Source organism: Streptomyces sp. 2114.4 (assembly GCF_900187385.1).
In the GTDB taxonomy this organism is placed as follows: domain Bacteria; phylum Actinomycetota; class Actinomycetes; order Streptomycetales; family Streptomycetaceae; genus Streptomyces; species Streptomyces mooreae.
Genome location: NZ_FYEY01000001.1, coordinates 7,106,308 through 7,336,993, shown reverse-complemented (window position 1 = coordinate 7,336,993; position 230,686 = coordinate 7,106,308). Strand labels below are relative to the sequence as shown.

The 230,686-nt window shown below is 71.1% G+C and carries 181 protein-coding genes and 17 pseudogenes (1 of these 198 cut by a window edge); 84 read left to right on the top strand and 114 right to left on the bottom strand.

The genetic code is table 11. The annotated features are described in order from the left end of the window. Position 1 precedes the first annotated feature (1 nt). A complete protein-coding gene (locus tag CFW40_RS32340; RefSeq protein ID WP_088801290.1) occupies positions 2-949 on the bottom strand; it encodes a hypothetical protein in 948 nt (315 codons plus the stop codon). A 421-nt stretch (positions 950-1,370) separates the two neighbouring features. Then, positions 1,371-2,447, bottom strand: coding sequence for a LacI family DNA-binding transcriptional regulator (locus CFW40_RS32335; RefSeq protein ID WP_256331158.1), 1,077 nt, complete (start codon positions 2,445-2,447; stop codon positions 1,371-1,373). A gap of 343 nt (positions 2,448-2,790) precedes the next feature. Between CFW40_RS32335 and CFW40_RS32330 the strand changes: the two genes are divergently transcribed. After that, a complete protein-coding gene (locus CFW40_RS32330; protein WP_088801289.1) occupies positions 2,791-3,738 on the top strand; it encodes a nucleoside hydrolase in 948 nt (315 codons plus the stop codon). Further along, a complete protein-coding gene (locus CFW40_RS32325) occupies positions 3,735-5,177 on the top strand; it encodes an MFS transporter (RefSeq protein ID WP_088801288.1) in 1,443 nt (480 codons plus the stop codon). The genes CFW40_RS32330 and CFW40_RS32325 overlap by 4 nt, the downstream gene beginning before the upstream one ends. A gap of 96 nt (positions 5,178-5,273) precedes the next feature. Here CFW40_RS32325 and CFW40_RS32320 read toward each other — a convergent pair whose 3' ends face one another. Beyond that, on the bottom strand, positions 5,274-6,413 hold the full coding sequence (locus CFW40_RS32320) for a Vms1/Ankzf1 family peptidyl-tRNA hydrolase (RefSeq protein WP_088801287.1): 1,140 nt from the start codon (positions 6,411-6,413) through the stop codon (positions 5,274-5,276). A 315-nt stretch (positions 6,414-6,728) separates the two neighbouring features. Here CFW40_RS32320 and CFW40_RS32315 point away from each other — a divergent pair, with 315 nt between their 5' ends. From CFW40_RS32315 to CFW40_RS32305, 3 genes are all read left to right on the top strand, one after another. Then, entirely contained in the window at positions 6,729-7,145 is a 417-nt protein-coding gene (locus CFW40_RS32315) for a DUF2795 domain-containing protein (protein ID WP_088801286.1), read from the top strand. Positions 7,146-7,265: 120 nt separating this feature from the next. After that, positions 7,266-7,748, top strand: a complete 483-nt coding sequence (locus tag CFW40_RS32310; RefSeq protein WP_088801285.1) for a DUF5709 domain-containing protein — start codon at positions 7,266-7,268, stop codon at positions 7,746-7,748. A gap of 260 nt (positions 7,749-8,008) precedes the next feature. Then, complete coding sequence (locus CFW40_RS32305; RefSeq protein WP_371127045.1) at positions 8,009-9,340, top strand: NAD(P)/FAD-dependent oxidoreductase; 1,332 nt, start codon at positions 8,009-8,011, stop codon at positions 9,338-9,340. Between the two features lie 39 nt (positions 9,341-9,379). On the opposite strand, the gene CFW40_RS32300 is transcribed toward CFW40_RS32305, so the two are convergent. From CFW40_RS32300 to CFW40_RS32235, 14 genes are all read right to left on the bottom strand, one after another. Further along, a complete protein-coding gene (locus CFW40_RS32300; protein WP_088801283.1) occupies positions 9,380-9,790 on the bottom strand; it encodes an Asp23/Gls24 family envelope stress response protein in 411 nt (136 codons plus the stop codon). Between the two features lie 225 nt (positions 9,791-10,015). Continuing rightward, positions 10,016-10,384 (bottom strand): hypothetical protein, encoded by a 369-nt coding sequence (locus CFW40_RS32295; RefSeq protein ID WP_088801282.1) that lies wholly within the window; start codon positions 10,382-10,384, stop codon positions 10,016-10,018. A 12-nt stretch (positions 10,385-10,396) separates the two neighbouring features. Continuing rightward, positions 10,397-12,130, bottom strand: a complete 1,734-nt coding sequence (gene ctaD / locus CFW40_RS32290) for a cytochrome c oxidase subunit I (protein ID WP_371127046.1) — start codon at positions 12,128-12,130, stop codon at positions 10,397-10,399. A gap of 98 nt (positions 12,131-12,228) precedes the next feature. Next, positions 12,229-12,516 (bottom strand): hypothetical protein, encoded by a 288-nt coding sequence (locus tag CFW40_RS32285; protein WP_143034516.1) that lies wholly within the window; start codon positions 12,514-12,516, stop codon positions 12,229-12,231. A gap of 95 nt (positions 12,517-12,611) precedes the next feature. After that, positions 12,612-12,986, bottom strand: coding sequence for a DUF2267 domain-containing protein (locus CFW40_RS32280; protein ID WP_088801279.1), 375 nt, complete (start codon positions 12,984-12,986; stop codon positions 12,612-12,614). Between the two features lie 198 nt (positions 12,987-13,184). Continuing rightward, positions 13,185-14,306, bottom strand: a complete 1,122-nt coding sequence (locus tag CFW40_RS32275) for an NADH:flavin oxidoreductase (protein ID WP_088801278.1) — start codon at positions 14,304-14,306, stop codon at positions 13,185-13,187. Between the two features lie 193 nt (positions 14,307-14,499). Beyond that, positions 14,500-15,186 carry a DUF5825 family protein gene (locus CFW40_RS32270; RefSeq protein ID WP_088801277.1) on the bottom strand — a complete coding sequence of 229 codons (687 nt, stop codon included), beginning with the start codon at positions 15,184-15,186 and terminating at the stop codon, positions 14,500-14,502. A 43-nt stretch (positions 15,187-15,229) separates the two neighbouring features. Beyond that, positions 15,230-17,158 carry a RiPP maturation radical SAM C-methyltransferase gene (locus tag CFW40_RS32265; RefSeq protein WP_088801276.1) on the bottom strand — a complete coding sequence of 643 codons (1,929 nt, stop codon included), beginning with the start codon at positions 17,156-17,158 and terminating at the stop codon, positions 15,230-15,232. A 269-nt stretch (positions 17,159-17,427) separates the two neighbouring features. Beyond that, complete coding sequence (locus tag CFW40_RS32260; protein ID WP_088801275.1) at positions 17,428-19,275, bottom strand: alpha/beta fold hydrolase; 1,848 nt, start codon at positions 19,273-19,275, stop codon at positions 17,428-17,430. After that, positions 19,272-20,543, bottom strand: coding sequence for an MFS transporter (locus CFW40_RS32255; protein ID WP_088801274.1), 1,272 nt, complete (start codon positions 20,541-20,543; stop codon positions 19,272-19,274). The genes CFW40_RS32260 and CFW40_RS32255 overlap by 4 nt, the downstream gene beginning before the upstream one ends. 648 nt (positions 20,544-21,191) lie before the next feature. Then, positions 21,192-22,388 carry an ABC transporter permease gene (locus CFW40_RS32250; RefSeq protein WP_088801273.1) on the bottom strand — a complete coding sequence of 399 codons (1,197 nt, stop codon included), beginning with the start codon at positions 22,386-22,388 and terminating at the stop codon, positions 21,192-21,194. Beyond that, the gene (locus CFW40_RS32245) at positions 22,385-23,158 is read right to left on the bottom strand and encodes an ABC transporter ATP-binding protein (RefSeq protein WP_088801272.1); all 774 of its coding nucleotides are present in this window, start codon (positions 23,156-23,158) and stop codon (positions 22,385-22,387) included. The genes CFW40_RS32250 and CFW40_RS32245 overlap by 4 nt, the downstream gene beginning before the upstream one ends. Beyond that, a complete protein-coding gene (locus CFW40_RS32240; protein ID WP_256331160.1) occupies positions 23,155-24,255 on the bottom strand; it encodes a peptidoglycan-binding protein in 1,101 nt (366 codons plus the stop codon). The genes CFW40_RS32245 and CFW40_RS32240 overlap by 4 nt, the downstream gene beginning before the upstream one ends. Then, positions 24,252-24,902 carry a hypothetical protein gene (locus CFW40_RS32235; protein ID WP_088801271.1) on the bottom strand — a complete coding sequence of 217 codons (651 nt, stop codon included), beginning with the start codon at positions 24,900-24,902 and terminating at the stop codon, positions 24,252-24,254. Before CFW40_RS32235 ends, CFW40_RS32240 begins: the two co-directional genes overlap by 4 nt. 134 nt (positions 24,903-25,036) lie before the next feature. Here CFW40_RS32235 and CFW40_RS32230 point away from each other — a divergent pair, with 134 nt between their 5' ends. Genes CFW40_RS32230 through CFW40_RS32220 form a run of 3 tightly spaced genes read left to right on the top strand, consistent with a single transcriptional unit; the run spans position 25,037 to position 27,740 of the window. Beyond that, positions 25,037-25,723, top strand: a complete 687-nt coding sequence (locus tag CFW40_RS32230) for a response regulator transcription factor (RefSeq protein ID WP_088801270.1) — start codon at positions 25,037-25,039, stop codon at positions 25,721-25,723. A 5-nt stretch (positions 25,724-25,728) separates the two neighbouring features. After that, positions 25,729-27,249, top strand: coding sequence for a HAMP domain-containing sensor histidine kinase (locus CFW40_RS32225; protein WP_088801269.1), 1,521 nt, complete (start codon positions 25,729-25,731; stop codon positions 27,247-27,249). After that, the gene (locus tag CFW40_RS32220) at positions 27,246-27,740 is read left to right on the top strand and encodes a hypothetical protein (RefSeq protein WP_088801268.1); all 495 of its coding nucleotides are present in this window, start codon (positions 27,246-27,248) and stop codon (positions 27,738-27,740) included. The genes CFW40_RS32225 and CFW40_RS32220 overlap by 4 nt, the downstream gene beginning before the upstream one ends. An 83-nt stretch (positions 27,741-27,823) precedes the next feature. Here CFW40_RS32220 and CFW40_RS32215 read toward each other — a convergent pair whose 3' ends face one another. From CFW40_RS32215 to CFW40_RS32200, 4 genes are all read right to left on the bottom strand, one after another. Further along, positions 27,824-30,052, bottom strand: coding sequence for a xanthine dehydrogenase family protein molybdopterin-binding subunit (locus CFW40_RS32215; RefSeq protein ID WP_088801267.1), 2,229 nt, complete (start codon positions 30,050-30,052; stop codon positions 27,824-27,826). A 9-nt stretch (positions 30,053-30,061) separates the two neighbouring features. Beyond that, positions 30,062-31,045, bottom strand: a complete 984-nt coding sequence (locus CFW40_RS32210) for a xanthine dehydrogenase family protein subunit M (RefSeq protein ID WP_088801266.1) — start codon at positions 31,043-31,045, stop codon at positions 30,062-30,064. Further along, complete coding sequence (locus CFW40_RS32205) at positions 31,042-31,611, bottom strand: 2Fe-2S iron-sulfur cluster-binding protein (RefSeq protein ID WP_088801265.1); 570 nt, start codon at positions 31,609-31,611, stop codon at positions 31,042-31,044. Before CFW40_RS32205 ends, CFW40_RS32210 begins: the two co-directional genes overlap by 4 nt. A 147-nt stretch (positions 31,612-31,758) precedes the next feature. Then, positions 31,759-32,244, bottom strand: coding sequence for a DUF1877 family protein (locus tag CFW40_RS32200; protein ID WP_088801264.1), 486 nt, complete (start codon positions 32,242-32,244; stop codon positions 31,759-31,761). Positions 32,245-32,793: 549 nt separating this feature from the next. On the opposite strand from CFW40_RS32200, the gene CFW40_RS32195 reads away from it, so the two are divergent. After that, positions 32,794-33,417: a TetR/AcrR family transcriptional regulator gene (locus CFW40_RS32195; protein WP_088801263.1), complete on the top strand. Its 624-nt coding sequence runs from the start codon at positions 32,794-32,796 to the stop codon at positions 33,415-33,417. A gap of 94 nt (positions 33,418-33,511) precedes the next feature. Here CFW40_RS32195 and CFW40_RS36430 read toward each other — a convergent pair whose 3' ends face one another. After that, complete coding sequence (locus CFW40_RS36430; protein ID WP_095889162.1) at positions 33,512-34,495, bottom strand: DUF6214 family protein; 984 nt, start codon at positions 34,493-34,495, stop codon at positions 33,512-33,514. Positions 34,496-34,700: 205 nt separating this feature from the next. Between CFW40_RS36430 and CFW40_RS32185 the strand changes: the two genes are divergently transcribed. Next, positions 34,701-36,098 (top strand): FAD-dependent oxidoreductase, encoded by a 1,398-nt coding sequence (locus CFW40_RS32185; RefSeq protein ID WP_256331161.1) that lies wholly within the window; start codon positions 34,701-34,703, stop codon positions 36,096-36,098. Positions 36,099-36,201: 103 nt separating this feature from the next. Here the strand turns inward: CFW40_RS32185 and CFW40_RS32180 are convergent, their stop codons facing one another. Then, positions 36,202-36,573, bottom strand: a complete 372-nt coding sequence (locus CFW40_RS32180; protein WP_088801261.1) for a helix-turn-helix transcriptional regulator — start codon at positions 36,571-36,573, stop codon at positions 36,202-36,204. Positions 36,574-36,737: 164 nt separating this feature from the next. Here CFW40_RS32180 and CFW40_RS32175 point away from each other — a divergent pair, with 164 nt between their 5' ends. From CFW40_RS32175 to CFW40_RS32145, 7 genes are all read left to right on the top strand, one after another. Then, positions 36,738-37,841 (top strand): NADH:flavin oxidoreductase/NADH oxidase, encoded by a 1,104-nt coding sequence (locus CFW40_RS32175; protein WP_088801260.1) that lies wholly within the window; start codon positions 36,738-36,740, stop codon positions 37,839-37,841. A gap of 145 nt (positions 37,842-37,986) precedes the next feature. Beyond that, complete coding sequence (locus CFW40_RS32170; protein WP_088801259.1) at positions 37,987-39,072, top strand: glycosyl hydrolase; 1,086 nt, start codon at positions 37,987-37,989, stop codon at positions 39,070-39,072. 88 nt (positions 39,073-39,160) lie between these two features. Then, positions 39,161-39,838: a uracil-DNA glycosylase gene (locus tag CFW40_RS32165; protein ID WP_088801258.1), complete on the top strand. Its 678-nt coding sequence runs from the start codon at positions 39,161-39,163 to the stop codon at positions 39,836-39,838. A 23-nt stretch (positions 39,839-39,861) separates the two neighbouring features. Next, positions 39,862-40,920 (top strand): phospholipid scramblase-related protein, encoded by a 1,059-nt coding sequence (locus CFW40_RS32160; protein ID WP_088801257.1) that lies wholly within the window; start codon positions 39,862-39,864, stop codon positions 40,918-40,920. Then, positions 40,913-41,950: an N-acetylglucosamine kinase gene (locus tag CFW40_RS32155; protein ID WP_176956313.1), complete on the top strand. Its 1,038-nt coding sequence runs from the start codon at positions 40,913-40,915 to the stop codon at positions 41,948-41,950. The genes CFW40_RS32160 and CFW40_RS32155 overlap by 8 nt, the downstream gene beginning before the upstream one ends. A gap of 95 nt (positions 41,951-42,045) precedes the next feature. Beyond that, positions 42,046-42,999, top strand: a complete 954-nt coding sequence (locus CFW40_RS32150; protein ID WP_371127047.1) for a sirohydrochlorin chelatase — start codon at positions 42,046-42,048, stop codon at positions 42,997-42,999. A 414-nt stretch (positions 43,000-43,413) separates the two neighbouring features. Continuing rightward, the gene (locus tag CFW40_RS32145) at positions 43,414-43,755 is read left to right on the top strand and encodes a nuclear transport factor 2 family protein (RefSeq protein ID WP_088801254.1); all 342 of its coding nucleotides are present in this window, start codon (positions 43,414-43,416) and stop codon (positions 43,753-43,755) included. A 61-nt stretch (positions 43,756-43,816) separates the two neighbouring features. Here the strand turns inward: CFW40_RS32145 and CFW40_RS32140 are convergent, their stop codons facing one another. Next, positions 43,817-44,878: a lactonase family protein gene (locus tag CFW40_RS32140; RefSeq protein ID WP_256331163.1), complete on the bottom strand. Its 1,062-nt coding sequence runs from the start codon at positions 44,876-44,878 to the stop codon at positions 43,817-43,819. Positions 44,879-45,126: 248 nt separating this feature from the next. Then, positions 45,127-46,635, bottom strand: coding sequence for an FUSC family protein (locus CFW40_RS32135; RefSeq protein WP_088801252.1), 1,509 nt, complete (start codon positions 46,633-46,635; stop codon positions 45,127-45,129). A 428-nt stretch (positions 46,636-47,063) separates the two neighbouring features. On the opposite strand from CFW40_RS32135, the gene CFW40_RS32130 reads away from it, so the two are divergent. Next, entirely contained in the window at positions 47,064-47,540 is a 477-nt protein-coding gene (locus CFW40_RS32130) for an Lrp/AsnC family transcriptional regulator (RefSeq protein ID WP_088801251.1), read from the top strand. Between the two features lie 136 nt (positions 47,541-47,676). Here CFW40_RS32130 and CFW40_RS32125 read toward each other — a convergent pair. Together CFW40_RS32125 and CFW40_RS32120 are read right to left on the bottom strand one after the other, a co-directional pair. Further along, a pseudogene (locus CFW40_RS32125) lies at positions 47,677-48,757 on the bottom strand (sugar ABC transporter substrate-binding protein). 666 nt (positions 48,758-49,423) lie between these two features. Further along, the gene (locus CFW40_RS32120) at positions 49,424-50,221 is read right to left on the bottom strand and encodes an SDR family NAD(P)-dependent oxidoreductase (protein WP_088801250.1); all 798 of its coding nucleotides are present in this window, start codon (positions 50,219-50,221) and stop codon (positions 49,424-49,426) included. Here CFW40_RS32120 and CFW40_RS32115 point away from each other — a divergent pair. Then, positions 50,220-50,651, top strand: coding sequence for a MarR family winged helix-turn-helix transcriptional regulator (locus tag CFW40_RS32115; RefSeq protein ID WP_088801249.1), 432 nt, complete (start codon positions 50,220-50,222; stop codon positions 50,649-50,651). The genes CFW40_RS32120 and CFW40_RS32115 overlap by 2 nt on opposite strands. A 72-nt stretch (positions 50,652-50,723) precedes the next feature. On the opposite strand, the gene CFW40_RS32110 is transcribed toward CFW40_RS32115, so the two are convergent. Continuing rightward, complete coding sequence (locus tag CFW40_RS32110; protein ID WP_088801248.1) at positions 50,724-51,887, bottom strand: CdaR family transcriptional regulator; 1,164 nt, start codon at positions 51,885-51,887, stop codon at positions 50,724-50,726. A 115-nt stretch (positions 51,888-52,002) separates the two neighbouring features. Here CFW40_RS32110 and CFW40_RS32105 point away from each other — a divergent pair, with 115 nt between their 5' ends. From CFW40_RS32105 to CFW40_RS32085, 6 genes are all read left to right on the top strand, one after another. After that, positions 52,003-53,172: a lactate 2-monooxygenase gene (locus tag CFW40_RS32105; protein ID WP_088801247.1), complete on the top strand. Its 1,170-nt coding sequence runs from the start codon at positions 52,003-52,005 to the stop codon at positions 53,170-53,172. Beyond that, positions 53,169-54,182 carry a 2-hydroxyacid dehydrogenase gene (locus CFW40_RS32100; protein WP_088801246.1) on the top strand — a complete coding sequence of 338 codons (1,014 nt, stop codon included), beginning with the start codon at positions 53,169-53,171 and terminating at the stop codon, positions 54,180-54,182. Before CFW40_RS32105 ends, CFW40_RS32100 begins: the two co-directional genes overlap by 4 nt. 181 nt (positions 54,183-54,363) lie before the next feature. Further along, entirely contained in the window at positions 54,364-55,539 is a 1,176-nt protein-coding gene (locus CFW40_RS32095; RefSeq protein WP_256331167.1) for a UDP-N-acetylmuramate dehydrogenase, read from the top strand. A 457-nt stretch (positions 55,540-55,996) separates the two neighbouring features. Continuing rightward, positions 55,997-56,137 (top strand): hypothetical protein, encoded by a 141-nt coding sequence (locus CFW40_RS37345; RefSeq protein WP_164993100.1) that lies wholly within the window; start codon positions 55,997-55,999, stop codon positions 56,135-56,137. 105 nt (positions 56,138-56,242) lie between these two features. After that, on the top strand, positions 56,243-59,407 hold the full coding sequence (locus tag CFW40_RS32090) for a lantibiotic dehydratase (RefSeq protein WP_088801245.1): 3,165 nt from the start codon (positions 56,243-56,245) through the stop codon (positions 59,405-59,407). Next, a complete protein-coding gene (locus CFW40_RS32085; RefSeq protein WP_088801244.1) occupies positions 59,404-60,873 on the top strand; it encodes a lanthionine synthetase C family protein in 1,470 nt (489 codons plus the stop codon). Before CFW40_RS32090 ends, CFW40_RS32085 begins: the two co-directional genes overlap by 4 nt. 19 nt (positions 60,874-60,892) lie before the next feature. On the opposite strand, the gene CFW40_RS32080 is transcribed toward CFW40_RS32085, so the two are convergent. The 9 genes and pseudogenes from CFW40_RS32080 to CFW40_RS32040 form a co-directional block, all read right to left on the bottom strand. After that, the gene (locus tag CFW40_RS32080; protein WP_176956314.1) at positions 60,893-61,186 is read right to left on the bottom strand and encodes an acylphosphatase; all 294 of its coding nucleotides are present in this window, start codon (positions 61,184-61,186) and stop codon (positions 60,893-60,895) included. Between the two features lie 62 nt (positions 61,187-61,248). After that, complete coding sequence (locus CFW40_RS32075; protein ID WP_088801243.1) at positions 61,249-62,022, bottom strand: DUF72 domain-containing protein; 774 nt, start codon at positions 62,020-62,022, stop codon at positions 61,249-61,251. 99 nt (positions 62,023-62,121) lie between these two features. Then, on the bottom strand, positions 62,122-63,516 hold the full coding sequence (locus tag CFW40_RS32070) for a mannosyltransferase family protein (RefSeq protein WP_107440540.1): 1,395 nt from the start codon (positions 63,514-63,516) through the stop codon (positions 62,122-62,124). 76 nt (positions 63,517-63,592) lie between these two features. After that, positions 63,593-64,033, bottom strand: coding sequence for a hypothetical protein (locus CFW40_RS32065; RefSeq protein WP_088801241.1), 441 nt, complete (start codon positions 64,031-64,033; stop codon positions 63,593-63,595). Beyond that, positions 64,026-64,523 (bottom strand): SigE family RNA polymerase sigma factor, encoded by a 498-nt coding sequence (locus CFW40_RS32060; protein WP_088801240.1) that lies wholly within the window; start codon positions 64,521-64,523, stop codon positions 64,026-64,028. Before CFW40_RS32060 ends, CFW40_RS32065 begins: the two co-directional genes overlap by 8 nt. 166 nt (positions 64,524-64,689) lie before the next feature. After that, positions 64,690-65,846 (bottom strand): annotated as a pseudogene (locus tag CFW40_RS32055) (XdhC family protein). Between the two features lie 246 nt (positions 65,847-66,092). Then, positions 66,093-68,240: a xanthine dehydrogenase family protein molybdopterin-binding subunit gene (locus CFW40_RS32050; protein WP_088801239.1), complete on the bottom strand. Its 2,148-nt coding sequence runs from the start codon at positions 68,238-68,240 to the stop codon at positions 66,093-66,095. Continuing rightward, complete coding sequence (locus CFW40_RS32045; protein ID WP_088801238.1) at positions 68,237-69,229, bottom strand: xanthine dehydrogenase family protein subunit M; 993 nt, start codon at positions 69,227-69,229, stop codon at positions 68,237-68,239. Before CFW40_RS32045 ends, CFW40_RS32050 begins: the two co-directional genes overlap by 4 nt. Continuing rightward, on the bottom strand, positions 69,226-69,864 hold the full coding sequence (locus CFW40_RS32040) for a 2Fe-2S iron-sulfur cluster-binding protein (protein ID WP_088801237.1): 639 nt from the start codon (positions 69,862-69,864) through the stop codon (positions 69,226-69,228). The genes CFW40_RS32045 and CFW40_RS32040 overlap by 4 nt, the downstream gene beginning before the upstream one ends. 371 nt (positions 69,865-70,235) lie before the next feature. Here CFW40_RS32040 and CFW40_RS32035 point away from each other — a divergent pair, with 371 nt between their 5' ends. Both CFW40_RS32035 and CFW40_RS32030 read left to right on the top strand, forming a co-directional pair. Beyond that, positions 70,236-70,814: a TetR/AcrR family transcriptional regulator gene (locus CFW40_RS32035; protein WP_088801236.1), complete on the top strand. Its 579-nt coding sequence runs from the start codon at positions 70,236-70,238 to the stop codon at positions 70,812-70,814. Between the two features lie 430 nt (positions 70,815-71,244). Beyond that, a complete protein-coding gene (locus tag CFW40_RS32030) occupies positions 71,245-72,984 on the top strand; it encodes a PKD domain-containing protein (RefSeq protein WP_256331168.1) in 1,740 nt (579 codons plus the stop codon). A 335-nt stretch (positions 72,985-73,319) separates the two neighbouring features. Here CFW40_RS32030 and CFW40_RS32025 read toward each other — a convergent pair whose 3' ends face one another. From CFW40_RS32025 to CFW40_RS32000, 6 genes are all read right to left on the bottom strand, one after another. Next, the gene (locus CFW40_RS32025; protein WP_088801235.1) at positions 73,320-73,742 is read right to left on the bottom strand and encodes a hypothetical protein; all 423 of its coding nucleotides are present in this window, start codon (positions 73,740-73,742) and stop codon (positions 73,320-73,322) included. Between the two features lie 267 nt (positions 73,743-74,009). Continuing rightward, entirely contained in the window at positions 74,010-75,200 is a 1,191-nt protein-coding gene (locus CFW40_RS32020; protein WP_088801234.1) for a 4-hydroxybenzoate 3-monooxygenase, read from the bottom strand. 217 nt (positions 75,201-75,417) lie between these two features. Then, positions 75,418-76,209 carry an AraC family transcriptional regulator gene (locus CFW40_RS32015; protein ID WP_088801233.1) on the bottom strand — a complete coding sequence of 264 codons (792 nt, stop codon included), beginning with the start codon at positions 76,207-76,209 and terminating at the stop codon, positions 75,418-75,420. A gap of 142 nt (positions 76,210-76,351) precedes the next feature. Further along, on the bottom strand, positions 76,352-76,645 hold the full coding sequence (locus CFW40_RS32010; protein WP_088801232.1) for a hypothetical protein: 294 nt from the start codon (positions 76,643-76,645) through the stop codon (positions 76,352-76,354). Continuing rightward, the gene (locus CFW40_RS32005) at positions 76,642-77,256 is read right to left on the bottom strand and encodes a ParA family protein (RefSeq protein ID WP_088801231.1); all 615 of its coding nucleotides are present in this window, start codon (positions 77,254-77,256) and stop codon (positions 76,642-76,644) included. Before CFW40_RS32005 ends, CFW40_RS32010 begins: the two co-directional genes overlap by 4 nt. Before the next feature lie 204 nt (positions 77,257-77,460). Continuing rightward, the gene (locus CFW40_RS32000) at positions 77,461-77,922 is read right to left on the bottom strand and encodes a MarR family winged helix-turn-helix transcriptional regulator (RefSeq protein ID WP_088801230.1); all 462 of its coding nucleotides are present in this window, start codon (positions 77,920-77,922) and stop codon (positions 77,461-77,463) included. An 80-nt stretch (positions 77,923-78,002) separates the two neighbouring features. Here CFW40_RS32000 and CFW40_RS31995 point away from each other — a divergent pair, with 80 nt between their 5' ends. From CFW40_RS31995 to CFW40_RS31985, 3 genes are all read left to right on the top strand, one after another. Further along, positions 78,003-78,374 carry a VOC family protein gene (locus CFW40_RS31995; RefSeq protein ID WP_088801229.1) on the top strand — a complete coding sequence of 124 codons (372 nt, stop codon included), beginning with the start codon at positions 78,003-78,005 and terminating at the stop codon, positions 78,372-78,374. Between the two features lie 3 nt (positions 78,375-78,377). After that, the gene (locus CFW40_RS31990) at positions 78,378-78,842 is read left to right on the top strand and encodes a hypothetical protein (RefSeq protein ID WP_176956315.1); all 465 of its coding nucleotides are present in this window, start codon (positions 78,378-78,380) and stop codon (positions 78,840-78,842) included. Between the two features lie 440 nt (positions 78,843-79,282). Continuing rightward, positions 79,283-80,062: an SDR family NAD(P)-dependent oxidoreductase gene (locus CFW40_RS31985; protein WP_088801228.1), complete on the top strand. Its 780-nt coding sequence runs from the start codon at positions 79,283-79,285 to the stop codon at positions 80,060-80,062. Between the two features lie 170 nt (positions 80,063-80,232). Here CFW40_RS31985 and CFW40_RS31980 read toward each other — a convergent pair whose 3' ends face one another. Next, on the bottom strand, positions 80,233-81,546 hold the full coding sequence (locus tag CFW40_RS31980; RefSeq protein ID WP_088801227.1) for a cytochrome P450: 1,314 nt from the start codon (positions 81,544-81,546) through the stop codon (positions 80,233-80,235). Between the two features lie 413 nt (positions 81,547-81,959). On the opposite strand from CFW40_RS31980, the gene CFW40_RS31975 reads away from it, so the two are divergent. From CFW40_RS31975 to CFW40_RS31960, 5 genes and pseudogenes are all read left to right on the top strand, one after another. After that, on the top strand, positions 81,960-82,694 hold the full coding sequence (locus CFW40_RS31975; RefSeq protein WP_088801226.1) for an alpha/beta hydrolase: 735 nt from the start codon (positions 81,960-81,962) through the stop codon (positions 82,692-82,694). A 68-nt stretch (positions 82,695-82,762) separates the two neighbouring features. Beyond that, positions 82,763-84,343 carry an IS1182 family transposase gene (locus CFW40_RS31970; protein ID WP_088798548.1) on the top strand — a complete coding sequence of 527 codons (1,581 nt, stop codon included), beginning with the start codon at positions 82,763-82,765 and terminating at the stop codon, positions 84,341-84,343. A gap of 481 nt (positions 84,344-84,824) precedes the next feature. Next, entirely contained in the window at positions 84,825-86,471 is a 1,647-nt protein-coding gene (locus CFW40_RS31965; RefSeq protein WP_088801225.1) for an actin cross-linking domain-containing toxin, read from the top strand. Positions 86,472-86,524: 53 nt separating this feature from the next. After that, positions 86,525-86,718, top strand: a pseudogene (locus CFW40_RS39050) (IS701 family transposase); the annotation flags it as partial. 269 nt (positions 86,719-86,987) lie between these two features. Continuing rightward, positions 86,988-87,983: a phospholipase gene (locus CFW40_RS31960; RefSeq protein WP_088801224.1), complete on the top strand. Its 996-nt coding sequence runs from the start codon at positions 86,988-86,990 to the stop codon at positions 87,981-87,983. A 327-nt stretch (positions 87,984-88,310) separates the two neighbouring features. Here the strand turns inward: CFW40_RS31960 and CFW40_RS31955 are convergent, their stop codons facing one another. The 3 genes and pseudogenes from CFW40_RS31955 to CFW40_RS38780 all read right to left on the bottom strand — a co-directional run bounded on the left by CFW40_RS31955 (position 88,311) and on the right by CFW40_RS38780 (position 91,229). Next, complete coding sequence (locus tag CFW40_RS31955) at positions 88,311-89,543, bottom strand: cytochrome P450 (RefSeq protein ID WP_088801223.1); 1,233 nt, start codon at positions 89,541-89,543, stop codon at positions 88,311-88,313. Positions 89,544-89,556: 13 nt separating this feature from the next. Next, positions 89,557-89,877 carry a hypothetical protein gene (locus CFW40_RS31950; protein ID WP_176956316.1) on the bottom strand — a complete coding sequence of 107 codons (321 nt, stop codon included), beginning with the start codon at positions 89,875-89,877 and terminating at the stop codon, positions 89,557-89,559. A 352-nt stretch (positions 89,878-90,229) separates the two neighbouring features. After that, positions 90,230-91,229, bottom strand: a pseudogene (locus tag CFW40_RS38780) (winged helix-turn-helix transcriptional regulator). Between the two features lie 14 nt (positions 91,230-91,243). Between CFW40_RS38780 and CFW40_RS31935 the strand changes: the two are divergent. Beyond that, on the top strand, positions 91,244-91,657 hold the full coding sequence (locus tag CFW40_RS31935) for an FAD-dependent oxidoreductase (RefSeq protein ID WP_119203828.1): 414 nt from the start codon (positions 91,244-91,246) through the stop codon (positions 91,655-91,657). Between the two features lie 166 nt (positions 91,658-91,823). Here CFW40_RS31935 and CFW40_RS31930 read toward each other — a convergent pair. The 10 genes and pseudogenes from CFW40_RS31930 to CFW40_RS31900 all read right to left on the bottom strand — a co-directional run. Further along, a pseudogene (locus tag CFW40_RS31930) lies at positions 91,824-92,445 on the bottom strand (VOC family protein); the annotation flags it as partial. Further along, a pseudogene (locus CFW40_RS39045) lies at positions 92,388-92,636 on the bottom strand (amidohydrolase); the annotation flags it as partial. The pseudogenes CFW40_RS39045 and CFW40_RS31930, both read right to left, overlap by 58 nt. After that, positions 92,633-92,882: pseudogene (locus CFW40_RS38485) on the bottom strand (2-polyprenyl-6-methoxyphenol hydroxylase); the annotation flags it as partial. The pseudogenes CFW40_RS39045 and CFW40_RS38485, both read right to left, overlap by 4 nt. An 852-nt stretch (positions 92,883-93,734) precedes the next feature. Continuing rightward, a complete protein-coding gene (locus CFW40_RS31920; protein WP_088801222.1) occupies positions 93,735-94,175 on the bottom strand; it encodes a hypothetical protein in 441 nt (146 codons plus the stop codon). A gap of 550 nt (positions 94,176-94,725) precedes the next feature. After that, complete coding sequence (locus CFW40_RS36805) at positions 94,726-95,163, bottom strand: hypothetical protein (RefSeq protein ID WP_143034520.1); 438 nt, start codon at positions 95,161-95,163, stop codon at positions 94,726-94,728. Positions 95,164-95,374: 211 nt separating this feature from the next. Next, a pseudogene (locus CFW40_RS31915) lies at positions 95,375-95,577 on the bottom strand (IS5/IS1182 family transposase); the annotation flags it as partial. Between the two features lie 837 nt (positions 95,578-96,414). Further along, a complete protein-coding gene (locus tag CFW40_RS31910; protein ID WP_088801221.1) occupies positions 96,415-96,837 on the bottom strand; it encodes a hypothetical protein in 423 nt (140 codons plus the stop codon). A gap of 183 nt (positions 96,838-97,020) precedes the next feature. Continuing rightward, positions 97,021-100,869 (bottom strand): SGNH/GDSL hydrolase family protein, encoded by a 3,849-nt coding sequence (locus tag CFW40_RS31905; RefSeq protein ID WP_176960243.1) that lies wholly within the window; start codon positions 100,867-100,869, stop codon positions 97,021-97,023. Between the two features lie 906 nt (positions 100,870-101,775). Then, positions 101,776-102,321, bottom strand: coding sequence for a hypothetical protein (locus CFW40_RS36800; RefSeq protein ID WP_143034521.1), 546 nt, complete (start codon positions 102,319-102,321; stop codon positions 101,776-101,778). A gap of 403 nt (positions 102,322-102,724) precedes the next feature. Further along, positions 102,725-103,774 (bottom strand): annotated as a pseudogene (locus CFW40_RS31900) (IS701 family transposase); the annotation flags it as partial. Between CFW40_RS31900 and CFW40_RS36420 the strand changes: the two are divergent. Further along, positions 103,736-104,096, top strand: a pseudogene (locus CFW40_RS36420) (IS5/IS1182 family transposase); the annotation flags it as partial. The pseudogenes CFW40_RS31900 and CFW40_RS36420 sit on opposite strands and share 39 nt — an antisense overlap. 143 nt (positions 104,097-104,239) lie before the next feature. Here CFW40_RS36420 and CFW40_RS31895 read toward each other — a convergent pair. Continuing rightward, positions 104,240-104,662 (bottom strand): YjbQ family protein, encoded by a 423-nt coding sequence (locus CFW40_RS31895; RefSeq protein ID WP_088801219.1) that lies wholly within the window; start codon positions 104,660-104,662, stop codon positions 104,240-104,242. Positions 104,663-104,807: 145 nt separating this feature from the next. Here CFW40_RS31895 and CFW40_RS39040 point away from each other — a divergent pair, with 145 nt between their 5' ends. From CFW40_RS39040 to CFW40_RS31865, 6 genes are all read left to right on the top strand, one after another. After that, the gene (locus CFW40_RS39040) at positions 104,808-104,897 is read left to right on the top strand and encodes a putative leader peptide (protein ID WP_361135822.1); all 90 of its coding nucleotides are present in this window, start codon (positions 104,808-104,810) and stop codon (positions 104,895-104,897) included. 542 nt (positions 104,898-105,439) lie between these two features. Beyond that, on the top strand, positions 105,440-106,366 hold the full coding sequence (locus CFW40_RS31885) for an ABC transporter permease (protein ID WP_256331174.1): 927 nt from the start codon (positions 105,440-105,442) through the stop codon (positions 106,364-106,366). Continuing rightward, positions 106,339-107,235, top strand: coding sequence for an ABC transporter ATP-binding protein (locus CFW40_RS31880; protein WP_256331175.1), 897 nt, complete (start codon positions 106,339-106,341; stop codon positions 107,233-107,235). The genes CFW40_RS31885 and CFW40_RS31880 overlap by 28 nt, the downstream gene beginning before the upstream one ends. Beyond that, positions 107,232-108,281, top strand: a complete 1,050-nt coding sequence (locus CFW40_RS31875) for an ABC transporter substrate-binding protein (RefSeq protein WP_088801217.1) — start codon at positions 107,232-107,234, stop codon at positions 108,279-108,281. The genes CFW40_RS31880 and CFW40_RS31875 overlap by 4 nt, the downstream gene beginning before the upstream one ends. Before the next feature lies 1 nt (position 108,282). Then, positions 108,283-109,488 carry an LLM class flavin-dependent oxidoreductase gene (locus tag CFW40_RS31870; protein ID WP_088801216.1) on the top strand — a complete coding sequence of 402 codons (1,206 nt, stop codon included), beginning with the start codon at positions 108,283-108,285 and terminating at the stop codon, positions 109,486-109,488. A 181-nt stretch (positions 109,489-109,669) separates the two neighbouring features. Continuing rightward, on the top strand, positions 109,670-110,926 hold the full coding sequence (locus tag CFW40_RS31865; protein WP_088801215.1) for an NAD(P)-binding domain-containing protein: 1,257 nt from the start codon (positions 109,670-109,672) through the stop codon (positions 110,924-110,926). Positions 110,927-111,485: 559 nt separating this feature from the next. Here CFW40_RS31865 and CFW40_RS31860 read toward each other — a convergent pair. The 4 genes and pseudogenes from CFW40_RS31860 to CFW40_RS31845 form a co-directional block, all read right to left on the bottom strand. Further along, a pseudogene (locus CFW40_RS31860) lies at positions 111,486-111,941 on the bottom strand (hypothetical protein); the annotation flags it as partial. A 153-nt stretch (positions 111,942-112,094) separates the two neighbouring features. Continuing rightward, a pseudogene (locus CFW40_RS38480) lies at positions 112,095-112,353 on the bottom strand (transposase); the annotation flags it as partial. A 72-nt stretch (positions 112,354-112,425) separates the two neighbouring features. Then, positions 112,426-112,758 (bottom strand): trypco2 family protein, encoded by a 333-nt coding sequence (locus CFW40_RS31850; RefSeq protein ID WP_088801214.1) that lies wholly within the window; start codon positions 112,756-112,758, stop codon positions 112,426-112,428. 81 nt (positions 112,759-112,839) lie between these two features. Next, a complete protein-coding gene (locus CFW40_RS31845; protein WP_176956317.1) occupies positions 112,840-116,259 on the bottom strand; it encodes a serine protease in 3,420 nt (1,139 codons plus the stop codon). A gap of 214 nt (positions 116,260-116,473) precedes the next feature. Here CFW40_RS31845 and CFW40_RS31840 point away from each other — a divergent pair, with 214 nt between their 5' ends. After that, positions 116,474-116,923 carry a hypothetical protein gene (locus CFW40_RS31840; RefSeq protein ID WP_088801212.1) on the top strand — a complete coding sequence of 150 codons (450 nt, stop codon included), beginning with the start codon at positions 116,474-116,476 and terminating at the stop codon, positions 116,921-116,923. A 386-nt stretch (positions 116,924-117,309) separates the two neighbouring features. Here CFW40_RS31840 and CFW40_RS31835 read toward each other — a convergent pair whose 3' ends face one another. The 4 genes and pseudogenes from CFW40_RS31835 to CFW40_RS31820 form a co-directional block, all read right to left on the bottom strand. Continuing rightward, positions 117,310-117,648: a hypothetical protein gene (locus CFW40_RS31835; protein WP_088801211.1), complete on the bottom strand. Its 339-nt coding sequence runs from the start codon at positions 117,646-117,648 to the stop codon at positions 117,310-117,312. A 414-nt stretch (positions 117,649-118,062) separates the two neighbouring features. After that, a pseudogene (locus CFW40_RS31830) lies at positions 118,063-119,690 on the bottom strand (ISAzo13 family transposase). 279 nt (positions 119,691-119,969) lie between these two features. Then, complete coding sequence (locus CFW40_RS31825) at positions 119,970-122,369, bottom strand: Orn/Lys/Arg decarboxylase N-terminal domain-containing protein (protein WP_107446823.1); 2,400 nt, start codon at positions 122,367-122,369, stop codon at positions 119,970-119,972. A gap of 599 nt (positions 122,370-122,968) precedes the next feature. Further along, complete coding sequence (locus CFW40_RS31820) at positions 122,969-123,364, bottom strand: hypothetical protein (RefSeq protein ID WP_088801210.1); 396 nt, start codon at positions 123,362-123,364, stop codon at positions 122,969-122,971. Positions 123,365-123,800: 436 nt separating this feature from the next. Between CFW40_RS31820 and CFW40_RS38475 the strand changes: the two genes are divergently transcribed. Beyond that, positions 123,801-124,364, top strand: coding sequence for a hypothetical protein (locus CFW40_RS38475; protein WP_256331176.1), 564 nt, complete (start codon positions 123,801-123,803; stop codon positions 124,362-124,364). 463 nt (positions 124,365-124,827) lie between these two features. Here CFW40_RS38475 and CFW40_RS31805 read toward each other — a convergent pair whose 3' ends face one another. The 3 genes and pseudogenes from CFW40_RS31805 to CFW40_RS31800 all read right to left on the bottom strand — a co-directional run bounded on the left by CFW40_RS31805 (position 124,828) and on the right by CFW40_RS31800 (position 126,422). Next, complete coding sequence (locus CFW40_RS31805; protein ID WP_371127992.1) at positions 124,828-125,448, bottom strand: MFS transporter; 621 nt, start codon at positions 125,446-125,448, stop codon at positions 124,828-124,830. Continuing rightward, positions 125,361-125,591: pseudogene (locus CFW40_RS39035) on the bottom strand (hypothetical protein); the annotation flags it as partial. The gene CFW40_RS31805 and the pseudogene CFW40_RS39035, both read right to left, overlap by 88 nt. Positions 125,592-125,612: 21 nt before the next feature. Continuing rightward, positions 125,613-126,422: an alpha/beta fold hydrolase gene (locus tag CFW40_RS31800; RefSeq protein ID WP_218136779.1), complete on the bottom strand. Its 810-nt coding sequence runs from the start codon at positions 126,420-126,422 to the stop codon at positions 125,613-125,615. A 78-nt stretch (positions 126,423-126,500) separates the two neighbouring features. On the opposite strand from CFW40_RS31800, the gene CFW40_RS31795 reads away from it, so the two are divergent. Next, the gene (locus CFW40_RS31795) at positions 126,501-126,905 is read left to right on the top strand and encodes a MerR family transcriptional regulator (RefSeq protein ID WP_088801208.1); all 405 of its coding nucleotides are present in this window, start codon (positions 126,501-126,503) and stop codon (positions 126,903-126,905) included. A gap of 16 nt (positions 126,906-126,921) precedes the next feature. On the opposite strand, the gene CFW40_RS37340 is transcribed toward CFW40_RS31795, so the two are convergent. Both CFW40_RS37340 and CFW40_RS31785 read right to left on the bottom strand, forming a co-directional pair. Continuing rightward, on the bottom strand, positions 126,922-127,092 hold the full coding sequence (locus CFW40_RS37340; RefSeq protein ID WP_176956318.1) for a hypothetical protein: 171 nt from the start codon (positions 127,090-127,092) through the stop codon (positions 126,922-126,924). A gap of 360 nt (positions 127,093-127,452) precedes the next feature. Continuing rightward, on the bottom strand, positions 127,453-128,433 hold the full coding sequence (locus tag CFW40_RS31785; RefSeq protein WP_088801206.1) for a GlxA family transcriptional regulator: 981 nt from the start codon (positions 128,431-128,433) through the stop codon (positions 127,453-127,455). 71 nt (positions 128,434-128,504) lie between these two features. Here CFW40_RS31785 and CFW40_RS31780 point away from each other — a divergent pair, with 71 nt between their 5' ends. Then, on the top strand, positions 128,505-129,179 hold the full coding sequence (locus CFW40_RS31780; protein WP_088801205.1) for an HD domain-containing protein: 675 nt from the start codon (positions 128,505-128,507) through the stop codon (positions 129,177-129,179). Positions 129,180-129,249: 70 nt separating this feature from the next. Continuing rightward, a complete protein-coding gene (locus CFW40_RS31775) occupies positions 129,250-129,672 on the top strand; it encodes a RidA family protein (protein ID WP_088801204.1) in 423 nt (140 codons plus the stop codon). Between the two features lie 909 nt (positions 129,673-130,581). Here CFW40_RS31775 and CFW40_RS31765 read toward each other — a convergent pair. After that, positions 130,582-130,980 (bottom strand): hypothetical protein, encoded by a 399-nt coding sequence (locus CFW40_RS31765; protein WP_088801203.1) that lies wholly within the window; start codon positions 130,978-130,980, stop codon positions 130,582-130,584. Positions 130,981-131,512: 532 nt separating this feature from the next. On the opposite strand from CFW40_RS31765, the gene CFW40_RS31755 reads away from it, so the two are divergent. Together CFW40_RS31755 and CFW40_RS31750 are read left to right on the top strand one after the other, a co-directional pair. After that, positions 131,513-132,001, top strand: coding sequence for an N-acetyltransferase (locus CFW40_RS31755; protein WP_088801201.1), 489 nt, complete (start codon positions 131,513-131,515; stop codon positions 131,999-132,001). 656 nt (positions 132,002-132,657) lie between these two features. Next, on the top strand, positions 132,658-133,515 hold the full coding sequence (locus CFW40_RS31750; protein ID WP_088801200.1) for a hypothetical protein: 858 nt from the start codon (positions 132,658-132,660) through the stop codon (positions 133,513-133,515). Positions 133,516-133,994: 479 nt separating this feature from the next. Here the strand turns inward: CFW40_RS31750 and CFW40_RS38465 are convergent. The 5 genes and pseudogenes from CFW40_RS38465 to CFW40_RS38460 all read right to left on the bottom strand — a co-directional run. Continuing rightward, positions 133,995-134,180: pseudogene (locus CFW40_RS38465) on the bottom strand (IS110 family transposase); the annotation flags it as partial. Between the two features lie 309 nt (positions 134,181-134,489). After that, positions 134,490-135,122: a hypothetical protein gene (locus tag CFW40_RS37335; protein WP_176960242.1), complete on the bottom strand. Its 633-nt coding sequence runs from the start codon at positions 135,120-135,122 to the stop codon at positions 134,490-134,492. Next, positions 135,119-136,183: a WXG100 family type VII secretion target gene (locus CFW40_RS31735; RefSeq protein ID WP_088801199.1), complete on the bottom strand. Its 1,065-nt coding sequence runs from the start codon at positions 136,181-136,183 to the stop codon at positions 135,119-135,121. The genes CFW40_RS37335 and CFW40_RS31735 overlap by 4 nt, the downstream gene beginning before the upstream one ends. After that, positions 136,180-136,497 carry a hypothetical protein gene (locus CFW40_RS31730; protein WP_088801198.1) on the bottom strand — a complete coding sequence of 106 codons (318 nt, stop codon included), beginning with the start codon at positions 136,495-136,497 and terminating at the stop codon, positions 136,180-136,182. The genes CFW40_RS31735 and CFW40_RS31730 overlap by 4 nt, the downstream gene beginning before the upstream one ends. A gap of 354 nt (positions 136,498-136,851) precedes the next feature. After that, positions 136,852-137,196 (bottom strand): hypothetical protein, encoded by a 345-nt coding sequence (locus CFW40_RS38460; protein WP_256331709.1) that lies wholly within the window; start codon positions 137,194-137,196, stop codon positions 136,852-136,854. A 985-nt stretch (positions 137,197-138,181) separates the two neighbouring features. Between CFW40_RS38460 and CFW40_RS31720 the strand changes: the two genes are divergently transcribed. Beyond that, positions 138,182-138,655: a hypothetical protein gene (locus tag CFW40_RS31720; protein ID WP_088801197.1), complete on the top strand. Its 474-nt coding sequence runs from the start codon at positions 138,182-138,184 to the stop codon at positions 138,653-138,655. 4 nt (positions 138,656-138,659) lie between these two features. Here CFW40_RS31720 and CFW40_RS38455 read toward each other — a convergent pair whose 3' ends face one another. From CFW40_RS38455 to CFW40_RS36405, 3 genes are all read right to left on the bottom strand, one after another. Then, positions 138,660-138,782: a hypothetical protein gene (locus CFW40_RS38455; protein WP_256331177.1), complete on the bottom strand. Its 123-nt coding sequence runs from the start codon at positions 138,780-138,782 to the stop codon at positions 138,660-138,662. A gap of 99 nt (positions 138,783-138,881) precedes the next feature. Then, positions 138,882-140,183 carry an MFS transporter gene (locus CFW40_RS31715; RefSeq protein WP_088801196.1) on the bottom strand — a complete coding sequence of 434 codons (1,302 nt, stop codon included), beginning with the start codon at positions 140,181-140,183 and terminating at the stop codon, positions 138,882-138,884. 287 nt (positions 140,184-140,470) lie between these two features. After that, entirely contained in the window at positions 140,471-140,638 is a 168-nt protein-coding gene (locus CFW40_RS36405; protein WP_176956321.1) for a hypothetical protein, read from the bottom strand. Between the two features lie 67 nt (positions 140,639-140,705). Between CFW40_RS36405 and CFW40_RS31710 the strand changes: the two genes are divergently transcribed. The 5 genes from CFW40_RS31710 (at position 140,706) to CFW40_RS36785 (ending at position 146,369) form a co-directional block, all read left to right on the top strand. Further along, a complete protein-coding gene (locus CFW40_RS31710) occupies positions 140,706-141,467 on the top strand; it encodes a (Fe-S)-binding protein (RefSeq protein WP_088801195.1) in 762 nt (253 codons plus the stop codon). Next, positions 141,464-143,128 carry a lactate utilization protein B gene (locus CFW40_RS31705; RefSeq protein ID WP_256331178.1) on the top strand — a complete coding sequence of 555 codons (1,665 nt, stop codon included), beginning with the start codon at positions 141,464-141,466 and terminating at the stop codon, positions 143,126-143,128. Before CFW40_RS31710 ends, CFW40_RS31705 begins: the two co-directional genes overlap by 4 nt. Continuing rightward, positions 143,125-143,799: an LUD domain-containing protein gene (locus CFW40_RS31700; RefSeq protein WP_088801194.1), complete on the top strand. Its 675-nt coding sequence runs from the start codon at positions 143,125-143,127 to the stop codon at positions 143,797-143,799. Before CFW40_RS31705 ends, CFW40_RS31700 begins: the two co-directional genes overlap by 4 nt. A gap of 328 nt (positions 143,800-144,127) precedes the next feature. Continuing rightward, on the top strand, positions 144,128-145,411 hold the full coding sequence (locus CFW40_RS31695; protein ID WP_256331179.1) for a hypothetical protein: 1,284 nt from the start codon (positions 144,128-144,130) through the stop codon (positions 145,409-145,411). A gap of 151 nt (positions 145,412-145,562) precedes the next feature. Continuing rightward, entirely contained in the window at positions 145,563-146,369 is an 807-nt protein-coding gene (locus CFW40_RS36785) for a hypothetical protein (protein WP_093642021.1), read from the top strand. Here CFW40_RS36785 and CFW40_RS31690 read toward each other — a convergent pair. From CFW40_RS31690 to CFW40_RS31680, 3 genes are all read right to left on the bottom strand, one after another. After that, entirely contained in the window at positions 146,263-146,847 is a 585-nt protein-coding gene (locus tag CFW40_RS31690; RefSeq protein WP_088801193.1) for an NUDIX hydrolase, read from the bottom strand. The genes CFW40_RS36785 and CFW40_RS31690 overlap by 107 nt on opposite strands. Before the next feature lie 164 nt (positions 146,848-147,011). Beyond that, positions 147,012-147,407, bottom strand: a complete 396-nt coding sequence (locus CFW40_RS31685; RefSeq protein ID WP_176956322.1) for a hypothetical protein — start codon at positions 147,405-147,407, stop codon at positions 147,012-147,014. Between the two features lie 147 nt (positions 147,408-147,554). Next, the gene (locus CFW40_RS31680; RefSeq protein WP_088801192.1) at positions 147,555-149,372 is read right to left on the bottom strand and encodes an ABC transporter ATP-binding protein; all 1,818 of its coding nucleotides are present in this window, start codon (positions 149,370-149,372) and stop codon (positions 147,555-147,557) included. 169 nt (positions 149,373-149,541) lie between these two features. On the opposite strand from CFW40_RS31680, the gene CFW40_RS31675 reads away from it, so the two are divergent. Both CFW40_RS31675 and CFW40_RS31670 read left to right on the top strand, forming a co-directional pair. Further along, entirely contained in the window at positions 149,542-150,027 is a 486-nt protein-coding gene (locus tag CFW40_RS31675) for a MarR family winged helix-turn-helix transcriptional regulator (protein WP_088801191.1), read from the top strand. A gap of 22 nt (positions 150,028-150,049) precedes the next feature. Then, positions 150,050-151,417: pseudogene (locus tag CFW40_RS31670) on the top strand (FAD-binding and (Fe-S)-binding domain-containing protein); the annotation flags it as partial. 28 nt (positions 151,418-151,445) lie between these two features. Here the strand turns inward: CFW40_RS31670 and CFW40_RS31665 are convergent. Continuing rightward, positions 151,446-152,816, bottom strand: coding sequence for an alpha-amylase family protein (locus CFW40_RS31665; protein ID WP_088801190.1), 1,371 nt, complete (start codon positions 152,814-152,816; stop codon positions 151,446-151,448). A 331-nt stretch (positions 152,817-153,147) separates the two neighbouring features. On the opposite strand from CFW40_RS31665, the gene CFW40_RS31660 reads away from it, so the two are divergent. Further along, entirely contained in the window at positions 153,148-154,587 is a 1,440-nt protein-coding gene (locus tag CFW40_RS31660) for a Gfo/Idh/MocA family protein (RefSeq protein ID WP_088801189.1), read from the top strand. A 285-nt stretch (positions 154,588-154,872) separates the two neighbouring features. On the opposite strand, the gene CFW40_RS31655 is transcribed toward CFW40_RS31660, so the two are convergent. Beyond that, positions 154,873-155,640 (bottom strand): hypothetical protein, encoded by a 768-nt coding sequence (locus CFW40_RS31655; RefSeq protein WP_371127052.1) that lies wholly within the window; start codon positions 155,638-155,640, stop codon positions 154,873-154,875. A 227-nt stretch (positions 155,641-155,867) separates the two neighbouring features. Here CFW40_RS31655 and CFW40_RS31650 point away from each other — a divergent pair, with 227 nt between their 5' ends. Together CFW40_RS31650 and CFW40_RS31645 are read left to right on the top strand one after the other, a co-directional pair. After that, positions 155,868-157,670, top strand: a complete 1,803-nt coding sequence (locus tag CFW40_RS31650; protein WP_088802497.1) for an ABC transporter ATP-binding protein — start codon at positions 155,868-155,870, stop codon at positions 157,668-157,670. Next, complete coding sequence (locus tag CFW40_RS31645) at positions 157,667-159,448, top strand: ABC transporter ATP-binding protein (RefSeq protein ID WP_088801187.1); 1,782 nt, start codon at positions 157,667-157,669, stop codon at positions 159,446-159,448. Before CFW40_RS31650 ends, CFW40_RS31645 begins: the two co-directional genes overlap by 4 nt. Before the next feature lie 58 nt (positions 159,449-159,506). Here CFW40_RS31645 and CFW40_RS31640 read toward each other — a convergent pair whose 3' ends face one another. Further along, positions 159,507-160,298 carry a metal-dependent hydrolase gene (locus tag CFW40_RS31640; RefSeq protein ID WP_088801186.1) on the bottom strand — a complete coding sequence of 264 codons (792 nt, stop codon included), beginning with the start codon at positions 160,296-160,298 and terminating at the stop codon, positions 159,507-159,509. Positions 160,299-161,179: 881 nt separating this feature from the next. On the opposite strand from CFW40_RS31640, the pseudogene CFW40_RS31635 reads away from it, so the two are divergent. Beyond that, positions 161,180-163,692: pseudogene (locus CFW40_RS31635) on the top strand (DEAD/DEAH box helicase). 52 nt (positions 163,693-163,744) lie between these two features. Further along, positions 163,745-164,614 (top strand): acyl-CoA thioesterase II, encoded by an 870-nt coding sequence (locus CFW40_RS31630; RefSeq protein WP_088801185.1) that lies wholly within the window; start codon positions 163,745-163,747, stop codon positions 164,612-164,614. Here the strand turns inward: CFW40_RS31630 and CFW40_RS31625 are convergent. Then, complete coding sequence (locus CFW40_RS31625) at positions 164,545-165,444, bottom strand: DUF6397 family protein (RefSeq protein ID WP_256331180.1); 900 nt, start codon at positions 165,442-165,444, stop codon at positions 164,545-164,547. The genes CFW40_RS31630 and CFW40_RS31625 overlap by 70 nt on opposite strands. 79 nt (positions 165,445-165,523) lie before the next feature. Beyond that, on the bottom strand, positions 165,524-165,931 hold the full coding sequence (locus CFW40_RS31620; protein ID WP_088801183.1) for a roadblock/LC7 domain-containing protein: 408 nt from the start codon (positions 165,929-165,931) through the stop codon (positions 165,524-165,526). Positions 165,932-166,096: 165 nt separating this feature from the next. Between CFW40_RS31620 and CFW40_RS31615 the strand changes: the two genes are divergently transcribed. After that, a complete protein-coding gene (locus CFW40_RS31615; protein WP_088801182.1) occupies positions 166,097-166,525 on the top strand; it encodes a PPOX class F420-dependent oxidoreductase in 429 nt (142 codons plus the stop codon). 66 nt (positions 166,526-166,591) lie between these two features. Here the strand turns inward: CFW40_RS31615 and CFW40_RS31610 are convergent, their stop codons facing one another. Further along, positions 166,592-167,206: an ATP/GTP-binding protein gene (locus tag CFW40_RS31610; protein WP_088801181.1), complete on the bottom strand. Its 615-nt coding sequence runs from the start codon at positions 167,204-167,206 to the stop codon at positions 166,592-166,594. 305 nt (positions 167,207-167,511) lie between these two features. On the opposite strand from CFW40_RS31610, the gene CFW40_RS31605 reads away from it, so the two are divergent. Further along, positions 167,512-168,135 (top strand): class I SAM-dependent methyltransferase, encoded by a 624-nt coding sequence (locus CFW40_RS31605; protein ID WP_088801180.1) that lies wholly within the window; start codon positions 167,512-167,514, stop codon positions 168,133-168,135. Positions 168,136-168,218: 83 nt separating this feature from the next. On the opposite strand, the gene CFW40_RS31600 is transcribed toward CFW40_RS31605, so the two are convergent. Next, on the bottom strand, positions 168,219-169,112 hold the full coding sequence (locus CFW40_RS31600; RefSeq protein WP_088801179.1) for an oxygenase MpaB family protein: 894 nt from the start codon (positions 169,110-169,112) through the stop codon (positions 168,219-168,221). Positions 169,113-169,148: 36 nt separating this feature from the next. Then, a complete protein-coding gene (locus tag CFW40_RS31595) occupies positions 169,149-169,448 on the bottom strand; it encodes a hypothetical protein (RefSeq protein ID WP_088801178.1) in 300 nt (99 codons plus the stop codon). 142 nt (positions 169,449-169,590) lie between these two features. Between CFW40_RS31595 and CFW40_RS31590 the strand changes: the two genes are divergently transcribed. Continuing rightward, positions 169,591-170,373, top strand: a complete 783-nt coding sequence (locus CFW40_RS31590) for a hypothetical protein (RefSeq protein WP_088801177.1) — start codon at positions 169,591-169,593, stop codon at positions 170,371-170,373. A 245-nt stretch (positions 170,374-170,618) separates the two neighbouring features. Here CFW40_RS31590 and CFW40_RS31585 read toward each other — a convergent pair whose 3' ends face one another. Next, on the bottom strand, positions 170,619-170,801 hold the full coding sequence (locus CFW40_RS31585) for a hypothetical protein (RefSeq protein WP_030077786.1): 183 nt from the start codon (positions 170,799-170,801) through the stop codon (positions 170,619-170,621). A gap of 147 nt (positions 170,802-170,948) precedes the next feature. On the opposite strand from CFW40_RS31585, the gene CFW40_RS31580 reads away from it, so the two are divergent. The 8 genes from CFW40_RS31580 (at position 170,949) to CFW40_RS31545 (ending at position 183,626) form a co-directional block, all read left to right on the top strand. Next, entirely contained in the window at positions 170,949-174,026 is a 3,078-nt protein-coding gene (locus CFW40_RS31580) for a DEAD/DEAH box helicase (protein WP_088801176.1), read from the top strand. Beyond that, positions 174,023-175,432, top strand: coding sequence for an SWF or SNF family helicase (locus tag CFW40_RS31575; protein ID WP_256331181.1), 1,410 nt, complete (start codon positions 174,023-174,025; stop codon positions 175,430-175,432). The genes CFW40_RS31580 and CFW40_RS31575 overlap by 4 nt, the downstream gene beginning before the upstream one ends. Before the next feature lie 247 nt (positions 175,433-175,679). Beyond that, the gene (locus tag CFW40_RS31570) at positions 175,680-178,847 is read left to right on the top strand and encodes a glycoside hydrolase family 2 TIM barrel-domain containing protein (protein WP_088801175.1); all 3,168 of its coding nucleotides are present in this window, start codon (positions 175,680-175,682) and stop codon (positions 178,845-178,847) included. Between the two features lie 149 nt (positions 178,848-178,996). Then, the gene (gene mmuM, locus CFW40_RS31565) at positions 178,997-179,917 is read left to right on the top strand and encodes a homocysteine S-methyltransferase (RefSeq protein ID WP_088801174.1); all 921 of its coding nucleotides are present in this window, start codon (positions 178,997-178,999) and stop codon (positions 179,915-179,917) included. 142 nt (positions 179,918-180,059) lie between these two features. Beyond that, positions 180,060-180,857, top strand: a complete 798-nt coding sequence (locus CFW40_RS31560; RefSeq protein WP_176956324.1) for a basic amino acid ABC transporter substrate-binding protein — start codon at positions 180,060-180,062, stop codon at positions 180,855-180,857. Positions 180,858-180,868: 11 nt separating this feature from the next. Further along, the gene (locus tag CFW40_RS31555; protein WP_088801172.1) at positions 180,869-181,654 is read left to right on the top strand and encodes an amino acid ABC transporter permease; all 786 of its coding nucleotides are present in this window, start codon (positions 180,869-180,871) and stop codon (positions 181,652-181,654) included. Then, complete coding sequence (locus CFW40_RS31550; protein ID WP_088801171.1) at positions 181,651-182,490, top strand: amino acid ABC transporter ATP-binding protein; 840 nt, start codon at positions 181,651-181,653, stop codon at positions 182,488-182,490. The genes CFW40_RS31555 and CFW40_RS31550 overlap by 4 nt, the downstream gene beginning before the upstream one ends. Before the next feature lie 167 nt (positions 182,491-182,657). Further along, on the top strand, positions 182,658-183,626 hold the full coding sequence (locus tag CFW40_RS31545) for an acetylxylan esterase (RefSeq protein ID WP_088801170.1): 969 nt from the start codon (positions 182,658-182,660) through the stop codon (positions 183,624-183,626). A 76-nt stretch (positions 183,627-183,702) separates the two neighbouring features. On the opposite strand, the gene xylA is transcribed toward CFW40_RS31545, so the two are convergent. After that, the gene (xylA, locus tag CFW40_RS31540) at positions 183,703-184,866 is read right to left on the bottom strand and encodes a xylose isomerase (protein ID WP_088801169.1); all 1,164 of its coding nucleotides are present in this window, start codon (positions 184,864-184,866) and stop codon (positions 183,703-183,705) included. 129 nt (positions 184,867-184,995) lie between these two features. Here xylA and xylB point away from each other — a divergent pair, with 129 nt between their 5' ends. The 6 genes from xylB (at position 184,996) to CFW40_RS31510 (ending at position 193,181) form a co-directional block, all read left to right on the top strand. Beyond that, positions 184,996-186,426 carry a xylulokinase gene (gene xylB / locus CFW40_RS31535; RefSeq protein WP_088801168.1) on the top strand — a complete coding sequence of 477 codons (1,431 nt, stop codon included), beginning with the start codon at positions 184,996-184,998 and terminating at the stop codon, positions 186,424-186,426. Positions 186,427-186,490: 64 nt separating this feature from the next. Then, on the top strand, positions 186,491-187,777 hold the full coding sequence (locus tag CFW40_RS31530) for an ROK family protein (protein WP_088801167.1): 1,287 nt from the start codon (positions 186,491-186,493) through the stop codon (positions 187,775-187,777). A 155-nt stretch (positions 187,778-187,932) separates the two neighbouring features. Continuing rightward, on the top strand, positions 187,933-189,345 hold the full coding sequence (locus CFW40_RS31525) for a family 2B encapsulin nanocompartment shell protein (RefSeq protein WP_088802495.1): 1,413 nt from the start codon (positions 187,933-187,935) through the stop codon (positions 189,343-189,345). Between the two features lie 129 nt (positions 189,346-189,474). Continuing rightward, the gene (locus CFW40_RS31520; RefSeq protein WP_088801166.1) at positions 189,475-190,890 is read left to right on the top strand and encodes a family 2B encapsulin nanocompartment shell protein; all 1,416 of its coding nucleotides are present in this window, start codon (positions 189,475-189,477) and stop codon (positions 190,888-190,890) included. Between the two features lie 244 nt (positions 190,891-191,134). Further along, positions 191,135-191,773 (top strand): N-acetylmuramoyl-L-alanine amidase, encoded by a 639-nt coding sequence (locus CFW40_RS31515; RefSeq protein WP_088801165.1) that lies wholly within the window; start codon positions 191,135-191,137, stop codon positions 191,771-191,773. 193 nt (positions 191,774-191,966) lie between these two features. Beyond that, positions 191,967-193,181: a phosphodiester glycosidase family protein gene (locus CFW40_RS31510; protein WP_088801164.1), complete on the top strand. Its 1,215-nt coding sequence runs from the start codon at positions 191,967-191,969 to the stop codon at positions 193,179-193,181. Between the two features lie 68 nt (positions 193,182-193,249). Here CFW40_RS31510 and CFW40_RS31505 read toward each other — a convergent pair whose 3' ends face one another. Beyond that, the gene (locus tag CFW40_RS31505) at positions 193,250-193,444 is read right to left on the bottom strand and encodes a hypothetical protein (protein WP_086718035.1); all 195 of its coding nucleotides are present in this window, start codon (positions 193,442-193,444) and stop codon (positions 193,250-193,252) included. Positions 193,445-193,864: 420 nt separating this feature from the next. Here CFW40_RS31505 and CFW40_RS31500 point away from each other — a divergent pair, with 420 nt between their 5' ends. Both CFW40_RS31500 and lysX read left to right on the top strand, forming a co-directional pair. Next, the gene (locus CFW40_RS31500; RefSeq protein WP_088801163.1) at positions 193,865-194,722 is read left to right on the top strand and encodes an Ig-like domain-containing protein; all 858 of its coding nucleotides are present in this window, start codon (positions 193,865-193,867) and stop codon (positions 194,720-194,722) included. Between the two features lie 67 nt (positions 194,723-194,789). After that, complete coding sequence (gene lysX, locus CFW40_RS31495) at positions 194,790-198,107, top strand: bifunctional lysylphosphatidylglycerol synthetase/lysine--tRNA ligase LysX (RefSeq protein WP_088801162.1); 3,318 nt, start codon at positions 194,790-194,792, stop codon at positions 198,105-198,107. A gap of 165 nt (positions 198,108-198,272) precedes the next feature. Here lysX and CFW40_RS31490 read toward each other — a convergent pair whose 3' ends face one another. From CFW40_RS31490 to CFW40_RS31415, 17 genes are all read right to left on the bottom strand, one after another. Then, the gene (locus CFW40_RS31490) at positions 198,273-199,892 is read right to left on the bottom strand and encodes a phospholipase D-like domain-containing protein (protein ID WP_256331182.1); all 1,620 of its coding nucleotides are present in this window, start codon (positions 199,890-199,892) and stop codon (positions 198,273-198,275) included. Positions 199,893-200,131: 239 nt separating this feature from the next. After that, complete coding sequence (locus tag CFW40_RS38450; protein ID WP_256332150.1) at positions 200,132-200,281, bottom strand: putative Ig domain-containing protein; 150 nt, start codon at positions 200,279-200,281, stop codon at positions 200,132-200,134. A gap of 104 nt (positions 200,282-200,385) precedes the next feature. Next, positions 200,386-201,321 carry an alkaline phosphatase family protein gene (locus tag CFW40_RS31485; RefSeq protein ID WP_088801160.1) on the bottom strand — a complete coding sequence of 312 codons (936 nt, stop codon included), beginning with the start codon at positions 201,319-201,321 and terminating at the stop codon, positions 200,386-200,388. A gap of 101 nt (positions 201,322-201,422) precedes the next feature. After that, positions 201,423-202,487: a galactokinase gene (locus tag CFW40_RS31480; RefSeq protein WP_176956325.1), complete on the bottom strand. Its 1,065-nt coding sequence runs from the start codon at positions 202,485-202,487 to the stop codon at positions 201,423-201,425. Then, positions 202,484-204,364: a class I SAM-dependent methyltransferase gene (locus CFW40_RS31475; protein WP_256331183.1), complete on the bottom strand. Its 1,881-nt coding sequence runs from the start codon at positions 204,362-204,364 to the stop codon at positions 202,484-202,486. The genes CFW40_RS31480 and CFW40_RS31475 overlap by 4 nt, the downstream gene beginning before the upstream one ends. Before the next feature lie 5 nt (positions 204,365-204,369). Next, positions 204,370-205,764, bottom strand: a complete 1,395-nt coding sequence (locus CFW40_RS31470) for a nucleotide disphospho-sugar-binding domain-containing protein (RefSeq protein ID WP_176956326.1) — start codon at positions 205,762-205,764, stop codon at positions 204,370-204,372. Then, positions 205,761-206,552, bottom strand: coding sequence for an alpha/beta fold hydrolase (locus CFW40_RS31465; RefSeq protein WP_088801157.1), 792 nt, complete (start codon positions 206,550-206,552; stop codon positions 205,761-205,763). Before CFW40_RS31465 ends, CFW40_RS31470 begins: the two co-directional genes overlap by 4 nt. Before the next feature lie 8 nt (positions 206,553-206,560). Further along, entirely contained in the window at positions 206,561-206,878 is a 318-nt protein-coding gene (locus CFW40_RS31460; protein WP_088801156.1) for a phosphopantetheine-binding protein, read from the bottom strand. Next, on the bottom strand, positions 206,868-208,580 hold the full coding sequence (locus CFW40_RS31455; protein WP_256992067.1) for a 4'-phosphopantetheinyl transferase superfamily protein: 1,713 nt from the start codon (positions 208,578-208,580) through the stop codon (positions 206,868-206,870). The genes CFW40_RS31460 and CFW40_RS31455 overlap by 11 nt, the downstream gene beginning before the upstream one ends. A 136-nt stretch (positions 208,581-208,716) precedes the next feature. Then, on the bottom strand, positions 208,717-211,929 hold the full coding sequence (locus CFW40_RS31450) for a type I polyketide synthase (protein WP_088801154.1): 3,213 nt from the start codon (positions 211,927-211,929) through the stop codon (positions 208,717-208,719). Beyond that, entirely contained in the window at positions 211,922-219,265 is a 7,344-nt protein-coding gene (locus CFW40_RS31445) for a type I polyketide synthase (protein WP_088801153.1), read from the bottom strand. The genes CFW40_RS31450 and CFW40_RS31445 overlap by 8 nt, the downstream gene beginning before the upstream one ends. 192 nt (positions 219,266-219,457) lie before the next feature. After that, complete coding sequence (locus CFW40_RS31440) at positions 219,458-219,676, bottom strand: hypothetical protein (protein WP_088801152.1); 219 nt, start codon at positions 219,674-219,676, stop codon at positions 219,458-219,460. A gap of 175 nt (positions 219,677-219,851) precedes the next feature. Beyond that, complete coding sequence (locus CFW40_RS31435) at positions 219,852-220,571, bottom strand: hypothetical protein (RefSeq protein WP_088801151.1); 720 nt, start codon at positions 220,569-220,571, stop codon at positions 219,852-219,854. Then, entirely contained in the window at positions 220,568-221,716 is a 1,149-nt protein-coding gene (locus CFW40_RS31430) for an NAD(P)/FAD-dependent oxidoreductase (protein WP_088801150.1), read from the bottom strand. The genes CFW40_RS31435 and CFW40_RS31430 overlap by 4 nt, the downstream gene beginning before the upstream one ends. Beyond that, positions 221,716-223,734, bottom strand: a complete 2,019-nt coding sequence (locus tag CFW40_RS31425) for a LodA/GoxA family CTQ-dependent oxidase (protein WP_088801149.1) — start codon at positions 223,732-223,734, stop codon at positions 221,716-221,718. Before CFW40_RS31425 ends, CFW40_RS31430 begins: the two co-directional genes overlap by 1 nt. Positions 223,735-224,035: 301 nt before the next feature. Beyond that, entirely contained in the window at positions 224,036-224,437 is a 402-nt protein-coding gene (locus CFW40_RS31420; RefSeq protein ID WP_088802493.1) for a thioesterase family protein, read from the bottom strand. A gap of 336 nt (positions 224,438-224,773) precedes the next feature. Continuing rightward, complete coding sequence (locus CFW40_RS31415) at positions 224,774-226,003, bottom strand: S1 family peptidase (RefSeq protein ID WP_088801148.1); 1,230 nt, start codon at positions 226,001-226,003, stop codon at positions 224,774-224,776. A 174-nt stretch (positions 226,004-226,177) separates the two neighbouring features. Here CFW40_RS31415 and CFW40_RS31410 point away from each other — a divergent pair, with 174 nt between their 5' ends. Then, positions 226,178-226,648, top strand: a complete 471-nt coding sequence (locus CFW40_RS31410; RefSeq protein WP_371127316.1) for a cell wall hydrolase — start codon at positions 226,178-226,180, stop codon at positions 226,646-226,648. Positions 226,649-226,757: 109 nt separating this feature from the next. Here the strand turns inward: CFW40_RS31410 and CFW40_RS31405 are convergent, their stop codons facing one another. Then, positions 226,758-228,125, bottom strand: a complete 1,368-nt coding sequence (locus tag CFW40_RS31405; protein WP_088801146.1) for a hypothetical protein — start codon at positions 228,123-228,125, stop codon at positions 226,758-226,760. 203 nt (positions 228,126-228,328) lie between these two features. Between CFW40_RS31405 and CFW40_RS31400 the strand changes: the two genes are divergently transcribed. Further along, complete coding sequence (locus tag CFW40_RS31400; protein ID WP_256331184.1) at positions 228,329-228,883, top strand: hypothetical protein; 555 nt, start codon at positions 228,329-228,331, stop codon at positions 228,881-228,883. Positions 228,884-228,949: 66 nt separating this feature from the next. Here the strand turns inward: CFW40_RS31400 and CFW40_RS31395 are convergent, their stop codons facing one another. Together CFW40_RS31395 and CFW40_RS31390 are read right to left on the bottom strand one after the other, a co-directional pair. Then, positions 228,950-230,143, bottom strand: a complete 1,194-nt coding sequence (locus CFW40_RS31395; RefSeq protein WP_088801144.1) for an acyl-CoA dehydrogenase family protein — start codon at positions 230,141-230,143, stop codon at positions 228,950-228,952. Then, on the bottom strand, positions 230,140-230,686 hold the end of the coding sequence (locus tag CFW40_RS31390; protein WP_088801143.1) for an acyl-CoA dehydrogenase family protein. The gene runs 692 nt beyond the window's last position; only the last 547 of its 1,239 coding nucleotides appear in the window; the start codon falls outside the window, past its right edge; its stop codon occupies positions 230,140-230,142. The genes CFW40_RS31395 and CFW40_RS31390 overlap by 4 nt, the downstream gene beginning before the upstream one ends.

Below are 230,686 nucleotides of genomic sequence, written 5' to 3'. Positions count from 1 at the left end.
TTCAGGCGTCGTCCTGCACCAACCGCTCCAGCATCGCCTGGAAGTCCGCGTCCGCCATCACCCGCAGCCCGCCGCCGGAGGGCTCGCTCAGCGGAGTCATCACGCCCCGGCGCCACCAAAAGACCCTGGGGCTGATGGCGCCCGCCGCGTCCTCGTGGCCGGCCGCCGCGAACTGCGCCATGGCCTGCAACGCCGGGACGACCTGGGCATCGTGAATGCGGTGGAAGGCCAGCTGGTGGCGGAAGGGCAGGGCGACCAGCGCACCGTCCGGGGTGAGCTCGATGCCCATCAGCCGCTGCACCAGTTCGTCCAGCACCAGCACCCGGCTCGCGGTGAAGAAGGAGTCGCCGAGCAGCACCTCGAACGCCGAGCCGTCACCGCGCCGCACGGTCTCGTGCCCCTCGACCGGCAGGGCGCGCAGGTTGTTCATCGCCCGGATCCGCAGCTCCGCCACGTCCCCGAGGTCGGTCAGGGAGTCCTCGCTCAGCATCTGCACCGCCTCGGGCAGATCGAGGGCGAGCACTTCCCGCAGCCCCGGCGCCGGTGCGCGGCCGTAGCGGAAGGAATCGGAGGCGGGCAGGGTCTCCTGGGCGACCACACGGGGGTAGAGGCAGGCTCGGATCTCGTCGGAGCTGAGGATTTCCAGCGGCTGCGGGCCGTCCATCGTACGGAGCACCTTGCCGACGTGATCCCGGATCAGCGCGGGCCAGCTGCGCTCACCGCGCCGGTCGCGGTGGCACACCGCGGCGAGGTTGCCGAGGCCGAACTGCCGGCCCGCGGAGTCGGTGACCACGCCCGCATACGCGGTGACTTCGAGCCCCTGTTCCGCGAAGGCCTGCCGGACCTGCGATCTGAAGACGCCGCCTTCGCGCTCGGAGAAGAAACCGAACTCCCCGTCGCGTGCCAGGTCGCGGGGATCCCGCTTCGGTCCTCGGCGGAACAGGCCCATCTCTTCCTCCCGGCAGCGGCCACGAACGACGGCCTCGAATGGGCCGATCGTAACGGGTGCGTCGCCGCCCACGTCGCCCTGCTGTCCGCCGCCCCGGCGATGACCGGGCGCAGGGTGGCCAGGTGGCGGGGCCGGCGGGACGAGGGGGAATGAGGGGGATGAGGGGAGGGAGCCGGGGGACGGACGGGACAGGGTGAGGGAACGGGCGGCCTTCTCCCCCTGCGGAGAAAAACGGCCGGGTGTCGACGGCATGAGGCGCCGTCAGGTCGCCGGCTGAAGGGCCATCAGCTACGGTCGGCACCGCCGATGGCTTCCCCGCCGTCGCATCGCGAGAGCAATTGCTGCCGCTGCCGCCGTCGTCGTCGCCGTCTCTCTGATCGTCGCCCTCGGCAAGGACGGCAGTTGCCGCCGTGACGACCGGTCAGCCCCCGGGAACCCTTGACGCTTCGACGCAAGGCCTGCCGGGCGCGCCGGGTGCGCCAGACGTGCCCGGCGCGCCGGTGGAGGCGCTGGAGGCCCGTACGACCAGCTGCGGTGCCAGCCGGACCGTGTGCCGCGGCCCCGGCTCCGCTCCGGCCGGACCGCGGCTCAGCAGACGGGCGGCTTCGGCGGCCAGTTCGCCGACCGGCTGGCGGACGGTGGTCAGCGCCGGATCGGCGAGGCCCGCGAGCGGGATGTCGTCGAAGCCGGTGACGGCGACCTCGCCCGGTACCTCCGCGCCCAGCTGCCGCAGCCGTTGCAGCGCACCGGCGGCGATGAGGTCGTTGGCGCAGATCAGGGCGTCCGGGCGGGACGGCCAGAGGCGGTCGACGGCAGCCCGCCCCCACTCCACCGAGAAGTCGCCGAGTGCGAGGCGTCCGGGGGCCTCGGGGTCCAGCGCCGCGGCGCCCGCCTCGTACGCCGCGCGCCGTTCGACCGCCGCCGACGCGGTCCCGGCCGCGCCGACGAAGCACGGGCGGCGGCGGCCGGTGGCAGCCAGGTGATCGAGCACCAGCGCCATACCGGCCGCGTTGTCGACGGCGACGGAGTCGGCGACACCGGGTCCGCAGCCGCGGTCGAGCAGCACCAGCGGCACCCGGGCGGCCGCAGCGGCCACCGCTTCCCGGCTGCGCCGCTCGTCGACGGGTATCAGCAGCAAGGCGTCGACCTGCCGCCCCAGGAGGGCGTTGATCCGGGCCGCCTCGGTCACCGGGTCGTCGTCGCAGTCGGCGAGGAGCACGGCCCGCCCCTCGGCGTGCAGGGCGTGCTCCAGCTCCCGGACGAGGGAGGGGAAGAACGGGTTGGTGATCTGCGGCAGCACGAGTCCGACGGTGCCGGTGGAACGGCTGCGCAGGGCGCGGGCCACCTGGTTGGGCCGGTAGCCCAGGCGCTCGGCCGCCGCGCGTACGGTGCGGGCGGTCTCGGCGCCGACCGGGCGGGTGCCGGCCAGGACGCGGGAGACCGTGGCGATGGAGCAGCCCGACGCCAGCGCGACATCCCTCAACGTGACTTCGGCCACCGTCTCCCGGCTCCCTCCGTTCGGCCCGCCCGAACCGGAGGGAGCATACGCCCCCTTGTCCGCCCGGCAAACGTTGTCCCGTCACAGGCGGACCCCCGGCCGTTGTCCCCGCTCTTCGTCCCGATAACGTCCGGATGGCCAGAGATTGAACCATTGACAACCCGCGGGCCCATGGGTCAAGTTTCCGGAGAACGTTTTCCATGCTGCTCGCTCGCCGGCTGACTCCACGCCCGGGCTCACCATGGGTGACCGCCGGGCGCGCTGTGCGCCACAGCCCATACCGGCCCGCACACCACACCTTCATCACCGTTTTTCCGAGCAGCAGAGCAAAGGGGCTCCTCCGTTGGCCAGAAAGATCATCCTCGACTGCGACCCGGGGCATGACGATGCGATCGCCATGCTCCTGGCACATGGCAATCCCGACGTCGAGCTGGTCGCCGTGACGACCGTGGTCGGGAACCAGACGCTGGAGAAGGTGACCCGCAACGCCCTGTCCGTGGCGCGCATCGCCGGGATCACAGGCGTGCCCTTTGCCGCCGGCTGCCCGCGTCCGCTGGTGCGGGCCATCGAGACGGCGCCGGACATCCACGGCGAGACCGGTCTCGACGGCCCGGACCTGCCCGAGCCGGCCTTCGAGCTGGACCGCCGGCATGCGGTGGACCTGATCATCGACACGGTGATGTCCCATGAGCCCGGTGAGATCACCATCGTCCCGACCGCGGGCCTGACGAACATCGCCCTGGCCGTGCGCAAGGAGCCGCGGATCGCCGAGCGGGTCCGCGAGGTCGTCCTGATGGGCGGCGGCTACCACGAGGGCAACTGGAGCGCGGTCGCCGAGTTCAACATCATCATCGACCCCGAGGCCGCGCACATCGTCTTCAACGAGCGCTGGCCGGTGACCATGGTCGGCCTCGATCTGACGCATCAGGCGCTGGCCACCCCGGCCGTCGAGGAGAAGATCGCCGCCGTCGGCACGGCGCCCGCCCGCTTCGTCCTGGAGCTGCTGGACTTCTTCCGCGAGGCCTACCGCGAGAACCAGGGCTTCGATCACCCGCCGGTGCACGACCCGTGCGCGGTGGCGTATGTGATCGACCCGGACGTCATGACCGTACGCAAGGCGCCGGTGGACATCGAGCTGCGCGGGGCGCTGACGGTCGGGATGACCGTGACGGACTTCCGTGCGCCCGCCCCGGAGGACTGCACCACCCAGGTCGCGGTCACGCTCGACCACGAGCGGTTCTGGAACCTCGTCGTGGACGCGCTCGAGCGGATCGGCGACGTCGAGGCATGAACGTTTCCACCACTGCGCGCCCCGTCGAGGCGACGGACGGCGACGGCTCCGGCGTCCGGATAGGTGTCCTGGTCACGGCGCTGCTCGCGGCGTGCTTCGCCTTCCAGCTCAACGCCAGCATGCTCAGCCCCGCGCTGAAGAACATCGAGGACTCCCTCGGCGCCACGTCCGCCGAGATCGGCCTCACCCAGACCGCCTTCTTCACCTCGGCGGCGCTGTTCTCCCTGTTCCTCCCGCGGCTGGGCGATGTCATCGGCCGCCGCCGGGTGCTGGCCGGCATGCTCGCCCTGATGGTCGTCGGATGTGCCGTCGCCGCGCTGGCGACCAGCGTGCCGATGCTGTTCGCCGGGCGTGTCATCCAGGGTGTCTGCGGTCCGGTCGTCCCGTTGTGCCTGATCATGCTGCGGGTCGAGGTGAAGGAGCCGAAGCGGTACGGCACCCTGCTCGGCGTGATCACCGCCGTCAACGGCGGTATCGCCGGTGTCGACTCCCTCGCGGGCGGCTACCTCGCCGACCGGCACGGTTTCGGGTCGGTCTTCTGGGCGATGGCGGCCGTTGCGGCCCTGGCCACCGTGCTGGTCGCGACCCTGACGCCCGAGTCGAAGGCGCCGGCGGCGACCCGGATGGACTGGCCCGGCGTGGCGCTGCTCGTCATCTCCGTGGGCTCGCTGCTGATCGCGCTCAACGAGGCGGGCAAGCTGGCCGCCGCCGACTGGCCGCTGATCGCCGTCCTCCTCGTTCTGTCCGCGGCCGCCTTCGCGCTGTTCTGGCGGACCGAGAACCGCAGCGGGCACCCGCTGGTCGCCACCCGGCACCTCAAGCAGCGCGCGACCTGGGCGACCCTGCTGACCACCGTGCTCACCATGACCGGTGTGTTCGCCGTCATGAACGGGCTGATCCCGGCCTTCGCCCAGGACGCCCGGGCCGGGCTCGGGATGAGCGCCGAGGCCTCCGCGTGGTGGACCCTGTCGCCGTACGCGCTCGCCGGGCTGGCCATGGGTCCGCTGGCCGGCCGCCTCGCCGCCACCTTCGGCTACGGCCGCATCCTGCGGTGCGGGCTGGTCGGATCGTTGGCGACGGTCGTGCTGATGCTGCTCACCATGCACAGCCATTCGCAGGTCCTGCTGCTGGTGACGTCCATCCTGGTGGGCATCGCCTACGCGGGCGTGGCGAACATCGTCCTCAACGGGCTGGGCATCGTCCTCTCCCCCGCCGAGAACCCGGGCTTCCTGCCGGGCCTCAACGCGGGCGCGTTCAACCTCGGCGCGGGGCTCAGCTTCGCGCTCCTCTACGCGGTCAAGACCGCCGCCACCCCGGCGGACCCGTCGTCCCCCGGCGGCTACACCGCGGGCATGATCGCGGGCGTGGTCATCCTCGCCGCGGCCATGGGGACGTCCTTCCTGATCCCGAAGCCGGTTGCCGCCGAAGCCCAGGACTGAGGCTCACGCCTGCCCCCGCTCCCTCACCGCCCGCCGACCGGACTCCGGTCGGCGGGCGGTGAGGGAGCGGGGGTCCCGGGTACGGCGTCCCGCGGCTCACTCCGGCCCCGCGTCCACCGTCCCCCGCAGGATGGCTCCGAGCCCGCCGGTCGGTGCCCGGTCGGCGTCCCGGACCACCACGACGTCGGCCCCGGTCGCGGCCGCCGACCGCACCAGGGCGTCGTCCGCCCGGGCGACCGCGGGATGTTCCTCTCCCAGGTACGACAACTCCGTTCCGCGTACGGCGAGTTGGTCGGCGTCGGAGCCCACCCAGACCTGCCGGGCGATGTCCGAACCGTGCGGGCTGACCAGCAGGGTGTCGATCCGGTGTTCCCGCGCCGCCTCGATCAGGGCGGGGATACCGGCCGCGGCATGCGGAGCGCTCTCGTTCCCGGGCCCGGCGCCGGTGCGGAAGCGGTCCGCCACCCGCGCGATGTGTTCGCGCTCCTGTACCGCTCTGACCTGGGCGATGTCCCGGTCCACCAGGGCGCTCTCGGCACCGGGCGCGCGACCGCCGTGGGAACTCTCGCAGGTGAGGGCACGCAGCGGCTCGGGCAGCTTCTCGTGCACCAGGTGGCGTTCGCGCGCCTCGCCGACCAGGACGACGGCCTCGGCGCCGCTCTTCTCGAAGGCCTGGCGCACCGCGTCGGCGATCTCCCCGGCGTTGTGTTCCCAAGTGTTCTCCGGCTTGGTCCGGAAGTGGCGTTCGGACGGGTCGCCCGCGGCGGTGCGGGGCAGGGGCGAGGCGGTGCGGCTGTGCCGGCCGGTGCTCCCGGTGCCCCGTTCGCCGACGAGGGCGAAGTCCGCCCCGGCCCGGTCGAGACGGACCACGAGACAGACCGGGTCGTCGCCGATGGCCGCCAGCAACGGAGTGACCCTGGGGACCGGGCCCCAGGCCGCGAAGGGGGTGGCCGGTGGCCCGGGGAGCGGGGTGTCGAGCACGATCTCACCGTGGGCGGCGAACAGCACCCGTCCGGCGTGCGGCCCACGACTGCCCTCCTGCGGCATGAGCAGGGCCTCGTGCACGGCACCGCAGGTGGCCTCGTCCGCGCCGAGCGCGAACAGCTGCGCCGTGGTGGCGCTCGCCGTCAACTCTTGCTGCTTTGCGGCGTCCTCGGTACTGAGCGGGACATTGGCATAGACGGATGCCCAGGGGCCGGGCCGGTTGATGACCGGTTTCAGGAGCGAGAGTCGCATGGCGCTGCCTCCTTGGCTTCCTCGGATTCCGCGGATTCTCCCGTGGTGGTGGGCTGTCCTCGGTGTGCGGCCGGTGTCATCGGTATGCCGTTATGGGCTGGGTGCCTTACGAATTCCCGTTCCCGAAAGCCATATGCATGGCGGGCATATGCATCTGCCGTCACGTTGCGCGCATGCCCGGATGATTTCCGTGTGCGCGGGCGAAAAGGCCACCGCCGGGTGGTGACGGGCGCCGTCGGGTTGTTACGGCCGGGGGACCAGGGAAACTGGGAGTAACGCGTCGGGTCTGTACGACTCGTAGAGCCGGAGGCACCCATGGTCATGGAACACGGCACGGACAAGACCGGCCCCGCCCGGGATGACGTGATGAAGAAGCAACTGCGGGGGCAATTGACGGCGGAGCGCTCCCTGCGGACCGATGAGGAGCACGAACTCCAGCCGGCGGGAGAGGACCAGCCGGTGGCGGCCTGGTCCCCCGAGAGCGACTTCAGGGGCGGCACGCCGAGCGGGATGAGCGAGCGGGATGTCGGGCTGCGTTCCGAACTCGCCCAGCACCTCGGGCGGAGCCTGTATCCGGCCGACAAGTACGCGATCATCGAGACCCTGCGGCGGAACAACGCTCCGGACCGGCTGGTCGCGATGGCCGAGCGGCTGCCCGCACACGAGCGGTTCGGCAATGTGCAGAGCATCGCCGAGGCCGTCGGCATCGCGACGGAACACCGACGCGCCTGAGGCGGGCGAAAGCGTGCCTCCTGGCGCTGCCGCCGGACGCCAGGAGGCGGACAATCGGTTGTACAGGCACCTGCCGCACCCCCGCGGCCGGCCCGGCGAAGGCGGAGAAGGAGGGCGGTTATGTCCGACGACGCAATGGGCGACGAGGTCTATCAGCCGCCCAGGTCCGACCCCCAGGACAACCCCAACGACCTCGACATGGAGGACGCCCTGGACGAGCCGGATCTCGACGAGACGCTGGACACGGGCTATTCGCCCCCGGAGCGGCCCTTCGTGGTGAACCACGAGGGGACCACCGCGCGGGAGCTGCACGACCGCGAGACGCTCGATCACCGGCTGGCCGTGGAGGTTCCGGACGTCCGCGCGCCCGACGGCGACGGCATCGGCGATCTGCCGGGCGGGGTGGGGGAACCCACGGACCTCGAATGCGGCGAGGAGCGGGCCGGCCGGCTCGTGGGCTCCGACGAGGGATTCTGGCGCGGGGGCAGCAATGACATCGCCGCCCGGGACGTCGGGATCGACGGCGGTGCCGCGTCGGCGGAGGAGGCGGCGGTGCATATCGCGCGGGACAATGCGGGGGACGGGGAGCGGGAGAGCGGCTGATTGCCCGCGGGGATTCCTTTCCGGTGCCCGCAGGCCTTCCCTTCCGGTGGCCCGCGGGGAGGTCTGTCCGGCGGGCCGCGGGGTTGCTTTCCGGCCGAACGGCGGAGCGCCACGACACCACCATGTGTATCCGGCCGCTCACCGGTTAGCCGACAGGGCACCACACCCCTCGGTGTGCCTGCGCGGGCCGTCCGTCACACCGGACCGCGACCGCCGCGCCCGGCCCGGCGCTGGAGCACCCCTCGACCGCAGGAGTCCACGTGAACCGACGTCGTCCTCGGATCGTGATCGTCGGAGCCGGCTTCGCCGGGTTCGCATGCGCCCGTACGCTCTCCCGGCTGGCCAGGGGAGCCGCCGAGATCGTGCTCCTCAACCCCCATGACTACTTTCTGTACGTTCCGCTGCTGCCGGAAGTGGCGGCCGGAATTCTCGAACCCCGCCGGATCGCGGTATCGCTCACCGGGAACCTGCCGGACACCCGGCTCGTCCTCGGGCAGGCCCACGACGTGGACCTCGATGCCCGCCAGGTGCGCTACACCGACCCCGAGGGCGGGAAGGGCGCGCTGTCCTACGACCGGCTGGTGCTGACGGTCGGCAGCGTCAACAAGCTGCTGCCCGTCCCCGGCGTCGCCGAGCATGCCCACGGCTTCCGCGGTATGCCCGAAGCGCTGTACCTGCGCGACCACGTCACCCGCCAGATCGAACTGGCCGGTGCGTCCGAGGACCCGGCCGAGCGGTCCGCCAGGACCACCTTCGTGGTGGTGGGTGCCGGATACACCGGCACCGAAGTCGCCGCCCACGGAGTGCTGTTCAGCGCCGACCTGGCCCGGCAGAACGCCGGACTCAAGGACGGTCCGCGCCCCCGCTGGCTGCTGCTGGACGTCGCCGACCGACTGCTGCCCGGACTCGACGAACGGCTGTCGCACACCGCCGACCAGGTTCTGCGCTCCCGTGGCGTCGATGTCCGCACCCGCACCTCCGTCAAGGAGGCCACCGCCGACGGGGTGCTGCTCGACGACGGCGAGTTCATCCACAGCCGGTCCCTGATCTGGTGTGTGGGCGTACGGCCCGATCCGCTGGTCGACTCGTTGGGGCTGCCCACCGACAAGGGGCGCCTGTGCGTGGACAAGTTCCTGGGCGTGCCCGGCCGGCCGGAGGTGTTCGCCTGCGGTGACGCGGCGGCCGTGCCGGACCTGACGCGCCCCGGCGAGGTGACGCCGATGACCGCCCAGCACGCCCAGCGGCAGGGAAAGGTCGCGGCGCACAATGTCGCGGCGTCCTGCGGCCGGGGTTCACCGCGTGCGTATCAGCACCATGACCTGGGGTTCATGGTCGACCTGGGCGGTTCGCAGGCCGCGGCGAACCCCCTGCACCTTCCGATCTCCGGCCCGCTCGCCGCGGCCGTCACCCGCGGCTATCACCTGATGGCGATGCCGGGGAACCGGGTCCGGGTGGCCGCCGACTGGTTCCTGGATGCCGTGCTGCCGCGCACCGGCGTTCAGCTGGGTCTGCTGAACTCCTGGTCGGTACCGTTGGACACGGAAGCCCCCGAACTGCCGCGCCTGCCGGGAGGCGAGTCCGCCAGGACGTAGGGAGTTGAGTCTTCTCAGAGGGGGCTTTCGAGGGGAGAGCTACTGCACCCTTTCCTCTTCCTCCTCTTCGGGGAGCCACACATCACTCACCGCGATGTTGACTTCCACGACCTGGAGACCGGTCATCCCCTCGACCGCGGAAATCACGTTCTGGCGCACGGCTCTGCCCACCTCGGGGATGACCTCGCCGTAATCGACGACGATGTCCAGGTCGACCGCGGCCTGTTTCTCGCCGACTTCGACCTTGACGCCGTGCACGGTGGTCGTGCCTCCGCCGGGTACGCGTTTGCGCAGGGCTCCCACCGATCTCGAAAATCCGCTGCCGAGGGCATGAACCCCGATCGATTCAGCGGCTGCCAGATAGGCGATTTTGGCGACCACACCGTCGGCGATGGTCGTCCGCCCCAGGTTCCCGGTGTTCCGCGCCCCGCGCTCTGCGGATTCGGTCATCGCGCCTCACCTCTTCGCTCCATCGAGGGGAAGTCTTCGGACCCTCTCTTCACGCTATGGCCGTACGGGTGACGCTGCCTCCCGAAGCGGAGCGGGACGGCCGCGGGGCAGGCACCGGCCCCCTGCACCACCCCGGCACCACCCCGCCCTTTGCCGGTCCGGCAAGGAATTTTGTCCGCTGCGGGCCTTCGGCGGGCCCCCGGTACCTCACACGGCCGGCGCCGCTCAGCAGGCCGCCAGCACCAGGACATTCAGCAGCACCAGAGCCGCCAGCACAGCCAGCGCGGCCGCCAGGACACGGCGTTTGAGGCAGTCATAGCGCTGCTGGTACTCCCGGCGGAGCTGGAGCGCCCGGCCGGCGATACGGGTGACGGCCCGCTGCGAGAGATCGAGCTGCCGGAGGGCCAAGAGGCGCACCAGCTCCTGCCGTTGGGCCGTGGTCGGCCAGTCGAGGGCGTCGACGAAGGCTTCGGCGTCGGCACGGGCGCGGTCGGTCTCCGCCTGCCACAGCAGGTATCCCTCGATGTCGGCGATACCGGCCCGGACGGTACGGCTGTCCGGCGTGCGGCTGTCCGGCGTGCTGCGGTCGGTCATGGCGTACTCCGCTCAGCGCGGCTCGTCTCCCGAAGGGCGGTCGGTGCGGCCCGGCACATCCGGTGCGGCCACGTCGCGCCGCGCGCCCTTCCTGGCGTCTTCCAGGGCGGCGACGTCGGGGTGGTGCAGGTCGAAGGCCGGGGACTCGGAGCGGACCCGGGGCAGCGTGGTGAAGTTGTGGCGCGGCGGCGGGCACGAGGTGGCCCACTCCAGGGAGCGGCCGAAGCCCCACGGGTCGTCGGCCGCTTGCTTCGGCGCGTACTTGGCCGTTTTCCAGACGTTGTAGAGGAACGGCAGTACCGAGAGGCCCAGCAGGAACGCGCCGATGCTGGAGAGCGTGTTCAGCGTGGTGAAGCCATCGGACGCCAGATAGTCCGCGTAACGGCGCGGCATGCCTTCGACACCCAGCCAGTGCTGGATGAGAAAGGTGAGATGGAAACCGATGAACAGGGTCCAGAAGTGGATTTTGCCGAGCCGTTCGTCGAGCATTCTGCCGGTGAACTTGGGCCACCAGAAGTAGAACCCGGCGAACATCGCGAAGACCACGGTGCCGAACACGGTGTAGTGGAAGTGGGCCACGACGAAGTACGAGTCGGAGACATGGAAGTCCATCGGCGGTGAGGCCAGCAGCACGCCGGTCAGGCCGCCGAAGAGAAAAGTCACCAGGAACCCGATCGACCAGAGCATGGGGGTCTCGAAGGACAGCGAGCCGTGCCACATCGTGCCGACCCAGTTGAAGAACTTCACCCCGGTCGGGACCGCGATGAGGAAGGACATGAAGGAGAAGAACGGCAGAAGTACCGCGCCGGTCACGAACATGTGGTGCGCCCAGACCGTGACCGACAGCCCCGCGATGCTGATCGTCGCCGCGATCAGTCCGATGTAGCCGAAGATGGGCTTACGGCTGAAGACGGGGAAGATCTCGGTGACGATGCCGAAGAACGGCAGCGCGATGATGTACACCTCGGGGTGGCCGAAGAACCAGAAAAGGTGCTGCCACAACAAGGAGCCCCCGTTCGCGGCGTCGAAGACGTGCGCACCGAATTTCCGGTCCGCCTCCAGCACCAGCAGCGCGGCGGCCAGCACGGGAAAGGCGAGCAGCACCAGCACGGCCGTCAGCAGGATGTTCCAGGTGAAGATCGGCATCCGGAACATCGTCATGCCCGGCGCGCGCATACAGATGATCGTCGTGATGAAGTTGACCGACCCCAGGATGGTGCCGAAACCGGAGAAGGCCAGGCCCATCACCCACAGGTCGCCGCCGATTCCCGGGGTGTGGAGCGGGCCGGACAGCGGGGTGTAGGCGGTCCAGCCGAAATCGGCGGCCCCGGCCGGTGTGATGAAGCCGCTCACGGCGATCAGGGAGCCGAACAGGTAGAGCCAGTAGGCGAACATATTGAGCCGCGGGAAGGCCACATCGGGCGCGCCGATCTGCAGCGGCATGATCCAGTTAGCGAACCCGGCGAAGAGCGGAGTCGCGAACATCAGCAGCATGACGGTGCCGTGCATCGTGAAGGCCTGGTTGAACTGCTCGTTCGAGAGGATCTGCAGCCCCGGGCGGGCGAGCTCCGCCCGGATGGCGAGCGCCAGAACTCCGCCGACCATGAAGAACCCGAACGACGTGCCCAGATAAAGCGTGCCGATCGTCTTGTGGTCGGTGGTCGTCAGCCAGTCCACCACCACGCGTCCGGCATTCCGCCGCCGCTTGACCGGTTGCAGGGATTCCGTCTGCTGAACGGCTGTCACGGTCCGCACTCCTCATCGCCCGCGGTCGCCCCCCTGCCGAGCTGACGGTACAGACACCTCGGAACACGCCAAAGAGGCTCGCCGCTGCAGCCCATCAGTCACATGAAGGGGTGGGCGGCGCGGGGCGGCCCGGATGCCCGAGGACGGCACGGAAGCGGCCGCGGCCCGCCCAGCCGAACGCGGTGCGCTCCGCCCGGCGGCGTGTCCTCGGGGCGTTCGGCCGGCTCCCCGCGCCGGCGTGGCGCCAGGTGGCCGCTGCCGTCCTCGCGGCGGGGAAAGCGGACGCTGCCCAGGAAGGGAGCCAGGCCGGCCGCCAGGGGGAAGCGCAGGGGTGCCGGGCCGATGCGGGCCTGCCCGTCGTAGAGCGTGTAGGGCAGGAGCGTCATCGAGCGGACGAAGGATCCGATGGCCGGCCGGTCCGTCAATCAGTCCGCCCGATGGAGCGTCAGCCCGTCCGGCGGCCGGTCCGCCTGCCTTTCCGTCAGCCGGACTCCACCAACTGCACGTACTTCTTGCCGAGTTGCGACATGGCGTGGTCGAACTCCTTCTCCGAAATGGCCTCGTGCAGCGTGCCGAGCACCGCGCGCAGGCCGCGGCTGGCTTCCGGCCGGGTCAGGCCGGTGCGCTCACGCACCCTGCGGATCGACTCGTCCGGCCCGAAGGTCTCCGTCTCACCGCTCCCCCGCTGGAGCGAGCCACGCAGGGACTCGGGAAGTTCGAGGGCCAGATCGCGGACTTCGCCGTTGCTGAGCCGAACGCCCAGCGTCTCCAGAGTCGCACGGGTGAGATCGGCCGCTTCCTGCCGCGAGAGTCCCGCCCGAACGGCCACCAGCTGGAAGAACTCCTTGTCGTCCATGCGAGCCTCCACATCGGAATCGAGGGGTGGGCGAGGGAGGCCACCTCACCCACCACCTTGCCACGCCCGCATCCCACGTGCGAGGCACCGCACGACCACCCCCCGCGGGCGGCGGATCACCCACCGTCGCGGGACACCTGCTGCGACCCAATGGTCACCGGTAGTGCCAGGCGGGTGCCGCCCCCGCACCGCCCCGCGTCAGCTCAGCGTCCGCAGCATCGAGGCCTGGAACGGCTGGAGTTCGCCGGTGCGGCCCTCGAAGATCTTGGCCGCCCACTCCGGGTCACCGAGCAGGGCCCGTCCAACGGCCACGAGGTCGAACTCGTCGCGCTCCATCCGGTCCAGCAGCCGGTCGATACCGGTGACGCCTGCCTGCTCGGCCCGGAAGGTCCCGATGAACTCGTTGTCGAGACCGACGGAGCCGACGCTGACCGTCGGCCTGCCGGAGAGCTTCTTGACCCATCCGGCGAGGTTGAGGTCCGAGTCCTCGTACTCCGGCAGCCAGTAGCGGCGCGTCGAGCAGTGGAAGGCGCTGACCCCCGCGTCACTGAGCGGCCCGACGACCGCCTGGAGCTCGTCCGGTGTCTCGGCGAGACGTGCCTGGTAGTTGCCCATCTTCCACTGCGACATCCGGAAGAGGACCGGGAAGTCCGGCGACACCGCCGCCCGGCAGGCCGCCACGATCTCGGCCGCGAAGCGCGTACGGGCACGTAGGCTGCCGCCGTACGCGTCGGTGCGGTGGTTGGTGGCCGACCACAGGAACTGGTCGATCAGGTAGCCGTGCGCACCGTGCAGCTCGACGCCGTCGAAGCCGAGGCGTTCGGCCGCTGCGGCCGCGTCGGCGAACGCCGCGATGACGTCGTCGAGGTCCTGCTGGTTCATGGCGTGACCGGACGGGGTGCCGTCGAGGGCGAGGCCGGACGGGCCGGAGGGCGGGGCGTCCGGGAACGGCGGCGCGCCCGCCGCGCGGGCCATGCCGACGTGCCACAGCTGCGGCATGATCGTCCCGCCCGCCGCATGCACCGCCCGGACCACCCGCTCCCAGCCGGCGAGGGCGTCCTCGCCGTGGAAGCGCGGCACGGCCCCGCTGGTCCCGGCGGCCGGGTGATCGACGTAGGTGCCCTCGGTGATGATCAGCCCGGTCCCGCCGGCGGCCCGGCGCGCGTAGTAGTCGGCGACATCGGCACCCGGCACACCCCCCGGCGAGAACTCGCGGGTCATCGGCGCCATGGCTATCCGGTTCGGCACGGTGAGGCCGCCCAGGGTGAAGGGGCGGGAGAGCACCTGGGCCGCGCGGGCGGCGGAATCGCTGGAATGCACGTGTGGGCTCCTGGAACGAGAAGGCGGTCGCGGAGCGCCGCGGGTGGACGCTCCGCTGTGCCACAACACGCGAGAACGGAGCCGTCATCCGTTTTCGGTTGTCGTCTGCGCCACAGTGCCCGCCCGCTTGCGCCGACAGTGGCCGACAGTGCTCGCCCGCTCCGGTCCGGGGGCGGCGGACCCGCCGGAGTCCTCAGATCGCCATCGCCTCCTGGAGCCACCGGTTCACCCGGTACGGCAGCCACCACAGCAGCGGTCCCGTGCGGGAGACCAGGCGCTCCTCCAGGAAGTCGGCGGCGATCGCCTCGGGTACGGCCGACAGCGGTGCGCCGTAGGACAGTTGGCCGATCGCCTCCCGGTACCCGGGCTCGTCCGTGGTGAAGCGGCGCAGGTGGCCCCATCGGCGGTCGCGGATCTGGACGAAGCCGGGACCCTGGCGCCACACGCACTTGCAGAGGTAGTGCTCGTCGCGCCACCGGGAGAGCGCGGCCGCCTCGTCGGCGGGGCCGCTGAGGGTCCGGGGCGGCTGGAGGTGGCAGAGCTCGCGCCAGCCGTCGGCGGGCTCGGCCGGCAGGCGCAGCTGCCACTGGACGAGTACGGCGCGTGCCGTCAGATCACGGACCAGGCACAGCTGCCGGACCGCGTGCGCGGCGGCGTCGGGGGCTGCACCGGGGTCGTCGAGCGCGGTCAGGTCGATCTCCTCGGCGAGCCGCACCCGCCGTACCCCCAGCTCCCACAGCCGGGCGGCGTGCTTCTCCGGCGGTCCGGCCAGGTCGAGTTCGCCCAGGCTCATGCCGGGCAGGGTGCAGGCGTCCTCGTCGTAGTCCCGCCAGGCGGCGAGCGTCAGTGCCCGGGGGGCGGGGGTGGTGGTGCAGGTCATGGATGTCTCCTCGTGGGCCGGACGGCGACGGGATGTTGACCCCCTAGGCGTGGACGACGTCCCGGGGTGTCTGCGGTGTCTCGTGGTGGGCGGGCGCGGCGTGGCGGTGGCGCATGAAGTCGAGCCGCAGCAGGTCCTCGTTGACGGCGGCCGGCGCCAGGTGGACGTACTGTCCGCCGTCGGTGAAGACCAGCCCGAGCGTCACCCAGCGCTGGAGGAGGGTGTGCACGGCGGCCGCGTCGAGCCGCTGTCCGGGCAGCCGCGCGGCGAGCTTGCGGGTCAGTGCGGCGGGGGCGTGCGGCTGGTCCAGCAGTTTGAAGGCCGCGATCTCCGTGGGATCGGTGAGCTCCATGGCCCCCCAGTCGAAGGCGCGTCTGCGGCTGACCAGCACGATGCGGTCACCGAGGTCGGTGTGGGTGAGCCTGCTGTCCGCGTGGTGTTTGCGCCAGGCGGACAGGGCGTCGTTGAGGGCGGTGACGGTGGGTTCCCCGATGCCGCGTTCGGGGGCCTCGAAGACGTAGGCCAGCTCGTACAGTTCGGACTCGGGCAGGTCGTAGGTGAAGCGGTAGTGCTTCTCGGGCCGCAGACCGGTGAAGCCGAGTTCGGGCCGGTTGAAGTACGGGCTGAAGCGTTCGATGGCGATGCGCGCGGAGAGGTCGACCGGGGGGTCGAGGTGTTCCAGGGCGGGCAGTTGGGCGATGACCGGCTCGTAGTCGGCGGCGGTCTCACCGGGGAAGCCGTGGAGGTAGTTCCAGCAGACGGAGAGCCCGGTCTCGGCTCCGTCGCGGAGCATGCGGACGTTCTGGCAGCCGCTCACGCCCTTGTCCATCAGGTCGAGGACCCGGCTGTTGAGGCTTTCGATGCCCGGCTGGACGTAGATCATCCCGGCGTCGGCGAGGGTGCGCAGCTGGGCCCGGCGCATGTTCGCCTTGATCTCGATGTGCAGGCGCAGGTCGTAGCCGCTGTCGATGATGCGGGGCAGGACGGTGTTGAGGTAGCCCATGTCGAGGATGTTGTCGACCACGTACATGTCCAGTACGCGGTGGCGCCGCGCCAGGTCCATGATCTCTTCGTAGAAGGTCTCCGGGCTCTTGCTGCGGAACTGCATGAAGGAGCCGTTGAGGCCGCAGAAGGTGCAGTGGTGCTTCTCCCCCCACCAGCAGCCGCGGGCGCCCTCGACGACGAGTTTGGGTTCCACCCAGTTGCGGGCCACGGAGGATGCCAGCCGCTCGAAGTAGCCGCTGTAGTCGGGCGGGAGGATGGTGGCGGGCGGCAGCGGGCTGGTGGCCATCGGGTTGGCGGTGCTGCTGCCGTCGGGGCTGCGGTGGCACAGCCCGGGGACGGCGGACAGGTCGCCGCCCTCGTCGAGGGCGGTGAGCAGCTGGGGGAAGACGGCTTCGCCCTCGCCGCGGACCACGTAGTCCAGGAAGGGAAAGTTGCGGTGGCCGGCCGCGCCCTGTTCGGCGTCGCAGTTGGCGCCGCCCATGACGGTCTTGATGTGCGGGGCGAGCCGTTTGACGTACTTGGCGGCGGCGAGCGCGGCGGTGTTCTGCTGGAAGGTGGAGGTGAAGCCGACGACGTCGGGGCCGGCCGCGACGATCCGCTCGGCGGTCTCCTGGACGAACTCCGGCACCACACGGTGCAGTTCCTGGGACATCCGCAGCCGCTCCTCCCGCAGCTTGCCGCGCATCGAGGCGCGGAACTCCGGCACCCGCCACTCGGGATCGTCGTAGAGCGCGGAGGAGAACACCCAGTCGCCGCATCCCATGAAGTAGGAGGAGAGCGCATAGAACTGGTAGTCGTCCGCGGTGAACTCGGTTCGCCGGGTGATCCAGTCGGTGAACTCCAGGTTGGCGTGCAGGACATCGGCGTGACCGGAGGTGCGTTCGTCGACGCTGCGCCGGAGGATTCCGAGTGCGAGGGACGGGAGGTCGATCGGTGACCAGGGCATGTTGACCAGCAGGACGCGCATGTCGGCTCCTCGTAGGCGGCGGGGCGGGAGGGAGGCGGCCGGCGGCCGGCCGGGGACGTGCGGCGGTCCGGCCGGCCCGGCTGGTGGTGCACCGGGCCGGCCGGGGAGGGTCAGTCCTCCTCGGTCTCCTCGGCGTTGCGGAACGGGACGGTCACCGTGATGCCGATGCTCGGCTTGCGGTTCTCCTCGTCACCCGCGAGCGGGTCGTTGTGGATGATGTCCTTCTGCATGGCTGTGTCTCCTGTTCTGCCGGATGGCGGGAACGGTTCTCACACTTCCCGGGGCGCCGGACGGGCCGGTGCTCCCGGAGACCCCGTCCGCCGTGGGACGGGGGGTTCGGTGGGCCGCGGGGTGCGGCGCAGGTGCCGGCCGAGGAAGCCCATGGCGTGCTGCAGGGCGGCCACATGGTGCGTGCCGGTGTAACCGTCGTGGCCGGTGTCCAGCCAGCGGGACTCGTGTGCGACACCGGCCCGGTGCAGGGCGGCCAGGTAGCTCCGGACCTGGCCGGGCGGGCATTTGGCGTCGCGGGTGGCGGCGATCACCAGCAGCGGGGCGCGGACCTCCGCCGCGTAGTGGACGGGCGAGCTGCGCGCGTAGCGTCCTGGCACGGCGTCGGGGGTGCCGCCGAACAGCCGCTCGTCCAGGGCACGCAGTGCGGGGGTGCCGGTGCGGTGGGCCGCGGCGCAGTCGGCGACCGGTTTGACGGCGACGCCCGCCTGCCAGAGGTCCGGCCGGGTGCCGAGCGCGAGCAGGGTCAGGTAGCCGCCCCAGGAAGTGCCCCACAGGCCGATCGCGTCCTCGCGGGCCAGGCCGCGGCGGAGCAGGTCGGCCCGGACCGCGACGAGGTCGGCGACCTGGGTGAGCCCCACCCCCTCGCCGTACGCGGCGCGCCAGGCGGGCCCGTAGCCGGTGGAGCCGCGGTAGTTGACCCGCGCGACGGCGAACCCGGAGGCGATCAGCGAGTGCACCTGCGGGTCGTAGGCGTCGCGGTCGTGGTCGGCGGGCCCGCCGTGTATCAGGAACACCAGCGGGGGCCGAGCGCCGCGGGTCGGTTCCGGTTCGCCGAGCAGGGTGTGCACGGGGCCGTCCGGGCCGGGGGTCCACAGGTCACGGTGCCGGCCGGGTGCGGGGGCTGGCAGGGCGGGGAGCGCGGGCAGCCGGGTTCCGGCGGTGGACCCCATCCGCGGCGGGGTGGCCGTATCGGTCCAGAGGTAGTGCACGTCATCGCCCGGGTGCGGGACGGCGTCGAGCAGGGTGCCGGGCGGGGTGGGCACCGGGGTCAGGGTGCGCCGCTCCAGGTCGGCGGTGGTGAGGGCAGAGCGGCCGTGGCGGTCGTGGCGGATGAGGACCCGTCGTCCTTCGGGGTACCAGCGTGCGGTGACCTCGGTGTCGAAGCGGCACCAGCTGTGCGGCCGCAGACCGGCGCCGGGCCGCCAACTGGCCAGGTGGTAGCCGTCGTTGCCCTCCTGGACCAGCAGGAGTTCGGTGGTGGCGGGGGTCGGCGCGAAGCCGAGCGCCCACAGCCGTCCGCGCCGTCCGGAGAGCTGGTCGAGGACCGCTCCGGAACAGGTCACGAGGGTGACCGCCCGGTCGGCTCCGGCCGCCCCCGACAGCGCCAGCAGCCCGCCCGACGGCGAGATGCCGGTCAGCAGCGCAGGGCCGTCGACGGTGCGCACCGGCCGGGCCGGGCCGCCCGGTGTGCCGAGGTGGACGGTCATCGAGCGGCCGTCCCCGAGGCCGAGGGCCACGGTGCCGGCGTCGCTGAGGGCGAGACCGCACGGGAGCCCCGGGCGCAGGCCGGTCAGACCGGGGTGCCGCGGTCCGCCCTCGAAGTCCTGGAAGTACCAGAGCCCCTGGCCGCCGCGGTCCTCGGTGAACCACCACACCCGGGCGTCCGCGTCGAGGGCGCAGTGCACCGTGCCGTCCGGGCTGTCGGTGACCTGGCGTGCGGTGCCGGTGGCGGCGTTCCAGGTGAAGATCTCGCAGCGGCCGTCGGCGTCCGCGGCCAGGGCCATCCGTGCCGGGTCGCGCGGGCAGACCTCGGGGAGCGCCGGCCGGTAGACCCGGAAACCGGTGCCGGGCGGCGGTGCGGCGGTACCTGCCGCGGTCGCGGTCATACGGTCTCCTCCTTCGTCCCGCGGGGAAGGCTCGATGCACCGCGGGTCGCGTACAGCGCGAGCACGGTCAGCAGCACCGCACAGCCCAGGAGGGTCGCTCCGGCCCCGGCGCGGCCGGCCGACAGCCCGGCGAGGGCCGGGGCCAGGGCCGCCGCCGCGCCCGACGCGGTGGCCAGCACGGTGCCGGTGCGGGCCTGCAGTCCGGGCGGGGTGATCCGGAGGATCCGGGCCTGCAGCGCCACGGTGGCCGGTGGCGTCAGGAAACAGAGGAGTCCGAGGAGCAGTCCGAACTGCCAGACCTCGCGGGCCACCGCCAGGGCCGCGGCGGGCGGCACCATCAGCCAGGACACCGCCACCAGCAGCGTCGCCGGCGCGTGCCGGGCGGCCAGTCGCGGTGCGGCCAGCGCACCGGCAAGGCCGGCCGCCCCGGACAGCGCGAGGACCAGGCCCAGCGGAGCCGCCCCCCGGCCGTGGTCCTGGAGGGCGAAGACCGTCGTGTAATACAGCGCGACGAGCAGGGCGTTGACGGCCGAGATCCAGACGAGCGCCAGCCGCAGGACGGGCTCCCGGCGCAGCAGCCCCACCCCTGCCCCGGCCTCGGCGAGCAGCGCCCGCCGGGTCCGGCGCGACGTACCGCCCGGCGACCGCTGCTCCGGCCGCGGGGACAGACCGGAGCGCATGGCGCGGATGCCGCCCGCCGCGACGACGTACGACAGGGCGTCCACGAGGAACGGCAGCCAGGCGCCGGCGGCGAAGAGCAGTCCGCCCAGGGCGGGCCCGACGACGAGGGCTCCCCGCTCCCCCGCCTGTAATCGGGACAGCACCTGCCGGTACTCCTCCGGGGGACACACCAGCGCCACGGTGCCCAGCGACGCCGCCTCGTAGCAGGCGGTCGCGCACCGTTCGACGAGTACGGCGGCCAGGAGAACGGCCAACGGGACCCGGCCCGCGGCGACCGCCGCGGTGACCCCGGCCATCGCCGCGGCGGACACCAGCGCGGCGCCCACCATCACCCGCTTACGGGCCCCGCGGTCGGCGGGCACGGCGGCGAACGGGCCGAGGACCAGCGTGGCGACCGCGAAGAGTGCGGCGAGGGCGCCGACTTCGGCAGGCGAACGCCCCAGCCGCAACAGCAGCAACGGCAGAACGAACCCGGACACCTGGCTGCCGAGGGCGTCGCAGGTGCCCGCCCACCAGAACAGCCGGACGTCGCGGCGGGCGTGCGGCAGGGGGACGGCGGGCGCCGGCGCCGGAGCGGAGTGCGTCATCAGGGACGGCCCGCGGCCGGTCTCGTGGCGGTGCGGGTGACGCGGGCGGTGCGGTCGGCGCGTGCCTCGCGGTCGGACCCCGTCCGCGCCGGGCCGTCTCCCGGACGGACTGCTGCCGGACGGACTGCTGCCGGACGGTTTCCCGGCGCACCGCGGAAGAGCGCCGCCGGTAAGCCGTGCGGTGAGTCGTCCGCGCGCGGGGTCGCTGCTCGCCGTTCCATGCGAAGCCACCTCACGTTTGTGGGCAGATCGTGAAGATTGCCACACCAATAGGTCAACTTGCGGAGGAAATGTGCCAGAAGCGTGCTGGAGCTTAACCAGCCAGTGACGCAGGCCACAAGGTGTCGGGCAGTGAGCCTTTTCCGGCTTCGGCGTGAACGGGTCACGTGGAGAGCGAGAACGGCTTGCAGGAGTGCGGCGATGCGGCTGGTGCCGCACCTCTTCGTGGGCGGGGAAATCGGTCGCGCCCCGTGCGGTGAGCCGCTAACTTCCGCCGAGCGCCGTGAGATGCGAAATACGGGACGGCGGCCCAGGAAGCCGGACATGGGGACCGGGGGGCGTTCTTGCCTCACCGCCCCGGACGACCGGCACAGCCGCCGATCGTCCGAGGCGGACCGGCAGCTCCGCCGAGCGGAACTCCGCCGCCGGTCAGGACGCCGCGAGCGCCACCGTCGGATGCAGTCGGGAGGCCCGTACCGCCGGATAGAGGCCCGCGATGACGCCGATCACCAGGGTGGCGCCCAGGCCGCCGGCCAGCGACCACGGCGGTACGACGACGGTCCAGCCCTGGGCGTGCGCGAAGACGGCCGTGGCGGCGGCGCCCAGCGCGGCGCCCGCCAGCCCGCCGAGGGCTGACAACAGCAGTGATTCGGTGAGGAATTGGATCCGGATCGAACCTTTTGTCGCGCCGAGGGCGCGGCGCAGCCCGATCTCCTGGCGGCGCTCCAGCACCGAGATCACCATGGTGTTGGCCACGCCCACCCCGCCGACGAGCAGCGCCACCGCACCCAGGCCCAGCATCAGACTGGTCATCCCCTCGTCGGTGGCGGCCTTGGCCGCGAGGGCGTCGGAGGGGCGGGAGACCTTCACCGAGGCCTCGTCACCCGGGTTGACCGTACGGGCCAAGACGCCCTGGACCGCCTCCACGGAGGCGTCCGTGGAGCGCTCGAAGAGCATGGTCGGGTGGCCGTCGAAGCCCAAGTAACGCTCGGCGGAGGGGTAGCCGACCAGGGCGGTACGGTCCAGGGTCGGCACCAGCTCGATGGGCGCGAGGATGCCGGTGACGACGTACCAGCGGTCGTTCAGCAGGATCTTGGCGCCGGGCTCGGTGATGCCGAGGCGGCCGGCGGCCACCGAGCCCAGCACGACGGTGGGCAGGCGTTCACTGGCGCGGTTCAGCCAGCTTCCCTGACCGGTACGGGCGTTGAGTGCGCCCAGCAGGTCGGTGCGGGCGGCCTGGACCGTGATGCCCGCCGCCATCTCCTCCGGCACGGCATCGCTGCGCCGCACCCGGGCATCGACCGCGCCGATGGCGGTGGCGTGTTGGACGGGGCCGATCCGCTCGACCATCGCCACGGCGTTCTTGGGGAGTTTGGCAGCGCGTCCCATGGCGTCCTTGCCCGCCTCGGCGGTGAGCAGGTTGGTGCCGAGCCGGTCCATCCGGCCCATGATGTCGGCGCGGCTGGAGGTCGACAGGCCGATGACCGCGACCATCGTGGCGATGCCGATCGCGATGCCGAGGGCGGACAGCACGACGCGGGTGCGACGACTGCGCAGGCCCTCGGCGCCGACCCGCAGCACATCGGCCGGGGAGAGCCGGGCCGCCCGGAGTGCGGGGCCGCTCATCGGGTCGCCTCCTCGGTGCGCTCGACGGGCGAGCCGGGAGCGGCGGACGCGGCGGAGGAGCCGGACGCGGCGGACGCGGCGGACGCGGCGGGTGCGGTACCGGAGTCGTCGACGATCTCGCCGTCGCGGAAGCGGATACGGCGGGGCAGCGAGTCGGCGATGTCGTTGTCGTGGGTGATGACGCAGACGGTCGTCCCGGACGCGTGGAGCTCACGGATGAGGTTCATGACCAGCTCACCGGAGGCGGTGTCCAGCGCGCCGGTCGGCTCGTCGGCGAGCAGCAGATCGGGGCCGCCGACCAGTGCGCGGGCGATCGCCACGCGCTGCTTCTCGCCGCCCGACAGCTGGTGGGCGAGGTGGCCGGTGCGGTGTCCGAGCCCCACCTCTTCCAGCGCCGTACGGGCGCGGGCGCGCCGCTCCCGCAGGCCCGTTCCGCCGTACAGCAAGCCGTCCGCGACATTGTCCTGGGCGCTGCGGCCCGGCGCGAGATGGAAGTGCTGGAAGACGAAGCCGATGTGCCGGGCGCGCAGTGCGGAGAGTTGGGCGTCGGACAGCCCGCTCACGTCGTACCCGGCCACCCGGACCTCGCCCGAGGTGGCCCGGTCGAGGGTGCCGAGCAGGTTGAGCAGGGTGGATTTGCCGGAGCCCGACGGGCCGACGATGGCGGTCAGTTCGCCGCGCTCCACCCGGAGGTCCACACCCCGCAGGGCGTGCACCCCGCCCGGGTACGACTTGGTGGCCGCCCGCAGTTCGATCACGGCTGGGGTCATTGCTCGGCCGCCCCTACCTTCACGCCTTCGGCCAGGCCGGGACCACTGACCTCGATCCGGCCGTCGGCCGTCAGACCGGTCTCGACCGCCACCATGCGGGTCTTGGCGCCCTGGACCAGCTCCAGCCCGTAGCCGCCCTCGCGCAGCGCGACGACCGCCTCGACCGGAACCGTCAGCACGTCCTTGCGGCTCTCACTGACGAACTTCACGCTGAGGGTGCCCTGCCGGTCCTTCTCCTGGAGCTTGGTCTCGTCGTCGAGCGTGATCTCCACGTCGATGTCCTGGCTCGCGTCACCGGAGCCGGCCGACCCGTCCTTGGCGGAACCGGACTCCTCGGGGGCCACCACACCGCTGACCTTGCCGTGCCGGGTGCCTCCCCCGGGCATGGTGATCTCCACCTTGGTGCCGGCCGCGGCCAGTGCCCCGTCGGCCTGGTCGAGCGAGGCCCGTACGACGGGCTTGGTGGAGGCGACCGTCAGGACCGCCTTGTCCGGGCCGATGGTGTCGGCGAGGGCGGCGTCCGCGGTCACCACCCGCACGGGACCGCGCTGGAAGACGACGTCCCCCTGGCCGATCTCGCCGTTGGCGGTCACATCGAGGGACTTCTGCCACGCCTTGACGGCGGCCTTGGTCGCCTCGTCATAGCGGACGTCCACATACAGCCCGGAACCGAAGCCCAGATCGCGGAGGTTGCGCTCCAGCTGGAGGACGTCCGGGCCGCGGGTGCCGGCCTTCATCGCGCGGAACATCGGCGTCGAGCCGTAGAGAAGGACCACCGGCCGGGCGTCGCGCTCGTACAAGCGCTGCCCGAGCGCCACGGTCTTCCCCGGTTGGGCGGCCTTGGTGATCGTGCCCTGCACGGGGGACTTCACCGTCCGGCGCTGCGCGTAGTCCAGTTGTCCGTCGACGGTCTTGCTCTGGACGAGGTCGGTGCGGGTGATCTCGGTGGTGGTGGGCGGGCCCTTCGGCTTCCGGCCGTCGGCCGAGGCGTCCTGTCCGGGGTTGGTGAGGAGCATGACACCGGCGGTCACCGTGGTGGCAGTGACCGCCGTCGCCAGGGCGACGAGCGCCCGGCGGCGCTTGGGTGCGGAGCTCACTGCATGCCGTCCAGTCCGTCGAGGAGCTTGTCCTTGCAGGCCTGACGGGCCTCCTTGTAGGTGGCGGAATCGGTCTTGACCTCGGGCGAGGTGGGGTTCGGGTCACCGCCGGGCATGACGTTGCCGCTCTGCAGCTGCGGGTTGGTGAACTTCGATACGCCGTGGGCGCGCATGCATTTGGCGTGCGCGAGCATCGACTCGTATTCCTTCTGGGTGTCGCGGGGCGGCTCCAGGCTCATGGCCTTTCGCATCTCGGGCGTGCACACCCGGCCCCGGGTGCCCTTGACAAGGCTCTCGCTGCCCATCGAGGTCTCCAGCTCCTCGATCTTCGTCCAGTCGAGATAGCCGCTCAGCTTGGGGGCGGGGAAATCTTTGGAGACGTTCTTGCGCAGGCACTGGACGTACTTCATCTGTGCGTCGTAGAAGGCGCTCTTGCCCTGGGACGCACCGCCCTTGGAGGCACCGTCCTTGGCGGCGCCGCCGTCCTGGGACCGGCCAGCGGCGGGCGCGTCGCTGACGGAGGCAACGCCTTCGTCGGACGACTCGGTGCCACCACAGGCAGTGGTCAGCGCCAGGGCGGGTACGGCGATCAGCAGCGCGAGGCGCGCGGCACGGGAGCGGGATCGGGAACCTGTCTTCTGCGTCATGCGGCCCAATGTCGGGGCCGTAGTTGGTGGCCTTTCCATGGCCGCATGATGAGAACGTAACAATGTCGCGGCCCCGCGGTTGCGCCCTGTGGATAACCCCTGAGCTGCACAAACCCTCGCCCATAATCGTCGGCATGCCCCATGTGCTGCTGATCGAGGACGACACCTCCGTACGGGACGGAATGGAGCTGGTGCTGCGCCGGCACGGCCATGAGGTCGAGGGCGTCGCCACCGGCGAGGCAGGCCTGGAACTGCTCGCGCGCCCGCGCGGCGGCGGCATCGAGATCGCGGTGGTCGACCTGATGCTGCCCGGTATCGACGGCTTCGAGGTCTGCCGCCGCATCCGCGGCCGGGGGCAACTGCCGATCATCATGCTCACCTCCCGCGGCGACGATCTGGACGTGGTCAGCGGGCTGGAGGCGGGTGCCGACGACTATGTGGTCAAGCCCGTCACCGCCCGGGTGCTGGAGGCCCGCATCCGGGCGGCAGTGCGACGGGCCGGTCCCCTCACCCGTACGGACAGCGAGGACTTCGCCGGGCTCGTCATCGACCGGGCCGGCCTGACCGTCACCAAGCACGGCGCCCCCGTGCCCCTCCCGCCCACCGAGCTGCGGCTGCTGCTGGAGCTGTCGGCCGCCCCCCGCCGGGTCTTCAGCCGGGAGCAGTTGCTCGAACTCGTCTGGGAGCACGACTTCCTGGGTGACTCCCGGCTGGTGGACGCGGCGGTCGGGCGGCTGCGCGCCAAGCTGGAAGACCTCCCCGCCAAGCCTCGCTACATCCAGACGGTGCGCGGCTTCGGCTATCGTTTCGGGCCGCTGTGAGCGCGATGAGGACAGCTGCGACGCGGAGCACGGCGCAGTCCGCTCCGAAGACGGACGCGAGGACCGCGGGGCGGGCCCTTTCGCGGCTCCCGCGCCTCGACGGGCTGCGCGGCCGGCTGATCATCACCGTCGTCGTGGTCGCCCTGATCAGCGCCGTCACCGCCACGGCACTGGCGTACCGGGAATCGCGCGACGCGGTCCTCAAGCGGGCCCAGAGCGCCGCCGTCGATGACTTCCACAGCCGCGTCGGACAGCTGGCGACGGAGCTCGATGTCCCGCCGGACCTGCGCTCCCTGACCCGGTTCGCCACCGAGGTCTCCTCCGGCCTGCACGGCTCGCTGGTCCTCGCCCGGTACCGCGAGTACACCGCCTCCTCCGACGCGTCCGCCGACCGCACGCGGATCACTCCCGAGCTGCGCGCGGCCGTGCGGGCCCACACCCGGGTCTCGCAACAGCGGGTGGAGTACGGGGGCAAGCCGTGGCTGGTGCTCGGCGCCCCGGTCGGCCTGGATTCCCCGGCCTCGCACGCCGGCTCCGGACAGCCGTCCGGGGTCGAGGTATTCGCGGTCGTCTCCCTGGCGGAAGAGGAACGCGACACCGCCGAACTGGTGCGCAGTGTGCAGGGCGGTCTGGTGCCCGTGGTGCTGCTGGCCGCCCTGCTGGCGCTGCTCGCGGCCCGTACGGTGCTGCGCCCGGTACGCAGGCTGGCACGGGCCACCCGCAGACTGGCCACCGGGGAGCTCAGCATCCGGGTCGAGGAGAAGGGCCGCGACGAACTGGCCGAGCTCGCCCACACCTTCAACGAAACGGCCGGCGCGCTGGAGCACACCGTCGGCGAGCTGCGCGAACAGGAGGCCCTGGCCCGCCGTTTCGTCGCCGATGTCTCTCATGAGCTGCGCACCCCGCTCGCCGCCATGACCATGGTCTCCAGCGTCCTGGAGGAGGACGCCGACCAGCTCACCCCCGACACCGCACAGGCGGCCCGTACGGTCAGCGCCGAAACCGCCAAGCTGGCCCGGCTCGTCGACGACCTCATCGAGATATCCCGCTTCGACGCCCGCGCCGTGGCGCTCACGGTGCACGAAGTGGACCTGGCCGAGGCGGTGCGCGCCACCCTCGCGGCCCGCGGCTGGGCCGACCGGGTCGAGGCCGATCTCCCGCCGGGCATACGGGCCCGGCTCGACCGCCGCCGCCTCGATGTCATCGTCGCCAACCTCGTCGGCAATGCCCTCCGGCACGGCGCACCGCCGGTGGCCGTCACCGTACGGGCGGCGGACGACCGGCTCACCGTCTCGGTCGCCGACCACGGCCCGGGGCTGGCCCCCGAGGCCGCCCGCCATGTCTTCGACCGCTTCTACAAGGCCGACAGCGCCCGCAGCCGCTCGGAGGGCAGCGGCCTGGGCATGGCCATCGCCCTGGAGAACGCCCGGTTGCACGGCGGCACCATCGAACTCGCGCCCCCCGAGCCGGGCGTCGGCGCCGTCTTCACCCTCCGCATCCCGCTCCGTACGGAATCCGCCTCATGACGCGCCCCCGCACCACCCTCGTCTGCTCTGTGCTCGTCCTCGTCGCCGCGGGCTGCGGCATCCGTCCCACGGGTGTCACGGACGGCGGCACCGCGCCCTCCGGGATCCCGACGGGCATGCGGGTGTACTTCGCCTCCGGTACCGGGCTGCGCGGGGTGCCCCGGCCCGGCATCAAGGTCGATGATTTCAACGTCGCCTACAAGCTGCTGCTCGCCGGGCCGACCGCGGAAGAGCGGGCCGACGGGCTGACCAACCTCGTCAGCCTCGAAAAGCGGCAGAGTGTCACCTCTCACCGCGGCAATGTCACCATCGATGCCCGGCACTACAGCGCCGACTTCCCCCAGGACCAGAGCACCGGGCAGCTGGTCTGCACCTTCGCCCGTGCCGAGGTCCTGATCCACGGCACCCGCCCGGACCAGGTCCAGGTGACCCTCATCGGCCGGGACGGGCGCGCCGGGCCCTATCAGTGCCAGCAGTTCCTCTCGCGCTGATGGCCTCGCGCCGGCCCTCTCGCGCCGGGCCCCGGACCGGGATCTGCCACTGCCCGGTGGGCCGGCACCGTCCGTCACAAGGTTCAGTCCTCGACAGGTGGCAGTCCCGGCAGCACCTTCTCGATCGTGATGGGGAAGTCGCGCACACGCGTCCCGGTGGCGTTGAACACCGCGTTGGCGACCGCCGCCCCGGACCCGCAGATGCCCAGCTCGCCTATGCCCTTCGCGCCCAGGACGTTGGCCTTGTCGTCGTACCCGTCGAGCATGACGACCTCGACATCGGGGATGTCGGCATGGACCGGAACCAGGTACTGCGCGAGGTCCCGGTTGACGAAGGCGCCGGACCGCAGATCGACCACGGCTTCTTCCTCGAGGGCCGCACCGGCCCCCCAGATCATGCCGCCGATCAGCTGCGAGCGGGCCGTCTTCGGGTTGAGCACCCGCCCCACCGAGAACACGCCCAGCATCCGCCGCAGACGGATCTCGGCGGTATCCGCGTCGACCCCGACTTCGGCGAAGTGGGCGCCGTAGGTGTGGATCGAGTAGGCCGAGTAGTTCGGGTCGTCGCCCATGAAGAGGGTCGTGCCCTCCGCCTCCGCACCGTCGGGATGATGGCGGGCGACGATCTCGCCCATCGCCTGGGACGCGTCGCCGATGCGTACGGTGCCGTCGGCGAACACGGCGCCGGCCGGGTTCCGGCCGTGCAGCGCAGAGCGTTCATCGCCACACGCCGCGACCAGCAGCTTCTCCCGCAGGGCCGCGCACGCCCGGTGCACCGCGGTGCAGGAGTTGGCGGCGCCCCACGAGCCACCCGACCCCCAGCTGGAGGGCAGTCCGGAACGTCCGAGCTCGATCCGCACCCGGTCGTGCGGCAGCCCCAGCCCCTCGGCCGCGACCTGGGTCAGGATGGTGTAGGTGCCCGTGCCGATATCGGTCATGTCCGACTGGACGACCGCGGTGCCGTCCGCCTCCAGACGCACCCGCGCCGCTGTCGGCCCCTGGAAGTGCCCGCGGATGGCGGCCGACATGCCGTAGCCGACCAGCCACCTTCCCTCGCGGACACTCGCCGGGGTGGCGGGGCGGCGCTCCCAGCCGAACCGCCGCGCCCCGTCGCGCAGGCAGTCGACCAGATGCCGGTCGCTGTACGGCACGTCCCGCTCGGGATCGACGGTGGGCTCGTTGCGGATCCGCAGCTCGACCGGGTCCATGCCGAGCGCATCGGCCAGTTCGTCCATCGCCGACTCCACCGCGAGCAGGCCCGGCGCCTCGCCCGGCGCGCGGACGTCCGACCCGCGCGGCAGATCGAGCGGCGTGAGCCGGTGGCTGGTCAGCCGGTGGGGCGCGGCGTAGAGGCTGCGGGTCGTGGCGGCGGTCTGCTCGGCGTACTCCAGGTCGCGGTTGGTGTGCATGGTGACGTCATGGGCGAGCGCAGCCAGCCGTCCGTCGCGCCCCGCACCCAGCCGCACCCGCTGATTCGAGGTGGGGCGCAGGCCCACGAGCTGGAAGACCTGCTGCCGGGTCAGCGCGACCTTGACCGGTTGGCGCAGCTCGCGGGCGGCGAGCGCGGCCAGGACCGTCTCGGAGTGGATGCCCAGCTTGGAGCCGAATCCCCCGCCGACGAAGGGGCTGACGATATGGATCCGCGCGGGGTCCATCCGCAGCGTGCCGGCGACCGAGGACTGCGCCGCGTCGACGATCTGACAGCTGACGTAGACGACCAGGTCCTCACCCCGCGGTTCCACCAGACACGCATGCGGTTCCATCGGCATCGAGAACTCGTACGGCGTGGTGTAGTGCTCGTCGACGCGCACCGCGGCGGCGTCGAATCCGGCATCGAAATCGCCCACCGACGTATCGGTGGGGAGCCCGGCATTGACCACTTTCGGGATGTACGTCTCATCGTCGTCCCCGGAGAAGTCGAACCGTCCCCGCCCGACCGCGTACTCCACCTCGACCAGCTCGGCCGCCGCTCGGGCCTGCTCGAAGGTCTCGGCGACGACGAGCGCCACCGGCTCGCCGTAATAGTGAATCTCCGGGCCGGTCAGCACCGGCTGGGCCCGCCAGTACTCCAGCGCAATGGACTCATCACGCGGGCCTTGCACCGGGGCGTTGTGATAGGTCATCACCATGCGGACGCCGCCCGCGCTTTCGGCGTCCTCGGTGTCGATCCGGGTGATCCGGCCTTTGCCGATCGTCGCGCCGACGATGACCCCGTACAGCGGTTGGCCGGCCTCCCAGTGCTCGTAGGCGTACGGGGCCCGGCCGGCGACCTTCAACGGGCCGTCCACGCGGTTCAGACCTTGCCCGATCATCTCGCCTCCTCAGGTCGACCGGGCCGCTTGCGCCAGCGTGCGGCACAGCGTGCGCCGGGCCAGTTCGATCTTGAAGTCGTTGTCCCCCTGCCCCACGGCGTCCCGCATGGCGGCCTCGGCGGCGGAACGGTAGGTGGTCATGGTGGCGGGACAGCCGGCCAATGCGGCCTCCGCTTCGAAGGACCGCCACGGCTTGTGGGCCACCCCGCCGAGCGCCACCCGCGCCTGGCTGATCGTTCCCTGCTCGGTCGCGACGACAGCCGCCACGGAGACCAGCGCGAACTCGTAGGACGCCCGGTCGCGCACCTTGCGGTAGATCTGCCGGCCCGGCAGGGGCAGGGGCAGGACCACTGCCGTGATCATCTCGTCGGGCCGCAGCACGGTCTCGATGTGCGGCGTATCGCCCGGCAGCCGGTAGAAGTCCGTGATGGCGACGCAGCGCACCGACCCGTCGGCGTCCAGCAGCTCGATCTCCGCCTCCAGCGCGGTCATCGCGACGGCCATGTCCGAGGGGTGGGTGGCGATGCAGGACTCGCTGGCGCCGAGGACCGCGTGGATCCGGTTGAAACCGCCGATGGCCGAGCAACCGGATCCGGGGGTGCGCTTGTTGCAGCCCGCGGCCGTGTCGTAGAAGTAGGGGCAGCGCGTGCGCTGCAACAGATTCCCCCCGGTGGACGCCTTGTTCCGCAACTGGCCCGAGGCGCCGGACACCAGTGCCTGCGACAGCACCGGATAGCGGGTACGCACCCGGGTATCGGCGGCCACGTCGGAATTCACCGCCTGGGCACCGATACGCAGTCCGCCGTCCGGCAACTCCTCGATGTCCCGCAGCGGAAGCCGGCTGATGTCGACCAGATGGCTGGGGCGCTCGATGTCGAGCTTCATCAGGTCGAGCAGATTGGTGCCGCCGCTGATGAACTTCGCGCCGGCCGTGGACACCGCGGCGACGGCGGCCTGGACGTCCGTCGCCCGCTCGTAGGTGAAGGGCCTCATTGCGGGCCTCCCTGCGCGATACGGCGGATGGCCGCGACGATGTTCGGATAGGCGGCGCACCGGCAGATGTTGCCGCTCATCCGCTCGCGGATCTCCTCGTCGCTCAGGGCGATCCGCGACGCGGCCACCTCGGCGGTGGCATGGCTTGGCCACCCCGCCTCCACCTCGGCGAGCATGCCGACAGCCGAACAGATCTGGCCGGGTGTGCAGTAGCCGCACTGGAAGCCGTCACAGTCGACGAAGGCGCGTTGCATGGGGTGCAGACCATCGGGATCGCCCAGGCCCTCGATCGTCACCACCTCGTCGTCCTCGTGCATGACGGCGAGCGTCAGACAGGAGTTGACGCGCCGGCCGTTGATCAGCACGGTGCAGGCACCGCACTGGCCGTGGTCACACCCCTTCTTGGTGCCGCTCAGGCGCAGATGTTCGCGCAGCGCGTCGAGCAGCGAGGTCCGCGGATCCGCCTCGAGCCGCCGCACCTGATCGTTGACCCTCAAAGTGATCGCCGACAGCGGGGCGGCCTCGCCCCGGCTGAGCCCCGCGGCGCTTGTCTCTGCCTCGCTCATCACGGCCCGCCCTCCTCGACCGGGTGCGGTGTCACGCTGGATATGCATCACCACTGTCGGGCGCGCTCCCCTGGTCCCCAGGGTCTCGCAGAAACATGACCGCCGCACCGCGAGGGTTCTCCGGTGCCCGTCGTGCCCGGAAGCTGCCTAGAAGCTGAAGCTCATGAACGCCCCGTAGCCGCCCTCGGCCGCGGCGGCGAAGAAGGTGACGAGTTCGTCGTAGGAGCACTGAAGCCAGTCCAGCCCGCCTTCGGCATCCCACCCCCACACATTCGGGTACATCCTCTCGATCGTCATCCGCTCCGGGTCGTAGTGGGCCGCCAGCCGCTCCCACGGGGTCGCCTGCAGCTGCCGTGCGACGCTCTCGATCTGCTCCGCGGACCACCCGAAGAGGGTGCCGTCCTCCAGGATCTGGAACCCGTCCATCAGGAACTCCAGCTCTATGCCCGTCTCGTCGAGCAGGAACTGGAGACCGGCCCACGCCTTGTCCGGACCGCCATAGGGACGAGCCGCCTTCGGGAAGGCAACGTCCGCATACAGCCCGGAGACGCAGGAACTGGCCCAACTCGGGTCCTTCTCCGCCCTGTCCAGCTCCTCCGTGGTAGCGCCGATGAATGCTATGCGCACGCCCATGACAGGTAATCCCCCTCGGTGTAGCGCCGTGGTGTACCGCGTGATCGGCCCTTGGTCCGAACCGCGAAGGCGAGTGTTCCACGCAGCTCTGACAACCGGGCTGCGCCCAGCGGCGAGCGGCGGTGGAACGCGTCCCGGCGGGCGGCACCGAGGCGAGCGGTTCGCGGCTCCCAGGCGTGTCCCGAGCGGCGCCGAGGCGTGTTCGCCACGTGACACCGGGACGTGTTCGCCACGTGACGCCGAGGCGTGGCCGGCGGACTGCGAAGGCCACGCCCTGACGTGCCGTCAGAAAGGTCGGCGAAAGACCGGAAGAGTACGATCAGAGGCGACCGGCGATGACCGGAACCCGCCTCCCGACGCGAGCCGCGGGCGGCCTCTTGACCCGGGAAGACGCAGGTCGCGAGACCGCCCCCGGCCCCATCGTCACCCGGTTCGGGCGATCCCCCGCGTCGCCCGAACCGGGCAGCTCGACCGGATTCCGTCGACAGACGAAACCCTGCATTGTACAAAGTATATTGGCCCTGAGCCAGTCAACGCAGGAGTTACAGGATGTCCCCTCGCAGCGCATCGGTCAATGAAGAATTGCGGCGGCGGTCCCGCGAGCGGCTGCTGCAGGCGACGGTCGAGCTGGTGGGAGAGCGCGGCTTCGAGGCCACGACGCTCGGAGACATCGCCCAGCGGGCGGGGGCGGCGCGAGGGCTGGTGTCGTACTACTTCCCCGGCAAACAGCAGCTCCTCCAGTCCGCCGTGCACCGGCTGATGCATCTCACACTGCAGGCCGCACTGGAGCGCACCCCGCGGCCGAGCGGGCCGGCGGCGGGGCGGGAGCTGCTGGCGCGGGCCATCGACGCGATCCTGGGCCTCGCGCATGACCGCCCGCTGCTGATGCGGACGCATATGGCGGGAATCCTGACGGCTGACGGATTCATCCAGTGCCCCGAGCAGCAACGGCTGGCCCAGTTGCTGCGCGAGACGGTGGTGGCGTACGGCTCCTCGGACCCCGATGCCGACTATCCGCTGCTGCGGGCGCTGCTGATGGGTGCGGTGGTGGCGATGCTGCTGCCGGGAGCCCCGATGCCGCGCGTGCGACTGCGCGCCGAGCTGTTCCAACGGTATGCATTGGACTGGGAGTTGGGCGCACCACCTGCCGACGGCGAGGTGCAGGCCCCCTGATCTTCCCCGGTCAGCGCTTGGCGCTCAGCGCTTGTTGGTCAGCGCTTGCTGGTCAGCGCTTGCTGGTCAGCGCTTGCTGGTCAGCGCTTGCTGGTCAGCGCTTGTTGTGACGTGGCGTCAGGAGCCCTTCGTCGCGGGCGCCGGCGATCAGACGTAGCGCTCTTCGGCGATTACGGCCGGTGGCAAGCATGACGGCCAGCACGGGATCGCTCCCCTCCCGCTGGGCCCGGCGGTACGCGTCCGCGGCGACCCTGCGACGCTCACCGGCCCGCGACCGGGCGAGGACGGGGGAACGGGCACGCCCGGACGCCGGGGCCGCGGCGGACGGCCCGGGTGACGTCGAGGGGTCGGACGCCGTCGCCGACCCGGACACCGACGGCTCGGACACCGACGGCTCGGGCGACTCTGATGACGTCGATGGCCCTGACGACTCCGACAGTGCCGATGCCCCCAACGGTGCCGATGACTCCGACGGTGCCGATGACGCGCAGACCGGGGCGGCCGTCGGCGTAGTGGATGTAACGGACGCGGCGGACAGGGCAGACGCGGCGGCCTCCCCTCCTGTCGCCCCCTCCCCCGACGCGGCCTCCCCCTGCGTCGCAGGTGCCGCGGACCCTCCTGCCGTCGCCCCCTGTCCGGCATCCGCCGGCTCCGGCGCCGACTCCGTCCGCTGCCCGGTCTGCGGACTGCCGTCCGGCTCCCCGCCCGTGGTCACCGAGGTGGTCAGCGGGCCGGCCTGCCGGGGTGCGGGCCGGGTCCTGTGCGGCCGCCCGGTGGCGGACCGGAAGGCGTCGTCCAGCGGGCCTTCGATCCAGCGGGCCAGGTCGGTCAGACCGGCGAGCGTCAGCGGCGGGTCGGCCCGTACGTCCTCGACGGTGAGGTGGTCGTCGGAGGCCGTCACGAGGACATCGACCCGGGCGCCGTCGGCGAACGTCAGCCGGGCGCTGCACCAGGGGCCCAGCGGATCGAGCCGGGGCAGCGGGCACCCGGGACCCCGGGATCCGGAGGGCCCCTCCGGGGTGGCGGAGTCGAGGGCGGGAGCGGGCGCGGCCGAGCCGTGCGCCCGCAGCTCCCACATGGGCCACTCCAATGGCGCGCCCTGGGCTTCATATCGGTGATTAACGGTATAAAAGTCACTTTCCGACACATTGAAAACCTAGCCCCCCGCTCACCCGGCCCAGTAGCGCGGCACGCTCATCCCACCGGGAGCAACCCCGATAGCGCATCTCCCGCAGCGCGTCCGCCGGTGCGATCCTGGGGGTATCCCGCGGAAGGGGCCACTCGTGCTTCGTGTCGCAGTGATCGGTTCTGGACCCAGCGGCGTCTACACCGCCCAGTCCCTGATCGAGCAGCAGACCGTACCGGACATCGAGGTGTACGTCCTGGACCGGCTGCCCTGCCCGTACGGTCTGGTGCGCTACGGCGTCGCGCCGGACCACGAGAAGATCAAATCGCTGCAGAACAATCTGCGTACGGTGCTGGAGCACCCCAGGGTGCGCTTCCTGGGGAACGTCGAGGCCGGAGCGCCGGGGCTGGGCGTCGCGGAACTGCGCGAGATCTTCGATGCGGTGGTGTTCTGCGTGGGCGCCGCCACCGACCGGCATCTGGGCATCCCCGGCGAGGAGCTGCCCGGCAGCCGTCCGGCGACCGAGTTCGTCGCCTGGTACAGCGCACATCCGGACGCGGCCACCGTTCGCTTCACCCTCGCGGCACGGTCCGCCCTGGTGATCGGTGTGGGGAATGTGGCGGTGGACGTGGCGCGGATGCTGTCCCGTGGTGCCGCCGAGCTTGCCGCCACCGATATGCCGCAGGGCCCGCTGGGCGCGCTGGCGGACAGCCGCGTCCAGGACGTCTGGATGGTCGGCCGACGCGGCCCCTCCCAGGCCAAGTTCACCACCAAGGAGCTTCGGGAGCTGGGCTCCCTCCCGGATACCGAGGTGTGCGTACGGCCCGAGGAGCTGGCGCTGGATCCGGCGTACCGGGATCCGGGCGGGCTGCCCGCGGTGGGGCGGCGGAACATCGAGGTGCTGCGCGGCTGGGCGGAGCGGCCGGTGGCACAGGCGGCGACTTCGGCGGGCCCGGACACGGGGGCCACCGATGGCCGTGGGCGCCGTATTCATCTGCGGTTCTTCCTGCGCCCGGTCGAAGTGCTCGGGGATGCCACCGGGGTGCGCGCGGTCCGGTTCGAGCGGACGACACCCGACGGGCACGGCGGAGTGACGGGCACCGGCGAATTCGAGGAGATCGAGGGGCAGTTGGTGCTGCGTTCGGTCGGCTACCGGGGGACGCCGATGCCCGGCCTGCCGTTCGACGAGACGACCGGGACGGTGCCGCACCAGGAGGGACGGGTGCTGCGGGACGGGGCGCCACTGCCCGGTGTGTATGTGGCCGGCTGGATCAAACGGGGCCCCACGGGGGTGATCGGCACGAACCGGCCGTGCGCCAAGGAGACCGCGCGGTCGCTGCTGGCCGACGCCCCTGCACTGGCGGCGCACGAGGCGGCCGAGGACCCGGTGGCCGCGCTGATCCGGGCGGGGCAGCGGCCGGTCCCGTGGCCGGGCTGGCTGGCCATCGAGGCGGCCGAGGCGGAGTGGGGCCGCGGGCTGGGCCGTGGCACCGTCAAACTCCCGGACTGGGCAGGGTTGTTGGAAGCGGCCGGATCGGCGGAGCCGACCCGCTGAATCCGCGGGCGGGCCGGGGCGCCGGGTTCCGGCCCGTCGGCCTGCCGGTCCATCGATCCGGAGGGGCTCGCGCTCCTGCCGACCGGCATTCCTGGCAGCCCCGCTACTCCTCGCCGAGGCGGCCGGCCTGCAGATCCGCCGCCCGGAGCACACCGTCGATCAGGCCGGGGAAGAGCGCTTCCAGGTCGGCCCGGCGCAGCGCGTTCATCTTGGCCGTGCCGCGGTAGAGCTGCTGGATGACACCGTGCTCGCGCAGCACCCTGAAGTGGTGGGTGCAGGTCGACTTGCTGACCGGGAGTTCGATGTCCGCGCAGTTCAGCTCCCCCTCGGCGGCCGCCAGCGCGCAGACGATCCGCAGTCGTACGGGGTCGGCGAGCGCATGCAGGACATCGGCCAGCCTGATGTCCGCACGGGCCGGGTGCTCCAGCGACCGGGAACCCGACGGAGCCCGCCTGGAGGTCGTTTCGGTCGGCATGACGGCTCCTGACTCATTCTGCGGGGCTCGGTGTGGCCTGGCGCGCCGCCCGCCCGCTCATTGTACGAGAAGCATCGTAGTTTGACATCCACCGTAGTACGACACCTATCGTATGAGTGCGGGGCCGGCCGGCACCCGTTCGCCTCCAGGTACAGGAGCCCGCCGTGAGCGCACTCTTCGAGCCCATCACCCTTCGCGCGCTGACCGTTCCGAACCGCCTCTGGATGGCACCCATGTGCCAGTACTCCGCGGCTCCCGAGGGCCCGGCGGAAGGGGCACCCGGCGACTGGCACTTCCAGCACCTGGCCGCGCGGGCGGCGGGCGGCACCGGCCTCATCCTCACGGAGGCCACCGCCGTGAGCCCCGAGGGGCGCATCAGCCCGTACGACCTCGGCCTGTGGAACGACACCCAGACCGAGGCCTTCCGGCGCATCACCAGCTTCCTCAAGGACCAGGGCACGACCCCGGGCATCCAGATCGCCCATGCGGGTCGGAAGGGTTCCACCGAGCGCACCTGGGTGGACCGTGGCGCGCCGATCCTCCCCGGGCAGCGGTACGGCTGGGAGCCGGTCGGGCCGAGCCCGGTGCCGTTCGGCGAGGGGTTCGCGGCACCAGCCGAGCTCACCGTGGCGCAGATCCAGGAGATCGTCGCGCAGTTCCGGGCAACGGCCCGGCGGGCGCTGGCGGCAGGCTTCGAGGTGGCCGAGATCCACGGTGCGCACGGCTACTTGATCAACCAGTTCCTTTCGCCCTTCACCAACCGGCGCACCGACACGTACGGCGGCTCGTACGAGAACCGGACGCGGTTCGCACTGGAGGTCGTGGACGCCGTACGGGAGGTCTGGCCCGACGAGCTGCCGGTCTTCTTCCGGATCTCGGCGACCGACTGGCTCACCGAGGACGAGAGCGACGCCCGTGAGGGCTGGACGGCCGACGACACCGTGCGCTTCGCCCGCGAGCTGCGGGAGCACGGGATCGACCTGCTGGACACCTCCACGGGCGGCAACGCGCCGGACGCGAAGATCAGCACGGGTCCCGGCTACCAGGTGCCGTTCGCCGAGCGGGTCAAGAAGGAGAGCGGTCTGGCGGTGGGCGCCGTCGGCCTGATCACCGAGGCGCGGCAGGCCGAGAAGATCATCGCGGACGGTCAGGCCGACGCCGTGCTGCTCGGCCGGGAACTCCTGCGGTCCCCCAGCTTCGCGCAGCACGCGGCACGGGAACTGGGTGCCCGCGTCGCCGTGCCGCAGCAGTACCACATGGCGGTCTGAGGCCGTCGGGAGGGCGTGCGCCGGCCTCGGCGGGAACGGGGCCGCACCGTCCGACCTGCGCGGACGCGTTCGGGGACGCCGTTGTCAGTGGCAGGGTGCAGACTTGCCCCTATCTGAGACAACGGCGTCCCGGAGGTGTTCCGGCATGACTGACGTAGTACTCGCGGTGGGCACGCGCAAAGGGCTCTTCATCGGTCGCCGGCGGCACGGCGACTGGGAAGTGAGCGGTCCGCACTTCTCCGCGCAGGCGGTGTACTCCCTCGCGATCGACACCCGCCGCGCCACGCCCCGGCTGCTGGCCGGGGCCGACAGCGCGCACTGGGGCCCCTCGGTGTTCCACTCCGACGACCTGGGAGAAAGCTGGCACGAGCCCTCCCGCCCCGCGGTCAAGTACCCGGCGTACACCGGGACTTCACTGGAACGGGTGTGGCAGCTGCATCCGGCCGGCCCCGCCGCCCCCGATGTCGTCTATGCGGGCACCGAGCCCGGCGGCCTGTTCCGCTCCGAGGACCGCGGCGAGACCTTCGAGCTGGTGCGGGCGCTGTGGGACCACCCCAGCCGGGAGAGATGGCAGCCCGGCGGCGGTGGACTGGCGATTCATACGGTGATCACGGACCCGCGGGACGCCGATGCGGTCACCGTCGCCGTTTCCGCTGCCGGAGTGTTCCGGACCCTCGACGGGGGCGCCAGTTGGGCACCGTCGAACAGTGGCGTGAAGGCGGTCTTCCTGCCGGACCAGCATCCGGAGTTCGGCCAGTGCGTCCACAAGATCGCGCAGGACCCGGTGCACCGCGACCGGCTGTATCTGCAGAACCACTGGGGTGTCTACCGCAGCGACGACGCGGGCGTGCAGTGGACGGATATCGGCGGCGGGCTGCCCTCCGACTTCGGCTTCGCCGTGGCCGCCCATCCGCACACGGGAGATGTCGCCTACCTCTTCCCGATCACCGCCGATATCGACCGGGTGCCGGCCGGGCACCGCTGCCGGGTCTACCGCACGGCCGACGCGGGCGACAGCTGGCAGGCACTGAACGAGGGTCTGCCGGACGAGGACCATTACGGCACGGTGCTCAGGGACGCGCTCTCCGTCGACGGCGCCGATCCCGCCGGGGTGTATTTCGGCAACCGCAACGGCGAGCTGTACGCCAGCGCGGACGACGGCGACAGCTGGCAGCAACTCGCCGCCCATCTGCCGGACGTGCTGTGTGTGCGGGCGGCCGCGGTGGCCTGAGGGAAGTCGGGGGCGGCACGGTGCGATGGACCCAGGAGCCCGGGCCATCGGTTGATCGGGAGCGGTCCTGGGCCAGTAGGGTGATCCCGTGGCTGCACGACCTCTCCAAGACATTGTCGAACCCGGCTGGGCCAAGGCACTTGAGCCCGTTGCCGGGCGGATCGCCGCGATGGGCGACTTCCTGCGGGCCGAGATCGCCGCGGGACGTAGCTATCTGCCGGCAGGCAACAATGTGCTGCGCGCTTTCCAACAGCCCTTCGACGAGGTGCGGGTGCTCATCGTCGGACAGGACCCCTACCCCACGCCGGGGCATGCGGTCGGGCTCAGTTTCTCCGTGGCGCCGGATGTGCGTCCGCTGCCCGGCAGCCTGGAGAACATCTTCCGCGAGCTGCACTCCGACCTCGGGCTGCCCCGCCCGTCGAACGGCGATCTGACCCCGTGGACGCAGCAGGGCGTGCTGCTGCTGAACAGAGCCCTGACGACGGCGCCCCGTAAGCCCGCCGCGCACCGCGGCAAGGGCTGGGAGGAAGTGACCGAGCAGGCCATCCGGGCACTGGTCGCGCGCGGGCGCCCGCTGGTGTCGGTGCTGTGGGGGCGCGATGCGCGCAACCTGCGGCCGCTGCTCGGGGATCTGCCGGCCGTCGAGTCCGCGCACCCCTCCCCCATGTCCGCCGACCGCGGCTTCTTCGGCTCGCGGCCCTTCAGCCGGGCCAATGACCTCCTGGTGCGGCAGGGCGCACAGCCCGTCGACTGGAGGCTGCCCTGACACCGGGCGATAGTGTGCCTGGCATGACGAATGCGAACATCCCTGCGGGCTGGTACGCCGATCCGCAGGGCACCCCCCACCAACTTCGCTGGTGGGACGGGTCCCAGTGGACCGAGCACACCCACCCGGGACAACAGTCCGCGGCGCCCGGCCAAGGCCAGGCACCGCAGCCGGTCTCCGCGCAGGCCGCACCGCAACAGGCTCCCCAGCAGCAGGCTCCGCAGCAGCAGATGCCGCAGCAGTCCGCGCCACAGCAGGCGCCGGGCCAGGCTCCGTATCCGGGTCAGCAGCACGGCGGCGCGCCGTACGGTCAGCAGGGTTACGGCTACCCCCAGCAGGCGCCCGGCCAGCCGATGCAGCAGCCGATGCAGCAGCCGATGCAGCAGCCGTACGGACAGCAGCCGATGCCGGGTGCGCATCCGGGCGCCGGGCAGCAGCAGGTGCAACAGCAGGCCGGGGTGGCACCGGGCGGGCCGGGCGGCGGCAGCCTGTTCACCGAGCCGGTGCTGGTGGTCAGCCAGAAGGCCAAGCTGATCGAGGTCAGCAACGAGTACAGCGTCTTCGACCAGCACGGCAACACGATCGGTGCGGTCGTCCAGGTCGGCCAGAGCACGGCGAAGAAGGTGCTCCGCGTCGTCTCCAGTCTCGATCAGTACATGACCCACAAGCTGGAGATCCGGGATGCCTACGGCCAGCCGCAGCTGATCCTGACCCGCCCCGCGAAGATCATCAAGTCCAAGGTGATCGTGCAGCGTCCGGACGGCTCGCCGGTCGGCGAGATCGTGCAGCAGAACGCCATCGGGAAGATCAACTTCGCGATGATGGTCAACGGCCAGCAGATCGGCGCCATCAAGGCGGAGAACTGGCGCGCCTGGAACTTCGCCATCGTGGACCACGCCGACACCGAGGTCGCCCGGATCACCAAGACCTGGGAAGGCCTCGCCAAGACGATGTTCACGACGGCGGACAACTACGTCCTGCAGATCCACCACCAGCTGCCCGACCCGCTGCTGAGCCTGGTCGTCGCCACGGCCCTGACCGTCGACACCGCCCTCAAGCAGGACGCCCGCGGCTTTGGGTGAGCCCGCGGGACGCACCCCGGACGCCCCCGGGCCCGGCCCTTCTCCCTGGGTGCTCGGGATCGACTCGGGCGGGTCCGGGCTGCGGGTGGCCGTCGCCCGCGCCGACGACCCCGTGGCCCGGCCGCCGGCCTCCCGCGCCTGCCACGAGCCGGTGCGCACCGGCCCCGCCGGGATCGATGCGGAGCATCTGCTGTCCCGACTCCTGCCCGTCGCGGAGGAGTTGAGGCGTGAAGTGAGTGCGCACGGGTTTGCCGCGGTGTGCGTGGGAACGGCCGGTATGGCGAGTCTGGGCGAGGATCTGCGGGCCCGGCTGCCGGGCGCGCTGGCCACCGCGTTCGGGGTGCGCCACCTCGCCCTCGCCGCGGACGCCGTGACCGCGTACGCCGGTGCACTGGGCCAGCGGCCCGGTGCCGTCGTCGCCGCGGGCACCGGCATGATCGCCCTCGGCACGGATCTGACCGCGGAGGGCGGCTGGCGCAGGGCGGACGGCTGGGGTCATCTGCTGGGCGACTGCGGCGGCGGCGCATGGATCGGCCGCGCCGGGCTGGAGGCCGCGATGCGGGCGTACGACGGGCGGCCGGCCGGCTCGGCCGCCCTCCTGGCACGCGCGGAAGCGGTGTTCGGGCCGGTCTCCGGGCTGCCCGGCGCGCTCTACCCGCGCCCCGACCGGCCCGCCGTCCTGGCCTCGTTCGCCCCGGAAGTGGCCCGCTGCGCCGCCGAGGACAACGCCGTGGCCCGCGGCATCATGCATGCCGCGGCGGGCCATATCGCCGATGCCGCCGCCGCGGTCTGCCCGCCGGGGGCCGGGACCGCGGTGGGCTGCACCGGCGGACTCTTCGGCCTGGGCGAACCGCTGCTGGCTCCGCTGCGCGGGGCACTGGCCGAGCGGCTGCCCCACGCACGTCCGACAGCCGCCGCGGGCAGCCCGCTCGACGGGGCGCTGGCCATCGCCGCGGCACTGGCCGGTGACCGTCTGACACTGCCCGTCGAGGGGCGGTTGTTGCAGATCACACGGCCTGCGCCGGGGTAGCGCGGGCGTGACGCGCGGGATAAATCGGGACGGATACCTCTCCACCGAACCCTCCCTCCGCGCAGGGGTGGTCCGAACCGTTAGCATGCGGCGCCATGAGTTCCCCCACTGGGCCCGCACCTGGCTCGCCCGATTTTGACGCCGCACCCCCGAGCCCGGGAGCCGCACCCGGCCTGCCTGTACGAATGCCGCGACGCCAGTCCGGCCGCCACCGCAAGCCGGAACCGCTGGCCGCACCCGAGGGCGCGCCCGCGCTGGTGCTGGCCGTGCCCGGCACCCCCTCCGCCGCCTCGCGCAGCCTGGCGGAAGAGGTCTCCAGCATCGCTCGCTCCGAGCTGCCGGGCCTCGACGCCCGGATCGGCTATGTCGACGGCGGCGACGACGAGTTCCCGTCCCTGGAAGCCGTGCTGGCGCAGGCCGCCAACGAGCACAAGGCCCGGGAGGACGCCGACGGCCGCCCCGACCCCGGCCCCGCCGCCGTGGTGGTGCCGCTGCTGGCCGGACCGGACAGCGCCCTGCTGCGCCGGATACGCCAGGCCATGATGAACAGCGGCTCCGGCGCCGAGCTGACCGATGTCCTCGGCCCGCACCCGCTGCTGGCCGAGGCTCTGCACGTCCGGCTCTCCGAGGCCGGTCTGGCCCGTGCGGACCGTGCCCGGCTGTTCACCGTCGCCACGGCGGCGGACGGCATCATCCTCGCCACCGTCGGCGGCGAGGAGGCCGTGCAGGCCGCCGGGATCACCGGGATGCTGCTCTCCGCCCGCCTCGCGGTACCGGTGCTGGCCGCCGCCCTCGACGAGGAAGGCGCCATCTCCCGTACGGCCGAGCAGCTGCGCGAGTCCGGTTCGCAGCAGCTGGCACTGGCCCCGTACCTGATCGGCCCGGAGATCACCGACGGCCTTCTGGGGGCGGCCGCGGCGGAGGCGGGCTGCGCATCGGCCGAGGTGCTGGGCGCCTACGGCACGGTCGGCCGCCTGGCGCTGTCGAACTACGCGGCGGCGGTGGGCATCAACCTGCCGACGCAGGCGCAGGGGGCACCGGTTCGCTAGTCCCCTGCCCGGAGCGGACGCCGCTCGCAGAAGGGCCGTCTTCGCGCACTGCGCGGGGCGGCCCTTCGTCGCGTCCGGCCGGCTTTGCGGGCACCGTGCCGGGGCACCCCGCCTCCGCCGTTCCGCCGCCTTACCTCTCCGCCCTGCCCGCCTGCCGCCTTCAGGCGGAGGCGATACGTCCGATTCGGCTCCGACCGGCGCAGTTACCCGCCAGAAGGCCCGGGAGGCCGGTGGCCGAGTCGCAGGCGGGCCGACGGTCGTACGTCCGTCAGATGCCCGCACAGGGGGCTTGCCGTACGCCTGACGCGCCGACCGATGAGTCCGGAAACGCCGCGGGGTCTACCGTCCTGCAGAGGCCATTCGCCGGCTGCTCGCCCCTCGTGGCGTGAGCGGGCCGCCCACGGAAGGAAGTTCATGTCGCACGTCGACCTCGTCCGCGCCGCCTTCGGGGCCTACCTCGCCCAGGACCGTGCCGCCATGGACCGGTTGCTCGCCGAGGATTTCGTCTTCACCAGCCCGCAGGACGACCACATCGGCAAGGCCGCATTCCTCGACCTCTGCTTCCCCACGGCGGACCGGCTGCGCGCGCAGGAGATTCTCGACGCCGTGGCCCTCGACGGCGAGCAGGTCTTCGTCCGGTACGAGTACGAGCTGAAGACGGGCGAGCGGCACCGCAACGTCGAGGTGATGACGGTGCGGGACGGCCGGCTCGCCGAGACCCAGGTGTACTTCGGCGGGCGCTTTCCGCAGGGGTGAGCCGGGGCTTACGCAGGGCAAAGACGGCTCCCGCAGGGGCGGGACGGCCGCCCCGGCCGGCTCAGGCGAAGACCACGCAGGAGGCGGCCGGCGCCTCGACGGATCCGCCCCGGACCGGAAGGCCGGTCGCCGGGTCGACGGTGAACCAGGTGACGTCACCGGAGCGTTCGTTGGCGGCGTACAGGTGCCGGCCGTCGGGGTGCAGCGCCAGGTCCCGGGGCCAGTGGCCGCCGCAGGGGACGGTGGTGACGAGGGTGGCGGTGCCGCCGTCGAGGGAGAGGACGGCGAGGCTGTCGTGGCCCCGGTTGGCGGCCCAGGCGAACCGGCCGTCAAGGGAGACGACCAGTTCGGAGGGGAAGGTGCCGGCCTCGTCGGCCCCGTCCGGGAGGAGGCGGGTCTCCCCCAGCGGCGTCAGGGCACCGGTGCCGGCGTCCCATCGGCAGACCGTGACCGTCGGGTCGAGTTCGTTGAGGACATAGGCGCGGTCGCCGCGCGGGTGGAAGGCGAGGTGACGCGGGCCGCTGCCGGGCCGCAGCCGGGTTTCGGCGTGGACGGACAGGGTGCCGTCGGCCGGGGCCAGGACGCAGCTGCGGACCGAGTCGGTGCCCAGGTCGACGCTGAGCAGCCAGCGGCCGCTGGGGTCGGGCAGGACGGCGTGGGCGTGCGGGCCCTCCTGGCGGTCGCTCTGGGGGCCGCTCCCCTGGTGGGCGAGCACGGTGGCGGGGCCGGCGAGCGTGCCGTCGGCCCGTACGGGGAGCGTACTGACGCTGCCGGAGCTGTAGTTGGCGGTGACGAGGTGGCCGTCGGCCAGGGTGAGGTGGGTGGGGCCGGCGCCGTCCACCGGGACGGCGGGTGCCAGCAACTCGGGCCCCTGAGGGGTGAGGGCGAAGGCGGCTGCGGTGCCGGCCGGCGTCTCGCTGACCGCGTAGAGGAACCTGCCGTCGGGGCTCGCGGCCAGGTAGGAGGGGTTGGGGAGGGCGTCGGTGGAGTGCAGGGGGGTGAGTTCGCCGGTCCCTGGGCGGACGGCCGCGGTGGTGATGCCGAGGCCGCCGGCCGCGGTGAACGATCCGATGTACGCGCGTCGCCCGTGGTCGCTCGCCACCGCTGGTCCGCCCTTCGTCACGTGGTCCGCCCTTCGTCCGCCTGCCGACCGGCGAGGCCGTTGGGGGTTCTCCGGCAAGGTGTCCGTCACGGTGCCCCGGCGACGCTAACAGCCAGAGGCGGGATTGCGGTCGCGATGGCCGGTTCCCGCCCACGGGCGCGCGCCGTGGTGAGCCCGGGGGCCCGTACGTGCGTCATGGAGCGCTCGGACGGGATGCCGAGGCGGGCGCACGGGGCCCGCGGCAGGCCGGCCGTCCGGAGGGGTTGTGGTCAGGCGTCCACCAGCGGGGCGCGCGGAGAGCTGCGAAGCGGCGCGGAGAGTTCGGCCAGCGCCCGCTCCAGGCCGTGGAGATGCGCCAGCGCGGGTTCCGCGGCGGGCGGGTGCGCCACCACGACGGCGGCGGCTCCCGTATCGCGTGCCCCGCGCGGTGTGGTCAGCGCCTCGACGGCGGCCTCCACGCGCTGGCACGCGGCGGTGAGCCGGGCATCGTGGGAGGCCTCCGGGTCGGCGGCGATGGAGGCCAGTCCGCGCACCTCACGGGCGCAGTCGTCGAGCAGTGCCAGGACCTGACGGGCCCGCGCCTTGCGGGCACGCAGCGGGCTCAGGGGGTGTACCAGAGGGGAGAGCGAGAGTCGCACCCGGCCCAGCAACGGCCCCAGCTCGGCGACGTGCGGAGCGGGGTCGGCGGTCGGGGAGCCCGCGAGGCGGGCGGCGGCCTCAGCGGTGCAGTGGTGCACACAGCGCAGGGCGCGCTCGATCCAGGCGTCGGTGGTGGCATGGGTGGTGACGGGCAGCACGAAGACCACCGCCAGCGCCGCGCCGAGCGCCCCCACACCTGTCTCCGCGAGACGCAGCGTGAGCAGACCGGGGTCCAGCACCCCCAGCAGCCCGTACAGCAACGTGGCCATCAAGGTCACCGCGAGCATCATCCACGTATACGAGACGGCGGCGGTGTAGAAGATCCCGAACACGCTCACCGCGACCAGGACCGCCGTGGGGACGACGGCGCCGTGCAGCGGGACGGCGACGAGGAGACCGAGGACGATGCCGATCACCGTGCCGAGGGTCCGGCGGAAGCCGCGCACCAGCGTCTCGCCGCGCGAGGTGGTGTTCACGAAGATCCACCAGGTGGCGCCCACGGCCCAGTACCAGCGCTGCTCGGAGAGCAGCTGGCCCACCAGGAGGGCGAACGCGCTGCCGGCGGTGGCCTGGATCGCCTGGCGGGTGGTCGCCCTGGCGAGCCCCCGGCCGGCCGGCGGGACGGGCAGGACGGCCGGGGGCAGCCTGCGCTCGTAACACCACACTCCGAAGCGGACGAGCGAGGAGGCGGCCAGGGCGAGGGCGACCGCGGCATACAGCTCGGGCAGTTGGCCCGGCACCGTGTGCAGGAACTGCGCCGCGAAGAAGGTCATGAACGCGAACACCCCCAGCGCGTGGCCGCGCGGTCCCCAGCGACGGGCGTAGACACCCACACCCACCACAGCGGCGAAGACCACGCCCCGTCCCACCGGATGGTCGTGGAGCACCGCCGCGACGGCGAGCACCGGGAAACCGACCGCGGGCAGCAGGCCGGTGGTGACCATCTGTGCCCGGACCGTCGCATCGGTGACCGTGAAGAGGGCGAGCAGCGCGGCGAGCCCGCCGGTGATGGCCGCGACGAGCGAGTGCCCGGCGAGACCGCACACGGTGACCGCCAGGCCGATGCCGAGGACGGACCGGGCGGCGCTGCGCAGCCGCAACCGCCCCGGATCCGGAGCCACGAACATCCTCTTCAGCACAGCTTTCGCCCTTCGCCGTTCCGGCATGAAAAAGGCGCCGCGGAATCCCGCAGCGCCATCGACGGGGCCATCAGAACACTCCTTCGACATATTGCTCAACAGGAGCCACAGCAGCTATGCCATTGGTACAGCTGGATGGGCTCACACCGGGCCAAGAGGGGGCCAATGGGCGGTACCGGGGCGAGAGCCCGGTCTGTGGGTCGGTGGCCGGCGTCTCCGCCCGGCGTCCGGAGCGCAGCGCCCTGGCCGTGCCCGCCATGCACCTGGACGCCGCGGGGATCGTCGGCGCCCTGTGCGGTGCACCCGCCCAGGTGCTGAGCGCCGCCGGGCCGGAAGCGCAGGTGGCTCACCCGGCGCCGCCTTCACCGGGGCCCTGGGTACAGTCACGACTCCCCAGGAAGCCGCCCTCGTCAGGAGGCCGTTGCACCATGTCCGTGGATGCCCTCGACGCCAAGATCCTCCGGCTGCTGCTCGAGCAGCCGCGCACCAGTGTGCGGGAGTACGCCCGTCTCCTCGGGGTCGCCCGGGGCACCGTGCAGGCGCGCCTCGACCGTCTCGAACGGGACGGGGTGATCACCGCATACAGTCCCCGGCTGTCCCCCGCCGCACTCGGTCACCCCGTTCTCGCCTTCGTCCACATCGAGGTCACCCAGGGTCATCTGGAGGAGGTGGCCGACGCGCTGGCGGAGGTCCCGCAGATCATCGAGGCGTTCTCGACGACCGGCGGCGGAGATCTGCTCACCCGGGTGGTGGCACGGGACGCGGAGCATCTGGAGGATGTGATCCAGCGGCTGATCAGCCTGCCGGGCGTGGTCCGCACCCGTACGGAGGTGGCGCTGCGCGAGCGGGTGCCGCATCGCATGCTGCCGTTGGTCGAGGCGGTGGGCGCCGCCGGATCGCGTTGAGCAGGGCGCTCGGGCGGCGATCCGGCGTTCGCGAGCGCCGGATCGCCGTTCCGGGGCGGTCAGGGGGAATGCACGGCGCGGGTCGCGTACGACCGGCTCGGGCAGCCGGTCCGTTCTTCCCCCTGACCGGGGCCGGTCACTCCAGGTCGAGGGACTTGCATGCGGCGGTGAGACCGTCGCAGAGCAGGTCGATGCGGACGGCGCCGTCGCGGACGACGGTGTCCTTCATGTTCTTCCGGGTGACCATCTGCGCCTTGAACAGCTGGGCGGGGATACCGGACTTGCTCTTGTTGTCGGCGGTGGCCGAGGTGAGGGACTTGATGCTCTTGCCCCGCAGCAGGCGGAAGGCGATTTCGGCGGCGGTCTCCGCCTCCGGCCTGACTTCCTTGTAAATGGTGAAGGTCTGGGTGCCGGCTACCAGCCGCTGCAGCGCGGGGAGTTCGGCGTCCTGGCCACCGACCGGCACATTCTTGATACCGTCCGACTTGAGTGCCGCGGCGATACCGCCCGCCATACCGTCATTGGCCGAGTAGACCGCGTCAAAGCCCTCCGCGCCATGGGCGTCGATGAAGTCGCCCATCTCCTTCTTGGCCGTCGCCGCGGACCAGCCGGGGATGTCCTTCTCGTAGACGATCTTCCGGACCTTGCCGTCGAGGACGGCATGGGCGCCCTTCTTGTAGGACGGCGCATTCGGGTCGGTCGGCGAGCCGTTCATCATGACGACGTCGGAGGCGGCCGCCTGGGAACCGAGGGCGGCGAGAATCCCCTGCCCCTGGAGCCGGCCCGATCTTCTCGTTGTCGTAGGAGACATACGCCGCGACATCGCCCTCGGCGAGCCGGTCGTACGCGATGACCTTCACGCCCTTCTTGGCGGCGGAGTCCACCCAGCTCTTGGCCGCCGCGGCGTCGACCGGGTCCAGGATGATGACCTTGACGCCCTTCTTCACCAGGCCGTCGAACTGTCTCTTCTGGGCATCGACCTGCTGCTCGGCATTGTGGTAGTCGACTTTGCATTCGAGGCAGAGGGACGCAACGCGCGACGAAATGATGCGGCGGTCGAACTTCTCGTACCGGGCCGCTTTGCTCTCCGGAAGGAGCAGCCCGATCGAGTCCTTACCGGCACCGGTGTCCTGTTGGTCGCTCCCACAGGCCGTCAACGGCGCTGCGAGCGAAAGCGCCATCGCGCCGGTGAGGGCACGCCGCATTATTGCATTCATTCCCGGTACCTCCAAAGGGGCCGCCTGACCGACCCATGAACGGCTGAAGTGAACGTCATCTCCGGCCCTACCGTCAAGAATCGAAGCAATAACGATAGGGAAGGGTACTGTGATTTGACTCTCTGAACCCCCGTCACTCGGCGGGCATTCCGGACAGTACCGAAACGGTCAATTCATTCCGGAACGCGCCGTAACGTTCCGGTTCCGGCTCCGTCACTTCGAGACCGCCCGACGTGGGCCGACGCCGGGTTCACGTTGCCGCTCGACGCCCCAACCATGCGCTACACAAAAGGAGTTGGCGGAACGCACCGAGCTTCGGCGTACACGCGGACGCGGACGCGGAGGTGAACGCGGACACGAGCGCAGCCCCGCACGCGGACACCCCCTTTCACCGCAATGAACCGGACCGCGAACGGGGGGGAGAAATAGATGCTGCGCGCAGCCTTTCCGGAGAACCACCGAGCCGAACGACGAGTGGTCAAGACCAATCAGCGGCGAGACCGCGACAGCCCGAGCGAGGAGCGCACCAAAACTCTTCCGCTCAACAACCAAATACCACAACCGAAATGAAGAATCCCTGGGAGATTCTTGAGATTATTTTCTGCGGCCGGGTCCTCTCCATCAAGGGAACCCGGCCGCGGCCATCCGGGAATCGCCCGCGCCGGGTCAGCCCACCCAGCCGCCGGTGAGGCCGAGTACCGCCGAGCCGTCCAGGTCGGCGAGCTTGGTGCCGGTGAAGCCGCGCGCCCAGTCCGACGTCTGGATTCGGAACGCGGGACGGTCCGCGGTGAGCGCCTCCAGCACGGCCTCGGCAGCCTCGGCCGGGGTCTGCGCGCTGCCGGCGAACTGCGCAACGGCACGGTCCAGGTAGGCCTGCAGCGCGTCCGCGTAGGGACCCGCGGCGGCGACCTCACCCGCCGGGTCGACCCCGATGTTGTTGACGAATTCGGTCGCCACCGCGCCGGGCTCCACGACGGAGACCGTCACCCCGGCCTTCGCCGCCACCGGCGCCAGGCTCTCCATGTAGCCCTCGACGGCGAACTTGGCAGCGCAGTAGGCCTCGTTGAAGGGCTGGCCGACGACCCCGCCGACGCTGGTGACGGTGATCAGACGGCCGCCGGAGGCGCGCAGATGAGGCAGCGCCGCCTTCGAGACATGAAGCACGCCGAAGAAGTTGACCTCCATCACCGTGCGCACCTCGGCGACGGACTCGTTCTCCAGGGTGCCGAGGTGTCCGGCCCCGGCGTTGTTGATCACGGCGTCGAGACGGCCGTGCTCGGCGATCACCCCGTCGACCGCGGCGGCGACGGACGCCTCGTCGGTGACATCGAGCTGCCGCACCTCGAGCTCCACCCCTGCTTCCGCGGCCGCCTTGCGCAGGGCGCCGGCCCGGCCGGTGTCGCGCAGCGTGGCGACGACCCGCCGGCCCGCCTGCGCCGCGGCGACGGCGGCAGCCAGGCCGATGCCGGTGGCCGACCATGCCTTCTACGGGGTGGTCTGGGCCGGCACCGTCCTGACCGAACGCGTGGACCGCGCCCTGATCAAGGCTCACGACCTCCCGGTCTCCTGGTTCGAGGTGATGCTCTGGCTCGCCTCCAGCCCGGACCCGGTCCCGGCCTCCGTGCTCGGCAACAGCACCATGCTCAGCCGCAGCCAGGTCTCCCGGGTCGTGGACGCCCTCCGGAGCCGCGGCCTGGTCACCCGCACCCCCTCCGCACATGACGCACGCTCCGTCGAGGTGTCCCTCACCCCGGAGGGCCGCAGGCTCTTCGAAGAGGCCGACGCCACCCGCCGCTCCTGCCTGGCCCCGGTGTTCACCGATCTCCTCGACCAGGAAGACCTCGAAGCGCTGAGCACGGTGTGGCGGAAGCTGAAGGCCACCAAGGACGGCTGAGGAGTCCCTGCACGGGACTGCCGTACGGACGGACCTACGGATCAGAGCGGACCGCGGCGGCACCGCCGCCCCTCAGTGCGCGATCGTCCGGGCGATGTCCAGGGTGAGCCGCTGCCAGGGGTCCCGCGGGTCCCGCGTGGTGAGGTCGGCGATCCGGCGCAGCCGGTAGCGCAGCGACTGCGGGTGCAGGCCGAGCTTCCGGGCGGCGGCGTTCGCGGAGCCCGTATCGAGGTAGGTGGTGAGCGCGTCCATGAGGTGCCGCCGGCCGGGCTGCAGGAGCGGACCGAGGATCAGCCGGCTGATCTGCTCGGGAGTGGTGGCGGGGCGGCCGCCGAGGAGCGCCAGCACCTGGGCATCGCCGTCCGTCAGGACCCGCTCGGAGTGGTGGGCGTGTGCGGGTGCGGTGTCCAGCGCGTCGGCCGCGAGACGGTAGGCGACGGCGATCCGGTCCAGGCTCTCCCCCGAGAGGGCACAGCCCCGCAGCCCCCGCTCCCCCAGGACCCGGGGCGCGGACGCACCGGCCGCGGCGGGCAGCAGCAGGACGGCGCGCGAGCCCCGGACCGTCACCAGCGGGGTGAGGCCGCCGTCGTGGCCGCCGAACGAGGACAGGAGACCGGCGGCCGTCTCCTGCGTCACGCCCGCACCGTCCGCGTCGGCCGGCTCGGCCACCAACAGGCAGTAAGGGTCCGGGAGTTGCCTGCCCAGCCGGGCGGCCCGGTCGGTCAGCGCGCCGATGGAGGCGTGCCGTCCCGAGATCAGGTCGTCGAGGAGCAGCCGCAGCGCCCGGTCGCGGTCCGCGGTGAGATCTTCGCTGGTGGCGGTGTAGGCGGTGGCCATCTCCTCGGAGAGGGTGTCCAGGGTGGTCAGCGCCATCCGGGCGAGGGCGAAGGCGTCCGGTGCGGCCGGCGGGGGCGTCGCGGCCGCGATCTCGTCCGTCAGCACCGTCGCCGCGACCCGGTAGGCCCGCAGAACCGCCTGCATCGGGCGGCCGTCCGCGGCCCGCGCCGCGGCGATCCCGCGGAACCGGCGGAGGTCGGCGGGGGTGAGGGCGCCGTCGGTGACCCAGAGGTGGAGCAGCCGGTCCAGCGCCCAGGCGGCGATGGCCCGCACCTCGTGGAGGCGGCCGTCATCGAGGGCGGCATAGGCCGGGACCTGCTCGCGCACGGCGGTGACGACCGCGGCGACCACCCCGGGGTCGGCGATCAGCCGCTGCCGGATGCGCTCCCGTTCCTTCATCACAGGGTGATGATTCCACCCGCGTGTTGTGCGCACCGCGGTGGACGGGTGTGGTCACTGTCGCCAGGATCTCGGGTGAGCACGCAGTCTCAGCGACGAGAGGCGGGACGTACAGATGGCGAAGCACTGGGCGGACTTCCAGTACGAGATCTATCTCCATGGCATGACCGGCGCCGTACCGCGGCTGCCGACCGATCTGACGCGACTGGAGGAGCTTGCCGAGCGGCGTCTGGACCCCGGCCCGGTCGGCTATGTGGCCGGCAGCGCGGGCACCGGCAGCACCACCGAGGCCAACCGGGCGGCGCTGCACCGCCATCGGATCGTCCCGCGGATGCTGCGCGAGGTGGACGCACGCGATCTGTCCGTGGAGGTGTGCGGCCGGGCGCTGCCCGCGCCGCTCGCGCTGGCGCCGGTGGGCGTGCTGTCGATCATGCATCCCGACGCCGAGCCCGGCGCCGCCCGCGCCGCCGCGGCCCAGGGGGTGCCGTACATCCTGTCCTCCGCCTCCAGCACCCCCATGGAAGAGGTCGCCGAGGCGATGGGCGACGGGGAGCGGTGGTTCCAGCTCTACTGGGCCAAGGACCGCGAGGTCACCAGGAGCTTTCTGCAGCGGGCGAAAGCGGCCGGGTACACCGCCCTGTTCGTCACCCTCGACACCCCGCTCCTCGCCTGGCGGCCGCGCGACCTCGACCAGGCGTACCTGCCGTTCCTGCACGGCGTGGGCACCGCCAACTATTTCACCGATCCCGCGTTCCGTGCGGGGCTCGCCAAACCGGTGCACGAGGACCCGAACGCGGCCGTGATGCACTTTCTGGGGATGTTCGCCGACCCTGCCAAGACCTGGCCGGACCTGGCGTTCCTGCGGGAGAACTGGGACGGCCCCATCGTGCTCAAGGGCATCCTGCACCCCCAGGACGCCCTGCGGGCCGCCGAGGCCGGGATGGACGGTGTGGTCGTCTCCAACCACGGCGGCCGCCAGGTGGCGGGCTCCGTCGCCGCCGCCGATGCGCTGCCCCGCGTGGTGGAGGCGGCGGCCGACCGGCTCACCGTGCTCTTCGACAGCGGCATCCGCACGGGTGACGACATCTTCAAGGCGCTGGCCCTGGGCGCGAAGTCGGTGCTGGTGGGGCGCCCGTACGCCTATGGCCTCGGCCTCGACGGGCAGGCGGGCGTCGAGCACGTCATCCGCTGTCTGCTCGCCGAACTCGACCTGACCCTCGCCCTGTCCGGGCACTCCCGCCCCAACACGCTGACCGCCGACGACCTCATCAAGGAATCCGTATGACCAGCTCGCCGGAGTCGTCCTCCACCGCGCAGCCGCGCCCCGTGCGCAACGTCCTCGCGGTCGTCTCGCCGCATGTCGGCGGCCGCGCCGCCGGAGCCGCGCTGGCCGGCCTCTTTCCCGGGCGGGCCCGGGTCACCGTCGTCGAGACGACCGACGAGGACCCGGCGGCGCTGCGCGAGGCGCATCTCCTGATCACCGGCCTGGGCCCGGTCACCGCCGGTCATCTCGCCGCGGCACCGGACCTGGAGCTCGTCCAGTGCGCCAGCCACGGCTTCGACTACGTCGACCTGGACGCGGCCCGCCAACGCGGCATCCCGGTCTGCAACATCGGCTCCAGCGGCGCGGAGAAGCAGAACGTCGCCGAGCAGACCTTCGCCCTGATGCTCGCCCTGGCCAAGCAGCTGGTCCCGGCCCACACGGCGCTCGCCGAGGCCGACTGGGCGCTGCCGCGCCTGCAGCAGTCCATCACCGAACTGTCCGGCAAAACCCTGGGCATCATCGGCCTCGGCCACATCGGCGAGGAAGTCGCCCGCCGTGCCCTCGCGTTCGACATGGACATCGTCTACGCCGGGCCGAAGCCGGTCGCCCCGGAGACCGCGGCCCGCCTCGGCGGTGCCCGTCATCTCGGTCTCGACGAACTGCTGCGCACCTCCGACTACATCACCCTGCACGCCCCGCTCACCGAGCGGACCCGCCATCTGCTCGACGCGGAACGCCTGGCGCTCCTCAAGCCCACCGCCTTTGTGATCAACACCGCCCGCGGCGCCCTGATCGACCAGGAAGCTCTCGCGGACGCCCTGGCGGCCGGCACCCTCGCCGGCGCCGGTATCGACGTCTTCGACCCCGAACCGCCCACTGCGGCCCTGCGTCTGCTCAAGGCCCCGAATGTGGTGCTCTCCCCGCACGTCGCGGGGGTCACCCGCGAGACGCTGGTCCGCATCGCGCTGGCCGCCGTTCAAAACGTCCTCGGCCATCTGGAGGGCGAGCCGCTGCGGGACGTCGTCTCGTAACGCCACACCGGGCCGGTGCCCGCCGGCGCCGCCGCTCTCCGGCGTCAGCGGCTCCCGCACGACCGGCCGATGCCGCGCTCGTGCGGGAGCGGCCGGCCGCCGGGGCCTTTCGTGTCCTTTCCCTGCCTTCTCTCCTGCCTTCCCGGCTCGCCGCACACCGCTCGGCCGCTCATTCCGGCCAATGTTCGGCGCATCGGTGCGGTACCGGTACGGCTCCGTTGTGATCACCATGGACAGCGTCCCGCCGATCACCCCGGCCGGCCGGGCCGGTTCCTCATCCGTGGCGGCCCTCCGGACCCGGAACGGCAGCCAGGAGAAACAGGAACACATGCGCGTCACCCACCAGGCACCGCTCGCGCCGATGACCACGCTGGGCATCGGCGGACCGGCGGCGGCCCTCGTCGAGCTCTACGACCCCGCGGACTTCCCCGAGTTCGTGGCGCTGGCCGGCACCTTTCCCGGTGAGCCCGTCTGTCTGGGCGAAGGGAGCAACGTCCTGGTCGGCGACGCCGGATGCGACAGCGCCGTGCTGCGGATGAGCACCAAGGGCATACGCATGACCGGGAGCACCGCGGACGGGCGGGTGCTGGTCGAGGTGCAGGCCGGTCATCCGCTCGCCGATCTGGTCGGCACCACCGTCGCCGAGGGCCTGACCGGTATGGAGATGCTGGTGGGCATCCCTGGGACCTCCGGTGCCACCCCGGTCCAGAATGTCGGCGCCTACGGTCAGGAAACCGCCGACACCCTGGTCGAAGTGACGGCTTGGGACTGGATGTTGCGCCGCAAGGTGACCATGGATGCCGCGGCCTGCGGCCTGGGCCACCGCACCAGCGTCTTCAAACACTCCCGCCGCTGGACCGTGCTGAGCCTGGTGTTCGCGCTGCGCCGGTCCGGCCTGAGCGCACCGGTCACCTACCGGACGGTGGCCGCCGAACTCGATGTACCGGTCGGGAGCCGGGTGCCGCTGGACGAGGTGGCTCGGGCGGTGCTCACCGTCCGGAGGAGCAAGGGCATGGTGCTGGGGTGCAGTGGCACCGATGACCGCTCGGTCGGGAGCGTGTTCCTCAGCCCCGAGATCTCCCCTGCCCAGGCCGACGACCTGCGGGCGCGGCGTGCACCGGTGAACCGCTTCCCCGACGGCTCGATACGGGTGAGTGCGAGCTGGCTGATCCGGCAGGCCGGATTCGAGCTGCGTCAGCCGGTCGTCACCGGCGTACGGATCTCCTCCCTGCACTACACCCTGGTCGCCGAGGAAGGTGCGAGCGCCGCCGGTTTCACCCGGGCCATCGACATCGTGTTCCAGGAAGTCCTGCACCGCACCGGAGTGCGGCTCACCTCCGAAGTCGACTTCCTCTGATATCAGCCCCTTCTCGGTGGTGAGCGAACTCACGCCGTCTTACCGGTTTCACGTCCTGATGATTCGGCATGCGCCCGGAGCCGAATGTCCCGAAGGCAGGCGGCAAGGGGCGTCTGACGGCCCGGCCGGACACACAGCGGCATTCCGTCATGCCCTTTTCCCCTCCTACTCTTTTGTCAGGCATGAGCAAACCCTTTTCCTTGAGGTGATGTTCAAGCCATTCTTGATGGCTCGAACAGCCGTGGAGGAGGCCCCTGTTCACTCGCCCTGCCGCCGGAAAAGGGAGCCGCAAGGAACCGAACCGGATTCCGTCATTCCGGAATCCCCGAGAAGCGGAGCGCACCTCCCCACGCTTGACATGACATGCACCCTCCGATGAAATGACCGGCGGTTGCGAAATCCCTTTGCAACAACCGGGCACAATCCGGGATTAACACATCTTTCTTTGGAGGGGACCATGGAGAACATCATCACCAGCATGGACGAATTCGACCTCGACCTCGACATGGAAATCACGGATTCCGCCACGGTCGCCATGAGTGCGCAGGAGTCGAAGCTCATGACGCAGGTCTGTCCGGTCACCTCCTGGAGCTGCTGAGACGAGCTGCTGAGACAGCGGTGCGGGGCGGCACCGAGGACGTCGTCCCGCCGCCCCGCACCGTCGTCAGAGAAGTGGTGGGCGGGGAACGGGGTGGAGAGAGCCATGGGCGGCAAGAGCGACGTCGATTTCACCTGCGGGGAGGTGGCTCTGGTACGGGCCGCGGCCCTGCCTCTGCCCTCGGACGACGCACCGGCCCGGCCGCCGCGGCCGTCCGCCCGGAACCCGGACGAAGAGGGCTGGCTGCGCCGTCAGGTGAACCGGCTCGCCGCCGATCCACGGCTCATGGAAGCGGTGAACCTCGCCAGCGCAAGCCTCGCGGCGGAGGTGGACCGAGTCGTGGCGGGAGAGCGGCTGCGGCTCAAGTCACTGCGCCGTATCGCGGTGTCCCTGACGAAGTACCACTCGCGGATGTCCCACCGCCCCACCCCGTTCGGCTACTTCGCGGGGGTCGGCGTCGCCGGGTTCGGAGCCGCCCCCGCGCGGGAGCCGGTCGGTGGCGGGCGCAGCGTGACCCGGCCGGACGCGGACTGGCTGGACGGCGTTCTGGCGACACTGCTCGATATCCCGGCCGTATGGCAGTGTGCACGGCTCACCGCCAATAACCTGCACACCGTACGGGACGGCCGGCTGGTCCTGGTCGACCACCATGACCGCACCGGGACACAGCAGTGGACCGGCTCGGTACGCCACACCCGGGTGGTCCGCCACCTGCTGGCGGCCGCGGCCCTGCCCACGCCCTTCCCCGCACTGGTGGAGGAGGGGAAGCGGGAGTTCCCTCAGGCGCCCGGGGGCGCGGTCGAAAACAGCATCGCGCAGCTCGTCCGCGGTCACTTCCTGCTCAGCGAGCTGACCCCGCCGCCCGACTGCACCACCCCGCTCGACCACGTCTGCGACCTGCTGCACGGCGTCGACCACCCCACGGTCCGTCAACTGCACGCCATCAGAGCCGAGTTACGTTTTTTGGACGCCGCGTCACCGGACTCCCGGGGCGCCCGGCTGACCGCGGTCCGTGCGCGGATGCGGGCCCTGCAGCCGGCCACGGACGTCCTCCAGGCGGATCTGGCCCTGGACCTCCGGCTGACCCTGCCGCACGAAGTGGCCCGGGAAGCGGAGCGCGCCGCGACGGTGCTGTGGCGGACCTCCCCCGTGCACCGCGGCAACCCGCACCTGCGCGACTACCACCTGGCCTTTCTCGACCGGTACGGCACCGACCGGCCGGTCCCGGTGCTGGAACTGCTCGACGAGGCCCGGGGGCTGGGGCTTCCTCGCGAGGACCGGCAGCACGGTGTCCCACCGTCGGCCGCGCCCGCCGCCGATGCCCCCGCACGCGACCGCGTCCTGGGCGAGCTGCTGATGGACGCCGCCCGCCGCGGCAGCGCGGAAGTGGTCCTCGACGAGGAGGCCGTACGAGCCCTGGAACCGGCGGAGCGCGGGCCGGCCCCGCCGAGCATGGAGGTGGGAGCCGAGCTGGTGACACCGGGCCGGGACGCCCTGTGCGGCGGGGACTTCCATCTGGTGCTCAGCCCTCATGCGGTGTCACCGCTGGCCGGGGCGGTGTTCAGCCGCTTCGCGCCGGTGCTCGGCGACCGGTCGGCCGGCCGGATCCGGGATCTGGCCCGGCACACCGAACGGACCGCACCCGAGGACGAGATCCCGGCGTGCGTCGCCTACCGGCCCAGGGTGGCCCGTTCCGGCAATGTGTCCGCCGTCCCGCAGTGGCTGTCCCACCGCCTCCCCCTGGGCGTCGGGCCCGCCCTGGCGAAGACCGCGGACGATCTGCGGCTGGAGAACCTGGCGGTGTACGCGGACACGGACCGGCTCCGGCTCGTCGACACCTCGACCGGTCGAAGGGTGCGGCCGCTGTCCTACTCGATGCTCCGACCCAGCAGCGGCCATCTTCCGTACGTGGCCCGGTTCCTGCTCGAAGTCGGGCAGGAGGGGCAGGCCTTCTGCGCGCCGTGGAGCTGGGGCAGCTGGGCCTCGGCCCCCGCGCTGCCCCGGGTGCGCCACGGCCGGACCGTGCTCTGCCCGGCGCGCTGGCTGCCGGACCGGGCGCTGCGCGCCGCGGCCGACGGCGGGGACGAGGAGTGGGAGCGGCAGGTCGGGCAGTGGCGGCAGCGGTGGGACGTGCCCCGGCAGGTGCTGCTCACCAAAGCGGACCACCGCATCGCGGCCGACCTCGACGACCCCCTGCACCTCATGGCCTTCCGCGACGAGGTGCGGCGCTCCCCCGGGCTGACGGTGGTGGAGCAGTTCGGGGGCACAGCCGGGAGGCAGTGGTTCCGGGGGCCCGGGGGCTCCCATGCCGCGGAGTTCTTCTTTCCCGTCTTCGCCCGGCCCACCGGCCGCGGCACCTCCCGCGACACCCGGCACGTCCGCCCCGCGCCGGTGCCGGTCCCGCCGCTGACGCGGGGCACGGACAGCGGCCGCGGTACGCGCGCTCGGCTGCCCGGTGGCGCATGGCTCTACGCGAAGATCTACCTGCCCCGGGCCCGCCAGAGCGAGGTGCTGGCCCGTCACCTCGCACCGCTGACCGACCCCGGCCTGCTCCGCAGGGCGGGCGCCGACCTGTGGTTCTTCCTCCGTTACGAGGATCCGGCACCCCACATCCGGCTGCGCTTCCACGGCAGGCCTGAATCCCTGTGGCCGGTGCTGCTGCCCGAGCTCCACTCCTGGGCGCAGGCGCGCACGGAAGCGGGGCTGCTCGCCAAGGTGGTCCTGGACACCTATGAGCCCGAGACCGAGCGGTACGGCGGCCCGGCCGCGCTCCCTCACGCCGAGCGCTTCTTCCACGCCGACAGCGAATCCGTCGTCACGCTGCTGGCCGCGTCATCCGACCAGCTGGGCGACCCGACGCTGCCGGCCGCGCTGGGCATCCTCGACATCCTCACCCGCCTCGGGTCCCCGGAGCAGGCGCTCGGGTGGCTCAGCACCCCTTCCGTACTGGCGCACCGCAAGGACGTACCGCGAGCCCAAAAGCAGGCCGTCGCCGCCCTGCTGGACCCGCACGGCAGGCCCCGGCCGCCGGCCGCCGCGGACGGCCGGTGCGCCGGATGGAGCACCCGCGGCCCGGCGCTGACCGGTCTGCGCGAGGTGCTTACCGCCGGTGAAGGGGACGGGGACCGGACGGGACGGATCGCCCTGAGCCTGACGCATTTGCACTGCAACCGGCTGTTCGGCCCCCGCCCCGAACAGGAACTGTCGGCCCATGTGACGGCACGTGAAGCGCTCGCTCTGTGGCTCGGCCGGAAGCGGCACGACCGATGACCGGGACACCCCACGGTCTGTGCGACACGGCGTCGGCCGTCGCCCACCGCGTCGCCGGCCTGCTGAGCACACCGGAGCAGGTGGCCGGCGCCGCCCGCGACGCCTGCGCCGCGCTGCCTCCCCCGCTGCGGCAGTCCGGCTGGCAGCCCGCCTCGCTGCTGACCGGACACCCCGGCATCGCGCTGCTGCACACCCGGTGCGCCCGCGACGACGACCGGTACGCGGCCCTCGGGCACTCCCATCTCGCGGCGGCCGTGGCGGCGGCCACCGAGGCCGGCCCGGCCGCCGTCGGCGACCTGCTGCTGCCCGCGCGGCTGCACGCGAACGCACACGGCGGATACACCCGGCTGCTGGCACGCTGCGCCGAGGTCCATGCCGCCTACGTCCGGGCCCGGGTCGCCCAGCTCGTCGCACGACGGCGGGAACACGGCCCCGGACTGGCGTACGGCGACTACGACGCGATCGCGGGCCTGGCGGGAGAGGGGCGCAGCCTCCTGCTGGCGGCCGACCACGGCGACGAGCGGTGCGTACCGGCCCTCGACGATGTCCTGCAATTTCTCGTCGGCATCAGCCACCCCGTCCGTCTTGACGGCCCCGGCCACCCCGGCCACCCCGGCCGCCCCGGCCACCCCCGCCGCTCCGGCCACCCCGTGGAAGAAGACGGCATCCAGGTGCCGGGATGGTGGTGCGCACCCGACCGGTACCTCGTCCCGCGCGACCGCCAGGAGTTCCCGAGAGGTGACTTCAACGTCGGTGTCGCCCACGGGATCTGCGGCCCGCTCGCCCTGCTGTCACTGGCCCACCGCTCCGGGCACCGGGTACCGGGGATACCGGACGCCATCCGGCGGATGGCCGACTGGGTGCGGAGCATCGGCTACACCGACGGCCACGGCATGCAATGGCCCGGCCGGGTCGCCTTTCCGGGCCGCCCCGGAGAGCCTTCCCGGCGCCGCTCCTCCGCGCAGGCGGGGGCCCGCAGCAGAGAGGGCTGGTGCTACGGGACATCCGGCATCGCCTGGAGCCTCCACCTGGCCGGGCAGGCGCTCGGCGACCACCGGATGACAGCACTGGCCGAGGAGGCGATCGGCGCCCTCGCACTTCGCGGCCACGACGGGCCGGCGTCCGACGACCCGGGCCTCTGCCACGGCCGTGCGGGCGTTCTCCACACCACCGTCCGCATGGCCGCCGCCACCGGACGCCCCGCGTTGTGGGCGGCGGCGGACGCCCTCGCCCGGGAGCTCATCGCGAAATTCGACGAGCGAACTCCCTTCGGCTACACCCAGGTTCTGCCGCCCGCACCCTCGCAGTCCGCGTCTTCGCAGAGCGCCGCGCACCGCGTCCACCACCCCGGACTGCTGGACGGCGCCACCGGAATCGCCCTCGTACTGGCCGACTACGCCGACGCCCGCCGGGGAGCCGCCCCCGCCGAGCGCAACGGCTGGGACGCGGCGCTGCTGATGGGCTGAAGGGACGGCGGCGGTGCGGTCACACGTCCTGGAACCCGCCGGGCGTCGGCCGGACCTCAAAACCAGTGAGCCCCTGCGGCTCTTCCTCATGGACGGACACGGTGTTGACGGTCGCCATGGGAGGCCCCTCGTGCGCCCAGTCCACCAGTTTCCGTACGTGCTCGGGCTCCCCCTCGAACACGGCCTCCACCGTCCCGTCGGACAGGTTGCGTACCCAGCCGGCCACACCGTGCTCGTCGGCCAGGCGTCGGCAGGTGTCGCGGAAGAACACCCCTTGCACGTCTCCGGAGACCACCACCCGTCTGCGCATCATCCGTGCCTCACCTCGTTCGCTCGCCCCGGCGGTACGAGCGCAGATATATCCCGCCCCCGCGGTCAGCGGGCGGAGCCACGCCCGGACGGCGTACGGCTCACGGAGCGTCCGGTGGCCGACACGGCGCGGGCAAAGTGGACGGCGTCGAGGACGGCGGCCCCGCCCGTGTCGTTGTTGAAGTAGGTGTGGACATCGGCCCGCTCCGGCCAGGTGTCAGCGATGCGTCGTGCCCAGGTGGTGAGTGCCTGCCTGCCGTAACGCGGCCCGGGTTCCGCACGGCCCCCGTGGAAGCGCAGATACCCCCAGTCGGCGGTACGCCAGAGGGGCGTCACGGGCCGCGAGCCCCGGTCCGCCCAGCACAGCGCGGCACCGCGGCGCTCCAGGACGGCGCGGATCTCCGGGGTCCACCAGGAGCTGTGGCGGGGTTCGACCGCCACTCGGGCACCAGCCGGGAAACAGCCCAGGCAGGCGTCGAGCAGCCCGGCGTCCGCGGGCAGCGTGGGCGGCAGTTGGAGCAGGACGGGCCCGAGACGGGGGCCCAGGGCGGCGGCGCGCGACATCAGCCGCCCGACCGGCTCCTGCGGATCCCGCAGCCGCTTGATGTGCGTCAGATAGCGGCTCGCCTTGACGGCCATCACGAACCCGTCGGGGGTGCGGTCCCGCCAGTTGGCGAAGGTCTTCTCCTCGGGCAGCCGGTAGAAGGCGGCATTGCTTTCGACGGTGGCGAACTGCCGCGCGTACTCCTCGAGCCAGAGCCGCTGCGGCTCGTCATGCGGGTAGAGGACGCCGCGCCAGTCCTTGTACTGCCAGCCGGACGTCCCGACGAGGACGGTCATGACCGGATCCCTGCCCGGTCCGGGTCGGCGGCTATCAGCCGGGCAGCAGCAGTCAGCCGGGCAGCGGCTGTCAGCCGGGGCTCGTCCGATCAGGTGGCGTCACCCGGCCCACCGCCCGGACAGGAAGGTGAGGGCGAAGACCGTCATCAGCGGCGCCGCGAGGCAGACGTACACGGTTTTCACGCGCGGCTCGCGCAGGCTCCATCCGGCCAGGAGGACCCACAGGGGCCACCACAGGAGGGTGGCGCGGGGTATGGAGGTGTACCAGTACGAGGTGCCCAGGGCCCACAGGCTGAGCCCGACGTAGACGGCCTCCGGCCAGCGGCGCCGCCGGACCAGCACCCAGGCGAGCACCAGGCCGACGACCATGGCGAGGAGTTCGGCCTGGGACATCAGGGCGTACCCGGTGGGCAGTGACTCGGCGAAGGCGGCATGCCAGGTGTTCCGCCAGGCTTCCCAGGGGGCGTGGAAGTCGCGGTACCAGCCGCGTTCTTCGGCGTGCTTCCAGGCCATCCAGTCGCCGGTGTGCATCCGGAGATACCCGCTGTAGACGAGGGGCGGCAGTGCGGGGAGCGCCAGCCACGGCAGTGCGCGCCACTGGCGGCGGGTGCGGACGGTGACGGCGAAGTGGACGGCGAGGGCGGCGGCGAGGAAGAGACCGCTGACCCGGACGGCGGTGGCCAGCGCGGCCAGGGCGGCAGCGGCGGGCCAGTTCTGCCGCTGGGCGGCGAGCCAGGCCGGCAGCGCGAGCGCGAGGAAGAGCGCTTCGGTGTACCCCGCCGCCAGGAATATCGCGCACGGTGACAGCAGCAGGAAGAAGACGGCGCGGCGCCCGGCGCGCTCGTCGGGCAGGTGCAGCCGGGCGATCCGGGCGAGCGCCAGGACAGCGACGGCGCCGGCGACGAAGGAGATCAGCAGGCCTGCGGTGGCCCAGTGCGGGATGACGGTGTGGACGGCCCGCAGGAGGAGGGGGAAGCCCGGGAAGAAGGCCTCCCTGTTGTCCCAGCCGTTCCTCCACGGCCCGGCCTGACCGGGGAAGTAGCCCTCGCTGGCGATGTGCAGGAAGTGCCCCCAGTCCCAGCGCTGCCACGTCTCGAGGGCGTCAGCGGCGTGATGGGTCGCACGGTCGTCGGGGAACAGCCACCGGGTGCAGTAGGCGGTGGTCCAGATCCCGACCCGGGTCAGCAGATACAGCCACAGCACCTCACGGTCGGCGGGCCCGGGGACGTAGCGTCGTCGGCGGGATTCCGGCCCCGGCCGGCGGGTCGGACGCGGGCGGGTCGGACGCGGGCGGGTCGGAGGCGAGTGGCCGGCCGGGCCGGTGTCGCCTGCTGTGCCGCCGCCCGGGGCAGCCGTGCCACCCGGGAGCGTCGTACCGCCCCCGATCGTCGTGCCGGTGGTGCGCGCCGGCGCCGAGAGGGCCCGAGGTCCGGCAACGGGGCTGGTGGCGAGCGGCGGATGCGTCCGGCGCAGACGGGGCGACGAAGCGGGCATGACGGGAGCTCCTGCTGTGGTTGCGGGCGTGCGGGACCGCCCGGCGGCCGGACCGCCGGGTCAGGGTGCGGAGGGGTCAGCGCGGGGGCGCGGTGGACGGAGGGGACGTGCGGTGCGTGGCGGTGGCGGACGCCCCTGGGACTCCCTGGCTGGTCCGGGGCGGCGCGGTGGCGGGCGGTGTGCCCGGTGTGGTCCGGCCGGGAATGGGGGTACTGGTCACCGGCGACGTACTGCGGGGCGGCGTCGGTGCGGGTTTCGGGGTGGCACTCGGCCGGGAGGGAGACGGGGTGACGGCCGGAACCCCGGTACTCGGGCTGCCGGGCAGCAGTGCGACGGCGGCCGCACCGGTACCGGCGAAGACCAGGCAGGCACCGGCGGCGAGCGTGGCGATCCGACGCCGGCGCAGCCGCTCCCCGCGCCGCGCGACGAGCTCGACCGGTGCACAACGCGCACGGGACTGCCCGGTGGAGGCCGCTTCCTGGAACAACGACCGCAGCAGATCATGGGGTTCAGGCACCGGGTGCCTCCTCAATACGCGGGTCCTGCAGACGAAGGGAGAGTGCCGTCCGGCCCCTGACCAGATGGGTCTTGACGGTGCTGGCGGACAGCCCGGTCTCGAGGGCGATCTGCTCCACGGTCAGGTCGCACACGTAGTGCAGCGTCATGGTCCGCCGCTGATTGGCGGGCAGTTGCCGCAGCGCCGCCACCAAGGCCACCGATTCGGGCCCGGGGCCCTCGACATGCGGCGGGGCGCCGCTGCGCTGCCAGGCATCCGCGGCACGGCGCCGTACGCGCCACCGGCTCACCGCCAGGCGCCACGCGACCGTACGGATCCAGGCCTCGGGCTGACCGTTCCGGTCGAGCTGACGCCGCCGGCTCCAGCCCCTGGCGAACGCCTCCTGCACCACGTCCTGCGCCTCGTGCTGATCGCCGAGCATCACGTACAGCTGCCCGGTCAGCCGGGCGACCGTCTGCGCGTAAAACTCTTCGAACTCCTCGACGGTCAACAGCCACTCCCCGGTTCTTTTCGGTCTCCCCCCGCATACGCCTGGCGCGCGGCATCCGGTCGACACAGAACGCAAAGTTCCGGGGTGACGGTCATCACAGACCGTGGCTCACGGGCATCCGGCACCGCCGGCCACCGGCCCGGCCCGGCCCGGCCCGGCCCCGGAGTCATGCGACCACCCGCGCTCCGGCCACCCCGCTTCCCGCTTTCCCCTCCTCCTGGTGAATCGGTGTCCGGGAGCCGGTCAGCGGGGCACCCGTGCCGCCGTGGCGTGCCGCGACGATCTCGGCGGCGATGGACAGTGCGGTCTCCTCGGGGGTGCGGGCGCCGAGGTCGAGGCCGATCGGGGAACGGAGGCGGGCCAGTTCGGGGGCGGTGACGCCGGCTTCGCGGAGTCTGCGGTTGCGGTCCTCGTGAGTACGGCGTGAGCCCATGGCGCCGACGAAGGCGACCGGCAGCCGCAGGGCCTCCTGCAGGAGGGGGATGTCGAATTTGGCGTCGTGGGTGAGCACGCACAGGACCGTGCGGCCGTCGGTCTCGGTGCGCTGGAGGTAACGGTGGGGCCAGTCGACCACGATGTCATCGGCCTCCGGGAAGCGGGCCCGGGTGGTGAAGACGGGGCGGGCGTCGCACACGGTGACGTGGTAGCCGAGGAACTTGCCCGTACGGACCAGGGCCGCGGCGAAGTCGATGGCGCCGAAGACAATCATGCGGGGCGGCGGCACACTCGACTCGACGAACAGCGTCAGGTCGGCCGCGCAGCGCGATCCGTCCTCCGAGACCGCGAACGTGCCGGTGCGGCCCGTGTCCAGCATGGCGCGGCTCTCCGCCACCGCCGCACGGTCCAGCTCCGGATGCCCGTCGAGTCCCCCTTCGTAGGAGCCGTCGGGGCGTATGAGCAGTGCTCTGCCCAGGAGTTCGGCCGGTCCCCGGGCCACACGGGCGACCGCCGCCGGCTCCCCCCGGGCGGCCGCCGCGAGCGCCGCGGCGAACACCTTCCTGCCCGGTGTGTCCGCCCGCACGGGTGTGACCAGGACCTCGATCGCCCGCCGCAGGTCAGTCCCACCGCGAAGGCGTCCTCGGCGCTGTAGCCGAACTCCTCCAGGACCGTCCCGCCGTCCTGGAGTGCCTGGGCGCACAGGTCGTACACGGCTGCTTCCACACACCCCCCGGAGACCGATCCGATGGCCACGCCCCGGCTGTCGACGGCGAGGGCAGCGCCCGGGCTGCGCGGCGCGCTGCCGGAGACGGCCACGACGGTGGCCACGGCGAAGTCCCGGCCCTCCGCCGTCCATCGGTTCAACTCGTCGGCGATGTCCAGCATCTCGCTCTCCTCGTGGTGTGCAGGTCATGGTGTGCAGGCCCTGCACGAAGGCCCGTTCGTTGCGGAGTGGACGTCATCGAGCCCGGACGCCCGTGTGCGACGGCACCGAGCACGCACGTCCGTGCAGAACGGGAGCCGAACCGGGACGCCCGTGCAGGACTGCAACCGAACCCGGACGCCCGGGAAAGACCGGAGAGCCCGGACGCCCGTGCAGGACCGGAGCCGAGCCCGGACGTCCCTGTGGGCTCAGCCGGCTCCGTTGTTCCCGATCCCGACTCCCGCCAGCAGGACACGGTCCGGACGGATCGGCAGGTTCCGGTGGCGTACACCGGTCGCGTGCCAGACCGCGTTGGCGATGGCCGCCGCGGCTCCCACGATCCCGATCTCGCCGATGCCCTTGATCCCGACCGGGTCGTCTTCGTCCGGGTCGTCCACCCAGTCCGCTTCGATGAGCGGTACATCGGCGTGCGCGGCGAAGTGGTAGCCCGCGAGGTCGGCGCCGACGTGGCCGCCCGACGCCGGATCCCTGACCGCCTCCTCGTGCAGCGCCATGGAAAGGCCCCAGGTCATACCGCCGATGAATTGGCTGCGTGCGGTCAGCGGATTGATGATCCGGCCCGCGGCGAAGATGCCGAGCATCCGTCGTACGCGTACCTCACCGCTGGTGACGTCCACCGCGACTTCGGCGAACTGCGCCCCGTAGGAGTGCCGTTCCTTCTTCGCCAGCGCGCCGATGGCCTCGCCGGTGTCCGCCCGTGCCGTGATCCCTTGCGGCGGGATGACCCCACCCAGGGCCAGTTGTTCCTTCAGCCCGCGCACCGCGAGCGTGATGGCCCAGCCCCAGGAGCGGGTGCCCATCGATCCGCCGGCGACCATCGCGGGGCCGAAGTCGCTGTCCGCGATCCTTATGCGGATGCGCGCCGGCTCCACCCCCAGCGCGTCCGCGGCGATCAGGGCCAGCGCGGTCCGTGCGCCGGTCCCGACGTCCGCCGCGGTGATCCGTACGGTGAACGTGCCGTCCGCCTCGGCCGTCACGGCCGCCGTGGACGGGGCGGCCGCCGAGGGAAAGGTGGACGCAGCCGTGCCGGTGCCCAGCAGCCAGCGTCCTTCGCGGCGGGTGCCGGGGCGTGGGTCCCGGCCCGCCCAGCCGAAGCGTGCGGCACCCTCCTGAAAGCAGGCCAGCAGATTACGGCTGCTGAACGGCAGACCGGAGAGGGGTCCCACCTCCGGTTCATTGCGTACCCGCAGCGCGATCGGGTCCATATCGCACTTCTCGGCGAGCTCGTCGAGCGCGGACTCCAGGGCGAACGAGCCCGGGGCCTTGCCCGGCGCACGCATCCAGCTCGGTGTCGGCACATCGAGCGGTACGACACGGTCGACGGTGTGGTGCGCGTCCGCGTCGTACAGCACCCGTCCGAACTGCGCGCTCCGCTCGACGAATTCATGGACGGTCGAGGTGAGGCACTGCGCCTGGTGGTCGAAGGCGCGCAGCCGCCCGTCGGTGTCGGCGCCGAGTCTGACCCGCTGCACCGTGGGGCTCCGGTAGCCGATGACGGAGAACATCTGCCGTCGGGTCAGTACGACCCGGACGGGGCGGTGGAGAACGGTTGCCGCCATGGCGGCGAGCACCACATGCGGACGGGTCGCCTTCGCCCCGAAGGCGCCGCCGACGTGCTCGGACCGCACCCGCACCGAGGCCGGATCGAGCGAGAACAGCTTCGCCAGCTCCTCCGAGACGAACCTGCTGCCCTGGTTGGAGTCGACGACTTCGAGCCGGCCGCTGTCCCAGCGCGCCATCGCCGCATGCGGCTCCAGCGGGCTGTGATGCTCTTCCGGGGTGCTGTATTCCGCGTCCACGACCACGGAGGACGCGGCCAGCTCGGCCGCCAGGTCCCCCTTCTGCGTCTCCGTCGGCGTGCCGGGGGAACCATCCGGTGTGCGCACCCCCGGTCGTCCGGGGGAGAAGGCGATGTCGTGCGGCTCCTCGTCGTAGTGGACCACCAGAGTTTCGGCGGCTTCCCTGGCCTGCTCGGAGGTTTCGGCGACGACCAGCGCGACCGGCCAGCCGGCGTGCGGCACACGGTCGTGCTGGAAGACCTGAAGGATCGGCTCGGCCGTCCCGAAGCCATTGGTGTAGTCACCGTTGAGTCGCGGGGCGTTGCCGTGGTGCAGGACGGCGAGGACACCGGGCATGGCGAGTACGGGGCCGGACTCCACGGAGCGGAGGCGGCCGCGGGCGATGGTGGACAACACCAGCCATCCGTGGGCGAGTTCGGCGAAGGGGATCTCACCCGCGTAGCGTGCGGCCCCGGTGACTTTGTCCCGGCCCTCCAGACGGGTGTGGGCGGTGCCGGAGGCCGGCGTCACCGCGAGGCTTTCCGTCGTCGTGGTCATCGGGCGGCCTCCTCGGCGAGTTCGGACAGCACGGCCACGACGAGGTTGCGCATCAGGGTCACCTTGTATCCGTTGTGGGGCAGCGTCCGGGCGGCCGACAGTTCGGCATCCGCGGCGGCGGCGAAGGCGTCGGCGCTCGCCGGTCCCCCGGTCAGCACCCGCTCGGCTTCCCGGGCCCGCCACGGCCGGGACGCCACCGCCCCGAAGGCGAGACGGACCTCGTGGACGGCTCCCTCCCGGACATCGAGGGCGGCGGCGATCGAGCCGATGGCGAACGCGTACGACGCGCGCTCACGCACCTTCCGGTAGCGGGAGACCGCGGCAACGGGGGCCGGCGGCAGGGTGATGCCGGTGATCAGCGCACCGGGCGGCAGCGCCGTCTCCAGATGCGGGGTCGCGCCCACCGGACGATAGAACTCCGCCAGTGGCAACTCCGCCGGTCCGTCCGCCGTTTCGTACCGGACGACGGCATCGAAGGCGGTGAGGGCCACCCCCATATCCGACGGGTGGATGGCCACACAGTGTGCGGAGGCGCCCAGGATTGCGTGGTTGTGGTGTTCGCCCTCGATGGCGGGACAGCCGCTGCCGGGATCCCGCTTGTTGCACGGCTTGGTCGCATCGGTGAAGTAGCCACAGCGGGTGCGCTGGAGCAGATTCCCGCCGACCGTGGCCATATTGCGCAACTGCCCCGAGGCGCCGGACAGGATGGCCTGCGCCAACGCCGGGTAGCGGCGCCGCACTTCGGGATGGGCGGCGAGCTCGCTGTTGGTGACGGTCGCGCCGATGCGCAGACTGCCGCCGGCCCCGGCCTCGATCCGGTCGAGGGGGAGGTCCCGTACGTCGATGAGCAGCGCGGGCCGCTCCACCCCGGCCTTCATCAGGTCGACGAGATTGGTGCCACCACCGAGCGCGCGCGCCTCGGGATCGGAGCCGAGCAGGGCGACCGCGCCGGGGACGTCGAACACGCGCTGATAACCGAACTCCCTCATGCCGTCACCTCCGCGTCGCCCGCGTTGCCCGCGCCGTCCGCTTCGCCCGTGCCGGCAGCCGCGGAGGGGCCGTCTTCCTGCCGCGGGCCGGGTGGGGCAGACGCCGCACCGGCCCGCGCCGCCTGCGCGACCGCCTGCACGATCGACACATAGGCGCCACAGCGGCACAGGTTGCCGCTCATCCGCTCCCGGATCTCATCGGCGGTGAGCGGCGGCACCCCCGCCTCGGGCCGTACGTCCGCACTCACGGCACTCGGCCAGCCCGCCGCATGCTCCTCGATCACCGCGATCGCGGAGCAGATCTGACCCGGTGTGCAGTAGCCGCACTGATAGCCGTCCAGATCGAGGAACGCCTGCTGCACCGGATGCAGTTGCTCGCCCTCCGCCACGCCCTCGATGGTGGTGATCACGCGCCCCTCGGCGGCCACCGCGAGCTGCAGGCACGCGACGGCCCGGCGTCCGTCGAGCAGGACCGTACAAGCGCCGCACTGGCCGTGGTCACAGCCCTTTTTGGTACCTGTCAGATCGAGGTGCTCGCGCAGTGCGTCGAGGAGAGTGGTGCGGTGGTCGACGGGCAGCGTGTGTTTCTCGCCGTTGATGTTCAGGGTGATGGCGCTGGACGTCGATAGGGCCATGGTTCAGCCTTCTTTCGCGTATGGGAGGCGCGGTGGGCGTCGGGGCGTGGGCCCCGAGGCCGACGTGGCCGGCCCGGAGGCCGAGCGGTCCCTGTCCCTCGGGAGCCGGAGCGCCGGACGACGGAGCATCCCGGGGACAGTTCGGAAGACGGTGGAGGAAGAGGCGGCAGGGTGCGGGCGGCGCCGGTTCGGAGCGCCGGCGGCGAAGGCGCTGGACGGTAGGCAGGTCACAGTGGCCACCGGTCGTCCACACCGGCCGAATCTGCCGCTATGGTGGACCTAAGCGGACAACTGTCCATTACCTTCACAACGTACCGGACAACTGTCCGGTTAGCAAGGCCGGCCCTCGCTGATTTCCGGAAGGAGGACGAGTGCAGCAGAAAAAGGACGCGCCCCTGCGCTCGGACGCGCAACGGAATCGCGAACGCATCCTGGAAGTCGCGCTGGAGGAGCTGACCCAGTCGGCCGATGCCCCGCTGAGCTCCATCGCGAAGAAGGCCTGCGTCGGACAGGGGACCTTCTACCGCCACTTCCCCAACCGCGAGTCTCTGGTCCTGGAGGTCTACCGCTACGAAGTCCAGCAGGTCGCCGACACCGCGGCCCAGTTGCTGGCGACCCGTACGCCCGACCAGGCCCTGCGGGAGTGGATGGACCGCCTCGCCCAGTACGCCATGGCCAAGGCCGGCCTGGCCGACGCGATGCGCAGGGCCACCAGCGAGCAGAACGCCCTGGCCGGTCTGGGGCACGGCCCCGTCACCTCGGCCGTCAGCCTCCTGCTGCAGGCGAACGAGGAGGCCGGAACCATCCGTCCGGGCGTGACCCCCGACGACTTCGTACTCGCCATCGCCGGCCTCTGGCAGCTCGACCCCCACGGCGACTGGCAGTCGCGCGCCGGACGACTCCTGGACCTGGTCATGGACGGACTGCGGGCCGGCGCTCCCGGCGCGTGACCCACGCACACCCGCCCGCCGCGAGCCGCATCGCCACCCAGGCCACCCCCAGGCCGCCCCCAGGCCCCCCACCCCGGCGCGACTGCCGCCCGCGACGTCGCCCCCGAGAAGCACCATGCCGCCGGCACCGCATCGCAGGCCTGGCCAGTAACTGCCGGTAAGTGATCACTCTCACTCAGCAGCCGACCCGTCCGCAGCCCATACCGGTCTCCCGAGTGCCATCATCCCTACCGGTGCGGGGTGCAGCGGATCCCGCGCCGACTGAAATGGCAGCGACAGCACAGGAGTTGGCATGGCATCAGCGTGGTGGCGGTGGGTTGTGCCCAAACAGGCGGGCGCCGGGGCGAGTGCCGTTCCCAGCAGGCCGGGGGCAGTCCGTCGCCCGATCACGGCGAGACGTTTAGCAGCGAGGCAATCCGCGACGAGGCGCTTGGCGTCAAGGCGTCTCACCACAGTCACTGCGGTCGGCGTACTTCTCGGCCAGCTCCTCGGCGGACTGCCCACCGCCGCGCAGGCCAGCGCCTTGCCGGGATCGGCGTTCCCCCTCGTCCTCGACGTGGACCTGACGCCGAATCCGGTGTGCAGCGGAGCCGTCCACGGCCGGGTGCAGGTCTACGACCCCGCCGCGGCCAGGGCCGGAGCGACCGTGGAATGGCGCGTGCGCGCCGGTGAGAAGCAACTGGCCGGCGGACGCCTCGCCATGTTTGCCCCTGTCGGCAGAGCAGAGTTCAGCATCCCCTTCGACCAGGTGCCCGCGGCCGAGACCGCTCTGCAGGTCGACGCCCGCCTCGCCGCCTCGTCCGGGAGCCCTGCCCCCGGACACTACGGAAAGGTCTGGCGGGACACGGTGCGCCGGGGGTGCGATCCGGTGCGGGTGGCATCCGTCGGTGACTCCGTGGTCTGGGGGCAGGGCCTGGACCACGACCAGAAGTTTCCTTATCTGACGGGTCAGTTGCTCGGCGGGGAGACCGGTCGGGGCCATCAGAACATGGACTATTCGATCTCCGGCGCGGTGCTCGACGCGCCCGATCTGCCCGCGGGCAACGACGACGCGGCCTGTCTGCGCACGACGGAGAAGCAGGACCCGGACGGCGACGGGGAGATGGAGTTCGGCGAGGTCACCCGGCAAACGCCGGACGTGTTCTGCCAATTGGAAAAGGCGGGCGCACAGGCACGGGCGGGCGGCTACGGTCTCGATCTGGTCGTGATCAACGGGTGCATCAACGACCTCGATCCCTTCTTCGGCCTCGGCGTCGGCATCACCCCCGGCTCGGAGAAGGTGCCCGAGGCGGTCAAGCGCGAGTGCTCCGGCATCGGCGCGGCACCGGAGAACCCGGCCAAGGACGTCCCCTACTTCAGCGGCGCGAAGGTCGGATACGGCGGACGCGGGATGCAGGCGGCGATCGAGAAGGCCCATTCCCTGCCGGGGCGGCCGAAGGTGATCGTGGCCGATTTCTACTATGCGCTGAGCCGCAGCAGTTCGCCGGTCCCGGTGCGAACCTGCTCGACTCCGGGAGTCGCCGGGACGCGGCTGACTTCCTGCAGGGGAGCCCTCGGCAGGGTGGCCGAGCGCTATGAGCAGTACACACAACTCGCCAATGCCGCCTACCGCCAAGCGGCGTCCGCGGCCAACAAGGCGTCCACGGACGGTCCGTACGCGGTTGCCGCCGACGGACTGTTCACCGTGGACAATGCCGTTCTCGCCCGGGACTCCAAGGTCTGGGGCACTCCGGTGAGCGACCCGGCGTTCCCACTGCGCACGCGGGCCTGCCCCGAGCTCAGCCCGACCCCGGCGCAGTGTCTGACCGCGGCCGTCGCGCACCCCGACATCGAGGGCGCCCGGCAGTACGCCGACGCCTTTCTCCTCAACCCGCAGGTCCGCGACTGGTTCCACCTCCCCCGGCAGGGCCCCCGGGCGCAACTGAACGTCCCGGAGCACGCCCCCGTCGGCAGTGAGGTGCGCATATCGGCGACGGTGAACGGAAAACCGCCCGCCACCGGGTACCACTACCACTGGTACTTCGGCGACGGTACGCAACGGGAGACGAACGAAGCGGCCGTCACCCATGCCTACGACCGTAAGGGACCCTGGCTACCACGCCTCGTGATGACCGGTCAGGACGGACGGAAGTCCCTGGTCGAGGCCACCGGGGACCTCACCGCGGACTGACGGCTCCGTCTCCGGGGGGGGCGGCTCGCCGGCACGGCCTGCGGGCCACGCGGGCCGCCCCTTGCCACGACCGCGCCGCGAGGCGCGAGCTCACGTGCTGATGTCACGCAGTTCGCGTGAGGAGAGTTCGCCCGCCGTGTCCCCGACGGCGCCGCATCACACGACCGGGCCGCTTCCGCGTTCCCCGCGCAACGCGCCCCGGCACCCTGGGTGCCGGGGCGCTCTCCCGAGAAGCGACTCGGTGCGCGGCCGTGGGCAGTAGTCGTGGACAGTGGCCGTGGGCAGTGGCCGTGGGCAGTGGTCATGCCGGCTGTCCCCACGGCCGCGCTGTCGGTTCAGCGGACGTGCACCGTCACCACGTCAGAGGCGTGCAAGCGCACGGGCTTCTGGTCGTGCGGGCTGGTCAGGCCGTACAGCACCGCACGGAACTTCAGGTCGCCGCGGCGCGCGGACGTGCCGTGCGCAGTGACCCGCGCATCGCCGTCGACCGCGGGGCTGCAGGTCTCCTGGTGCCACCCTTCGCCGAAGCCGTTCTCCTCCAGGCACAGCTGATGCAGGAAGCCGGCGCTGTCATCGTCGCCGTGCGCCTTGACCGTGATGGTCTTGCCGACCTGCGCCGTGCGCGGCGCCGTGATGTCCACGTCGCCCTTCGCGAACGCCGGCCCGGCGGCCAGAGCCACTGAGGCCAGACCCAGCGCACCGATCACCGCCGCACGGCCGCCCCGCGTCTTGATCCCGGTCTTCTTCGTCCTGGTCATGGACTTCCCCTCCCGCGGGTCCCCCACCTGGGAAGACCCGCCCTTCGCGAAGGCGCCCGGTGCGCCTCGCCGCCCCTCCAGATGAGGCGGCCGCCCCGCGCGTTGCTCCTGACCCGGCATCGTTACGAATTCCCGACATAATTCGGTAACCGGCGCCTGATCCCCACAACAGGTGCCAAATGGCTTCTTGGAGGCGCTGAAGGCGGCCCGGCGTCCCATGGAGCGGGACGCCTTCCCGCACAGTCGCCTGGTCCCGAGCGAGCCGCATCACCCCTTCTCCGCATTACTTGGACCGGTGATTCGCTGCAGCGGCTCCGGCTCCAGCAAGTGCTCCAGGTTCTTCCTGGCGATCTGCTTGCGGAACTCCCCCTCGTAGGAGGGATCACCGGAGTCGTGCATGACCTCGGTCGTCCAGACTGCAGATGCCTGCTGCCGCCATGTGTGGTCCAGGCAGGTGTCGGAGTAGCTGTCGAGCAGACTGGAATCGTGGTTCTCGACCTGGTGAATGACTGCGCGAGCGAGCACATCGGCATCGTGGAGGGCGAGACTCATCCCCTGTGCGCTCATCGGTGAGATGAGATGTGCCGCGTCCCCGAGAAGGTAGAGCGTGCCGTAGCTCATGGGGCTGAAGACCACTCCGCGCAGCGGCACGACCTGCTTGCTGGTGATCGGCCCCCTGGGGGTTACCGGCTCGCCGAAGCGAGCGTCCAGTTCGTTCCAGATACGGTCGTCCGGCCATTGCTCGATGGTGTCGGTGAGCGGGCACTGCAGGTAGAGACGACTGGCGCTCGGGCCGCGGGTGATCTGAGCGGCGAAGCCGCGGGAGTGCACTGCCAGCACGGCCGGCGGATCCGCGGGCACCTCGGTCATGACGGTCAGCCAGGCGTACCCGAACTCGTGGGTGGAGCAGCTGAGGCTGTCATCGGGGATGGCCGTCCGGCTGACACCACGGAAGCCGTCGCTGCCGGCGACGACGTCACAGCTGACGGTCTTGGTCGAGCCGGCGGCGTCCCGGTAGCGCACCAGAGGGTTAGCGGTGTCGATGTCGTGCAGGGAAACGTCTTCGGCTCCGAAGCGCAGATCGCCACCGTCGCGGAGGAAGACCTTGATGAGGTTCTGGACGAGGACCTGCTGGGGGCAGAACACGCCGTCGGCATCCTCCGAGTCGTCATCCCTTCTCCACCGCCGCATTTCCCCCTCGACCAGCAGCGGCACACCCGAATCGGAGGCACCGTGGCTGGGGCCCTCGACGGCCTCGGCCAGTCCCCACTCGTGCAGCCGGCGGACCCCGCCGGCGTCGAGAGCTCCGGCCCTCTGCCGCTTCTCCACGTAGTCACGACTGTGCCTTTCCAGAACGATGCAGGAAATTCCCTTCCGCAGAAGGAAGTTGCCGAGTGCGAGTCCGGCGACCCCGCCTCCCACGATGACGACGGTTGCATTCTTGCCGGTTCGGGTCATGTGTTTCGAGCTCCTTGCAGATGGCGAGGCCGGACCTGCCTGAGCGTGAACGCCTGTGCCGCCGAGATGGTGTGGCGTACTGACCACCACTGTGAAACTCGACCACAGGGGCACTCAACCGGTAAATGGACAGCCAATGCCGCCAACCCGCCAACCTGCCACACCCCGATATACGCCGCGCGGCCGCCGGTGACGCGTCCGCCGGTGACTCCTGCCGCTACGAAAGCGCGCGGCTGGTGCGTAGATCTGCCTGGTAGCTGCCCGGGGTCTGGCCGACGACCGAGTGGAAGGCGTCGATGAAGCTGGAGGGGTTCGACCACCCGCATGCCATCGCTGTATCGGTGACCGACCTGCCGTTGGTGAGGTGGCCCAGGGCGTGGTGGATGCGAAGCGTGGTGCGCCACTGGTGGAAACTCATGCCGAGTTCGGTGTGGAACAGGCGACTCAGGGTGCGTTCGCTGGCTCCCGCAGCGCGTCCCAGCTCGGCCAGAGTCGCAGACCGCGCAGGATCGGCGTGCAGGAGACCGGTGACGGTGCGCAGCCGGTCGTCGCTGGATTCGGGCAGGTGCAGCGATTGCTCGGGAGTGTCACAGAGCTCGTCGATGACCACGGCGAGCAGGCGTTTGCGGGCGCCGGGGCGGACCTCTGGCCGCTGGCCGGTGAGCACCAGGACGGCCTCGCGCAGCAGTGGACCGACGGCGAACACGCTGGGGTGGCCCACGAGTTCGCCGCACAGGTCGATCGGGATGGTCAGGAGACGGACGTCGGTACGGCCGTAGAAGCGGTGGGAGTGGGCGAAACCGGGTGGCGTCCACGTCACCCGGTTGGCCGGGGCGACCCAGGTTCCGCGCTCGGTCGTGGTGGCCAGTGTCCCGGCGGCTGCGTAGACGAGCTGCCCCTGGTCATGGGTGTGGGGGTCGAGATGGTAGCCGTGCGGCAGCCACCCAGCGCCACTGGGCGTGGGCTGCGGTTCCGAGGGCCCCAGAGGGGGCTGGCAGGTTTTCAGCATCAACTGACAGTCTGCCGGTGGTGCGTCACCCTGGTTCAGCGGCCGGCTCGGAGAAAGCAGGGCGGGCTGATCCGGCGGGCGTTGAGCCCACGCCGATCAACCGACAACCCCAGGCAGGGCACCTCCCGTGCGGCCCGGCTGGTCAGCGACCCGAATCCGGTACCTCGCGTGGGGCGGACGGAGCCTGGTCTCCGGGCCGAGAGACCCAGCCGACGGTGGCGGCCAGAGTGCGCAGGACGGTGGCGCCGGCGAACACGGCCGAGGAGACCGGCCGTCCCATCCATCGCGTCAGATCACCTCGCAGGTCGGGATCGACCTCGACGGTCACCCGGAGGTATCTGTTCTGCAGCGTGGTGACCTCGGTGGACCGAGGTGCCGGGACATCATCCTGCCCGCGCCGCAATGCCGCCCGGTAGCTCTCCTTGCGCCGGCTCATGCTGCATCCTCACGTTTGATCAGTTCCTCCGCGAAGTCCATGTACGCCGACCCCTTGGCCTGGACCGGGTTCCCGAAAGACTGGGCGTAGAGGTCGAGCCGCGCGATCTGGGTGTGCAGCACCTCGAAGCCTTGCTCGGTGAGTGCCTCGCGAGCGTCCGCATCGGGCCCGGTGCGCGTGGCATCGGGACGGTTGGTGCGGTTGAGCAGCACCGCCGAGCGGGCCGGCTCGGCACGCAGGGACTGCACGTCCGTCATCTCACCCCGGATGGGGGCCATCCGGTCCAGTTCGATGGGGGCGGGGGTCACGGGCACGATCCACTCGCCGGCGTACCTCATGATGCTGCGGGTGATGCGGGGATGGTCCTCCAGCTGGGGCGCATCGAGCACGACGGCCTGCCGGTCGCCGAGGAAGTCGTTCACGCGGCGGTGGACGTCCCCCACCGGCAGGGCGATCACCGGAAACGGAAAACCACCGGCCAGCTCGCTCCACCGCAGCGCGGAAGCGGCCGGGTCACCGTCGATCAGCAGCGGCGTCATGCCCGACTCATAAAGCGCGTGGGCCAGCCAGACAGCACTCGTCGTCTTTCCGACGCCGGGCTTGAGATTCACGAACGCACAACTCAGGGGCACGAGAACGGACAATAACGGGCGCGATCGTCCAGTTCCGGTCGGCACGAGGGCGTGGCCTCGTGGTTCACCCGCAAGCAGTGAGAAACGCCGGACACGGCACACCGAGGCCAGTCGCGCCCCTGCCAGGTCGGCGAGCAGTTTCTCCGGGGCGGCCTGGCGGAGTTCACCGAGCCGGGAGTGGGGTCATTCCTCCAGTGCTGCCGCCATGCGGTCGAGGTCGGCGAGGAGCGCTGCCAGGCGCCGCGTCGGGATCGCTTCGACCATGCGCTCTTCGACGGCGTAGACGGCGGCCTGGACCGCGACCAGACGCGCGGTGCCCTCCTCGGTGAGGCGGGCGGGCCGGGCGCGGCCGTGGTCGGCGGTGGCGGGGCGGGTGATCAGCCCCGCTTCCTGCAGGCCCCGCAGAACGACGTTCCCGGATTGCCGGGTGACGAAGGTCGCGCGGGCGAGGTCGGCGTTGGACATGCCGGGGTGCAGGGCCAGGAGTTCGAGGGTGGCGTACTGCGGCACGGTCAGGCCGTGCTCGCGGAGGACTTTGTCCATGGCCCCACGGAGGGCGGCCTGGGTGCGTTTGAGCAGGTATCCCACGTGGTGAGTGACGTCTTTCGTGGGGTGGGACCGTTCGGCCGACACATTCTCCAGCATGTAAGCATTTTGACATACCTGATGCGGTCGACTTAACCTTGGGCATGTCAAAGTCCTGACATTGAACTTCGAGGAGACCCATGACTGTCACCATCGACGGCCCCGACTTCGTCGCCCTGCAAGTGCGGGACCTGGACGCGGCAGCGGACTTCTGCGAGCAGCACCTCGGTCTGCGCCGGGCCGCGGTCTCGCCGCCCCACGCGGTCGTCTTCGACACCAAGCCGACCCCCTTCGCCGTCCGCGAGCTCCTGCCGGGCGTCGACCTCGCCGACGCCGCACGGCCGGGACTCGGCACGGTGCTCTGGTTCCGGACCTCCGACGCCCACCAGCTCCACGACCAGCTCACCGCCGCCGGGATCAAGATCCTCACCCCGATCACGGACAGCCCCTTCGGGCCGATGTTCTCCTTCGAGGGCCCCGAGGGCTACACCCTCACCGCACACGGAGGCTGACCGTTGCCCGCCGTCACCCTCACCCCGGCCGGGCCCTTCTCGCTCGCCTCCGGCATCCGGTTCCTGGAGGGCTTCGGCCCCGCGAGCCACCACCACCCGGCGGACGGAATGCTCCGCCTGGCCTTCCCCGCCGACGACGGCGTCCCGGTCGTCGCGGCCGGCATCCGGCAGGAGGTGAGGGCAGACGGCGGCACGGGAACGGTCCGGGCCGAATTCACCGTGCATCCCGGCACCCCAAACCGGGCGAAGACAGCGACCGCAGAGGCAGCGGCCGAAAGGGACGTGCGAGCCCAACTCGCCGGCATCCTCTCGCTCGACGTCGACGCCACCGGATTCCCCGGCCTTGCCACGGACCCCGTGGTGGCCGGGCTCATGGCGGACCACCCGGGGCTGCGCCCGGTGTGCTTCCACTCCCCCTGCGAAGCCGCCGCCTGGGCAATCATCGGCCACCTGTTTTCGACAGGGTGAAGTAGAGCCAGCAGGACAGCGAGATGGAGAGCCACATTGCTCCATCTGTGAAGGGGGTGGAGCACCGCACAGGCCCGTGATCGGCAATGAGAATGAGAGCCACCTCGATCGGGTGACTTCGGGCCGGGGCGGTGTGGGCGGGAGTGTCCGTGACCGCGAGGGGCCGGTTGTCGATGGCTTGAGTGGTACCGGGCCCTCTTGGTCCGTGTCCCTGACAGGCGCGGTTCGTGAGGACCCGGTTTTGATTATGCGGTGGTCATGGTGGCGGCTGTCCTCGGTGTTTCATCAGCGATGAAGACCGAAGTCGGAGTGGGAGACCGTGTGCGGGGCAGTGCGGGATTCGCCGCTCAGGGGACGGCCAGACCGCTCAGTTGATCTTTCCGTCCGATGCGTTCCGTCCTGGGCGCTGACGCCGTGGACGCGCCGTCTAGGGTGCGGGCATGACCTCGCGTAGCTACCTTTCCGAACTGTTCTCGCTGGATGGCCGGGTCGCCGTGGTGACGGGCGGCAGTTCCGGCATCGGCCGGGCCATCGCCGGGGCTCTCGCGCGAGCGGGGGCGAGCGTGGTGATCGTGGCGCGTAGGGAGTCGGAACTGGCCGCCACGGTTGACGAGTTGGAGGCGGACGACTGCCGGGCGGCCTGGGTGAGCGCTGACCTGAGCACCCGCGACGGGGTGCGCGCGGCGGCGGAGCAGGCAGCCGCCGTGTTCGGCGAGCCCGACATCCTCGTCAGCAGCGCCGGGATCAACCTGAGGCCGCCGATGGGCGAGCTGGGCGAGGAGGTGTGGGACGTCACGATGGCGGTGAATCTGGAGGCGCCCTACTTGTTGGGCCAGCGGTTCGGACCCGGCATGGCCGAGCGGGGCTTCGGGCGGATCATCCACATCACCTCCCAGCAGGCCCACCGGGCGTTTGTCCAGAGTGGGGCTTACGGGGTCTCGAAGGGGGCGCTGGAGTCGCTGGCCCGCTCTCAGGCTGAGGCATGGTCGCCCCACGGTGTCACTTGCAACACGCTGGTGCCCGGCTTCGTCATGACCCCGCTCAATGTGCGGTTGTCGTCCGACCCGGAGAAGGTGGCGGCGCTGGCCGAGCGGACGATGGTCGGGCGCAACGGTCTGGCCGAGGACTTCGCCGGAGCGGCAGTGTTCCTGGCCGGCCGCGGGTCTGGCTATGTCACCGGGCAGGCGATCTTCGTCGATGGCGGGCTCTCCGTTCACTGAGCCCCAGCGCCGCATGAATCCGAACCGGCTGGGGAGCACGAACAGAGCCGGGGATTTTCGGAGGCATCAGAGGCCGGTGATCTCGACGGTGGGGATCCGCGACAGGGGTGCGCTGGTGATGGTGTCGAGCGGGTGCCGCATCACGTCACCCACCTCTCCGGACAACACACCTAGAGGCCCCGTGGCCGCACCGTCATCCGGATTCCGTCCCGTGCCCACAGCACGAACCGTTCCACCGGCGTCACTTCGTGCCCCGGCGCGGGCCGGAAACGCAGGCGCTTGAGGAGGACGGCCAGGACAAGCTGGGCCTCGACCGTGGCCAAAGCGGCACCCTCGCAGCTGCGTGGCCCGATCCCGAAGGGGACGTACGCGAGGCGTGGCCGCTTGGCCACCTCCTGCGGCGTGAACCGCTCGGGGTCGAACCGCTCCGGCTCGGGCCAGTGCTCAGGGTTCAGGTGCACCGCCCAGAACGGATAGAACACCGTCGTCCCGGCCGGGATCTCATACGGGCCGAGCAGCAGGCCCTCGGTCGTCTCACGTGCGCCGTACGGGCCGGGAGGGAACAGGCGCATCGACTCCTTGAGCACCATGTCCAGATACGTGAGCCGCCGCAGATCACCGTAATCGGGCGTGGCGCGCTCGCCCAGCACCTGGTCCAGTTCGGCGGCGACGCGATCGGCCACGTCGGGATGACGACCCAGCAGGTGCAGCGTCCACGAGACGGCGACGCCGGTGGTGTGGTGGGCGGCGAGCAGCGTCATCATCACGGTATCCCTGATCCGCGCCGGACTCTGACCGGCCTCCACGAGCGCCCCGATCAGGTCGCTGCGGTCGGTGCGGCCGCCCGAACGGTGCGCCGCCACCACGCGGTCGACCGTCGCGCGCAGATAGACAAGGGCCGCCTCGGCCCGCTCCGCCGAGCGCGGGTCGGCCCGTGGCACCTGGTAGAGCCGCCCGAGGTGCTCGGTGAGCACTTCCTCGAACGCGGCGACGACACGGTCCGTGTCGGTTTCCGCGCCGCCGAGCGCGAACCCGCAGATCATACGGAGCGACAGCGTCGTCAACTCCTGTTGCAGCTCGATGGATTCAGCGTCCCCCTGCTCCGCCCAACGGTCCGCGAGCTCCCGCGCCAGCCCGGTGAAGCGCGCGGAGTTCCGCTCATGAGCCGGCCGTCCGGCGAGCACCGAGAGCAGCAGTCGGCGCCAGGGGGTGTGCTCGTCGGCGGGGAGCACTTGCAGGTTGCCTGCCTCGCACAGCGGGTCCAGGAACGCGAACAGTCCCTCGGGCCGCGTGTCGATGTGCGCCGTGGCCTCCAGAAGCACGGGATCGGCGATCGACACGGCCGTGTCCGCGCCCGGCAGCTGGAAGCGCACGACGGGTCCGTGCGCCTCGTGCAGGCGTAACTGGTACCGGTGCAGCCCGCCCGCAGCCGCAACGGCGCTCAGCCCGCCGTCCTCCTGGTGCTCGGGTCCGGGGATGCGCATAACGGTGCCTCCTGCCCGAAGTCCTGCTCCCCCTCGAAGAGTCTGTTTCGAGGGGCCCTCAACTCGCCCTTGCATCAGCCACTTTTCCCCCATCCCCGCTCCTTTACCTCACGGCGGGTCCCGTGCCGTGGCCCGTACTGGCCCCGGCGAGCAAGGCGCGGATCGCGGAAGGACGGTGCGCGCCGGCACCCGGCTGGTGTCGCGATGTCATAGAAGCGCTCGGCCCCTGGGCCGCCGCAAAACCCGTTGGCGGGGCCACGGCGACCGTTGCTAATCTCCCGGAGGCCGTGCGAGAGAACGAGGAGGTGGTACCCGTGAACGCAGTATCGACATGGGTGCTCCCCTCCAAGGTCACGGTCGGGCGATAGTTCGTCCGGGAGCGCCGTTCCAGTGCACTCCCGAAAGGCACGACCATGCACTTCACTTCTGAACGCCGCCTCGACGACGGCGTCCTCGAACGCGAATTCACCCTCGGCGAGATCCCTGGCATCCTGTGGACGCCCGCATCCGCGCCGGCGCCGGCGCCGCTGATCCTGCTCGGCCCCCCTCCGCTCGGACTTCGCCAGGTGTACCCCCGGCTGGCGGGGCGGGCCCGGCACGCCGCGGCGGATGGCTTCGCCGCGGCCACCATCGAGCTCCCCGGGAGCGGTGACCGGCCCCGTTGGGCCTCCGACGAGCAGGCCCGCGCCGACCTGCGCCGGGCAATGGAGGCCGGCGAGCCGGTCGGCGACGAGATCATCGACGCCCTCGTTCTCCCGCTCGTCGAAAAGTCGGTCCCGGAATGGCAGGCCGCCCTGGACGCCCTCCTGTCGCTGCCCGAGATCGGCGGCCCGGTCGGGTACTCGGGGGGAGTGATCTCCATCGGCATCCGGCTTGCGGTGGTCGATCCGCGCATCTCGGCCGCCGTTCTGTTCGCCGGGAGTCTCGTGCCCGCCGCCATGTTCGAGGAGGCCCGCCGGGTCACCATTCCGCTGCACGTCCTGCTGCAGTGGGACGACGAAGGGAACGACCGGCAGGCAGCCCTGGACCTGTTTGACGCGTTCGGATCCAAGGAGAAAACACTGCACGCCAACATGGGCGGGCACAGCGGCGTCCCACAGTTCGCGGGGGACGCCGCGGCCCGGTTCTTCGCCCGGCATCTGCGCTAGAAGTCTCATGAAGATCTTGGGTTCTGGCCCTGCCGCGTGAGCGGTAGGGCCAGACTTGTCATGTGGCGATGGGTGAATGGGTCGGCGAGATGGTCGGGCCGGACGTGTGGGAGACGTGCGGGGATCTGATCCCGGCCGGGAGTGTGTTCGCGTTCCTGGCCGAGCATCGTGGCGAGCTGTTCCCGGCTGAGATGTTCGCGGACATGTATCCGTCGGCGAACGGACGGCCGAGCATGCCGCCGCAGATCCTGGCCGCCACGATCATGCTGCAGGCCCTGCACGGGCTGTCGGACTTCGAGACGGTCCAGGAACTGCGGTGCGACCTGCGGTGGAAGGCCGCATGTGGACTGGGCCTTCACGACATGGCGTTCGATCCGTCGCTGCTGGCCTACTTCCGCCGCCGGCTGGCCCGTTCCGCCCGCCCCAACCGCGTCTTCGAGGCCGTACGCGAAGTCGTGAAGGCCACCGGCGTACTGAAAGGCAAGCACCGCCGGGCTTTGGACTCCACCGTGCTGGACGACGCGGTCGCCACCCAGGACACCGTCACCCAGATCATCGCCGCCGTCCGGGCGGTGATCCGTGAAGTCCCCGGCGCCGACACGGTCGCCGCTGCCCAGTGCACCGCACATGACTACACCGACCCGGGCAAGCCCCGCATCGCCTGGAACGACGAGCAGGCCCGCACCGAACTGGTCGACGCGCTGGTCACCGATGCTCTGCGGCTGCTGGGCCACCTGCCCGACCAGCAACTCGGAGAGAAAGCCGCCAACGCGGTGGGCATCCTGGCCCTGGTCGCCGGGCAGGACGTCGAGCCCGCTGAGAACTCCGACGGCCGTGACGGACGCTGGCGCATCACCCAGGGCACCGCCCATGAGCGGATCGTGTCCACCGTCGATCCCGAAGCACGCCACGTGCACAAGACCCGCTCCCACCAGCAGGACGGCTTCAAGGCCCACCTGGCCATCGAGCCCGAGACCGGGTTGTACACGGCCGTCGCCCTGCGGCCCGGCGCCGGGCCCGAGCACCACGAGGCCGCCGTCGGCCTGGATCTGCTCGCCGACGAGGACACGCCGGTGGACGTCTTCGGTGACACCGCCTATTCCACCGGCGACGCCCGCCAGGCCCTGCACCAGGCCGGGCACCGGCTGTTCCTCAAGCCCGCACCGCTGCGGCCGGCCGTCCCCGGCGGCTTCACCCTCGACGACTTCACCATCGACACCACCACCGCCGTCGTGACCTGCCCGGCCGGACACACCGTGGCCCTGTCCGGCCCCGGCGGGCAGCACCACCAGCGCAAAGCCTCCTTCAGGGATTTATGCACCGGATGCCACCTGCGCGAGCGGTGCACCAAAGCCAGGGCCGGACGCATCCTGACCATCCGACCCGGCCACAACCTCCAAGCGGCCGCCCGCCACCAGACCGCCACCGACCCCGGCTGGCAGGCCGACTACCGCCGCTGGCGGCCCCCCGTCGAACGCGCCGTCGCCTGGCTCGTCCAGCACGGCAACCGAAAACTCCGCTACCGCGGCACCATCAAGAACGACACATGGCTCCACACCCGGGCCGCCGCCCTCAACCTCCGCCGACTGATCAACCTCGGACTCACCCACACCCGAGGCACCTGGCACCTCGCCCCGGCCGGTGCATGACCGAAGGGGCTGTCCGGCCTGACGGCCGGACAGCCCCTCACCAAGATCTTCATCGACCTTCTAGGGGGTGTCTTCCCCTAGACCCGCATCGAGGTTCCGTACGCCTTGCGGGCGACCCGCCTCTGCCCAAAGTAGACAGAGAGCCACCGAAGGACGCCGCCAGCTGTTCTCCAGCCGACCGAGGTACGTCCAGGTATGAGCCGGCGGCCGACGAGTAGCCCGCCTTGGGGTCAGGCACTCGGAGGTGGGCGGCCTCCGGATACCCGGCGGCCGAGGCGTGGCCGTCGACGAGGCGTAGAGGCGGCGGCGTTCGGCGCCGGCACGTTGTGCGTCCGGAGCGAAGGTGCTGGTGAGTCCGGCCTGCAGCTGTGCCAGGTGCCAGGTGCCCTCGCTCCACGACGCGATCCGCGTCGTACGCGGGCTTGCCCTCCAGGCACGCGTGTCCTGCCCCCGGCCTGCCCTCGTGGACCTTTCCGGGCGCGTGGACGAGCGTCAGGCTGGGGGCGGTCTGTATCTGCATGTCATCGGGCCCGGTGACCAGAAGAACCTGGAGCGCGCCTTGCGGCAGCACGAGCTGAGTCACGACCACCCTCACCCGGCGCCGCGCCTCGCGCCCGCGCGCGTCGCCCCCGACGCCGCCCGACTGGACGCGTCGGCCGCCGATCGCCGTACCCCCGAATCGGTCAGGACGCTCCAGGGTGCCGTGGGCAACCGCGCGGTGACCGCGGCTCTGGGAAGGGGCGGCCAGGCCGGCACGCCGGTGCAGCGGGTGGGTGCCCCGCCGTTCGGCAAGCGCTTCTCCGGCTCCTCCCTCGGCACCGAGAGCGAGCTGAGCGGATTCGTCTGCGCGCTGCCGATGAACGCGAGCCGGACGTTCGCCGTCGTCCGGTCGGCTCAGGACGACAAGCCTCTCGTCCAGGTCACCAAGGATATGGTCCAGGGCCCTTACCCCAACCCGAAGAACCTGCCGATGGCCAACTCCGGGCAGTGGCAGATCCACACCGTGGAGCTGGTCACCTACCCCTCGCTCATCGACGACGGGCAGGTCCAGGAGCGCAACAACGCGGTGCAGTTCCTGCTCGACGTCTTTCGCGCGCACACCTGCTCCCACACTCACGAGCCACTGCGGGCACAGACCAGCGAGGACGGCCAGTACCGGCTGGAGGTGGTCGGTGCCCGGCACGTCGTCGCCTCCGGCACCGGCATGCACGCCGAGGAGGACGGATCGGTGCGGATGCCGCCCGCCGGCCAGCAGCTCACCATGGGGGTCGCCGCCGAGGACTTCGGCACCGGGGCCACGCGCGAGCCCGGGCACGGCGACGAGCTGAAACTGCTGGAGAGCGCCCCCTGGTACAGGCGTGAGCTGGCAGCCGAGGCGGCCCAGCGGATGCCTGGACTGTCCGCGCAGCCCGGCGACCCGGCCTCCGTGGCCCGCGTCTACGCCTACCTGGCCTCCGTCATCGACTTCACCGCCGGTCTGCTCGCCAAGTACCGCCTGCCCATGGAGGACTACGAGCCCGAGGGGAACCCACTGGCCTTCGGGCTCACCGACCCCAAGGTGAAGAACGAGTGGCACATCCTGCCGCGCACCCGGCCGAAGAACATGCTGGACACTCTCGACGGCAGCAGCCGGAGCGCCGCCATGGAGCTGCTGCGCACCATGCCGCCGCGGGGTGACGAGAAGGCGTGGCAAGCCGCGCACCGGTACATCTTCAGGGGCGGCGGTGAGGTCGCCGGCCACGGCATCAACGACGCCGTGGTCACCTCTGCGAAGGACGGCCGGGAGACGGATCACCCCGCGGCACTGTTCGAGTTCCGTACCGTCCCCGACCAGCTCAAGCGGTACGTCCCGCAGCAGCGGCAGGCCGAGGTGGAGATCTCCGATCCGCTGTCGGAGTTCGGCACCCGGCGGAGCGAGGCCGTGCGGGCCATCAACACGCGCGTCGCCGGTCCCGGCAACGTGGAATCGTTCGCGGACTGGTACCGCGAGCAGCATCCGCGCCACCAGGACAAGCCGGTCGCCCGGCTGCTCACCCTGGCCACAGCGCAGCAGAAGTCCCAGTGGCTCAGGACTGCCAGGCCGGAGCAGTGGCGGGAGATCAAGGACCGGTTCGGCCCCGAGGCCTAGTACGGCAACGGCGTTTGCCGCGGCGGTTGGGCAGGCTGGTCGTTGGTCTGGGCATGGGTGGGGACCTGCTGATGTCAAGGTGCGGGCCAGTGAACTGGGCGCTGTACACGAGCGGTTGGTGCATCGGTTTTCCAGGACGGAGCCGCGGGAGTCGGCGTTTGCCTGTACCCGGTGACTGATTGCTCCGCTGGAGCGGAAGACGGCTGAAGACGGCTGGCACACGACCCGTAACCCCCGGCGGGCGCACGACGACAGCTAACGCGCCTCGTCGCGAGTCGTCGAGCTCGCCGTCGGGGACGCGGGTCCATGGGCAACGCCGACAAGTTTCCGCCCTCTTACCTCGGACGGGCAAGGCGGCCACGCCCGGACGGCAGCCTGTTTACTGATGGGTAACTTAGCCGTACAGTGCTGCAGCAGCGGGCAGTTGGCCCGCCGTCTGCCTGTAGCGCAGACAGTCACCACACGGCACACGGGCAGCCACCACGTGTAGCCCGTGCAACGGAAAGGACTGTCCTGATGGCCTCCCCACGCCGGCTTCGCGCCATACTGCTGCCGCTGGTTCTGATCGCCTCCGCAGCCACCCTGGGCACCGGAGCCGCAATGGGCGCGGTCTCGGAGGACTCGTCCTCCGAGACCGCGCCCAGCGCCACCGAGCAGCACCCCACCTGGGCCATCGCCCACCGGGTGCTGACCACGGGCGGGGTGACCACGGCGCTCAAGAACGGGGCCAACGCGCTGGAGATGGACGCAACGGCCTGGCGCAAGGGCTGGTGGGCCGACCACGACGGCTCTCCCACCAGCTCCGGGGACACCATGTCGGCCATGTTCGACCAGGTGGCAAAGGAGCATGAGCAAGGGCGTCACGCCTCCTTCGTCTGGCTGGACATGAAGAACCCCGACTGGTGCGACAGCAACGACCCCAAGTGGCGCCACTGCTCCGTGGCCGGGCTGCGGGACATGGCGCGCCAGAAGCTGGAGAGCAAGGGCATCCGGGTGCTCTACGGCTTCTACGGCAAGGAGGGCGGCAGCGGCTGGAAGACCGCCCTCGCTGACCTGAACTCCAAGGAAGCGGTCAGCTACAGCGGCGATTACGCGCAGGTCCGGGACGGCTTCGCCGAGCACGGACCGAACGTCCCCGGCAACCAGCGCGTGATGGACAAGGGCGAGTTCAGCATGGCCCTGAAATTCGGCAGCATCCGAGAAGAACTGGCGGCCGGCAGGAAGGCCCGGGACGCCGGAGAGCTCGCGCAGACCGTCGGCTGGACGGTGGGCAAGGGTGACAGGGAGCGTGCCACCACCCTGCTCGACTCCTCCGACGGGAGCGCCGCCGTGGACAGCCTGATCTACGGCAACCGCATGTCGTGCTACCCGGACGGCGTCAGCGGCCCGAAGGGCTGCGGCACGGACGACAGCGCGGTGCGGGAGGCGCTGTCGTACATCACGGACTACGTGAAGGCCCACCCCGACACCCGCCGGATGGCCACCCCTCGGGACATCCCCTTCGGCAGCTGACGCCCCGAGCCACCCCGCCCGGCCCCGGTCCCTGTCAGCGCCGTCGTCGCCCGGACCGCCGGGGGCCGCGTCGTCCACGGCGGCCCACGGTCACGGCTGGGCGCGGGCGCCTTCTCGCTGTCAACGCAAGCGCGGCGGGGCGTCTCACCCCGTACCGTTTGCTCGTGGACAAGCGGTTCCCTCCGCATCATGGAGCCGCATCATGGAGATGCCGACCCCGTCGTCGCCGATGCGCTCGGCCCTCACAAGGGGCGATGCGCGTTCGGCCGGAGTGGGCGGCGGGGCCGGGACGGGGGCGGTCATGGCGTGGTTCCTCGTGGGTATCGGTCAGTGGGCCGGCGCCGACCGCAGGCGCACGGGGACAGTGGTGTGACCGTTGCTGATCAGGCTGGGCAACCGCTTCAGCTCGTGCGGGCCGGCGGCGAGTTGGATGTCGGGGAAGCGCTCGAAGAGCAGTCGTAGGACGGTGGCGACTTCGAGGCGGGCGAGCGGAGCCCCGAGGCAGAAGTGGACGCCGTGGCCGAAGGCAAGGTGCTCTTTGCTGGGGCGGGTGACGTCGAAACGATCGGCGTGCCTGTGCCAGCGAGGGTGCCGGTTGGCGGCGGCATACGAGGCGAGGATGGCATCTCCGGCCTGGATGGTCTGTCCCTCGGGGAGCGCGATGCCGGCGAGGGCGTAGCGCAGGGGAAGGTGCTTGATCGCGGGCTGGTGGCGCAGCGTCTCCTCGACGACGTCCTGCCAGGTGCAACGGCCGGAGCGGACGTGAGCCAACTGTTGCGGGTCGGTCAACAGAGCGGTGACGGCGGCGTCGATGACGTTGACCGTGGTCTCGTACCCGGCCGCGAGCATCAGCAGGAGCGTGTCACGCAGCTCGGCGTTGCTGAGGGCCGCGCCGTCGCCCTCCTCGTCGCGGGCGGCGATCAGCGACGAGGTCATGTCCTCACCGGGCTCGGTGCGCCTGATCTGGATCAGGGCGTCCAGCAGGCCGTAGAGGGTGGCGGTGTTGGCGACCTGTTCCCTGACCGTGAGATGGGTGGCGAACACGTTGTCCACTACGGTGCGGAACTCGGGCCGCCGGTCGGCAGGTACGCCCATGAGCCGGCCGATGACAGCGATCGGGAGCGGGTAGGCCAGGTGCTCTCGCAGGTCCACCGTCTCGTCGGCCGGAATGGCATCGAGGTCGTCGAGGAGGGCGTTGACGAGGGTCTCGATATCTGTCTGGAGGGCGGCGGTTCGGCGGGCCGAGAGGGTGGGGGCGACCATGCGGCGCAGGCGGCTGTGGTCCTTGCCGTAGGCGGTGAACATGTTGCTGACGGACACCCACAGGGCCAGTGGCCAGGTGGGCACGGTCTCGGCGAAGTCCGGCCAATGAGCGCGAGCGTCTTTGGAGACGTCCTTGCTGGTCAGGAGCTGCTTGAGCAGGTCCGGGTCAGACACGCTCCAGGCGCGCACGCCGAGGATGTCCACCAGCGTGGCCGGGCCGCGATCACGCAGGGCCTGGTGCTCGGCGTCCGGATCGGCCCCGGTGGGGTCGAGGACGAGGATCTGCTGTTGCGACACGGTATTGCCTCTTTCAGCTTGCGGGGAAGATCACGGGCAGGGCGGTGAGGGAGCCCTGGAAGGGGCCGAGACGCCGGACGAGGTCGTCACGGTGGCTAACGAGGTCCCTCCCGGGAAGGACATCGAGGAGGTGGAGGATGGCGGCCTCGGCGGCGAGGTGGACGGGACAGCGGTGGTGCTGCCCGGCACCCCAGGCGAGGTGAGCGCGATGACCCACCGACCGGTGGGCTCCCAGGGCGGGACCGTTGTTGCGGGCTGCGTAGCTGATGGCCACCGGCTGGTCAGCCGGGAGCGGGTAGCCACCGATGTCGACCGGCCGAGGCGGTTGGTTCATACGCAACGAGCAGCTTTCCTTCGTCGCGCATCTTGTAGCCGGTGTTCAGGCACTCAACGCCGTTGCAGCGGGCCGGTCACCGCTGCGGCGACGAGGCCGTCCTACGGCCCCCGCTCGTCGCGAAGCCACGGGCCGAGCTGGGGCAGGGCGACCGGGCCCGTGGCTCCCGATACCTCAGTCGTCAGCCCGGCCGATGATGTGCCCCCCGCCAGATGCCGCGGCTGTCAGCACATCCTCCCGTTGACGCTCCGGGGACGACGTGGCCAGCTTCATACGGGGCAACCGCCACACGCCGAGCAGGCACTTTCCGCATCCGTCGTAGGGTCGTCCGATCGCATTCAGGCCCGTACCGTCAGCCGGCGCCGTGGGGGCTTTGGAGCAGCGTCGGCGCGTGGAAGGCGCCGAGACCAGAGGTCAGGTCCCGGTCCAGCCAGTAGCGGCGCGGTTCGGCGAGCATGAAGTCGACGCTGACGGCCAGGATGCCGGGGATCTCGGCCAGCTCGCGGTCGATGAAGAGCGCCAGGGCGGCGCGGTCGGTGACCAGCCCCATGACGAGGACGGACATGTCGCTGGCGACGTGGGCGGCGAGCCGGGTCTGGGGGAGCTGGTCGATGCGGCGCATGACGTCGGGCGTGCCGCCCGGGGCCACTCGCAGGCGGAGCAGGAAGGTGGTCTGGAAGCCGAGCCATTCCGACACCATCTCCAGGCGTGGTTTGACCCATCCCTCGTCGAGGACCCGGCGGACGACGCGGTGCGCGGTGGAGGTGGCCAGGCCGGCCGCTCGGGCGATGCTCGCGGCGGATGCGCGGCTGTCCTGGATCAGCTGGGCGACGACGGTGCGTTCGGCCTCGGTGAGCGGCTTGGCGGGGGTGTCGCGGTCGCGGTGCCCTCCCGGCGGGCGCCGGTGAGCTTCAGGAGGTCGGCGCGTTCGGTGTCGGTGAGGAACTGGGGGTCCCAGGTCATACCCCGGCGCAGGGTGCTGAGGGCCGGCAGGGCGTTGACGCGGCGGACGCCGGGGACGGAGTACAGCCGGTCGATCGCCTCGCTGGTAGCGGCCTCGGACGGGGCGTGGATGACGACGTAGAGGGGGGCGTCGCCGGAGATCTGTGCCAGGAGCTGGAGGTGGGGCAGATCACGGAGCCGGTGGAGGACGGCGAGCGGGGTTTCGCCGGTAATATCCAGGAAAACGTGGACCGGCATCGCCGTGGAGTGCATGCCCCAGTAGGCGTGCCCGATCGCACGGACCATCCGGGCCCGGTGCAGCCGGTCGTAACGGCGCTTGAGCGTGCTGGCGTCGGCGGCCAGGATGCCGCCGAGGTCGTCCCAGGTGGCCCGGGGGGGGCCACGTGCAGCGCGCCGCCCTCCGTTGTCGAAGCAGGTACTGACCGGTGCCTGGGACACGTCGCGGACTCAGCTCCGCTCGCCGGAGCATCTCGCCTCGCTGAACGCGGAGTTCATCCGCGCCGAGCCGGCTGTCATCTGCGACGCGGCAGAGCGCGCGGTGACCACAGCCACGGGGCGCGTGGTGCGCGGCGATGCGCTGGTCATCGCCACCGGGCTCCGCCCCCGGACGCTGCCGGACCAGGACGAACTCGCGGGGGTGCATGTGCTGCGCACCCTCGACGACGCAGTGGCCCTGCGCCGTGATCTGGCAGCCGGTCGCCGCTTGGTGGTGGTGGGCGAAGGCGCGAGTGCGGCCGCTCCGGCGTCGAGCAGTGCCTCAGGTCCCTCGCCGCGGTCGATGATCTCGGTGAGGGAGCGGACTCCGGGCAGCGGGTAGAGGGTGTCGTTCTCCACCACCGCGACCTGCGTGTGGTGTCGGTGGGTGTAGGCGGCGAAGCGCATGGTCGGCTCCTGGCAAGGTGGTTCCGTGGGGCGGCGCGGGCGGATTCCTGCGGGTTGGCCCGGACCCGCCCGCGCGGCGGGCTCGGATCAGACCGCCGGACGACGAAGACGCCGCGGTCGGGGTCGTTGCACGACTCCATGGCGACGATCTCGTTCATCGCGTTGGCGGTGCCCCACTGGTCGGTGACCTCGGGCTGGGAGAAGTCGTAGACGTGCGGGTGCAAGGTGTCCTCGTCCAAGCACTCCAGCTCCGTCGTGGATTCGACGGTGTTGCCGTGCGGGTCGAGGAAGTACGTGAAGGTGTTGTCGCCGGCCATGTGGCGGCCGGGGCCCCACACCTTGGTGAATCCGGCACGGAGTACCCGGCCGGAGCCGCGCATGTACTCGTCGATGCCGCGCATCTCGAAGGAGAGGCGGTGCAGTGAGGTGTGGGGGCCCCTGGCGATGGCACATCGAGTGGTGCTGGTTGCTGATCCGCATGAAGTGCATGACCTCGCCCATGTGCGGCGAGCTGAGGGTGTCCGAGAGCCGGAAGCCCAGGTGCTTCTCGTACCAGGTGCGGGTGCGGTGGATGTCGTTCGAGTTCAGCACCACGTGGGAGAGCTTGACCGGAATGGACTCGCGTTCCTCGATCTTGCGGTGCCGGCGCGCCTGGAGGTCGGCGGAGACCTCGATGGTGCGGCCGTCGATGTCGAAGAAGCGGAAGCCGTAGCCGCCGCCGGGGCGACGGTGTCGATCATGCGGGGTGCCCGTTCGCGGACCATGGGCCCGCTCACCGCCAGGGCGGCGGGGCCGTTGCGGCGGGCGTCCAGGCTCCGCGCCTCGGCCAGGCCCGGAGCTCCTTCCACCAGGGCCTCGATCTCGGGCAGCAGGACGTGGGCATGAACGTCCACGGTGGGCGGGGAAGGGGTCACAGAGGCTCCCGGAGCATGGTCATCGTGCGGTTAATGAGGCCGGGGATGTCCGTGTCCGGGGTGCCGTCCAGCTGCCATTGGCCGATCTGCACCGATGCTTCCACCACCGGGGCGGACGCGGTTGATCCGGCGCTCGTAATACGCCTGGAGCAGGGCGTCGTCCCAGGTGTCCGCCGCGGCGAGCATGCCGGTGAGCACCCAGGCGTCCTCCAGTGAGAGGGCGGCGCCCTGGGCGAGGGTGGGCGGGCCGCTGTCCGGTCGGCCGCGTCCTGTTCCTCCTGCTGGCGCTGGCGCCACTCGGCGAGCCCTTCCAGGGCGGCTTCGCGGACGGCCCCGTCGACCGCGACCGCGGCCTTCACAGCGCTCGGATGCTGTGCCACGTAGACCGCGCCGAGCGGCTTGACACGCAGACGTTGGGCCTCCGCCTCCAGGGCTTGGCGGCGGTCTCCCCCGGCCCCTTACGGCGTCGGCCAGATCGGCGTAGAACGGCACGCGGGGTGCTGCCGGGAGGATTTCGGTGCAGGCGGTCAGCTCGCCGACTCGGCCGGTGGAGGTGTCCAGGATGTGGGAGAACTCTTTGCGGACCCGTTCGCAAGGTCCGGCACGGGCAGGGAGTGCAGATACATGTTCGCGGCGTCGTAGTCAGAGGGGGCGGTGTCCCAGCCCTCCCAGTCCATGAGGGTCAACTGTGGTCAGGCTCGGACGCATACCGCCCAGCGAATCGAACGCCCGAACCGGAGCGCCCGGAACCACTCGGGAAGGTCAACCCCTTGCGAGCGCTCCTCTGACCAACCAAAGAATCGCCCCGGCCGTTGAGGTCGGGGCGATTTTGCGTTGCTTCGATTACCTCAGGACACCGCAGTTCGGGCAGTCGTTCCCCGGTGCCAACCCAGCTTTTCGCAGGCGGCGCCCTGCCAGAAACCCGAAATTCCATGCTTCTTGATTGAGGTCAATGAGGGCTGTCATTAGGCTGGCAGATCCTATTGCAAGATCGAAGCCCAGTATTTCACGATTCCCTTTGCGTCACCTATGTCCAGCACGAAATCGCTGACCACTGCCGTGCATGGCGTCAGCTGAAGGCGACGGCAGCGACATGCGCTAGGGAGACTTCTTGAAAACGAATCTGTTCGGTGAATCCTCCGAGGTTTGGATGTAGATTCCGTCCTTGGCTCCCTTACCCATGACGTAAAGGTCATCTATGAGCGCGCGGATCTTTGGACCCGTCTTGAGATCGAGAGTGATCTGCTGATCCGCCAAGGAGGTGGGCCTCTTCGGTAGGGTCCATGTCCCCTCGCCGGTGATGGAACCTACGGGTGTCTCGCCGACCAAGCCACCTGGAATCTTTACCGCCTCGGCCGTGCCGTCTTCATGCAGGGTTACCCGTGCCCCCCGAGGTCCGGACCAGGTACCTATCAGTTCGCTCCGCTTTGCGGAGGCACCAGTGAAGAACCCCGAGTCAATAACGCGGTAGAGGAGAAACCCTCCACCGGCGAGCGCCAGTACGACGCAGAGCACGGAAATCATGATGACTTTTTTCATCGCAAGTTCACCTCTTCCTCCCAATAAACGGCCTGATGCTTTGTCCTGAGCGGAAGATCGAACCGATCCGCAATATAGGTGAGTGGGTTGCCGACATATTTCTCAATATACTTCTGGGTGGGCCCCGGAAGGTGAGTAAAGGAGGTGATGGTGGCGTCGTTATCGATCTGGATACCTGCGTTCGGCTGCATTGGCTGCCGCGTCGGCGGGGCGTGCGGACTTTGCGGCGGCGGCTGCCGATTCTTCGGCTTCCGCTGCGTGCTTGCTGGCTTGCTTGGCGTATTCGTTCGCCTGGCCGGCCGCCTGCGTTGCCTCTTTGCTGTACTTTTCAGCGTCAGCTGCGACGTTGTTGGCCTTGGCCGCGACGACCCTTGCTTCCGCTGCGTTCTTTTGCGCGGTGGCGGCCGTTCCGGCGGCTTCAGCGATGAGTTGCTGGACTATGGCGACGTGGATGGCGGTGAGATGGACCCTACCGAACGCCGAAGAGCCGCACCTCGAGGTGCATAAGGGTCCGCCGGCTTGCTGGCGGACCCTTATGCAAGATCAAGCCCTAGTAAGACTTCTTGAAGACGAACATACTTGAGGACTCCACGGAAATGGGGCGGTAGATGCCACCCCGGGCTCCCTTGTCCACGATCCGAAATTCGATGGTTGAGCGCTTTCCGGGTCCGGTGTTGAGTACGACAGTGATCTCCTGGTCTACGAAGGTGCGGCGCTTCTCCAAGGTCCACTTTCCTTCGCCGGTGATGGGGTTCTGTGGCCTCTCGTCGTCCGAGAAGTGGCCAGGAATCTTAACTCCTTCAGCGGTGCCGTCTTTGCGTAGTATCACTTGGGCTCCATTCGGGGCGTGCCAGGAGCCGATTAGTTCAGTGCGTTCGGCCGAGCCTCCGGTGATGGCTCCGGAGTCGATGGCGCGGTAAAGGAGGAATCCCCCACCGGCGAGTGCCAGTGCGACGCAGAGTACGGACAGCAGAATGGCTTTCTTCATCGCAAGTTCACCTCTTCCTCCCAATATGCGAACTGCGTCTTCGTCCTGAGTGGAAGATCGAACCGATCCGCAATATAGGTGAGTGGGTTACCGACATATTTCTCAATATACTTCTGGGCGGGCCCCGGAAGGTGAGTAAAGGAGGTGATGGTGGCGTCGTTATCGATCTGGATACCTATCTTGGCTTTCCCTGTCTTAGAGTCTCGCGAGATAGTCCGTTCGCGCCCGACAGGATGTGCATCTTGGAACCCGGCTTACCCCTGTCCACGGGCGACGGGCCTGTGAGTTCGCCCCCTTTTGGGCCCTGATGTGGGCTGAGTCCAAGACCACGCGGGAGACGTCGATCAAGCTGGCATCGTCGAGCCGGTGCAGGATCGCCTCGCGCAGCCGGCCCCACACGCCGGCCCGCGACCAGAACGGGCTCGGCCAGCGACCGAACGACAAGACTTGCTCCTCGGGAGGCGGGGAAGTCACCCCTGGAAGCTCAACCGGACCTGACGGTTCGGATTGTCGACGTTGGTATCCGCCAACCTCCGTTAAGGCAACCCGCACGATACTCGGTGACACCTGTCGGATCCGAGGCGCCTCACGTGCACCTCAAGTACAAGGAGACCGCCCGGGGCGGGCTGGCGGTGAACATCATCGAGTGCTGAACATGGAGGCCCTGACCAGCAGGTTTGCCCCTTTTAGCGCTGGCGGAGCCTTCCCTGCTTGCACGGCAGAAAGTTCACAAACGTCCCGGGATAGACGTGAAAGTCACTGGGATGTCCCTGGCTGGCTAGGGCTTCTGAGGAAGCCATCCCCAAATCGGCTGGCCAGGGGCTTGCGCCCGCTGCAGAGGGCATGGTTTATCGGCCTCGTGACCGCACGACGCTTTTCTCGCCCCGTTCGCCCCCGCCGGCCGCGATCCGGTCATCGGCGCCATGCGCTACGAATCCGCGACGCGTGGGAGCGGCCACACGCCCCGCGTCACCGCCGACAGCGTTTTATGGGCCCCTTACCGCAGTTGGCCGCACTCTCAACGGCGGCTCACCTCCGTCTGGGCGGAGGTGACCACCGACGCCGACGATCAGCGTTTGCCGTTGGCTGCGCGAGGCGTGCGCTGGGGGTGAGCTCCTGCAACCGCTCGGCCACAGAGGACGAGGAGGCCGTCGTCATCCTCCGCGACCTCGCAGCGTGCACACACGACCATCTACGGCAGCCGCTGCGACCGCGCTTCGGTGGAATCCGAGGAGCTTGCCTCGACGCCGCTCAGCTCCTCGCACGCCCCGTCAGTCGGTGCGCCACGTTGTCGGCGGACAGGAGTCCCCCGACAGCCACCATGGCGACGAGCAACGGCACTGGCAGGTGCTCGCTTGGCGTGTACTCAATGTAACTGAGATTGTAGCCAGCTCCGAACAGCCAGGCCAGACTGCCGCCGATGACGAGCGCGTAGTTGTCCTTCTCTCCCATGATCCGCATGCCTATCCACAAAATCAGAGGCATCACGATCACGAGCCCCAGAGCGAAGGTCGCCAGGCGCACGTCGAAATCCGCCCAGGCATTGCTCGGGTCTGCCCGCTTCTTGGCCCGCGCGGCGGCATATCCGGCGCTGAGGATGACGTGGCAGACAAGGATGGCGAACGCAGTGACTGCCGCACCTTTGAGGGGCCGTGCAGCTCGGGAACTGGTCATAGGGCACATACTTTCGAAAGAGGTTTCAGGGGTCCTGAGTATTTGCACTCAGGACCCCTACGGCCTCAGGGCGGTTAGAGGAGAAGCGTGGTGCCGGTCATCTTGCCGTTTCGTTCGAGCGGCTCGACGACCGTCTCTTCATCATCCTTCCGTGGTTCCCAACTGTTCCTGGGCCGAGTGCTACTAGCCCTTGAGGGTGCTCTCGAGGGAGTCTGCGTAGAGGCGTGCGCCCGCGGGCTTGGGGTGGAACGACTGCATCGAGGGCTGTGGTAGTTCGTTGTCCGCTTGCGACTGCCCTGAAATCACGATGCCGTGTACGGACTCGGGATCGCCGCAGATTGTCTTGCCGGCAAACGCTGCGCGTGGATCGGAGAAGACCGACTTCGCACCGTACTTGCTGTTGGCGTCGTCGACGGCACCCTTCATCTCGGTGGCAAGGGTGTCGGCAACGGCATTGACCCACTTCCCCTCGCTTTCCTCGATGGCGGGGAGGCATGAGCCGTTTTTCTCCAGGAGCTTCGGGTAGCCCATGAGGACGATCCTCGCGTTGGGTGCCTTGTCGTGGATCATCTTCACCATCGCGGTGATGCGCGGCCGGATCTGATCATGGAGCCACTTCGGAGCCCACTCGTCAAGCCGTCCTGTTTCGCCATCAACGGAATCACCGTTGTCCGGGTTCACGTTGTCCAGTGAGCTCGCCTGGCAGTTCACCAGCATGGGCAGGAAGCACTTCGTGACTATGTCTGTGAACCGGGCGTCGTTGCCGCCCACGGACAGGGTGACCAGCGTGGTGTTTTGATCGAGGTAGCCCTGCTTGAGCTGTGGCAGTTCACTGTTCTGCCCGAAGCTCACCACGTTGTAGATGCGGGCGCCAGAGCATGCGACGAAGTGGTAGTCCATGTTGGCGTCCTGCCCATCAGCCATTGCACCGATGGACTTGCTGTAGCCCGGCAGAGTCGCCTGACGCGACCAGGCGAGCTTCGAGCGATGACAGGTGTTCTTCGTCTTCGGCTGCGTTTTGTCGTAGTAATCCGACTCCGCGTAGTAGTCCTTGCCCCCCGGCGCTGTCGCGCCCTCACCAGAGGAGTAGGAGTCGCCCATCGCCACGACGAAGTTCTTCGGCTTCGCACCGAGCGGTTGGAAGGCCACCGAGTCCCACGCGATGTCCTCGTCCCCGGTGCCGTCCTGCGTGTCCGTATCCAGCGACACGGTCGGTGTGCCGGTGAAGTTGAAGACGCCGAGGTCCGCCCACTTATTTTCCATCACCCGCTGGGGGTGTACCCGGAAGGGGCTGGTTGAGTCCGTCCCACCAATCGTGTACGTGGCCTGGCGGGTGTGAGCACCATGGTCGGGCAGGTGTGCGTAGACGCGCATCCAACCGCGCTTGGACGAACCGAGGGTCCAGGTGCCCTTGGTGTATAGACGCGATCCGTCACTGTGACTGATCTTGGAACGAGTGTGCGAGAACCAGAAGTGGTTGCCGTTGCCTGCCCCGAGCTGGTGCAGGTCGATCCGAGCCGATGGCGACGCGAAGTCGAATGTGAAGGACCCCTGGGAGGAGACTCCTGAACAGCGGTTGGACGATCCCGCTGGGGTCGTGCCGTTGGGCAGGTCGTCGACGATCAGCGACCCGGCCGGCAAGCCCGTGTTGCAGCGCGGCGGATACGAGTTGACGTCCGGTTGCTCGGGGTAGGTGTCGTCAAACCGGTGGACGGCGTTGCCGCACTCCGCGTTGTCACACTTCTTCCACGCGGCAGGCTTGGTGTACCAGCACTTCAGGTACAGCGGATTGTGCGTGTCCGGGTCGCCAGGCAGCGTGCAGGGGCCTTTGCCCGTCTCATTGGAGGCGTCGTCGGTGGCCGAGGAGGGGTCGCACGTGTTGGAGGCGTCGCAGAACAGTCCGATCGGCGGCTTTGCCTGGGTGCGCTCTTGCACGTTCACCCACCAGGAAGGTCGGTAGCCTGCCTGGAAGTCGCCGGGGCCGAACATTGCGGAGATAGGTCGTGCGGCCCAGCCGATCACCTTCTCCTCGTAGGGCCAGTCCTGGGGATGCGAAGCGTGGGAGTAGTCGTCATTGCCGAATGAGTTTTCCAGGAACGGGGTGCGGTTCTCCTTCCACAGTGGGTTGGCCGGGTTATTAGTCCAGCCCACGCCCCACTTACCGGAGTTGCTGCCGGCTGTGGACTTGGGGTGATAGCCGGAGTTGTAGGTCCACAGGGCGTAGAACCAGTTTTCGATGTACCTCGGGTCGCCCCCGTTGATGGTCATCCCGTCGTCGCGGGTGTCGTTCCACTTCCCGATCAGGATGTTCACGCCGGCGGCGATGTTCGCTGCGTAGTCCAGCGCGACGGCCTCCTGCTGCACGGTCGTCTTGGGATGCTCGTCCTTCTTCTCTTTGCCGTGCATGCGCATTCCGTCGGTGACCTGGGTGATGCCGTAGCCGCAGTCGGCTTCGGCGAAGTTGATCGCCCACGGGTCCTTCTGGTCGCCGTCCGCGCTGTACTTGATGCCGTAGTAGTTGCCGATCAGAGCATTGCCGGTGACGCCGGGGACGACGGTGCGGGCGGCCTGCCACATGTTCGATTCCTGGGCGGTAACGCCGAGCATTACCTGTGCGGGAACGTGCCAGTCCGCGCCCGATCCGCCCTTGAGCGGAGTCAGCGGGAACAGTGACTGGGGGGCATACGCGGCCATGCCGGTGTTCTTCCAGTTCGCCCCGCGAGTGGCTCCCTTGTTCAGTTTGCCCACGACGGCCTGGTCCACGGCCCACTCGATCTGGCGGGGTGTGGGCTGGAATGCCTGTTTCTTCGCATCGCCGCGCGGCACGGAGCAGTAGCGGTCGGCATCGACGGTCCCGCTGACCCGTGCGGCGTTGCCCGCGCTCTGAGCAGTGAGCACTGGGGAGGTCTCGTTTCCCGCGCGCGCGGACTTGGCACCGCCGATCAGGTCCCCGGGAGCCGCGTCCAGGACTGCGGTCTTGCCGGTGTCGATCGTCTTGAGCGTGGTCCGGACGGTCCGCTGGGTGAGTGCCTCTTCGGGACGAATGCGGGAATCTTTCCCATCCGCCCACCGTGATGTGACCGCGGCTTGCCCGTGGCTGGAGACCAGGGCCCCCTTGGCCAGCCCGCCTGGATTGTGCACCACGCCGCCGGCCCTGCCTGTTGTGGAGGCTGCCTTGCCGGTGATGTACACCTCGCCGGATGGTGTCGCGGTGAGATCGAAGCCGGTCAGGCTGCCCCGGGCGAGTGCGGTCGGCTGGGCCTTGCCGCTCGCTTTCTCTAAGTCGCGCTCAGGCACTCGAGAGACGGTCGCTGCCTCTTGTGTGCCAGCGCGAGCCTTGGCTCTCTGGGGCACGCGGTCGATGAACGTCACACCGCCGTCAGCATCGGCCTTGAGCTGGAACGGAGACGCCTTCGTCGTGGCGACCTCGCGTACCTTGCCGCCGGTCACCTTGACGATGTGGTTGCCGCGCGCCGCCGCCAGCCCCCCTCTGACGGGGATCGCCGAGGTCACTTGGCCGGCGACGGAGACCTTCGACTTCACCTTGCCGGTCGCAGCGGCGACAGTGACCAGGCGGCTCTCCGCCGACTTCGCAGTGTCGTCCGTCAGAGCGGTGAACACCGCGTCTTCCCCCTGGCCGCAGCCAGGTGAGAAGTAACCGAGCGTTGCCTGGAACGGCAGCTTCGTGATTCTTCCGGTCTCCAGGTCAACGACCGCGGTGAACGCGCCTCGCGACATCATCTCGGGCTTGTTCGTGAAGGTACGTGGAGCGTAGGCGACGGCCGCGTGCTTCCCGGACTCGGTCACACATGCGTTACCTATCCAGGTATCGGTGTCGAAACCAGTCTCGGACAGTGACGCGGCCGTCCTCCACCGGTAGCCGTCCTTCTCAGCACCAACCAGGAGGTGAAAGCCCGTGCCGTCCCCCGAGGTGGTCCAGGCGATGTCCTTCGAAGCCCGGTAATTCTTACCGAGCGTTGCCGCCCTCTCCTTCACCGGAAGCGATCGCGGCTTATCACCTGACTCGGCCATGGACGTTCCGCTAGCCCCTGGGCTGCCACTCCAGCCCTGCGCTGCCTTCTTGGGCACGCCGGGGCTGTCTGCGGCAACAGCCTGGCTGCCGGCGATGCCGGCTGTAAGCGCCAGTGTGACCCCTACGGTCACAGGTAATCGACTGCGTCTGAATCTCTTTCCCCGCACTGCTTTTACCCCCCTGGTTCTGTTTCTTCTCACGCCGTGACGTATCTACGTTGCACGCCACGGCTGCTCCTTGAACTACGTACCTTTCTGGGCACGTACTTGGACCGTTCCCGAACTCATTGGCAAATACCTAGGCAGGCGTCCGAGCTACTTCAATGATTTGGACTTTTGGCTGCTTCGGTACGGGAGCTCCGGACGTATCCATTGCGGTAAGCGCCTGAGATGCCTTGTCCCCCGGCCCGAGTACTTGCGTGGTGGCCCGTACGGTTGCTGAAAACCCGTGCGGACCAGTGATGCGGATCTCAACATCGTAGGTCGCCATCGTCTTCCCTTGATTGACGATGTCGACGGCTACCCACATCCCGTTGCCGGACGGTTTTGCCACCGGTCGTTTTACGGTTACGCCGTCCCTGGTAGTTACGGCTTGGGATACTCCGGAGCTCGCGTCAGCCTTTTTCGACGATTCCGGCTCGCGTGACTCGCGCTTTTCGGGAGAGGCGCTGGGTTCGGAGCCTTCTGAGGGTGCGCTCTTTGAAGGCCGCGGAGTACCCGGCGGATACGCAGAACTGGAGGGAGTGCTACCAGCCTTTCCAGGAGACTGCTTCTCCGGTGCCGGCTGCATGTTGATCCCCGTATCGCGGAACACGAAGAGAGCGATAGCTACCAACCCTGCGACAGCAGCCATCAGGGCCCGACGTCGGACGGAATTCGCATCGGAGTGCGCAGCTCGCTGTCCCATCAGTTGCAGGGGGCTGCGTACGTGACGCGATTGATGACCGTACCGCCCTCGTACTTCATGATGGCGGTCACCTTGGAACAGAGGATGGAAACGTTGGAGCCTGTGACGCGGACGGGACCAGCGTACTGACTGAACGTACCCTCGTCCGTTTTGCACAACTTGGCGTCGGTGCTGTTCGGGCAGAGTTTGAGTTTCATGTACACGCTGCTGCCAGAGTTGTTGTCGAATACTGCGCAGGAACTCGTAAGTCCCGATGATCCGGACTTGGTGTACGTGAAGAGGGTCCCTAAACGCGTCGCATCCGGAAGTCGCTCCGCCATGAACAGTTCGTACCCTGCCCCGCAGAGATTTGCCGCAGAATTCACGGCCTGTGAGTCTTTCGCGGCAATTGCACGCGTCTCGGGCTTCGCTTGCGTAGAAATCCGCACCCCTGATTCCACGTTTGCGTCAGCGGCAACTGCGTGCGGCGTTATCAGTCCCGTTAACGCTAAGGCGGCGAATGTTACGGAACAACTTCTCGCAGACTTGACGAAGATGTTGATCATTGGATTCCCCCTAAGAGCATCGCGAAATGATGGAATCGCAAGGGGAGCTCCGCCCTGATGAACCCCCGGCTCACGCGAGCCAGGGCAGCCTCGCGATCGGCCAGGAATCTACACCGTCGGACCGGTAAAAAAGCCAGTTAAAAGATTCCCGGACGTCAGATTTTCGCCATGTGGAAAAGGAGTGTAGCGGTTAGTCAAACTTAGGTGGAAGATATCATGACAAAGATGAATAATTACATTGACATGGGGTGACGATGGGTTACCGTGTGCTTTGAATCACTTGGCAAGGCGGACTGCCCCTGCCCACGGCCGCTTGCCACCGCTGACAAGAACTTGTGGGTCGCCTATGCGAGTCCAGCTGACGGTCGGGTACACGGGGTACATGCCGCCAGTACCCATCAGCGCCAGAGAAGCGGCGGACCTGGCAGTCGTCCAGGCCGCACTCCTGCTTCGCGGTCTGGAAGCACTCCTCAACAGCCCACCGGCTGCCCGCGATGGAGATCAACTGGTCCAGGGTGGTTTCGGCAGGACAGTAGGCGATGTAGTAGGAGATCTCTTCGGGCCGGCGGACACTGCGGCGGGCGATGACCCAGTGTCGACGGTCTCCGCGGTGCCAGGGCCGGACCTCGACGCGGGCCCAGTCATAGATCCGCGGGCCATGTGCCCCCTCGCCGCACGAACGGCGTTTCCACTTCTGTCATGGCAGGCCGGGGAACAGGTCGTGGACGGGATGATCGATGGACCAGCGGGTGACGACGGTGTCATGCCGGGTGGTGGCCATGACGTGGAAGACATCGGCCTGTTCCAGCTCGTGCCGCCAGCCCTTGCTGTAGCCGTAGGCGGCACACGCCGTCACCCATCCGAACGGAACCTTGTCCTGGATCGCACGGCGAACCATCGTCTTGGCCATGGCCACCTTCGTCTCGAAGGCGACACTGTCGTCGATGCCGGCTTGTCGGCACCGTTTTCGGTCATCGGTCCAGGACGTGGGCAGATACAAGCGGCGGTCGATCAGAGTGCGTCTACGGTCGGTGGCGTAGGCGAGGAAAACGCCGACCTGGCTGACTTCGGTGCGTCCGGCGGTGCCGGGGTACTGCCGTTGCACACCCGCCGAGCGGATGCCCTTCTTGAGGAAGCCGGTGTCGTCCACGATCAGGACAGCGTTTGGGTCTCCGAGATGTTCCACGGCATAGTCGCGCACATCGTCCAGGACCTCATCAGCATCCCACTCGATCCGGTTCAGCAACCGGTGGGTGCGGTCAGGGCCTGCATGTCCGGCTTCTTCCGCGAGAGTCCAGCCGTTCTTCCGCTCCAGCGGAGCAATCAGCCCTCGCATATGAGCGAGCGCGGAATCCCGCGGCTCCTGCCAGTTGAACCGGGGCACGAACCGCTCGTACACCGCGCCCAGTTCCCCGGTCCACGACCTGACGTCAGAAGGTCCCCCCGTAGCCAAACCAACGACAAGGCTAGCCACCAGGCACGACAAACACCGTTGCAGTACTTAGGCTCCCGTCGCAACCGCCGCTACCTACGGCGGCGCCAGATCAAGCAAATCATCCCAGAGCCGGCCAACCAGCAGGCAAACCGCCAACGCCGCGGCAGCTCGGGCGGTCGGCGCACCGGATTCGACCGACAGACCGGCGCAGGAACGAGGCCGAGCGAACCATGAACGCGCTCAAGGGTTTTGGGCCATCGCCACGCGGTACGACAAGCGAGCCTACGTCTTTCACGGCGCCGTCACCGTGGCCGCTATCCGGCTCTGGCTTCACCCTTGAAGAAAAACTGCCGGATCTCAGCTCCGGGTTGCCCGTTCAGTGTGAGCCAAGATCTGTTCGATGTCCCAGGCGTGATGGGCAGCATCGTGGGCGTTGTTGCGTGCCACGTCCTCAGCTCGCGGCCGCCCCCAGGTCGATCTTGGTCAGCCCAGGAAGCTCAGCCGCACCTGACGGTTGGGATTGTCGATATTGGTATCGACCAAGCAGACGGACTGCCAGGTGCCGAGTGCCATCCTGCCCCCCACGACCGGGAGGGTGGCGTGGGGTGGGACGAGGGCGGGCAGGACGTGGTCGCGGCCGTGGCCGGGGGTGCCGTGGCGGTGGCGCCAGCGGTCGTCGGCCGGGAGGAGGTCGTGCAGGGCCGTCAGGAGGTCTTCGTCGCTGCCTGCGCCGGTCTCCAGGACGGCGATACCGGCGGTGGCGTGCGGAACGAAGATGTTCAGCAGGCCGTCGCGGCCGTCTGCCGCCTCTCGGAGGAAGGCTGCGCAGTCGGCGGTGAGGTCGGCGACGGTCTCCGACGAGCCTGTGGTGACGTCCAGGATGCGGGTGGTGAATGCGGTGCTCATGCGTTCATTTTGGTACGGACGACCTGCCCAGGTCCGCAACCCCCAGGTCTCCTTCCGCAATGTTGCCTCAATACTCCGGCAACAACGGTCCACGAGCCGAGATGATGTTTGACCCCTCTCGCGGCGCACCGCTACGTTCAGCGACATGCCTACATCAGCCCTGCTCACCACGCGCGGTCATATCGACCTGCTGCGGGTGGCCTCTGCCGCGTGTCACCGCGGCGGCTGTTGTTGATGCCTTTGCGTTGTCGCTGTCGCCGTTGCGGTTTTCGGTGGCATTGCGATTGCCGCTTTCGTTGCGGATGCCGTTGCCGTTGACGTGATTCAGGGCGGCGTTGAGGGCGTTCAAGCGTTCGCGCTTTGCGGTGCTTTGCGGGCAGCGTTCGGCTCGCTGTGGCTGCGCGTGGACGTTTTGAGGATTTCTGTCTTCTCCTTGCGTCTTGGTGGGGCCTGAAATCCATTCCCTTCGGTGCCTCTCGGGTGATTGTCGCGGATCGTTGTGCTGGTTTCGGCTGGCGGTCTGGCGCGTTCGCCTGCGCGCGGTCGTCTGTTCGGTGGTCGTTTCGGTGGTGATGACGGCGATGCTCTTGTTGTTGCCGCCGGATGGGCGTCGTGTTTCCTCTCGCAGCCGGGCGGATGGCTTTCTCCTTCCCGTCCGGTTCCCGCCTCTCGCCCTCTCCCTCTCCCTCTCCCTCTCCCTCTCCCTCTCCCTCTCCCTCTCCCTCTCTTTCTCTTTCTCTCCCTGCTTTTCCTCTTCCCCCTCCTCGTGGAGTATTGATGACTGTCGATCAGGCCGAGGCGTGCCATGCCCCGCCGCCCGATATATCCGCTGAAGCAGCAGCGCCCTCGCCGGCGAAGGGGGTGAAGGCGGGGCTGCATTCCGAGGCCGGGTCCGGTGGGCCCGAGTTGGTGCGTGTCGATCCGGTCTCCGGTCGTCGGTGGTCGGTGCCACGGTGGCTGCGCCGTACGGTGGGGCCGGTCGCGTTGCTGGTGTTGTGGCAGGTGCTCAGCGCGAGCGGTGTCCTGGAGGCCCAGATCCTGGCGTCGCCCGGGACCATCGCCGCGACCGCCGGAGACCTGGTCTCGGACGGAACGCTGCCGTCGGCGATGCTGGTTTCCCTTCAACGGGTCGCGATCGGACTGTTGTTGGGTGGTCTGACCGGAGTGGCGCTGGCGCTGGTGTCGGGGCTTTCGCGGCTCGGTGAGGATCTGATCGACGCGACCGTGCAGATGCTGCGTTCCATTCCCTGGGTGGGCGTGATTCCACTGTTCATCATCTGGCTGGGCATCGGAGAGGCACCCAAGATCGCGTTGATCTCGCTGGGTGTGGCGTTCCACCTGTATCTGAATGTTTATGCCGGAATCCGTGGCGTCGATGCCCAGTTGGTGGAGGCGGGTCAGTCGCTCGGACTGAGTCGGTGGGGCCTCGTCCGGCATGTCGTACTGCCCGGCGCGCTTCCTGGCACCATGACTGGGCTGCGCTATTCGCTGGCCACCGCGTGGCTCGCGCTGGTCTTCGGTGAGCAGGTCAACGCCGACGACGGCCTCGGGTTCCTGATGAACCAAGCCAGGGAATTCTTCCGCACCGATGTGATCGTGGTGTGCCTGGTGGTCTACGCGATTCTCGGGCTCATTGCCGATTTCCTCGTCCGTACCTTCGAAAGGCTGCTGTTGCAATGGCGACCGACGTTCACGGGTCAGTGACCGATACCGAGCACGGACGGCACATCACGCGTACCGGGCTGTCCGGTTCCGCCGTACAGGTCGGCGGGTTGGTGCGGTCCTTCGGCGGACGGGCCGTTATCGACGGTCTTGACCTGTCCATCCAGCCGGGCGAGTTCGTGGCCCTGCTCGGGCGCAGTGGTTGCGGTAAGTCGACCTTGCTGCGGGTACTGGCCGGGCTCGACCAGGAAATCGACGGCGAGGTGCTGGTGCCGCGCCGCAAGGCCGTGGCCTTCCAGGCGCCGCGGCTGATGCCCTGGAAGCGGATCTGGCGGAATGTGCTGCTGGGGCTGCCGGGCCGCCCGGAACGCGACGTCGCCGTAAGGGCGTTGGAGGAGGTCGGGCTCGGCCGGCGGGCGGACGCCTGGCCCAAGACGCTCTCCGGCGGCGAGGCCCAGCGTGCGTCACTCGCCCGTGCGCTGGTGCGGGAGCCGGACCTGCTGCTGCTCGACGAGCCGTTCGGCGCCCTCGACGCACTGACCCGGATCACGGCCCAGCGCCTGGTGGCCGAGCTGTGGCAGGAACGCGGATGCGCGGTGCTGCTGGTGACCCATGACGTGGAGGAGGCCCTGTTGCTCGCGGACCGGGCGCTGGTGATGGAGGACGGCCGGATCGCGTACGAGACCACGGTGGATCTGCCGCGGCCGCGCACTCTTTCTGATCCACGCTTCGGTGCGCTGCGCGCCCGGTTGCTCGAGCGCCTTGGTGTGGAGGACCAGGACGGCGAGGAGGGAGAGGAGGGAAGGGAAGGCGCGGAGCGCGGTGGCGGTTCTGGCGATGCCGGGCGCGAGTCGGGCCGACCCTACCCCTCCCCGCCCCACCTCACCCCGAAGGAAACGGATGCCCCATGAGAGCACGATCTATCGCCCCGGCCGCTGCCCTGCTGCTCCCGCTCACCCTGCTGCTGGCTGCCTGCGGAGGTGCGTCGGGGGCCGAGGGGGCCGGTGGGGGGAGCGGCAGCGGGACCGACGGCAAGGGGTCGCTTACCCTCAACGTCGGTGATCAGAAGGGGGGTTCGGAGGCGTTGCTGCGGGCCGCCGGCGAGTTGGACGACCTTCCGTACAAGATCAAGTGGTCGACCTTCACCTCGGGGCCGCCGCTGCTGGAGGCGATCAATGCGGGAGCGGTGGATGTCGGCGCGGTCGGTAACACCCCGCCGGTGTTCGCCGCGGCGGCGAAGTCGAAGATCAAGGTGATCGCCGGGACACACAGCAGGTCGGACGGCGAGGCGATCCTGGTGAAGAAGGGGTCCCCGCTCAAGCGGCCGTCGCAGCTGAAGGGCAAGTCGATCGCCGTGGCCCAGGGGAGCTCGGCGCACTACCAGCTCATCGCCTCGCTGAAGAAGGCGGGGCTGACGCCGAAGGACGTGACGCTCAACTACCTGCAGCCGGCCGATGCGCTCGCCGCGTTCACCCGGGGGAAGGTGGATGCCTGGGCGGTGTGGGACCCGTACACCTCGCAGGCACTGGATCAGGCCGATGCCCGGATGCTGACGACCGGGCAAGGGGTCGTCAACGGGCTGAGCTTCCAGGTCGCCGCGCCTGCCGCCCTGGACGACAAGAAGAAGGCGGCGGCGCTGAAGGACTACACGGACCGGTTGCGGCGGGCGCAGAACTGGGTGTTCAAACACCCCGGCGTCTGGGCGAAGGCCTGGGCGAAGGAGACCGGGCTGCCGGAGAAGGTGGCGCTGGACGCGGTCAAGCGCACCCGGGGTACGGCGGTCGCGGTCGCCGTGGACAAGGCCGCCGTCGCCTCCGAGCAGCAGATCGTCGACTCGTTCGCGGCGGTGCAGCTGGTCCCCCGCTCGTTCCGCTTCGGGGACTTCGTCGACCCCCGTTTCAACGGTGACCTGCCGCCTTCGGGCACGGCGCCGCGTACCTATGGAAAGGCTCAGTGAGATGTCCGTACACCTGCATTGGTTCTTGCCGACCGGCGGCGACGGGCGGACCCTCGTCGACCGTCATGCCTACACCGACGGCGGCATCCGGCGTGACCGCATCACCCCGGTCAGCGGGGTACGGGCCCCGGACATCGAGTATCTGGCGCAGATCGCCAAGGCTGCCGAGCAGTTGGGGTTCGAGGCGGTGCTCACGCCGACGGGCACGTGGTGCGAGGACGCCTGGCTGACGACGGTGGCGCTCACCCAGGTCACCGAGCGGCTGAAGTTCCTGGTCGCCTTCCGGCCGGGGGTGATCTCGCCGGTCCTGGCGGCGCAGATGGCCGCGACCTATCAGCGGATCTCGCGCGGGCGGCTGCTGCTGAATGTGGTGACCGGGGGCGATTCGACCGAGCAGAAGCGGTTCGGCGATCATCTCGACCATGACCGGCGGTATGCCCGTACGGATGAGTTTCTGCAGATCGTACGCGGGGCGTGGGGAGGCGCGCCGTTCGACTTCAAGGGCGAGCACTATCAGGTCGAGGGCGGTCTGACAGCGCTGCCGCCGGATCCACTGCCGCAGATCTTCTTCGGCGGCTCGTCCGCTGCCGCCGGGCCGGTCGCCGCCCGGAATGTGGATGTGTACCTCACCTGGGGAGAGCCGCCCGAGGAGGTCAAGCAGAAGATCGACTGGATTCGCGGACTGGCGGAGAAGGAAGGACGTACGGTCCGGTTCGGCATCCGACTGCACACCATCTCCCGGGACTCCTCCAAGGAGGCCTGGGCGACCGCCGACCGGCTGCTCGACGACCTCGATCCCGCGACGGTCGCGGCCGCACAACAGGCGCTGGGCAAGAGCGAGTCGGTGGGTCAGCAGCGGATGCTGGCGCTGCACGGCGGCTCGCGCGACAAGCTGGAGATCTCGCCCAATCTGTGGGCGGGTGTGGGTTTGGTGCGGGGCGGGGCAGGCACTGCGCTGGTCGGCAGCCATGCCGAGGTGGCCGACCGGATCGAGGAGTACCACTCCCTGGGCATCGAGCACTTCGTGCTCTCCGGCTATCCGCATCTGGAGGAGGCGTACTGGTGCGGCGAGGGCGTACGGCCGGAGCTCGCCGCCCGGGGACTGTCGGATGCGGGTCCCGCTCCGCTGGACGGTGTTCCGGCGGCCAACGGCCGGCCGGCCTCCGCGCCGGGTGGGGCGCCGCTGCTGATCGCGGGTGGTCGCTGAGGCTTTGTTTCCGTGGGGCGTGGGGCGTGGGGCGTGGGGCATAGGGCGTGAGCCGTTGTGGGCCGTGGGCTGTGGGGCTGTGGGCTGTGGGCCGTGGACCGTGGTGGGAAACGGCCCGCGCCCGTGGGAGTCACCCGCCCCTCGCGGGAAGACCACCGCCCCTCGCCCTGTTAGGTGAAATATGAATTACACCGGGGCGCGTGAGATCGAGACCGGGGTCGATGCTGAGGTCGAGGTCGAGGTCGATGCCGTGGTCGATGCCGATGCCGTGGTCGAGGCCAAGGTCGACGTCGTGGTGATCGGTGCCGGGCAGGCCGGCCTGGCCGCCGCCTTCCATCTGCGACGGGCCGGCTATGCGCCGGACCGGGACTTCGTGGCGCTCGATCACTCGCCGCGCCCCGGGGGCGCCTGGCAGTTCCGGTGGCCCACGCTGACGTACGCCAAGGTGCACGGGATGCATGCGCTGCCGGGCATGGAACTGACCGGCGCCGATCCGCGCCGCCCGTCGTCCGAGGTGATCGGCGCGTACTTCGACCGGTACGAGCAGGCCTTCGGGCTGCGGGTGCACCGCCCGGTGAGCGTGACGGCGGTGCGCGAGAGCGGTGGGGCTCCCTGGACCGATCCCGTCGGGGACGTTGAGGGAAGGCGGCTGCTGGTCGAAACGTCGGAGGGGAACTACGCGGCGCGGGCGCTGATCAATGCGACCGGGACCTGGGACCGGCCGTTCTGGCCGCGGTTTCCCGGGCAGGAGACATTCGGCGGCCGCCAGCTGCACAGCTCTTCGTACGACGGGCCGGAGGGCTTCCGTGACGCGCGGGTTGTGGTCGTGGGCGGCGGGACCTCTGCCGTACAGCAGCTGATGGAGATCGCGCCGGTCGCGGCCGCCACGACCTGGGTGACCCGTCGGCCGCCGGTGTTCCGCGAGGGGCCGTTCGGTGCGGAGCAGGGCCGGGCCGCGGTCGCCCTGGTGGCGGAGCGGGTCCGGCAGGGGCTGCCGCCGCGGAGCGTGGTGAGCGTGACCGGGCTACCGATGACCGAGGCCATCCGGCAGGCCCGGGAGAGCGGCGTACTGGAGCGGCTGCCGCTCTTCGAGCGCGTCACGCCCACGGGCGTGCGCTGGCACGACGGCCGTACGGTCGAGGCCGATGTGATCCTTTACGCCACGGGCTTTCGTGCCGCCCTCGACCATCTCGCCCCGCTGCACCTGCGCGAACCGGGCGGCGGCATCCGGATGGACGGCACCCGCACGCTGCGCGATCCGCGGATCCATCTCGTCGGTTACGGGCCGTCGGCGAGCACCATCGGCGCCAACCGCGCGGGGCGTGCCGCGGTCGGCGACCTCCGCCGGCTGCTCGGCACGCCTCCTCGACCCCGAGCTCTACCACGACCGCGACCGGCCCGTGCGGAGACGGGGGTCGTCGGCAGCCTCGCCTCATAGGGCGAGTCCGGAGGGACGGTTCGGCCGGGCGGCACCACACCACAACCGCCCTCCTCATGGACCACTCCCCGCACACTTTCAGGCGAACGGATGACCCTATGAGCAGCTGTTCGGCGGTGCGCATGATCGAAAAGGGAAGGGCTTCAATTGACTCATAGCAACGGGCGAAGATAACGAGGCGCGAGCGGCGGGCTGCAGACCGTTACCGTGCCCCGGTCCAAATCCCCTGCTGGGCCGGAGAGTTGAGTCCCACAACTTCAAGGAGAAGATCCCGATGAACATCCTCACCGCTCTGTTGGCCCACGTCCTCCACCTCGTGGGCTGGCTCGTCTGACCGGCCTCGTCCCCAAGGCGCCGCCCCTCCCCGTCCCGGGAGGGGCGGCGCTTTTTCTGCGTTCCCGTTCCCGTGTTCCCGGCCCTGCGTTCCCGTCTCTGCGTTCCCGCCCCCGTGTTCCCGTCCCCGTGTTCCCGTCCCTGTGTCCCCCTTCCCGGCACCCAGCTCCCGCCATCCCCGCTCCCGCCACCCCCGCTCCCGCCACCCCGTTCCCACTCCCCCGGGCTACCTGTCCAGCTTCTGCCGGGAGGTCTCCGGAAGCGTCAAGTTAGACGAGGAACGAGACGAGGCAGAGCGCGACCACGGACCAGGGGAAGAGGTCGGCGTGGCCGGCCTGCTTGAACCAGGTGCCGACGGTGCGGGCATCGCCCTTGTCGAAGCCCGCGTTGACCTGTGCATAAGTGGGCAGGTAGGTCGTCCAGGTGTAGTAGGCGATGGTGCCGCCCGCGGTGATGCCGCAGATGCGCAGGGACTGGCGGGGTGGCGGCGCAGCGCCTCGAAGAGGCCGGGCCGGTCGGCCGCCTGCTGTGCGGGGCTCCGGGTCTCCTGGGCGCCACGCCGGTTCCACAGCCCCCGCAGGCTCAGCAGCGCGCCGATGAGGAACGGCACCCGCCGGCCCCACTGCCCCATCTGGCGTTCCGTGAGCAGCGCCACGAGCAGCGCCGCGGTCCCGGAGGACAGGTCCGGAATGGGTGGGGAGATCCGTCGAGCAGGTCTGATGGCACCCCGAGCACGGGTTGGGGATTTTCGAGGAGCCCCATCAGCGTGGCGTTCCGCAAGCAGGGCCAGGCGGCGTTCCAGCTCCTGGATCTGCTCGGTGAGCTGCCCGTCCCTACGGGCGGCCTCGGCGATCGCCTCGTCCAGCAGGACCTGGAAGACACTTCCGTCCCGCCAGCGCATGAAGCGGTTGTAGACCGTCTGCCAGGCGCCGAATCGCGAGGGCATCTCCCGCCACTGGCTGCCGGTACGGAACCTCCAAGATCACCCCCTCAAACTGCTCCCGCAGCCGCTCTGGGTAGGGGCCGAACCTGCCTATCGGCAGGAACGGTCCAATGAACTCCCACTCCGCATCCGTGAGTTGCGCACGAGTCACACAGGAGTCCTACCCGATCAGCACTCCGTCCGGGACTCAAAACTCGATTCTGATCACAACCACAGACAGTCCCTAGTCGACAGCCCCGAGGCGGCCGGTGTCACCAGGGGCGTCATTGCCGATCTCGACGCCGGTTCCCGTGGCGGTGTTTTTCGGGGTGAGGGTAAAGGTGATCCGGTGGGTTCGGGTCCGGGACGCCCTTGCCTCGGTGTCAGCGTTGACCACCCATGCCTTGACGCCGCCTTTGGCCCCGGCTTCGCGACGTAGCTCGACGGTGAACTCCATCTGGATCGGGCCGACTTCAAAACGCATCGGTTCTCCGGCCCCGGACGCTGCCGCGTCCATGAGCTGATCCCTGACGGCTCGCACCGCGGCGGCGAGTTCGATGTCGTCGAAGTCTGGCATGGCAGTACCCCCTGGTGTCGGCCGAGAGCCCGACGTTAGGGCATACGGCGCGTCCCCGGGTCCCGCGGGTCCCGCGCACCGTCAACGGCCGCCGAATCGCCGCCACCAGGGAGAGGGGGGCTTCGATGTGCTGGGCGTGGGAGTTTCCCACATATGGCGAACGACTGAGCCTTTCGGCAGGTGCTCGTCCCCGGTGAGCCTCAGCTCGCCAGCGGACGGGAGGATGAGGGCTACCGAGACATCAGGGATTCCGGCCAGTGCGGAGAGGTCAAGGGTTGTTGGCTTGCGTGGGGAGGGGGTGATGCCGATATGCAGACGGAGGGCGCATAGTGAGGGGAACAGCCGGCGCAGGAGTTCCGTGTTGCCCAGGTCTCCCGTCATGAAGGTGCTCAGCTGCGCGCTGGTGACCGCGTCCAGGCGGGTCACCTGGGTGAGGTCGGGCGGACAGAGGCTCTCCAGGGTGAGTTCGACACGTTCCAGGGAGGGGAGCCGGCCGAGGGCGGTCAGCTCTTCGGCCGGCACCGGGGTGATCGGCAGGGTGAGTGAGGTGAGGTGCGGCCATCGGTCGATGCGGTGAAGGTCGTGGATGAGCAGGTTGCCGTGCAGTTTCAGGGTCTGGATGCCGGCGGGGAACGGGATGTCCGGCAGGGAGATGCGCCGGGCCTCCCCGTCGCGGTCCCAGCGGAAGGTCGCACTGCGGAGCGTATGCATGTCCTTCAGGGGTGACAGGTCAGGGCCACTGGGGGCGTCCCGGAGGGTGAGGGCATCCAGGCACAGGCCGGGGAGCGCCGAATAGTCCACCAGGCCGCCGCAGTCGGACAGTCGCAGTACGGACAGCTTCGGGATGTCTGTCAGGAACGCCAGGTCCCTCAACAGGTCGTTGGTTTCCAGGGTGACGTCATCGGGCCGGGCCTCGCGGAGCACGGGCGACAGCTTCCCGGCCGGGAAGTCGCCCACGCAGCGGAGTGCCGGGACCGCACCGATCAGGGGGACGGCGGAGAGCTGCTCCGTGCTGCTCACTGCCAGGCGTACTCCGGTCAGCGGCGTGTGGGCGAGGATGCCTTCCGCGTAGGTGCGGGCGTCGAAGCCGTCCCAGGCATCGGCGAGTTCCTGCCTGACCTGCTGGTCCGGATGTTCTCGGAAGGCGGACAGCACCTGGAAGGCGTGTTCCCCGCCCAGCAGCCGTGCGGTGTGGACGACCGCCCGCGCCTGCTCCGGGGTGAGTCCGCCGGGCGGTGGGAGCAGCCCCAGTGCCACCGCACCGGCCTGGGCCAGCAGCTCGGCGTCCGCAAGGTCACCCGGCGGAACCAGGGCTGCCGCGCGTCGCTCGACCTCGGCACGTACTTCCGGTGCGAGGGCCGTCGCATGCTCCAGGCATGCCGCGGCCAGCAGGTGCAGACGCTCACGCTGCGGGGACGTGGCGGCGTCGCCCAGGTCGAGCAGGCGCCGCAGCAGCACCGCGCGTTCGTCCGCACGGGCGTGGCCGACCGCCATCCGCACCACGTCCTCCCACTGCGGTTCATGGGCATGCGCGGCCACCAGGTTGAGGTCCTGGCCCTCCACAGCGGCCTTTGCTCCGAGATAGTCCTGGAAGGTGCGGTGCACGAACTCCACGGTGTCGGGCGCCGGTGCCCGCAGGACGCCGCTGCGCAGCAGCAGCTGCTCAAGGACCGCGTCGGCCTGCTCGGGTCCGGCGACCTGGGGCATCGAGCGCAGGGCGTCCGCCACCACCCGCAGTACGTGGACGCGGTCGGCTTCGGCATGGCCGTTGCGGATCATCCAATAGGCGAGCTGTTGCAGCAGCCACAACTGGGCGCTCTCGTTGATCTCCAGTTGCGCGGTGACCTGCCGCTGGGCGTCACGGCGGACAAGGAGCATGCTGAGTGCGGCGTCGTACAGCTCCAGCCGGTTCTGCGGCAGGTAGGAGTTGCGGTCCCGGTTCAGTGCGCAGATCATCGCGCACATCAGCGGGTTGGTGGCCAGCTGGGCCAGGTCGTTCTTGCGCGGGAGGGCGTCCGCGAGTTCCCGTTCGTACTGTTCCAGTTGGGCACGTTCCGCCGGGCGTTGGACGGTCTCGGCGGCTGCCTGGTGCCAGCGGCGCAGGAAGGCGTTGACGTCCTGTCGGTTCATCCGCAGCAGATTGAGCTCGGTGAACCGCTCGGGGCCCAGCCACCCGTCGGCCACGGCCGAGGGGCGCGTCGTGACCACGAAGATGCAGTCGCGGTAGAGGGTGATGAGCTTCTTGAGCCAGTCCAGCGTGCGCTGCCGGTCACTCTCCTGGACCTCGTCCATGCCGTCGATGAGCAGCAGACCGCGTCCGGACTTCAAAACTTCATCGGCCCACCCCTCGGGCTGCACTGCGTGCAGGGGATTGCCGACCGCCGCAAGGAAGTCTTGCGGGGCGGGGAGGGAGTCCCGCCGGGCGAGGGTGCGCAGGGGCAGGACGAACGGGAGGCAGCCCTGGAGGTGTCCGAGCCCGGGCGGGAAGTCCTGTCGCGCTGCGGTCACCGCGAGCCACTGCGCCAGGGTTGTCTTGCCGGAGCCGGCGGTGCCCCGTAACAGGATGCGTGTCTGACGGGCGAAGGCCGCCTCGACCCGCTGCCGTTCTCCGACGGCAGGCCCGCGGAGCGAACGGGCCGACGGACTGCCGAGGCCGTCCCGCTCCTGTTCGCGGCTGTGATGAGGCGCCAGCTCCAGGCTCAGATACGCGGCGTCCAGTGGCCATTCGGCGTGTTCCCGGCGGGTGAAGTCCAGCCCGAAAATCTTGAGTTCGCTGTAGGCCTCGGCGACGAACGCGGCGTACCGTCGCTCGAACTCGGCATGCGGGTTGTGCTGGGGACCGGAGAGCTCGTCCACGATCGGCTGGTATTGGGTGTGCTCCACCAGCTGTTGGACGAACTCCGGGTCGGCGAAGAGCACGCGGCTTCGGATGGCTTCGACGCGACCGTGCTGCCAGTTCAGCGGATCCGTCACCACCACCCCGATGATCATGCCGTCCGCGAAGAGCGCGGCTCCGGACATGCCCGCCCACGGTGAGGCGCCGTCCGCCTGCCGGAGGGGCGGGGTGTGCGGACTGTCGAGTACGTAGCGGGCACGGACCATGCGCGATCCCGGCTTGAACGTGCCGACGATCTGTTCCGTGTCAAGCCCGTCCTCGTCGTCCCGCTGCACCTGTGGAAAGCCGATGGCCTGGCAGGATTCCATGGGTTCGAGTCCGGAGGGCACGCCCCAGCGAACGGGGTCCAGTTGCTCGTCCAGCTCGGGAGGGAGCAGGCTCTGCTTTCTCGGGGCGAGCAGCAGCGCGGCATCGCACTCCCGATCGTGGCGCGCCCAGACCACTCGGCACTTCACCTCGCCGACGCCGCCGAGAGCGGCCACGTTGACCAAGGCGCGGTTCTTCACCACATGTGCGGCGGTCAGGACAAGATGGGATGTCAGGAGGTAGCCGCTGCCTTGTTGGGCGCCGAGTACGGCGGCGATGCGATGGCGTTCCGGTCCCACGGTCCGACCGTAGGGCATGCGGCCCTGCCTCGTCAGGGTTCCTCGACACAAGGTCGCAGTGGGTAACGGCCGGCGGTCGGCTCATTCACACCTTCCGTCAGGTCCGGCGCATCCTCAACCTGGATGTGTCAGGCGAGCCCAGTCACCCTTCTCTTTCGCGGTTTCACCTCACCCGCTCACCTACTCACTCACCCACCGAAGGAGACCGCACCACATGTCATCTCGCTCCGCGCTGCGGCGCTCCCTGGTCGCGCTCACGTTTGCCGCAGCAGTCGTGCCAGTCGCCGGCTCACCGGCTACGGCCGCAGCCGCGGCTGTGACGCCGCCGATCCACCTGTACGACCTGTCGAGGCACGATTCCGTCAAGCCGCGCACGTTCGCGGTGACCCAGCACGACGGATTGAGCGCGCTGCACTGGGCGCACTGGGGTGCCAAGACGCAGACGGGCACGGGCACCATGCGGATCAACGACTGCACGCCGAGCTGCGCAGAGGGCCATATCCGCGTCCTGCCGGGCGCGCACCTTCAGGTACGCGGTACACGGGTCGATCAAGGGCGGCGCTACTACCGGCAGTACCGGATCACACATCCGGCGTTCACGCCCCAGGAGTGCCGGATGTACTCCCAGTGGACCAACGCCTATGTGCCCAGCGACTTCGGCTAGGGCCTGTACGGAGTCGTGATCACGGGAAGGGGTGGACACAGCAGCGGCAGGAATGATCCGGCGGGTTGCCTCGTTCACCCTGAGCCCGTCCACGTCACCATCCCAGGGAGCACCGTGCCCGAAGCCATGCCCGTCACCTCCACCGTTCTCCCGGTACTCCGGCCTTGAGAGCGTGCAGGCCGAGCGTCTGATCGAGCTGGGGGTGCATGAGGTCGCCGGGTGGCCCGCCGCCGAGCTGCGTGGCTTGAGGCGGGCATGCCCGTGATGCACGGGGAGCTGCGGTGCCGTAGGCCGCACGGCTGACACGTGCCTATTGCGTGCTGCTGCCGGCTACGACAGGAGCCGGTGCGCTGTCCCGCCCAGCGGCGCCTTGCCGTTCCACGGGCTCAGACGGTCTGCACCCGCCGTACGGAGACGACTGGGAACCAGGTGTCGCTGGCCCGGTAACTCTGGCCGGGCGCCAGCACCTTCGCCTCCTTGCCCGCGGTGCAGTCGGCGACGATGAACACCTTCAGCTTGCGGTTGGTGTGGTTGACCACCTCGCGCTGCCCTACGTTGGAGGCGTTCTCGGTGTTGTAGCACTTGCCGTCGACCGGGTTGGTGATATTCGTCCCCAGGTCGAGCTCGATGGTCCCGGTGGCGGCCTGGGCGACGCCGGCGCCGGCGAGCAGGGCGGCCGCAAACAGGCCCGCGAGGACGGGGACACGGCGGCGGAGATGACGCATGGTTCTCCTTCGGCTGATCGTTCGGTTGAACGCTCGGGGGATCCGGGGTCGTGCGCCACCGTAACCGGGGTAGTTATCCCTCCGTTATCCCGTGATTTGCTGCCAAGTCACCCCACTAACCTCTACATCGCTGCGTTGACGCAGCGGCGCAGTCAGGGATCGGCCCGAACGTCCCCAGCGGCAGGTGCGACTCGATCAACTCCCCGTCCCCATCAGCCAGATCGCCACACGTCACACGACCTGTCCACCGCAGCCGACGCCTTCCAGAAGCAGGAGAGGCCGATCCCGTGATCTCAACTCAGAACGGGCCCAGCACGGGCGACCCTCACCGGATAGAGGGGCCCGGAGTCGGTGACCCGTGCCCGAACGCGTTAGAAGATCACTTACGGGACACGGCTTAGGGCTTGCCGATCATTAACACGTCGTCTTGATCTTGTTGCTGGTCTGGCGGGTCAGGGCGAGGACCCGTGCTTGGAGAACCGCGAGGGACGCGGCGGGGTCGTTGCGGGTGTGATGGCGATGCCGTGGGCTTTGAGTAGTCGCCGGTTCTTGAGGAGGGTGCGGTGCATGGCGGCCCTGCTGCTGCCGAACAGCACGGCCAGAGGTTCCGCGGCCAGGGCGACCCGCAGGTGGAGCACAGTGGCCAGGACCTGTTCGGGGAAGGAGAGCCGGGGCGGGCGGCCGCGCTGGGTGTTACCGTCCGGGGTCAAAGTTCGTGTGAGTTGGTCCAGTCGCCAGTGGGTCATCCCGGTCAGCTCGGGATGGGACAGCTGGGCCGGGTCCCACTGGCGGTCGGGGGTCTGCGGGGCCCGGGGCTCCCGGACGGACGGGACGGGCTGGGGATGCAGGGCATAGTTCCAGTCGCCGTGGAATGTGTGCCGGGTCAGCGGCAGGGCGGCAATCTCCGCGTCCTTGATCTGAACGCCGGTGGGATAGGTGCTGGTGTCCAGTTGAGCGGTCACGCGCAGTCCGGTGCGGGTCGTGGTCGCGGCGATCGACTGGACGATGACTTCGTGGCTGGTCAGCGGGCAGCCGCGCCAGTTCATGGTGATGTGGGAGAAGAGCCTGTGCTCGATCTTGTTCCACTTCGACGTCCCCGGAGGCAGGTGGCACACGGTGATCGTCAGCCCAGTCTCAGCAGCGAGGCGGGCGAGCTCGAGTTTCCAGGCTCGGCTGCGGTAACCGTTCGAGCCGCCCGCGTCCGCGGTGATCAGCAGCCGTGTTGCCCGCGGGTAGGCGGCCTGGCCCTGACCGTGCCACCAGCGGCGGATGGATTCCACCGCGAACGCGGCGGGGTCGTGGTCGGTGCCTACATTGACCCAGCCGGTGTTCGACTCCAGGTCGTAGATCCCATACGGGACGGCCTTGCCCAGCTATGGGTCGGCGAAGTCGTGGATGTTCACCGGCACCGGGTCACCCGCCGGCCGCCACTTCTGACCGCTGTTTTTGAACTCTCCGACGAGCTCCTTCTTCTTGGTGTCCACGCTGATCACCGGCTGGCCGGCGTCCCGGTACTCGCGCGCCTGCTCGTTGAGATAGCGGAACTGGGCATCCCGGTCCGGGTGCTGGCTGCCCTCGATGGTCTTGGCGTTGGCCTGCAGACTGAAGCCCTCCACCCGCAGCAGACCCGCAACGGTGTCCGCGCTGACCTTGTGCCCGGCCCGGGTCAGCTCCCGCGCGAGGGTACGGGTGGACTTCACCGTCCACCGCAGTGGCGACATCGGATCCCCGCGTTCGTCCGGCACCACCAGTGCCAGCAGTGCGGGCCGCAGTCCAGGGTCGAGGTCCGCGACCCGTTTGCGTCCACCGCCCGGCCGACGCACCCGCCCCAGCGGCTCCTCGCCGGCCTCCAGCTCGAGCACGCCCTTGCGGACCGTCGTCTCACTCACTGCGGCTGCCTGAGCGACGGCCCGGATGCCGCCGTGCCCCAGCACCCTGGCCTCCGCGGCCATCAGCAACCGCCGCTGTCGCTCGTCCAGGTGTGGGAACAACACCGCGAATTTCACAGCCAGTTGGGTACGGATCTGGTCCGGGATGCGCATACCACACCAACGAGCACCAGAACGGGAAGCAACACCTTGATTCCCTGCAAGCCCTTAGGCAGCCAACCGCGCCGGACGCGTCCCTGGCGACCCCAGACCTACGGGCGTGGCCTACCGGGCGCTCGCCAACCCCTCAGCTATCGGGGCCAGACCGTTCCCTGGTAGCCCTCGTCGAAGTGCCGTCCCCGCCGGAGACGACCGCAGTCCGGTGCTCTTTCCGGTTCGACGACCGCTCCCCGCCCGCCCCGGGGAAAGGCGGGGGTACCCGGTACCTTGCCGTCAGTCTGTGGGCCGTTGGGGGCCGACCGGGTGCGGCGTCGGTGTCGAGTGGTGCTCTCCGGTGGCGCGGCCGGTTTGCTGGGCGGGGATCTGGCGTACGCATTCGATGAGGTAGTCGCCGGTGTCCGCAGCGACGGTGACGCCGTGGGTCTCGCTGTGAAAGCCGGGGAAGCGCCTGTCGAAGGACTCCAGGGCGGTCAGGTACCGCAGCAGCGGGCCGTCGTGGGCGCCGGTGTTTTCGCCGGGCATGAGGACGGGGATGCCCGGCGGGGTGACGGTGACCATGGCAGCGGCCACCCGGCCGGCCGCGTCGGTCAGCCTTACCCGCTCGGTGCCGCCGCGGATGAGGCGCTGATAGCAGTGCTGGGGCGGGGTGACGGGCTCGGGCAGCTCCTGGAATGCGGTGTCGAGCAGCTCGACCAGGCGGGCACCGCGCAGGTGGTCGTGCATCTCCTGGCACAACCCGCGCAGGGTCTGGCCGGTGTAGCGGTGGGGGTGGGCGGCGACCAGCTCGGGCAGTACCCGCTCCAGGGGTGCGTCGTGGTCGTAGAGCGTTTTGAAGTCCATGAGGGCGTCCATCAGGGTTCCCCACTTGCCCTTGGTGATCCCCATGGAGAAGAGGATGAGCGTGGTGTAGCTGTCGGTCTTCTCCACCACGATGTCCCTGGTGGCCAGGTAGGCGGTGAGGATGCGGGCGGGGATGCCCCAGGAGGACATCTGGCCGGTGGCGTCGATGCCGGGGCAGGTGAGGGTGACCTTGATGGGATCGAGCAGGCAGTAGCCCTTGGTCAGTCCGGTGAAGCCGTGCCAGTCGGCGTCGGGCTCCAGCTGCCAGCAGGACGGATCGGTGCGCAGCCGTTCCAGGGAGGCGTCGGCGAAGGGGAGACGCTCGCCGGTGGCCGGGTCGGTCACGGCCGCGGGTTGCCAGACGCCGAAGAACCAGTCGGGCCGGTCGTCGGCAGCGGCGGCGATGCGCCGGGCGACGCGTACGACCGTCTGGCGAAAGCGGATGGCTTCGGTCACCGCTTCGTCGATAAGGCAGCGGCCCTGGGGGCCGTCCATCATCGCCGTGGCCACGTCGAGGGAGGCGATCATCGGATACAGCGGTGAGGTGGTGCCGTGCATCATGAACGCCTCGTTGAACCGGTCGTGCTCCACCGGCGCCCGGGGTGCGGATTTGATGTGCACCATGGCGCTCTGTGACAGGGCGGCCAGCAGCTTGTGGGTGGACTGGGTGGAGAAGACTGTGGGGCGTTCGGGTCCGGGGAAGGTTTCGTGGCCCACCGCCATGCCGTAGCGGCCGGCGTAAAGGGGGTGGAAGCGGGCGTAGGCGAACCAGGCTTCGTCGAAGTGGAGCCGAGGGGTACTGGGTGCGAGGGCCTGGGCGACCTGGACGGTGTCGTAACACAGGCCGTCGTAGGTGGAGTTCGTCAGCACCGCGTACTGCGCCGTGGGCGAGACGGCGCCCTGGGCCAGTGGGTTGCGGCCGGCCCGGGAGGCGACCGAGGGTGCCTGAATCTCGGCGGGCGGCAGGGGGCCTGCCAGACCGTAGCCGTTGCGGGTGGGGACCAGGTAGACCGGCCGGGCTCCAGAGAGGACCAGACCATGCAGCACCGACTTGTGGCAGTTGCGGTCCACCAGTGCGATCTCGTCCTGGGTGACGCTGAAGTGACCGACCATCCGGTCGCAGGTGGAGTCGCCGTGGAGTACGAAGTAGGTGCGGTCGGCGCCGAAGACGCGGGCGGCGTTGCGCTCGGCGGCACCTACCGGGCCGGTGTGTTCGAAGAGGGAACCGAGTTCCCCGACGGAGATGGACAGGTCGCTGCGCAGCAGCCGTTCCCCGAAGTAGTCGTGGAAGGCCCGGCCGACGGGGGACTTGAGGAAGGCGACACCGCCGGAGTGGGCAGGGGTGTGCCAGGAGTACTCGTGCGCGTGGTCGAAGCGGCGCAGTGCCTTGAAGAACGGGGGTAGCAGGTCGTGCTGGTAGCCGCGGGCGGCGCTGGCGATGCGTCCGGCGATGAAGGGCGCGGTGTCCTCCAGCGGCCAGATGTAGCCGATCACCGTTTCGGCCACCCACAAGGGCAGGTGTTCCAGGTCTTCGCCGTTCGTGACCAGGAAGACGGGGAGATTCTGGAAGCGCCGGCCGACGTGGCGCAGTACCTCGGCACCGCCTGCTTCGCCGCCTTCTCCGGCGGCCTGGGGAAGGTCCCAGTCGAGCACGACGGCAGCCGTGCCCGCCTCGGTTCGCAGCACTGCCTGGGCGTCTTCGGCCGTGGTGGCCCAGCGCACGTCAATGCCTCGGGTCTCCAAATCGTGGCGGATTCTGCGCAGTTGCTCGGCGGCGACGCCTTGACTCTGTGGGAACTCGTGTACCGCGAATAGAACCGTCCCGTCGGTCATAGTGGCCCCTCTGCTGTGCGCGTGTCGGCGCATGGACTGCTCGTACGCACCATGCCTGCTGTCCGAGAGGCAACCGGAAGATCACCGGCCGCGGCCCAGTGGCTGGACCAAACCACTCCAAGGAGGGAAACGGGAACCGCCGCACCTGACCGCTACGTGAATGCTGGTGGCGGCGAACCTCGACGGGTCCGCTCCGCGGCCGAGCGCTACGTGGCTGCCCCGGCCCGCGGCGGCTGACCTGTCCCCCTATGACGCAAGTGCCCAGCTCCCGTCCCGGCCGCGAAAGCATCCGACGCTACTCGGCTGACCTCCGCCGTCGGGTCATGACGGCCCGTCCTCTTACGCCGCCGCCCTCCCGTAAGCCTCCGTGCCCAGCCTCCACACCCTCGCCGCCGGCATCGCCCGCGGCCTCGACGCAGTCATCGCCGGGCTGATCCTGAGCTGGAACTCGGGTGCCGTCGAGGGCACGTCAACCGGATCAAAATGCTCAAGCCGCACGCCTCGCACAGCCCGGCAACGCCAGGGCCAGGACCGGCTGCCGAATCCTGTTCCCCAGCCGAGGAATCGTCGGGCTTAGAGTCTGTCTTCAAAGTCCCGCCTCAGAGGGGCTGATGACCGAACCAAGCACGGCTTTCCGGCTGGTTAGGGCGGACGATTGCCAGGATGGCCGGCACGAGCCAGATCAGGCCCAGAATGGGCGCTACCTCGAAGAATGCCAGGGTGAAGGGCAGCGCCGTCCAACCGTAGGCGAAGGCGGAGACGCGCAGATTCGGGTGGCGCGTGGGGAACTTCAAAGCGGTAGTGACGCCCCATGCAGCAACCGCAAGCACGAGCACTCCGGCGAATACGATGTTCCCGGAGTGAGCCGCACCTGGCGTGGTGCAGCACGGGGTCGAGGCGTCGCCCTCGCCCCAGATGGCTGTGGCGACAGCCACGCTGTTGGTCAGCAGAGCAAGTCCGAGGACGGCCTGCATACCGCCCAGGATCATCATCAAGACGCGAAGGCTCCTTACCGGCTGCGGCATCTGCGCCCCTGAGGGGATCCGGCCCTGGCTGAGTGCCCCGGGCCCACTGGGGCCTCCAGGCCCAGCCGCCCCTGGGTTACCGCTAGCGCGCGACCGCTGCCAGGGCCGCCGGCCGCCTGGCTCTTCTTCCTCATTCAAGCCCATGCCGACGGTCCTCCCCTGAACGGCCTCGCGCCTGCGCGCCATGGTCCGGCGGCCCATATCAACTGTCCAGCCACAATCCAGCCAGAGCTGCCGCGAAGGGGTTCGTCATCGATATGCGGTGGGCACGAAACGCCGGCACGATTCTGCCCGCGGCGACCGCGACGACTTTCTGTCCCTCTTCCCGCCGTCATTCCCACACCCCGTCACCAGCAGGAATCCTGCTGCCGCGACCGCGACGGCCCCTAACCCACGAATACGTCACATGCGGGGAGGATCCCACCAGCAACAGGCAAGAGGGAAGGTTCCACCAAATTCGAGGGAACGGAAGCCGTGCCGCATCACCGAGGCGCACCTGCCCGCCCCCGCCGACCTCGCCCCGACCGGCACCGACTTCGACGACGAGGTCCTGGCCGAACTCGCCGAGCTGGAGAAGCGCTCCGCCCAGCACGAGATCGACCTCCGCCCGCGGAACACCGTCGAGGGCTACGCCGCGGACCGAAAGCAGTGGGAGACCTTCTGCGCGCTGCTCGGCCTGCCGACCACCGCCATCATCCCCGGGTCTCTGACCGCGTTCGTCGAGTGGCTGTGGGTCCAGCCCGGCTGGAAGGCCGGCACCTTCACCGCACCGTCGGCCATCGACCGTCGCCTGTCCGGCGTGGTCGTCACCGGCCGCACCGAGTACAAGCTCACCCTGGACCGCACGGTGGCCGCCCGCGCCGGTCGCGTGCTCAAGGCCAAGGTCCACGCGCTGCAGAAGACCGACGAGGCCCGCGCCCGAGGACCGGCCCCCGCCCTGCCAGCCGATCGCCTTGCGCGCGATGGATAGTGCGCGGTTGACGGTGTAGGCGTCCATCTCGTCCGCCCGAGCCGCCGCCAGTTCGGCAAGCACCTCGGGCAGTGCCGGGTCGTCGATCGCGGCGACGGGGGGCGGGCGGCTTCGCGCCCCGGCGGGCGGGCCCGGTCGGCGCGGGTTCGCCGGCGAGCATCCACCCCCATGTCGTCAGTGAGATCCGGCAGATGCGCGCGGAGGACTTCGCGATGCCCGCACCGGTGAGGTACCGCCCGACCCGCCGCGGCGTACGACGAGGGCAGGGCGGACACGGGCACCACCCGGGCGCGGCACACGCAGCGCGCACCCGCTCCCGAATTCGCTCACTGGTTCGCGCCATGCCCGCCCCGTCCTCCCGGCTCTGCCGCAGTAAATGCGTACACCTCACCCCGGCGGTCGGAATCGTTCGCCGCAGGTCGCGAAGATCACGGTAGGGGCTCTGCCGCAGCAAATCCGGCATTTACGGCGACTGTGGATGGGAGAAGGCTGCCCGTGTGGTCCAGGCAGAAACGAAGGCCGGTACCACGGGGATCAGTGCCATCCACGGGAGCATCGCCACTGGGGAGTCGCTCAGCAGGCCGATGCCCAGGGCTCCTCCTCCGATGCCCAGGTTGAAAGCAGAGACGTACCAGGAGGACGCGGCGTCGGGTGCGGTGGCTCCCAGGCGGAGAACGCTCGATTGCAGCGTTACCGGCAGTGCGGCGAAGGCAACGCCCCATAGGGCCACGGCTACCACGGCGAGTGGCTGCAGTCGGATGCTCCCACCTAGCAGCACCAGTGAGCCGGCCATCAGGGCGATGGTGCCGAGCAGGACGGTGTGCGGGCGACGGTCCACCAGGGCACCGCCGAGCCATGTCCCCAGGAAGCCGGCCAGTCCATACAAGGCCAGGAGCATGCTGGTGGCGGCCTCGCTGAAGGCAGCGGCGTCGTGCAGGAGGGGGGTCACGTAGGTATATACGGTGAAGTGTCCGAAGATGAGTAGTGCGGTTGCTGTCACCATGCGTCGTAGGCCGGGCAGGCGCAGCGCGCCGCCGAGTCCGGTCGACTGCGGTGGGGTAGAGCGGTTGGGTATGTCGGGCAAGAGGCGGCGAGTGCCCCGAGACCGAGGGCTGCCGCGGCGCCGAAGGCACCGCGCCATCCGACGACGTCGCCGAGGACTGCGCCCAGGGGAACGCCCAGAACAAGGGCCGTTGAGTTTCCGGCGAAGACGACCGCTGTTGTGCGGCTCCGTGAGGAGTGGTGCGCTCACGCCGACGTGGCGGGGAGTGCGGCGAGGAACTCGCGTACGTGGCGGAGCCAGGTCGCCCGGTCTGCCGGGTTCAGGATGTGGGCGGCGCCGGGCAGTTCGATCAGCCGGGCGCCCGGGATACCGGCCGCCAGACGGTACGAGCTCTCGGGCAGCACCAGTCGGTCGCCGGTCGGCGCCACCACCAGGGTGGGGGCGGCGACCTTCGCCAGGTCGGCCCGGACGTCCACGCGGGACACCAGGTCGAAGTGGTCCAGCATGCCCGGCGGCATCGCGGTCAGGGTCTGGGCGACCGGTTCGTCGAGGGCGGCCGGTTCGAGGTCCGCCAGGCCCGCCGGGGACATGCAGGACAGGAGGGCGAGCCGTGCCACGTCCTCCCACTGACCCGCGGCTGCCAGGGACTTGATCAGCTGAGCGGCGAGCGCCAGGACGGGATCGGCTGCAGCGAAGCCGGCGGTGAGGACGAGGGCCCGGACACGGTGGGGGTGCCGTGTGGCGATCCGGACGGCCACGGCGCTGCCGAGGGACTCCCCGAGGACGGCGAACGAGTCCTGGCCGGCCGCGACGGCGGCCGCGACCAGGCGGTCGGCGAGGTCATCCAGGTCCAGGGGTTCTATGGCTACGGCAGAGCCACCGGCCCCGGGGTAGTGCGGGCCGACGAGAGTGTGGTCCTGGGCGAGGTCGTCGAGGACGAGGCCGAAGTTCCCCTCGATGCCGCCGCCGGCGCCGTGCGCGAGCAGAAGTGCGGGGCCGCGCCCCTGCACGAGGACGTCGAGGTGAGGGGTGGGAAGCACGTGATCAGTGGTCATGCCGCCGACGCTAAACTCCGACATCAGTGTCAGAGTCAAGTCGTGGCGCGCAAAGGGAGCAGGAATGGGGCGAACGGCATGCGCATGAAGGAGATGGTGCAGCGTACCGGGGTCCATGAGCGGCTGCTGCGCTACTACGAACAGCAAGGACTCCTGACGCCCGACAGACTGCGCAGCGGCTACCGCATCTATGGCGAGTCGGACGTCGAGACGGTGCGCCGCATTCGCTGTCTGCTGGCGGCAGGCCTTCCGACCACTCTGATCGCCCAGGTCCTGCCGTGCATCCGGGCGGACGACGAGCACCTCGTGCCCACCTGCCCGGACCTGCTCGCCCAACTGCGCCGGGAGGGCGAGCGAATCACTCGCGTCATCGAAGATCTACAGGCGTCGCGCGCGATCCTCGACACCATCATCACTGCCGCGCCCTCAGGGGGCGCCGAGACACAGAGGCCGCCTCAGCCTGCCGCTACCGAGGCAGGCTGACAGGAAGCCCCTGGTCTTACGATGAGTTCGCGGATGAACTCGGCGAGCCCGCGAACGTCGTCGTCTCGGACGGGACGCTCTCGGGCGTGATCGACTTCGATGCCATGGTGGCCCCGGCGGCGAGCGCGATCCGCCCGGCAAGCGGGCCTTCCTGACCGATGCCCTGGGTGTTGATGTCTTTGTCCATGGCACCACGGTGCACGCCAAAGGTGACAGTCGACGTCACCATTTCCGACAGTCTTCCCGCGCGCTCTGCCGTGGCGCAGTTCCGTCCCCACGCGGCCGACGACGCTGGAGGGTGGGGGACGAGACGGAGTCCGGCAGATCGTCGACCGCACCACAAAGCCGCCGAGGGTGACCCCGACGGCATGGTTGCGCCCCGTCCTGCACCGACTGTTCAGTGCCCGCGGCGGCCGGGCAGGACGGTCAGCTGCAGTCGGCCAGGGGCGTCCGGAACGTCTGCTGGCCTTGCCGCCAGCGTCATCCCACTCAGCTCGCCGGTCCTGTGGTGTGAGGCCGGGCGCAGCACGGCATCTGAGACGATCAGTCAGTCCGTGCGCGGGACTGCGGGTGATGAAACCGGACCGCGCGATGTCGAGTGTGTGAAGGTGCGGCGGTAGGCGGTAGGGGTGGTGTCCAGCGTGCGTCGGAAGTGCAGCCGTAGATTGGCTGCCGTGCCCAGCCCGCAGTCCCGCGCCACCTGATCCACGGAGAGGTCCGTGGTTTCCAGCAGTTCCCGCGCCCTGCCGAGCCGGGCGTTGAGCACCCACTGCAACGGGGTCGTGCCCGTCTCCTCGGTGAACCGGCGCATGAAGGTGCGTTGCGAGAGGCCTGCGTGCCGGGCAAGGGCGCGCAGCGTGAGCGGTTCGCCGAGCCGGTGCAGGGCCCATCCACGGGTACCGGACAGCGACGCCTCACCGGCCACCGCGACGGGAGCGGGCACGTACTGGGCCTGCCCGCCGTCGCGGTGCGGGGCCGCGACCAGACCGCGGGCGATCCGGTTGGCCACCTCCGCGCCCAGGTCGCGGCGCACGATATGCAGGCACAGGTCGATGCCGCAGCACACCCCGGCCGAGGTGAGCACGTCGCCCTCGTCGACGTAGAGCACGTCGCGGTCGACCGTGACGGCCGGGAAACTCCGCTCGAACTCGTCGATGTGCTTCCAGTGGGTCGTGGCGTGCAGCCCGTCCAGTACGCCCGCCGCGGCCAACGCGAAGGCGCCCGTGCAGATCGACACCACACGCCGGCCTCGGTCGCGGGCTTCGGCCAGTGTGTCGAGCACGGCGTCCGGCAACGAGAGGACCGGTTCGAACCCGGGCACGATCACGGTGTCGGCGGTGCGCACCTGCTCCAGGCCTCCCTCGGCGAGCAGTGCGAAACCCGCGGTGGTGGCTACCTTCGTGTCCAACGCGCACAGGGTCATCTCGTAGGGGGTTTCCGGCCGGGTGGTGAAGATCTGCGTCGGGATCGCCAGGTCGAGCGGGGTGACCCCGTCCAACGCCAGGACCGCGACTCGATGGGCTGCCATGGCAAGATTCTAACGAGGTAAGGAAATATTGCCTCTCGCCAGGTCAGGGTGGTCGCGGCCAGGCTGAGGACATGACCGGACCTACCCGCGAGGCGACCGCCGACCCGATCGCGCTGCCCAGCACACCACTTGCCGACGCCGTCATGAACCTCATCCGACCGGTGGAAACGCCGTCCGTCTTCAACCACAGCATCCGCAGCTACCTATTCGCCCGGCTGGTCGCAGGCCGCCTCGGCCTGGCCGCCGGCCACGACTACCGGGACGACCTGTTGTTCGCCGCGTGCGCGATGCACGACCTCGGCCTGGCGTCGGACGGCCCGCACCGACAGCGGTTCGAGGTCGAAGGCGCCGACCGGGCCGCCGAATTCCTCATCCAACAGGGGATGTCCACGGCCGACGCCGACCAGGTCTGGCAGGCGATCGCCCTGCACACCTCTCCGGGCATCGCGGAACGCCGCGGCACGCTGTGCGTGCTCGTCCGCGAAGGCGTCGCCCTCGACTTCGGAGGCCCCGCGGGCGCCGACCACCTCGACTCGGTCACCGATGAGCAGGCCGACGCCATGCACGCCGCCTATCCACGGCTGGACATGATCCGCTCACTCACCGACGCGATCGTCGCGCAGGCCGCGAAAGACCCCAAGAACGCACCCCGGTACACGACCCCCGGCGAACTCCTGCGCGAACGCCAGACCTTCGGCCGGACCCGGCTGGAGCACACCGGCCGTTCGTCCCGCTGGGGCGGCTGACTCGACGGGCTCCACGACCCGTCGACAAAGAAGTCAACAGAGGTTCAACAAAGAAGAGGAAGCACCGCAAATGACCGTCCACACCGTCGAGGTCCCCGAGAACAACGTGGTCTTCGGGGAGACCACCAATGCCTTCGCAAGCTTCGGCTATTCCGCCGCGGTGCGTGCGCACGGCCTCTTGTTCATCGCCGGAACGATCGGTCGCCGCGCCGACGGAACCATCCCGGACACCATCGAGGAGCAGACCGAGATCGCCATCCGGAAGATCGAGGAGATCCTCCGGATGGAGAACCTCGCCATGTCCGCCCTCGTCGACGTCACCAGTTACCACGTCGACATCCGCCGGCACCTGCCCGGATTCATCAAGGCCAAGCAGCGCCTCGTCGAAGCGCCCTACCCGACCTGGACGATCATCGGGGTCAGTGGCCTCGCCAGCCCGGGGCTCCTCGTCGAGATCCGCGCGACCGCCGCGTATCCCGACGCACCCCGGTAGACCGCCGCTCCTGGGCCCGCTCCCGGCCCAGGAGCCCGTCATGGCGGACGTGGAGTCCGTCATGGAGACCGCTCGACGTTCCCGGCCCGCCGGGCCGTCGCGACGTGGCAGAGAGCGCTGTCACGACAGACCACACGCGGGCCGTCCTCGCCCATGTGGCCGACCACACCCCGCTGCCCGGCCCGGAAGCGCGACTGCTGATGCTGACTCTGCGCACCGCGCACACCGGTACCGCCAACCCCGTCGGGCAGGACCTCACCGCGCTGGGCTTGACCGACCCGGAGCGCCTGGTCGAGCAGCTGACCGGCTGCGGCTGGTTGGGCCTGCCGGGCACCGCCGGCGAACTGTTTGCCTCCCGGCCGGAGAACCCCACCCCGGGGCGCGGTGATCAGAACAGCAGGCAGAGGGGGCTCCCGTGGAAGCACGGAAAACGGTCCCTTCCCCGTACGGGGAAGGGACCGTTGTCAGAGCGCCCGGCAGGCCTTGCACCTGCATCTCCCACCGGCTGGTGGACGTCTTTCCTTGGACCACAGACGCGCGGTTCCGGCCCGAGGGCCGAAGTTCCGTCATGATCATACTGCATCGGTGCGCGGGCGGCGAAATCTGTCGCGGTCCGCGCAGGCCAGGTCAGAGGCTTGCTGTTTATGGCGGTCGGCCATAAACAGCAGAGGAACCCGGAGTGCTCTCCCCCCAGGCGGAGGCAGCCGGCCACGGCAACCGACTTACAACTGCCGGTTGCCCGTCGGTAGCGCAGGCGCGGCGCTGAGCACAGCGGCGGCCAATGCGCTTCGGATGCGACGCGCCGGACGTGTGGTGGTGTGAGTCAAAAGTCTCCCTTGGTTGGGATGCTCTGGCGAGCTGTTCGGGCTTCGCCGGTCCCGGGCGGCGAAGCGGCCCGGGACCGGGAGATCAGGTGGCCTTGCGGCCGAAGCCGGCCCAGGCGGAGGTGCCGGGCTGGACGGAGTGCGTCTCGTCGGCGACGACGAGGTCGGCGGGGCGGGTGCCGTGCCGACGGTGCTGGACGATGGACATCACGTCGTCCTCGGCGAACCGCCCCGCGGTCGCCGCGAGACCGAGGCCGAGGTCGACTTCGGCAGGCCCGATCAGAGCGGCGAGCTCGACGGCGACGGCCATCTTCACCCGGATCCGGGTGGTGCCCGCGGCGCCGGCCTCGATCAACCAGGACTTCGCCCCGGGCCCGAGCCCGAGGAAGGCTTCCTCGGCGTCGCCGGCGGGCTTGGGTTTGGGCTGGTGGCCTGGACGGATCAACGCGGACTGGCCCTCGCCGACCTCGCGCAGGAGCGACATCGACGACTGGATCGCCGGGGCTGTTCGGCCTGTCCACCGAACGTCTTTGCCACCTGACGCCTGGACACCTCCAGTTCGGTGACAAGCAGGCCCCCTGGTCCTGGGCCGCCCCCCCCGTCCTGCTACCTCCACGGCTCGCCGAACTCCTTCGGCAACTTGCCGAACAGTCGCAACTGCGGCCGCAGCTCTCGCTAGCCCGCCCAGGTCCCCAGTGGCTCTTCCCGGGCATGGTCCCGGGCAAGCCGATCTCGACGCACGGCATGACCCAGAAGCTCAACCGGCACGGCATCCCGGTTCGCCCCGCGCGCAACGGGGCACTGGCCGCCCTCGCTGCTGATCTCCCCAGCCCAATCCTCGCCGACGTGACCGGGATGCGCCGCCACACCGCGCTCCGCTGGGTCGCCTACGCCCGACGCGACTGGGCCGTACCTCGCAGCCCGGGCAGCAGATGCCTCGGCCCCAAGGCGGCTGCCCAAATGATGTTGCGTCTGTCCGGGGTGTCGTCGAGCCTCTTACGCCGGAGGTGGTCACAGTGACCGACATCAGGATCTCCCTGTCCGTGCGCGATCTCACCCACGAGGACCTGCCCTCGTGCGACTGGTCGGGCTCCGCCATGCACGTGAGGCAGATCGCCGAGCAGTTGCGCCGGGCCGAGCGCGGCGAGGTCGACTACCTGGCTGTTTGTGGGCCCGCAGACGTGCCGGTGGCGATCGGCGGCGTCGACTACGTGCGCAAGAGTGGTGCTGGCACGCTCTGGCAGCTCGGTGTCCATCCTGCGCTTCAGTCGTGCGGCGTCGGCACCCTGCTGATCAGCTCCGCAGAGGCTCGGATCACGGCCCGTGGTCTGGCGGTGGCCGAACTGGGCGTGGAGGAGAGCAACCCCAGAGCCCGAGTCCTCTACGAGCGATTGGGCTACCGGCCCTACGGCCGTGAGCTGGACTCCTGGGACGTGGAGACCGAAAAGGGCTCGGTCAAACGGTACGAAACCATGTGCACGTTGATGCGCAAGGACCTGACATAGCCAGGGTCGCCAGCAATCCGAGCGAACATCGGGCGCCGCAGCAGCGAAGCAACGGCACGGAAGACGGGGAATAGTGCACGGCCGGAATAGCCCCCTGCCGCCAGTAGTCCGGGAGTTCGCCCGCGACTGCGCATTCACAGGGAAGCCATGAACGACCCCGCCGAACCGCGGCTGCGGCACGCCCTTGAACACGCTGGCACTCCCCTACGACCGGGCACCGACCAGGCTGTCGTGCACGCCTTCGAGCGGATCAGTGACCGGCAACCCCGAACACACCAGTGGCACCCTGACTGTCTCCACGCTGTGCACGGAAGCAGGTATCTCGCGCGCCACGCACTGCCGCTCTCCCCTGGTGAAGATCATCACCGGCTCCAGGTGGCACTGCCCGGCAGGTCGAACGCTCAGCTCGACGCACCCTCCAGAGGGAAGTGGTCTCGGTAGTACTGCGAGCGCGGTCAGGTCCATGCTCTCGCAGCATTCGACGGTGGAGACGGCGCGCCGAAAGGGTTTGTCACGAGGTCGGACGTCGACGGTGATCGCTTCATGACGACCAGAAAGGGCCATGCCGTCTAGCGCCCCGCTCCGCTCGCGCGCCGCCGACCGCCGCTCACCGCAGCGCCCGATTGCCGTGACCGTCCACCCAGGAGAGCCCGCCCGTGCGGAAGACCGCCCTCATTCCCTACGCCCACCTCCCCCGAGCGCACCACGACCGCCACGTCCTGACCAGTACCGTCGACGTCTTCGGCGCCGCCCACTGGCTGCTTGCCGAACGTGCTCCGCAGCCTGGCGGTGATGTCCTGCCCTTTGACGCCCTGGTCGTCTCCGTCCATCCGGGCGGCAACGTCGAACTCACCGAGCTGAGCTGCGTGCGGGCTCGCTGGCCGCACCTGGGCCGCCTGCCCGACGGCGGGTTCGTCGTCGCAGCGCCTCGCGCCCGCCGGTACGAGGACGCGAACCAGGTCCAGGTCTTCGACGCGCAAGGCCGCGAGACCTCGTCCTTCTCCGTCGGGGACGCCATCGAGCACCTGCTCGTGGACGAGGCCGGCCATATCTGGGTCGGGCACTTCGACGAGAACCCGGTCGGCATCCGCCGCTGGAGCGCCACGGGCCGGCTCGCCTGGACGTCAGACGGCGCCCACATCCCCGGTCTCTTCGACTGCTACGCCCTGAACGTGTCGGGCACCGCCGCCTGGGCGTGCCCGTACACGGACTTCCCGCTCGTCGAGATACGCCCCGACCGGCCCGTGACGGTGTGGGCGAACCGCATACGGGGCGCCCATGCGGTGGCCGTCCACGGCGATCGGGTGGCCTTCTACGGCGGCTACGGCGAGGAGCGGGACCGACTCGCCCACGGAACGCTGACCGAAACGTCCGTCGAGCCAACGGACGTCGGCCTGCTCACCCTGCCCGAGGGCCCTGCCCCCGGCCGCCGTCGGGTCGTCGGTCGAGGAAGCAGGATCTACGTCCAGGCCGAGCCGTACACCGCTTGGGGCGTGTTCGACCTCAGCAGCTGATACCCAGCACTGAAAGGACCACTTCGACCCGGCCGCCGGCCATCCGACGGCCAGTTGCGCAAGGAGCTCGCCGCGGCGCGTGCCAGCGAGGGGCAGACGGTGTGCGACCGGTTACTGGAACTCGTCGACGAGCAGGTGCCCGGCGCTCTTCTGCTGTCTGATCCCTTCACGCCGGGGCGGACTCCACGGGTCGAGGCGCGCTGAAGGGTCGGCAGGGCTGGGGTCGTGCGCCCGGCGCCGAGGATCGTACGGAACCCAGGAATTCCGGTCCACTATGCCGGCGAGCCTCACGGATGCCCCAATTACGCAGCTTGGAACTCGGATCCGACCAGGTGGGAGACTTCTCGGGAGGCGCTTTCGCCAAGCCGAGGATGGCCTCGCCGAGGGTCGGCGTGTGGGGCAAGGGCGGCGAAGGTGCATGCGGCCACTGGTTCGGGGGATCGCGCAAGCGCTCGTCCCGGTGCGAACATTCAGCTGGCTCAAGCCACTTCGCGGGGTCCGATGCCAGACCGGACGAGGTTGAACACTTCTCGGGCGGCGTAGCGTTTGAGACAGCGGATGATCTCGCGCCGAATCTTGCCCTCCGCGATGCGCCGCTCGTAGTAGTTGCGGGTACGTGCATCAAACCGGAGCCGTGACTGCACGATCCGATACAGGGCGGCATTGCATCCTGGACAACTACGTCACCCCATGGGACGCCCCCCATCAAGAAGTGGCCGCTGTCGCATCCTCCACTTCCACCTGCACCGCACACCCACGGGCGCGTCATGGCTGAACCTGGTGGAGCGGTGGTACACCGAACTCACGCAGAAGAAACGCAAGCGCGGCGTCCACCGTTCCCTCCATGCCCTCGAACGCGACATCCGCACCTGGCTCGCCGACTGGAACGAACCCCCGAGGCCCTTCGCCTGGACGAAGACCTCCGACGAGATCCTCGACAAAGTCGCCGCATATTGCCGAGGAATCTCCTCAGGTCACCAGGGGCGCCCCGGCGCCGCCTGGGGAAAGCACTTGGTGAAGTACACGGCGTGCTGGCTGCGCAGCTGCACCCGGGCCCAGGAGCCGTCGGTGAAGCCGAATTCGAAGGTGTCGGCGTCGATGTCGGTACGGTGCCGGACCCAGGCCACCTCGCCGGCCGCCACGCTCCAGCCCGGCTCGACCGCGCCCAGCTCGCCGCGTCGACGGCCCCGCTGGACGTAGCTGACGTGCAGATGGCGGTCGGTGAGCTGGAGCACCGGCAGCGCGTCCGTGGTCGGAACGCGCGGCCACAGGGCGGTGGCGAGCCCGCCGCCCAGGCTTCCCCAGCCGCCCTTGAGGGCCTTGCCCTTCGGGCGCCGCCCCCCGAAGAGCTCGGGGCCCGTCACGAGGATCGCGTCGAGCCGCCAGAAGATCCACCAGAAGGCCCGCTTGGTGCCTTCCCAGCGGTCGCCTGGGAGACGGTGGCCGACCAGGACGCGGGGGCGGTTCCACCGCCACGGGGTGGGCAACTTGCGCCCGGGAAAGGCGACTTCGGCCTGTACGAGCCGCTCCCCGGTCGGCAGCGCCTGCGTCGCGCGCTCCCTTGCCTCCTTGTACGGGACCTTCCCCCAGGCGACCCGAAGACTCATCCGAAGACCTCGCGAACGGGCTTGGACCGCGCCGCGCCGTCGGCCAGGCGGTCGGCGAAGCGCTGGGAATCGGGTCGGTCGGCGTACTGCTTCTGCTGCTCGGTCGGCGGCTTCTCCTTCGGGGCCTCCGAGCCGACCGGGGTCTGATGCTCGACGTCCCAGCGCTTGTCGCCGATGCGGACCTCTTTGAGGCCGGTGGCGTCATGGAGCTCGCGCTCGGCCTTGTTGCCCGCTTCAGCGACCGTCTCGCGGATGTTGGCGGTCTTCTCGGAGGCATATTCGCCGACGTCGACGCCGGTGTGGTGCTCGATGACGCTGTTCGCCAGCGGCGCCGCATCGATGGCGGCACCGGCCGCCTTGGCGCCCACCACCTTGTTGCCGATCCGCTTGAGGTTCTTGTTGAGCTTCTTGCGGGCGCTCTTGTTGCGCCACAGAGCTTTGGCCTTGATGCGCGCCCGCCGCAGCTTCTGCAGCGCCCGCATCCGGTCGGCGAGATCCTTGAGCTTGTCCGCCAGCTTCGCGGTGATCCGTACGGCCTTCATCGCGCGGTGCGCCGCACCCGCGGCGCCGATGAGCGGGCCGATCGCGGCGCCGACACCGGCGGTCAGGATCGCCACGATCGCCGCCGTCGCCGCCGCCACCAGCAGCGCCTCGACGACCTCGGTGATCAGCACGACCATCGTTTCCTCGGCCTCGGCGCACGACTCAGCGGCCATTTCGAGGAGTTCGGCGACCGTGATCATGTCCTCGGCCTCGCCCCGGAGGGCCTTTTCGAACTCGGACATGGTGCCGCCGAAAGCTTCGGACGCCTCGCCGGTCCACGTACGCTGCAACGCCCGTCGCTCGGCCTGCAGATCGTCGACGACGCCCTGCATGTCACGGGCCGCGGCCCGCCACTCACGGGCGGTTTCGAGCAGCTTCTCATTGTCGCCGCTGACTTTTTCCAGGTACTCGTCGAGGCCCAGTTCCTTGATGGCCCCGCGGATGACGGAGTCGAGCGCACCCGCCAGCGGGTTGCTCCAGTCCACGTCGAATCCGATCCGTTCCAGCGCCTGGCTCATGCCTGACCCCCGCCGAGAGCGTGGACCTGGTCGTCCTCGTTGTTGTCGTACGTATCGGCCGTGAGCCGCACGCCGTCGGCGATACCGCCCAGCGATTGCTTGACGTCATGGAGGTCGTCCACCGCCTCCTCGGACTGCTTGTCGTAGTCCGCCTTGAGACTGTCGGACTCCGACAGCCGGCCGAACACGCCGCTGGAAAGCTTCAGTCCGTTGATCCGGGTCCGGATCTTCTCCACCTGGTCCGCGGCGTGATCCGCCGCGTTCGCATAGCGCCGTAGAGCCGAGCTCTCTACGTCGTAGCCCGTGCCGCCCATATGCCTGTCCTCCCCGTGGCTTACACCCGCTGCAACCCAAGCCTTTACAGAAACCGGGTGAATGCTTTGCCTGCACTGTACCCAGGCAAGTCCCTCTGGCTCGTGCGGGGGTACAGCAGGCACAACTTCCCATGACGAAGCAATGTAAAGGTAAATGAATCCCCATTGACCTCTATGGCCGCCTCGCTGGTGACCCGAGTCAGAGATTCGGTGGGAGTAGGCAGCGACATGCCGAGGGTCTCGTCGGCTGTTTTCTGCGGTGGTGGTTGCAGGTGCGGCGGAAGTCGCTCAGGGCTGCGGCCCGGGTATGCGTTGTCCCAGCGCGCCACGCCCACGGAGTCGGGTCGCGCTGTCCTATGCCTGGTGCGGGGTGGCATGGAGGGAGGCGAGGAGGCCCAGGGCCCGGGCTCTGGGGCTGTCCGGTTCGGCGTGGTGGATGACGAGCTGCTGGCCTGGCGTGTCGCGTCCGTCGAAGGCTTGGGAGGTGAGGGTCAGGGCGCCGGGTGGAAGAGGTGCTTGGCATCCTGGGTCTTGCCGCGCACGGTGGGCGTTCCAGAAGCGGGTGCACTCCGCGCTGTGCTCGGTGAGGGTACGGATCAGTGCGCACAGCCGCGGGTGGTCCGGGCCGAAGCCCGGCGCGTGGCGCAGGTTGGCGACGGTGGCCTGGGCCGCCCGGTACTGGTCCCGGTCCTGGTCCAGAGAAGTGCGCGCCTGCGGGATCGAGAAAGGTGATGCGCGCCAAGATGTCCGCCGGGTCGAATGGTGAGTAGAGGGCGTCGGCCGGGCTGTTGGCGGCGAGGACGTCCAGGGGCCCGTTGAGGGGCCGTTCGCCCGCGAAGGAGCGCGTCTCGTGGTCGCCAGCCGCCGCTAACGTCGCAACGGACCTGGCGGCACAGCTGAAGAGCGGCGCCGAGGCCGTGGGCCTGAGCCTGGACGTGACGTCGGCACTGCGCTGGGGCGAGGACATCGCCCCAGCGATGCGGCGCGCCGGCCGCCCCACGGACGAGCGGGCGCGCAGGCCGAGTACCTACAGGCCGGAACTGGCCGACTCGACTATCTGTGCCGTGAGGGACGTAGACACCCCACCTCGACAGACCGCATCGATCGCCCCGCAGAGAGACCCGCCGCGACACGCAGCACCCCCGTCGGCACCTACAGGCGGGGGTACTCATCTCTCACATGGCTATCACCAACACTGTAGTCACTCCTCGACCACAGCGGCCTGACCTGCACTTACACGCATTACCTGGACCACCCTGGACCGCACATGACGCGGTCTACAACCTGTGCCATGTGGGACCGTATCCCTCAGAGCGGGTGGCCACCCCATGGTGACCACGGCCAGCGGATTGCCGCCTGCGCCAGCAGCGTTAGAGCTTGCGCGTGCAGAGCAACGTGGCCGGTGCCTTTCTCTGGCCGGGAGCTCGAGCGAGTGCCGTAGGGGCCGACCACTGCATACTGTTGGGCGGCTACACGGGGAAGCGTTTCGCTTATCGGTGCCGGCCGTCCATCACGGAACGAAGACCCGTACAAGCCAAGCCGCAGTTCCACAGCCCGCATCAATCAAGATCCGGACCATCCCCGGGCCAACGACTCCGACGAGCTGTCCCACCACGAGCGAGTTGGTTCTGGAGGCAGGATTAATGCTGTGGCCGAGTAGCGGAAGGTTGCATAGATTCACCCGGTGACCTACGACATCACGCCCGTGCGGGTGCAGCCGGGCCTGACGCTTCAGGAATCCCTTGACCGCCTCAACGCCGGCTTCGATCCCGAGGCCGACCTGCCGCTGCTCCGGCTTACCGACGCTCAACGGAACGAGTGGGACCGGATCCTGAGACGAGTCTCGCGGGACATCGGTTCTGTCGAGTCTGAGGAGTACCTGTACAGCCTCACCCTTGAGACCGTGGGTCCGCCAGGACGCGTGCAGCTGGACTACTGCGGCGACACAGCCCACATCGAGGTCGCTTACCGTCACTCGGGTCCGGCGGCGTTGGAGGTGATGGAGCTGGCCTATCGCATCGCTCGCATCGTCGAGGACGAGAGCGGCCTGACCGGCCACGACTTCGAGGTGGGCCAGCCCACCCGAACCGGTGACCCTGGCAAAGCCGCCGCCCGGCTGAGCGCCGTCTCTGATTGGGCACAGCATCACTTGAGCTAGTGGATCACCCGGTGGACCAGCGGAAGATGCCGGCGACGTGCAGTCGGGCCAGGTAGATGGTCGCGGACTTCTCATAGCGGGTGGCGATACCGCGCCACTGCTTCAAGCGGTTTTCAGAGGCACGCATGAAGGGCAACTAGGTAGACGACTTCATGGTGCAGGTGTCCAGGTCTCGCCTTCGACGCCCCGGGAAGAGGCCGTCCTCCGGAGCGGATACCTCGTGCCCTCACCGCTCCAGCGGGCTGTGAGCGGTCTCGGGCAGTCGAAGGTAGACGGCGGAGGAGACCAGGCACAGTACGGCTACGTACACGGGGAACAAACCGGCGTGCCCCATGTCCTTGAACAGCGTGCCGGCATAAGGCGCCGTGCCGCCGAAGAGCGCAACGGTGAGCGAGTAGGGGAAACCGATTCCTGCGGCGCGCACCCGTGCCGGGAACGTCTCCGCGTTCACGGCCGCCGAGACCGCCGTGAAGCCGCTCAGCAGGATCATGCCCGCACACTGCACGAGTAGCAGCGTGACGAACGAGTCGTCGAGCATGCGCAGCAGCGGCACGATCAGCACAGCGAAGCCGATCCCGAACATCAGCAGCAGCGGCTTGCGCCCGATCCGGTCGGAGAGGATGCCCGCGAGGGGCTGGAGCACGGCAAAGAACGTCAGCGAGAGGGTGCCCGCCAGCAGCGCGTCCGCTTTCTCCACCCCGGCGTTGAGCTCGGCGTACGTCGGCAGATACGACGTCCACGTGTAGTACGCGAGGGTGCCGCCCGCCGTGATTCCGCAGATCAGCAGCGACTCACGCGGATGGCGGCGCAACGCCTCGAAGAGGCCTGGCCGGGACGCCTTCGCCTGCTCCTCGATGGGGGTCTTCTCTGCTCGAACGGAGTTGAGAGCTTGGGGAAGCGTCTCGCGCGCGCCGCGCCGGACCCAGAAGCCCACGAGGCTCAGGAGCGCGCCCAGCACGAACGGGACCCGCCAGCCCCAGCTGCCCATGGTGGCGGGCGCGAGATTCGCGACGAGCATCGCCGCGACGCCGGAAGCGACGAGCTGGCCGATGGTCGTCGACACATACTGGAAGCTGGAGAAGAGCCCTCGCCGCCCCGGCCCGGCCGACTCCACAAGGAACGTGGTCGAGGCAGCGAACTCCCCGCCCACCGACAGCCCTTGCAGCAGCCTGGCCAGGACGAGGACGACCGGTGCGAGGATCCCGGCGGCAGCGTACGTCGGCGTCAGTCCCACCAGCAGGCTGCTGCCGCCCATCAGCAGAATGGTCACCGTCAGCGCCGCACGGCGCCCGCGCCGGTCGGCGACCGCGCCCATCAACAGTCCGCCGACGGGCCGCATGAAGAATCCCACCGCGAAGACCGCGAACGTCGAGAGCAGCGGCACCAGCGAATTCGCCGCGCCCATGGGAAAGATCTGCGCGGCGATATACGTGGCCAGAAAGGTATATGTGTACCAATCGTACCATTCAACCGCATTGCCGACCGAGGCGGCGAGCAGCTGCCGCACAGGACGCGCCGGAGGGGTCATGACGCCAGTACGAGACCCTCCGACAGGGGAATCCGACCACCCATCCTCGGACGCAGGCCCTTCGATGAAAGCTCCCATGATCACGCATCTCCCCGCCTTCGAGCACGGCAATCACACCGCGCCGGCCTCTCCACGTTTCGTAGCGCTACGCGCCACAAGCGAACCTTCACCGTCGACCGCTCCATCAAGGGCGCCCGGCACTCGGAGCGAGCACCTCCACCCGCGCAAAGCCTCAGCCCGGACGTCCGGAGGGCTGCTGACTCATCGTCAGGTGAGTCAGCAAACATTCAGCATCGACTCGGCCAGGCGGCGGCCAGTTGCCGCAGCCGTGACGGCGGGCGGGCACCGTTCGGTGCCTGTTCCTCGGCTATGTGCTCGGCACTCGACATGGTCCTCCGCTCCTGGTTCTTCTCGTTGGCCTGCTGCTGGGGCAGGATGAGCCGCCAGGTGATCATGTACCGCGGAAGCGGGTGGCCGCCAGGGGCTGTGGCAGTCGAAAGGCAGCCGAAAGGAGAGGGCAACGTGCGCGTAGCACTGTTCGTCACCTGTATCAACGACATGCTCCATCCGCGAACGGGGCAGGCGGTGGTGGCGCTGCTGGAGCGGCTGGGGGTGGAGGTCGGTTTCCCGGCCGAGCAGAGCTGCTGTGGCCAGCCGCAGTTCAACACCGGGTACCGGCAGGCGGCCGAGCCGCTGATGCGCCGCTTCGACCGGGCGTTCAAGGACTACGAGTACGTGGTCACCCCGTCCGGTTCGTGTGCGGCGATGGTGCGGGACAACTACCCGCGGATCGCGGCGAAGGCGGCCGCCGAAGGGCGTGGGCGGGGACTCGTCGATGCGGCGGCCGTCGCGGTGCCCAAGACGTACGAGCTGACCGAGTTTCTGGTGGATGTACTGAAGGTGGAGGATGTCGGTGCCTATTTTCCGCACGCCGTCACCTACCACCCCACCTGTCACGGCCTGCGGATGCTGGGGCTGGGCGACCGGCCGCGCCGGCTGCTGGAGCACGTCGAGGGGCTGGAGCTGCGGGAGCTGCCGGGCGCCGAGGAGTGCTGCGGGTTCGGCGGCACCTTCGCGGTGAAGAACCCGGCGGTCTCGGCGGCGATGGGCGCCGACAAAGTCCGCCACGTCCTCTCCACCGGTGCCGAGGCCGTCTGCGCGATCGACAACTCCTGTCTGCTGCACATCGGCGGCACCCTCAGCCGCCGGGGCGCGCCGGTCCGCCCGGTCCATATCGCCGAGATCCTGGCCAGTACGGCCAGTACGGAAGGGCGCGTGCGGTGAGCGGGACCTACCTGGGTATGCCGGCCTTCCCCCGTGCCGCGGCCACCGCCACCCGCGACACCCGGCTGCGCGCCAACCTCACCCATGCCACGCACACCATCCGCGACAAACGGGCCAAGGCCGTTGCGGAGCTGGACGACTGGGCGGAGCTGCGGGCCGCGGGCGCCGCGGTGAAGGACCGTACGCTGCGCCATCTCGATCACTATTTGGAGCGGCTGGAGGCCGCGGTCACCGCCGCGGGCGGGCAGGTCCACTGGGCTCTCGACGCCGACGAGGCCAACCGGATCGTCACCCGGCTGGTGCGGGAGACCGGCGAGACGGAGGTCGTCAAGGTCAAGTCGATGGCGACACAGGAGATCGGGCTCAACGAGGCCTTGGCCGGGGCCGGTATCCGCGCGTACGAGACGGATCTGGCCGAGCTGATCGTGCAGCTCGGCCACGATCTGCCGTCGCACATCCTGGTCCCGGCGATCCACCGCAACCGCTCCGAGATCCGCGACATCTTCCGCCGTGAGATGGCCGCCTGGGGCCGCCCGGCACCCGAAGGGCTGGCCGACTCCCCCGCCGAGCTCGCCGAGGCGGCGCGGCTGCATCTGCGGGACAAGTTCCTGTCCGCGAAGGTCGGGATCTCGGGGGCCAACTTCATGGTCGCGGAGACCGGCACCCTGGTCGTCGTGGAATCCGAGGGCAATGGCCGGATGTGTCTGACCCTCCCCGAGACGCTGATCTCCGTCGTCGGCATCGAGAAGGTGGTGCCCAGCTGGCAGGACCTGGAGATCTTTCTGCAGCTGCTGCCCCGTTCCTCCACCGCCGAGCGGATGAATCCGTACACCTCCACCTGGACGGGCACCACGGACGGCGACGGGCCGCGGACCTTCCATCTGGTGCTGCTCGACAACGGGCGCACCGACACCCTCGCCGACACCGTCGGGCGACAGGCGCTGCGCTGCATCCGCTGCTCGGCGTGTCTGAACGTCTGCCCGGTGTACGAGCGGGCCGGCGGGCATGCGTACGGCTCGCCCTACCCCGGCCCGATCGGCGCCATCCTCACCCCGCAACTGCGCGGGCTGGCAGGCCCCTTGGAGGCGTCGCTGCCGTACGCCTCATCGCTGTGCGGGGCCTGCTACGAGGTGTGCCCGGTGGCCATCGACATCCCCGAGGTGCTGGTGCATCTGCGGGAGCGGGTCGTGCAGGGCGGGCCGGTCACCCTGGGCGGGACGCGCACCGTTCTCCAGCCGGCCAAGGGGCATGCCGCGGAGCGGGCCGCGATGCGCGCGGCGGGCTGGGTTTTCGATCACCCGGGCGCGCTGCGAACCGGGATGCGGCTGGCGGCTCGCACCCGGCGGCTGCATCCGCGGCGGCTGCCGGGGCCGGGCCGCGCCTGGTCGCGGACGCGTGATCTGCCCGAGGTGCCGGCTGAGTCCTTCCGCGACTGGTGGCAGCGCACCCGCGGTATGTCGTCGGGGCGTGGTACGTCGGCGGAGCCCGGTGTGGCGGCCGAGCCCGGTACCGCGGCGGAGCCCGGCACGTCGTCGGGCCCCGGTACGACGTCGGGCCCCGGTACGACGTCGGGCCCCGGTACGACGTCTGGCCCCGGTACGACGTCTGGCCCCGGTACGTCGTCGGAGCAGCGAGGGAACGCCAGAGGAGACGCCGAGTGAGCAGTCGGGACGTGGTGTTGGCGCGGGTGCGGCAGGCGCTGGCGGATGTGCCGGCCGGTGAGCGGCCGGGCGGCGAGGGGCGGGGCGGTCCGCCGGTGGCACGGGGCTACCGGCGGGTGCACGGGGCCCGGACACAAGAACAGACCGTGGATCTGCTCGCGGAGAATCTCGCGGACTACCGGGCGATCGTGCACCGCACCGATGCCGAGGGGCTGCCCGGGCTGATCGGCCGGCTGCTGGCGGAGCGCGGGGCGCGCTCGGTGCTGGTCCCGACGGGCCTGGACGCCTCCTGGACGAGCGGGGCCGACGTCGCCCTCGTCGAGGACCGTGCGTCGAGCACGGCCCGTGAACTCGACCTCGTGGACAGTGTGCTGACCGGCTGTGCGGTGGCCATCGCGGAGACCGGAACCCTGATCTTGGACGCGGGCCCCGATCAGGGCAGACGCCGGATCACCCTGGTGCCGGATCACCACCTCTGTGTGGTCCGCGTCCCTGACCAGGTGGTCGGCTCGGTGCCGGAGGCGCTGCCACGGGTGGCACCGGACCGCCCGCTGACCTGGATCTCCGGCCCGTCCGCGACCAGCGACATCGAACTCGACCGGGTGGAGGGGGTGCACGGGCCGCGGACGCTGGAGGTGATTCTGCTGGCGGCGGCACCGGAAGCGGACTGAGCGGGGAGCGGGAGCTGAGCCGCCTTGGCCACGAAGGGCTGCGACAGGTGTGCGACCCCGTTGTCAGTGGGGATTCCTACACTGGTCGGGATGCTTTTCGCACATGCTGTGCGAGGTGCGCGCCCGGGGGAGGAGGGAGCAGATGGTGCTGCGGCAGGGCTTACCACCAGGGCGTTCCGGCGCGGACGGCCGCTTGCCCTCTCGGCGTTCCGGCGTGGCCGGTCGCTTGCCCTCTCGGCGTTCCGGCACGGACGGCCGCTTACCCGCACCGGGTCCCGGAGGGCCGCCTCTTGCCCCTCCGCCGGACTCCGCCCCTTCCCGGCTGCTGATGTGGCTGGGGCGGCTGGGCGTCCCGGCCGCCGCGTTCGCCGTCTTCCAGACGTTGCTGGGAATCCTGCCGCAGAATCTCGCGGGCGAGGCGGCGCGTTACTGCGTGGCGGCGACCGCCGGCGCCGGTGTGGGTGCGGTGGTGTGGCTGGCCGCGGCACTGCTGCGGACCCGCGCGGCGGCGACGGATGCCGTCGCGGAAGGACCGACCGGCCCCGCGCCCTCGCCCGCCGGATCGCTCCCCGAGCTGACGGACGGCACGTACCAGGCGCTGCGGCGCGGCCTCTCGGTGATCGAGGTGTCCGGGCACGGCCCCCTCACCGGATGGCCGCACTCTCTCGCGGAGAGCGATCCACCGGTGCACCCGACGGCGTTCGGTACGGCGTACGGGCTCCATCTGCTGCTCGACATCGCGCCGTACGACGGCCGCATACGGGCGGGGCAGGTGGCCGAGACGCTGTGGCGGCTGCGGCTTCCCGGCGGCGGGTGGGCCGCCCGCTCCCAGGGCAGCGGGGCGCGGCCCGAGGTGTCCGCGATCGTGCTGGGTGCGCTGGCGCGGGCCGGCGCCGATCCACGCCTGCTGGAGGCCGAAATACGCTCCTGCGAGGTGTTGTGGAACCCCGACCATGACGCGTCCGGGCTGGCCAACACCTATGTCGTGACGAATGTCCTGCGCGGACTGCTGCGGGCGGCGCCCGGCGCCACCGCGCTGGAAGGACTGCGCGAGGTGCTGGTTCATGGCGCCACGGCCGACCCGGCGCGCGGCAACCACCGCTGCTGGGGCGCGGCGCTGGCCGGCGGCCGCGGCAACCCGGCGCCGTCCGCGGCGCACACCGCGCGGGCGGTGGTGGCACTGGACCGGGCCGCATGCGTACTGGGCGAGGACGAGCGGCAGCGTACGGTGCGCGAGGAGGGGCTGCGCTGGCTGCTGGCCGGCCCGGCGACGCCGGCGGGTGGCATGACCGATCTGCAGAACAGCCAGGAAGAGGTCCGGCGGCCGGACCAGGAGGATCCGCTGCATCAAGAGCTGCTGTCGGTACGGCATTTCGCCGCCGCCTGGGTGGCGCGTGCGCTGATGACGGACGGAGCCCGCAAGGTCGCGGCAGAGGACGGGGGGCTGCCGGCGTGGGAGGCACAGCTGACCACTGCCGTGGCGCGGGTCCACGGCATGCAGCGGGGCGGGGTGTGGCGGTGGGACGACGGGCCCATGGGACACCCGGTGTGGATGGCGTATCAGGGCCTTTCGGTACTGCGGCGGCATGCGTTGATGGTCTACCGGCCATGAGGCGACACCGCCCGGAGTTCCGAGAGGTGGGGTCTTCGGACCGGGGCGCCCTGCCGGGTGATCGATCCGGGGTGATCGGGTCGGCTTGACGGGCCAAGGGTGTGGTGTGCAGCGACGGAACGGTCGGGGGCGGCGAAGAGGAGGCGGACTCATGCAGATCGAGGAAGCCCGGCGGCTGCTGGCGGAACGGCTGGGCGGCGGGCCGGGGCCGCCGTCGCCCGAGTCGGCACGCGCGGTGACCGCCCGGCTGGCGCAGCCGGACACGCTCGGTCCGCTGGTGCGCCGGTTATCCGCCGGTGATCTGGATCTGGCGGAGTGCACCCGGCTCTCGTACCGTCATGTACTGGGCTTCGACAAGCTGTTGCTGCTGGCCGGCGCCCCGCGGTTCATGCTGCGGGTCCATTTCTGGCACGGCAGGGCCCGTGGGGCGCCCGAGGACATCCACAATCACCGGTGCGCGATCGCCTCGGCGGTGGTGCGCGGGCGCGTCCGGATGGAGTGCTACGAAACGGCCGCGAACGGCGTGCCCGCGACCGCCTACCGGGAGACGATCGACGGCCCCGGCGGCGCCTGGCGGCTCCGGCGGGTCGGGGACGCACGCCTGCGGCTCTTGTGCACGGAGCAGTACGGACCGGGCCGGAGCTACGGCCTGGCCGCCCACACGCTGCACCGGGTGGTGAGCGAGGAGCCGACGGTGACGCTGTTCCTGGAGACCGCCCCACAGCGCTCGGTGACCGATGTCTACGTCAGGAACGGCCCCGCCGCGGTCGGCAACTCCGCCACGGGCAGCCGCTCCGTCACGCAGGGCTCCCCCACCAACAGCATCAACGACGACCGGAGCGGCGGCGCCCTCAGGGCCGGCGGCGCCGAGCGGGTGGATCCGCCGCCCAAGACTCCGCTGTCACCGGCCGTCTACCTTGCCGAACTCGACTCCCTGGCAGGTTCTTTGGGCTATTGAAAGGGGGTGGCGCCAGGCGCCCGAAGCGGGCCGTCATGGCATGGATCCCCGCGGCGTCGAGCCGGCCGCCGAGTGCCTGGCGGATCACCCCGAGGTTGTAGGCGTCCACCCCGATCCCGGCCAGGTCGGCGGGCCGCGCCCACGCATAGGCCTGATCCGCACTGGGCAGGACGACCTCGAGCGTCAAGGGGCGGACGATGAAGTTCTCCTGGTGGTTGTGGACCCGGCGGCCCTGATAGTCGCTCAGGAAACCGGAGGATCCGGTGTGCGCGACAATGGTGCCGAGGATCCCGGTCTCTTCCTTCAGCTCGCGCAAGGCGCCGGCTTCGGCCAACTCCCCTCGATCGAGCTTCCCGCACGGCACGCCCCACGCGCCGGGCAGAAAACGCTCGCGGTAGCTACGGCGCACGATCAGCACACGAGCATCGTGCACCACCACCGCCGCGGCCAGATAAGTGTCTGCTGCAATCTGGTTCATCGGACATCTCGCAATCCGAAGGGACGGGCGCAGGCCCGTGGCGGAGGTCCACCGTACCGGCGATGACTCCACGAGGGGCCGGTTCCGCTGCGCCCGCCGGGGCACCGTGAGATGGCTATGCCCCAAGCACTCCGCGGCCGAGAGGTCGCGTCCCCGGGTCGGTGCTACGCGCCCGGTGCCGGCCTGCTCTCGCGGGAGGCGTGGGCGGTGTGCAGGGCCCAGCCGATCAATGGGAGCTGGCCGGGCAGGCGCGCGTAGGCCAGGGCCTTGAGCGGGGCGGGGCGGTGGCGCCAGTCGTGGGCCATTTTGAGGTTGGCCGGGAAGACCGCGGCGAACAGGCCGGCCGCGGCCAGTGCGCCGCCCCGGCGGGTGCGTGGCAGGGCAACGGCGGCGGCGACGGCGAGTTCGGCGACGCCGCTGGCGTACGTCCAGGTGCGGGGGCTGCCGGGCAGGTGCCGGGGGACGATCGCGTCGAACGGCCTCGGGGCGAGTAAGTGGAGGGTGCCCATCCCGGCCAGCAGACGGGCCAGCGCACGGGCGGAACGGTCGTCAGCTGTCACGGAGGGCTCCCTGATCGGACGGGCGGAGGCAGCGCAGGAAGGGCAGCGGAACAGGAAGCCCCGCAGGCCGCGGCCCGGGGAGTGGGTGCGGCGGCCACCCCGACCAGTGAACTGGCCGCCGCGCGTTCGACCTTACCCGCGGGTCACTTACGGGGCCATCATCTGATCGTCGGTGGGGGTGAGGTGTGCGTCACGCCGTACCAGCGCCGCATAGCGCCCGTCGGCGGCGAGCAGTTCGTCATGGGTGCCACGCTCGGCGATCCGGCCGGCGTCCAGCACGACGATCTGGTCGGCGTCGCGGACCGTGGAGAGGCGGTGCGCGATGGTGAGGGTGGTGCGGCCCGCGGACAGCTCGTCGATGGCCTGCTGGACGGCGTGTTCGGTGTGGGTGTCCAGGGCGCTGGTCGCTTCGTCCAGGACGAGGACGGGCGGGTCGCGCAGGATGGTGCGGGCGATGGCGAGGCGCTGTTTCTCGCCGCCGGAGAAGCGGTGGCCGCGCTCGCCGACGAGGGTGTCGTAGCCATCGGGCAGGGCGGCGATGTGGTCGTGGATCTGGGCGGCCCTGGCGGCGCGGGCGATCTCCTCGTCGGTGGCGTCGGGCTTGGCGAAGCGGAGGTTGTCGGCGACCGAGGCGTGGAAGAGGTAGGTCTCCTGGGAGACCACGCCGACCGAGCGGGCGAGGGTGTCGAAGTCGAGGTCACGGACGTCCGTGCCGTCGAGGGTGACCCGGCCTCCGGTCACGTCGTAGAGCCGCGGTACGAGGTAGCTCAGGGTGCTCTTGCCGCTGCCGGTGGGGCCGACGACGGCGAGGCTGGTGCCGGCCGGGACGGTCAGGTCGATGCCGTCGAGGGTGGGGGCGGCCTCGGGGTCGTAGCAGAACCGGACGTGCTCGAAGCGGAGCTCGCCGCGCGGCGCCGGGATACGGACCGGCTCGGCGGGTTCGATGATGGCGACCGGCAGGTCGAGGTATTCGAAGATGCGCTGGAAGAGCGCCAGTGAGGTCTGCATCTGCACGCCGGTGGACAGCAGCGAGACGGTCGGCCGCAGCAGGCCCTGCTGGAGGGAGACGAAGGCCACCAGGGTGCCGAGGGAGAAGACCGGGCCGCCGAGCTGGAGGACCATGCCCGCCGCCCAGTAGATCAGCGCGGGCATGGCGGCCATCACGATCCCGATGGTGGCCATCCGCCAGCGGCCGGCCATGTTGGCGCGGACCTCCAGGTCGACCAGGCGCTCGGACTCGTCGGCGAAGTTCTGGGTGAGGGAGTCGGCTCGGCCCATCGTGCGGCCGAGCAGGATGCCACTGACCGAGAGGGATTCGGTGACCATCGCGGACATCGCGGCCATCTGCTTCTGCCGCCGGGTGGTGATCTTCTTGCGTTCGTTGCCGACCCGGCGGCTGATCCAGACGAAGAGCGGAAGCAGCAGCAGCGAGACGACGGTCAGCCGCCAGTCGAGGGCGAGCATCGCGCAGACGGTGGCGATGACGGAGGTCAGGTTGGAGACCAGGGAGGTGGCGGTGGAGGTGACCGTCGCCTGCATGCCGCCGATGTCGTTGGCGATCCGGGACTGGACCTCGCCGGTACGGGTGCGGGTGAAGAAGGCCAGCGGCATCTGCTGGAGTTTGGCGTAGACGGCGGTGCGCAGGTCGTGCATGACGCGCTGGCCGACAGTGGTGGACAGCAGGGTCTGCAGGACGCCGAAGACGCTGGTGGTGACGGCGGTGGCGATCATGCCGAGGGCGAGCAGGGTCAGCAGGCCGGTGCGCCGGCCGGGTATCGCCACGTCCAGGATCTCGCGGAGGAGAAAGGGCGAGGCGACCGAGACCAGCGAGGAGGCGCCGACGAGCAGGCCGACGAGGGCCAGCCGGGCGCGGTAGGGGCGGAAGAGCGCGAGGATCCGCCGCAACTGGACCGGCTTTCCCGGGTCCTTGGGCGGTGGGGTCCACTGGGGTTCGTCGCTGCGCATGGGCTCCTTCGAGGGGGTACGGATGACGCGGGGCGGGACTACGGGCGGGCGGGGGCTACGGACCGGCAGGAACTGCGGACGGCAGTTGCGGGCCGAGCATCGTGGAGCTTAGCTCATTGTTACCTATGCTCACAATGAATGAAGTCCTGTCATCCGCTATCCTCGCGCCATGCCCTCCCCCGAGCCGACGGTCAGCACCACCAACCTCGCCGAGCAACTGGTACGGCTGACCCGCCGGATGCACCGCGCCCAGAAACACCACCTGGAGCACCTGGACATCGCCTTCACCCCCGCCCAGTCCCGGCTGCTGCGGATCGTCGACCACTACCGCGACACCCCGCCGCGGATGGCCGACCTCGCCGAGCGGCTGGAGGTGGTGCCCCGGGCGGTGACCACCCTGGTGGACGCGCTGGAGGCGCACGGCGCGGTGCGCCGGGTGCCCGATCCGGCCAACCGCCGAGTGGTGCGCATCGAGCTGACCGACACCGGCCGTTCCACGCTGCGCGCGTTGCGCAGCGCGCGGCGGGCCGCCGCGGAGGAGATCCTGGCCCCACTGACCGCCGGTCAGCGCGACGTACTCGGCGGCCTGCTGTCCACCCTGGTCGACGATCCGGACCGACCGCATCGACCGGACCGGCCGGACCGACCGCGTTGAACTGACACAGCGTCAACCGGAGGAACCGGCGCTGCACGCGGGCCTGCTGGCGCTCAAGGCGGAGATCGAGGCGGATCGCGAGCTGGTGGCCCGGATCCGCGCCAAGTACCGGATCAAGAACACCAACGGCTGCCGGCTGGACGCCTTTCTCGACGGCGCGACGCCGGTGGAGATCCTGCGCGGGCTGATGGCCGGTTCCGAGGGCACCCTCGGCTTCATCGCCGAGACGGTCTTCGACACCCTTCCGCTGGACCGGCACACCTTCAGCGCGCTGCTGTTCTTCCCGACGCTGAGCGCCGCGGCCGCGGCCGTACCGCGGTTCAACGAGGCGGGGGCGCGGGCCGTGGGGCTGATGGACGGCAATACGCTGCGCGCCTCGGTGCGCGTGGCCGGGGTACCGGCCGACTGGGCGGCGCTGCCCCAAGAGACCACCGCGCTGCTGGTGGAGTTCCGGGCGTCCGACGAGGCCGCCCAGGAGGCATACGAACGGGCCGCGGCACAGGTACTGACGGAGCCGGCCGAGGTGGCACGCTACGCCGCCTTCATGGACGCGTTCTGCCGGCTCACCGTCCGGCGCTTCGACGGATCGCTGAAGGCGGAGCATGCCACCGGCCGGAACATCGCACCGTTCCTGGAGCTCGAATGGGGGCCGCGGGCAACGGAGTTGCTGTGGCGGATCAAGAAGATCGTGGACCCGCACGGCATTCTGGCGCCGCGCGTCCTGCTCGACCGCGATCCACGGGCGCATCTGCGCGGCCTGAAGACCATCCCGGAGACCGAGGCCCCCGCCTACGCCTGCATCGAGTGCGGCTTTTGCGAGCCGGCCTGCCCCAGCGGGGATCTGACCACCACGCCCCGTCAGCGGATCGTGCTGCGCCGTGAGATGGCGCGGCAGCCCTCGGGCTCACCGGTCACCACCGCGCTGCTGGAGTCGTACGGCTATGACGCGGTGGACACCTGCGCCGGCGACTCGCTCTGCCGGCCTGCCTGTCCGGTGGGGATCGACACCGGCGCGCTGATGAGGGACCTCCGGCACCGGCGCCACTCACCGCGCGAGGAGTGGGCCGCCGCACAGTCCGCCCGCCACTTCCAGGCCGTCGAACGGGCGGCGCGGCTGGCGGTGGCCGCCGCCGACCGGATCGGCCACCGGCTGACGGCGTCGCTGACCCGCGCCGCCCGCAGGGCCGTACGCCCCGATCCGGTACCCGAATGGCTCCCGCGGATGCCCGGCGCGGCGGCCCGTACGCTGCCCACGACACGGCGGTCCGGGGCGGCGGCGGTCTACTACCCGGCGTGTGTGAACCGGATGTGCGAGATCGGCATGGACCGGGCAACGGAGGGCCGAGGCTATGGCTCGGCCCTCCTGGCGCTGGAGCGGGCCACGCGCCCGGCCCGTCAGCTGCCTTCGGGCGTGCGCCTCAGCGGGTGACGTGCAGCGCCACCGCTCCCTTGGCCGGGACCGAGAGCCGTGCCTTCCCTTCGTCCCCGACGGTGACCGTGTGGCCTTCGCACGAGGACGGCGCGGCGGCGACGACATTGCAGTACGTGCCGGCGGGCAGTGAGGTCGCAAAGGTCCGGTGCAGCTCGGCGTCGCCGTTGTTGAGGGCCACGAATCCCTTGCCGCCCCGGCCGAAGGCGAGGGCGCTGCCCCCGTTGTCCCACCAGTTGGTCAGCTCCGCCGAGCCCACCGCGTTGCGGAAGCCCACCATCCCGGTGATCGCCTGCTTGGCGTGTTCGCTGGTCCAGCCGTCGCTGCCGCCGGGCGGTCCGGCGTCCTTGTCGGTCCACTCGTAGCCGGAGTAGACGTTCGGCGAGCCGTAGGGCGAGGCCAGCATGAAGACGTTGGCGAGGGTGTAGGCGGCGCCGTCCTTGTAGGTCAGCGTGGAGCCGTTGCGCTCGGTGTCCCAGTTGTCGACGAAGGTGCGGGCCTTGTCGCTGCCGAGCTTGCCGTCGGCGACGGACTTCAGCTGGGCGAGGTTGCCGCTCTGAAAGGCGCTCTTGAGGTGGGTGCCGTAGCGGAACTCGTCGACATCGCCCACGCCGGTGTACTCCTCGGGCTGCACCGCCTCGCCGGCTCCGTGGATGACCTCCTGCACCCAGTAGCCCGGGTCGCGCATCGTGCCCTTGACGGCGGCGAGGTCGGTGGCGGAGATGTGCTTGGCGGCGTCCACCCGGAAGCCGTCCACGCCCAGCGACCGCAGGTCGTCGAGGTACTGGGCGACCGTGGTGCGGACGTGGTCGCTGCCGGTGTCGAGGTCGGCGAGCCCGACGAGTTCGCAGTTCTGGACGTCGTCGCGGTTGGTGTAGTCGGTGATGCTCTTCCGGCAGCCGTGGAAGTCCTGGTCCTGGTAGTAACCCGGGTAGTGGTACTTGGTGTACCGGGTGCCGCCGGTGCCAGTACCGGAGCCGGCCGCCATGTGGTTGATGACGGCGTCGGCGATGACCTTGACGCCCGCGCCGTGGCAGGCGCTGACCATCGAGGCGAAGGCCTTCCGGTCGCCCAGCCGTCCGGCAATCTTGTAGCTGACGGGCTGGTACGAGGTCCACCACTGGTCGCCCTGGATGTGCTCGGAGGCGGGCGAGACCTCGACATAGCCGTAGCCGGCCGGGCCCAGTTGAGTGCGGCAGGCCTTGGCGACCTCCGTGTACTTCCACTCGAACAGGGTGGCGGTGACGGTCTTTTCACCGGGTGGGGCTGCCTGGGAGGACCACGGCGCGAAGGTGGCGAGGCCGGCCGCGGCCAGCACGCCGGCCAGCGCCCCGCCCAGCACACGGGAACGTTGCTGCATCTTGCGGCTCCTTGGTCATGGGGCACGGCAGGAGGTACCGCGCCCACGAGTGCAGCCACGCGCCGGGCCGCTGGGGGGGATTTCCGCATCGGAGCCTGCCGTTTGCCGTGTGGACACGTCAAGGTTTTCCGCAAGACTTTTCAGCGGCTTGCGAAAGGTGCGGGTGACGGATCTCCGGTGTTGCCGTAGGCCGTCCGGTATTGCGGCAGAGAGTCCAAGAGTGCCGCATCAAGAGTCCGATCGGCCCTCTTGTGCCTCAGGCCGTCGGCCGACAGGGTCCTGACCGAGGTTCACGTATGCCCCGGCACACCACCGCTCCCCTGGAGGACCGATGAACGAGGCACCATCGCAGAACCACGACCACGACGAGGCAGGTCCGAGCCGCCGTTCGGTGTTGTGGACCGCCGGTGCGGCGGGCGCCGGACTCGGGCTCGGCGGCCTGTCGTCCGGGCCGGCCGCGGCGGCCGCACCCTCGACGACCGCGGCGGCCGAATCCGCCACGGCCGCCGCGTCGCCCGACGCCAAGGGCAGAACCATGATCGGGGTGCCGTTCGAGCGGCGCAGCACCGTCCGCGTCGGCATCATCGGACTCGGCAACCGCGGCGGGACCATGATCGACCTCTTTCTCGCGATGCCGGGCGTCCGCGTGGTCGCCCTGTGCGACCCGGTGAAGGACAAGACCGCCAAGGCCGCCAAGAAGGTCACCGCCGCGGGACAGCCGGCGCCGGCCGTCTACACCAACGGCGACCAGGACTTCGAAAACCTCTGCAAGCGCGGCGACATCGACTTCGTGTACGCGGCCACGCCGTGGGACCGGCACTTCGAGATGGCGAAGACGGCGATGCTCAACGGCAAGCACGTGGGCGTGGAATGCCCCCTCGCGCTGCGCCTGGATCAGCTGTGGGAACTGGTCCACCTCTCCGAGCGCACCCGCAGACACTGTATGCAGCTGGAGAACTGCTGCTACGGCAGGAACGAGATGCGGGTGCTGCGGATGGCGCACGCGGGCCTGTTCGGCGAGCTGCTGCACGGCGCCGGTGCCTATATCCATGATCTGCGCGGCCTGATGTTCGACCCGAAGTACTACGAGGGGCCGTGGCGGCGGCTGTGGCACACCCGGCTGCGCGGCGACCTCTACCCCAACCACGGTTTCGGGCCGGTCGCCAACTACATGGACATCAACCGCGGGGACCGCGCCGTGCGCATCTCCAGCGTCGGCACTCCGGCCCTCGGCCTCGCCGCGTACCGCAAGGAGCACATGCCGGCGAACGACCCCAGCTGGAAGGAGTCGTACATCGAGAGCGACCGGACCATCAGCCTCGTACAGACCGCCAAGGGGCGGGTGATCCGGCTGGAGCACGATGTCTCCACCCCGCACCCCTACAGCCGAATCAACAGTCTCGGCGGCACCAAGGGCCTCTTCGAGGACTACCCCGAGCGGATCTACCTGGAGCCGGACCAGAACAACGACGAGTGGGGCGACTTCACCAAGTACGCGGAGTGGGACCACTGGCTCTGGAAGGAGCACGCCAACCCGCCCGGCGGGCACGGCGGCATGGACTACATGCTGGTCTTCCGGCTGATGCAGTGCATGCGGCTCGGCCTGGTACCGGACTTCGACGTCTACGACGCGGCAACCTGGACCGCGCCGGTGCCGCTGAGTGATCTCTCGATCAAGGCGAACGGCGCTCCCCAGGAGATTCCCGACTTCACCCGCGGGCTGTGGAAGAAGGCGCGGCCGGGGATGGATTCGTCCAAGCCGGAGGGGTGAGCGCCGGCAACGGTGCGGGGCCCGGCGGGCGGTGCTGCGCCGGGCCCCGGCCTGCCGGGTCAGGTGTCGCGAGTGGTGACGGAGGTGGCGGTGCCCGGTTCGGGGGCCGTCTCCCGTGACGTCGTCGGATCGGCCGTTGCCGTCCCCGCCGCCCGCGCCTGCTCCGCCGGCAGGCCGGTCTGCGCAGCGGCCGGGATGATGTCCGGGAAACCGTGGAGCTTGCCCCAAGGGGAGGCACGATCCCTCCGGATCCGGGCAGGGCCGAAGTCCCCCCGTCCCGGGCGCTCAGCCCGCCAGGTGCGCCGCGTCCCCCATGACCACCACGGGGTGCCGTGCGGGATCGAGGGCGCGCAGCAGTGCCTGCATCCCGGCCTTCGGGACGCTGACGCACGCGGAGGTTCCGCTGCCGTGGTCCAGGTGCAGCCAGACCCCGCCGCCCTTGGACTGGCCCTGCGGACGGGTCGGGTCCAGCGGGGAGGTCCCCTTGACGCGGTTGTAGTTGATCGCCACGACGTAGTCGAAGTCGTGCCGGGTGTTCTTGGACCAGTACGACGGCGGGGTGAACGCCGAGGAGTGCGTATAGGGCAGCTTGGCGCCGGGGTTCTGGAGCACCCCGCCCGCGTCGGTCAGCGGGAACACCCCGACGGGGCTGCGCTTGTCCCCTTCGTGGTGATCCACCGTCCAGCCGCGCCGGCCGTTGTGGGCGGCCCAACTGCCCTTGCGGTCCCAGCCCTTGGCGCCCTTGTCGTAGAGGACGACCGTGGCCTCGGCGGAGTTCACGCCCTTGCCGTAGACCGCCACGACCTGCCGGGAGCCGGCCGGGATCCGCGAGCGCAGGGCAGTGCCGACCTCGGGGATGTTCTTGAGGTGGGTGGTGGCCAACGCGCCGCGAGCGGGGCCGCCGGGGCGCTCCCCCTTGCCCGCACCGTCACCCTTGCCGTCCCCGTCCTTGCCGCCGCTCGCACCGCCGCCGCAGCCCGCCAGAAGGACCAGTCCCGCCGCGACCACCGTCGCCGTCCGCATCGCACCGTCCGCTGTTCGCATGACGCCCATGGTCGCACCGCCGCTCTGACGGCCGGTCGGCACCCGACCGCCGCCTACGGGCCGCCACCGCAGGATTGTCCGGATCGCGTGACCACAGCGGAAAAACCGTTTGAAATCCCCCACCCCGCAGGCCAGTCTTCCAGGACCTCCGCCGGAGACGAGACGGGCGAGAGGGGCATTTCGCCTGCCGCAACGGCCCGTTGCCGCCCATCCACCACGACTTCGCCTGGGGCATCATGCACATTCGCGACCTTCCGCATCCCGACCCGGGCGTCCCGGACGTCCGTACGGGCGGCGCCTTCCTCCGCTGGCTGTGCGCACAACAGCTCGGCGGGCAGCTCAAGGCCCTCGTCTGGGGGCTGGTGAACTTCGGCGCCATCGCCGCCTCGCCGGTGCCGGTGGGCCTGGCCGTGCAGGCCGTGGTGGACCGCGACGGCGGCCGCCTTCTCCTGGCCGGCTCCCTGATCATCGCCTTGGGCGCCCTGATCGCGATCGGTGGCGTGATGCTGCACCGCGCGGCCGTCACCAACTGGATCACCGCCGTCGCCCGGATGCAGCAACTGCTCGCCCGCAAGACCACGGAACTGGGCTCGGCCATGACGCGGCGGGTGGCGGCGGGCGAGATCGTCGCCGTGAGCACCGGCGACCTGGAGAAGATCGGCTGGTTCGTCGAAGCGCTCTCCCGGTTCGGTGCCGCCGCGGTCACCGCCGCCGGCGTCTCCGTTGCCCTGGCCCTCTACCGGCCGGAGCTCGGCGTTCTGGTGGCCGTCGGCGTGCCCGTCATGGCGCTGGCCGTGCTGCCGTTGCTGCCGCACGCCACCCGGCGTGCCGAAGCACAGCGCGAGAAGGCCGGCCAGGCCACCGAGCTGGCCTCCGACACCGTCGCCGGACTGCGCGTCCTGCGCGGCATCGGCGGCGAGGAACTTTTCCTCGGCCGCTACCGCAGCGCCTCCCAGGAAGTGCGCAAGGCCGCCGTCCGCAGCGCCCGGATGTGGTCGCTGATCTCGGCCGTCCAAGTACTGCTGCCGGGCCTGCTGCTCATCGCGGTGGTCTGGTACGGCACCCGGCTCGCCCTCGACGGCACCCTCGCCGTCGGCGATCTCGTCACGGTCTACAGCGCGGTCACCTTCCTGCTCCTCCCCCTCAGACACTTCGAAGAGATCGCCCAGGCCTATACCTTCGCCAAGCCGTCCACGAAGCGCACGGCCCGCGTACTGGCACAGAGCCGCCCGGCCGGCGGGCGCGACACGGGCCGGGAGGCGGCACCCACCGGCACTCTGCACGACCCGGTCAGCGGCCTGACCGCCCCGGCCGGCCGGCTGACCGCGGTGGTCTGCGGCGACCCCGACAGCGCGGGCCGGCTCGCCGAACGCCTCGGCGGACACCCGCCGCGGCTGGACGAAGGCGGCGGTGACGGCGTCGTGCCGGTCTCGGTCGTGCTCGGCGGCACCCCGCTGGACGACCTGGCACGCGAGACGGCGCGTGGTGCCGTACTCGTCCAGGACAAGGACCCGATGCTGCTCTCGGGCACGCTCGGCGAACTGCTCGACGTACCGTCGTCCGGCCGGGTGGGCGCGCGGGAGGCGCTGACCGCGGCGCAGTGCGGCGACGTACTGACCGCGCTGGCGCAAGCGTCCGCCGACAACTCGGGAGACCCGATGCGGGCCCACATCACCGAGCGCGGCCGCTCGCTGTCCGGCGGGCAGCGCCAGCGCCTCGCCCTCGCCAGGTCGCTGGTCGCCGACCCGGAGGTGCTTGTGCTCGACGAGCCGACCAGCGCCGTCGATGCGCACACCGAGGCCCGGATCGCCGAGGGCCTGCGGGAGATCAGGAAGGGGCGTACGACCGTCGTGCTCACCTCCAGCACGCTCCTGCTGGACCGGGCCGAACAGGTGGTGTTCCTCCAGGAGGGGAAGGCCGTCGCCGAGGCGACCCACCGCGAACTGCTGCACAGCCACCCCGCCTACCGCGCGATCGTCACCCGCGAGCCGGACCCCGAGCCGGCGCTACCGACCGACCGGATCGAGGAGACCGCATGATCGGCCTGGCGCCGCCGGAGCACGACCCGGACGCCCCACAGACCCTCACCACCCTTCCCGTCGGCTCGCCGGCAACGGTGCGCAGCTATGTCGGCGGCCTGATCCGCCGTCACCGCAGAGCGTTCCTCGTGCTGGTCGCCGTGAACGCGGCCGCGGTGATCGCCTCCATGGCCGGGCCGTATCTGCTCGGCACAGTCGTCGAGAAGCTGTCCACGGGGGCCCGTGACCTCCCGCTGGAGCGCACCATCGGGCTGTTCGCCGTGGCGCTGGCCGTCCAGACGGTGTTCGTCCGCATGGTCCGGCTGCGCGGGGCGATGCTCGGTGAGCGGATGCTGGCGGATCTGCGCGAGGACTTCCTCGTACGGTCCGTGGCGCTGCCGCCGGGCGTCCTGGAGCGGGCCGGCACCGGTGACCTGCTGTCGCGGATCACCACCGACATCGACCGGCTCTCCAGCGCGATGCGCGAGGCCGTACCGCAGCTGTCCATCGGGGTGGTGTGGGTGGTGCTGCTGCTCGGCGGGCTGACGGTGACCGCACCGCCGCTCGCGCTGTCCGTCCTCATCGCGCTGCCACTGCTGGTCGTCGGCTGCCGCTGGTACTTCAAACGGGCACCGAGCGCCTACCGCTCCGAGGCGGCCGGTTACGCGGCGGTGTCCGCGGTGCTCACCGAGTCCGTGGACGCGGGGCGCACGATCGAGGCCCACCGGCTGGGCGCCCGCCGGATCGCCCTGTCGGAAGACCGGGTCCGTACCTGGACTCAATGGGAGCGCTACACGCTCTACCTGCGCACCGTGCTCTTCCCCGTCGTCGATCTGACGCATGTGCTGCTCCTGGTCTCGGTGTTGCTGCTCGGCGGAGCCTTCGTCATCCAGGGATGGATCACTCCGGGGCAGCTGACGACCGGGGCGCTGCTGGCGCAGATGATGATCGAGCCGGTCGGCATGGTCCTGCGCTGGTACGACGAGCTGCAGGTGGCCCAGGTGTCCATCGCCCGGCTCGTCGGCGTCCGGGAGATCGAGCCGGAGGCCCCCGCTGCGGGGCGGTTCCCGGACGGCCGGGACGTCCACGCCGACGGGGTCAGCTTCGGCTACCGGGCGGGCGTCGATGTACTCCGGGAGGTGTCGCTGCGGGTCCGCCCGGGGACCCGGCTGGCGCTGGTCGGACCCTCCGGTGCCGGCAAGTCGACGCTGGGCCGGCTCCTGGCGGGCATCTACGGCCCCCGGGTGGGCAGCGTCACGCTGGGCGGGGCCGAGCTGTCCGCGCTGCCGGCCGAGCGGATCCGCGAGCAGGTGGCGCTGGTCAACCAGGAACACCATGTCTTCGTGGGCTCGCTCCGCGACAACCTCCTGCTGGCGCGCGACGGTGCGGCCGATGCCGAACTGTGGGCGGCGCTCGGCGCGGTGGACGCCGATGACTGGGCGCGGGCCCTGGACAAGGGGCTGGACACCGCGGTGGGCTCGGGCGGCCATACGCTGACGCCCGCCCAGGCCCAGCAGATCGCGCTGGCCCGGCTGGTGCTCGCCGATCCGCACACCCTGGTGCTGGACGAGGCGACCTCCCTGCTCGACCCGCGGGCGGCCCGCCACCTGGAACGCTCACTGAGCAGGGTGCTGGACGGCCGTACGGTCGTGGCGATCGCGCACCGGCTGCACACCGCCCATGACGCCGATGTGATCGCGGTCGTCGAGGAGGGCCGGATCAGCGAACTGGGCAGCCACGACGAACTGGTCGCGGCGGGTGGCGCGTACGCGGCGCTCTGGCGGTCATGGCACGGCTGATACGGGGCGCGGCCCGATCGATGCCTCCGCATCAGCCTCCGGTGACGGGCCGCGCACGTCAGAGGTAACCGAGCGCGCTCAGACCGCCGACGCCGCCCAGCAGCATGAACACCGGCATCAATATCCTCAGCTCCACCCAGCTGCCGGCCTTGAAGCGCATGCCCTTGGGCGGGCCGACCGGGTACCAGCGCTTGCGGCCGATCGGGATGGGCCACAGGACGGGGCAGCCCGAGACGGTCAGGGCATCGCCGATGTCATGGACGAGCGCTCCGAGAACGACCGGGAGCCCCAGCCAGAGGTACTGCTGCCCCGGTTCACTGAACAGCCAGCTCGCGCCGTTGCCCGGCTGATCGAGAATGCCGACCAGGATCCAGGCCGAGGCGGCACCCAGCAGCCACACCAGCACATCGCTGGACACCCGTGCCGCCCGCCACAACAGCCCCTCGATGGCGAGCACCATATGGACGAAGAGGATGCCGAGGACGGCCCAGCGACCGCCCTGCATCGCCAGCAGCGACATCCCGGCGCCGACCAGCACGGCCCACACCCAGGTGTGGGTGAGCGTGCGGTGGCCTCCGTTGCGGTTCGAGTCACCGCGCATCTTGGTCGCCTTGTAGACCGCGTGCGAGATCGCGTCGACCAGTTCGCACAGCCACCGCGAGAGCGGCCCGAAGGCCCGCGAGATGGTCGCGGACTTGTGGTCGAGGTCCGGGGCGAGAGCCGCACCGGCACAGATCAGAGCTCCGCAGACGAGCACCGGCCAGGGCATGGGATGTCCGGCGGCAGCGGCCGCCGCGCCCACCCCCAGCCAGGCCGCGGCCCCGGACAGTGAGTGCGCCGGTCCCATCATGGTTGTTCCCACCCCTTGTTCTCTTGGTTCGCTTGCGCTCGTCTCCCGTGCGGACGGTGTGCCTCTCGTACTGCTCGTACTGCTGAGTCACGCCTCTGACGCCCGGTCGGCGACTCAGCGTAGCGTCAGATGATCTCCCTACGAGGAGGGGGTGAGCCCGCGTCCCGCACCGGTACACGGCCGCACGGGCACCACGTCCGCAGGACCGGCCGCCGGAAAGGCGCCGGCCCGCGGCACCGGCACACGGCACCGGCCCACGGGTCAACTGCTCGCCCCGCGCACCTTCCTGTCTTTGGTCCCGTCTTTGGTCCCGGACGACGCCCTCGGGGGGCGCCCGGTAGACGGAAGCAACTGCCCTGACGGGCAGGGTCGTTGGGATGACCCTCTCGCCTGGACCCCACCTGCGGAGACCGCCTTACGGGCCCCCTCCCCCACGGTGACCGGCGACCGGTGGCGGGTGGCCGGTGATCGACGACCGGTGGCAGGTGGCCGGCGGCCGACGACGGGTGGCCAGTGCCCCACCACCGGCGACCGGCGACCGGCGGAACGAACCGGGGCGCCCGCTTCGGCGTACGCCGCGTGATCTGCGCCACGCACCGCCGGGCGCCGGCGCAGAGGGTGAGGGCCGACGACAACCGCGCGCCCGCGACTCTGTACGCAGGGTGACGACATCGAGCCCGAGCCCGCCGGGCCGCGCCACGACAGGGCATAGTTCCGCAGGCCGGGGCCGCCGGAGCGGCATCCCGAGCCGATGCCGGGGCCGGGGCAGCGGGGCCCGGGGGCCTTCATGGCGGGTGACTACGGGGCTCGTCGATCTTGAACCGGCCTCCCTCCGGGTCGCCGGTTCCCTGATCCGGGCCGAAGACAGGCAGTATGGGGGCGTGACCCTCATCGATCATCTCCCGAACGACGCCGACCCCGATGCCCTCTTCGAAGCCTTTTCGGGCTGGGCCGAGCAGCAGGGCATTTCGCTCTACCCTGCCCAGGAGGAGGCGCTGATCGAGGTGGTCTCCGGGGCGAACGTCATCCTGTCCACCCCGACCGGCTCCGGTAAGAGCCTGGTGGCGGCCGGCGCGCACTTCACCGCGCTCGCCAATGATCAGGTCACCTTCTACACCGCCCCGATCAAGGCGCTGGTCTCGGAGAAGTTCTTCGACCTGTGCAAGCTGTTCGGCACCGAGAACGTCGGCATGCTCACCGGCGACGCCTCGGTCAATGCCGATGCCCCGGTGATCTGCTGCACTGCCGAGGTCCTTGCCTCGATAGCGCTGCGGGACGGGAAGGACGCCGACATCGGCCAGGTCGTGATGGACGAGTTCCATTTCTATGCCGAGCCGGACCGTGGCTGGGCCTGGCAGATTCCGCTGCTGGAACTTCCGCAGGCGCAGTTCATCCTGATGTCGGCGACGCTCGGCGACATGTCGCGCTTCGAGGAGGATCTGACCCGGCGCACCGGGAAGCCCACGTCGGTGGTGCGCTCGGCGACGCGGCCGGTACCGCTGTCGTACGAATACCGCACGACGGCCATGACGGAAACCCTCACCGAGCTGCTGGAAACCCGCCAGTCGCCCGTATACATCGTGCACTTCACCCAGGCCGCCGCCGTCGAACGGGCGCAGGCACTGATGAGCATCAATATGTGCACGCGGGCCGAGAAGGACCAGATCGCCGAGCTCATCGGGAATTTCCGGTTCACCACCAAGTTCGGCCGGAACCTGTCGCGGTATGTCCGTCATGGCATCGGCGTGCACCACGCGGGCATGCTGCCGAAGTACCGCAGGCTCGTCGAGAAGCTGGCCCAGGCGGGTCTGCTGAAGGTCATCTGCGGCACGGACACCCTCGGCGTGGGCGTCAACGTCCCCATTCGTACGGTTTTGTTCACCGCGCTGACCAAGTACGACGGGACGCGGGTGCGGACGCTGCGGGCGCGGGAGTTCCACCAGATCGCGGGCCGCGCCGGCCGGGCCGGCTTCGACACCGCGGGCTTTGTCGTCGCACAGGCCCCGAGCATGTCGTGGAGAACGAGAAGGCGCTGGCCAAGGCGGGCGATGACCCCAAGAAGCGCCGGAAGGTGGTACGCAAGAAGGCGCCGGAGGGCTTCGTCAACTGGGGGGAGAACACCTTCGAGAAGCTGATCGCTTCCGATCCGGAGCCGCTGAACTCCCGCTTCCGGGTGACGCACGCGATGCTGCTGTCCGTGATCGCACGGCCGGGCAATGCGTTCGAGGCCATGCGCAAGCTGCTCGAGGACAACCATGAGCCGCGCAGGAATCAGCTCCGGCACATCCGGCGGGCCATCGCGATCTATCGCTCGCTGCTGGACGGCGGGATCGTGGAGCGGCTGCCGGCACCGGACGCGGAGGGCCGGATCGTCCGGCTGACCGTGGATCTCCAGCAGGACTTCGCGCTCAACCAGCCGCTGTCGACCTTCGCCCTGGCCGCGTTCGACCTGCTCGACCCGGAATCGCCGTCCTACGCGCTGGACATGGTCTCGGTCGTGGAGTCCACGCTGGACGATCCGCGCCAGATCCTGGCCGCGCAGCAGAACAAGGCCCGGGGCGAGGCGGTCGCCCAGATGAAGGCCGACGGCGTCGAGTACGAAGAGCGCATGGAACGGCTCATGGACGTCGAGTACCCCAAGCCGCTGGAGGAACTGCTCTTCCACGCCTACGGCCTGTACCGCAAGAGCCACCCGTGGGTCGGCGACCATCCGCTGTCGCCGAAGTCGGTCATCCGCGATATGTACGAACGCGCCATGACGTTCACGGAGTTCACGTCCTTCTACGAGCTGGCCCGCACCGAGGGAATCGTGCTGCGCTACCTGGCGAGTGCGTACAAGGCGCTGGACCACACCGTCCCGGACGATCTGAAGTCCGAGGACTTCGAGGACATCATCGCCTGGCTGGGCGAGATGGTGCGCCAGGTCGACTCCAGTCTGCTGGACGAGTGGGAGCAGCTTGCCAACCCGGAGGTGGAGACGGCCGAGCAGGCCGCGGAGCGGGCCGATCAGGTCCGGCCGGTCACCTCCAACGCGCGGGCGTTCCGGGTGCTGGTGCGCAACGCGATGTTCCGGCGGGTGGAGCTGGCGGCGCTGGACAAGGTCGAGGAACTCGGCGACATGGATGCCGACTCCGGCTGGGACGCGGAGGCCTGGGGCGACGCGATGGACGCCTACTGGGACGAATACGACGAGCTGGGCACCGGCCCGGACGCGCGCGGCCCGAAGCTGCTGCAGATTCAGGAGGATGCCGAGCACGGACTGTGGAAGGTGCGGCAGACTTTCGCCGACCCGAACGGTGATCACGACTGGGGCATCTCCGCGGAGGTGGATCTGGCCGCCTCCGACGAGGAGGGGCGCGCGGTCGTGCGGGTCACGGATGTGGGTCAGTTGTGAGGCGACGGCTTCGACCGAGGCCGCCGAAGGATCTGACGGAGGGCCACCGGTCATGACCAATCCCGCCGAAAAGCTGGTCGATCTGCTGGATCTGGAGCAGATCGAGGTGAACATCTTCCGGGGCCGCAGCCCGCAGGAATCGTTGCAGCGGGTCTTCGGCGGGCAGGTCGCCGGCCAGGCGCTGGTGGCTGCCGGGCGGACCACGGAAGGGGACCGCCCGGTCCACTCGCTCCATGCGTACTTTCTGCGTCCCGGCCGGCCCGGGGTGCCGATCGTGTACCAGGTCGAGCGGGTCCGTGACGGGCGGTCCTTCACCACACGCCGGGTCGTCGCCGTCCAGCAGGGACGCACGATCTTCAATCTGACCGCCTCCTTCCACAAGCCGGAACCCGGCTTCGATCACCAATTGCCGCTGCGCCGGGTGGTTCCCGACCCGGAGGAGCTGCCGACGGTCGCGGAAGAGGTCCGCGAGCGCCTGCGCAGCCTGCCCGAGTCGCTGGAGCGCATGGCACGCCGGATGCCCTTCGAGATCCGGTATGCCGACCGGCTGCGCTGGACCCCGGAGGAGATTGAGGGTGCGGAACCCCGCAGCGCGGTGTGGATGCGCGCGGTCGGGCCGCTGGGCGACGACCCGCTCGTGCACACCTGCGCGCTGACCTACGCCAGTGATATGACGCTGCTGGACGCCGTCCGCATCCCCGTCGAACCCCTCTGGGGCCCGCGTGGATTCGACATGGCCTCGCTCGACCACGCGATGTGGTTCCACCGTCCGTTCCGCGCGGACGAGTGGTTCCTGTACGACCAGGAGTCGCCGATCGCCACCGGAGGCCGCGGCCTGGCCCGCGGACGGATCTACGACCGCGAGGGCAGGCTGCTGGTCTCGGTCGTCCAGGAAGGGCTGTTCAGAAAGCTCGGGGACTGACCCGGGCGGGCGGCGGCGGAGGGTACGGCGGCCGGTGTCCGGGGGCGGCCCGGGTCTTCTTTGCGGGCCCTTTCCAGGCAGCGGGAGAGGTGGACGCGGTACCACAGCACTTCGTCGAACTCGTCCGCCGTCAGGACGCGTTCGAAGGATTCCCTGGCGGCCGAGGTCACCGTGATCACGGAGGCCAGAGTGGGCCTGAGCCGGCGCAGCAGGGACCGCTCCAGCGGGTTCTCGGCCACCGAGGCCAGCTCCTCCGCCGGCAGCACGGCGGCGATCACCGCTGCCGCTTCCCAGGGGTCGTCGGTCTGCCCCATGAGCTGGGCGATCCGTCGGCTGCGCCACTGGCGAGCCCGCCAGTCCTGTCCGCTGTCGAGCATCACCCGCATCGCCGCCGGGGTGTTGCCCCGCAGCAGGTCGGGTTCACGGTCGGCGAAGTCGGCGACCTCGGCCGCGAGATAGAGCCAGACCACCGCGCCGAAGCGGTTCACATAGAACCGGACGGGGCCCAAACAGCCCGCCCGGGTCAGGCGGACCGCCCGGCCGGGCCCGATGCCCATGAGAGCGGCGGCTTCGGTCGTGCTGACTGCGCGGATCCGCTCGCGGAGCGCGTCCGGGAAGCCCGGCTCGGCCCGCAGCCGGGCGATCTCCTCCGCCGGAACCCGGCGCCGGCCGAGCGATCCGGCTCCGGTCGGCCGGCCGTCGGCCCCGGCCGCGACCGTCCGCACTTCTCCGAGCTGGGTGGCGAGCTCCAACTCGCCCGTCCTCAGCTCCAGTTCGCGGGCCGCCCGCCCCGTCGTGAGCGTCTGCTGCCCGTCGCACATCACTGTCATATCGCTTCCCCCGCGACTCGGTCGATCACTGACAGTGACGACGATAGCCGCTGGTGGCGACAGTGGGTCAACCCCCACCTCAGACCTGTGGATAACTTTCCGGCTGGCGGGCCGCGACGCCCAAATGCTCCCCTACCCGATTGACCAGCAACGTCATTTCGTAGGCGATCTGCCCCATGTCGGCGTCGGCGCCCGCCAGCACGCACAGACAGCTGCCGTCTCCCGCGGCCGTCACGAACAGCACTCCGTCGTCGAATTCGACCATGGTCTGACGCACCCCGCCGATCCGGAAGTGGAGCCCGGACCCCTTCGCGAGGCTGTGCAGTCCCGAGGCCACCGCCGCGAGATGTTCGGCATCCTCCCGCTCCAGTCTCTCGCTCGCCCCGGTCACCAGCCCGTCGTTGGAGAGCACCAACGCGTGCCGTACCTTCTGCACCCGCTTGGTCAGATCGTCCAGCAGCCAGTCGAGTCCGCTGCTCAATGCCATTGCTGCTTCCTCCCCGTGTCCTCGTCCGCATTCCTGGCCGGACGGCAGCCCGCGGTCCGCGAACTGCCGTGCCAGCCTGTCCCACCTCCGCCGTCTCGGCAAGCGGCCCCACAGCCCGGCGTGCCACGCCGCGCGTGCGCGTCCCGCATGGATGAGGATGTCGGCATGGCACACAAGATGACGAAGGACGAGTGGCAGAGGTTCCTTTCCGAGGGCACGCGTACCGGCAAGCTGGCGACCGTACGGGCCGACGGCAGCCCGCACCTCGCACCGGTGTGGTTCCTCATGGACGGTGACGAGCTGGTGTTCAACACCGGTGCGGACACCGTCAAGGGCCGCAATCTCGCCCGCGACGGCAGGGTGGCACTGTGCGTCGACGACGATCGGCCACCGTTCGCTTTCGTGTCCGTACAGGGCACGGCGGAGATCAGCGACGATCTGGCGGACGTCCGCCGCTGGGCGACCCGGATCGCGGCCCGCTACATGGGTGAGGACCGCGCGCAGGAGTACGGCGCGCGCAACGGCGTGCCGGGCGAGGTGGTGGTCCGGATCAGGATCGACAAGGCCATCGCCCTCGCGGATGTCGCGGCCTGAAGGGTGCGTGGCGCGCGGCGCTCTCCGGCACCCGCGCCACCTCCGCCCGCCGGCTCGGCCTCCGGCTCAGCCCACCGGATCCAGCACCCGGGCGGAGTGCCGCCGGCCCGCGTGCTCGACGAGGCGGACCAGCACTTCCTTGCCGGAGTCCCGGTCCCTCGCGTCACAGAGCACGACCGGGGTACCAGGGTCCAGGTCCAGTGCGCGGGAGACCTCGTCGGCCCCGTAGGACCGGGCCTGTGCAAAGCAGTTGACGGCCACCAGGAACGGGATCGCACGGCGCTCGAAGTAGTCGACGGCCGGGAAGCAGTCCTGCAGCCGCCGGGTATCGGCCAGCACCACGGCGCCCAGCGCCCCCTCCGACAGGTCGTCCCACAGGAACCAGAAGCGGTCCTGTCCGGGGGTGCCGAAGAGGTAGAGGGACAGGCCCTGCCTGATGGTGATGCGGCCGAAGTCCATCGCCACCGTGGTGGTGCCCTTGTCGTCCACTCCCCCGGTGTCGTCCACCGTCTCGCCCACCTCGCTGAGGCGTTCCTCCGTGCGCAGCGGGTGGATCTCGCTGACCGAGCCCACCAGGGTTGTCTTGCCCGCACCGAAGCCGCCCGCGACTAAGATCTTCAGGGTCAACTCGGCGTCGGGGTCCGGGGCTGCGCCCTCCGGGGCCCCTTGTGCGGCGTTCATCGGCCGTCTCCTCCAGGATGCAGGGTCCTGCGCGTCACGGGGTATACGGATCCACGGCTCGACGAGGGGAGCCTTCGGCGGCGGAGGGCCGTCCGAAATCCATGGCGTGGACCGTACCCCCCATCGAGGGGGAATTCCCCGGATTCTCCAAAGCCGCCACGTCTTCGGATCAAGAAAGCCATCAGCCGTCCCCTTCGTGATAGTTGGACCCCTGTGCGGTCGGTTCGGCAGGCGTGGTGGAGCGCAGTGCCCCGTACACCTGTAGCGTCTCCCTCTCGCCGACCGTTCCGACCCGGAGGAGCCCGATGACCGGCCAGCACGGCGACCACCACGCCGACCGCCCGCACGAAGTCCGGGCGTTCTTCGCACCGCGCGCCGCCGGCTGGGACGCGAAGTTCCCCGGCGACGGTCCCGCCTATGCGACGGGCACCACCGAACTCGGCCTGCGGGAGGGCGACCGGGTGCTGGATGCCGGTTGCGGTACCGGGCGCGCGCTGCCCGCGCTCCGGGAGGCCGTGGGGCCGCGCGGGACGGTACTGGGCGCCGATCTCACGCCCGAGATGCTGCAGGCCGCCGTACGGGCCGGACGCGACCGCTACGCGGCGCTGCTGCTCGCCGATGTGACCCGGCTGCCGCTCCCCGACGCCGCACTGGACGCGGTCTTCGCCGCCGGGCTCCTCTCCCATCTCCCGGACTCGGCGGGCGGTCTCACCGAGCTCGCCAGGACGGTACGTCCCGGTGGCCGGCTGGCGCTCTTCCACCCCATCGGGCGGGCGGCTCTCGCCGCCCGCAAGGGCCGCCCGATCACCCCCGACGACCTGCGGGCCGAGCCGAACCTGCGGCCCCTCCTGGCGACGTGCGGCTGGGATCTGATCCGGTACGAGGACCGCGACTCCCGCTACCTGGCGCTGGCGGTACGCCGGGCGTAGCGGGCCATCGGGTGTACCCGGCACCCAGGGGGCGGCCTGCCCGGGGACCGGCTACCCGGCGAAGAGCCCTGGCTCTCCGCCGCTCAGGGTGCCGCCGGGCCCTCCCCGTGGGGCACCGGGCAGCTGCCCGTGCGGCGGTCGGGGAAGGTGCCGAGCTCGGCCACCCGGAAGCCGTTGGGGTAACCCTTGATCTCGGGGTTCTGCCGGGCGTAGTGCGGAGTGCGGCGAGGCGGCAGCAACCGCACGGCTTTGGCGCGCAGCTTCAGAGCGGTGCGTACCGCCGTCCGGACCGCCGGTTTGGGCGGCTCGTAGCGGAACGCCTCCAGCAGCGTGTCGTCCAGGAGGGCCATGCTCGCGCCGCGCACCACCGGAGCGAGCGGGCCGTACCACCCCGCCATCAGGTCCAGCGTGGCGTCGGACACCCTTCGCGCGCCCTCGTCAAAGCCGAAGTGCGCGTCCTCGTAGGCGTCGAGGCACCGCTCGAAGTCCTCGTAGGCCTGCGGGATTTCGGCGATACCCATATGGCGGCCCAGGGTGCGGTAGTAGACGGCGAGCGCATGCCGTTCCCGCGCGGTCAGGCGTCGCCAGCCGTAGGCGTCGAGCCACCGCTTGGGCATCACCACGAACGTGCACAGGACATAGCGCATGTCCTCGTTGCTGATCTCGTAGCTGCGGTGCATCTGGTTGATACGGCGAATCGCCGTGCGGCCGTCCTCCCCGTCGAAGCCGTGCTCGACGACGGCGTCCAGGAGGAGCGCGGTGTCGTCATAGCGTTTCTGCGTACGGTTCGTCAGTTCGGCAGTCGTGGCCAGCAGTCGGCCGATGCTCGGCACGGCGTAGGTGCGATAGAGCGCCAGCTCCAGGGCTCTGGTCATGTCCCAGGGGAACTCATGGGTCGCGATGATGCGGTAGATCCGCAGGAAGTCGCGCTCCGGGTCGAGCCGCTGGATCTCCCGCAACCAGTCGTAGCGACGCACCTGACATCCGTCCCTTCGTTCGCCGACGGGCCAATTTTAGGGGGCGTGGGCGATCGTTGAGGGTGCGACGGGCACCAGAACGCGCCCTGCGGTGGCCGGATTCATGGTGTTGCCGTCAGCTGTCAGGAGTTCTCGGGGGCGCAGTGGGGCGGGGTGCCAGGGGTGCCCCGGGGTGCGTGCGTCGACGCCATAGCGGTCCGTGCGCGCGGGATCCGCCGTGGCCGGCGCCTTCGTCAGCGGCATCCCGGTGCGACCGGCGAGCGCCGGCCGTTCCCGGACCTCGCGCGGGGTGCGCGGGCGGTAGCCGGCCCCCGTGAGGTTGCCGTCTTCTTCCACGCGGCCCGGCACTCCAGGCACACGAAGTGCATCCGGCTGCTGCAAAAACACATCCGCGCAGCGTACGGCTGGTGACAAGGCCGTACGAAGCCAATTAGGGTGCGCCGACATACTCCGCGACGGATTGGATGGGGAGGCACGCGTGCCCACGACCGAGAGCGCCGACAACGACCAGTTGTTCGTGCTGACGGCGGTGCTGCTGACGCCCGCGCAGTTCCCGAGCGTGCTCGGCGACGACTACCCCGAGGTGTGTGCGGGCCTCGGCCTCGAACCGTACGCGGAGGGCTACGGGCTGGTCCTCGGTCAGGACAGTGACGGCGCGCGCTGGACCGTGGCGACGGAGGATGTGTCGCTGGTGGCCTGTGCGATCGCGGCCTGGGACTGCGGGATGGAGTACGACCTCTCCCCCGGGGAGCACAGCATCGTCGGGGCGCTTCCCGGCTGGCCGCTCTCGCTCGCGGTGGCGGCACCGGGTGTGCCGCAGCCGCACGATCCGGAGCCACAGGAAGGCGACCCGCCGCCGCTCGCGCCGCCGGATGCCGAGGAGTGGGGGCCTGCGCAACGGCGGCTCGGGGCGGACGAGATCGCCATGCAGTGGGCGGCGTGGCGCGAGCAGGTGGATGACGAGGACACCTTCGCCGAGCCGGGGGATCACGCCCACGAGGGCGTGCGGAGGGTGCTGGAGGAGGCACGCGGCTATGTGAGCGAGCCGCCGCCGCCCGGACGGGTGCGGTCGTCGTTCGCGGCCGGTGAGGCACGGACCCTGCGGGTCGACGGTCCCGGCTGGAGCATGGTCGCGCGTACCGATGACATTGCGTTCGTGCTGCTGGACGACGAGCCGGGTGAGGTGCATCCGGTGGGGCGGGGGCCTGCGCTTCCCGCGCTGCTGTCGTCGCTCGACGAGTTGGCGGCACGGCCGGTCTGAGGCGGGCTGCTTCGGCGGACTGTTGCGGGGGGGGACGGGCGGAGCGGGCTGGTCCGGCGGGATCGTACGGCGGTAGGCGGCGGGGCGGGCCGGGACCTGTTCCCCTCCCGCCAGGGCCCGTTCCTCTCCCCACCAGGACCGCTCCTCGGCAGGGCCTCTCCCGTTGTGCCGGGGCGAATGCGCCGCCGGTCCCGGTGCGGCGGGACACGAGGACGACGGACGGCGCGGCGTGCGAGTCCGCCCGGTCAGCGGCCGATCTGCTTGCGGCTGACGCGGCGGAGCCGGCGCCGTTGGGAGGAGTCGAGCGTCAGATACGCGACGGCCGGGACCCCGACCATCACCAAGAGGGCCGCCCAGAAGGGCAGCAGCCACAGCAGGATCACTCCCACCGCGACGCCGCCGACCGCGACCTTCGCCTGTGTGGACATCCTTCACGCCCCTTCCGCGGCGTACGCCGCGCTCTGTGTACTCCATTGAACGCCGTTTTCGCGCAACAGGTTCCAGGTATCCGCGTGCCGTCCTGTACTCTCGGGCGCTTCAGGCGCCAGTAGTCAAACTTGAGGAGTCCTGATCCAGTGACACCACTCGCGGCGATCACACCCGCTCGGCTCTCCGCTCTGTCCCGCTGTGCAGCGGTTTTCCTGCCGTCGGATCCGCCACGTGCCGGGCGGGTGGCCTTCTGGCGCCCCGATGGCGCACCCGTGGAAGAGGCAGGCGGCGCGGACGGTGCGACGGACGGGGACGGCGGGGCGTCTGACGGGGACGGCGGCACCCCGGACGGGGAGGCCTGGGCGGCGGAGCGGCTGGAGGTGGTCCTGCCGGACGAGGACGAGGACGGTGGGGTATCCCTGTGCGAGGTCCCGGCGCTCGTCCTGACGGTCGCCGAGGCGGTGCCGGTGCTCACCCGCGCGCGGGCCGCACGGAGCACCCATCCGGCCGCCGCCTTCTGGGGGGCCGCGGCGGTGCTGGCGCTGCAGCTCGCGGCGCGCGGCCGGCTGCTGCCGGGGGTGAGTCCCGACGGGCATGACGCCTGGCGGCTGGGTCCGCTCGACCCGGTGGACATCGAGCGGCTGCGCGATCTCGCCGCCGCCATGCCGCCGTACGCCCACGCCGTCCCGCTGCCGGACTCCGCACCGCCGGCGCTGCCGGATCCCGAGCGGCAGGTCCGCGCCTTCCTCGACGCCGTGGCGGACGGGCTACCACGCTCCCCCGCGGCGGCGCTGGTCACCGGAGCGCCGGCCTTCGCGGTGCCGGCACCCCAGCAGATCCCCGAACAGCGCGCCTGGGCCGCTGAGGTCGCCGCGGGGCATGACGCGGGCGTACGGATCTCGCTGCGGGTGGAGGTGCGGGGCACGGAGGCGGCGGGAAGCACCGAGACCTCGGCGGCCACCGAGACCACCCAGGCCACCCAAGCCACCGCGGTCGCCGATACCGCGGACCCCATGGACGCCGGCCTCACCTTCACCGCCGTGCTCCAGCTGCACAGCCTCACCTACCCGACGCTGGTCGCCGATGCCGCCGCGGTGTGGGCGGGGGCATCGCCCGCCGGGAAGGCCTTCGGGTCGCAGGCGCGGATGGACACGCTGCTGGCGTTGCGTCGTGCGGCGGATGTCTGGGCGCCGCTCACCCCGTTGCTGTCCGCCGCGGTGCCCGGGGCTCTGGAGCTGGCCGAGGAAGAAGTCGCCGAACTGCTCGGCCCGGCCGGCCGTGCGCTGGCCGCCGCCGGGGTGCAGGTGCACTGGCCGAAGGATCTGACACGCACGCTGACCAGCCGGGCCGAGGTGGGGTCGCCCGAGGCGGGCGACGGCAGCCGGTGGGACGGGCCGGAGCCGGGGCTGCCTTCGCTGTTGTCGGCGGATGCCCTGCTCTCCTTCAGCTGGCGGTTCGCGGTGGGCGGCCAGGAGGTGGACAGGAACGAGCTGGACCGGCTCGCCGAGGCGGGACGGCCGCTGGTGCGGCTGCACGGCCAGTGGGTGCTGATCGACCCGGAGACGGTGCGGGCCGCCCGGGACCGGCCGGACCGTAAGATCACGCCGCTCGATGCGCTCGGCGCCGCGCTCACCGGATCCGCCGAGATGCCGGACGGCGGGCGGGTGGAGGTGACGGCCTCCGGGTGGCCCGCCCGGCTGCGCGATCTGCTCGCCGACCCGGAGAACGGCACTGCCGCAGCCGTCCGGCAGCCGGCCGCGCTGACCGCGACGCTGCGCGACTACCAGGTGCGCGGACTCGGCTGGCTGCACCGGATGACGTCGCTGGGGCTGGGCGCCTGCCTCGCCGACGACATGGGACTGGGGAAGACGATCACGCTCATCTCCCTGCATCTGCACCGGCAGACCCACCCCGCCTCGGCCGGCCCCACGCTGGTCGTCTGTCCCGCCTCCCTCATGGGCAACTGGCAGCGGGAGATCGAGAAGTTCGCGCCGGGAACACCGGTGCGCCGCTTCCACGGCGGGCGGCGCAGCCTGGCGGAGCCGGCGGACGACGAGTTCGTGCTGACCACCTACGGAACGATGCGGCTCGACGCCGGGAAGCTGGCGCAGGTGGGCTGGGGGCTGGTCGTCGCCGACGAGGCACAGCACGTCAAGAATCCCTCCTCCGCGACCGCCAAGGCGCTGCGCACCCTGCCCGCCAAGGCCCGGGTGGCACTGACCGGCACCCCGGTGGAGAACAATCTGTCGGAGCTGTGGGCGATCCTGGACTGGACGACGCCCGGCCTGCTGGGGCCGCTCAGCCGGTTCCGGACGCGCTATGCGCAGGTCATCGAGGGCGGTGCGGCGGCGTCCCCGGAGGCGGGCGCGGCGGCCGAGCGGCTTGCCCGGCTGGTGCGGCCCTTCCTGTTGCGCCGCCGTAAGTCCGATCCGGGGATCGCGCCGGAGCTGCCGCCCAAGACGGAGACCGACCGTGTGGTGGCGCTGACCAGGGAGCAGGCCGGGCTCTACGAGGCCGTGGTGCGCGAGGGGCTTGAGGAGATCGCCGGGACGGACGGATTCGCCCGCCACGGGCTGGTGGTCAAACTGCTCACCTCGCTCAAGCAGATCTGCAACCACCCCGCGCAGTACCTCAAGGAAGGCAGCGGCACGGCGGACCGGGGGCAAACGGCGGGAGCGGTGCGGATCGCGGGCCGTTCGGGAAAGGTCGAGCTGCTGGACGAACTGCTCGACACCGTCCTGGCCGAGGGTTCGAGCGTGCTGGTGTTCACCCAGTATGTGCAGATGGCACGGCTGCTGGAGAGCCATCTGGCGACGCGCGGGGTACCCACCCAGTTCTTGCACGGTCAGACGCCGGTGGCCCGCCGGGAGGAGATGGTGCGGCGCTTCCAGGACGGCGCGGCGCCGGTGTTCCTGCTGTCGTTGAAGGCGGCGGGTACAGGGTTGAACCTCACCCGGGCGTCGCATGTCGTCCACTTCGACCGCTGGTGGAATCCGGCCGTCGAGGCGCAGGCCACCGACCGCGCGTACCGCATCGGGCAGACCCAGCCGGTGCAGGTCCACCGGATCGTCACGGAGGGCACGATCGAGGACCGGATCGCCGACATGCTCGCCCGTAAGCAGCAGTTGGCCGATGCGGTGCTGGGGTCCGGTGAGGCCGCGCTGACCGAACTCACCGACGCCGAGCTGGCCGACCTGGTCGCACTGCGAGGGAGCGAGCGATGACGAGGCCCGGAGAGGAAGAGGGAGAAGCGATGACCCCGGACCGGGAGTGGTCTCCGGACGAGAGGGACCCGGCAACGGAGAGGCACCCGGAGCAGGAGAGGCGCCCGGACGACCGGGACGCGGCGGCCGGCGAGCGGACGTTCGGGGCCTTGCCCCCGGCACGCGGCCGGGCCTTTGCGCGGAGCTGGTGGGGGCAGGCGTGGCTCAGGGCGCTGGAGGACACCGCGCTGGACGGCGGGCAGCTGAAGCTGGGGCGGCGGCATGCGCGGGCCGGTGCGGTCGGCGCGGTCTCGGTGCGTCCCGGCCGGATCACCGCGATCGTCCAGGACCGCGACCATACGCCGCACCGGTCCGATGTCCTGTTGCAGCAGTTGGGCGTGGCGGACTGGGGCCGCCTTCTCGACCTGGTCGCGGACCGGGCCGGGCATATCGCGGCGCTGCTGGACCGGGACATGCCGCCGGTACTCGTCGAGGACGCGTCGGCCGCCGGGATCGAACTGCTGCCGGGCATCGGCGACCTGGAGGCGGAGTGCAGCTGCGGCGCCTGGGACCACTGCGCGCATACGGCCGCGCTGTGCTACCAGTTGGCGCGGCTGCTCGACCAGGATCCGTTCGTCCTGCTGCTGTTGCGTGGGCGGGGTGAGCGGGAACTGCTCGACGCCTTGCAGGCACGCAGCGCGGCGCGGGCGGCAGGGCCGGCGGGCGGGACCGGAGCAGCGGGCAGAGACGCGGCGGCGGAGCGTCCCGATGCGGGGGTGCCGGCGACAGAGGCGTATGCGGCGCGCGACATCCTGCCGCCGCTCCCCGCCGCGCCGCCGCCGGTCGCCGCACCGGGCGTCCCGCCGGTGCTCGGCGGTGCCACCCCGCCCGCGCCCGGGGTGGAGGCGGCGGCACTGGAGTTCCTGATCGGGGACGCGGCGGGGCGCGCCCGGGGCTTGCTGGCGGATGCGCTCTCCGCCGGGCATCCGGACGACCCGCTGCCGCCGGTGCTCACCCCCGCCCAGGACGCGGTCCGGCTGGCGGCGGCCGGCCCCGGGGAGGCCATATCGGCGCGGCTGGCGGCCGGTTCGGGGCGTGATGCGCCGGCGCTGGCACTGGCCGTACGGGCCTGGGCCCTGGGCGGCCCGGCCGGGCTCGCGGCCCTGGAGGAGGACTGGACACCGGATCCGGAGGCGCTGGCGCGGGCCACCGGGCGGCTCGCGGCCGCGTGGGAGGACGGCGAGGCCCGGCCGCGGCTGCGGGCCACCCGCAACCGGTGGACGGTGGCCGGTGGCGAGGCACAGCTGCGCTACGGGCGGGACGGCCGCTGGTGGCCGTACCGCAGGGAGGACGGGCAGTGGGTGCCCGCGGGCCCGGCCACGGACGATCCGGCGGGCGCCTGGGCGGTGTTGTCGGCCGAGGGGTGAGGGGAGCGGTGTTGCGGGACGTCGGGCCGTGGCGGCATCCGGCAGCTCGGGGCGAAGGTTCCACGGCCGCCCCTGGATCCCGTTCGCCGCCGGGGTGGGCCGCTGACCCCTGGGCCGGGCGGCCGCTGGGCAGCACCCCGCGGCGTCCCGGCCCCATCCTCCCCATCCGGCTGCGCCGTGCCGCCGCACATGATTCGCTGAGCTGATCCCCCCACCGCCAGGCACGTCGCCCGCAGCAGGAGGACCAGTGACCGGCACCTCGCCGCACGCGCCGCACCACACGCCGGACGGACCGTCACCCCGGAACGCCGACGCACCACCGCCCCGCGCCGCCGACGGAAGGGACAGCGCACCGCCACCCCGGAGCGCCCACCGGACGGCCAACGCACCGCGCCACCCCGCCCAGGACCAGCACCCCCCGTATTACGAGGACCGTTCACCGGGGAGCGGGGTCCTGCCGCCGCGCGCCTGGTACCCGAGGTCGGATGCCGCCCGCCTCTCGCTGCACGGCCGCTGGCGGTTCCGGCTCTCGGCGAGCGCCACCGCCGAGGACGACTCGTTCGCCCGCCCGGACTTCGACGACACGCACTGGCCGGAGCTGCGGGTGCCGGGCCACTGGGCGCTCCAGGGACGCTTCGCCTCCGAAGGCTCCTACGAGGGCAGCGGCACCACGCGGCCGCTCGGGACACCCGCGTACACCAACACCGCCTACCCCTTCCCGGTCGATCCGCCACGGGTGCCGGACGAGAACCCGACGGGCGATCACCGGCAGGTCTTCGATCTGCCCGAGGGGTGGGGCGAGGGCCCCGCGGTGCTGCACTTCGCCGGGGTGGAATCCTGCGCCCGGGTCTGGCTCAACGGCCAGGAGCTGGGCCACTTCAAGGGCAGCCGGCTGCCGCATGAATTCGAGGTCGGGCCACTGCTGCGGCCGCGCGGCAACGTGCTGGCGGTACGCGTCCACCAGTGGTCGTCGGGCAGTTATCTGGAGGATCAGGACCAGTGGTGGCTGCCGGGCATCTTCCGGGAGGTCGTGCTGCACCGCCGTCCACAGGGGGCGGTCGCCGACCACTTCGTCCACGCCGGGTTCGATCACGTCACGGGGCACGGAACGCTGCGGGTGGAGTCCGAGCCGGAGGGCCGGGTGACGGTCCCGGCGCTCGGCCTCGATCTGGCGACCGGTCGGAGCGCGACGGTACCGGTGCGCCCCTGGACGGCCGAGGCGCCGCACCTCTACGACGGGGAGCTGGTGACCTCCGGTGAACGGGTCCCGCTGCGCATCGGGTTCCGTACGGTCCGCGTCGAGGACGGGCTGCTGAAGGTCAACGGCCGCCGGATCCTGCTGCGCGGCGTCAACCGCCATGAGTTCCATCCGCGCTACGGGCGGGCCGTCGGACCCGAGACCATGCGCCGCGATCTGCTGCTGATGAAGCAGCACCACATCAACGCGGTGCGCACCAGCCACTATCCGCCGCACCCCGCCTTCCTCGACCTGTGCGACGAGCTGGGCCTGTGGGTCGTCGAGGAGTGCGATCTGGAGACCCACGGCTTCGGCGCGCAGGGCTGGCGGGACAATCCGGTGGATGACGCGCGCTGGGAGCCGGCGTTGCTCGACCGGGCCCGGCGGATGGTCGAGCGGGACAAGAACCACCCCGCCGTCGTGCTGTGGTCGCTGGGAAACGAGTGCGGTACGGGGCGCGGGCTGTCCGCCATGGCCGCCTGGATGCGCGAGCGCGACCCGTCCCGCCCGCTGCACTACGAGGGCGACCCCAGCTGCGCCGACACCGATGTCTACTCCCGGATGTACGCCGACCACGCCGAGGTGGAACGCATCGGGCGGCGTGCCGAGGAGCCGCTGTCCGATCCGGCGCTGGACGCCCGACGGCGTCAACTCCCCTTCGTCCTCTGCGAGTACGCGCATGCGATGGGGAACGGGCCGGGCGGGCTGAGCGAGTACCAACGGCTGTTCGAGCGCTATGAACGCTGCCAGGGCGGTTTCGTCTGGGAGTGGATCGACCACGGGCTGCGGCAGCGGACGCCCGCCGGGGAGGTGTTCCACGCCTATGGCGGAGACTTCGGGGAGGAGCTGCATGACGGGAACTTCGTCTGCGACGGCCTGGTCTTTCCCGACCGGGCGCCCTCCCCCGGCCTGCTGGAGTTCAAGAAGGTCGTCGAACCGGTACGGATCGAGGCCGGGGCCGGCGGGAGCGCGGCCGGGGCCGACGAGGGCGGCACGGCGGGCGCGGTCCGGATCACCAATCTGTACGACTTCGCCGACCTGGGTCACCTCGGCTTCCACTGGAGCTACGAGGTGGACGGTGAGCCGCGCGGTCACGGCCGGCTCACCGTGCCGCCGCTGGGGCCCGGCGAGTCGGCCGTGGTGCGGCTGCCGGCGCCGCCGGTCGGGCCGGACACCAAGGGCACTGAGGGCACCAGGGGCGACGAGGGCGAAGCGCTCTGGACGGTCCGGGCCGTGCTGGACGAGGACACCCCCTGGGCATCCGCGGGGCACGAGATCGCCTGGGGCCAGCTGCCGGCCGCCCCGCGACCCGCCGTCACTCCCCCGGCCGCCACCGCCGTGCCGCGCCGCGGCGAGGGCAATGTGATCGTCCTCGGCCCGGGGACCTTCGACGCGGGGACGGGGACGCTGGCCTATCTGGACGGCGTCCGGATCGGCGGCCCCCGGCTGGATGTCTGGCGGGCGCCGACCGACAACGACGAGGCCGCGCCCTGGCAGCCGGGGCCGCGGCCGGCCACCGAGTGGCGGCGGATCGGCCTGCACCGGATGCGGCACCGCGTCGATGCCGTCGAGACCGGTCCTGACACCGTGGTCGTACGGTCCCGGGTCGCCCCGGCCGGGTCGCCGCTGGCGCTGCGCACGATCTGCCGCTGGACGGCACAACGGGACCTGCTGCGGCTGGAGTTGAGCGTCGACCCCGAGGGTGACTGGCCGGTTCCGCTGCCCCGGCTCGGAGTGCGGATGCGGGTGTGCGGCAGCCTGGGCCTGGCCCGGTGGTTCGGCGGCGGGCCGGGCGAGGGCTATCCGGACACCCGGGCCGCCGCCCGGCTCGGCCGCTGGTCGATGCCGGTGGACGCCCTGCAGACGCCCTATGTGCGGCCGCAGGAGAACGGTGCGCGGCCCGGTGTGCGCTGGGCGGAGCTGACCCGTCCGGACGGCTCGGGCCTGCGGATCGAGGGCGATCCGGACTTCTTCCTCACCGCCCGCCGGTGGTCGTCCGAGGAGCTGGCCGCCGCCCGCCACACCACGGATCTGCGGCCCGGCGAGGATCTGTGGCTCCATCTCGACCATGCACAGCACGGCATCGGCAGCCAGTCCTGCGGGCCGGGGGTGCTGCCGCAGCACCGGTTGGAGGTGGCGCCGGCACGGTTCTCGTTCGTGTTCTCGTCGCTGCACTGAGCCCGCGCCGGACGTGACGCCGGCCGGTCGTCGGCCAGTCGTCGGCCGTGCGCACCAGCGCGGCCAGGGGGTGTGTCACCGGTCGGCGTTACGATCCGGGGTGAGGCGTGAGCACCCGCGCGTCCCGCAGCACCGAGAGGCTTTGCACCATGGTCAGCACGTCCCCGCCGCTCACCGACGCCCTCGCCGCGGGGCCGCTCGTCCTCGACGGCGGGCTGTCCAACCAGTTGGAGGCCGCCGGGCACGACCTCGGCGACGCGCTGTGGTCGGCCCGGCTGCTGGCCGAGGAGCCGGAAGCGGTGGTGCAGGCCCATCTGGCGTACTACGAGGCCGGGGCGCAGGTCGCGATCACCTCCAGCTATCAGGCGACGTTCGAGGGGTTCGCGCGGCGCGGCATCGGCGAGGAGCGGGCCGCGGCGCTGCTCGGCCGGAGTGTGGAGCTGGCCCGCGAGGCGGCCCGGCGGGCGTCGGCCGGCGGGGTGGCCGGGCCGCTGTATGTGGCCGCGTCGGCGGGACCGTACGGGGCGATGCTGGCGGACGGGTCCGAGTACCGCGGCCGGTACGGCCTGTCGGTGGACGAGCTGGAGCGTTTCCACCGGCCGCGTCTGGAGGTGCTGGCCGCGGCGGGGCCGGATGTGCTGGCGCTGGAGACGGTGCCGGACGCCGCGGAGGCCCGTGCGCTGGTGCGGGCGGTGCGCGGACTGGGGGTGCCGGCCTATCTGTCGTACAGCGTGGCGGGGGACCGCACCCGGGCCGGGCAGCCGCTGACGGAGGCGTTCGCGGTGGCGGCCGAGGCGGATGAGGTGATCGCGGTGGGGGTGAACTGCTGCGCACCCGAGGACGCGGACCGGGCCGTGCCGTCGGCGGCGCGGGTCACCGGCAAGCCGGTGGTGGTCTACCCCAACAGCGGGGAGAGCTGGGACGCCGGGGCGCGGGCCTGGTGCGGAGAGGCGGCTTTCAGCGCGGACCGGGTCGCGGCCTGGGCCGCGGACGGTGCCCGGCTCATCGGCGGCTGCTGCCGGGTGGGTCCGGACGCCATCGCCGAGCTGGCGGCGGCGCTCGGCCGCTGACGGGGCCGGCCCGGATGCGGGCCGAAGGCGTTACACACACGCAACCGACGCAGCGGCGACAGAGCCCAGGACCGGTGGCAGGATGCAGCCACATCGCAGCACGCACGGCTTGGTTGATGTTCATCCTGCCCCTGGAGGGCCTGTGTCCGCTCGCTCCGCGTTGCCTGTCATAGCCGTCGCCACAGCCGTCGCCGTCCTGACGGGGTGCAGCAGCACCACGTCCGGCGGGAAGAAGGGGTCCGGCGGCCTGGAACTGGTCTCCTCCGGGACCCTGAAGACCTGCACCCACCTTCCCTACGCGCCGTTCCAGGTGAAGAAGGACGGCAAGGTCGTCGGGTTCGATGTGGATCTGGTGGACCTCGTCGCCAAGGATCTGGGCGTCAAACAGGAGATCGTCAACACCCCCTTCGAAGGCATCGAGACCGGCCAGGATTTCACGATCCGCAAATGCGATCTGGCCGCCGCCGGCATGACGATCACGCCCGCGCGGGACAAGGTCATGGATTTCTCCGACCCGTACTTCAATGCCACCCAGGCGCTGCTGACGAAGAAGGGCAAGCCCTTCAAGAAGGTCGAGGACCTCAAGGGCAAGAAGCTCGGTTACCAGAAGGCCACCACCGGCGGGATCTACGCCAAGAAGCACGGCGCCGGCGTCGAACTGGTGGAGTTCGAGGATCTGGGGCTGCTGCTGACCGCCGTGAAGTCCGGCCAGGTCGACGCCGGCATCAATGACAACGGTGTGCTCTTCGACTATGTGAAGCAGAACCCGGACACCGCGGTCACCGCGGAATTCAGTACCGGTGAGCACTACGGCATCGGTGTGCGCACCGGAAACGACGCACTGCGGAAGAAGATCAACGCGGCGATCAAGAAGGCGAAATCGGACGGGACGTACGACCGGATCTACAAGAAGTGGTTCGGCACCACCCCGCAGAGCTGAGGCCCGCCGTCATGTCTTTGTCCAAACGACAGCGCGCCCGGGTGATCCGCGGCGTGCAGTACGGCGTCCTGGTCCTCGCCGTGGTGGTCTTCGCCCTGATCGCCGACTGGCATCAGCTGCGGATGGCGTTCTTCGACGTCGAGGTCGCGAAGGCGCTGTTCCCCGACATCATCACCACGGCGCTGGTCAACACCGTCCTCTACACCCTGCTCGGCTTCGGTTTCGGTCTGGCGCTGGGGCTGGTGCTCGCCCTGATGCGGCTCTCCTCGGTGCCGCCCTACCGCTGGATCGCGGTCACCTATATCGAGTTCTTCCGCGGGATTCCCTGTCTGCTGGTGTTCATCGCGCTCGGCTTCGGTGTGCCGCTGGCCTTCGAGGTGGCGCTCGATATGAACGTCACGGTCATGATGTCGCTCGGGCTGGTGGGCGCGGCGTATATGGCGGAGACCATCCGGGCCGGTATTCAGGCGGTCCCCAAGGGCCAGACGGAGGCGGCGCGTTCCCTGGGAATGTCGCACGGCCGGGCGATGGTCTCGATCGTCATTCCGCAGGCGTTCCGCATCGTGCTGCCGCCGCTGACCAATGAACTGATCCTGCTGACCAAGGACTCGTCGCTGGTGTATCTGCTGGGGCTCTCCCTCACCCAGTTCGAGCTGGCCAACTTCGGGCGCGATGCGCTCAATGAGCACAAGAGCCTGACCCCGATCCTGATCGCCGGGCTGCTCTATCTCGTGATCACCCTCCCGCTCGGCCAACTGGTCCGACGGCTGGAGGCCCGTACGGCGAAGGCCAGGTGAGCTGTGTGACGACCGACCAGGCGGCACCGGGGACGACGGAGGCGAAGGCCATCGACGTCCAGGGCCTGCGCAAGGCGTTCGGTGAGCTGGAGGTGCTGCGCGGGATCGACTTCTCGGTGGCGCGCGGTGAGGTGGTGTGTGTCATCGGGCCCTCGGGGTCCGGGAAGTCGACCCTGCTGCGCTGTGTGAATCTGCTGGAGGAGCCGAGCGCGGGCCGGGTCACGGTGGCCGGCACCGAGGTGACCGACCCGGACGTGGACATCGACCGGGTCCGGCAGCGGATCGGGATGGTCTTCCAGGCCTTCAACCTCTTTCCGCATCTGACCGCGCTGGAGAATCTGACGATTGCCCAGCGCCGGGTGCTGCGCCGTGACCGCGCCGAGGCGGAGCGGGTCGCCCGCGCCAACCTCGAACGGGTCGGGCTCAGCGACAAGGCGGCCGCCTATCCGGCGCAGTTGTCCGGCGGGCAGCAGCAGCGGGTGGCCATCGCCCGTGCGCTGTCCATGGACCCGGAGCTGATGCTCTTCGACGAGCCGACCTCGGCGCTGGACCCGGAGCTGGTCGGCGATGTGCTGGCGGTGATGCGGGGGCTGGCGCAGGAGGGCATGACGATGCTCGTCGTCACCCATGAGATGAGCTTTGCGCGGGAGGTCGCCGACCGGGTGGTGTTCATGGACGGCGGGGTGATCGTCGAGCAGGGCACTCCCGAGCAGGTGGTGGGCGCCCCTCGGCACGAGCGGACCAGGACGTTCCTGGCGCGGGTGCTGGATCCGGCCGCCGCCGAGGTCGGCGAGGTGACGGACACCGGCGCGGCGGGCAAGCGCATCGATCGCTGACCGCCCGCTGCCGTCGGCGGGAATCAGCGGGCGCCGGCGGGTGCCGGCATGCTGCTCCGGAAGTCGCCGTCGCGGGTGCCGGCCGGGCCGAAACCGCGTCTGAACCCTCCGGCTGGTGGGCACCTTGGCCACAGGCAGCAAGGCACCCTACGGCCCGGAGGTCTTTTGTGTTCACCGACCTGCCCCTGGACGAGCTGCGCAGCTACCGCCCGCCGCGCCCCGAACCGGCCGGCTTTGACGCCTTCTGGCAGCGCACCCTCGACGAAGCCCGTGACCGTGACCTCGATGCCCGCTTCACCGAGGTCGATGCGGGGCTGGCGCAGCTGCACACCCATGACGTGACGTTCTCCGGCTTCGGCGGGCACCGTATCCGCGGCTGGTTCCTCTTCCCGCGCGCGGCCGAGGGGCCGCTACCGTGCGTCGTGCAGTACCTCGGTTACGGCGGTGGCCGGGGGATGGTGCACGACTGGCTGCTGTGGCCTTCCGCGGGGTACGCCACCCTCGTCATGGACACCCGTGGGCAGAGCGGCCCCAACCGGCCCGGTGACACCCCCGATCCGGTCGGCTCCGGCAATCCGGGCGTGCCCGGCAAGATGACCCAGGGGCTGCTCAATCCCGAGGGCTACTACTACCGGCGGCTGTTCACCGACGCCGTACGAGCCGTGGAGACGGCACGGGGGCACGCGGCGGTGGACGCCGGCCGGATCGTGGTCGCCGGCGGCAGCCAGGGCGGTGCCGCCGCGCTGGCGACGGCGGGGCTGGTCCCCGGGCTGGCGGGCGCGTTGATCGATGTGCCGTTCCTGACCCATATCCGCCGGGCCGTCGACCTCACGGATTGCGGACCGTACGGCGAGCTCACCCGCTACTTCGCGGGTGCCCGCGGCCACATCGACACCGCACTGCACACCCTGGACCACTTCGACGGCCTGAACTTCGCGGCCCGCGCCACCGCCCCGGCGCTCTTCGGCACGGCACTGCGGGACGAGGTCGTGCCGCCGTCCACCGGCTTCGCCGCGTACCACCACTACGCGGGCGAGAAGGAGCTGAAGGTCTGGCGGTTCAATGCCCATGAGGGGGGCGGCGGCGAGCAGCGCGCGGCCGAAATAGCCTTTGTGCGCCGGCTGTTCGGCGGCTGAGCGGCCCGGCCCGACGCGACTGGCCGGAACGTGCCGGGCCGGGCCCGCCGGATCGGGCCGGGTCGGTCGACGGCTCTCAGAAGGTCCCCAGCAGATGCTCCAGCGCCAGCTGGTCCAGATGCTCGAAGGCCATCCCACGGGCGGCCGCCGCCTCGGCGTCGAAGGACTCGTAGGCGGTGTTGTCGGCGAGCAGCCCCGCGAGGCCGTCCTCGGCGGTGGGCCGGCTCAGCTGATCCAGCCGCGCGGCGTGCAGCGCGTCCTGGACGGCAGGGTCGGCCCGGAACGCGGCGGCGCGCTCCCTGAGGATCAGATAGTTGCGCATACAGCCGGCCGCCGAGGTCCAGACGCCGTCCAGGTCCTCGGTGCGCGGCGGCTTGAAGTCGAAGTGCCGCGGCCCGTCATATCCGGCCGTCTCCAGCAGGTCGACCAGCCAGAAGGCGGACCGCAGATCGCCCGCGCCGAAGCGCAGGTCCTGGTCGTACTTGATCCCGCTCTGGCCGTTGAGGTCGATGTGGAAGAGCTTGCCCGCCCACAGCGCCTGGGCGATGCCGTGCGGGAAGTTGAGCCCGGCCATCTGCTCGTGCCCCACCTCGGGGTTGACGCCGTAGAGCTCCGGGCGCTCCAGCCGCTCGATGAAGGCGAGGGCGTGGCCGACGGTGGGCAGCAGGATGTCGCCGCGCGGCTCGTTGGGCTTGGGCTCGATGGCGAACCGCAGGTCGTAGCCCTGCTCGACGACGTACTGGCCGAGGAGGTCGAACGCCTCCTTCATCCGGTCCAGGGCGGCCCGTACGTCCTTGGCCGCGCCGGACTCCGCGCCCTCCCGTCCGCCCCAGGCGACATAGGTGCGGGCGCCCAGCTCGGCGGCGAGGTCGATATTGCGGAGGGTCTTGCGCAGGGCGTAGCGGCGGACGTCGCGGTCGTTGGCGGTGAAGGCGCCGTCCTTGAAGACGGGGTGGGTGAAGAGGTTGGTGGTGGCCATCGGCACGACCAGGCCGGTGGCGTCCAGCGCCTTCCGGAAGCGGCTGACGGCGGCCTGGCGTTCGATGTCCCCGGCGCCGGACGGGATCAGATCGTCGTCGTGGAAGGTGACGCCCCACGCGCCGAGGCCGGCGAGGCGGTGGACCGATTCGACGGGGTCCAGGGCCCGGCGGGTGGCGTCACCGAACGGGTCACGGCCCTGCCAGCCGACGGTCCACAGGCCGAAGCTGAACTTGTCCTCGGGCACGGGCTGATGACTCATCGCGACTCCCGGTGATTTCGTCAACGCACTTTACAAATTACGCCGCGGCCAAACTAATATGCGGCAGCACACCGGGGAACCCCCTGGACCGGGGCGATGAGGCAGGGCCACCGAGGGAGGCAGTGCACGATGGGCGCACAGTCAGCGGGACCGCTGGTCGTCGGGGTGGACAGCTCGACGCAGTCCACCAAGGCACTGGTCGTGGACGCGGCGACCGGCGCCGTCGTCGCCCGGGGCCAGGCACCGCACACGGTCGGCGGCGGCGCCGGCAAGGAGAGCGACCCCGCGCAGTGGTGGCGGGCGCTGGGCGAGGCGCTGGCGCAGTGCGGCGACGCGGCGCGGCAGGCCTCGGCGGTCTCCATCGGCGGCCAGCAGCACGGTCTGGTCACCCTGGACGCGGCCGGTGAGCCGGTACGCCCCGCCCTGCTGTGGAACGACGTACGGCCGGCACCGCAGAGCGAGCGGCTGATCGCGGAGCTGGGCGGCGCGCGGGCCTGGGCCGAGCGGGTGGGGAGCGTACCGGGGCCGGCGCTCACCGTGGCGAAGTGGGCCTGGCTGCGGGAGAACGAGCCGGCCGCGGCCGCCGCGACCGCCGCGGTGCGGCTGCCGCACGACTACCTCACCCAGCGCCTGACCGGCGAGTCCGTCACCGACCGCGGCGACGCGTCCGGGACGGGCTGGTGGGCGTCGTCCACCGGGGCCTACGACCCGGAGATCCTGGCACACGTCGGGCTGTCCCCCGAGGCGCTGCCGCGGGTGGCGCTCCCGGGCGAGGCCGCCGGGACGGTGCACGCCGGTGATCTGCCGCTGCCGCACGGCGCGTTGGTGGCCGCCGGGACGGGCGACAACATGGCCGCCGCACTCGGGCTGGGCCTGCGTCCCGGGCAGCCGGTGCTGAGCCTGGGCACCTCGGGGACGGTCTATGCGGTCTCCACCCACCGGCCCGCCGACCCGACCGGCGCCGTCGCGGGCTTCGCCGATGCCCGCGGCGACTGGCTGCCGCTGGCCTGCACCCTGAACTGCACCCTTGCCGTGGACCGGGTGGCGGCGCTGCTGGGACGCGACCGGGAGGCCGTGGAAGGCGGCGGTGAAGTGGTGATGCTGCCGTTCCTCGACGGCGAGCGCACCCCGAACCTGCCGGGCGCCTCGGGCCTGGTCCACGGGCTGCGGCACGACACCACGGCCGGTCAGCTGCTCCAGGCGGCGTACGACGGCGCGGTGTTCGCGCTGCTGCAGGCCCTGGACCGGGTGCTGGACGCGGATGCCGCGCCCGATACGCCGCTGCTGCTGATCGGCGGCGGCGCGAAAGGCGTGGCCTGGCGGGAGACCGTCCGCCGGCTGTCGGGCCGCCCGGTGGTGGTGCCGCGGGCGCAGGAACTGGTGGCGCTCGGCGCGGCGGCGCAGGCGGCCGGCCTGCTGCTGGAGGAGGACCCGGCGGCGGTGGCGCGTCGCTGGGGAACGGCGCGCGGCACGGAGTACGAGGCGCAGCCGCGGGACGGCGCCGCCCGGGACCGGCTGGCGGCGACGCTCGCCGACGGCGGGGCGCTGCTGCGACGGTGACCGCGCCACCGCAGTCGTCCACCGGGAGGGACCGCGCTCCCGGCCGCACCCCGAGGAGACCCCTGTGACCGCGCCCGGCGGCGACACCCAGCACGGCATCCGGCGGCGCAATCTTGCCCGGGTGCTGCGGACCGTGGCCGCGCAGGGGCCGCTCTCCCGGCCGGCGGTCGCGGCGCGGATCGGGCTGACCCGGGCGGGAGTGGCCCCCCTGGTCGACGAGTTGCTGCGGGCGGGCCTGCTGGTGGAAGCGGGGCGGGCGGCCACCGGCGGCCGGGGCCGGCCGGGCGGCGAGCTGGCGGTCAGCGACCGGGGCCCGGCCGGGCTCGGTGCCGAGATAGGCGTCGATCATCTGGCGGTGTGCGCGGTCGATCTGCGCGGGCGGGTCCGGGCCCGGGTGGCGGCCGATGCGGCGAACCGGCACAGCGCGCCCGGGCCGGTGCTGCGGCGGCTGTCCGCGCTGCTCGCTGAGGTGACCGACGCGATCGCCGTCGAGGGGCTGCGGCCGGCCGGGCTGGCGGTGGCGGTACCCGGTCTGGTGGCCCGCGGCACGACGACCGTGGTGCACGCCCCCAACCTCGGCTGGCGGGCCGCCGATCTCGCCCCGGGGCTCGCCGGGGCGACGGCCGCGCGCGACGGCTCCCCGGCCCTCCCGCTCACCGTCGAGAACGAGGCCAACCTCGGTGCGCTGGCCGAACTGCGGCTGGGCGGGGGCGACGGGCAGCCGGGCCCGCCCCCGGACTTCGTGCATGTGTCGGCGGAGATCGGTATCGGTGCCGCGGTCGTCGTGGACGGTCAACTGCTGCGAGGGGCGCGGGGGTTCGCGGGGGAGCTGGGGCATGTGCCGGTGCATCCGGACGGCCCGGCGTGCGGCTGCGGCGGCCGGGGCTGCCTGGAGCAGTACGCCGGGGAGGAGGCCGTACTGCGTGCGGGCGGGCTCGCCCCCGGGCGGGCGGCGGCCGCTCATCCGGGACCGGGTGCCCGTATCGGCCTGCTGGCGCGCCGTGCCGCTGACGGGGACACGGCCGTCGTGCGGGCGCTGCACGAGGCGGGGACGGCGCTCGGAATCGCGCTCGCCGGGGCGGTGAATCTGCTCGATCCCCGGGCGGTGGTCCTCGGGGGCGCGCTGGCCGGGCTGGCGCCCTGGATCCTGCCGTCCCTGGAACGGGAGTTGGCGCTGCGGACGGCCGTCGCAGCTGATTCCGGGCGGGCCGGCGGGCCGGCGGTGGCGGTGTCCCGCCTGGGCGCGGACGGTCCGCTGCTGGGGGCGGCACACGCGGCGCTGCAGACCGTGCTGGACGATCCCCTCCACTCCAGCACCCCGGCACACTCTCCCCGGAATGGAACCCGCTAAACCTATCCCTGCACAGAGAATTCCATGCCACCCCATCGAGCGATTGTGTCGATAAAAACAGCACCACTATCTTCGGTTCGGCGGGCTGCCGCGGAGCTCCCGTGAAAGGGGCTCCGCAGGCGGTCCGTATCGCGCCCTCCGAAGAGACAGGTGGCATTGTGACGATTGCCGACGAATCGCTGCCCGGCAGTGCGGAAGAAGCCCAGAATTCCAGTCTGAGCACCACCGCCGCGCGGAATCTGGCGACCACCACCAAGACCGCGCCGCAGATGCAGGGCATCACTTCCCGATGGCTGCTGCGGCTGCTGCCCTGGGTGCAGGTGTCCGGTGGCACCTACCGGGTGAACCGCCGGCTGACGTACACCCTCGGCGACGGGCGCATCGATTTCGATATCAGCGGCCACGACGTTTCGATCATCCCCGAGGAACTGCGCGAGTTGCCGGCCCTGCGGGATTTCACCGATACCGAGGTACTGGCCGCGCTCGGCGAGCGGTTCACCCAGCAGGATTACGCACCCGGTGAACTGATCGCCGAGGCCGGCACACCGGGCGACCGGCTGGTGCTGATCGCACACGGCCGGGTGGACCGTATCGGCACCGGCAAATACGGCGACGAGACGGTGCTCGAAGCGCTGGCCGGCGGCGATCACCTCGGCGACGCGCCGCTCACCGACCCCGAGAGGGCCTGGGAGTTCAGCTATCGCGCGGTGACCCGGGTGACCGTGATGGCGCTGCCCCGGCAGGCCGTGGCGGAGATCGCCGGCCGCTCCCCCGGGCTGCGCGACCATCTGGCCCAGGCCGGGCAGGATGCCGCACAGCCGACGAACGCCACGGGGGAATCGGCGGTCTCCATCACCTCGGGGCATCACGGCGAGCCGTCCCTCCCCGGCACCTTCGTCGACTACGACCTGGCGCCGCGGGAGTACGAACTCAGCGTCGCGCAGACGGTGTTGCGCGCCCACAGCCGGGTCGGCGACCTCTACAGCGACCCGATGAACCAGGTCGAGGAGCAGCTGAAGCTGACCGTCCAGGCGCTGCGCGAGCGCCAGGAACACGAGCTGATCAACAACCCCGGCTTCGGGCTGCTGCACCACGCCGACCTCAAGCAGCGCATCCACACCCGCACCGGCCCGCCCACCCCCGATGACCTCGACGACCTGCTGGCGACGGTGTGGAAGGACCCGGGCTTCCTGCTCGCCCACCCCCTCACCATCGCCGCGATCGGGCGGGAGTGCAGTGCCCGCGGACTGTATCCGACCGCGGTCGAGGTCATGGGGCATTCGCTGCCGTCCTGGCGCGGGGTGCCGATTTTCCCGTGCAACAAAATTCCGGTGACGAAGGAGCGGACGAGTTCGATTCTGCTGCTGCGCACCGGCGAAGAAAAGCAGGGAGTTGTCGGCCTGCACCAGACCGGAATTCCCGATGAATACGAGCCGAGCCTCTCGGTGCGCTATATGGGCCTCGATGACCGGGCCGTACTCAAATATCTCGTCAGCGCCTACTATTCCGCGGCCATTCTCGTGCCGGATGCGCTGGGCGTTCTCGACGACGTACAGATCGGCCACTGACCGGCCCGCGGAAGGGCACGGCGCGCTCGGGAGCGGCCCGGTCCCCGCCCTGCCGCGCCGGCCGTACACAGATGCAGGCCCCGCACGCACAGCACAGCACGCACCGACAAGAACAGGTGAGCCTTCTCCATGACCACATCGGTGGATCCGACGTCCGGCCCGCAGCAGTCCCCGGTCGAGCAGAGCCGGTCCAGCCTGGACACCGCGGCCGCCCGCAAGCTGGCGACCACGACCAAGACCGTGCCGCAGATGCAGGGGATCTCCTCCCGCTGGCTGCTGCGGATCCTGCCCTGGACGCAGGTCTCGGGCGGTACGTACCGCGTCAACCGCCGCCTGACCCACACCCTCGGTGACGGCCGGGTGGAATTCACCTCGACCGGCTCCGAAGTCCGGGTGATCCCGGCGGAGTTGAGGGAGCTGGCGCCACTGCGCGGGTACACCGACGCCGCGACGCTTCACTCGCTGGCGGACCGCTTCGTCCAGCGGGAGTTCGCCCCCGGTGAGGTGCTGGCCCGGAGCGGCGCGCCCACGGACCGGGTCATCCTGATCGCCCACGGCAAGCTCGACCGTATCGGCGCCGGCAAGTACGGCGACGAGACGGTCCTGGGGGTGCTGGCCGACGGTGACGCCCTCGGCGCCGCGGCGCTGCTGACGCCGGACGCGGAGTGGGAGCACTCCGTGCGGGCGGTGACCCGGGTGACCGCGCTGACCCTCTACCGCAGCGACCTCGAAGAGGTGCTGGGCCGGTCACCGTCGCTGCGCAGCCATCTGGAGGAGTTCCGCGAGGCGCTGGTCCCCGCGCAGAACAAGCACGGTGAGGCGGCCATCGAGCTGGCCGCGGGCCATGTCGGCGAGCCGGCCCTGCCGGGTACCTTCGTCGACTACGACCTGGCGCCGCGGGAGTACGAACTCAGCGTGGCCCAGACCGTGTTGAAGATCCACTCGCGGGTCGCCGACCTCTACAACGACCCGATGAACCAGCTGGACCAGCAGCTGCGGCTGACCGTGGAGGCGCTGCGCGAGCGCCAGGAACACGAGCTGATCAACAACCCCGAGTTCGGGCTGCTGCACAACGCCGACCTCAAGCAGCGCCTCCACACCCGCAGCGGACCGCCGGCCCCCGATGACCTGGACGAGCTGATCTCCCGGCGCCGTAAGACGCAGTTCCTGCTGGCGCATCCGCGCACCATCGCGGCTATCGGGCGGGAGTGGAACGCCCGGGGGATCTACCCCACCACCGCGGAGTGCGAGGGCACGGCGGTCCGCGCCTGGCGGGGCATCCCGCTGCTGCCCTGCAACAAGATCCCCATCACCCCGGACCAGACCAGCTCGATTCTGGCGCTGCGGGTCGGCGAGGAGAACCAGGGCGTGGTGGGGCTGCACCAGACCGGCATCCCGGACGAGTACCGGCCCGGCCTGTCGGTGCGCTTCATGGGGATCAATGACCAGGCCGTCATCAATTACCTGGTCAGCGCCTACTATTCGGCGGCGGTGCTGGTGCCGGACGCACTGGGCATCCTGGAGGACGTGGAAATCGGCCACTGACCGGCCCGGTCCCGGTCCGGGTGCCACGTCCACGAGCGGCCGCCAGGGCCGCGGGCGTGGCACCCGGGTGACGTCCGATCAGGTATCTCCGCTCTCCTGACCTGCGCCGTTGCTGCCTTTGGTCGAGCCATTGGCGAAGCGGCCATTCCCTTGGCAGGGCGTGCCCTGTTGCGCATCATGAACACACCGCAGGTGTGTGACATGTACGCGACCATGCCCCCCACGGTCCCTGTCAGGAGTTCACATGGAGCCCGACCACCGCTGCCCGGACCGCCGTCGCCTGCTCACCGGTGCGGCCGCGCTCGCCGCATCCGCCGCGCTCGTTCCCTTCACCGCGTCCGGGGCCGGGGCCGCCGCGCACCGGCCGACTCCGGGCGGCGGCGCCTACCCCCCGCACCGGTGGGTTCCGGCCAGCCCGGCCAACTTCACCGCGGCCAAGCGCCCGACGAAGTACCCCGTCGAGATGGTCGTGGTGCATGTGACCCAGGAGACCTACAAGAACACCCTCAAGCTGTTCAAAGACCCCCGGCACAAGGCGGCCGCGCACTATCTCGTACGGTCCGCCGACGGCAAGATCGCCCAGTGCGTCAGGGAGCGGGACGTCGCCTGGCACGCCGGGAACTGGGACTACAACACCCGCAGCATCGGCATCGAGCACGAGGGCTGGATCGACGACCCGACGTGGTTCACCGACCCGCTCTACGAGCAGTCCGCCCGGCTCACCGCCGCCATTTGTGACCGCTACCGGATCCCCAAGGACCGCGAGCACATCATCGGCCACGTCGAGGTGCCGGGCACCGACCACACCGACCCGGGCGAGTTCTGGGACTGGGCGCGCTATCTGATGCTGGTCAACGAGGCCTCCTGGCGGGGCGTCGGATGACGCGGGCGCGCCGTGGCACGCCCTCCGGGGGTGTCCGGATCGGCGCGGCCCCCGGCGGCGACGGCGTCGGCGACACGACGGCCGTGGTGCGGGTCTACGCATTGATGACATCTCCGGGTCATAGTGAACGTCTCCGGCACCTGGGACAGTTGGCACGACGTCAGGGGGGATCGTGAAGCGGCGATTCGGTCGAGTGCACGGGGTGCTGACGGTGCTGGTGGCGTGGGGGGTGCTGGCCGGCGGAGGGATGGCGGGCGGGGCACCGGCCACCGCCGCGGACAGTGCGCTGCACCGCTCTTCCGCCCGGCTGGTGGCACCCGGTGTGGCCTACGGCGAATTCCGGATGACGGTGCCGCGCGGCATCGTGCACGGGCATCTGCTGACGGTCGATCTGGCCGAGCCGCGGGTGTCGGTCGATCTGCTGTACCCGGGGGCGGTCGGCGCGCGGTCGCCGGTGTCCCTGCTGGCGGCCGAGCGCGGCGCGGTGGGGGCCGTCAACGGCGACTTCTTCAACATCACCGAGACCCAGCACCCGGGCGTGCCGGCGACCGGCGCCTCGGTCGGCCCGGCGGTGGCCGCGGGGCGGCAGCTGAAGGGGGCGGTGCCCGACGGCCAGCGGTTCGGGCCGGTCATGCCGCCGGGCGCGACCACCGAGGACGTCATCGGCGTCGGCTACGACCACCGGGCCCGGCTGGACCGGCTCACCCTGCGCGGCGCGGTGCTGACCGCCGGGGGGACGCTGCCGCTGCGCGGCCTGAACCAGTACGCACTCCCCGTCGGCGGCATCGGCGCCTACACCCCGCGGTGGGGCACGGTGTCCCGGATGCGCGCCACCTGCGGCACGGACACCAACCGGGCGGCGCCGTGCAGCAGGGACACCACGGAGGTGACCGTCCGGCACGGCCGGGTGACGGCGGTGGAGGACGTCCCGGGCAGCGGCGGGGTGCCCGGGGGCAGTGTGGTGCTGGTGGGCCGGGAGGAAGGGGCGCGGCGGCTGCGCGCCCTGGAGGTCGGCGAGCCGGTGCAGCTCACCTCCCGCCTCGTCGGCCGGGGGCCCGTCCCCCTGCGGTTCGCGGTGGGCGGCTTCCCGATCGTGCGGGACGACGCGCCGGTGGCCGGGCTGGACACGGTCGCGGTGGCGGTGCGTACCTCCGCGGGGACCGGGGATGGCGGGCGGCTGCTCTATCTCATGGCGCTGGACGGGGCCCCCGGCCAGACCGGTCTGACGGTGCGCGAACTGGCGGACCTGATGGTGGAGCTGGGCGCGCGGGACGCGATGGACCTGGACGGGGGCGGGTCGTCGACGCTGGTCACCGGCGACAGGTACGGGGCCACGGTCCGCAACCATCCGTCGGGCGGGGCGGAGCGGCCGGTGCCCAACGCGATCGGAGTGTTCTCCGCCGGGTGAGGGTCCGGGCGGCCACCGGCGACGCCAGTCGCCTGACCGCCACCGTCACAGTCGCGGGACCGCCACCGTCACGGACGCACGCTGCTCACCACATCCGCGGCGCCGGAGAGCCCCTGGTGGATGTCCGGCGCGAGGCTGCTGTTCGCCAGGTAGAAGCCGAGCAGCGCGCACACCAGGGCGTGCGAGATCTTGAGCTTGCCGCTGCGCAGGAAGATCACGGTCAGGACGACCAGCAGCAGTACGACCGAGATGGAAATGGCCATGGACGCACACCTCCTCAACCGCCGCCCGAACGGGCAGCAAGGGGTGGCCAGTTTGGCGTATTTCGGGGTATGTCAGGTTCTCCTCCGGGTGCTCCGATCAGGTGATCACTGCGGGTCACTGCGGGGCGCCGGGCAGGTGCGCACGGGGTGCGGCGGGCAGGCAACAGCCGCAGGGCGAGGCCGGCAGCGACCGGCGCGTATGGAGTCAATCGCCCATATCACCGCAAGCCCCTGACATCGACCCGCCACCCCCGCACTCCCCACACCCCGCCGGCCACTGTGCCGTGGATCACATCACTCCCTGCAACGAAGGGTGGCGATCCCTCGTCTTAGCGGCCGACAACGCCGCCCTCACCCACACCCCTGCCCTTCCCCGCACCACCCGCCGCCCTCCCCGCACCGCAGACGGAAGCCCCCGACATGAGCCAGCCCCCCTGCCGACGCCGGCCCTCCGGGCCGCGGCGTGTCGCACTCGCGCTGGCCCCGGTGATCGCCATGGGCACGCTCACCGGGTGCGGGGCCGGCCGGGAGGCGGCCCCGCAGGGCGATCCGGTGCAGGTGACGCTGGGCGCGGCGGGCGGGGCCAGGACCGTGCAGGCAGGCGACCGTCTCCAGGTGACGGCTCAGGGCGGCGTCCTGACCGAGGTGTCCGTCACCGACCCCAGCGGACGGCGGCTGCCCGGCGGACTCGCCCGCGGCGGGACCAGCTGGACGTCCAGGGCGAAGACCGCGCCGGGCACCAAGTACTCCGTCGTCGCCCGGACCAGGAACGCCCAGGGCGGCGTCGGGGCGGCCAAGGAGTCGCTGACCACCGCGACCGCGGCCAGGCTCAACACCCTGATGCTCGATCCCCGCTCGCCGGACGCGGCGGCCGGCGCCGACCGGCCCCTGACGATCCTCTTCAACTTCCCGGTGGCCGACCGGACCGCGGTCGAACGGCGGCTCAGCGTCACCACCGACAGCCGGATGACCGGGTCGTGGGCCTGGGAACCGGACGGCGACGGCGGCGACCGGGTGGACTGGCGGCCCGCGCGGCCCTGGAAACCGGGTACCAAGGTCACGCTGCGGGCGGCTCTCGACGGCGTGGACTCCGGGGGCGGCCGCTACTTCGTCCACGACTATGACCTGAAGTTCACCATCGGCCGGAGTTGCACCGACTCGGACATGGAGCCGGTTTGTGGCAAGGTCCACAGGAGTGACCCCATAGAGGTCACCGCACCCTCCGTACGAGGGGAAGACAACAGGGCCATCGGGATCGGAGACTGGCATGACGGCTGATCCCCGTGGCAGAGAACCAGCGCCGCGCGGCGCACAGCTGAACCCTTTCCAAACCTAATGTGACGGAATGAGCACCGTGCAGGACCAGGATCAACTCACGGGGTGGCAGCGCTTCCGGCGCCGCGTCCCCAATGGCTTCGCCATCATCTTCAGCGTGTTGGGGCTCTTCTGTGCCCTGATGGCGCTGATCGGGCCCCTCCGGCGCGGATTCCACCCGGTGATCTACTGGCTGGACACGCTCACCATCCCGGTGGTGCCGAACTTCGCGTATGCGGTGTTCCTCTTCCTGCTGGCCGCGGCGATGACCGCCCGCAAACAGGTCGCGCTGTGGTTCGTGGTGACCTACATGGTGCTGGTCACCCTCGCGGATGCGCTGTTCCTGGTCGAGAGGTACTGGGAGTACACGTTCTCCCTGGTGCTGTGTGCCGGTGCGCTGGTGCTCCTGCTCGTCTCGCACCGCGAGTTCTATGCGATCACCCGGCGCGGCGCGTTCCTGCGCGCGATCCTGGTGCTGATCGGCGGGCTCGCCGCGGCGGTGCTGATCGGCTGGGGACTGGTCTCGCTGGCCCCGGGCACGCTGGAATCCGGCGGCGCCAACCGGCTGCTGTGGGCCGCCAACCGCGTCTGCGGCGGGCTCGTCGGCGGCCGGCTGATCGAGGGCCATCCGCCGCACTGGACCAGCGCCGTCCTCGGCCTGCTCGGGGCGCTGGCGCTGCTGAACGCCGCCGCCACCCTGTTCCGTTCGCAGCGCATGGAAGCCGCGCTGCACGGTGACGAGGAGGCCCGCATCCGGGCGCTGCTGGACCGCTACGGCAGCCAGGACTCGCTCGGCTACTTCGCCTCCCGCCGCGACAAGGCCGTGGTCTTCTCCCGCAGCGGCAAGGCCGCCGTCACCTACCGCGTCGAGGCCGGTGTCTGTCTGGCCAGTGGTGACCCGGTCGGTGACCGGGAGGCGTGGCCGCAGGCCATCGAGGCCTGGCTGGAGGTCGCCGGACGGTACGGCTGGCAGCCCGCCGTCATGGGGGCCAGCGAGAGCGGCGCCAAGGCGTTCGCCCGCAGCGGCCTCGGGGCGCTGCAGCTCGGCGACGAAGCGATCTTGCATGTGAAGGACTTCGACCTCGACGGCCGGGAGATGCGGGTGACCCGCCAGGCCGTCAACCGCGTCGAGCGCACCGGCGCGACCTTCCGCGTACGGCGCCACTCCGCGCTGACCGACGAGGAGATGCAGGAGGTCATCCACCGGGCGGATGCCTGGCGCGACACCGAGACCGAGCGCGGCTTCTCGATGGCGCTGGACCGGCTGGGCGACCCGGAGGACGGGGACTGCCTGCTGGCCGAGGCGTTCGACGGGGACGGCAACATGATCGCGCTGCTGTCCTTCGTGCCCTGGGGCAAGGACGGCATCTCGCTGGACGTCATGCGCCGGGACCGCACCGCACCCAACGGCGTCATGGAGTTCATGGTGGCCCGGCTGTGCGCCCAGGCCGGTGCCATGGGCGTGCGCCGGATCTCGCTGAACTTCGCGGTGTTCCGGTCCGCCTTCGAGGAGGGCGCCCGGATCGGTGCCGGTCCGGTGCTGAAGTTCTGGCGCCGGCTGCTGCTGTTCTTCTCCAAGTGGTGGCAGCTGGAAGCCCTCTACCGTTCCAACGCGAAGTACAACCCGCAGTGGTACCCGCGGTTCCTGTGCTACGCGGACGCCGGTGCGCTGGCCCGGATCGGTCTGGCCTCCGGTATCGCCGAGGGCTTCGTGGCCGTGCCGAGCCTGGGCAAGCTGTGGGGCAAGGGCCACAAGAAGCGGGTGCTGGCCCCGGCGAGCACCGCGGGCCTGCCGTCCCTGGACGAGCTCGGGCTGGTGCAGACCGGACCGGCCACCGAGGAGGAGCTGCACGAGCGGGAACTGGCCGCGCTGCCCGAGCAGGTGCGGGTGCGCCACCTGAAGCTGGAGCGGCTGCGGGAGGCCGGCACCGACCCGTACCCGGTGGGCGTGGAGCGTACGCACACCCTGGGCCAGGTCCGCGACGAGTACCCGGACCTGACGCCGGGCGCACGGACCGGCAAGACCGTCAGCATCGCGGGGCGGGTGCTGCTCACCCGCGATCACGGTGGGGTGCTCTTCGCGGTGCTGCGGGACTGGTCGGGTGATCTGCAGATCGCGCTGACGCGGGAGGGCAGTGGCAAGGAGCTGCTGGAGCGCTTCGGTGCGGACATCGACCTCGGTGACCATGTCGAGGCCGAGGGCGAGGTCGGCACCAGCGACCGCGGTGAGCTGACGGTGTTCGTGACCCGGTGGCGGCTGACGGCCAAGTGCCTTCGGCCGCTGCCGGACAAGCGGCGCGGGCTGACCGACCCGGAGGCCAAGGTCCGCCAGCGGTATGTGGACCTGGTCGTCTCGCCGGACTCGCGGGACAACCTACGGGCGCGCAGCACGGCCGTACAGGCACTGCGCCAGGGTCTGATCGAGCGCGGCTACCTCGAGGTCGAGACGCCGATGCTGCAGCAGATCCACGGCGGCGCCAACGCCCGCCCCTTCCAGACCCACATCAACGCCTACGACCTCGATCTGTATCTGCGGATCGCGCCGGAGCTGTACCTCAAGCGGCTGTGCGTGGGCGGTATGGAGAAGGTCTTCGAGATGGGGCGGACCTTCCGCAACGAGGGCATCTCCTACAAGCACAACCCCGAGTTCACGATGCTGGAGGCGTACCAGGCGTTCGCCGACTACGACGTGATGCTCGACCTGACCCGGGAGCTGATCCAGGGCGCGGCCATCGCCGCGTTCGGCAGCGCCACCGCCCGCAAGGCGGACGAGAGCGGCCGGCTGGTCGAGCACGACATCTCGGGGATCTGGCCGGTGAAGACCGTCTACGGCGCGATCTCCGAAGCGCTCGGCGAGGAGGTCGACGCGGACACCGGCCCCGAGGCGCTGCGCCGGCTGTGCGCTGCCTCGTCGGTGCCGGTGAAGCCGGAGATGGGCCGGGGCGACATCGTGCTGGAGATGTACGAGCGGCTGGTGGAGGAGCGGACCGAGCTCCCGACGTTCTACAAGGACTTCCCCACCGATGTCTCGCCGCTGACCCGTCAGCACCGCCGGGACCCGCGGCTCGCCGAGCGCTGGGACCTGGTCGCGTTCGGCACCGAACTGGGCACCGCCTACTCGGAGCTGACCGACCCGGTGGAGCAGCGGCGGCGGCTCACCGCCCAGTCGCTGCTGGCGGCCGGCGGTGACGTGGAGGCGATGGAGCTGGACGAGGACTTCCTGCAGGCCCTGGAGTACGCGATGCCGCCGACCGGTGGTCTGGGCATCGGCGTGGACCGGCTGGTCATGTTCCTCACCGGGCTGTCGATCCGCGAGACGCTGCCGTTCCCGCTGGTGCGGCGCCGCTGACGGCAACCGCGGGCCCGCTTGCTGCGTCCCGAAACGGCGAAGGCCGCCCCCACCGTGCGGTGGGGGCGGCCTTCGCCGTTTCGGGCGCGCCTGCCACGGTCGGCGCCGGAACTCCGGCGGGCCGAGGGGGCTTGCCCGCCCGCGGCGTCAGCCCGTTGAACGCAGTCAGCCCGTGGCGCCGGCCGGGCACCCGGCCGGGGTCGACGCCGCCTGCCGGGAGTACTTCCACTCCGGGTCGAGCAGCTCGGTCTTGAGCTGCTTCGCCGCGGCCGGGCTCTCGACGATGTAGCCGAAGTCCTGCAGCCAGGCCGGGTAGAGGTTCTTGGAACCGATGTAGAACGCCGAGTCGTCCACCGACACCAGCTTGTGGTGCAGCGCGTACGGCTTGCCGTCGGCCCACTTCGCGGCGTCGGAGCTGCGGAACGAGGCGAGCTGCAGATTGCCGCACAGCGCACGCGACGCCTTCTCGTTGTCGCCGGTGAGCGCCACGAGACGCGTGCGGAGGGTGTCGCTGATCTCGTCCAGGGACTTGATCTGGGAGTAGCCCCCGCTGCCGACGGCGCCGCGGTTGGCGGGATCGCTGACGACGATGCGGACCTTCACCCCGGCGGCCAGCTTGCCCGCGAGGGTGTCGTAGGTCCGGATGTCGTAGCGCGGCAGCGGCGGACAGGTGCCGTTGAGGTCCTGCTGCGAGATCTCGACGTGGCTGCGCGCGCTCGCGATGAGCGAACGCAGCGCGTTCTCCTCGGGGTTGACCGTGTCGTAGTCACGGTCGCCGTTGGTGTGGTCGTGCAGCCCCACGGTGCACTTGGTGTCCGGGGCCGTGGGCAGGTCAGGGTGGTACCCCGAGGAGGGGTCGGACTCCTTGATGCCCACGCCCAGACCGCCGACCGCGATGACCGGGACGTCACCGGTGGGCTCGGCGGGGGTGGCGCCCGCCTCGTCCTTCTCCATCGACGGCATGCAGGAGGAACCGTTCGACGTGGCGAGCCAGACCTTCGCCGGGTCGGACGCGTTCCGGCAGGTCCAGTCCCAGAGGGTGTCGAGGTACTTCCCCGCCGAGCGGGCGGCCGGCCCGCTGAGCGCCATGTCCACGTCCGACACCGGGTTGTCGGTGTCGAGGTAGTCGTCCTTCCAGCCGTTGATCCCGCCCGTGACGGCCGTCTTCCCGTCGACCACAAGGAGCTTGGAGTGATTCCAGGAGAGCGACGTCTTGGACGTGGTCATCGAGGCGACGTTGAGCGTGACCTTGCCGGCCGCCGGGCCGAGCTTGTCGATCAGGTCGTCCCGGTAGCGGGACGGCACCACGTTGAGGTGGTAGAGGGGGGCGGCGCCGACCAGGATGCGCACCCGCGGGGAGTGTCCCGCCTTGACGGACGCCTTGAGACCGGCGACGACGGCGTCCTCGAACCCGCCGTTGGGGAACGGGGCCAGCGAGGAGACGTCCACGGTGTGCCGGGCGTCGGCGATGTTGCGGGTCATCTTGTCGAGCATCCGCCGGGTGCCCGCGCGGTCCTTGCAGCCGGCGTCGCCCCAGCAGCCGGGGGTCTGCAGCAGCCAGCCGGAGGGGTTGTCCGCCGGGGCGTCCAGGCGGTTGCCGTCGGTGCGCTCCCACACCGAGCCTTCGAGGCCGGGGGAGGTTTCGCGGAGCGACCGCTCGATGGAGTCCAGGTGGGGGGTGGGCGGGGTGTCCGCAGCGTATGCCGCCGAGGCCGGTAGCGTCGCGCACACGGTCGTCAGGGCGACGGACGCCGGTATGAGCCGGTGGAGTCTGTGAGGAGCCAAGAACTTGCCTTCTTACGGTGACGAGGCGAGCCGGGCGCTGATCACATGCCGCTGATCGCACGCCCGGCTCCGGTTGCCCTCAGAAGCTATCGGGCCGCCTCCCGTTCGCTCGGTGCAGAAGACGATCTTCGCTACAACTGCGGCCGCCACCGCGGCGTTCGCGGCTTTCGTCTTCGCGCATGCCGCGAAGATGCCGATGTTCAGCACCAGTTGTCGGAACCATGTGTCGGAACCACGTGTCAGAACCAGTTGACGGTGAGCGGGAAGGCGGCGGTGGCGGTGGCGCCGCGGGAGTCGGTGACGGTGGCGGTGACCGGAAAGGTGCCGGTCTGCCAGGGCCTGCCACCGATCCGGCCGCCGGGGGCGTCGGCGCCCAGGCCCAGTGGCAGGCCGGTGGCGCGGTAGGTGAGCGGGGGCGTGCCGCCGGCGGCGGTCAGCTGGACGGTGCAGTCCTGGAGGAAGCGGCAGGTCTGCGGGCCGGGGGCGGTGAGCTTCAGGTCACCACCGGGCGGCTCGGTGCCGCGGTGTCGAACACGCCGGTGACGGGGGCGGCGGTGCCCGCATTGCCCGCGTGCCCGGTGCCGTACATGTCCTCGATCGTCCGCAGCAGGCTGTAGTGGTTGTAGGCGCCGCTGAGGCTGCCCGGTGCGACATGGGCCCCGTGGAAGACGGTCGCGATCCGGTTGGAGCCGAGGTAGTTGTCCTCGTCCCAGGTCACCATCAGCAGGCTGTTGTGGTCCTTGGTCCACCGGGCGTAGGAGGCGAGGTTGTCCCTGAGCCAGGTGTCGCCGGTGCCGACGCCGCAGTCGTGCATGTCGTTGCACATGTCCGGGATGACGAAGGAGACGGTCGGCAGCCGGGTGAAGTCGTCCTGGGGGAACTGGGCGAAGGTCTTTCCGGTGCTGACGGGCACGTTCTTGAAGGCGAACCAGGGGTTGTGCTTCTGGGCGTAGCGGCCGTCGGAGCAGGTGGTGGAGCCCTCGCTGGGCAGGCCTTCGTTGTAGCTCGCGAAGGTCTTGCCGGCGGCGAGCAGTTCCTGGCCGAGGTTGGGCGCGTTCATCGACTGCGCGGTGTAACAGCCGTCGCCGGTGATCCCCTGGGTGGCGCCGGAGAAGAGGTTGAAGTAGTTCGGCTGGCTGGGGTGGGTCAGTGCCTGCATACCCGTCAGGTCGGCGCCCTCCCGGGCGAGTTGGTTGAGGTAGGGCGCGGCGGCGTTGCCGATGATCTCGCCGTACTGCTTGTTCTCGAAGACGACGATCACGACATGGTCGTAGGACGGCAGGGCGGCCCGGATGCCGGTGCCGCTCGCGTGGGCCGCCGTACCTTCCGTGGTGGTGCGGGCGTCGGCGGTGGCGGCGGCACACGTCAGGCCGAGTGCGCCGAGCACCGCCACGAGCGCCCTGCACAGATGGACGGCTGTTCGCTTCATCGGGTCTCCCTCCGTTCCGGTGATGCCGGTCCGGGCTGAGGTGTTCGTGGTCCGGGGCGTGGTCGTGACTCGGGACAGGGGGCGGAGCCTGATCGTGGTCGTCAGGCTTCGCGGCGGGCCGCGTCCACGGCGTTGATCCGCAGGAGGCGGGGTACGGGCAGGTCACAGCGGCGGAAGGCCTCGGCGGTGGCGGTCCGGACCGCCACGCGCCGGTCCGGGGGCACCAGGAGAAGCACACCGCGCCCCGGGCGGGTGCCGGGCCACCAGGCGGACCAGGCGCCGGCGCGCAGGGCCTCGCGTACCGCGGTGGCGAGTCCGGCGGCCGTACGGGCGGTCGGGGTGTCGGGGGTGGCCGGGGTGGCGTCGCCGGCATTCGCGTCGCGGGTCGCGGTGGGACGGGCCGTCAGGAGGAGCAGGCCGGCATCCGTGGCGCCGTCAGGGGCGCGCAGCGGCAGATGGGTGCGGCCGTCGGCCGCCAGGAGGTGGCCGGCCCGGGCGAAGAGCACGGCCCGGCGCAGCCCGTCATCGCCGGGCACGGCGGAGCCGAGGAGGCGGGCCAGTTGCGAACGGGTCGGCGGGTCGCCGCCCCGGCCGGCGTGCACACCCGAGACGGCCAGGGCGACCGCGCACTCCAGCGGTTCGGCGACGGGCAGCCCCACGGCCTCGGGCAAGGGGGCGTTCAGCTGCAGATCGGCGCCGCCCCGGCCGCAGCCGGCGGCGGCGAGGCCGCGCAGCACGGCGTACGGGCGGGCGGCCCAGGCGGGGGCGCGGGCGGCCGGTCCGCTGAGGGGGAGTTCGGCGGTCTCCGCGGGGTGGTTGAGCGAGGCGCAGCGCAGCATCCCGTCGGCGCGCGGGGCGACGGCCACATCGACGTAGTGGCCGGCCGCCGCGAACCAGTCGGCCCCCGGCTCCGGCCCGGTACCCGCCGAACCGGGCGGGACGGCGGACGCGGAGCCCCGGAAGCCGGACGCGGAGCCCCGGAGGGCGGATGCGGGGCCCCGGAGGGCGGCCGTGGAGTCGCGGACGGCGTACGCGGAGACCCGGAAGGCGTACGGGGCCCGCCACACCGCGTCGGGCGGACGGTGAAAACCCCTCGAGAAGCTGTGGGAGAGCAGGCGCAGCAGCGGGTCCGCCGTGGTGCGGCGGGCCAGGTCCACCGCGCTCACCCGAGCTCCTTGCGGGCAAGCAGCCGGTAGGCGTTGCCGCCGTCGGTGACCCGGGCCACCGCGGTGCGCAGGCCGTCGAGGACGAGCGCGGCGGCGTAGCAGGGCACCGCCATGGCCTGTACGGCGCTTCGGGCGGCACGGCGGGCCGGGGTCGCGGGCACGGTGGACCAGGGGGCCCGCGGGTCGGGGGCGAGCCTGTTCGCGGCGAGGACGGTGGCGGCGAGGAAGTCGCCGTTGGGCTGGTGGGCCGCGCCGTGCTGCTCGGCGAGTACGGTGAACCCCCGTGCGGACAAGGCCTGTTTGAGGTTTCCGACGGGCATCAGATGCTGGTGCTGGGGCTGGAACCAGGGCAGCCAGTAGCGGCCGAGCAGCCGGCCGGCCCGGGACTCGGGATCGGGGAGTTCGATCAGCAGATGGCCGCCGGGCGCCAGGACCTTGACGGCGGCATCGAGTTCGGCGAACGGGTCCCGGGTGTGTTCGAGGTAGTGGTGCATGCTCACGGTGTCGTAGCGGCCGGCGAGCCGGTCGGCGAGGTCGGGGAACTGGCCCTGGTAGGCGGTGTCGATCCAGCCCCGGCGTGCGGCCTCGTGGACCCCGTCGCCCATGTCCAGCCCGTCGAAGCGGGTGTCGGGCCATACGGAGCGGGCGGCGTTGCAGAAGTGTGCGGCGGCGGTTCCGACGTCGAGCCAGGCCCGGGGGGTGGTGAAGGGCCGGAGCAGTTCGGCACGGGCGCGGTAGGTGCCGCTCATCCGGCCCAGGACCAGGGCGGTGCCGTCACCGCCGAGACCTTCGTAGAAGTCGCGGTAGTAGAAGTCGAGTCCGTCCGGGGTGAGCCGGGGATTCTGGAAGATGTGGCCGCACTGGCGGCACTCCTCCAGGGTGAACCGGCCGGGCTTGCCCTGGAGCAGGTCGGGCGTGCGCAGCCGCACCTCGGGGCCGGGCGCCGAGCACCAGGGGCAGTCCGTACGGCGCGGCTCGAAGAACCGGTCCGTGCCGCCGGCGAGAGCGGTGGTGTACGCGGCGCGCCGTGCCGCCTCGCCGGCGGTGCCGGGTGCGTCGACGGCGCCGGGCGTTTCGACGGCCGGTGTGGCGAGGGTCCGCAGTGCGGTCGACAGGGCGCGCAGCGGACGCAGGGCGGTGGCGGGGGCGACGCCCGCGGGGCGCGGCCCCCGGGCCGGGCCCAGGACGACGGCCGGCTGCAGCCAGTAGAGGGCGGTCGCCGCGACACCCCAACGCGGCGCGGAGACCAGGCACTTCACCAGCAGGGCGAGACCGGCGAGCTGGGCGGTGGACAGCAGGGCGGGCGGCAGACCACGAGCGCGCAGCTCCTCGGCGTGCCGCGCGGGGTCGGGGGGCGGGCCGGTCAGTCCGGGGGCGAGGGCCCAGCCGGTGGCGTCGGGTGCGTACTCCTTGAGGGTGCGGACGAGGCGGAGCAGATCGGCGGCCGAACGAGGCGGGGTCGCGGCGTCGAGGCCGGCCCGCCGGTGGACGTCGTCGGCCACCAGCAGCGCGTGGCCCGCGCCGTGTCCCGGGGCGCACCGGTCGGTGCGGTGGGCCGTGGGGTCGAGCAGCCGGAGCAGACCGAGCACGCTCTCGGCCTCCAGGCGTACCGGAATCAGGTCCACGACGCGCAGACCTTCGCGTACGGCGTGGTCCGCGGCGGCGCGCAGGGTCGCCGCGTCGGCCGTGACGCCGGGCGCGGTGATCAGGTGCCAGCCGGGCAGCGGGGGCCGCGGGGCGTCCTGGGCCGGGGCAGGTTCGAGCACGGGCAGCGCGGCGAGCCTGCGACGGGCGCGCACGGTGCCCGCCCCCAGGGCCGTCACGGCGGCGGCCGCCATCCATCGCGTGGCGGGTCCCGAACGGTGCACTCGCGTCATCGGGCTCACGGTCCCTTCTCGTTCTCGGTCTCGGGCTGGGGCTCGGCCGCGGTCCCGGCCGCGGGCCCGCTCCAGGCCTCGGGCTCGGTACCGGCCTCGGGCTCGGTGGGGGCGGTGCCGGGTCCGGCCACGGCGCCGGCCCGCAGCTTCTCCAGACGGTCGGCCGCGGTACGGGCGCCGCCCGCTTCGGCGAAGGACGCCTGGATGCGGCGGGCCGCGCGGCGGTGGGCCGGGTCGTCCAGGACGGCGGCCAGCGCCTGGTGCAGCTCGTCCGCACGGGCCCGGCCGAACCGCACCCGTACCCCCGCCCCGGCGCCGGTCACCTGACCGGCGACGATCGGCTGATCGTCGCGGACGGGCGCCACGACCAGCGGCAGTCCGTACGCAAGCGCCTCGCACACGGTGTTGTGGCCGCCGTGGCACAGCACCGCGTCGAGGTGCGGCAGCAGGGCGAGCTGGGGGACGTACTCCTGGTGCAGCACATGGTGCGGGACGTTCCCGGCGAGGTCGGCGGGGGCCGCCAGGATCAGCTGCGCCCGGTCCGCGAGGGCGTCCGCGGCACGCAGGACCGCGGGGTAGAAGCGGGCGCCCGCCTCGCGGTTGAGGGTACCGAGGGAGACGAGCACCCGGGCGCGTTGGGGGTCGAGACGGTGCCACGGGAAGTCTCCGTGGAACGGGCGAGACCCGAAGGCGGGTCCGACGAAGGCGTAGTGGGAGGGATACCGCCGTCCTGCGGGACGGGGCGCCGCACTCGCATGGCCGGCGGCCGGTGCGGAGGAATGGGCCGCGGCAACGGGCGGCCCGCCGGCCTCGTCACCGGCCGGCCCGCCGTCCCCGAGGAGCGCGGGCGTGGAGAAGACCAGGACGAGGTGCGGGGAGAAGCGTGGGTCCCAGCCGCTGGGCGCGCCGCATTCGGCGAGCAGGGCGGCGATGCGCTGTGCCACCCACTCCCCCACCTTCGGGACCCCGGCGAAGGGCCGGGTGAACTCGGCCGTGGTGGTCGCCGAGGTCGCCCAGGGCAGACCGTGGCGCCGCGCCACCAGCGGCCCGGCCAGCGCCTGTTGGTCGGCCACCAGCACGTCGGGCGCAAAAGCCCCGACGGCGGCGTGCACGCCGGGCAGCATCGCACGGGCGAGGGGCAGCAGGACGTCCGCCCACAGGAAGCGCAGGGCCGCGATGCCGCGCAGATCGCGCCACCGCCCGTGCAGGACGTCGATGCCGTCGCCCCCGCTCCGGTCCCCCGCCGGGTAGACGAGGGAGTCGGCGGGGAGCAGGGTCGCAAGGGCCGCGGCGGGTCCGGTCCAGGCGACCTGGTGGCCACGCGCGGTGAGCTCGGCGGCCACCGCGATCGTGGGGTTGACGTGTCCGGCGAGCGGCGGGACGACGAACAGCACTCTCATCGGGCCACCGCCCCGGCCCGGTCGCCGAGTCGTTCCAGCACGGCGGCGCAGAGCCCTTCGGTGGCTTCGTTGAGCACGGTGTGTCCCACGCCCGGGAGCACACACAGATCGCAGTCCGGCGCACCGGCCGCGAGTTCCCGGGCTCCGGGGAGGAGTTCGGAGTGTTCTCCGTAGACGGCGAGGACCGGGCACCTCAACCGGGCGAAGTCGTGGGAGGTGAAGGCGGCGCCGGCCGCGATGTCCTCGATCAGGGAGGTGCGGTTGAGCAGGGCGTCGGCACCGGCGGTCAGCCGGGCCTCCTTGCGCCGCCCGAGCGCGGCAAGCTGCTCGGGCAGACGGCGGTGTTCGAGGCCGAGGGCCGCGACGGAGAGGGTGTCGGTCATGTCCTCCACCCAGTCGCCGGTCAGCTGGGCGTCGATCAGCACCAGCGAGGCGACCAGTTCGGGCCGGACGAGCGCGGTGTGCAGGGCGAGGACACCGCCGTAGCTGTTGCCGACCAGATGGACGGGGCGGCGGTCGAGGCCGAGGGAGCCGAGCAGGGCGGCGAGGTCGGCGGCCGCGGTGTCCCGGTCGTAGCCACCGGGCGGGCGGTCGCTGCGGCCGTGTCCGCGCTGGTCGTAGAGGAGCACCGGGTGACCGGCGCGGGATACGGGGCCCGCGAGGGTGCAGTAGAAGCTCGACAGGTTGTCCATCACCAGGCCGTGGAGGAAGACGACCGTGGGGCCGTCACCGCGGCCCGGCAGCCGCTGGGTGTGCAGGCGCAGCCCGCCCGCGGGGGTCAGGGACATGGGTGCGCTCAGCCCGTGCAGGCCTGGTCGGCGGCGGTGACCGTGTCGATGTGGACGGCGAGTTCGCCGACCGTCATGGCCAGGATCTGGTCGATGTCCTTCTCCGCGAGGAGGCCGAGGAGGTCCACCGCGCTGCCGTAGCGCTGTTGCAGCAGCTCGGCGAGGGCGACGAACTCGATGCTCTCCAGCGCCAGATCGTCGTTGAAGGTGGTCGCGGGGGTGACCTCGCCCACGATGAGCAGTTCGTCGCCGACGACGCTCACCAGCATGTCGGTAATCTCGGCCAGGATCGTCCCGGTGCGCTCGGGGAGCGGGTCAGCTGCCATGGGTGGCCTCCGTGGAAGTGGGGGTGTCGGTGTCCGTACGGGGCACGGGCGGCGGCCCGGTCCAGGCGACGACGTGGTGCGCGGACAGGTCGTGGACGGAGTCGACGTGGACGAGGTGGTGCCGACCGTCCGGGGAGTCCACCCGCAGCGCGCCGCCCGGTGCGGACGTCACGGTCCAGTCCAGGGGCCGGCCGCCGAGGCCGCTGCCCGCCGCCTTCGCCGCGGCCTCCTTGGCGCACCACAGGGCGGTGAGCCAGTAGGCGCGGCCCGTTCCACCGGTCGCTCCGCGGGCCTGGAGGCCGTCCGCCAGACGGCTTTCGGCCGGGGTGAGGACGATCTGTTCGAGGGCTCGCGGATCGCCGGTGACCGGCTCGATGTCGATGCCGACGGGGCCCGCCCGGTGGGCGAGGGCCACGGCGACGTGGTCCTTGTGGGCGAGGGAGAGGTGGAGGCCGGCGGCGAGCGGGCCCTCGGGCCTGGTGCGGCCGTGCGGGTCGGTGCCGACCGGGACCTCGGCGGGGAAGACGGGGCCCGCTCCCGACTCCCACAGCAGTTCCCGGACCGCGTCCTTGGCGGCGATCCGGCCCAGCAGCCAGCCCGCGCGGGCGCGCGGCGCGCACCGTTCGTAGCGTGCGCGTTCGGCGGCGCCCAGATAGCGGCGCATCACCAGCTCCTGCGAGGCCGGGTCCGTCCAGCGGCGCCGGGCCAGGCACCAGCCGCCCGGCCGGGGTTCGCCGATGCCGCACACCTCCGGAGTGAACTTCATCGGCCACACCCGTTCGTCGGCACCGAACCGCCGGTACGTCCAGTTCTCCAGTCGCGCCCACACCGCGCCGTCGGCGCCGCACAGTTCCACCTCGCCGCGTACCGAGCCGGGCCCCACCTCACGGATCCGGGCGGTGACCGCCAGCAGCGCGCCCTCGGGGGGCGGCGGCCCGTAGAGCCGTACCCGGTCCAGGGTCGCGGGGAAGACCAGCCGGTCACCGGTGAGTTTCAGCTGCATCCAGTGGCCGAGGAGCTGGCCCGCGGCGTCCAGGAGGGCGCCGGGGGCCGGCAGCGCGCGCAGCGTTCCGCGGATGCCGTCGGCGGCGAGCGCGGTGACCTCGTGGACCCCGGCGAAGGCCGGGCCGTGGAACATCCACCGGTCCCGGTAAAGGGCCTCGGCGCTGACGGGCGCCGGCCCACAGGACGTCAGGGCCGTGGGGTCAAGGGGCGGCGGAGGCGGGTGATGTGCCGCGAGATGGACGGTGACGGTGGCGTGACCGCCGAGGCTCACCCGTACCCGGCCGCCGTCGGCCGGGGTCGCGGTGACAGTGAGATCGACGGGCGGGGCGACGGGCAGCCAGCGCAGGGCCCGCACGTCGGAGTAGCCGGTGACGGTGAGCCCGGGACGCACCTCGTGGGCCGCCTCGGCGGCCAGTTCCAGCAGTGTGGTCATGGGGACGACGGGGAAGCGGTCGGCCGGCTCCGGCCAGTCGTCGGGCTGGAGGTAGACACAGTGGTCGCGGACGTAGGGGAGGGTGCCGAGGGAGAGGTGACGGGTGGTGCGGTGGGGGCTGGGGCCGGGGTTGGGGCGGTTGGGGTCGGGCCGGGGGTGGGGCGGGGGTTCGGTGCGGGGGCCGGGCCAGGGGTGTGGCCAGGGCCGGGGGCGGGGGCAGGGCCGGGGGTCGGGGGCGGGCTGGGGATGCGGCGGGGGGTGGATGCGGGGGCCGGGTCGGCGGTGCTGCCAAAGCCGGGGGCCGGGGTCGGCCCGTCGGTGCGGCCAGGGACCGGGGCCGGGGCCCGGCGGGCGTTGCGGCCGGCGACGGGTGCCGGGGCGGGCCGGGCGGCCGCGGCGGCTACCGTGCGGGTGGCGGCCCGGGTTTCGGCGAGGACGGCGTCCAGGGCCTGCCGTACGGGGTCCGCGACGGACGGCCGGGGGTGCGGCAGCGCTCCCTCACCACCGCCTCCTCCTGTGTCCGCCGGCGCTCCCTCCGCACCGCCTCCGGCTGCGCCGGGCAGCGCTCCCCCGCCCCCTCCCCCTCCTCCCCCTTCGGGGGAGGGGGCGGGGGTGGGTTCGGGGGTGGGGGAGGGCCGGCGGACGCGAAAAGCAGTCCCTCCGGAGCCGCCGCCCCGCCCAAGAGGACCAGCGGCGACCCGAGATCGAGGCGGACAGCTGCGCCGGCTCCGGTCGGGCCCGTGGCTCCCACCCGGCCCGCGGCGTGGTCCCGGCCCGCGGCTCCCTCCGGTCCCCCGGCGCGGTCCGGGGCCGTGGCACGGTCCACGGCGAGCGCGCGGCCCACGGCCAGGGCTCGGCCCACAGCCAGGGCTCCGTCCGAAGCCAGGGCACGCTCCACGGCGACGGCGCGCCCCGCCCCCAGAGCACCGCCGGCCGAAGGAGCCAGCTCTTCCCAGCGTGGAGCGATCCCCTCGGCCCACAACGCGGCCGCGGTCTGCACCAGTTGTGCCCCTCCCCCGCCGCGGGTGCCGGCCGCCGCCACGGCGAGATGGTCCTCCCCGTGGAGGGTGTCGCCGATGAAGCCGGTAAGACTGCCGGCACCGACCTGGACGAAGGCGCGTACGCCCGTCTCGTACAGCCGCCTGGTCAGGTGCTGGAAGCGGACCGGCTCCAGAAGGTGCCGCAGCACCAGCGCACGGACCTCCGAGGGGTCGTCGGGGAAGGGCGCGACGGTCGTCGCCGACCAGACGGGCACCTGCGGGTCCCGCAGCGGCAAGGCGTCGAAGGCCGCGCCGACCTGGTCGAGGTAGGGCGCCCACATCGGCGTGTGGAAGCCGGAGCGGAAGGGCATCTCCTGGGCCCGTACGCCCTGTGCGGCGAGTCTGCGGACGGCCTCGGCCAGCGGTCCCGGGGCTCCGCAGATCACCGACTGGTGCGGGCAGTTGTCGTGGCTGACCGCCACCCTTTCCAGGCCTTCCAGCGCCGCGGCCGCCTGTGCGGCACCGCACCCCAGGGCCGCGTAGACCAGGTCGGGCACCGCGAGGGAACCGGGCCGCAGCGAGCCGAGGAAGGTGTCCACGGCCTGCGGCGGGTACATTCCGGCGACCACCATGGCCGTCCACTCCCCGAGGCTGTGGCCGGTCAGCAGATCGGGGGTGACGCCCAGTCGGTCCAGGGCGCGGGCGAGCAGCCGGCCGACGGCGAGGGAGTCGACGGCCCGCTCGACCAGACCGCTGCCCCCGGAGACCGCGGGGCGCGGCAGCGACATCCGGTCGGCGATGTCGTCCACGCGCGGCGGCGGCTCCGCCTCCAGCCCCGGAAAGACGAACGCGAGCCGCGCTCCCGCCTCCCGCGCGTACGGCCCGAAGAACGGGCTCGGCGTGAACCACACCTCACCGCGCCCCCGCCAGGGCAGTCCCCGGGCGAGGATCTTGGCGGCCAGGGCGCGGCGCTGCGGGGTGGGACCGAGGAGAGCGAGACGGCAAGGGCCGTCGCCCATGGGGACGCCGGTGCCCGCGCCCCCCGCCTCCTCGCCCACCCCCTCTCCCAGCTTCCGTAATTGCTCCGCCAGTTCGGCGGGAGAGTGCGCGGCGAGCAGTACGGTGCGCTCCGGCTCCGCCGTCCGCAGCGGGGAGGTGTGGGGCGCGGGCGGCGCGGCGGCGGGCCGGCCTCCCGGGGCTTCCTCCAGGATGACGTGGGCGTTGATCCCGCCGAAGCCGAAGGCATTGACCCCGGCCCGTAAGGGTGCCCTTCCGGCGTCCCAGGGTTCGGCCTCGGTGACCGGACGCATCCGGGTCCGCGCCATGCCCTCGTGCGGTTCGTCCAGATGCAGGGTCGGCGGCAGGATGCGGTCGTGCACGGCGAGGGCGGCCTTGATCAGTCCGGCGATCCCGGCGGCCTGCATGGTGTGGCCGAGCATCGACTTCACCGAGCCCAGACCGATCGGCGCCCCGCCCGCGCCAGGAGGGCCGAACACCCGGGCCAGGGTGTCCAGTTCGGCGGCGTCACCGACCGGCGTTCCGGTGCCGTGCGCCTCCAGCAGGCCGAGCGCGGCGGGGTGTTCCGGATCGAGGCCGGCGCTGCTCCAGGCCTGTTGCAGCGCTCTGGTCTGCCCCTCCGTCCGGGGGTTCATCAGGCTCGACGCGCGTCCGTCCCCCGCCACCCCCGCCCCGCGGATGACCGCGTAGACCCGGTCCCCGTCGCGTTCGGCGTCGGCCAGGCGTTTGAGGACGACGACGCCGGTGCCTTCGGACAGCAGCGTGCCGTCGGCCCGGCGGTCGAAGGGACGGATGCACTGGGTGGGGCTCAGGGCACGCAGCTGGGTGAAGACGCTCCACAGGGTGGCGATATGGCAGTGGTGCACGGCTCCGGCGACCACGCTGTCGCAGCGCCCGGCGGCCAGCAGGTCGACGGCCTGGGCCACGGCCAGCAGCGAGGAGGCGCAGGCCGCGTCGAGGGTGTAGGCGGGTCCGCGGAAGTCCAGCCGGTTGGCGGTCCGGGCGGCGGTGAAGCTGGGCACCAGGCCGATGGACGCCTCCGGCGACTCGGGGCCCAGGCCCTCCTGGAAGGCGTTGCGCACCGCGGTGATCTTGGACTCCCCCAGTTCCGGGGCGAGTTGGCGCAGCGTGGCGGCGAGCTGGTGGGCGGTACGGACCCGCTGGTCGAGCCGGGCGGTGGCCACGCCCATGAAGCCGCCGCGGCCGAGTATGACCCCGATACGGGAACGGTCGGCGGGCAGCCGCTCCTGGCCGCCCGCGTCGGCGATGGCGTCGGCGATGACGCGCAGGGCGAGCAGTTGGTCGGGTTCGGCTCCCGGAACGGTGGCGGGCATGATGCCGAAGCGGGTGGGGTCGAAGGCCGCGAGGTCGTCCAGGAAACCGCCCCGCCGGCAGTAGAAGCGGTCGCTGCGGGCGGGACCCTCGGCGGCGTGCGGATCGTAGTAGACCTCGGGGTCCCAGCGGCCGGGCGGCACCTCCGTGATGCAGTCCCGGCCGGCCAGCAGGTTGCGCCGGTACGCGGCGAGATCACCGGCACCGGGGAAGAGCGCCCCCATGCCGACGATCGCGGCGTCCGTAGGGCGGGGTCCGGTCCGCCGGGCACCGGTGTCACTCATCGCCCGCCGCCTCCCCGCCGGCCGCCGCCAGGACGACCTGGGGCGAGGTGCCGTGGGCCAGTTCGGCCAGCAGGGCGTCGGCCGCGGCCCCGGGGTCCAGGAGCGGGATGCCCCGGCGGGCGTAGGCGCGCTCCAGCTCCGGGGTGACCATGCCGCCGCCGTCGGCCGCCCAGGGCCCCCAGTCGACGGCGAGGACGCGCCCGGCCGTACGGGCCGACCAGGCCCTGGCGAGGGTGTCCAGGGCGTCGTTGGCGGCGGCGTAGTCGGCCTGGCCACGGTTGCCGAAGACCCCGGCGACGCTGCCGAAGAGGACCAGGAAGCCGGTGTCGTCGCCGGCGGCCTCCAGGAGGTGGCGGGCGCCGTCGACCTTGACGGCGAAGACCCGGTCGAAGGAGGCCGGGTCCTTGTCCCGCAGCAGCTTGTCCTCCAGGGTGCCCGCGCCGTGCACGACCCCGTCGAGGCGGCCGTGCCGGTCCCGGATGTCGTCCACCACGGCGCGTACGGCGGCGGCGTCGGTGACATCGGCCGCGTGGTAGCGCACGGAAGCGGCGTGCGGTTCCAGGGCGGCGAGGGTGCCGGTGATCTCGCGGCGGGCCAGGATGCGGGTGGCCGCCGCTTCGATCTGGGCGGGTCTGCGCAGCCCTTGGGCGAGGAGGGCGGCGCGCAGCGCGATGCGGTCGTGGGCGTGCGTGAGCGCCGGGTCCTCGGGGATCTCGTCCAGGGGGGTGCGCCCGAGGAGTTCGAGGTGGCAGCCGTGGGCGCGGGCCAGTGCCTGCGCCGTACGGGCCGTGATGCCGCGCGCGCCACCGGTCAGCAGCACCACGGAGCCCGCGTCGAGCAGCGGCCGTCCGGTGGCGGGCCGGTCGTGCGGTAGCGGTGTGGGGACGGTGCGCAAGGTGGTACGGGTGCCGTTGGTGCGGCCGACGACGACCGGTTCGCCCGGGGCGCAGAGTTCGGCGAGAAGGTGGGCCGCGATGCGTTCGGGGCGGTCCTTCGGGTCGATGTCCACGGCGCGGATCAGGACGCCGGGGTATTCGAGGGCGGCCGTACGGGCAAAGCCGCGCAGTCCGGCGCCGGGCAGCGGGTCGGGGGCGTCCTCGGCGTCGTCCTGGCCGAAGGTGCCGCCGGCCGCGGTGGCCAGCAGCAGCCACCGGGCGCCGCCGGTCAGGGCGGTGCGCAGCCCCGCGTACTGTCCGGGCAGTACGGCGCCGCGGCCCGCCCGCAGGGCGCTGAGGTCCACCAGTCCACCCACCCCGTCGGCGGTGGCCTCGGCCAGCCGCTCGGCGGGCACGGTACGGACCCGTGCGCCATGGCTCTCCAGCAGGGCGGTGAGGGCGAGCGCCACGCCCTGGCCGTCCTCCACCACGGTGAAGTCGCTGCCCGCCACCACCTCGGCGGCCGGCCGGCTCGCCGGCGGGCCGAGGGGCGCTACCTGCACCAGGTAGCGCGTGGGGCGTTGGGGCACGGGGGCGCTCGCGGCTACGGCTTCGGCCGCGGCCCCGGCGGGCGGCTTCGGGAGGGTGGACGGGTGCGTGGGGGCGGGCGGCGTGGACTCGGAGAGCCGGAATGACCGGGATGATCGGGATGACCGGGATGGTCCGGACAAGGAGTCGGCCGGCTCGGGCGGGGCAGCGGCCGGTGCGGAGCCGACCCCGGCGAGGGCCACTGCGGGACCGGCTCCCGCGAGGGTCGCCGCGGGCTCGGGTGACGTGGCCGTCTCCGGCACGTCCTCGTGGTGGGCGGCGGCGATCCAGTCGACGATGCCGCTGATGGTCTTGACCCGGGAAAGCTGCTCCACCGCCGATTCCATGGCTCCGTCGGCGTTCTGCGGCAGTCCGATCCGGTCGGCCAGCGCCCCGATGATCTCCACGCGCTTGATGGAGTCCACCGAGAGGTCGGCCTCCAGGTCGAGCCCCGCGTCGAGCATGTCGTGCGGATAGCCGGTCCGGGTGTGAATGATCTCCCGTACGGCGTCGAGGAGTTCCGGCGGGCTCAGACGCCGCGCCGCGGTGCCGGGCGCCTGCCCCGCGGCGTCGTCGGCGGCCCCGAGAGCGGCGTCGGCCCCGGCAACGGGAGAGGCCGCGTCCCCGGTGCCGGTCCGGACGGGCGCGGCAAACGACGCGGCAGCCCGCTCAGTGGCCTCTTCCGTCTCTCCCGACTCTCCCTCCGCCCCCAAATACCGCAGCACAACATCCCGTTGAGCCGCGATGAGCTCGCGCGACGCCCGCAGATACTCCAGCACCGCACCCTGCCGGGCACCGTCACCGGAGGCCGTGGTGCTCCCGAAGGCCGTGGTGCTCCCGGATGCCGTGGAGCCCACCGAGGCGGTCGAGCCCCCGGACACGGTCGAGCCCCCGGACGCCATGGTGCCCCCGGATGCCGCCCCCTCCCTGGTCCCCCACCCCGTTTCCACGCGGCGCGCGGGGCGCAGTCCGCCCGGCAGACAGTCACCGTCGGCGGTGCGCACCAGATGCCCGTCGACCAGCCATCCCGGGCGGCGCGGGGCAACCGCGGGCAGCGTCTCCGTACGCCCGTGGAACAGGGCTTCCGGGGCGATCGGGACCCCGGCCGCTGCGAGCCGGGCCAGCACGTGCGGCAGCCGGGCCAGTCCCGGCTCGCCCGGGACGTCCAACGCCACGGCCGTGTGCGGCCGGCCGTCCAGGATGCGCCCGACAAGACCGGTGAGTACCCGGCCGGGCCCGGCCTCCACGAAGGTGCGCACCCCGGCGGCGTACATGTCCTCGATCTGCTCCACGAAGCGCACGGGCGCGGCGACCTGGTCCGCAAGGGTGGCGCGAACCGCGGACGCCTCCCGGTCGTAAGGCCGCGCGGTGGCGCCGGACCAGACCGGGAAGGCGGGTACGGCCACCTGCACCGCGGACAGTTCGGCGGCGAACGTGTCGCGCGCCGCGGCGAGTTGTGGGCTGTGGAAGGCGCAGGCCACCGGCAGACGACGCGCGTCCAGGCCGGCCGCGCACAGCGCCGCCACCGCTGATTCCACGGCATCCGTGGGACCGGAAATCACGCTCTGCTCGGGCGCGTTGTGATTGGCGACGACGACCCCGGCCGCGTGGATCAGCTCCCTGACGCGCTCCGGAGCGGCCACCACGGCGGCCATCGCCCCGGGGTCGTTTCCGGCGGCCCCGAGGATGGCCTCGCCGCGGCAGGCGCTGAGGCGCAGCAGGGTCGCGGTGTCGTAGGCGCCCGCGGCCCACAGCGCGGTCAGCTCGCCGTAGGAGTGGCCCGCCGCGCAGTCGGGGCGCACACCGAGCGTGGTGAGCAGCCGGTGCGCGGCGGCGGAGGCGAGACCGAGCGCCGGCTGGGCGACGCGGGTGTCGGTGAGCGCGGCCTGCTGGGCGGCCCGGCGCTCGGCGGTGAACGCGGTGGGCGGGAACATGGCCGCGGCCCACTTCGGGTCGGCGTCCTCCAGAAGGCCGCGCAGCGCGGGGAAGGCGAGGAACAACTCCCCCATCATTCCCGGACGTTGGCTTCCCTGACCGGGAAAGAGGAAGGAGACCAGACCGGGGTCGGTGTCCCGGCGGCGCGGATACACGCCCTCGACGGCATCGAACCGGCGGGCGGCCGCCAGCTTGACGGCGAGGTCATCGAGGTCGTCGGCCACCAGGCAGATCTGGACCGGCCCCTGCGCCGCCGCGGTCTCGGCGGCCAGGTCGCGCAGCGGCCACGGCCGTCCGGCGGCGTCGTTGTCCGCCAGGCGTGCGGCAAGACGCTCCATGGCCCGCACGGCGGCGGGGCGGTCGGTCCCCCGGAAGCAGAAGAGTTCGGCGGGCCAGTGGGTCAGGGCGTGGTCGGGCTCGGGCGCACCGTCGTAACCGGCCAGCACGGCATGGTAGTTGGTGCCGCCGAAACCGAAGGCGCTCACCCCGGCGAAGCGCCGCGCCACGGGGACCGGCCAGGGCCGGGCGCTCCCGGTGTCGAAGCGGAACGGTCCGGGGTCCGCGGCCGGCCGGGTCAGATGCAGGGTCGGGGGCCGTACGCCGGCGTGCACGGCGCGGGCGGCCTTGATGAGTCCGGCCAGGCCGGCCGCGCATTTGGTGTGCCCGATCTGCGATTTGACCGAGCCCAGGGTGCAGCTGCCCGGGGTGGCGCCCGCTGCCTCGAACACGTCGGTGAGGACGCCGAGTTCGGCCGTGTCGCCGACGACGGTTCCGGTGCCGTGGGCTTCGAGGAGCCCGACCTGCGCGGGGCTGATCCCGGCGCGCCGGTAGGCGCGTTCGAGGGCCCGCCGCTGGCCCTCGGGCCGGGGTGCGGTCAGCCCGAGGGACCGCCCGTCGCTGGAGGTGCCGACGGCCTTGACCACCGCGTAGATCCGGTCGCCGTCGCGTTCGGCGTCGGCGAGCCGCTTGAGCACCAGGGCACCGACGCCCTCGCCGAGCGCGATGCCGTCGGCAGCCGCGTCGAAGGGGCGGCAGCGGCCGGTGGGCGACAGGGCGCGCACGGAGGCGAACATCAGGTAGTCGTTGATGCCGTTGTGCACATCGGCGCCGCCGCACAGCGCCATATCGCTGTCGTGGTCGCGCAGTTGGCGGCAGGCCAGGTCGAGGGCGGCGAGCGAGGAGGCGCAGGCGGCGTCCACGGTGCAGTTGGCGCCGCCGAGGTCGAGCCGGCCGGCGATGCGTCCGGCGATGACGTTGGCGAGGACGCCGGGGAAGGAGTCCTCGGTCAGGCGGGGCAGTTCGGCGTCGAGTGCGGGCGGCAGATCGCCCAGGTAGGCCGGGTGGAGTGCGCGCAGGCCGTAGGCGCCGGCCAGTTCGGTGCCCGCCTCGGCGCCGAAGACGACGCTGGTGCGGGCGCGGTCGAAGTCGCGCTCGGCGTATCCGGCGTCCGCCAGGGCCTTGGCGGCCGCTTCCAGAGCGAGCAGCTGCACCGGCTCGATGGCGGCGAGGGAGGCCGGTGGGATGCCGTGGGCGAGGGCGTCGAAGGGGACGGCGGGCAGGAAGCCGCCCCAGCGCGACGGGGTACGTTCGCCCGCCCGCGCGGGGTCCGGGTCGTGGTACGTACCGGTGTCCCAGCGCTCGGCGGGCACCTCGGTGACGGAGTCGACGCCGGAGACGATGTTGGACCAGAAACGGGCGGTGTCGGCCGCGCCGGGATAGCAGCACGCCATGCCGACGATGGCGATGTCCAGCGGTTCCGCCTTCCCTCCCCGGTGGCCGTCCTGTTGCCCGCCGGGCGCCCCGAACTGCTCCGCACGGGCCGTGAGCTGCGCGGTGGCCCCCTCGGTCACGGCGGTGTGCAGCGCGGCGACGGTGGTGGTGGCGTCGCGGGCGGTAGCGGCCTGGCCCAGCATGTACAGGCCCTCCCGGCGCTGTTCCCGCTCCCCCACCGGCGCGGGCGGCCCGCCGTCCGTATGGCGCAGGCCCTTGCTCGCCAGGCGCAGCCGTCCGAGGTTGCGCCGCTCCAGCTCCTCCCATCGGGTGCGCGGGTCCGTGTCCTGGGCGGCGAGGCGCCGTTCGACGGCCGTGAACTCCTCGGTGTAGGCGGTCTCGGCGCAGCGTGTGGCATGGCCCGGTGCGGTCCGCAGCAGAACGGTCCGGTCGCAGGCCAGGGCGGTGTCCTGGAAGCCGGGCAGGACGGCGCCGGTGCTCACGGCCTCCTGGGTGAAGAGGTAGGCGGTGCCCATCAGGACCCCGATGCGGGCGCCGAGCCCGGCGAGCGGGGCCGCGGCGGCGGCCGCCATGGCGGCGGTGCGGGCATCATGGATACCGCCCGCGAAGAGCAGGTCCAGGTCCCCAGCGGTCCCGCCGTGCGTCCGGGCGTGGGCGGCCAGCCGCTCGACCTGCTCCTCCCACAGCGGGAAGCTGGCCCGGGGGCCGATGTGACCGCCGCACTCCTGCCCCTCGAAGACGAATCTCCGGGCGCCTTCGGCGAGGTAGCGCTCCAGCAGGCCGGGGGCCGGGACATGGAGGTAGGTCCGGGTCCCGGCCGCTTCGAGCGGCGCGGCCTGGGCGGGCCGGCCGCCGGCGATCAGCGCGTACTCGGGGACGAACTCGGCCACGGCGGCGAGCTGTTCGCGCCGGAGCTCGGGCGGGGCGAAGCCCAGCAGGCCGACGCCCCAGGGCCGCTCACCCAGCCGCCCGGCGGTCTCGGCGAGCAGCCGGCGTACCTGCTCCCCGTCCATGACGGCGAGGGCGAGAAAGGGCAGCCCGCCCTCGGCGGCGACCGCGGCGGCGAAGGCGGGCACATCGCTGACCCGGGTCATCGGCCCCTGGGCCACGGGGAGATGGCGGGCCCCGGGGCGCGGCGCGAGCGGCCGGGTGCGCGCCGCCGCGGCAAGGTGCTCGGCGAGGGCGGTCCGTACCGCCTGGACGACGCCGCCGGTGGTGCGGTGCCGCGCGGCGAGCCGGGCGGCGAACGCCCCGTCCTGACCGACGGGGAGCAGCTGGGTCTGCAGGTCCCGGGCGCCGAGGAGGGTGGCGATGCGGGTGGCGGGGCCGGTCCGTGCCCCGGTGCTCCCGGCGTCGTCCCCTGCGGTGGTCATGGCCGCCGCGGGGGCGGCGAGGTCCGGGCGGGTGAGGACCCGGTGGCCCGCGACGAGCGTGGTCTCACTGCCGTCCATGGCCCGGATGGCGTCGGCGACCGCGCGGGGCAGCCGGGCCGTTCCCTCGGTGGTGAGCGCGAGCTGGGAGTCGAGCAGCACCCCGGCCGCTCCGCCGGCGACGGCCGCGGCGGCGGTGTGCGGGCCGATTCCCCCGGCGGCGAGCACGGGGACCGTCACGGACGGGTCGGCCAGGACGCGGGAGAGCAGGACGCAGGTGGTGAGTTCGCCGACCCGGCCGCCCGACTCGTGCCCCCGGGCGACGAGCGCGGTGACGCCGGCGGCACACGCCGCCACGGCCTCCTCGGGGGTGGTGATCTCGGCCCATACGCGGCGCCGCCCACCGCCGGCCCAGTCGTGGCCGGGGACCGCGCGGCCCGGGGCCGGTACCGCACCGTCCGGACCGGCATCCGCGCCGTCCGGACCCCGGGCCGCATCCGGGCCGGCGCCGTACACCTGCGGATCGGCGCCGTACACCTGCGGATCGACGCCGTACGCCCGCGGATCGGCGAGCAGCACGGTGTCGGTCCCCTCGGGCAGCTCGGCGGGCGTGAGCGGACACCCCACCGGTACCCGCACGCCGTGGCGTGATCGCCCGAGCCGGGCCAGCGCCTCGCGCGCGGCACCGGCGTCCCTGCCGAGGTCCAGCAGGCCGAGCGCGCCGGCGCGTTCGGCCGCCACGACGATCCGTTCGTCCGGTTCCTCGAAGGGCGAGAGCGCAACGACGAGATCGCGGCCGGAGTGGGGGGTGCCGGAGAGTGGGGGCCAGGGGGCCACGGGCGCTCCTTCTGCTGGGGGCGGACACGCATACCACTGCCACCTGCGGTAACCAGCGGTCAGACCCCAAGGGCGGGCCCTGATCCGCTGATGCCGCGTTGCATGGTGGAGCCACCCCCATGCACTGTCAACGCATGCGCATCAGGCGGTAGTTGATTCCGCCAAGGTCACAAAGGTGTCGTGCCACCTCCGTCACCACCCGACCACCTGGGCGAACACACGCTCGAAGACCGGTTTTCGGGATCTCGCCTGGCCTGAAATACACCAGGGTTGGCACAGTGCACCAACGGCTCGCCGCGCAGACAGCGGCCGGCCTCCGCGGCGGCGGTCCCCGGCGGCCTCGTGCACGGCCGGGGTGAACAGGCCCGGACGGATGAAGTGGTTGCCGGCGACGAGAACGGTGATGCTCATGAGGGCTTCTCCTGAAAGGCGGGAGCGGTGGTGCGGGAGGGGGCGGTGAGGCGGGCCCGGGAGAGCGGCGGGCTGTGGACGGCGGTGAGGCCGGAGATGACGAAACGGCCCGGGACACGACGGCGTCGCGGCCCGGGCCGGGGAATGCATGGAGGGACTAAGGGGTGCCGGCAGGTCAGCTGTTGAGGCTGGTGTGGTTCCACCAGGCCTGGCGGCCGGCGGTGAAGTCGACGGCCGGGCCGGTTGCGTCGATCTTGCCCTGATACTGCTGGCCCTTCTTCAGCGGGCTCTCGATCAGCTTGTCGTGGGCGTCCTGGATCGAGTCGATGACGAGGGTGGGGACCTTGGTGAGCGTCGCCTGGTCGATGGGCTTCGCCGGGTTGATGGTGAGGGCTTCGTCCCAGTTCGGGCGGTCCGCGAGCTGGTGGGCGAGGTGGATCTCGTCGCCTTCGCCGAAGATCAGGTAGGTCAGGTACTCGGGGTAGGGCAGCTGTCCGAGCTCGCGGAAGGAGAGGACGTCCTCCCGCTTGCACTCCACCGGGGTCTCGCTGGTCGTCATCTGCTGGAAGTCGCGGCTGCCGTCCGGCTTCACGACGACCCGCTCCAGATGGACGCGGAACTCCTTGCCCTGCTGCAGCTCCGGGAGCTCGAAGTGGTGCGGACAGCGCAGCGAGTAGAAGACCCGCTCGTTCTCGTGCTGCGCCAGATCCTTCAGGTACATCTCCCGCAGCTCACCGTTGTCCTTGATGGTGAAGGTGAAGACCGCCTGGTAGTTGTGGCCGGACTGGGGGTTGTAGAGCGCCAGGTGGTAGAAGAACAGCTTCTTCTTGCCCAGCAGCAGGAAGCGGTGGATGTGCTCGTGTCCGGCGTGGTCGGGTCCGGGTGTGGTGTTCATGCTGAGGTCTCGCCTTTCGTCGGGTGGGGGTCCGGTCGGGTGTGCCGCCGGCGCCGGGCCCAGAAGGGGCGGTCGGCCCAGCGGGTTTCCTGTGCGTGCACGGTCCGGTGGCCGTGCTGGTAGGCGGCGCGGGCCGTGGCGACCTTGGCCGCGTAGTCGGGCAGCGCCGTCGGGTCGCCGTGCAGCCGGGCGTGGACCGCCTGGCCCGCGCTCAGCCCGGTGTAGAGGGCGGTGAGGATGCCCTGGGAGCTGAGCGGGTCGAAGGCGGCCGCCGCGTCTCCGGCGGCCGTCCAGCCGTCGCCGTGCACCCGGTCCAGATGTGCACTGTGCGCGGGGGCGCGGCGGGGTGGCTGCAGGACGGTGAGGCCGTGCGGGCGGGCCCGGCGGGAGATGTGCCGGGTGGCCAGCAGGCGGTCGTGGAACCGCTCGGCGCCGCGCGCGGCGGCGGACGGCAGGTCGGGGTCGGTGAAGTAGGCGACCAGCCGGTGCCGGGAGGGCAGCAGGGCGGTGTACCACCAGCCGTCCTGGTCGGACTCGACCAGCGAACGGCCGTCGGTGGTGGTCTGCGGGGCCGGGTCGAGGGTGAGGTGGTAGGCGGTGAGCCGGTCCCCGGTGCGCCGCCGGGCGCCGGAGCGGATGGCGATCGCGGCGCCCCGTCCGGTGGCGTCCACCACCCAGCGGCAGCGGACCGTCCGCTCACGGCCGCCCGCACGGTCGCGCAGGGCGAGCCGCCAGGTGCCGTCCGGCTGCCGGGAGGGGCACCGTACGCCGGTGTGCTCGGCGACCTCGGCACCTCCCGCGCGGGCGGCATCGCGCAGCCGGCGGTCGAAGAGCGGCCGGTCGAGGTGCCAGCCGTGGCCGTACGGGTCGTCGAGGGAGTCCACGGCGTGCAGTTCGGCCGAACCCCATGCGGACAGGTTGCCGTGGCAGGGCAGATGGCCGCTGCCGAGGACCGGCTCCGCGATGCCGAGGTCGGCCAGGAGCAGCCGCCCCACGGACACCAGCGCCTCGCCGGCCTTGGGCGGGCCGGTGCCCGCGTCGGCCAGCAGGACGCTGCGCCCGGCCCGTACGAGGGCGAGCGCGGCGGCACAGCCGGCCGGGCCACCGCCGGCGACCACCACGTCACAGCCCGGTACGGGGTTCATCAGGCGCCGTGGAAGGGGTCGAGCTTCTCCAGGTACCCGGCGGCGATCGCGGTCTCGGGTTGCCCCGTCGCCTCCTTGACCTGGTCGACCGCCTGCTGCACGAGCATGGCCTCGACGGTCTCGGCCGGGATGTCCCCGGTCCAGGTACCGGCCACACCGGCCAGTTGCGGCACCCCCGCCTCGGGGACCTGGATGTTGATGAGGTTGGCGTGGTCGGGGGCCGGCGGATAGCCGGGCTCGGACTCCACCTGGATGACCGGGGGGAACTTCCCGTCGCCCACGGTGTATTCGCGCGGCTCGACGATGCCGAACTTGAACCAGTCGTCGACCATCTGCCGGCGCTGGGCATTGGACTGGGTGCCCGTCAGGCCGCGCAGCCACACCGCCCTCCTCTCGAAGGCCTTCTCCCTGGCACTGTCGTCGGAGCCGGCCGGCGGGGTGTTGACGGTCGTGAAGTCGGCGTCCTTGAGGACGTGGTTGGGCACCTGGGCGGGCCAGAACGTCGGCAGATAGGGGCTGTAGCGGGGGCCGAGCCCGGATTGCACCTCGTAGCCGGAGCGGCAGCTCGCCGCGTCGCACTGCCAGGGGGCGGCCATCCAGCGCGTGAGGTCGCCCGGCCCCTGCGCGTACAGCGGGCCGTTCTTGCCCATGGCGTCCTGGACGGTGAGCATGTCGCCGTAGTCGGGCTCCGGGTTCTCCGGTGTGCGGTGCAGGATGCGGAACGGCTCGGAGTACATGGTCTTGTGCCGCATCGGCCAGGTGACCTCGCAGCCCGGGTGGAAGGCGTCGGCGGCGCAGTTCTCCAGCGCGCCGCGGTCCAGCAGCCGCGGCTGTTCGGCCGGGGGCGCCTCGTCCACGTTCGGGAAGCCCGTACGGGGCGGGCCGGAGGTGAAGTGGCCGTCGGCCCACAGGGCCAGCACCCGGTCCTGCTCGGCGGAGATCACGAGGTGCTGCCGCACCGAATCGGGTTTGCGGCTGGACATGGCGTCGCCGTAGAGCCAGGGCCAGGGCACCGGGGACGTGCCGTCCCGGTCGTAGTCGCGCATCTGGACGTAGATCTGGCGGCGGAGCTCCCGGCTGGCCTCCCCCGGGTCGGCGAGCCGTTTGCGCATGGCCGGGTCGCGGAAGTCGTGCGGGCCGCGCCGGCCGAACTGGGCGGCGAAGCCGTGGTTGACCCACTGGAGCTGGCAGAACCGGCTCAGCAGCGGCTCGACGTGGTCCGGGTAGGAGATCTCCTGCACGGTGGACAGCGTGTGCTCGGCGAGGAACACGTCATAGAGCACGTCGTACAAGGTGCGGACGGTCTTCACACCGGGTGCGTAGTGCGGCGGGGCCACCACGGCCCAGGCGGGGCTCGCGGTCTTCGTGACGCCCCCGATGGTGACCTCCGCCGTGACCGGTCCGTCGGAGACGTCGTCGTACCAGGTGTCGTTGTTGGCGACGCCGGAGATCGGCTTCTCGGGGGTGGCGTAGGAGGCCGACTTCCCGACACCTCCGACGACCAGCAGGCGGCCGTCGGGCTGGGTGGAGAGCGAGCCCAGGGGGACCTGCCGGTCCATGATCTTCCCGGAGAGGGAGGCGGTCTCGTGCTGGGAGGCGCGGATCGTCTTGTTGCCGGCATCGATGACGAGTTTCTTCCGCTCGTCTCCCTTGACGTCGAAGTTCCGGCGCTGCAGCTGTGCCGGCGGCAGACCGGCGGCTTCTTTGATGTCGAGCGCGAGGTGGAACTGGTACCAGGCGGACTTCTTGTTGGCCAGGTGCACCGACCACTTGATCTCGGTGACGTCCCCCTCGCCCAGTTTGAGTTCCCTGACGACCTCGCCCGCCCGGTTGTAGCCGTAGACGCGGAAGCGGGCGGCCTGCCGGATGACCTTGCCCGAGCTGTCCTTGTACGAGCCGGGCGGCAGTACCGGCTGGTCGGGCGACTCGGGGCCTATGAAGGGCTGTTGGTCACTGTTGCCGACCCGGGCTATGCCTATGGCGGGGTGGATCTTCACCTGTGCGATCTGCGTGTCCATCGAGGACCCTTTCACTGGGCAGGCGTGGATGCCCCCCAAGGACTCACACGTTGGATCACGGTCGGGCGTGCTGTGACATCGAGGCGTCGAAATGGGTGCACGGATTCACCCTTCCGAGAGGCCGGCGCGCCGAGCCGCTTCCGGTTTGCTCACGGACCGTGGCGCCGGGCTCCAGGCGGGCGGGAAGGGCGCGCCCGGCCGAAGGGCGCGCCCGGCCGAAGGGCGCATCCGGCCGAAGGGCGCATCCGGCCGAAGGGCGCGCCCGGGCCGTGCTCGGCCGGGGGCAGCCCGGCGCGGCTGGTCAGCCGTCGGTGAGACCCAGCAGCGAGGGGTCGTCGGCCAGCTCGCGGAAGGCCGCTCGCGGATCCTTGAGAAGCTTGCGCTCGGTGAGGTCGAGCAGCCCGCAGACGGCGCTCACCTCGGCGGCCACCGTGCCGTCCGTCGTGCGGACGGTCTGTTCGATCCGGAAGGTCTTGCCCTCGCCCCAGACGAAGGCACAGCTCACCTCGGCCTCGTCACCGGCCCGCAGTTCGCGCCGATAGCGGATGGTGGTCTCGACGGTCACCGGGCCGACCCGCCGCTCCACCATCGTGCTCTGGCGGATGCCGCTCGCCTGCAGCAGCGACCAGCGGGCGTGCTCGGCGTACTGCAGATAGACGCTCTGGTTGAGATGGCCCTGGGTGTCCGTTTCGTAGCCGCGCACGGTGACCGGGACGGCGAACGGCTCGGCCGCGCCCGCACCGGCGGTTTGCGTGTCCGCACCGGCGGTCTCCGTGCCCGTACGGGTTTCCGCGTCCGCACCGGTCTCCGTGCCCGTGCCGGATGCCGCGTCCGTACGGGTCTCCCTGTCCGGCGCCTGTGCCGCTCCCACCACGATCTCTCCCGTCCCCGTACCGCCTCGTGCCCGTACCTGCCGGTCCGCCGCTCGGACGCCCTCGGGCTTCCTGGCCACCGACTGCTCATCGTAGGCGCCGGGGGCCGGCGGGCACCGACCGTGTCAGGCACCGGCCGTCACGGGGTGTCCGTCACGGGGTGTCCGTCACGGGCTGCCCGTCTTCAGCCTCAGATTCCACTTGGCCAGCGGCTCCCCGACCGGCTGGAAAATGGTGACGGTGGCACCGCCGAAGTTGCCGCAGGTGGCGGCGCCGCCACCGGAGTGCATGCCGATCGCCATCGGGGCGTTGGGCTGGGTGACGTACGAACCGCCCGAATCGCCCGGCGCCGAGCAGGCGTTGGTGAACGAGAGACCGTCGATGACCGTGTTGCCGTAGTCCACGGTCTGGTCGACCCGGGTGATCTCTCCGCAGTGCCAGCCGCTGCTCTGCCCGGAGCGGCAGATCGACATGCCCACCAGGCCCTCCTGGGAACCGGTGACGGTGACCGGCGTACCGCCCTGGCCCGCAACGTACGAGCTGACGGTCCAGCCCTGCTGGTCGACCCCCACCAGCCCGAAGTCGCCCTCACGGTCGTTGACGCTGTGCCGGCCGCCCTCGTTGGAGATCCCCATGCGGGTGCCGTCCTTGCCGTACGCGGGCTGGTCGGCGGTGAGGGTGCAGTGACCGGCCGTCAGGAACCCCTGGAAGCCGTCCGGCCCGGTCACCGAGAAGCCGATCGAGCAGATGCCCTCACTGCCGGGCATCCACCGCTCGCCGCCCACCACCGAGCCGCCCTGCTGACGTGGTCGCCGGTCGCCGCGTTCGAAGGTGACGGGTACCTTCGTGCGCGCCCCGAGACCGCGGACGGCCTCCTCGAAGGCATCGGTGCGGGCGGTGCGCCCGGTGTGGTCGAGACGGACCACGATGCCGTTGGCGCGCTCGTCCACACCCCACCCGGTGACGCCCGGCACGCCCTTGCCGGCCTTCCGGTCGATCTGCTGCACCAGTGCCGTGAGCGTGGCCCGGCTGTGCGGCACCGTTTTGGGCACCGCCCCGGCGGCGCGTACCCGCTGCGCATCGGCGGCGCCGGTGACGGCCACGACGAGCTTGCCGGTCGTCTTGTCGAACCACATCCCGGCGGGCGGTGCGCTGAGCGCCCGACGCACGGTGTCCACGGCACGGTGCGCCGCGGCCTCCTGGGCGAGCCGGCTGCGCACCTGCTGTGCCGTCAGCCCGAGGTCCCGGCGCATCGCATCGAGCATGGCGCGCGGCGAGGGCGGGGGCGACGGGTCGGGCCGCGGCACGGCATGCGCCGGGCCGAGCGGGCCGGCGGCCGCCATGACGGCGGCAACGGTCGCGCCCCAGAGAGCTGCCTTGCGGAAGCGGCGTTCCATCGGGGTCTCCTCGCGGTGTCGAGTGCACGTCGGATCCGATTCGTCGAGCCTGCTCGACACCGGGGCGTGCGGCACGAGGGAGATCCCCCGCATCATGGCCGGGTGAGGTACGACCCCGGCCGTCAAATCCCCGCCTCCGGTGGCACCGTAGCCTTCCTTCGGCTTCCTCGGGCCCTGCGGAAGGTGACCTACTCGGGCGCCCGCCATCCGGGAGCGCCGACACCTGAATGCCCGTCATACGACCCGGCGGGGGCGGGCGGTACACCCGGCGGCGCCGCCCCTGATCCCTTCGCCGACCTGGCCGGGGGCGCGAACTGCCAGCGCTACGCCTATGCCGTGCTGCGCCACTTCGGCCTGCTGATACCGCCGTTGCGCTCGGCGGAACTCTGGGCGGACGAACACGCAACACGGCGGGCCGCCCCTCCGCAACCGCTGGATCTGGTGCTGTTCGACTCCGGGCAGCTCGACGGCCGGCCGGCGGGGTACGGCGCGCATGTGGGCGTGCACCTGGGGCCCGACCAGGTCCTGCACCTGTGCCGGGAGGTCGGCGAACCCGTCGTATGGCGCTATGCGGACTTCGCGGCGCGCCCGCGCTACGGGAGGTTCCTCGGCGCCAAGCGGGCGGTGCGCACGACGGAGCCCTGAGCGCCCGGCGGGTCCGGCGGGTCCGGCGGCGCGGGAGGTCCTGGAGAGCGCCGTGCGCCGGCCGGGCGGAGGGACACCTTGATGCGGCGGCGTGGGAGGCGCCCCGCGCTCAGAAACCGCCGCCGAAGCCCCCGTCCCCTCCGCCACCGAAGCCGCCGCCGTCACCGAAGCCGCCGCCGTCGCCGAAGCCCCCGCCGAAGTCGTCGGAGTTGAAGTCGGCTCCGGTGGAGTCGCCGCCCTCGGCACCGGTGGGGCCGCCGAAGCCGGCGCCATAGGCGTCGGTCGACCACATCATGTTGCCGAGCAGCGTGCCCACCAGGAGGCCGGGCAGCAGGCCGCCGCCGAAGTAGCCGCCGGCCCAGGGGCCGTAGGCCGGGCCCGCGTCCCAGTAGGGGCGGTCGCCGCTCGGGGTACGGACCGTACGGGCCAGCGGCTCCCGGCCGTCGTCCAGACGGCTCTTGTCCGCGGCACAGACCGGCACGGTGCGCTCCGCACCGCCCGCGGGGGCCCAGGCGACATCGGCGACGGACGGCCCGTGGCGCGGATCGAAGAAGCAGGGCAGCCGGCGCTCGGGCAGCGGCCTGCCCTCGCGTCGCGCGGCAAGGGTGGCCAGCGAGAACCGGCCGTCCTCCAGGGCCTTGGTCACGGCCTGCACCTCGCCGGGGTGCCCGGCTGCCGCCATCGACGACTTGGCGGTCTCGTACGCGTCCAGCGCATGGCTGTAATCCGCGCGCATCGCGTCGTCGGCACCGGGCTCACCGGGGTGGAAGTCGAGCCGGTCCAGCTCCTCGCCGAAGGCGGTGATGTCCTCGTCGACGACGACCCGCAGGTCCTCCAGCGCCGCCCGCTCCTCCTCGGCCCGCCTTCTGCGGTTGCGGCGGGCGAGGGCGTACGCGCCGCCACCGCCGACGACGACCAGCACACCGAGACCGATCGCGGTGCCGGTGTCGAAGCCGCTGCCGCCGGAGTCACTCCAGGAGGCGGGTGCCCGGCCCTGCGCCGAGGTGAGCGCGGTGTCGACGAAGCTGTTCAGCCGGGCGTTGACGCTCGGGTACTGGGAGCGCTTGACCGATCCGACGAGGTTCTGCACCGCGCTGTGGGGCATCACCCGCGGGTCGGCACCGGCGTTGAAGCCGTTGCCGAGTTCGACGGCGTAGACGCCGCTGATGCCGGTCTTGGTGCGGAGATCTCTCAACAGCGTGCTGGGCTGGTACTCGGCGGCGCGTGGCAGCACGGCGACGAAGACCGGCTTGTCCGCGCCCTTGATCTTCTTGGCCAGCGCCTCCGCTTCGGCCGGGGAGAACTGACCCGCAGCACGGGGGTCCACATAGACCGGGCCCTTCTTGAGGGCTGCCGCGGCCTCATCGAGCCCGCCGGCGGCACGGGCCCCCGGTGCCAGTGCGGCGGCCACCACCAGCAGGGCGGCCATCAGCAGCAGAACCGGCCCGATCAGCGCACGACGTGTTGCGGTCTTCATGTGTTCGACGCTACCTGAACCGCACTTTCCAGACATCACCGATGCCGGGGTCGATTCGACCCGCACCGGGGGATTCTCCTCCGTCCACCGACGGCTGTCGCGCCGGCGATGTCCATCCAGGTGATCGCTCCGCGCGTCGTTTTTGATGATCAAAGTGCCGGGGATGTTCCGGCTCGCCACTCCCCCGAGGAAACGAGGAGACGATGTGCAGGGCCACCTCGATGGCCACCAATCTGGCCGTCGCCGTCGCCGCCACCGCCGTCGGATGCATGCTGGTGATCTCGTTGACGCCGTCGAGCCCGCACGGCGGCAAGAACGGGCCCCCGGCCGGCCGTCCGACGGCCACCGTGTCCGGCCATGCGGGCTCGGCCGCGCGGGCCGCCACCTCCGTCCTCCACACGGCCGGCGCCGGATCCGAAGAACCCGGGGAGCCCGAGGCCTTCGCCTCGGCGCCGACGGGACGGATCGAGGTGACCGCGCCGGGGCCCGGCGTCGACTACAAGGCGAACGGCAGCTTCACGGCGGCCTGGAAGAACAGCACGGGCGAGGAGGTGGACGTCTGGCTGCGGGCAGCGACGGGTCACGGCCGGTCGCAGCGGGTGGCCCTGGTGGTGCCCCGGGCGGAAGCCGGACCGACCGGTGAGGCGATCGTGACGCTGCCCAAGGTGCCGCCGGGCCCCCGCTACGCCCTGGAGGTGGCCACCGCCGGTGACGGCGCGGTCGGCGCCGTCAGCCGGACCTTCGCCATCACCGAATGACCTACCGCGGGCGGCCGGCGGCCCGCGGTAGGTGGCCCGCAGGAGGTGGCCCCCGAAGACGCCCTCTCAGGGCCGTCGAGAGCTATGGGGCGTGGAGCACTGAGGAGCGTCGAGAGCGACCAGCCCCGCCAGCGCCTCCCGGTGCCGCCCCGGCGACCCCAGGGCGAGTTCATCGCTCTTGGCCCGCTTGAGGAACAGATGGGCCGGGTGTTCCCAGGTCATGCCGATACCGCCGTGCAGCTGGATGCACTCCTGGGCGGCGCGCACCGCCACCGGCGCGCAGTACGCCTGGGCGACGGCGACCGCCACCGGAGCGTCGGCGCTGCCGGTAGCCAGTGCGTCCGCGGCATTGCGAGCGGCGGCGCGGGCCGAGGCCACCTCCAGCCAGAGCGCGGCCATCCGGTGCTTGAGCGCCTGGAACGAGCCGACGGGGCGGCCGAACTGGGTGCGCTCGGCCGTGTGGCGCACGGTTTCGGCCAGGCACCATTCGGCGACGCCCAGTTGTTCCGAGGCGAGCAGCCCGGCACCGGTGAGCAGGGCGTGGGCGACGGCGGTGCGGGCCCGGTCGCCGGTCGCCAGGAGCCGGCCATGGGCACCGTCGAAGGTGAGGTGCCCCAGGGGGCGGGTGAGGTCGAGCGGGGTGACGGGATCGGTGCGGACACCGTCCGCCGCCGCCTCGACCGCGTAGAGGGCCGGGCCGTTGGGGCCCTCGGCCGGGACCAGGAGGAGTTCGGCGCCCGCGGCGTCGGCGACGGAGGTGACCCGGCCGGTCAGGGCGCCGTCGGCCGCGGCCCGTACGGTCGGTGTGGCCGGCCCGTACGGAGCGGTGGGCAGCGGGACGGCGAGCACGCCGACGGCGTTGCCCCCGGCGAGCGCGGCGAGCGGTGCGGCGACGTCCGCCTGGCCGAGGTCGCAGCCGAGCAGGGTGGTCACCCCGATGACGGCGCTGGTCAGATAGGGGACGGGAGCGACACAGCGGCCGGTCTCCTCCAGCACCACGGCGGCCTCGCGGGCGCTCGCGCCCGCTCCGCCGAGCTTTTCGGGCACCAGCAGGCCCGCGGCACCGATGTCCGTGGCGAGCGCCCGCCACAGGCCGGTGTCGTAGGCGGCCTTCGACTCCACGCCGGCGAGCACGGTGGCCGGACCGCTGCGGTCGGCGAGCAGCGACCGTACGGCGTCGCGCAGCGCGTCCTCCTCCGCGGAGTAGAGGAGGTCGGGGTCGGCTGCCGGGGTGCCGTTCAGGGGTGTCCCGTCGTTCATCGGGGGAGGTCCTTCCACGCGACGTCCTTGTCGGTGCGCGGCTCGGGCGGCAGCCCCAGCACACGTTCGGCGACGATGTTGAGCAGCACTTCCGAGGTTCCTCCTTCGATGGAGTTCCCCTTGGCGCGCAGATAGCGGTAGCCGGCCTCGCGGCCGGTGAAGTCGACCCCGTCGGGGCGGCGCATCGTCCAGTCGTCGTAGGTCAGACCGTCCTCGGCCAGGAATTCCACCTCCCAGCCGCTGATCTCCTGGGCGAGCCGGGCGAAGGCCAGCTTCATCCCGCTGCCCTCGGGGCCGGGCTGGCCGGTGGGGGCACCTCCCGCTCGAACGGAGTGGAGAGTGGGGGAGAGCTGCTGGCGCAGCCGTTCGCCGGTCAGCCGGGCGACCTCGGCCTCCACCCACAGCGTCAGCAGCCGCTGGTGCAGATCGTGGGTGCGCAGCTCGGGCCGCGCGCGCCAGCCGGCGGCGGCCACACCGATCATCCCGCCTTCGCGCGGGATGCGGGCGCCGCCGATGGCCACCCGCTCGTTCATCAGCGTGGTC

Bases quoted from the DNA above. Each gene is read 5' to 3' on its own strand.
- CFW40_RS31620 (WP_088801183.1), bottom strand. From the start codon at position 165,931: ATGGCATTGAGCAGCGGACTCGACTGGCTGCTGGACGATCTGACCAAG.
- CFW40_RS36405 (WP_176956321.1), bottom strand. From the start codon at position 140,638: ATGATCACCTGGCGGCTCATCCTGCCCCAGCAGCAGGCCAACGAGAAG.
- CFW40_RS31910 (WP_088801221.1), bottom strand. From the start codon at position 96,837: ATGACCAGTTCCCGAGCTGCACGGCCCCTCAAAGGTGCGGCAGTCACT.
- CFW40_RS31475 (WP_256331183.1), bottom strand. From the start codon at position 204,364: ATGACGCGAGTGCACCGTTCGGGACCCGCCACGCGATGGATGGCGGCC.
- CFW40_RS31640 (WP_088801186.1), bottom strand. From the start codon at position 160,298: ATGATGGGACCGGCGCACTCACTGTCCGGGGCCGCGGCCTGGCTGGGG.
- CFW40_RS32210 (WP_088801266.1), bottom strand. From the start codon at position 31,045: ATGAGGCCCTTCACCTACGAGCGGGCGACGGACGTCCAGGCCGCCGTC.
- CFW40_RS32250 (WP_088801273.1), bottom strand. From the start codon at position 22,388: ATGAGCGGCCCCGCACTCCGGGCGGCCCGGCTCTCCCCGGCCGATGTG.
- CFW40_RS31585 (WP_030077786.1), bottom strand. From the start codon at position 170,801: ATGTCCACACAGGCGAAGGTCGCGGTCGGCGGCGTCGCGGTGGGAGTG.
- CFW40_RS31665 (WP_088801190.1), bottom strand. From the start codon at position 152,816: ATGCAGCAACGTTCCCGTGTGCTGGGCGGGGCGCTGGCCGGCGTGCTG.
- CFW40_RS32070 (WP_107440540.1), bottom strand. From the start codon at position 63,516: ATGCCCGCTTCGTCGCCCCGTCTGCGCCGGACGCATCCGCCGCTCGCC.
- CFW40_RS31840 (WP_088801212.1), top strand. From the start codon at position 116,474: ATGTCATCTCGCTCCGCGCTGCGGCGCTCCCTGGTCGCGCTCACGTTT.
- CFW40_RS31905 (WP_176960243.1), bottom strand. From the start codon at position 100,869: ATGGCCGAGTCAGGTGATAAGCCGCGATCGCTTCCGGTGAAGGAGAGG.
- CFW40_RS32105 (WP_088801247.1), top strand. From the start codon at position 52,003: ATGGCGAAGCACTGGGCGGACTTCCAGTACGAGATCTATCTCCATGGC.
- CFW40_RS32150 (WP_371127047.1), top strand. From the start codon at position 42,046: ATGAGTTCCCCCACTGGGCCCGCACCTGGCTCGCCCGATTTTGACGCC.
- CFW40_RS31675 (WP_088801191.1), top strand. From the start codon at position 149,542: ATGCCCTCCCCCGAGCCGACGGTCAGCACCACCAACCTCGCCGAGCAA.
- CFW40_RS32075 (WP_088801243.1), bottom strand. From the start codon at position 62,022: ATGACCGTCCTCGTCGGGACGTCCGGCTGGCAGTACAAGGACTGGCGC.
- CFW40_RS32215 (WP_088801267.1), bottom strand. From the start codon at position 30,052: ATGATCGGGCAAGGTCTGAACCGCGTGGACGGCCCGTTGAAGGTCGCC.
- CFW40_RS31425 (WP_088801149.1), bottom strand. From the start codon at position 223,734: ATGGACACGCAGATCGCACAGGTGAAGATCCACCCCGCCATAGGCATA.
- CFW40_RS32195 (WP_088801263.1), top strand. From the start codon at position 32,794: ATGTCCCCTCGCAGCGCATCGGTCAATGAAGAATTGCGGCGGCGGTCC.
- CFW40_RS38455 (WP_256331177.1), bottom strand. From the start codon at position 138,782: ATGCGTGCCTCTGAAAACCGCTTGAAGCAGTGGCGCGGTATCGCCACC.
- CFW40_RS31975 (WP_088801226.1), top strand. From the start codon at position 81,960: ATGCACTTCACTTCTGAACGCCGCCTCGACGACGGCGTCCTCGAACGC.
- CFW40_RS31885 (WP_256331174.1), top strand. From the start codon at position 105,440: ATGACTGTCGATCAGGCCGAGGCGTGCCATGCCCCGCCGCCCGATATA.
- CFW40_RS31690 (WP_088801193.1), bottom strand. From the start codon at position 146,847: ATGAACCAGATTGCAGCAGACACTTATCTGGCCGCGGCGGTGGTGGTG.
- CFW40_RS31880 (WP_256331175.1), top strand. From the start codon at position 106,339: ATGGCGACCGACGTTCACGGGTCAGTGACCGATACCGAGCACGGACGG.
- CFW40_RS31575 (WP_256331181.1), top strand. From the start codon at position 174,023: ATGACGAGGCCCGGAGAGGAAGAGGGAGAAGCGATGACCCCGGACCGG.
- CFW40_RS32205 (WP_088801265.1), bottom strand. From the start codon at position 31,611: ATGAGCGAGGCAGAGACAAGCGCCGCGGGGCTCAGCCGGGGCGAGGCC.
- CFW40_RS36805 (WP_143034520.1), bottom strand. From the start codon at position 95,163: ATGAAGAAAGCCATTCTGCTGTCCGTACTCTGCGTCGCACTGGCACTC.
- CFW40_RS32285 (WP_143034516.1), bottom strand. From the start codon at position 12,516: ATGACGCTCCTGCCCTACACGCTCTACGACGGGCAGGCCCGCATCGGC.
- CFW40_RS31980 (WP_088801227.1), bottom strand. From the start codon at position 81,546: ATGCGCATCCCCGGACCCGAGCACCAGGAGGACGGCGGGCTGAGCGCC.
- CFW40_RS39040 (WP_361135822.1), top strand. From the start codon at position 104,808: ATGCCTACATCAGCCCTGCTCACCACGCGCGGTCATATCGACCTGCTG.
- CFW40_RS32045 (WP_088801238.1), bottom strand. From the start codon at position 69,229: ATGAGGGAGTTCGGTTATCAGCGCGTGTTCGACGTCCCCGGCGCGGTC.
- CFW40_RS36800 (WP_143034521.1), bottom strand. From the start codon at position 102,321: ATGATCAACATCTTCGTCAAGTCTGCGAGAAGTTGTTCCGTAACATTC.
- CFW40_RS31460 (WP_088801156.1), bottom strand. From the start codon at position 206,878: ATGGCAGCTGACCCGCTCCCCGAGCGCACCGGGACGATCCTGGCCGAG.
- CFW40_RS31870 (WP_088801216.1), top strand. From the start codon at position 108,283: ATGTCCGTACACCTGCATTGGTTCTTGCCGACCGGCGGCGACGGGCGG.
- CFW40_RS31775 (WP_088801204.1), top strand. From the start codon at position 129,250: ATGACCGTCCACACCGTCGAGGTCCCCGAGAACAACGTGGTCTTCGGG.
- CFW40_RS31465 (WP_088801157.1), bottom strand. From the start codon at position 206,552: ATGTCCCTGACCCCCGCGGGCGGGCTGCGCCTGCACACCCAGCGGCTG.
- CFW40_RS31610 (WP_088801181.1), bottom strand. From the start codon at position 167,206: ATGAACGCCGCACAAGGGGCCCCGGAGGGCGCAGCCCCGGACCCCGAC.
- CFW40_RS32095 (WP_256331167.1), top strand. From the start codon at position 54,364: ATGTTCGGCGCATCGGTGCGGTACCGGTACGGCTCCGTTGTGATCACC.
- CFW40_RS31970 (WP_088798548.1), top strand. From the start codon at position 82,763: ATGGGTGAATGGGTCGGCGAGATGGTCGGGCCGGACGTGTGGGAGACG.
- CFW40_RS31630 (WP_088801185.1), top strand. From the start codon at position 163,745: ATGACCAATCCCGCCGAAAAGCTGGTCGATCTGCTGGATCTGGAGCAG.
- CFW40_RS31405 (WP_088801146.1), bottom strand. From the start codon at position 228,125: ATGAAGACCGCAACACGTCGTGCGCTGATCGGGCCGGTTCTGCTGCTG.
- CFW40_RS31415 (WP_088801148.1), bottom strand. From the start codon at position 226,003: ATGGAACGCCGCTTCCGCAAGGCAGCTCTCTGGGGCGCGACCGTTGCC.
- CFW40_RS32265 (WP_088801276.1), bottom strand. From the start codon at position 17,158: ATGCGCGTCCTGCTGGTCAACATGCCCTGGTCACCGATCGACCTCCCG.
- CFW40_RS32260 (WP_088801275.1), bottom strand. From the start codon at position 19,275: ATGACCGCGACCGCGGCAGGTACCGCCGCACCGCCGCCCGGCACCGGT.
- CFW40_RS32160 (WP_088801257.1), top strand. From the start codon at position 39,862: ATGACGAATGCGAACATCCCTGCGGGCTGGTACGCCGATCCGCAGGGC.
- CFW40_RS36785 (WP_093642021.1), top strand. From the start codon at position 145,563: ATGCAGATCGAGGAAGCCCGGCGGCTGCTGGCGGAACGGCTGGGCGGC.
- xylA (WP_088801169.1), bottom strand. From the start codon at position 184,866: ATGAGTCATCAGCCCGTGCCCGAGGACAAGTTCAGCTTCGGCCTGTGG.
- CFW40_RS32130 (WP_088801251.1), top strand. From the start codon at position 47,064: ATGTCCGTGGATGCCCTCGACGCCAAGATCCTCCGGCTGCTGCTCGAG.
- CFW40_RS32255 (WP_088801274.1), bottom strand. From the start codon at position 20,543: ATGACGCACTCCGCTCCGGCGCCGGCGCCCGCCGTCCCCCTGCCGCAC.
- CFW40_RS31485 (WP_088801160.1), bottom strand. From the start codon at position 201,321: ATGAAGCGAACAGCCGTCCATCTGTGCAGGGCGCTCGTGGCGGTGCTC.
- CFW40_RS32220 (WP_088801268.1), top strand. From the start codon at position 27,246: ATGACGCGCCCCCGCACCACCCTCGTCTGCTCTGTGCTCGTCCTCGTC.
- CFW40_RS31985 (WP_088801228.1), top strand. From the start codon at position 79,283: ATGACCTCGCGTAGCTACCTTTCCGAACTGTTCTCGCTGGATGGCCGG.
- CFW40_RS31505 (WP_086718035.1), bottom strand. From the start codon at position 193,444: ATGGCCATTTCCATCTCGGTCGTACTGCTGCTGGTCGTCCTGACCGTG.
- CFW40_RS32310 (WP_088801285.1), top strand. From the start codon at position 7,266: ATGTCCGACGACGCAATGGGCGACGAGGTCTATCAGCCGCCCAGGTCC.
- CFW40_RS31785 (WP_088801206.1), bottom strand. From the start codon at position 128,433: ATGGCAGCCCATCGAGTCGCGGTCCTGGCGTTGGACGGGGTCACCCCG.
- CFW40_RS32325 (WP_088801288.1), top strand. From the start codon at position 3,735: ATGAACGTTTCCACCACTGCGCGCCCCGTCGAGGCGACGGACGGCGAC.
- CFW40_RS31765 (WP_088801203.1), bottom strand. From the start codon at position 130,980: ATGTCGCTCCTGCGCGAGGTCGGCGAGGGCCAGTCCGCGTTGATCCGT.
- CFW40_RS32230 (WP_088801270.1), top strand. From the start codon at position 25,037: ATGCCCCATGTGCTGCTGATCGAGGACGACACCTCCGTACGGGACGGA.
- CFW40_RS32015 (WP_088801233.1), bottom strand. From the start codon at position 76,209: ATGCTGAAAACCTGCCAGCCCCCTCTGGGGCCCTCGGAACCGCAGCCC.
- CFW40_RS31730 (WP_088801198.1), bottom strand. From the start codon at position 136,497: ATGGGCGGCACGGGCTACGACGTAGAGAGCTCGGCTCTACGGCGCTAT.
- CFW40_RS31400 (WP_256331184.1), top strand. From the start codon at position 228,329: ATGTGCAGGGCCACCTCGATGGCCACCAATCTGGCCGTCGCCGTCGCC.
- lysX (WP_088801162.1), top strand. From the start codon at position 194,790: ATGAGCACCGTGCAGGACCAGGATCAACTCACGGGGTGGCAGCGCTTC.
- CFW40_RS37340 (WP_176956318.1), bottom strand. From the start codon at position 127,092: ATGGACAAAGACATCAACACCCAGGGCATCGGTCAGGAAGGCCCGCTT.
- CFW40_RS31520 (WP_088801166.1), top strand. From the start codon at position 189,475: ATGACCACATCGGTGGATCCGACGTCCGGCCCGCAGCAGTCCCCGGTC.
- CFW40_RS31605 (WP_088801180.1), top strand. From the start codon at position 167,512: ATGACCGGCCAGCACGGCGACCACCACGCCGACCGCCCGCACGAAGTC.
- CFW40_RS31875 (WP_088801217.1), top strand. From the start codon at position 107,232: ATGAGAGCACGATCTATCGCCCCGGCCGCTGCCCTGCTGCTCCCGCTC.
- CFW40_RS32280 (WP_088801279.1), bottom strand. From the start codon at position 12,986: ATGGACGACAAGGAGTTCTTCCAGCTGGTGGCCGTTCGGGCGGGACTC.
- CFW40_RS32115 (WP_088801249.1), top strand. From the start codon at position 50,220: ATGCCGGTGGCCGACCATGCCTTCTACGGGGTGGTCTGGGCCGGCACC.
- mmuM (WP_088801174.1), top strand. From the start codon at position 178,997: ATGGTCAGCACGTCCCCGCCGCTCACCGACGCCCTCGCCGCGGGGCCG.
- CFW40_RS32315 (WP_088801286.1), top strand. From the start codon at position 6,729: ATGGTCATGGAACACGGCACGGACAAGACCGGCCCCGCCCGGGATGAC.
- CFW40_RS32235 (WP_088801271.1), bottom strand. From the start codon at position 24,902: ATGACGCAGAAGACAGGTTCCCGATCCCGCTCCCGTGCCGCGCGCCTC.
- CFW40_RS31995 (WP_088801229.1), top strand. From the start codon at position 78,003: ATGACTGTCACCATCGACGGCCCCGACTTCGTCGCCCTGCAAGTGCGG.
- CFW40_RS31645 (WP_088801187.1), top strand. From the start codon at position 157,667: ATGATCGGCCTGGCGCCGCCGGAGCACGACCCGGACGCCCCACAGACC.
- CFW40_RS32025 (WP_088801235.1), bottom strand. From the start codon at position 73,742: ATGACCAGGACGAAGAAGACCGGGATCAAGACGCGGGGCGGCCGTGCG.
- CFW40_RS31440 (WP_088801152.1), bottom strand. From the start codon at position 219,676: ATGAGCATCACCGTTCTCGTCGCCGGCAACCACTTCATCCGTCCGGGC.
- CFW40_RS31895 (WP_088801219.1), bottom strand. From the start codon at position 104,662: ATGAGCACCGCATTCACCACCCGCATCCTGGACGTCACCACAGGCTCG.
- CFW40_RS32340 (WP_088801290.1), bottom strand. From the start codon at position 949: ATGGGCCTGTTCCGCCGAGGACCGAAGCGGGATCCCCGCGACCTGGCA.
- CFW40_RS32020 (WP_088801234.1), bottom strand. From the start codon at position 75,200: ATGACCCGAACCGGCAAGAATGCAACCGTCGTCATCGTGGGAGGCGGG.
- CFW40_RS32300 (WP_088801283.1), bottom strand. From the start codon at position 9,790: ATGACCGAATCCGCAGAGCGCGGGGCGCGGAACACCGGGAACCTGGGG.
- CFW40_RS31625 (WP_256331180.1), bottom strand. From the start codon at position 165,444: ATGACAGTGATGTGCGACGGGCAGCAGACGCTCACGACGGGGCGGGCG.
- CFW40_RS31450 (WP_088801154.1), bottom strand. From the start codon at position 211,929: ATGAGTGACACCGGTGCCCGGCGGACCGGACCCCGCCCTACGGACGCC.
- CFW40_RS37335 (WP_176960242.1), bottom strand. From the start codon at position 135,122: ATGAGTCTTCGGGTCGCCTGGGGGAAGGTCCCGTACAAGGAGGCAAGG.
- CFW40_RS31500 (WP_088801163.1), top strand. From the start codon at position 193,865: ATGAGCCAGCCCCCCTGCCGACGCCGGCCCTCCGGGCCGCGGCGTGTC.
- CFW40_RS32050 (WP_088801239.1), bottom strand. From the start codon at position 68,240: ATGACCACGACGACGGAAAGCCTCGCGGTGACGCCGGCCTCCGGCACC.
- CFW40_RS32000 (WP_088801230.1), bottom strand. From the start codon at position 77,922: ATGCTGGAGAATGTGTCGGCCGAACGGTCCCACCCCACGAAAGACGTC.
- CFW40_RS32245 (WP_088801272.1), bottom strand. From the start codon at position 23,158: ATGACCCCAGCCGTGATCGAACTGCGGGCGGCCACCAAGTCGTACCCG.
- CFW40_RS32320 (WP_088801287.1), bottom strand. From the start codon at position 6,413: ATGCGACTCTCGCTCCTGAAACCGGTCATCAACCGGCCCGGCCCCTGG.
- CFW40_RS31470 (WP_176956326.1), bottom strand. From the start codon at position 205,764: ATGAGAGTGCTGTTCGTCGTCCCGCCGCTCGCCGGACACGTCAACCCC.
- CFW40_RS31960 (WP_088801224.1), top strand. From the start codon at position 86,988: ATGGCCTCCCCACGCCGGCTTCGCGCCATACTGCTGCCGCTGGTTCTG.
- CFW40_RS32170 (WP_088801259.1), top strand. From the start codon at position 37,987: ATGACTGACGTAGTACTCGCGGTGGGCACGCGCAAAGGGCTCTTCATC.
- CFW40_RS31615 (WP_088801182.1), top strand. From the start codon at position 166,097: ATGGCACACAAGATGACGAAGGACGAGTGGCAGAGGTTCCTTTCCGAG.
- CFW40_RS31680 (WP_088801192.1), bottom strand. From the start codon at position 149,372: ATGCGCAGCGACGAACCCCAGTGGACCCCACCGCCCAAGGACCCGGGA.
- CFW40_RS31435 (WP_088801151.1), bottom strand. From the start codon at position 220,571: ATGAACACCACACCCGGACCCGACCACGCCGGACACGAGCACATCCAC.
- CFW40_RS32225 (WP_088801269.1), top strand. From the start codon at position 25,729: ATGAGGACAGCTGCGACGCGGAGCACGGCGCAGTCCGCTCCGAAGACG.
- CFW40_RS32100 (WP_088801246.1), top strand. From the start codon at position 53,169: ATGACCAGCTCGCCGGAGTCGTCCTCCACCGCGCAGCCGCGCCCCGTG.
- CFW40_RS31780 (WP_088801205.1), top strand. From the start codon at position 128,505: ATGACCGGACCTACCCGCGAGGCGACCGCCGACCCGATCGCGCTGCCC.
- CFW40_RS31555 (WP_088801172.1), top strand. From the start codon at position 180,869: ATGTCTTTGTCCAAACGACAGCGCGCCCGGGTGATCCGCGGCGTGCAG.
- CFW40_RS32295 (WP_088801282.1), bottom strand. From the start codon at position 10,384: ATGACCGACCGCAGCACGCCGGACAGCCGCACGCCGGACAGCCGTACC.
- CFW40_RS31950 (WP_176956316.1), bottom strand. From the start codon at position 89,877: ATGAACCAACCGCCTCGGCCGGTCGACATCGGTGGCTACCCGCTCCCG.
- CFW40_RS32040 (WP_088801237.1), bottom strand. From the start codon at position 69,864: ATGGCCCTATCGACGTCCAGCGCCATCACCCTGAACATCAACGGCGAG.
- CFW40_RS31825 (WP_107446823.1), bottom strand. From the start codon at position 122,369: ATGACCGACGGGACGGTTCTATTCGCGGTACACGAGTTCCCACAGAGT.
- CFW40_RS32110 (WP_088801248.1), bottom strand. From the start codon at position 51,887: ATGAAGGAACGGGAGCGCATCCGGCAGCGGCTGATCGCCGACCCCGGG.
- CFW40_RS37345 (WP_164993100.1), top strand. From the start codon at position 55,997: ATGGAGAACATCATCACCAGCATGGACGAATTCGACCTCGACCTCGAC.
- CFW40_RS31735 (WP_088801199.1), bottom strand. From the start codon at position 136,183: ATGAGCCAGGCGCTGGAACGGATCGGATTCGACGTGGACTGGAGCAAC.
- CFW40_RS32090 (WP_088801245.1), top strand. From the start codon at position 56,243: ATGGGCGGCAAGAGCGACGTCGATTTCACCTGCGGGGAGGTGGCTCTG.
- CFW40_RS31835 (WP_088801211.1), bottom strand. From the start codon at position 117,648: ATGCGTCATCTCCGCCGCCGTGTCCCCGTCCTCGCGGGCCTGTTTGCG.
- CFW40_RS31800 (WP_218136779.1), bottom strand. From the start codon at position 126,422: ATGACCACTGATCACGTGCTTCCCACCCCTCACCTCGACGTCCTCGTG.
- xylB (WP_088801168.1), top strand. From the start codon at position 184,996: ATGGGCGCACAGTCAGCGGGACCGCTGGTCGTCGGGGTGGACAGCTCG.
- CFW40_RS31850 (WP_088801214.1), bottom strand. From the start codon at position 112,758: ATGCCAGACTTCGACGACATCGAACTCGCCGCCGCGGTGCGAGCCGTC.
- CFW40_RS31515 (WP_088801165.1), top strand. From the start codon at position 191,135: ATGGAGCCCGACCACCGCTGCCCGGACCGCCGTCGCCTGCTCACCGGT.
- CFW40_RS32080 (WP_176956314.1), bottom strand. From the start codon at position 61,186: ATGATGCGCAGACGGGTGGTGGTCTCCGGAGACGTGCAAGGGGTGTTC.
- CFW40_RS32145 (WP_088801254.1), top strand. From the start codon at position 43,414: ATGTCGCACGTCGACCTCGTCCGCGCCGCCTTCGGGGCCTACCTCGCC.
- CFW40_RS31795 (WP_088801208.1), top strand. From the start codon at position 126,501: ATGCGCATGAAGGAGATGGTGCAGCGTACCGGGGTCCATGAGCGGCTG.
- CFW40_RS31660 (WP_088801189.1), top strand. From the start codon at position 153,148: ATGAACGAGGCACCATCGCAGAACCACGACCACGACGAGGCAGGTCCG.
- CFW40_RS31695 (WP_256331179.1), top strand. From the start codon at position 144,128: ATGTGGCTGGGGCGGCTGGGCGTCCCGGCCGCCGCGTTCGCCGTCTTC.
- CFW40_RS32010 (WP_088801232.1), bottom strand. From the start codon at position 76,645: ATGAGCCGGCGCAAGGAGAGCTACCGGGCGGCATTGCGGCGCGGGCAG.
- CFW40_RS31395 (WP_088801144.1), bottom strand. From the start codon at position 230,143: ATGAACGACGGGACACCCCTGAACGGCACCCCGGCAGCCGACCCCGAC.
- CFW40_RS31655 (WP_371127052.1), bottom strand. From the start codon at position 155,640: ATGGGCGTCATGCGAACAGCGGACGGTGCGATGCGGACGGCGACGGTG.
- CFW40_RS31920 (WP_088801222.1), bottom strand. From the start codon at position 94,175: ATGAAAAAAGTCATCATGATTTCCGTGCTCTGCGTCGTACTGGCGCTC.
- CFW40_RS32180 (WP_088801261.1), bottom strand. From the start codon at position 36,573: ATGCCGACCGAAACGACCTCCAGGCGGGCTCCGTCGGGTTCCCGGTCG.
- CFW40_RS36430 (WP_095889162.1), bottom strand. From the start codon at position 34,495: ATGTGGGAGCTGCGGGCGCACGGCTCGGCCGCGCCCGCTCCCGCCCTC.
- CFW40_RS31650 (WP_088802497.1), top strand. From the start codon at position 155,868: ATGCACATTCGCGACCTTCCGCATCCCGACCCGGGCGTCCCGGACGTC.
- CFW40_RS32270 (WP_088801277.1), bottom strand. From the start codon at position 15,186: ATGACCTGCACCACCACCCCCGCCCCCCGGGCACTGACGCTCGCCGCC.
- CFW40_RS38475 (WP_256331176.1), top strand. From the start codon at position 123,801: ATGCGGGGAGGATCCCACCAGCAACAGGCAAGAGGGAAGGTTCCACCA.
- CFW40_RS31430 (WP_088801150.1), bottom strand. From the start codon at position 221,716: ATGAACCCCGTACCGGGCTGTGACGTGGTGGTCGCCGGCGGTGGCCCG.
- CFW40_RS31715 (WP_088801196.1), bottom strand. From the start codon at position 140,183: ATGACCCCTCCGGCGCGTCCTGTGCGGCAGCTGCTCGCCGCCTCGGTC.
- CFW40_RS32200 (WP_088801264.1), bottom strand. From the start codon at position 32,244: ATGGGCGTGCGCATAGCATTCATCGGCGCTACCACGGAGGAGCTGGAC.
- CFW40_RS31865 (WP_088801215.1), top strand. From the start codon at position 109,670: ATGAATTACACCGGGGCGCGTGAGATCGAGACCGGGGTCGATGCTGAG.
- CFW40_RS32085 (WP_088801244.1), top strand. From the start codon at position 59,404: ATGACCGGGACACCCCACGGTCTGTGCGACACGGCGTCGGCCGTCGCC.